Consider the following 230,686-nt stretch of genomic DNA (forward strand, 5'->3'; position numbering starts at 1 on the left):
GACGCGCAAAGACAGCGAAGTGATTGTAGAGACGATCTTTGACAGCATCGTCCGATCACTGCGCGTAGGCGACAAGATCGAAATTCGCGGATTCGGCAGTTTTCGTACCCGCCAGCGTAAGCCTCGCGTGGGACGCAATCCCAAGACCGGCGATCGCGTGGAAGTTCCGGCGAAGAAGATTCCTTTCTTCAAGCCGAGCAAAGAATTAAAGGACCTGGTCAATCACAGTGCGCTCGCCGCCGCTGCCGCAAATCCGGCGCCGGTCGTTACGCCTCCAACCCAGTAGATCGGACCGTCAGTACGATGCGGCAGGCGTATTTCAATCCCAAGCTCTTTCAGTTTCTGGAACAGCTGCGCCGCAACAACCGGCGTACTTGGTTCCTGAAACACAAACCGGAATTCGAAGAACTCGGACGCCAGCCGAGCCTCCGCTTCATCACCGACCTGCAACTCCGGTTGCGCACCGTCAGCACCTGGCTTGTCGCCGATCCCAAGCCCAACGGTGGATCCCTGTTTCGTGTGTATCGCGATGTCCGCTTCTCCAAGGATAAGAAGCCCTACAAGACTCATGTCGGCATGAATTTCTGGCATGCATCCGCGACTGAGGCCGTGCATGGGCCCGGCCTGTATCTGCATCTTGAACCGAAAGGGTGTTTTCTCGCGGGCGGTATCTGGCAACCGGACCCGCGTTCGCTGGCGCGAATCCGCGATGCCATTGCGTGGCGGCCTGATGAGTGGCGCGCTGCCAAGCGTGGACTCAAGTTAGGTGGCGACACGTTCACTCGCCCGCCCCGCGGCTATTCCGCCGACCACGCACTCATAGAAGATCTCAAGCGCAAGGATTTCGTCGCCAGCATTGACTTCTCGCAAGCGCAGGTGTGTAGCGGAAAATTTCTGGAAGATTTTCTGCGCGCCGCGAAAAAGATGACGCCTCTACTGAAGTTCCTTTCCGAAGCCGTGCAACTCCGCTTCTAGCCACACAATTTTGAAGCATCTTTGAATGTAGAGACGCGGCTTGCCGCGTCTCCGCCGGCAGCGGCATTGCCAAATGCCAAGAGAGAAAGAAGAGAGAGAAGAAAAGAGAGACGAGGCAAGCCTCGTCTCTACCCGAGATTTCCCAGGCCACTTCGGTGCTGCGGTCGCCGCAGATTTGTTTTTGGGTGGCGCAGCGGTTTACCGCTGCGATCGCAGACATCTTTTATGCTGCGGCTTCAGCCGCTGAGGTCATCGTCCCCGACCAAAATATTTCGACAAGTACTAGCGGCCGCTCGCGCGTGCCCGAAGCGCCTGTTGCTGCAAGGCATCAATTTCCGGAATCGATTTGGATGGAGTAAACGTCCGGTCCGGAGGCTGTGTGCCCGATTCAATGGATTTCATCATCAACTCCATCGCATCCCCGGCATTCGGCGGGATAAATACCGTCGCCGCCAGTGTGCCGCGGCGCACCCACTCCTGACCGGTTTTCGGAAGCCCGTCACAACCGAGGAAGGGTATCTTCTGCCAAAGCTCGGGCTGCTTGGCGAAGCATTCTTCAAAAGCCTTGCGCGCTCCCACCGCCATGGAATCATCCTGCGCGCACACGGCGACCATCTGATTGTCGCGCGACGTAGAAAGCCGCAGCCACGAACTGACGGCCTTATAGGCGCTCGCTTCAGTCCAGTGCGCTTTCAGGACGCGCAATTGCACGGTCTCAAGTTTCGTTTCCAGCGTGCCGAACAGCCGTTGCTTGGCAGCCGAGCTTTCACTCGGTCCCTGGACGTAGAGCACCATTCCGCCTCCCGGAGCCAGCGCCGAGAGCTGCCGCCCCTGGATGCGTCCCACTTCTTCGTGATCGGAGGTGAGCGCAAACACGGGGACCTGAAACTGGCGCCGCAGATCGGCAATGTAATCCGCGTCGCGGTTCAACACGACCCAGCCGATGCCCGCCGCCACCGCGGCGCGCGCAACCTGTGGAAGCGTGGTGGAACCCGCAGGTTCAAACAGGATCGCGTCGGGGCGAGGATTGGTAGAAGATTGAATCCGGTTCAGCAACTGCTGGCTCTGCACGATCCCGTCATTTCTCGCGTGGATGATCTCGAGTTCGATCCCACGCTTGATTGCCGTCTGCTTGGCCGCCGACGCCTGTTCGACCTGGTAGTCGTTATCGTCGTTGGTCAGCGACAGCAGAAATCGCGCCTTCTTCATTGCGGACACCTATGTTGCGTAATGGTAGCCCGAAGCGCAACCAGGTGCCTGTCACCAAAGTAACTGGAGTAGCACTAGGAGCCCCCCGGCAAGTCTGATCAGAGCGAGGCGGAGGATCGGGGTCCTCGCCCCTCACACGGAAGCGTCCTCGAAGTTCGTGCGACAATATATGCGTTCGGGCCCATAGCTCAACGGTTAGAGCAGCAGACTCATAATCTGTTGGTTCTAGGTTCAAATCCTAGTGGGCCCACCAGCGAAACTCCCTCCGGCGGGAAATCTGTTTTTGCAGGCTGACGAAATGCCACAGTGGGGGCCTTGCGTAATTTCACCTCTTTGCTCAGAACCCGCAAGGATGGGTGCCCCGCCAAAGACGCGAGAAATGAGGCACCCACCGCTGTCTACGATGCCGCATGTGGCCCACTGGACAAAATCGTGGGCAAGGTGCGAAATTGGTCGGGAGGTGCTGTATGCGCTTCGCACCCATATCGGGTTCTCTGGCGCTCTGGTTGATCGTTTCCTCCTCAGCGAGCGCACAGTCTTCAGCCAGTCAGCCAGCAACTCCATCTCAGCCAGCCTGCCGGGCCTACGCTTTCGTGCAGGAGGCGGACCCACAGCAGTGGATGTCACACTTACGCCACTCCGGTCGTGATCCCGGACGCTGAAATTATGCAGTCAGATTATCGGAAGCTGGAGGCGCTGGATTTCCCTGCAAAAATAACGCCTTGGCGAGATCGGCTGGGCCGCGGCCAATACAACAGCTATCTGGCTGCCTGGCGCGACAATTATAAGAGCCATTGGCAAGGTCTAAGTGCCCAAGAAAAAAAACTCTGGACGCGGCGACTTTATTGGCTAAGACGGCCACAATTCGAGTTTGTGCCTGTTTCCGACGATGATGCGAAGCGAGCGGAAAAATACGTCGCCAAGCATGCTCATGAGTTTCCCGGCATTTGCTCGGACCAGGCAAAAGCGACTTACATTCTGGAGATTGCCCGAATCGTCTTTTCTCTCGAAGGGCTAGTAGCTTCGAAGCCGGCAGCTCCGAAGCTCATCGAAGTGCAAGAATGGCGGGATCGGGGCGCATACGATCCGCAGGGTGGTCCGCCAGAAGAAAGCTATAGCCGCGAGCACCGAGGTGAACCCTCTTCTCCCAGCGGAGCGCCGCATGTCGGGTTTACTTGTGTGTACCTTTACAAACTGGCACATCCCATTGAGAAGGTGCGCCATCCCCGGGGAGACCCCGACTACTATTATTGCCCGTATGGATTTAGGTTTGGCCCTCCGCTTACCGAAATGATGCGATTTGTGTCGCGATCGACTGGTCCTCAGAGCGGCCTGTTTAAGTGAGCAGTGCTTGTCTGGGAGTCAATGAACAAAGGGCAGCGCAAGGCGCAGTTCATCTGCAGGTGGAGCATCACTCGAAGCCGTTGGATTTGTGAGTTTTCGCTGCTCGCTGCAGAGATCATGTTGGTGGCCGTTGTTGCCGGGGCACAGGCAACGTCGATCACACTGGAACCTCCGAACGCAGCACCGGAATGCGCGCCCTGGGCGACAGGAAACCTTTCGCCGCTCCTGCGAACCTGCGAATACGTGGCGTCCCTTCGGCGTTCTCTTCCTGATTTTGTCTGCGAACAGACTGCCGAGAGCGGCGGGCCAGAATACCCAACGGTGGTTATCCATGCACGGGTTTCCTACGAGGATGGACGCAATCAATACACTCATGTTGTGGTCGATGGTCCGTCCGGTTACGGCGAGAAGGTCGATGCCGTCGATTTGATGAGCCTGGTCACGAACCGCAATTTCGGCGCCGAACTGATCGATCTGTTCCAGCCACCGTTCGCCGTTGACTTCAAGGTCCACAACGACGAGATGCTCAACTCGGTCCCTGCCTCGGTGTATCGATTTCATATTCCGGCGGCGAAGAACCAGTTCTGGACCATTGGAGACAACAAGACTACCTTGCATCCTTCGTATGAAGGCGAGTTGTACGTCGACCGGAATAGCGGACGCCCGCTACGAACCGTCGTGCGACTGACCGGTCTGCCAAGATCGTTCCAGATCAAGTCCGCAACCTTCGACACCAGCTACAACGACGTGGACATCGCTGACCTAGGTGTGTTTTTGCTTCCCGCATATTCCGAGGTGAACCTATCGGTTCGCACTCCGCGGCATTTGCGTAGGGAGAACTCGGATTCGGCGTATCGTGTCCGCAATGTGGTGTGGTTTCACGACTGCAAGAAACTCGCAGGTAAGGCGCATTGCATTGGTTGCCTGGTTCCTCCCGAGTAGCTTGCGGGTGGGCCAGGTGATCGCGATGAGTGGGGCACCCTCGAATGTATGGGCCACCCGCCGTGACAGCGTCTACTGACCTGACAATCTGCGAGGGTCCTTTGACGGGAGCAGGGTACTTTGCGATAGAATCTCTGGCGATCAGGGCCCCTCCCCTCCTGCGTACTCAGTTCCAATTCGTAACATTTTGACGTTGAAACAAACTCTAGGAGCTTCGATGCCACTTCTTGCCAGCTTGGGGAAATTTGAAAGCGGAATCTGGAAGCGTTTCTTAGCAGTCGCTGGTGCCACACTCCTCACGGTCGCCGGACTCAGCGCCGGATGCGCCACCGCGCACGCGCAAACCTACACCGATCTGCATGATTTCAGTATTGCGGAAGGGTTCAATCCGCAGCAGCCAGGCGTGTTGGCGCAGGGGCGGGATGGAAACCTCTACGGAACGGTGAATTACGGGGGAACGGGAGCCTGCGGAATGGTCTTCAAGATGACTCCGTCAGGCACTCTGACGCCTATCTACAATTTTGACGGAAATGGGAAATTCGGATGCGATCCTTGGAGCGGTCTCACGCTCGGTACGGACGGCAATTTCTACGGATCAACGTATCTGGGAGGTGCCCATAGCCTCGGCACGTTGTTCAAGATCACACCGGCAGGAGTCCTCACAGTTCTTCATGAATTTGATGGAACCCAAAACGACTCCTCTCCCATCGCACCGCCCGTACAGGGCAAGAGTGGAGCATTCTACGGGGTAACGTCCGTGGGAGCGGCTTACTCCATTACTTCGGCCGGCAAGTACAAGGTCCTCAATCCTTTCATCTATGCGGTGCCCAATGTAGAGGTGCCTCTCTTGCTCGCCAATGATGGAAATTTCTACGGCGTGACCGTCGGTTCGGTTAACGACAAGGGGACTGTCTTCCGAATGTCTGCGAGCGGAGCGGTAAAAATCCTGTATCACTTTGACGGCACGCACGGCAACACTCCCCGGGGACAACTCGCACAAGGCGCGGATGGCCTTCTGTATGGAGCAACGCAGGGTGGCGGCGCGCACGCTTTCGGTGTCGCCTTCAAAATGACCCTCAAGGGCAGTATCTCCGTGCTCCACGATTTCCAGTATCCCCCGGAAGGTGCGGGGCAAGTCGCCGGCTTCGTTTCCGGCAGCGATGGCAAGTTCTACAGCGCTTCTTCAGGGGGCGGAGCCGTCGCCGGCACGTTGTATCAGATCACCAAGACCGGCGCTTTTGCCACTCTGTATAACTTCGACAACACCCACGGCGCCACTCCGTACGCAAACCCGATGCAGCATACGAATGGGACGATTTATGGCCTGGCCAATGCGGGCGGTGCGAACGGTAAAGGCGTCGCGTACAGCTTGAGCAATTCTCTGCCTCGCTTCGTCGCGTTGATGACGACGAGCGGTACGGCCGGCCAAACCGTGCAGATCCTGGGCACCGGACTTACGGGAACTACCAGCGTAAAGTTTGGTTCCGGGTCCGCCACCTTCAATGTTGTCTCCGACAGCTACATGACTGCCACTGTTCCCGCCAACGGAACATCCGGCAACGTAACCGTGGTCACGCCTGCCGGCACGCTCACCAGCAACAAGGCATACAAAATCGCGCCCGTGATCACCGGTTTTTCTCCGCCCAGCGGGCCGGTGGGCTCCCTCGTTACGATTACCGGCTCGGGGTTCATCGGCACAACACAAGTTAAGTTTGGCGGAGTAAAAGCAACCAGCTACACGGTGGATCCGTCGGGCGCCTCGATTACGGCAACGGTACCCGTGGGAGCCAAGACCGGCAAGATCGCGATCAAAACCTCAGGCGGCAATGCCAGCAGCAAGACAACATTCACGGTCACATAGCGGAACGGAAACGAGGCCGGAGCATCACTGATTGTGTTGCTCTGGCGTTATCAAACAACCTAACCGGGCCCCACACATCGCGTACTTTGCAATGTGTGGGTTGCGCCATCGGAATGCGTCAAGATCATGATTATCGATATATCTATTCGCGTTAGGGATCTACCTGTTTACGTCAACAATCCGGCTTGGTAAAGTCTAGTTGACCGACGGCAAGCCGATGACCGATGAAAAGCACGGTCGGACGTTCGTCCCGCCCAGTGACCCTCCACCGAATCCTCTAAATGTTGACGCAAAGGACCCTCTGCGCGAAATTTACGATGGACGTTGGCAGCAACTTCCACTCATTCAAAAAATTGGCGTGACAATAGTATTGGGATTCTGGTTGTTGTTCATCGCGGCCATGGTTTGGGGCGATGGACGAGGTCAATACCTAAACAGGTTGGCACCATTTGTCCTTGTTGCGTCAGTCTTTGGCGCGTTTATTCTTTTATTCAGAAGACGTGGTCAATGAGTGCCGGGTGCCCCACACATCGCGTACTTTGCAATGTGTGAGCAATACGGGGACAGACGGGACGATCCCTCTGATGTCGCCCCCGGTAGGCCTCTCTATTTGGATGTCTTCAGAAGTTCATTGATTTTCTGCCCGAACATCCGCGAACTCTTGGGAGCATTTCCGGTGACAATGTTGCCATCAACCGTGACTCCCGGCCCGGTGTATTCCGCTCCCTGGTTCTCGATGGTCTTGGCTTCCGTTCCGGCAACCGTGGCCTTCTTGCCGTTGAGGACGCCGGCATTTGCCAGGATTACGGGAGCGAGGCAAATGGCGGCAAGGACTTTACCTTGTGTCTGGAATTCTCTTGCGATACGAAGCGCATCGGGGTTTGCGAAGTAGATCTTCGATCCGCCTCCGCCGACAAATACAACAGCGTCGAAGTCTGCCGCGCGCACTGCATCCAGGGAGAGTGTCGCAGTGGCGAAGCCACCCCGGGAACCAGGGCATTTCCCCTTCCTGCTGCTTGCAATTACGGTTTTATGGCCGGCACCTTCCAGTTCCTCTTTGGTAATGAACAGTTCTTCGTCCCGAAAGCGCTCTGGGGCGATGATCATCACGACTTTAGCCATACGATTCTTATCGAGGGGCACCCGCCTAGTTTGCGCTGCCACTCTTCCGCGCTTCTTCGTCCTGGTACTCAATCTTCCGTCCGCTGCGCGCTTCCAGGGCGGCAAGCGTAACGCGAAGAATGTCCTTACCGAGCTCCAGAACCGCGGATTGTTGCTTTCCGTTTTCGTCTTTGTAACCGATCGTCAGGTAATGCTTGCGTTTCTTCGTGATAACCCATCGGCTGACAACTCCGCCACGTCTGCCAACTTTCTGCCCATACTCCAGGCTCTCGATTCGATCATAGGGAATCTGTAGTTTGTTGTTGCCGGAGTCAAACAAGAAGACTTTTTCGTCGCTGGTGGATGAAACTCCTTCGGTTTGCTCTTTGATGGAGCTGAGCGTACCTCCGACGTACATCGTCTTTTGGCTGTCCACGCCTGCCCACAGAGCCTCGAAGCAAAAACACATAATTAGAACAAATAAGAAGGATCGGTTCGTCATGGTGCCTCTCAAGAATTTGAAGTTTTTGGAAGCAGAAATATCTGACAGCCGCGCCCGGAACGTTGCGGCCACGGCTGTTTTAAACCGGCAAGGTGACCCTGTATCTGTGGAGGGTGAGCTGACGGAGGGCTTCGTCGAGTGCGTGTTGCTCCCGGACATCAGCGGCATCCGATCCTAATTCCAAAACCCTGCTGTGGATTACACGGCGAGCGGTCTCGACCAGGCTTTCCAGTTCCGGTCCTTCCTGCTCGCGCATCGCGGCCTGGTAGGGAATCGTCCAGTCGGTATGCATACGTCGCAGTCTAGCCGATGGCAGAAACGGGTGTCAGTGATGCATGTGCCACTCGGATGTGATCTCCATTTTCCCCGCCGAATTCATCTCAAGTTTCGGCGATCACGCGCAGAGCTCCGCGCTCGACCCTAATCTCCACTGGCGTCTCGCATACATATTCGCCGTCCGCGTAAATTTCTACCGGCGCCGGTGAATCGACGAAGACACGTTCGGACTGCGAGTATTCGACTTCTTCCAGTTCCAGATGCCGCCCGAAATACACCGACGGAAACAGGCTGAGCAGTTTCAATCGATTCAGGGGATTCACCATGCAGAGGTCGAGCTTGCCGTCGTCCATCAGCGCGCGGGGAGCGACGTGCATTCCGTCTCCGAAGTAGGGTGCATTGGCGAAAGCGGCCAGCAGCAAAGGTCTCGGAGTCTCCGCGGGGATGCCGCCGTTCGCAGTGATGCGAAGGTGGATCGGCGAAAACTGAAATATCGTGGGGACGAGTCCGAGAACGTAGCCGCCATGGCGGCGTAGCCAGCGCGGCATGCGGTTCGCCTTGCGGGCGACGGCGGTATCAATCCCGCATCCGGCGACGCAGCAAAAATAGTGTTTCGCCTCTCGGTTGCCCCTTTCGGTAATCGTTCCAAGATCAATCGAGCGGACGTTCCCCGCTCCCGACTCGAAATTACGCCACGCTCGCAGCGCGTCACGCACGCTGTTCAGATGGAGTGCACGAGCGAAATCATTTCCACTTCCCGCTGGGACTACCAGCACCGGAAGTTGCAGTCGCACCAGAGCGGGGAGGTGTCGATGAATCGTGCCGTCTCCACCAAAAATGAGGATGGCATCCGCGTTGTTCGAAGATGCAGGAACGCCCTCGATCCATTCCGTAGAAGAATCATCACGAAACGATCGCAGATTCGCCGAGGATGTGCCCAGCCCGAAAATAACCGCAGCGCGCATAAAGAGGTCACAGGTACTGGGCAGGTCACGGAACTGATCAATACTCTGTCCGCGACCGATAAGGGTGTTGCGTCACCCTCTTGTAAAGTTGCGAGGTAAGTCGCGACGTTCTAGAGTCGCGTCACCCTCTTTGTAAAACTGTCATCCCGAGCGGAGCGAGGGATCTGCAGTTCGCCACCACAATGCAGATCCCTCGCTTCGCTCGGGATGACAGACTCTATAAAATCGGCCAGAAACCAGAAACCAGAAACCAGAAACCAGAGTCCTAAGACCTGACACCAGACACCTGTTCCAATCCCCACCTATTTCGCCAGACACTTCTCCATAAAGTCGACCAGGTCTTTCTTCATCTTCGTATGTTCCGCGCGATCGATGTAGACCATGTGTCCGGCTTCATACGTTGCGTAGGACACGCTCTGGCGATACTTGGCGCCCAGGTTGAGGTGGTCCATGGTCCAGTCGGCGGCTGCGAATGGAGTAGCCAGATCGTAGTGGCCTTCCATGACAAGGATCTTCATGTACGGATTCTTGATCATCGCCGAGCGCAATCCACCAGCGGTGCTGGGGAATCCTTCCGACGCGCTGCCCCATTCCCACCGCTGGAACGCGGTTTCATCGGTCGGGAACACGCGATACGGCATGTCAGTCTTGTAGCCCAGTTCGCTGCGGACATAGTGATTGAATACCGAGGTGTAAGGCGGCATCACGGCCGACCCGGAAGGATCGTAGTAACCGCGCTCTTCCGGATCGCCACTCGTGAATCGTCCATCGAGGCGTCCCACGATCAGTTTCTGGTCGATCAGCAATTCTTTCATGAACGTGGGAACATCGATGCGCAGATTATTATTTTCGACTATTTCAGGACGCAGTCCGGTGTAGCGTGCCAGTTGGTCCACGACTTTCTTGCGTTCTTCTGCTGACATCGCGTCGCTCTTGCCAAGCGCGACCAGATAATCGTTCATCGCCCAGTGGACAACTTCCTGCCGTGTCTTCGTCATGTCCTGGGTGAGATCGGCGGCAAGCTTGTGATGGTAGCCGGCGATCGTGCTGAACGTAGGCAGCAACAATACGTAAGGCAGGTCGTTGGATTTGTTCCATTCGAGCGTCTGAAAATCGACCGCCAGCGAAAGCAGGGTTACGCCGTTGAAGGAGACCCCGCGATCGGCGAGATAGCCCGCAATGCCCGCGGCGCGCGTGGTTCCGTAGCTTTCGCCGAGCAGAAACAGTGGGGAATTCCAGCGGTCGTAGCGCGAGAGGTAGAGCCGGATAAATTCTCCGAAGGCCTGCACATCGCCGCGTACACCGAGAAATTTCTTCGTGAGTTCGGCGGTCGCAGCTCGCGAATAGCCGGTAGCCATCGCGTCGATCATCACGAGATCGCTCCGGTCGAGCAAGGTGGCAGGATTATCTTCCATGCGATACGGTGCGGCCGGCATGAATCCATTGGATTCGAGCACGACCCGCTTCGGGCCAAGAGCGCCCATGTGCAGCCAGATCGACGCCGAGCCCGGTCCGCCATTGAACGCGAACGTCAAAGGGCGCTTGCCCGCGTCCTGGCCATCGACCGTGTAGGCGACGAAAAACATTTCGGCTTCGACCTTGCCGTCGCCGCGCTTGATGGGCAGACGCCCGGTGGTCGCCGTGTAGTTGAGTGCTTTTCCGTTTACCGTGATCTGGTGATGCGTGACGATAGGCGAAATTTCGCTGACGTCGAAGTGTTCGTCCTTGTCGATTGCTTCGCCATCTGATTTCGGCGACTCGGCAGGTTTGGCGCTCTCGGCAGTTTTGTCCGGCGCTGGCGTCGAAGGCGATGCTTGCTCTTTCTTATCCTTCTTTTCTTTTGCGGCAGGCTTGGCTTTGTCAGCAGCCTTGTCTGGCGACGGCTGATCCTGTTGTGCAATGCCCGTTGCAGCCATGAACACGCTGATCATCAGCGCGAGAACGATTCGCATGAGAATACTCTCCCCTTTGAGGTCACGGGTCCCAGGTCTTGGAAGTAAAAGGCTCGATGTCCTGAGACCCAACACCTAGGACCTAACACCTGCATTTAGATTCTTGACTTCCTAGCTATAGACGCGGCTAGCCGGGTCTGGTTTCTACTTTCCGAGATGCTTATCGAAAAAATCAGCAATCATGTGATCCGCTTCAATCGACTCCGGAAGCTTGAACTGATTCCAGAATGCATGGGGGAGCGCGTCGAATACGACCAGTTGCGACTCCACGCCGGCGTGCAGAAAGGCACGATGAAAGTTGACCGTCTCGCTCAGGAGAAGATCGCGCTCGCTGGTGAGAAAAAAAGTCGGCGGCATCCCCTTCAGATCGCCATAGATTGGAGACAGAATCGGATCACGAGGATTCGTCGAACCGAGATAGGGATCGCTTGGATCCCTCTTGTTCGGTACGCTGAGTGGCCCCGACAACCCCCAGAGCCCGAAGATGGCTGCCGAATCTCCCCACTGGCTCAAATCTCCGCTGCCCGAAAAAATGCCTAATGCAGCCGGCAGCGGTATGCCTAACTGCTTGAGCCGGGCCGCGACCTCGCCGGTCAGGACCGCGCCTGCCGACGTGCCATACAGCGCGATGTTCCGCGGCTTATAAGTCTTGAGCAGTTCCTTGTATACGGCCACGGTGTCGTCGACGGCAGCAGGAAATACGGCGTCCGGCGACAAGCGGTACAACACCGCCACCACTTTTGTTTTCGTCAGGCTCGCAATCGGAACGGTCTCGGCGACTGATCCCCAATCCGCCTTGCAAGCCACCTCCGTGCACGTTGATCAAAACGCGATCCTGCTTCTCCGCAGGAATACCGGGCGGCGTGATGATGCGGACAGGCACGCCCGCAATTGCTTCCCTGGTGAGCGTGGTTGGATACATCGCCTGCATATCCTTGGCGAGCGTTTCCTGCCACTTTTCCGCGTGGGCGCGATTGTCGGCGACAGACGTGTTGTCAGGAGCGTCGGATCTCGGCTGGCTCAGCCACTTCTGCGCTTCTGGACTGATCGTTCTGGGCACCGGCACGACGCGCGTCACGTGCGCTGTACCTTTTTCATCGATGGTGCTGGAGTCGGTGGTGGGGATGTCGCGCTCCTGGCATCCGGCAACGGCACACAGAAGCGTGAATGGCACAAACCAGTGGCATCGCGGCATAGTGATCTTTCGCTGGCCGAGCATTATACCGTTCGACTACTGGAAAGCGACGATACGAATAAGGAGAGTGATTGGCGCGGGGGTCGGATCACCGGACGGTGCCCATTCGCGAAGGAACGAGCACCATCCGGCAACCGTTGATGACGAAATTTATTGCAGCGCAACTTGTTGCTTCAGGCCCAAGTCCTTCGACGAACCGCCGACCGCGAACGTGTATTGTCCCGAAACTTGCTTCCAGCCGTTGGCCGCTTCATCGAAGACCTGCAGATATTGCGGATCGATGTCGACCTTCACCTCGCGGCTTTCTCCCGCTTTCAACTGCACGCGTGCCCAGCCCACCAGGCGCTTCGGTGGTTCCTGTGCGGCGTCTGGGAGCGTGGCATACACCTGGGCGATTTCAAGCCCGTCGCGCTTGCCAGTGTTGGCGAGTGTGAACGTTACCGAGGTCTTCGCTCCCGGATTCACTTTCAGTCCCGTATAGCGATAGCTCGTGTAGGACAGTCCATGGCCAAAGGGAAACTCGACGGCTTTGTTTTCCGCGTCGTACCACTTGTAGCCGACCTTCAAGCCTTCGTCGTAGTGAACCGAGTACTTGGACTGCATGTGAGCTGGGCCATTATCAACTCCGTTGCCTTGGCCCTGGTCCTCGGCAGGAAGTGGTTCGATCACCGGACGCGGCAGGTCTCGATCACTCTTCGGGAACGTCACTGGCAATTTCCCAGACGGATTGACATCGCCGAATAACACATTCGCGACCGCAATGTGTCCACGGCTGCCCGCATACCACGCTTCCAGGATGCCGGCGACTTTGTCGGACCACGGTGCCGTGACCGGGCCGCCCGTTTCCAGCACAACGATGGTGTGCTTGTTCGCCGCCGCGACTTGCGCGATCAGCGCATCCTGATTGTCGGGAAGTGAGAGCGTGGGAAGGTCCATACCTTCCGACGTCCACTGGTGAACAAAGACGATTGCGACATCAGAGTTCTTCGCCAGCGCAGCTGCTGCCGCCGGATCCTGTCCGGAGTTGAATTCCACTTTCGCATTCGGCAACCGCGACCGCACCGCTTTCAGCGGAGAAGTCGGGAACCAGGTCGGCACCAGCCACTGCGTGGCGCCTTTGCCCGGAGGCATGATCGCGTTGCCTCCCGGGGGATCGACTTGCGCCGAGCCTCCTCCGGAAATCATCCCCACATCTGAATGCGGCCCAATCACTGCGACGGACTTCATCTTGGCTGCGTTCAAAGGCAGCACACCGTCATTCTTCAACAGCACGATGCTTTGTTCTTCCAGGTTCTGCGCAATCGCCAGCCCGCCTTCAACGTCGACGACACTCTTCTGTACTGGATCGTCGATGATCCCCGAAGCGAACTCCGAACGCAGCACGCGTCGCGCATGATCGTCGATCTCCGACATCGGCACGCGTCCCGCTTCGACTGCCTCTTTCAACTTGGGGCCGAGGAAATCTCCCATCGGCTGTTCCTGATCCAGTCCCGCTGCCGAAGCCTTCTCGGTGCTGTGCGTACCGCTCCAGTCGGAAAGCACGAAGCCTTTGAAGCCCCAGTCTTTTTTCAGGACGTCGGTGAGCAGGTAATGGTTCTCGCAGGCATAGTCGCCGTTCACGCGGTTGTAGGAGCACATCACCGCGGCCGCTTCCGAGATCTGCAATCCAATTTTGAATGCCAGCAGATCTGTTTCCTGCATGGCGCGCTTGGAGATGATCACGTTGACGATGTTGCGCCCGGTTTCCTGATCGTTGAGCGCATAGTGCTTCATGTCTCCGACTACGTGCGCTGACTGAGTGCCCTTGGCAAGATTTCCGACCATGGTTCCAGCCAGGATGGGATCTTCACCCATGTATTCGAAATTGCGTCCGTTGCGCGGCTCGCGCGTCAGACACACGCCGCCGCCGAGAGACATGTTGAAGCCCTGTGCGCGCAGTTCGCGCCCGATCAAGGCTCCGTATTCATGCGCGGCTGCCGGATTCCAGCTGGCAGCGAGGCCAAGCGTGGAAGGCAATGCCGTCGAGTACCGGCCATTCTCTCCGCTGCTGCGCACGCCGTAAGCCGCGTCAGAAATTACCAGGCCGGGAATACCGAGACGCTCGACACCTTGCACGTATCCCGCCCCGCCGTTCGTAAGGTGGGTGAGCGGCATCTGCCATATGTCGGCATGCGCCATCCCGTTGCCGTGGAGCAGATTAATTTTTTCGTCCAAAGTCATCTGTTTCAGAACCATCTCGGCGCGGACATCCGGCGAGAGGCTCGAATCCATCCACGGCCGCGGCTGTGCGGCATCGGCTGGAGGCAATGCAGTCTTAGGAACGAACACGGAGGTCTGTCCGACCGCAGCCGGGATCAGGCCCAGGATGAGTAGCAGAGTACGCACAACATGCGAAATTTTCATGAGAGTAGGAGGCCCCGCCTCAACTTAGAAAATCGTTTATCTTCTGGACGAAATACATGCTATCAGGGTTCCGGGGACGCCGTAAATCGGATTACTCGGGGTGGGCTGGCCGCCTCGGCGCGCACGCGGCAGGCAGGGAGAATCCATCGTTGCTATCCGTCCGAAGTCGTCCCCTTCCGTAGTGAGGGTCTGAGCAGTGCAACAAGAAGAATTCCCCCTGAAATAGTTAAGGCGATATTCTAGGCGTGCTTCAACTCGACAGGGGAGAACCCACGGTGGCGGCTTCGCATTCCAAGCAAGGATTATCCATCTACGATCTGGACACACCCGCCACGCTCATCGATCTCGATCGCCTGGAAAGAAACATCCGCGAGTGGCAGGCAAGCATGGACGGGCACGGAGTCAAGTTCCGGCCGCACATCAAGACGCACAAGATTCCTGAGATTGCCCGGATGCAGGTTGCCGCTGGTGCAGTTGGGATCGTCTGCGCCAAGGTAAGCGAAGCCGAACCATTTGCGGCTGCAGGCGTCGAAGACATCTGCATTGCGTATCCGGTCTTCGGCGAGGTGAAGTGGCAGCGCATCGCCGAGTTGGCACGTAATACAAAGCGAGTCACAGTGAACTGCGACTGCGAAGAAGCTGCTCGCGGCTTGTCAAAGGCGGCCGCCAAGGCCGGTGTCACGATCTACCTGCAGATCGATATCGACAGCGGATTGCATCGGGGAGGTGTTCCCAATGACGACCCCGTTGCGATCGAGAAATTGGCCCGCGTAATCGAATCGCTGCCGGGCCTGAAGTTTTCAGGAATCACGACCTACCGGTCGAGCGGCTTTCCGGGGGCTCCTTCTCCCAGGGATGCCGGACACGCTGAAGGGCGATTGCTAGTGGAAGTTGCCACGCAGCTTCGCAACGCCGGAATCGAAGTGCACGAGGTCACTGCGGGCAGTACTCCGACGGGAAAGTGGGTCGCGGAAGTGGCAGGTGTCACGGAAGTGCGCGCCGGCAACTATGTCTTCAATGATCTGATGCAGCTAGGCAACAGCATCGCGGACGAAAGCCAGTTGGGTTTGTCTGTCCTGTGTACCGTCGCGAGTCACAATCAGGCCGATCGCCTGACCATAGACGGCGGCTCGAAGACGTTCAGTGGTGACGCCGGCGGCGTAGGCTCGGGACGAACTGCCCCCGCGGCGATTGCGCGGGCGGTGGATCGAAAAATCTTCGTCGAGCGCCTGAACGAGGAGCATGGAATGGCGCGTACCGAGGAGAAGGTGACGCTGGGTGAGAAGATTCGTTTCTTTCCCTACCACGCCTGCACGTGCGCAAACCTCAGCGACGAAATCATCGGCTTCCGGGGCGAGCGGGTGGAGGTGGTGTGGCCCGTCCGGGCACGTGGACTTCGAACGTAGACGCAAGAATGAATTTTGTATGGGAGAGGATTGCTGATGGCCAAGTACGTGATTCAAGCCAAGGGCGGACAACCACCGCAAGGCGCTTACTCGCAAGGCTGGCGCGCCGGGGATTTCATCTTCGTAACAGGAACCGGTCCGGTCGATCCGCAAACCGGCAAGCTGGCGGGCGAGACGATTGAAGAACAGACCGAGCAGGTCATCAGCAACATGGAAACTGTACTTGCAGCCGATCGCGCCTCCCTCAAGGATGTCGTGAAGGTGACCGTCCACCTGAGCGACACCGCGCTGTTCGCGCGTTACAACTCCGTTTACGCCCGCCGCTTTGCGCCGCCGTATCCAGTGCGTACGACCGTGGGGAGTGATTTACGTCAGTTGCCGGGCATGTTGATTGAGACCGATTGCATTGCCTACCTTCCGCAACGAAAGGCTCGCTCTCCGAAACCCAGTGCACGTGCGAAGAAAAAGAAGAGCAAGCGCAGCCGCGCGAAATAAGAAAAGTGCTTCAGCCTTTTAGGCCGCCCGACGGGGCGATCCCGGCGCGCGATTTGCGGAAGTAGAAATAGAGTGGAAGTCCGGCTGCGATTAAGACCAGGCCGACGGTAGATTCCAGCGGGCGAGTACGAATCGTATTCCACACCAGCCAACTGGCTACCAGTACGAACACCAACGGCATGAACGGGTAGGCCACAGTTTTATAGGCCCTCTCGGCGTGCGGCATCTTGCGCCGGAGCGTGAACACCGAAGTGGTGACCAGCGCATAGAAGATCCACGACGCAAACACCACGCAGTCCGTGAGTTGATCGTAAGTTCCGGAGATGGCCAGCAAACTCGCCCATATTCCCTGCAAGACAATCGAGAAGACCGGAACGTGTGTGGCTCCACTGACGCGGCCAAATGGAGCGAAGAACAGGCGGTCGCGCGCCATCGCATAGGGCACTCTCGCGCAGGAAAGGATGGTGCCGTTCAGAGCTCCCAGCGTCGAGATCACGAACACCAGCGAAACCAGCGTCGCCCCGTAGCGGGCCAGAAAAGTCTGGGCGGCCTTGGCGGCAATTGGCAGCGCATCGCGATAGGTTGTGGAGTTCGAAGTCAGGACACTCGAAAAAGGAAGAGCGTAGAAGTACGCGAAGTTTGCCGTGCAGTAGATCACGACCACAATCACCATGCCGATGATGAGGCCGCGCGGAACATTGCGGGTCGGATTCTGTACCTCTCCGGAAACCATGGGCATCTGATTCCAGCCTTCGTAGGCCCAAAGCGCCGCCAGCATCGCCGTGCCGAATGGAGCCAGGCCGCTCCAGGACCGGACGCCCTCCGGCCGCACGAGATGACTGAGACTTCCTCCCTTCGAAAAAATGAAGATGCCGCCGACGATCACCGCAATGCCGGTAACTTTGAGGACCGTCATCAGGAGTTGGACTCGTCCGCCCAGCACGACGCTGCCGCAATTCAACGCCGACAACAAGAAGATCACACTGAGCGCCAGCACCTGCTGTGTGCCGAATCGCCAGACCAAGGTCTGGCCGAACGCGTGGTAGGTGTACTCGGCCCAGAGCCGGTTGATCGGGAGGATCGCCACCAGAAACGTTGCGAAGCCCACGGCCAGGCTGGCAATCGATCCGGCTGAGCCCATCACGAATCGCATCCATCCGTAAAGAAAAGCAGGACCCTCGCCATACGCTTCGAGCAAATACGCGTATTCTCCTCCCGCCCGCGGCAAGAGTGTGCCCAACTCGGCGTAGGTGAGCGCTCCCGCCATGGAGAGCAATCCGGCAACCACCCAGGCCCAGAGCACGAGGCTGGGCGATCCAACCGTTTGCGCCATGACGGCCGCCTTCAGGAAGACGCCGGTGCCGATCACAGTTCCGACGACCAGAGAAATCGTGTGTGTGAGGGTGAGTCCTCGACGAAGTTGCGGATCGGACTCGGTGCCGGAGCGGCTCATATCGATTGGAGGACGGTCTCGAAAGCCAAATGGTAGCAGCGTCGGGGAAGTATAGGGCGGGGACGTTCAAAACGACAAATGCCTCGGTAGGCGTTCAGCAAATCGGAGATATGTTCCACGTGGAACATTTGTACTGGCTCTGGTGTATGTACGACGGTGTGCTTATATTCTCGCCAAAGAGAGGCATGCGAACTGGTTAGGGCGTATGGAGGGCGGAGCCGGTGCTGCCCACTTCTCGCAAAGGGCGTGAGAAATGGGGCAACCCGCCAATCGCACGTACAATCTGTCTGGATGTTGGAGGCGCTTTTGTCCGCTAACAGAACTACTCGAAGATGGACGTGGCAGATTTGCGCGGCGTTGGCGGTTGGGTTGTGGGCTGGGAGTTTGCCGGGCGAGGCCAAGGTTTCTGCGATTCTCTCCACGGATGTTGGCAACGAAGTCGATGACCAGTGGGCGATTGCTTACCTGCTGGTGAATCCGGAGTTTGATGTGCTGGGCATTGTCTCGGCGCAGGCTCCGACGGTTTCTCCTCCCGCGGCGCATACGACTTACCTGGCGCTTTTGGATGAGGTCGAGAACCGGCTGAAGATGACGAGCCATCCGCCGCTGTTTGAGGGGGCGAGCCTGCCGCTGGTTGATGCGAAGACGCCTCGTCTGAATGCCGGCGTGGACTTCATGGTGCAGGCGTCGAAGAGCTTTTCGAAAGAGCGTCGGCTCACCGTGTTCACCATCGGCGCGGCTACGGACGTGGCTTCCGCCATCTTGAAAGACCCCTCGATTGTCGATCGCATTGTGGTAGTGGCGATGGGGTTCAACAGTTGGCCGAAGGGTGGCGAAGAATTCAACGTGTCGAATGACGTCAGCGCATGGCAGGTGATTCTGCGGTCGGACGTGCCGGTGGTGGTTGGGTCCGGCGATGTTTGTCGCGCACACCTTGGCCTGACGCTTGATCAGGCTCGAGATTTGATCGGCAAAGAAGGGCCCGTCGGCCAGTGGCTGTGGGATGAATATCTGGCTTGGTACTACCGGCACGTCAAGCCGATGCGGAAAGACGATTTCTCGAAGCCCTGGTTCATCTGGGACATCATTACGATGGCGTATAGCCTGGGGATGACCAGTCAGGAAATCTATCCTCGGCCCACACTACGCGACGACGAGGAGTTTGAGCATTTGCAGACGGGCAAGACGATCACTTGGATTACGTCCGTGGATGAGAAGCGGCTGTGGGCTGATTTTGTCGTCAAACTGGACGCTTACCAAAGAACCCATTCGGTCGGTCAGGGAGATGGCAGAGGAGTTCTGCCTTAGCGGGTTGCGGTTTGGTCAGGTCACTCGCCATAGAAGGGCCAAGTTACACGAGGCCTTGGAGCCGACAGGGTTATCTAGTCAGCCCGTAGTCGCGCTGTATGGTACCCTCGCCCCTGTCGTCCATCGGCACATTTAACGCCACGGCAGGTGCAAATTGAAAACTGATCGTTGGTTCTACAGCGCTGCCGGCGCTACCTTTCTCGTACTCATGCTGGTAGGCTTCCGTGCGTTTGTCACTCGCGGCATGGGCGATGGCGGCCGGGTGATCGACCCCGGCATTTTCCGCCTCGATCTTATCCACGGCCTCGCCATTGCGTCGTGGTACGTACTGTTCTTTGTCCAGTCCCTGTTGATGAGCGTGCGCAGTCGTGCGCTTCATTTCAAGCTGGGCTGGAGCGCAGTCGCGATTGGCCTGGCGATCGCCGTCACCGGTCCGTGGGTTGCCATCCGCTCAGTGCAGATTACCCCACCAGACTTCCACTTCTTCGGCATGCAATATTCCCGGTTCCTGCTGGTGATGCTCACCGAGATCGCCCTGTATGCCGCCTTCGTGACGATTGCAATTTTCGTCCGCAAGAAGCCGAGGATCCACCGGGCTTCCATGCTCCTGGCCAGCCTGTGCCTGTTGGCCGGCGCCACCGCCCGCATGTCATTTCTGCACCCGGTTTTCGGCGCCACGGGCTGGGTCGGACTTTTCGGCCCCGTCTTCTGCCTCGGTGCGGTGCTCTTGCTCATTCGCAGCGTCATGATGCGCGGCGTCGATCGCTGGTTCGCCGCAGGATATGCCTGCTGGGTCATCCTCTTCATCGCGTCTACAAAACTGGCGCTGACAGAGGCATGGAGCTCGTTGGCCGCGGCAATTCTCAAAATCTAGATACGAACAGCAACCTCAGGATCTGAACTGATCAAGAGAGACTCTCCAACTAGTCCGAGCCGATCCATGTAGCCCAGCCCGTCCCCACTCGTACACTCCCCTTTGGTAATCCTTAGTAACCATACGGTTCTTACCGAGGAGCCTTACAATGAGCCATGTCGCGACCCTGTTTCGGAGGGTTGCGGGTGTTTTGCCGGGAATGTCCGGTGACATCAGGACCCGTTCGGTAGCGCTCCCAGGAATCACGGGCGTTCAACGGGAATCAAGGCTGGAGTCCGCACTTTTATGGCGTTTGGTTTCGGCTTCAACAAACAGAAGCTTCTCGGTACTGCGGAAAAGTTTGTCCAGCAGGGCAAGCTGCAGAACGCCATTTCCGAATACGAGAAGATCCTCAAGAACGATCCTAAAGATCTCACCGTCAATAATACGGTTGGCGATCTCTATGCCCGTCTGGGCGACACCGCAAAAGCCATCGAGTGCTTCAAGAGTGTGGGCGATGCTTACGCCGCGCAAGGGTTCACGGTTAAAGGCATCGCGATGTACAAGAAGATCACGAAGATCCATCCGAGCGTGGACGGATCTTTGAAGCTGGCGGAACTCTATACCCAGCAGGGCCTGTTCAACGACGCGCGCGCACAGTATCTGCAGGTTGCCGAAGACTTCATGAAGAATGGAGACTTCGAGCAGGCGGTCCGGCTGTTCCAGAAAGTTCTGGAAATGGATCCGGAAAACGTCGCGATGCGGATCAAGCTCGCTGAAGTTTACGTTCGACTCGGGAAGAAGACCGAAGCCTGGGAAATTTTCAGCGCAGCGGCAGAGTCAGCCCGCTCGCGCGGTTCGCTGGCGGCTTCCGAAGAAATTCTGCAACGCATGTTGGCGCTTGATCCCGGCAACAGCTATGTCCTGTTGCTGCGTGGACGCGCTGCCCTCGAAGCGGACGATCCGAAAAAAGCGATTTCGTTCCTGGAAAAGGCTTCCGACCTCGATTCCCATCCCGATGGTTTGCGCGATCTGCTGAAAGCCTGCCTGCAAACGGGACGCCTGGCACAGGCGGTTCCGCTCGCGGACAAGTTGCTCACCGTGCACAACGATCCGGAGGGCCAGTTCCTGCTCGCCGAAGGTTGCGCGCACAACGGGCAGTATCACCAGGCGCTCGACGTCTACACGCAACACGCGGATCGGTTGATGGCCACCGATTCGACCAAACTTCTTTCCAGCCTGCACACCATGATTACGCATGTGCGGGACGACGTCGGCGCACTCGACAAGCTCCTGAACCTGCTCAATAAAGCGGGCGAGAGCACGCACGTTGGCGAAGTTACGGAACTTCTCGCGCATGCCGCGGTGAAGGGTGGCGACTATCTCCGTGCGCGCGATCTGTATCAGATGTTGGCGACGCTCGAACCGCAGAACTCGGTGCACTTACAGAACTATCAGCAGGTGCTCACCCACATTGAAGCCGAATCTCCGGCGCGGTTGATCACCGCCGAAGAGGGTGCGGTGATTGTGGAAGAGCTGGAAGCAACCGCGCCGGTCATCGACCAGGTGTATCCGGATGACATCGCGATAGCGGTGCGGTCTGCGATTACGGATGCCGATTTGTTCCTTTCTTACAACCTGCCGGACAAGGCGGTTGTGCCCCTGCTGGGTGCGTTGCCGCAGGCGCCGCACGATGTCCGCCTGAACCAGCGGCTGGCGGCGTTGCATACTCGCTATTTGCGTTTCACGGAAGCGGCCGTGTGTTGCCGGACGCTCGAAAGCGCCTATCACGAAGCTGGATTCCCCGATGAAGCGGTCCGCTACGGAGAACTGGCTGCACGTTACGAAGAGCGAGCGGCCACAGCAACGGCTGCGAAAGCGGTGCCCGCGTCGGCGGCTGTTGCGAACGCGTCGGCATCGGTGGCTGCTGCTGCAGGAAGCGCTGCTGCACCTCCTTGGCCCGTCGAACAGCCATCTTCTTCGGAATACGGCTTTACCGTGGAAGCTCCGATCGATCCCGCCGGCGAATTTTCGGTGACGGATTCGGTGGAAGTGGCACACGGGACCGAGGACCTGTCGTCCGAATGGGCGATCACGGATACTTCGGCGGAAGAAGCGACCGAGGATCAGCCGCCCGTTGCAGAAGAAGCGGTTGCGTCCGCGGATGGACCGGTGGCGGTCGATCCGGAAGAGCGGGCATCTGAAATCGCGGAAGTGGTCGAAGAGATTCGCTTCTATCTTGAGCATTTCATGCGCGACCAGGCGCAGGCAGCCTTCGCCCGTCTGAAATCGCTGACTGACGATCGCAGCATCGTGGATGCGGTACGCCTGCAGATCGAGGCGGCGGGAAGCAAGGGAGCGGCCGAGGCCGAGCCTGAAGTTTCCGAAGTTGCCGAAATCAACGCCGACGAACCGAACGACTTTGAAATCGAAGTGGAATCTGCCACTTCTTCCGAACTCGAGATTCCGCAGGAACCGCTCGTAGGTTACGACCACGCAATGCCTGCCATGCAGGAAGTCGCGGCAGAAGCAGAGGCCGAACCGGTCGCGGAGGAAGTCGAAGTTGTTGAAGCAGTCGAGTCGGACGATTTGTCCTCGTTCGTGTCTGACCTGGAAAAATCGCTGGGTGACGGCTTCCCGACGGTTGAAGAGAAGCCTGCTGCTCCGGCAACGAAGCAACCGATGGCCGCATGGCCACAGACTGCTCCTGCGCAGCCCAAGCCGGTTCCGCCCGCAGTATCGGCGCCTCCAGTGCAACGCATCCCGGCGCCGAAACCCGCTCCGGAGGTTGCCGCTGAAATTCCGGCTGCCCGCGAAGTTGCGGCGCAAGAAACCGCCGCTCCTGCTGCCAGTGCCGCAGCCGCAGGTGCGGGATCACCGCTCAGTTACAGCCAGACTCCCGTCCGTCCGCTAGGCGCGGGTGCGACGGCGATGCATCCGCAGGACAGCGTGGATCTGTCGCAGATGTTTGGCGAACTGAAGCACGAACTGGAAGAAGGCTCGACCAACGTCGATGATGGAGATCCCGAGACGCATTACAACCTGGGCGTCGCGTTCCGCGAGATGGGCCTGCTTGATGAGGCGATCGCGGAATTGCAGAAAGTTTGCAGTGCCATCGATCGTGGCCACGAGTTCTCGCAGATCGTCCAGACGTATACCTGGCTCGCGCAGTGCTTCATCGACAAGGGCGTGCCGGACGCGGCGATTCGCTGGTTTGAAAAAGCGCTGACCATTCCCGGACTCGACCAGGAAGCGAAGCTGGCGATTCACTACGAGCTCGGAAGTGCTTGCGAACACGCGCAAGACAAAGCCGCTGCCTTGCGTCATTTCACTGCCGTTTATGGTGGCAACATCGATTATCGCGACGTCGCCGAGCGCATTCAGGCCCTGAAGTCGTAGAATGCAACAGTGGGGCGAACTCTTGCTCTGGGGATGCCCTCGGGTCTCTCACCCACATCACAAATACGTACGCGATGATTTCCGACCCCAAGTTGCCCCTGGCACGCACGTCTACCGGTCTGCCGGAACTCCAGCCTCAACCACAGGCGCCGGAGCCCGAGACTGCTCGCGATTCCGCTTCCCGGCCGCAACCATCCGCCCTCCACATCTGGCTTCGGCGTGTGGGCGTTCTGTTCTTTGTGTTTCTGTGCGCGACGATCGGCGTGATGATGATGATTCTGCCCTGGCGTACGGAGTGGGCGGAGAATCATCTGCTGATGCGGTATCCCACGCTCCTCACAATATTCGCGAGCGGGTTTACGCGCGGCGTTTGCACCGGCTTGGGCGTTTTGAACGTCTGGATCGGGTTCTGGGAGGCAATTCAGTATCGAGAAGATTGATGCACGTCGTTCGTCCTTCGCCATTGGCTGGTCCGCAAGGCCGAACACGAATGGCGAACGACGAATAGCGAGCGACCAACGACGCCTATGACCGACAAAATACTTCAGTCTGCTCCACTCGCTTACGAGAACGATCAATTTTTGGGCAGTCCGGACGGGCGCGTGCTGCGTGTGCTCTCCGAGTACATCGAGCCGCTCGCCCGTTTTCGCCGCGAACAGATTCAGGACACGGTTGTATTTTTTGGGTCCGCGCGCATTCAGAGCCAGCAGAAGGCGCTTCATAAACTTTCGGAAGTTGAAGGCAATGGAGTGCAGGCGGCGGCGCAGGAACAAGCGTCGAATATGAAGCGCGCGCAATCCGCCGTGGACATGGCGCGCTACTACGAAGACGCCCGCCGCCTTGCCTACATGCTGACCGAGTGGTCGATTCAGATTCCCGCCAAGCGCCGCCGTTTTGTTGTCACCACCGGTGGCGGTCCCGGCATCATGGAAGCGGCGAATCTGGGAGCCGAAGAAGCGGGTGGCAAGACGATTGGTCTGAATATCAATCTGCCGTTTGAACAGAATCCCAACCCGCACATTACGCCGTCGCTTAACTTCGAGTTTCACTACTTCTTCATGCGTAAGTTCTGGTTCGCCTATCTTGCAAAAGCGCTGGTGATTTTTCCCGGCGGCTTCGGAACGCTGGACGAACTCTTCGAAATCATGACCCTGGCACAGACGGAAAAGCTCGCGAAGAAGATCTTTGTCGTGATTTATGGCAGCGAGTACTGGAACAAAGTCATTAATTTCCAGGCCATGGTCGATGCCGGGGTGATCTCGGCACAGGATCTCGACCTGTTTAAGATCGTGGACTCACCGGAAGAAGGCTTTGAATTCCTGAAGGAAAATCTCACCAAGTACCACCTCGGCCCGCACCAGCCCAAACATACGGGAGAAGCGGCCACGCCGGAGATCGCCAAGACCCGGCCGTAAAATGCGTCATTGAACAAAAACGCGCGGTCTGCGTATAGACTCTTGTGTTTCGGGAGAACCACAAGATGACCTTACGAGCCACTTTGACGACCGCGCTTTGTTGTCTGGCCGTGTTTTGCATCGTTACGCCGCTAGCGCTAGCCGAGCCGCCAGCAAATCCCTTCGAAATCAAGACACCACCAGAAGCCCAGGCTACGACGAATTTCGACGCTGCCGCTGCCACGAATGCGTACCTGGCGGAGATTCCCGCCGATGCAAAGGCACGTTCCGACGCTTACTTCGAGGGCGGCTACTGGATGATCTTGTGGGACTTCCTCTACGGGGTCGTGGTCGCGCTGCTGCTGCTGAATCTGCGATGGTCCGCCTCGATGCGAAACCTGGCGGAACGAGTCACGCGCTTCAAGCCCCTGCAGTCGATCGTGTACTGGCTGCAGTACCTGATTCTCACGACCATTCTGTTCTTTCCGATAACGGTCTACGAGAACTACTCCCGCGAGCACAAATACGGGCTTGCCACGCAGACGTTTGGTCCGTGGTTCGGTGACTTCCTGAAAGATTTCCTGGTGAACGCCGTACTCGGCGCCATCCTCATCATGGTGCTGTTCGGCATTGTGCGACGACTCCCGCGCACGTGGTGGATCTGGGGATCGGTGGCGACCATAATTTTTCTGAGTTTCGTGTCTCTGATCGCGCCCGTCTACCTGGTTCCGATCTTCAACAAAGTCAAGCGGCTCGACAATCCGAAGATCACGCAGCCGATCTTGTCCATGGCACGGGCGAATGGAATTCCCGTCCACGACGTCTACGAGATGGATGCGTCCAAGCAAACGACTCGCATGAGTGCGAACGTCAGCGGTTTTGCCAGCACGATGCGCATCACGCTCAATGACAACCTGCTGCGGCGTGGATCTCCCGCGGAAATCCAGTCGGTGATGGGACACGAGATGGGGCACTACGTCCTGAATCATGTCTACAAGGGCATGATGTTTTTCCTCATCATCGCGGTAACGGCCTTCGCCTATCTGCGCTGGTCGCTCGACTGCTCCCTGCAGCGCTGGGGAGAAAAGTGGCAAATCCGGGGAATCGAGGACAGGGCTGTTGTGCCGCTCGTAATCTTGCTGGCATCGATTTTTTTCTTCGTCCTGACCCCGGTCCTGAACACCTTTATTCGCACGCAGGAATATGAGGCCGACATGTACGGATTGAATGCCAGCCGCCAGCCGGATGGTTTTGCGGAGGCGGCAATCCACCTCGGCGAATATCGCAAGATGAGCCCCGGCCCGGTCGAGGAGTGGCTTTTCTACGATCATCCCAGTGGCCGTAACCGGATTAATGCCGCCATGAGATGGAAAGCGGAGAACCTGCAACTTTTCACGGCGCCGTCGGTGAATCGCGAGGAAAAACCGGCACCGGTTCGTGACGACAAGAATCCAGCCGCCGTTTCCAAGTGAAAGCCCGTTGAGATAGGCCAGCAGTGACTTGGTCGAGCCGGATCTCGGTACACTGAAGCGGACGCCATGCGCCCGCTTTTGTATTACATCACCGACCGCTCCCAGTTCCCGGGCGACGAGTCTGCTCGCCATCGAACGGTGCTCGCGAAGATCGCCGAGGCCGCGCGTGCGGGCGTCGACTACATCCAGCTTCGCGAAAAGGATCTGAGTACTCGGGAATTGGAAGATCTGGCTCGTGATGCGGTGGAGGCCGTCCGCGAGAACTCCGACACTACCCGGTTGCTAGTCAACTCACGTGCGGACGTTGCCCTCGCGGTGGGAGCGGAGGGTGTCCACCTGCGCAGTGATGACATACCTGCATCGACTGCACGTTCCGTTTGGACCGCAGTGCCGGTTCGAAGCTCGCAGCTCGAGGCTCGAAGCCCGATCATCGCGGTCTCCTGCCACTCTCTGGAAGATGTCGAACGCGCCGAGTCCGAAGGAGCTGACTTTGCCGTGTTCGCGCCTGTCTTCGAAAAGGCGGGTAGCGCGCCGACGGGTCTGGCGGCGTTGCGCGCAGCCTGCAATGTGAAAATTCCCGTGCTTGCATTGGGAGGTGTCACGCTGGAGAATGCGGCATCTTGTCTCGAGGCTGGCGCGGCGGGGATCGCGGGCATCCGACTGTTTCAGGAGAAGAAGATAGAGGATGTGGTGCGTAGGCTGCGGTAATCGTAGTTACGTCGGACGTCCCTCCCGGACTTAAAATCTTTACTGCCTGGACCCAGCGCTAAAGCGCTGGGCTAAGTTCGGTCACCCCTCCGGGGCTTGCTTCCTGGCACACTGTGATTCGCCAAGTCATGCACGCGGCTCCAACGGAACGTCAATCGGATGCGATGGAAACAACCAGGCTAATCTCGATTCCCGCCGGCTCATTCCTCATGGGCAGCGACACTGGCCAAGACAACGAAAAGCCAGTTCACCGCGTCTCGGTTGACGCATTTCTTCTGGCTGCTTGCCAGGTTACAAACGAGGAGTACGCGCGATTTCTTGACGATACTCACGCTGCGCCGACGCCCTTCTGGACCGATCCCAACTTCAGCCATCCGAAACAGCCGGTGGTAGGAGTGTCGTGGTTCGAAGCGGTTCGTTATTGCGAGTGGCTCGGTGGCTGCACTGGTCAGCCCTTTCGTTTGCCCACGGAAGCGGAATGGGAGTATGCAGCTCGCGGAGGCCGCGAAAGCGCTCGATTCCCGTGGGGAGACGAGCCGCCGGAGTCTCGTGCAGGATATGCCGAGCGATGGAAGACAGGCCCGGAGCCGGTTGGCCAAAGTGAAGCTAGTGGATTCGGGCTCTTCAACATGTGCGACAACGTTCACGAATGGTGCAGCGATTGGTTTGATCCCGGGTACTATGCCGTCTCGCCGGAGAAGAACCCACGTGGCCCGGAAACAGGCGGCAGGCGCGCGTCTCGCGGAGGCTCGTGGCGCCATCACATCAAGATCTCCCGGTGTGCGGGGCGTTCCAGCATTCCGCCAGAATTTCAATATGCGGACTATGGCTTCAGGGTCGCGTGTGATGCCACAGTCGTGTAGCTTGTTAGCGTCGTCAGAAAGGGAACGTCATGGTTTCGCTACGCTCGATCGGAGTGATGTCCTGCGCCAAAATGATGGGCGCGATTTACGGATGCCTGGGCCTGATTTTCGTCCCGCTCTTCTTGCTGGGAGGATTTGCAAGCATGATGGTGGGCAGAGACGCAGCGGCTGCGTCCGGCGTGGCCATGCTGTTTATGGCAATTCTGTTCCCGTTCTTGTACGCGCTGATGGGCTTTCTCCTCGGCGCGCTCATGGCGTGGATCTACAACCTGGTTGCTGGATGGGTGGGCGGGATTCAGTTGGATTTGAGAACTAGAGTAGCCGTGTCGCCGTAGAATTTGTCTCTCTGCGGGATCACATTTGAGGTCCGTAGTAGCGATAGTGTCCGGTGATCTTCCAGTTGAAGAGCACGTCTTCCATCCTGGGCCCTTGTCCGATGTTGTGTTCGATCATGTATCGTCCGCTGGGGCCTTTGTGATCGACGACCATGCCAATGTGCGGCACGTTGCCGCCGAGATCGTAAGTCACAAGGTCGCCGGGGTTGTAGTCCGCCGCAGAAGTTGTGATCGGCAGTGTCTCGCCCTTGCGCTGAAAAAAGACCATTAGATTCGGTACTCGGCGGTGGTCGATGTTGGAGTCGGGCTTCCCGGAAACCCATCTCCACTTGCGAGGGTAGGCAGAAAAGTTTTTCTCCATGTCTTCGTGTACTTCTTTCTGAAGATCGATTCCGAGCGCTCGATAAGCGCGGATCACTTCGTCAGTGCACACGCCCTTATCGGCGGGAACATCTCCTGCGGGATATGGGATTCGCACATACGCAGGGTCGTATCGAACGGTATGTTTCGTGCGCTCGTTGGCAGCAATGACCAGGCGTCGCAGAAACAAAGCGTGAGAACTCTCACCCGGTGCTGGCTGTGCCAGACCTCCAGCGCGAAGCAGAACGATCACACACAAGAGAATCCGAAAGCGCATTGCCACACCTCGAAGCCACAGACCATTCATCCGGCCTTCCTTCAGGCGGCGTCTTTCCAGTCGAGGATCACCTTCGCCGCATTCCCGGTTTCCATTGCGGCGAATCCCTGCTCATAGTCCCGCCATGAGAAGCGGTGCGTGATCACCGGTGAAATATCGAGACCGGACTCCAGCATCACAGTCATCTTGTACCAGGTCTCGTACATTTCGCGTCCGTAGATACCTTTGATGGTCAGCATGTTGAAGATCACGGTGTGCCAGTTGATCGCCATTTCAGAGGCCGGAATCCCGAGCATGGCGATCTTCGCGCCGTGGCTCATGTTGGCGAGCATGTCGCGAAAGGCAGCAGGCGACCCGGACATTTCAAGGCCGACATCGAATCCCTCGTGCATGCCCAGTTGCTTCTGCACTTCCTGAAGCGGCGTCTTTCGCGGATCCACAGCCATGGTAACGCCCATTTTTTCCGCCAGCGCCAGGCGATACGGATTCGGATCGCTGACCACGACGTGGCGCGCCCCGGCGTGCCGCACAACGGGCGCCGCCATCAGTCCAATGGGCCCAGCTCCCGTAATCAACACATCTTCCCCCAGCACGGGGAATGACAGCGCGGTGTGCACCGCGTTGCCAAAAGGATCGAAGATCGCCGCGATCTCGGGATTGATCTTCGGATTGTGCCGCCAGATATTGGTCATTGGGAGAACGATGTATTCGGCGAAGCAGCCGGGCCGGCCCACTCCGACTCCCTGGGTGTGCGCGCACAGGTGGCGGCGGCCGGCCAGGCAGTTGCGGCAACGTCCGCAAGTCACGTGCCCTTCACCGCTGACCAGTTCTCCGACCCGGTAGTCGTTCACGTTCGATCCGACCGCCACAATCTCGCCAACGAATTCGTGTCCGATGACGAGCGGCACCGGTATTGCGGACTTCGCCCAGTCGTCCCATTGGTAGATGTGGAGATCGGTCCCACAAATGCCGGTTAGATGCACGCGAATCTTAACGTCGTTGATTCCCATTTCCGGTTCCGGAACGTTCTCTAACCAAAGACCACGCTCCGACCGGCTTTTCACTAGAGCTTTCATGATGAGGCTTGCCTACCTTCAAGCGAACAAGAATTCGCCGCGGATGACGTGGAGTCGAAATCGAATCCACCGGTCCGCGGGCCTGTATGGGTTGTAACACCAACTGGGTGCAGCCGTGAAGTGAGGGACCGCGGTGTCCAGATTTTGCGTCTGATTGGACACTAGCCATCACGAACTCAAAACTTCTAAACGCCTATTCTTCCGGCGTGGCGATTGATCGCCGAGAGAATGGCGAGCGCCAGTTCGAGGGCGTGTGCGCCATCTTCCAGAGACACTATGGGACGGCTGCGGTCGTGCACACATTGCAGGAAGGATTTGATCTCCGCCAGCAGCGGCTCTTCCGCGGTGATCGCGGGCTTGCCTACTTGAATCTGCGGATTCACACTGGGCTGCGCGGCGACTCCCTTGGCATCCCCAACCGAAAAGACGAGCACATCCTGACGTCCGTAGTCGATCGAGATGTATTGGCCGGGCTGGAAGAGGCGCAGTTTTCGTACGCGCTCGGTTGATACGCGGCTGGCAGTGAAGTTCGCCACGCATCCGGACTCGAATTCCACGCGCACGTTCGCAATATCCACTTTGCCGGAAAGGATCGGTAGCCCGACTGCTCGAATTTCTTTCACCGGAGATTGCACGAAGGCGAGAACGATATCGAGATCGTGGATCATCAGGTCGAGGACGACGTCAACATCCAGCGCGCGGGGCGTGAAGACACTCAGGCGATGGATTTCGAAAAACATGGGCTGCGTGATGAGCGGCAAGGTGGCGCGCACGGCGGGATTGAAGCGCTCGAGATGTCCGACCTGGGCAACGCGCTTGTGATTCTTCGCCAGCAACAGCAATTCGTTGGCTTCCGTCTGCGTGGACGCCAGCGGTTTTTCGATGAGCACGTCGACGCCGGATTCCATCAAAGCACGTGCAACGTCGAGGTGCTGTACGGTTGGAACCGCGATGGACGCGGCTTGCACCTCGCTGTGCGTGGTGAGCATCTGCTCGATCGAGCCGAAAGCTTTGCAGTCAAACTCGTGGGCGACTGCATCGGCAACGGCCGTGTTGGGATCGACTACTCCAACCAGCCGCACGCTGCCTGATTTTTCCAGTTCGTGATAGACGCGGGCATGATTGCGTCCGAAAGCACCTACGCCCACTACCGCGACATTGATCGGAGATTGGCTGCTCAGAAACGTACTCCAAACCTTGCAGATGAATGTCGTATTGTCGCAGCTTCACAGCCCGATGGGAAAGTTAAAAAGTGTTCCCGTCCGCTAGCATACCGATTTCAAGCTGCCTTTTTCAGTAAAGCGATTTGCCCCGCATGATAGAGCGCATGCTGCGCCGCGCCGTGGAGCATGTAGTAGACGTTGTACCAGTCCGGTTCGCTGAGTTTGCCGACTACTTTCTCGGAAAGACGCGCGTCGGGAAAGGCAGCAACAGCCTCGACGAGCTCATTGTGAACTCGCTTGGCATTTTCAACCGCGCGTCGCCACGCTCCTTCGCTCGGATCCATCACGGACGGGAAGTTCTGTTCCGCGGTAACTTCCACTGCTTCGCCGTTAAGCCGACGGCGGACGGCGCTGTCCCAGGTGGTGATGTGGAGAACCAGTTCCCAGATGGTATGCGCATGTTTCAAGGGACGTGCCGCGGCCTGCGCCGCCGCTACGCCGTCGAGAATCTCAAGGAGTGAATCGCCATGCCAGGCGTCTCCCTGGAAAGCGCGGCGAAGCTGGTCGGCGATGCGGGTGGTTTCGGACATGGGTGCGCTCCTTGAAACTTTCTGGTCATATCAGCTGGCAACAATGCTGATGTCCGCCAGATCTGCTGCCTGTGACACGGCCGGGCCATCAATTAACAGGCACCGTCCTGCGTCGACCGCCAGGCAACTGGCACCCGATTGTCGCATGACTTCGATCGTCTTCACGCCGACGACCGGCACATCGAAGCGCATGTCCTGATTTGGTTTGGCGATCTTGACGATCGTAAGAGCGCGGCTGAGCGTGGACGCCCCGCCTTCAAGCGAGCCCATGAGTTCGCCGGCGCGCGCGATGGTGGCGTCGGTGCCCTCCATGGCTTCGACCGCGACACAGGCGTTTTCCGCGATCACGACGGTCTGTCCAATGTCGTATTGCGCGAGTTGATGGGCGACGGCGCGTCCATAATCGATGTTCTTGCGTTCCTGCTCGGACGGGGCGCGTTTCGTGAGCACACCCGATTTTGCGAGCAGCGGTTCGAGCAGTGCCGTCGAGTTCTCGAGCATGATGCCTTCGTCGGCGAGAACCTTGGCAACCGCGCCGAGGAGAGAATCGGTGTTGCGTGTGGCCACCGAGAGCAAGAGTTTGGCGAGACGCCAATCGGGCTTGATGCTGGAGAAAATCTGCTTGTGCTTGACTTGTCCAGCCATGACGGCGCGGGTAACGCCTTCGGCTTTGAAGGTGTCGATCAGTTTGGAGAGTTCTCCGAGAGAGAGCCAGTGAACGGCTGAGGCGCCTTTGGATTCGATTTCAGGGAAAGCCTCTTCTTTAATCGCGGCGACGATCACTTCGTAGCCCTGCGACTTCGCAGCGTCCAGGACCAGGAAGGGGAATGTGCCGTTGCCAGCGATGAGGCCGAGTTTCATCTATTGGATTCCGGGTGCGGTGCCGTCCCTTGTGGGACTCAAGTCTCAGCTGATCGGGCGATTTATTTGATCACTCCACGTTCGGACGCTTCGATGAATTGAATCAGGCGATCGACGTCTTCGCCGCGATCCGCTTCGGCTTTCAGTTTTGCCAGCGCTTGCGACGTGTTCAGCTTTGAAGCGAGCAGCACTTTGTAAGCGTGGTGCAATTTCTTGATGCGCTCTTTCGTGAAGCCGCGTCGTTCCAGGCCGACGGCATTGAGTCCGTATGCGCTTGTTCCGCGGTCGGCGGAAGTTTTCGAAAACGGCAGGACGTCACGCGTGATCGTACTGCCGCCACCGATGATGGCATGCATTCCGATGCGCACGAAGTGATGGACCGGGCAAAGCGCACCGACGTTGGCCCAGTCCTCGACGGTGACATGTCCACCGAGCGTGGCGGCGTTCGCCATGATGATGTGGTTGCCAACCTGGCAATCATGCGCGATGTGCGTATAGGCCATGATCAGGTTGTGATCGCCGATTCGAGTGACGCCTCCGCCTTTGACTGTTCCGCGATTGATAGTGACGAATTCGCGAATCTCGTTGTGGTCGCCGATCTCGAGCCGCGTGGGCTCGCCGGCATAAGAAAGATCCTGTGGCGCCATGCCGATTGAGGAGAAGGGAAAGAACCCGTTGTCTGCGCCGATCTTCGTGGGGCCGTCGATCGCGACGTGAGAAACAAGGTGGCAGCCTTTTCCTAATTCGACATCGGCCGCGATGACGCAGTAAGGCCCGATCTTGCAGGATGGATGAATCCTGGCTTTGGGGTCGATGACTGCAGTGGAGTGGATGCCCACTACTCAGCCTCCGTCTTGCCTCCGCCCATCACGCGCGGCACGAGTCGACAGGTGACGGTAGCTTCTGCGACCAGTTTGTCGCCGACATACACTTTGCCTGCGAGCCGGGCAGCGGTCACGCGGAACGCCCGGACCTCGGCCTCGATGCGCAACTGATCTCCCGGAACCACGGGTCGGCGAAAACGCGCTCGCTCGATGCCGGTAAAGACAACGAGTAATTCGTCGCGATTGGGGATTTCGGTCAGCAGCAGCACGCCCCCAGCCTGCGCAATGGCTTCCACGATCAGCACTCCGGGCATGATAGGCGTTCCCGGAAAATGTCCCTGAAAGAACGGTTCGTTGACGGTGACATTTTTCACCGCGACGATACGCTTGGTCCGCTCCAGTTCCACAATGCGGTCGATCAGCAAAAATGGATAGCGATGCGGCAGGAGCTTGAGAATGTCGCCGATCTCCATCACAGTCCTGGGCGGCGTCTGCGGGTCAGTCGTCATGACAGTGGTGTTCATCATTCATTCAGCATTAAGTTCAGAGGCGAAGATTATACTGTAGCGCACATTGCAGGAGTGAAGTTGAGTGGAGAACATGAGTCAGGTCAGAAAACCGCCGTTGATGCAAAGTGAGGCGCGAAGCCGGCTGTCCTATTTCCATGATCGGCGAGACGCGATGGTCGCCACGATTCGCGAATTGGTCGAGATCGAATCCCCCAGCGATCACAAAGCATCGGTGGATCGCCTGAGCCAGATCGTCGCCCGGAAGTTTGCGGATCTGGGAGGCGCGACAAGATTTCACCCGGCGAATGAGTTCGGTAATCATCTACAGGTGGATTTCCCTGGGAAATCGCCGGTCAAGCCGGTACTGCTGCTCGGTCACTATGACACGGTCTATTCGCTCGGCACGCTTTCGACGATGCCCTGCCGCGTCGCAGACGGAAAGCTGATGGGGCCGGGTGTCCTCGACATGAAGTCCGGCATTGCTCTGATGCTGCATGCGCTCGCCTCGCTCAAGGACTGGCATGGTGAATTGCCGCGTCCGGTTACGGTGCTGCTGGTATCCGACGAAGAAGTGGGTAGCGATTCTTCGCGGAAGATTACTGAATCGCTGGCGAAAAAATCAGCGGCGGTTCTCGTACTCGAGCCTTCGTATGGACTCGACGGCAAAGTGAAAACCGCCCGCAAGGGTGTTGGCGAGTATCAGGTGAAAGTGACGGGTAAGGCATCGCACGCGGGTCTGGATTTCCGGAAGGGTGTGAACGCGATTGTCGAACTCGCTCGGCAAATTGAAAAGATCTCCGGCTTCACCGATCTAAAGAAGGGACTGACGGTGAACGTCGGAATCGTAAGCGGCGGCTCCCGAACCAATGTAGTGCCGCCCGAAGCGATTGCCCAGGTGGATGTCCGCATTGCGCGGTTGAAGGATGCGGCGGGAATCGACAAGAAGATGCGTGGATTGCGTCCGTTCAATCGCAAATGCAAGGTCGAGGTCACCGGCGGAATCAATCGTCCTCCCATGGAACGGACTGCCGGGGTGGCAGGACTGTATGAAGTTGCGGTCGGCATTGCACGCGAATTGGGATGGAAGCTGGGTGAAGCAGCGGTTGGCGGCGGTTCCGATGGAAACTTCACTGCGGGATTGGGTATACCAACCCTCGATGGCCTGGGGGGCGTCGGGGATGGCGCTCATGCCGTGCACGAGCATATCGTGATCGAGGAATTGCCCAGGCGGGCGGCGCTGTTGGCCGGGTTGATTGAGCGGGTATGACGGTTGAGACGGGGCAAGCCCCGTCTCTACGGCGAACTCACGCAAGCCCCGTGAAACCCTTCAAACTGCAGAATTGCGCCCCTCGGCGTGGCAGTGGACGATGGTTCTTTGACTCGCGGTCTCCACTCACCTAGAATCTAAATGGGGACGAAAGATGTATGGCCCGCCTCGGGCGCCGGGCGACCCCACGGAGGTAGTTCATGTTTGGTGGAAAAATTGGGTTGCCGGAACTGTTGCTGATCCTGGCCGTCGCATTGCTCATTTTTGGACCGAGCAAGCTGGCTGATCTGGGCAAGGGCCTCGGCGAAGGCATCAAGAATTTCAAGTCCTCGATCAAAGACGGCGAAGACAGCGCCGACAAGAAGTCCTAATCGATTTTGTGCGGGGCGGACACTCCTGTCCGCCTTTAACCCACTCCCTGTTCTCGCAACATCTTCCATACCAGCGCCACGGGCAGTCCCACGACATTGCTGTAGTCGCCGTCGATGCGCGGAATCCAGCGCGAGGCGATGCCCTGGATTGCGTATGCCCCTGCCTTATCCATCGGTTCGCCGGTAGCGACGTAGTCCGCGATTTCTTTTTCGCTGATTGCCGACATCGTGACGGAGGTCGTCTCGCTGCCCACCGTGGCCTGGCCCCCGACCATCAGACAAACTCCTGTGATGACCTGATGTTCGCGTCCCGAAAGCATGCGCAACATGCGGGCGGCATCAGCCGCGTTCGCCGGCTTGCCGAGAATCTTGTTGTCGATGACGACGATCGTGTCGGCGCCCAGCACGGCGTCCTTTGGAGACTGACGCGCGACCGCCAGCGCTTTCTCGCTCGCCAGCCGCTCGGCGCAGGCTTTGGCAGATTCATCCCGAAGTGGATCTTCGACAATGTCCGCGGGCTGCACTTCGAATGGAATCCCGGCGGCGCGAAGAAGTTCCTGGCGGCGGGGCGAGGCAGAGGCGAGCACGAGCATGAAAGATATTCTAAGGGGATTTACAGCGGTTAAGGAATCAGCCCATTCAGAAAGCTGATCCAGAGAAGAAGAAGCGCGGGTATAGACTTAAGTTACGGTGCCCGATCCTTGCTGGGGGTGTCCCGATGCTCAAGTCGCGTTTTTTTCTATTCCTCCTGCTCTCGATCCCCGCAACCTGTTTTGCCGGGGACGTTCTCGCCAAGAACACTCGCCTCGAAGTTCGCTTGGACCAGAATCTCGGCTCTGACATTTCAGCGCCTGGGCAGAATTTCACCGCGACGCTGATCCGCTCGGTCAAGCTGGGCGGAAAGGACGTTCTGCAAAAGGGTGCAGTCGTGGAGGGGATCGTCAAGGACGCCGAATCCACGCTCAACTATTCCCGTGCCGGCGAGCTTGCACTGCAGCTTACGTCCGTGACATCGGGAGGAAGGGAAATACGCCTGACCACCAGCATTCTGACATTCCAGGGCAGAGCGCGGCCCATCAATCCAACTACTGGCAAGCAGGACGATCGCGGCGCACGCGTCGAAGATGCAACGCGGGCTGCGGGCGGCGTGCTCGGGGGAGCCAACACGAATACGACGCACACGATTCCCGGAACCAGCATTTCTGTTGGGCCGTCGACGCCTTCCACGGGCATGCAGGTCATTCTTCCGGCGAAGTCCAAACTTGTATTTACGGTTACTTCAGCGGACTGAAGCCGTCATTGGTGAGTTGCCGGAGCAGAAGGCGCCGCTATTCCGGGCTTCTTGTGACGTTTCGGGAGCAATGGCGTCTATTCCTCATGCTTGGAATAGCCCGTCACTTCGTCTACGCATTCCTGTTTTGTGCCCTGTCGGTCAGTACATTCGCCAGTCCACCGCCTGCGCAATCGAACACCATTGTGATTTCGCACGTGAACGTCATTCCGATGGACACGGAGCGCGTGCTCGAGGACCGTACTGTAATCGTCCGCGACGGGAAGATATGGAAGATTGCGGCAGGGGAAGGTTCAGAGCCGCCTCCGAAGGGCGCTCTAGTTATCGACGGGCGCGGCAAATTCCTGATGCCCGGTCTGGCCGATCTGCATGTGCATTTATTCTCGAGTGACGATCTCCCGGCCTACGTCTTCTATGGCGTGACCACTGTCTTGAATATGGACGGCGGGCCGCAGCATCTTCGCTGGCGTACTCAAGTTCGAGACGGCAAGATTCTCGGTCCGGCCATCTACACTGCCGGCCACACCATCGACGGGTTTCCTCCGCTGAACGAAATGTTTCTCACCGTGGAGACTCCGGAGCAAGGCCGTGCACTCGTGCGCGAGCAGAAGCGAGCGGGCTACGACGTCATCAAGCTTTACGGAACGCTGCGCCCAGATGTGTTTCGCGCGATTCTCGATGCCGCCGTGCAAGAGAAGATTCCGGTCGTTGGGCACATCAATCGCCAGGTGGGAGCGCTGGAGGTACTGAAGTCCTCGCAGGCATTGGCGGCTCACCTTGAGGACTTGCTGTTTGCTCGCTTTGATCATCTCCCGAGTGATGCCGAACTGGAGGAGTTTGCGGCTGCGATTGCGCAATCTCGCATCACGGTGACGCCCAACCTGAACGTAAATCCCACAAACATTGCGCAATTGGAAAATCTGGATGCGGTCCTTAAATCGCAGCCTGCAAAACTTCTTTCTTCTGCGGCTTACTCACAGTGGATGCCGGCCAACAACCGGAACGAGCGCAACGACCAGACGCCCCAACAAATTGAAATGATGAAAGGCTCGCAGCAAATGCTGTACAAGATGGTGCGGCTGCTGCAGGCAAAGAACGTACGTCTGGTTTTGGGGACAGATGCCGCGCCTTACGGATTCCCGGGACTCTCGGCTCATCAGGAATTGCAGGAACTGGCGGAGGCGGGCTTCACTCCGTATCAGGCGCTGCGGACCGCGACGCTCGACGCCGGCTCATTTATCGCGGATACACTCCCAGGCTCGCCTCGGATTGGCACGGTGACTGAAGGTGCAGAGGCCGATCTGCTGTTGCTGTCTTCGAACCCGCTGACCGACATCAAGCACACAGGCGACATCGCAGGAGTGATTTTGCGCGGACGCTGGTTGTCTGCGGATGAAATCTCAAGCCAGCGCACCGCGACCGAGAATCGCTTCGCGACGGTCAAGCGGGAAACGGAGCGCATCGACGCTGCACTCGATTCAGGAGATACGGGGCCAGCCGAGGAGTGGGCAAAGAACAGTAAGGCTGAGTCCCCGTGCATCGCGGAATGGGTGCTGATGTCGAAAGTGCGCAAACTTCAGGGCAAAGATCTTCCGGCGGCGATTCGGATCGCTCGTCTCGATGCCAAGTGGTATCCCGAATCGTTCTCGGCGAGATATCTGCTCGCGGACCAGTTGTTTCAAGCGGGCACTTTCGCAGAGGCATCCAAAACTGTGAAGGAGTCGCTCACGCTCGAGCCGCACAGCGCAGCCGCGCTGAATCTTGTAGAGAAAATTGCCATGGCGCAGCAACCTACACGCTTCAACGCCCCGGGGAGTTACAAGATCGAGTATGTGAACGACCAGTCCCACGATGCTCAGAAGGTGGAGCTTGTCATCGAGGGAAATGCTAAAGGTCCGTTTCATGGGAAAAGCATTCGCGGGAGCGACACAAACTCACTTCAATCGTTGACCGTTGGCGGAGACCGCCTGTGGGCGGTGGCAAATTCGGGCTATGGTCCGCTGGAATTTCGGATCACCGTGCACGGGGACGAACTCAGCGGGTACTGGGCGGGGCCATTCGGGCAAAACGGTACGCTGCGAGGAACGAAGTCGAAATAAGCGGGAGCCTGTTAAGTGCCCTTCTAGCTCTCCTGTTTTCTGGCGTCTGACGTCCAAAAATTCTCCGATTTACTGAGCCGTTTTCCGGCCGTTTCTCACATGTGTAGGTGAGGGCAAAACACCGTCGCCGCTTTCCCCCCGCGCAGAACCCTCTCAGGAGAACCCTATGTCTCTATCCAGCCTGTATTTAGGTCGTCCGGCTGTCTCTTCTCAATGGAATCTGCGTAGTTCCTTTCTTGCGGCGTCGCGCTTGACGGTATTGCTGGTCTTCGCCGTGTGGATCGCCGTCTGCCTGTCCGCCGCGCCCCTCATGGCCCAGATCTACACCGACCTGCACGACTTCAACTGCCTGACAGAGGGTTGCCAGCCTGATTATCCTGCGATCCTGGCGCAAGGACGGGACGGCAACCTCTACGGGACGACACAGCTTGGCGGCACGAACGGGCTCGGCACTGCGTTCAAGATCACGCCGTCGGGGACGTACACAACGCTCTACAACTTCTCCACCGGTCCCGACGGCTTCAATCCGGTCGGCGGCCTGACCCTGGGGACGGATGGCAACTTCTATGGCACCACGAGCAGCGGCGGTGCGGCCAACCTGGGTACCATTTTCAAGATGACGCCTGCCGGGGTGATCACCACGCTGTACAGCTTCAGCGGCCCGGACGGCGGCAGCCCTCGTGGAGCGCCGATCCAGGGGAAGAACGGACAGTTTTACGGCACCACCTGCTCGCAGTTTGGCCCGTGGACCGCGTACTCGATCACGACTTCCGGCAAGTTCAAACTACTGACAAAGTCAATTCCGCCCTGCCCGTTCGGCGGACTGGTCCTCGGTACGGATGGGAGCTTTTATGGCACCTCGCAGGTTGGGGGTGATACCTACCGGGGAACGGTCTTCCGCATGACTCCGGCGGGAGGGGTGAAGATTCTCCACAACTTTGAGTACGTCGACGGAGCCTATCTCTATTCGCCAGTGGTGCAGGGCAACGACGGCATGCTGTATGGAACGACATCGGGCGGCGGTTCTGGCCAGGGCGGCGTGATCTTCAAAATCGCCACCACCGGCAAGAAGTTTCTCGTCATGCATGAGTTTGACGCTACCTCCCAGACCGATGGGGCAACTCCGTTCGCCGGATTAGTGGCGGCGAACGATGGGAAGTTTTACGGAGCTACCAGCGGCGGAGAAAACTTCGGGCAAACACCGGCTGGTACGCTGTTTCAGATCGGCAGCAACAGCGCCTACACGATGCTGCTGCCATTCGATGGAACGCATGGTGGAGAGGACGAAGCCACGCCCATGCAGCACACGAATGGCACGATCTACTCCGTCACGCAGAGTGGCGGCCCTTTTGTCACCAACGGCGTTGTGTACAGCCTGGACATGGGCCTAGCCCCATTTGTGTCTCTCATGACGCGCTGGGGCACGGCCGGACAAACCGTTGAAATTCTCGGCAACGGATTGACCGGAACCACGGCAGTGCACTTCGGGTCGGGCTCGGCGACCTTTAATGTTGTCTCGGATACCTATATGACCGCGGTCATCCCCGCGGACGGGACCGCGGACTTCGTAACCGTGACGACGCCGTCGGGCACGCTCACCAGCAACCGTACGTTCTTCGTCACTCCTGTGATCAGCGCGATCGCTCCGGCGAGCGGCCCAGTTGGGACGATTGTCACCATCACAGGTTCAGGGTTGGGCGGCGCCACTCAAGTGAAATTCGGTGCTGTGAAGGCGACGAACTACACCGTAAATTCCGGGACGTCGATTACAGCCACTGTTCCGTCGGGAGCCAAGACAGGGAAAGTCGCAGTGACCACGGCTGGCGGGACGGTTTCGAGCAAGGCGGTGTTCACGGTTACGCCGTGAAGGCATGCTCCCTTGCGGAAAAAGTTCAGGGCGCTCGGATCCTCTGCTTTCTTTGACTTGGCGCACGCTACCACGTAATATTCGCGGACAGTGATCGGCCAGACCATTTCCCATTACCGCATTGTTGAGAGGCTAGGTGGCGGCGGGATGGGTGTGGTTTATAAAGCCGAAGACACTCGCCTGCGCCGTTTCGTTGCGCTGAAATTCCTCCCCGAAGAAGTCTCCCGAGACCCGCAGTCGTTATTGAGATTCCAACGCGAAGCGCAAGCGGCCTCGGCGTTGAATCATCCGAACATCTGCACGATCCATGACATCGGGGAACACGAGGGACTCGCCTTCATCGCCATGGAGTTTCTGGATGGCATGACCCTTAAGCACTTCATCAACGGGAGACCGATCGAATCGGATCAATTGCTGGCGCTGGCGATTGAGATCGCCGACGCCCTCGATGCCGCGCACGCCGAGGGCATCGTGCATCGCGACATCAAGCCGGCAAACATTTTTGTGACCAAGCGCGGACACGCGAAAGTCCTCGACTTCGGCCTGGCGAAAGTTTCCGGACCCGGCCGGGACTACAAAGACGTAACCCTCGCCACCGTGGATGACCAGCATCTCACCAGCCCAGGGACGGCTCTGGGCACAGTGTCCTACATGTCTCCCGAGCAGGCCCGGGGCAAGGAACTGGATGGGCGTAGCGACCTGTTTTCTTTTGGAGCGGTACTGTACGAGATGGCCACCGGCACGTTGCCGTTCCGCGGAGACACGTCGGCGGTAATTTTCAATTCGATTCTGGAGCGCGCACCCGCGTCCCCGGTTCGGTTGAACCCGGAGGTTCCTGCGGAACTGGAGCGCATCATCAACCGCGCGCTGGAGAAAGACCGCGACCTGCGCTACCAGCATGCGTCCGAGATGCGTGCGGAGTTGCAACGACTGAAGCGCGATTCGGGATCGGGCAAGAAGGCTATCGTCGAAGAACCACTTCCGGAAATGGCGGCGTCATCCGGGTCACAGGGATCAAGTCAGCGCGCCAGCGGAGCGGCTTCGGCCACGCCGCAATCTTCCTCTGCTCAGGCGAGAGTATCGGCTTCGCAGCCGGCTGCGGCTTTTTCGACGTCGGGATCGGCTCCGACCTCCGCGAGTCCGACGGCATCCTCCAGGTTGCCGTGGGTGGTTGCCGGTTTACTCGTGGTCGCAGCGGTGGCCGGAATCTGGTACTGGCGCTCTCGCGCAAATTCGATGCTGACGGAGAAAGATTCCATCCTGCTGGCGGATTTCGTGAACACCACCGGGGATTCCGTATTCGACGGGACTCTGAAGCAGGCCCTCGCAGTGCAGCTCGAACAATCGCCGTATCTGAACATTATCCCGGATCAAACCGTCCGCAAGGCTCTGCAATTCATGGGGAAGGCCGCCGAAGAACGGGTGACCGGTGCGGTCGCGCGCGAGATCTGCGAACGCGAGCACATCAAGGCCATGTTGAGCGGCTCGATTGCCGCACTGGGCAGCCAGTACGTCGTCGCCATCGACGCCACCAACTGCGCGACCGGTGATTCTCTCGCCCGCGAGCAGGTGACGGCGGCTTCGAAAGAAGCGGTACTACCGGCGGTGGGTAAAGCGGCTTCGAGCTTGCGTGGAAAGCTGGGCGAATCGTTGACCACGATTCAGAAATTCGATACCCCCGTGACCGAAGCCACCACGTCGTCGCTCGAAGCCCTGAAGGCATTCGCCGCTGCCGATGTGATGCGCAATGGCGGGGGTGAAGCTGAATCGCTTCCTCTTTTCCAGCATGCGGTCGAACTAGACCCGAATTTTGCCCTGGCGCATGCGCGATTGTCGGCGATTTACTCCAATCTGGGCGAAGAAGATCACGCGGTAGCGAGCGCCAAAAAGGCCTTCGATCTGCGCGACCGGGTCAGCGAACGCGAGCGCTTCTACATTGATGACCATTTCTATTCCGCCAACGGTGATGTTGAAAAAGACAAAGAAACTCTGGAATCAGCCATTCGGACCTATCCGAACGACGCCAGTGCCTACACCAATCTGGCGTTGATCTACAACCTTTCCTACGGGCAATTCGACAAGGCGCTGACGCAGGCAAGCGAATTCGTCCGCCTCGAACCCACTGCTCCCTTTGGTTATGTCCACGCTTCCAATGCATACGTGGGGCAAAATCGGATGGAAGAATCACGCGCCATGCTGCAACGGGCGGTGGATGCCAAGGCCGATAACCTTTTTGTTCACCAGTCGCTGTTTCAATTGGCTTCTCTGGACGGTGACAGCGACGGCATGCAGCGCCAGATGAAGTGGGCCGAAGGCAAGCCCAGCGAGTACCTGCTGCTGAACGAGTCCGCCGGTGTGGCCGCAGCTCATGGACAAATGCAGAAAGCGGACGGATTGATCCAGCGCTCGATGCAGGTAACGGATCGCGCCGGTTTCAAAGAAACGACCGCGGACACGCAGGCAGCTTGGGCCGTAGTTCACGCCGAAATCGGGCAGGTCGCAAAGGCAAGAGAGTTGGCGGCAGCAAGTTCCGCCGCCGCGCACGGTCGGGCCAACATGGTCTCCGTTGCGCTGGTCCTGGCGATGACCGGGGATACGACCCGCGCACCGGCAATCATGGAGGATCTGGGACGTCGGTTCCCCTCGGACGTGATTCTGCACAATGTCTCAATCCCGGAAGTAACGGCATTGGTGGCATTGAATCGCAAGAATCCCGACCAGGCAATCACTGCACTCCAAGCTGCGACGCCTTACGAATTGGGTATTGCCCAGGGACTGCTTCCGATTTACATCCGAGGCCTGGCGTACCTGCAAGCAAAGCGCGGACCGGAAGCGGCGGCAGAATTCCAGAAGATCGTTGACCATCGCGGGATCGCAATCACGGCCCCCGAACACTCGCTGGCTAAACTCGGCTTTGGACGGGCTTACAACCTGACTGGAGATTCCGCGAAGGCTCGATCCGCTTATCAGGATTTCTTCGCTGTTTGGAAAGACGCCGATTCCGATCTTACCGTCCTCAAAGAAGCCCAGGCCGAGTACGCGAAGATCAAGTAGCGGGACGAGCGCCCGTCGAGACGGGCCTTACACGCGGCGTGTGCGGAGCCGCCGGAAACTACTCCAGCGCTTCCGGTTCAATCGAAATATTTTTCTCGCCCTTCTGGCGTTTCTCCCAATATTTCTTGACCCAGGCTTCGTAGCTCTTACCGGCGGCGGTGTCGCGGCCGGTGAAGGAGAGGCCTGCGATTTCGGAGTAGGGGATGGACGGGCGCTGGTTGCTCTCGGCAAGCATCAAGCGGACTACTGAGTTGTCGAGCGCTGGGCCGACGCGGCGGTCGAAGAGGTAGCCGGTGATCTGGGATCCGTCTTTACGCGACACGGTTATGTCGCCGCGGTAGTCAAAGGCTTTTTCGATCACGGCGCGGATGTCGGCTTCGGTGGCTAGTTCGGGAATCCAGCCTTGCAGGTTTTCGCGCTCGAATCCGGGAACTACTTCTAACTCGTCGCCTGATTTCGCAACAACGGGCAGACTGGGCGGCGGCGCTGTGTGCGGTAGTGCCGGGTCGTGGCCATGTTCGCGCCCGCTCATGCGCGGCTTTCTTCGGCGACGGTTTCAGACGACGCTTCGATCTGCACCAGCGGATTGTAGGAGTAGACCGGGCGCACTTCCTGGTCGAGATCCTTCATCGCGTTTTTATCTGGATAGAGCGAGAACGTGGCTTTCACGGTGTCGGCGAATCCGCGCAGCGATCCGAATGTGTCGTTGACCGACGAAGGTTCGTAACCGCAATGCACCATGCAATTCGCGCACTGAGGATTGCCCGACTGCGTGCCGTAGCCGTCCCAGTCAGTGGTTTCGAGCAACTCTTTGTAGGACTCCGCGTAGCCATCCTGGAGCAGGTAGCAGGGCTTCTGCCATCCGAACAAATTGTAAGTCGGCATGCCCCACGGGGTGCAGTTGTAGCTGCGCTTGCCCATCAGGTATTCGAGGAAGAGCGGCGACTGGTTAAAGCGCCAGGTCTTCTTGCGATTCGAGAGCATGGTGCGGAACAGGCGTCTAGTGCGGGCGCGTCCCATGAAATGTTTCTGGTCGGGCGCCTTGTCGTAGGAGTAACCGGGCGAGACCATCATGCTCTCGACGCCGACTTCCATCATCTCGTCGAAAAATTTGCGCACGCTGTTGGGATCTGCGCCATCAAACAAAGTCGTGTTCGTGGTCACGCGAAAGCCGGCTTTGACCGCTTCGCGGATGCCCTCGAGCGCAATTTCGAATCCGCCTTCGCGGCAGACGGAAAAGTCGTGATGCTCTTTCTGCCCGTCCATGTGGACGGAGAAACTCAGGTACTTGCTGGGCTTGAACAGGTGCAGTTTTTCCTTGAGCAGCAGCGCGTTGGTGCAGAGGTAAATGTATTTCTTGCGGGCGACCAACCCTTCCACAATCTTGTCGATCTGCGGATGCATCAGAGGCTCGCCACCAGGGATCGAGACCATCGGCGCGCCGCACTCGTCCACGGCTTTGAAGCACTCTTCCGGAGTGAGATCGCGCTTCAGAATGTGGGCCGGATACTGAATCTTGCCGCATCCCGCGCAGGCCAGATTGCAGCGGAACAAAGGTTCCAGCATCAGGACGAGCGGATAGCGCTTGTTCCCAGCCATTTTCTGGCGAAGGACATAGGACGCAACCGTCCACATTTGGGATACGGGAACTGCCATTCACCCCTCCGGATCGTCCTTCCATGATACCGGATTCAGCCGCGAAACGGGCCGATTCTGCCGTATCGGATTGATGACATTAGCGGCTCCCAGGGGGACGGGTTTTGTCGACGGGACCTACTTGGAGCGCGCAGGAGTTTTGTATTGGGTTCGGAGGTGAGCTTCCTTTTCGAGGGTGGAGACAGCAATCTGCGTCTCGCGAATCATCAGCACGCATCCCCAAGCCAAGCCCAGCACCGCTGACGCACCAGTGAATACCGCAAGGGCCGCTCCCAGCTCAAAGAGCGGAGTCTGACTGTAGAACGCGGCGATGGCGCCGCCCACCGAAACCAGTGCCGATGCGGCGAACAAACCCAGCCCGGCGTAAAAGAGGCGCAACGCCTTAAGCAGCAGTTGCGAGCGGGTGTGCAATGCCGCCAGTTGATCCGCCCAGTCCTTGTAGCGAAGGCTTTCCGGTTCGAGGGCGGACATTTCTGCTGCCACAACGCGCGTGCGATCGACGACTCGCGCCAGGCGGTTGCTGGTTCCCAGGGCTAGCACGGAAGAAGCGTTGGTCAGGATCGCCGGAGCGACCACCGCCGTCAGGACTCCGAACGGATTGCCGGCGATGGATGTAACCTGCAAAGTCGCGCCTCTCGGTGGTTATTCTAAACGTCCGGGAGGGGATGTCCAGTTTGGGTGTCCAACCCCCGGGCCGCGACTCCATTCACCTGAGATTCTGGGCTCAAAAAGGAAACGCGCCCCGAATAGGGCGCGTGTATGAAGTCGTGGTAGTTGTGAAATGCTACGAAGCCAACTCCGCCAGCTCCGGGAAGCGGAGGTTACACTTCGTGAGCGCCTTGGCGAGAACCTGTTCGACCTCTACCTCGTCGCAGGCCTTCGAAATAGCCAGTTCGCTGACCAGCAAATAGCGGGCTCGTTCCAGCATCTTCTTTTCCCGAAATGAAAGCGACTTGGTCTGGCCGAGCATCAGAAGGCTCTTCAGGACTGTTGCCACGTCCAAGAGGAACCCGGTGCGCATTCGCTCCGAGTTTTCCTTGAAGCGGTCTTTCCAGTCCAAGGCGCTGGCCACTTCGATCAACGACAGATAGTCGACGATTTTCTGGACTTCGCCGTTCCGGATCACCGGGCGCAACCCGACGCTGGTGACATTGTGGAATGGCACCATCACCTTGAGACTGCTGGACTTAATCTTCAGGAGATAGAACTTCTCGACCGTGAGCCCGATCGTCCGACTGCTGATTTGCTCAATAATACCGACACCGTGATTAGGGTAAACAACACTATCGCCGATGTGGAAAACGCGGTCGCCATTCATGGAGGGAAACCTCACCAAGGGGCGTGCGGGAACCCCTTCAGTCTAGCTGAGCAGGTCTCCAAAGGCAATGCAGTTAAGGGTTTCGTGCCGAAAGGCCGTCAGCGGACTAACAAATTCCGGCACTCCGCGTTGTAAGTCATTTCCGATGATGGGTTTGCACAATTCGAGGGGCAGTTAGCGGAGGGCTCGATTGCGCCCACTGCTTCCCGTCCGAGGGTTATAATGCTCGGGAACATGACGGAACACATCAAAAAGAAGCTCAAGGATGAATTGGAGATCCTGGAGCACGAACTGTCTTACGACATCCCCAAAGAGCTGAAAAAAGCAGTAGCCATGGGAGATCTCAGTGAGAACGCCGAGTACCACATGGCGAAGCAGCGCCAGGAGTACCTGAAGGCGCGTATCCGTCAACTCGGCAAGCGGCTGGCCGACCTGTCGATGATCAACATGAACAACATTCCCCGGGACAGGGTGGGCCTCGGTTCCACGGTGACGGTTTTCGACAGCACTAAGGATGAAGAAATGGTCTACTCGCTGGTGACCAGCGAAGAATCCGACGTAGCCGCGGGGAAGATTTCGACGACTTCTCCCATTGGCCGCTGCCTGCTCAATAAGAAAGTCGGCGACACCACGCAAGTCGTTTCGCCGAACGGCAATCGCGAACTGGAGATCCTGAAGCTGTCGACCATCCACGACCTGGCGGAAGCCGAGGCGGGACCGCAATGAGTTGGACCAACGGAGTCGGTCGGGTCTGCGGCGTGTTACTCGATGCCATCGTTCGATTCCTGGCTCTCACTCGCATCAATCCCAACATCCTCACGCTGATGGGTCTCGCGGTGAATACCTACGCCGCGTTTCTTTTTGGATACGCCAATGGCGAAAACCAGCGGCGATTATTTTTCTATGCGGGATTGGTCATCATCGGGTCGGGCTTCTTCGATCTCGTCGATGGCCGGGTTGCGCGAGCGTCCAATCAAGTCACGCGATTCGGCGGCTTCTTCGATTCGGTCGTCGATCGCTACAGTGACGCATCGCTATTCTTCGGACTCCTCGTCTTCTACGCCCGCGGCAATCGCTTTTTTTATGTTGTGCTCACCGCCCTGGTGATGATCAGCGCGATCATGGTGAGTTATACGCGCGCCCGGGCCGAGTCCTTGATTGGCACGTGCCGCGTGGGATTCATGGAGCGCCCCGAGCGCCTCGTGCTCCTGATCATCGGCGCGCTTTTCAGTCCGGTGATGGCGCCGGTGCTCTGGGTTCTTGCCGTATTGTCCACGATCACCGTGATCCACCGCATTCTCTACACCTGGCAGCGGACGCGGGAGATGGAAGCGTCACCCGCAGGCCGAGCTGCGTAACATTGCATGAGTGTGGGGACGGGTCTTCGACCCGTCCGGACAGGTCGAAGACCTGCCCCCACATCCCCTCCCTCTCATCATTCTTAGACCTGACAGTTCTGCCAAGGTCGGATGCTAGACTAGTCCCCGCATCTTCCCTCAAGGACTAAGTTTGCCAACCAATCCTGTTCTCGTCGTGCACGGCGGCGCGTGGGCAATGCCCGATGATGTTGTCGAAGCTCATCTCACGGGCGTCCGCAATGCCGCAGCAGCAGGATGGAGCGTCCTCGAGCGCGGCGGCTCATCGCTGGATGCGGTCGAAGCTGCGGTCGTGGTCATGGAAGACGACGAGACGTTTGACGCTGGACGCGGTAGCTTCCTGAATCGCGACGGGAAGGTGCAACTCGACGCCCTCATCATGGACGGCGGCACTCTGCGTACCGGCGGCGTCGGTTGCGTCGAGCGAATCGCGAATCCTGTACGCGCCGCCCGCAAAATTTTGAGCGAGAGCCCGCATGTGTATTTCGTGGGCGAAGGCGCAGAGCGCTTCGCCGCCGAGCACGGTATCGGGTTGTGTAAGAACGAAGACCTGATCATTCCGCGTGAAGTCGAGCGGCTTCGGGAATATCTGGCGCAAGGCGAAAACCACGGCAACGATCTTTTTGCTCCCGCCATCTCGCATGACACGGTAGGAGCAGTTGCCCTCGACCGTGATGGCAACATCGCCGCCGCGACATCCACCGGCGGGATTCTCGCGAAAGCCCCCGGGCGACTCGGCGATTCTTCGCTGATCGGCTGCGGCTGCTACGCCAACAACGAAAGCGCAGCAGCGTCGACCACCGGATGGGGTGAGCCCATCATGAAACTCGTCCTCGCCAAGTGGGCCGCCGACCGCGTCGAATCCGGCAGCATGCCGGAGTGGGTCGCGCAGGAAGCAATGAATTATCTGAAGCAGCGCGTCAACGGCCATGGCGGTATGATTCTGCTGGATGCCCAAGGCAGATTCGGCATCGCGCATAACACTCCCCGGATGGCCTGGGCGGTGCGGACGGCAGAAAAAGACGAATCAGGAATTCACCGCAATCAGTAGGACTCTCCCGGTGGGCGAGTATTTTCAGCCCATGTCGTAGCTACTTGATTTTCCTTCCCGCCGCTATTTGGCCGTCGGCATAGTGGTAGACGTAGCCCGTGACATGGCCGTTCTTGTCTCGCACAAAGGTCGTCCAGCCGAGATCCTCACGCTCGAAGAACGTATCCTTACCCATGGGGAACGCCTCGATCTTGTCGCCTTTCCATTCGTCGATCAGGTGATCGCCCTCGACGGAGTAGGTGACGATGAACCCCGGGCGAAAATGCTCGTATTCACCCGCATAGTCCTTAAACGTCTTGGGGTCAGCGCTTACAGGCTCTCGGTGGCTGATCGGCAAGAGGCTGTCGTGGGCGGCGATCGCCACCCAGGCGCTATTCTTCTTCTGAAAAACCTCCGTGCGGCGAAGTTCGAAGATTAGCTTCCCGCTGTCGAAGCCCTCCTCGGCCAAGGACAGCCGATAGTTCACCATCGCTGTGTCCCCATTTACCCGCACACGGACGTCGTGCACATTCGTTCGCTGATCAGCTTTGGGTGGATGGGTCAAAACGCGGTTAAGAAGCCCGGCCTTTGTCATGAGGATGCCGTCGTCGGTGGCGCCGAAAAAATCGTCCGCGGTGAGGCGGGCAAACGCGTCGAGATCGCGTTGGTTGTAAGCACTCAGCCAGGCCTGGCTCACCTTCCATACTTCCTGCTGCGCCGGCGTGAGCCCCGGAGAATCGGAAGCGAAGGTAGCACTCGTGACTAGCACCATGACTCCCAGAAACACAGTGCATCGGCGACTCATGTGCGATTCCTCCTTGAAACCCTTGCGCCTTCCTTCTACCTACTTCTTGGTCAGCAGTTCTGCGGGAATCGGGTTCCCCGGGCGTTCCTGATCCCACACTACCGAGGTAATCCACCAGCGCTTGCCGTCGTTGTAGAGCTGGTAGTTGGCCACTCCGCGTTCCACCAATTTTGATTCTTCCAGTCCCTCGAAACCGCACCGTATGGCCGCTACATTGCCATACTGGTTGGTGACACAGCCGAGCCCACGATCGACAAATCCAGTCTTCACGAGATATTCGCTGGCTGCCGCAGCGTACTCTTCACGGTTCCAACGGACGATTTTGGGTTGCCCCGTTGCGGCATCCACCGAGGCCGACACCAGTCGCGCCTGCGGATCCAGCAAGCTGAAGTACCGCGCCCACTGACGAGGCGTGCCGGGCGGACCCGACAGGGCTTCGTAGCTGGCGGCAATGATCGCGTCGAGAGTGCTCACGTCATCCGATTTCGCCGCTGCCGCTGAGCCGCTGCCGCGCGGCACCTCGCATGACATGCCGCCGATGATGTGCCAGCCTGCTGGTCCTTTCTGCCAGGTGTGCGTCGCCCGAAAAACAGTGGGTGATGTTTGATCGGCTTCCGGCCAGAAATAGTGCGTGACCGCGACGTCGCCGAATATGCCGATTGCTTCCGGCTTCGGGGCCGGCAGTGCTGGGCCGGATGCCTGCGGTTTCTGGAAATCCTCCACCACGACCGACTCAATTGCAGATTTTCGAACTGGGAGCGGTTCGTAGTCGGGCCATCCGACAAAATTCTCGTTCCACAACGCGAGGAACCGTTTCGTGTCTCTTTGTTGCTCGTAGCGGTGCATACTCTCTTCGGCAGCCCACACTGCCTTTTGGGCCTGAGACAATGGTCGCGCTCGATTCGGCTCAGGTTGTGGTGCATCTGTTTTCGGAGACTGTCCATAGGCTGCACTGCCGAGAAAAGCTACTGCGAGAAACAAGATTCTTGTCATGAAGGCCTCTTTTCCAATGACATCCCACAGACGGGAATAGGGTCGGTTCCTTACTTCTTCGGCAGCAACTCCGGGGGGATGGGGCTGATGTAGTTTTCAGCGTCCCATGTGACTGACGAAATCCACCAGCGCTTGCCGTCGTAGTAGAGCTGGTAAGTGTTGACGCCGCGGGTATAGAGCTTTCCCGTCGATGTGAACTTGCCTTCGTAACTGCTGAAGACCGTAGCGACGTTCCCGAAGCGGTGGATTTTGTGAGCCAGTTCGTGCTCGGTGAAGCCTTCGCGTACAAAGTGCGCATCCGCCTCGTCTGCATACTCTTGCAGAGTGGGGCTCCATATCATCAGCGCACCGGTCTTCGAATCCTTGTCCACGGAAAAAGACCTTGCATTGGGGTTATAGAGGGACAGGTCGCGCGCCCACTGCCGCGGCACGCCAACTCCACCGGAAATCGATTCATAGTCAGCCTTGACGATCGCTTCGGGACTGCTCACGTCTTCGGGCCTGGCAGCGATGACGGGTATCTGGACATGGGGTTTTGGTCGGTCTTGAGTGGAATCGCCCTCCACAGCCGCTGTGTTCGCCGGGCCAGCCGCTTTCACCGCCGGTCCACCGAGTCCGGGAATGTAGATTGCGGCCAAGTTGTCGGTCAGGCGCGTAGGCATGGCAGCTTCTTCGTCCTCGCCAAGGTTCATGAAGACGATGATGGAGAGCCGGTCGTTCACGTACCGGGCAATTCTTGTCGTGAATGCGGGGCCTACACCGTCGTGCTGAATCAAGCGGTGTCCGTTCACTTCTCGAATGCGCCAGGCGAAACCGTAGGGATAGGTTGTGCCGTTGTTGAGTTTGACCGGCGTCCACATTTGTTCGAAGCTGGAGCGCTTGATGAGTTTCTCGGTGTAGAGCGCGGCATCCCACTTCGCCATGTCGAAAACGTTGGTGTAGAGCATGCCGTCCGCAGTTTTCCAGTCGGGTGAAATCCACGGTTCGTTTTTCCATCCTCCATTCAGCATCTGGTAGCCGCTGACGCGGTTCTTGATGATGTCATCGGGACTGATAATTCTGGTGGCAGTCATGCCGAGCGGATCGAAGATGCGCTCCTGGACGAAGTCCAGCCAGAATTTGCCAGTCACGCGGTGAATCACGACTCCCAGAATGACGTAACCGGCATTGCAGTAGCTCCATTTTTCGCCGGCCGGAAAACGCATGGTCTGCGCAACAAAACCGCGGACCAGTTCGTCTTCCGTAAAACCGCGATGAAGATCAGCTGTCGGATCGCCGTCTTCCCCGAAGTAATCGCGGATGCCGGACGTGTGCGTGAGCAATCGCCGGATTGTGACTTCGTTCCACAGGGCTGGCGCTTCCGGCAGGTACTTAGCGACCTTGTCGTCCAGGCCGATTTTCCCCTCTTCGACCAGCATCATCACCGCCGTCGCGGTGAATGCTTTCGCGAGAGACTCCGTATGAAGGAGCATCTCCGGCGCCATGGGAACATCCAGTTCGACATTCGCGAGGCCGTATCCGGTGGCCTTGATGATCTTTCCGTCGCGTACTACGGCCAGGCTGACGCCCGGAATCTTCTGTTCATGCATTTGGGCGCGGACAACTTCATCGACCTTTGCCGACAACACGTCATCGCGTTGAGTTTGTGCCAGTGCCGTCACAGCCAGCCCGAGTACAACGCTGCCGACCAAAACAATTCCCGGAAGTTTCATAGGTCACGTGCTCCGCAAAATTAGGTAGTGTCTCTGCTGAAAGAGACTCGTATCAGGGCATGCCTTCAGGCATGCCGAAGAAACAACCGCGAACCGGCTTCAGCCGCTGCCTTGCCGCCCAACCCCAGCGGCTCAAGCCGCTTGATCTTCGTATTTGGCGGCATCGCTGAAGCGATGCCCTGATACGAATCGATGCTCAGACTGAGCCGCGACCCAAAATTAGCGAGACCCGAGGGTCAACGCCGGAATATAAATCGCCGCCACCCTGTCGGCGATGCGACGAGGAATGGTTTCGTCCTCGCCTAGGTTGGTGAGCACGACGACTGTCAGATGATCGTCGAGATACCGTGACATGATCGTGGTGTATCCCTGAAACACTCCGTCCTTCCATGCCAGGCGATGTCCATTGACGTCGTCGATCCTGAAACAGAGACCTTGCGGGAAGATCGTTCCGTTATTGAGCTTGATCGGAACCCACATTTGATCGATCGTCGTGCGTTTCAGAATCTTCTCGGTGGAGAGTGCCTCATCCCATTTCGCCATGTCGAGGACATTCGTATACTGCGTGCCATCGGCTGTGGTATTCAGCGACGGAGCGATCCAGTCGATGTTCTTCCATTGCCCGTTGACCAGGTGGTAGCCGCTTGTGCGGTTCGGGATGATGTCGGATTCACTGATCACCCGGGTGGACGTCATGCCAAGAGGGCCAAAGATGCGCTCTTGCAGAAAGTCAGCCCAATTTTTCCCGGTGACGCGACGGATGAGCGGCCCCAGGAGCATGTAGCCGCTGTTGCTGTACATGCGTTTCTCGCCCGGCTGAAAATCCAGTGGTTGGGCCGCAATCAAATGGGCCAGTTCGTCTTCCGTATAGTCCTGCCGGAAGTTGACGAGCGGCTTGCCGGAGAATTCGCCGGCGTAGTCCGTGATCCCTGACGTGTGCGTCAGCAACTGCCGGACAGTCACTTGTTTCCAGGCCGCAGGCGCATCGGGAAAGTATTTTGTGATTTTGTCGTCCAGCCCGACCTTGCCCTCTTCGACCAGGATCAATACACCGACCGCGGTAAACGTCTTGCCCACGGATTCCGAGTGGAAGACTGACTCCGGCGTTACCGGGACGTTCAACTCGAGATTCGCCAGGCCATATCCCGTTGTTTTGACGATCTTGCCGTCGCGCATCACCGCCAGACTGACGCCGGGAATTTTCTGTTCGCCCATTTGCGCCCGTACCAACTCGTCTACCTTCGGGGAAAATAGCTCGTCGCCGGGCTGTGCCTGTAGCCACACACCCATCGCCGCCCATGTGCATCCCACCAAAGAGGTTTCTGGACTCTATTCATCGATTGTTATGGCCGTCGTTCCCTTAAGGTCGTCCCTGAATAGCAGATCTGCCTCTCGAAGTATTCACAAAACTCTGATTTTTTTCTGATGACGTATTTTCTGCCACTTCGCGCACGATGGTCCGCACGTGTGGGGTACAATTCGACGCCGAAAGAACTTGAGTGGCCCCATGACCAGACGCCTTGCTCCGATCCTTCTGCTTCTCTCTCTCTCGGTGCCTGCAACAGCGGCGATGACTGCCGATTCCAGGAAGGTTGCTGCCGTCGAGACGATCTACGCGGATGTCATGGACGCCCAGAGCATCACAGGGGCCATCGATTCCGAATTGTTTGCGAGCTATCGCGGCAAGGGCCGCGTCGCGTGGGAGCGGGATTATCGCAAGAAACGTAAGCACCTCGCCGAACGCCTTGCGAGGCTCCCGAGCCAGGGACTCTCCGCGGACGACGCCAAAGCCGTTGCGACTATGCGCACGCAACTGGCGACCTTTCCCGAGAAGATTTCGGCGCCGTTCACCGGTACCGGCAAGTGTCAGGACGCCAACCGAAAGGACTTGGATTACGCAGCTCTCCGCAAGGCACTGACGTCGTGTTTTGTTGAGATCGGCGGCAAGATGGCTTTCGAGAACGGAACGATCAACCGGCAAACCGCTCTCGATCTGCTTCACGAACTCCCCGAGGTCGAGCGGCGCAAAGCCGTGTTCACGGCGCTCGGTCCGTTATGGCTCGCACTCAACGGCAAGAATGAACCCGACAGTCCCTATCGCCGCATGATTGCCATGACTGCCGCGGACGCCGCCAAGAATGGTTCCGAAATCGATCGCGGCGCGCGCGATGTCGGCGTCGAGACTGCCGTCGTCGAGCGCTGGCTGGAACAGATTCTCGATGCTTGGCGGCAGTCCACCAGCGATCAGCCCGTCGAGCCATGGAGTTTCAGCTATCAGGGAGCCGAGGCCGACCGCCTGCTGGCGGCGGAAATTCCGCGGGACGCGCTCATGCCCATCAACCAGCGCTTCTATCAGGACCTCGGAGCGGACCTCAAACAGTTAGGCGCTCTGTACGAACTCGATCCGAAACCGGGTAAAGCGGCGCTCGCCTATACCGATTTTGTCGTTCATGGGCGGATGGCGCACGGTGCTTGGCAGCCCACTGTCGCGCGTGTCTCCGCGCCCTACGCGCACGGAGGCCTATTTGTGTTGAATGAACTCGTCCACGAAAACGGGCACGTCATCAACATCATGGCGATTCGTAACCGATCCGCGTTCGTCGACTGGCCCAGTTCGCTGTTCGCGGAAGCATTTGCCGATGTCCCCGGTTGGAGTACCTACGAGCCGGCATGGCAACACAAATATCTGGGACACGAAGCTACACAACAGGCTTCACTTCGTGCCCTGTTTTCCGTGGTGATCCTCGACGTGGCTTGGTCGCTGTTCGAACTTAGGATGTTGCGCGCACCGGCGACCGACCCCAATGTTCTCTGGACCGAGATCACCAGTCACTACCTGCATATCATTCCGCACCCCGAACTCTCGTGGTGGGCGTTGCGCGTGCAACTGACCGACCTGCCCGGCTACATGGTGAACTATGGACTGGGCGCAGTGCTCACCGCTGACATGCGTCAACGAATCGGCGAAGGCCTCGGATCCTTCGACACCGGCGACCCGCGCTGGTACGGATGGCTCGGCGATCAGTTGCTGCGCTACGGTTCCGAACGCGATACACGCACGCTCTTGCAGGATTTTCTGGGACGGCCCACTTCGCCGGACGCTCTTCTCAGGCAGATCAAACGGATGGCTGCCGATCCCAAGTAACAAAGGGCCAACCCGTTGCCGGATCGGCTCTTTCCACGTGGTGATTCAACCCCTGCAACTCGTGCGGCAGGATCACATGTCCTGCTCGGTCAGATACAGTGCGTCTTCAAAAAACAAACGGACAGCCTGGAGCCCCCCAAGGCTGTCCTGATAAACCCTCCCGGTTAGAAGGGTGATCTAGAGAGAACTTACGGCACCGACGTTGCTGCAGTGTTGCGATTTGGTGAAAATCACGTGAAAACTGGGCGGGACGCCGGGGCGTCGCTGTGTCGGCAGTCACGTAGCGCGGTGACCTGCCACGCTGCGGAGCGCCCGGGATGCGCTGCTATATTGAAATAAGTCTGCAAGATTACCAAGCCGCCGGCGGAGGAGCCATGACCCGTAAAACAGAGCAGTCGCGCAAGCTTCAGAAGCGCGCCGAACAGCTCATCCCTGGAGGAGTGAATTCTCCGGTGCGCGCCTTTCGCGCGGTGGGCGGCGATCCGCTCTACATCGTGCGCGGCCAGGGCGCCCACATCTGGGACGCCGACGGCAACGAATATGTCGACTACATCGGATCCTGGGGTCCGCTGATTCTTGGCCATGCTGCTCCTACGGTCGTTGAAGCGGTTGTCTCCGCAGCTCGCAATGGAACGAGCTTTGGTGCGTCCACGCCGGCGGAAGCCGATCTCGCAGAACTGGTCATTTCCGCATTCCCGCACATGCAGAAGGTTCGCTTCGTAAGTTCCGGCACGGAAGCAACCATGACGGCGATCCGCCTGGCGCGTGCCTACACGAAACGCAAATACATCGTGAAGTTCGAAGGCTGCTATCACGGACACGCCGACGCACTGCTGGTCAAAGCCGGATCGGGTGTCGCCACCCTCGGTATCCCTGGCTCGGCGGGCGTTCCCGAGGAATTCACGCAGTTCACACTGGCGCTGCCCTTCAACGACATCGAGGCGCTGGAAGTTGCCTTCAAAAAATTCCGCCACCAGATCGCCGCGGTGATCGTGGAACCAGTTGTCGGCAACATGGGATGTGTTCCTCCCGCCCGCGGATATCTGGAAGCCCTGCGCGCCATCACTTCGCATGACAAAGCGCTGCTGATTTTCGACGAAGTGATGACCGGCTTCCGCCTCGCGTTCGGCGGAGCACAGGAGTTGTACGCGATCGAACCTGATATTACGACCATGGGTAAGATCATTGGCGGCGGCTTGCCGGTCGGCGCCTACGGAGCTCCCAGCGAGATCATGGACATGGTGGCTCCGCTCGGCCCCATGTACCAGGCAGGAACACTCTCGGGAAATCCGCTCGCGATGGCTGCGGGATTTGCCACGTTGCGCTACTTGCGTGATCACAAAGACATCTATGCGAAGTTGGAAAAGCTCGCTGCCGAGGTAGTAACGGGAGTGTCCGCCGCCGCAAAAGATGCCGGCATCACCCTGTGTAGCAACCGCGTGGGATCGATGTTTACCTGGTTCTTTGCTCCCGGCCCGGTCACCGATTGGACGTCAGCGGCGAAGTCCGATACCGAAGCTTTTGGACGCTTCTTCCGCGCCATGCTGGAGAGCGGCATCTACCTGCCACCGTCGCAATTCGAAGCCGCCTTCATGGGTGCGGCCCACAATGAGCATGACGTGCAACAAACGATTGCGGCGGCGAAGCAGGCGTTTGCGATGGTGACGGCGTAGGGCGGGGGTTTCTGGACTGTCCAATCATTTGCGAAAAGAAGGCGTTCCTTTGTGCGCGCCTGTATCAGGACATCGCCAATCCTGTTCTTAAGCTCTAGCCTGACTGCACCGATTCACGGGTGGAATCCTGCTAAAATCGCCGCCATGCAGCTATCGTCGATTGCAGCCTGCCTTCTCATTTCGTGTGCTCTTATGGCACAAACGTCCAGTTCCTCCGCCGGGGCTAACGCAAAATTTGCCAAGCTGAGTGAAGAGTTCATTCACGAGACGCTGGCGCTTTCGCCTGCCAGCGCCTCACAGGCTGGATACCACCAGCACATCGATCCCAAAACTGGAAAGACTATCGCGCTCGACGCCTTGCTCGACGACTTAAGTCCCGCTGGCATCGAAGAACAGCGCCGCGTCTATGCACACTGGCGCGAACGCTTTCGCGCCGAGACGCCGCTCAAGTCGCTTGGCGTCGAGGACGCTGCTGATTGGCAACTGATCGACGACCAGATCGGCCTCAGCCTGCTCGAATTCGACCGCATCCAGAATTACAGGCACAATCCGACGGTCTACGTGGAACTGCTGGGCAGCGCACTCTTTCAGCCGCTCACCGATGAGTATGCAGCCAAGGACGTTCGCGTCGGCCACGTTCTCTCGCGCATCGCAGCGATCCCGCGCTTTCTCGACCAGGCGCGCAGCCAGTTGGTTGATGCCGACCCCATCTTTATCAAGGTCGCGATCGAAGAAAATGAAGGCAACGTCGATCTGATTCAGAGCACAGTCGCTGCCGCCATTCCCACTGGATGGAAATTGAAGGCACAGTACGATCAAGTCGCCCCTCCGGCGATGGAAGCGCTCAAGAAATTTTCCAGCTGGCTTCAGGACGATCTTTCAAAGCACAAAACCGACCGAACCTGGCGCTTGGGAAAAGACCTCTACGCAGAAAAATTCCGCCTCGTCATGGAGACGCCGGTCACGCCCGGCCAGGTTCTGGCGGATGCGGAACGCGATCTGAAGAAGTCGCGCGCGGAGATGCTCCAGATCGCGCTGCCCCTGCACAAACAATATTTTCCCGACCACGATGATCACGCGAGCCTAAGTCCTCAGGAGCGAGAGAACAAAGTCATCAGCGAAGTGCTGCACAAGATCTCCGAGGATCGCCCGAAACGCGACGACTTGCTGCAGACGGTGAAAGACGATCTGGCCGGCATCCGGCAATTTATCGTCGACAAGAAAATTGTGTCGCTGAAATCACGCGACAACCTGAAGGTAATTCCGACGCCGCCCTTCATGCGCGGCATTTATTCGGTGGCCGGCTTCCACTCAGCGCCGCCGCTCGATCCGAATGCAGAAGCGCAGTACTGGGTCACCCCGATTGATCCGAAAACGCCCGACGAAAAAGCCGAGTCGAAGCTGCGCGAGTACAACAACTGGGTGCTGCAGTGGCTCACCATTCACGAAGCGCTGCCCGGTCACTATGTGCAGGCCGAGCACGCCAATGAAGTCCAGCCGGTCACCCGGCGGCTCGCGCGCGCCATCTACGGCAACGGAGCCTACGTCGAAGGCTGGGCCGAATATATCGCGCAGGTCATGATGGAGGAAGGATATGCCGGCAGGGATCCGCGCTATCGACTGAGCTATCTGAAAGTGTGGCTGCGCGCCGTCGGCAATACGATTCTCGATGTCCGCATGCAAACCATGAACATGACGGACGAAGAAGCCATGTCGTTCATGATGAACGACGCCTTCCAGACCCGTGCCGAAGCGGAAGGAAAATTACAGCGCGCCAAGTTGAGTTCCACGCAGTTGCCGACTTACTACGTCGGGACAAGCGAATGGTGGCGCCTGCGTCGTGCCTATCAATCCGCTAAAGGTAAAGACTTCACACTCGCTGATTTCCATGACCGCGCCTTGGATCAGGGCGCGCTGCCGGTACCGTGGCTGGGGAATATTTTGTTGCCGAAATGAAGTGATCTTGCAATCGGAATAATCGTCCGGCAAAATCCTAAGAGAGATGCACCATTGGAATCCCGCCCTTGCGCACAAAGCGCGCAAGGATGGGGCACCCGTCGGTAGTTCAGGGCTTGACATTGGACTTCTGCCTCGCCGACAGCATCTCCCCCACCGTCACAAACTCAAATCCCTGTTCCCGATAGCGCAGGATCAGATTCTCCGTCGCAAGCACCGTCTGGCTGCGATCCGCGCCCATCGCCTTGTGTCCGCCATCATGCAACAGGACTACGTCTCCGCCGCGGATCTGACTCGCAACTTTTCGCTCAATCGTGGCTGCGGGCGGCGCATTCCAGTCATAGCCGGTCACGTTCCACATCACAGGCTGGAGTCCGAGTTCACGCGCGATCCGGAGAGTCGCGGGACGTCTCCCTCCAAACGGTGGACGAAAGAAATTCGAGTGCTCACCGATTGCGTCGGTCAACGCTGCTCGGCATTCCATCAACTCAACTCGCGTTTGAGCCGCAGACTGAAGGGTCAGCAGTGGATGGGTCGTGGTGTGATTGCCGATCGTGTGTCCAGCTGCGGCGACGGCGCGCACGATATCCGGTCGCTGCCGCACGTAACGGCCAATCATGAAAAATGTTGCGCGCACCTCATGGCGCGCCAGCACTTCCAGGAGCTTCAACGTGTACGGATCATTCGGCCCGTCGTCGTAGGTGAGTGCAATCTGCTTGCTGCCGCGCGCCAGTCCGGTGAATGTGCGTCCATACCACTGCCCGGTCGGCGCCATCGACTGATAGCCTGCGGCGGTCACGCCGGCAGCAGCGCCGAGGCCGATGAGCAAGGGGAGCACGGAGAGATTGTAAATGCAGGTTAAAGGTCAGAGGTCAGATTGCAGAAGTCACGGAACTTCAGGGTTATGGGTTGCGAGCTAAGCGCTTCGGCCAGAATCCAGTGGTTACACGCAGCTCGTAGGTCGCGGCTCGCAGTCTCACCTCTGCAATCTAACCTCTAACTTCTGACCTTAATCTTCTTCCCAATTGCGTCCCGCGCCGAAGCAATATATTCTGCTCACGTCCTCCATGGCTAAGCTTTTCGAACTACCCCGTTACATTGCAGTGGAAGGTCCGATTCGCGTCGGCAAGAGCACGCTCGCGAAGGTTCTCGGAGACCGCCTGTCGGCCCAGCGTGTCATTGAACCGGAGGACAATCCGTTTCTCAAGTCGTTCTATGAAGGCGATCCAGGAGCCGCTTTCCAAGCGCAATTTGCATTCCTGATTCGCCGCTTCGAGCAGTTAAGTGCGCTCGACCTGGGCGCGCAGTCGAACAAGACGATCGTCGCCGACTATATTTTTGAAAAAGACAAGCTCTTTGCCTGCCTCAACCTCAATGACCAGGAACTCGATACCTACAATCGCTACTTCAATCATTTTCGCGAGCAGTTGCCCACGCCCGACCTGGTGATTTATCTGCAAGCTACGCCGGAAGTGTTGAAAAAGCGTCTGAAAAAGAAAAACGCTCCCGGCGAAAAAGCCATCAGCGAGGATTACCTGATGGAAGTCGTTAAAGCCTACGAGCACTTCTTTTTTCACTACACGCAGTCCGATCTGCTGATCGTGAACACGTCCGAAATCGACTTTGTCGACCGTAACGAAGACCTGCAGGAACTGCTCAAGAAAGTCTCGGCCCCTATTAAGGGCACGCAGTACTTCCTGCCGCTCGGCAGTGAAGAAGCGGCTAGCGCATAGTTTCGTCGTTGGTCGTTGGTCGCTAGCGTCCGCAATCCCACTTGAGCTGTCCATCAGGAACTTGTAAGTCGCTGTCGTGCAGGTACTTAGGATGTGGGTTGCGAACGGCGAACGACCATCGACCAACGACGCGATTCCGGCTACAATACCTCCAGCGTCTTCCAAAACTTGAACACGCGTACAGGCTCTATCCGGCCGAGCCGGAGGGGCACTGGAGGAAACAGTGAGTCTCACGCCGATCGGCGAAGTTCGCCGCAAGATCACGACCGCATCGCTCCGCGAAAAGAAACTCCACCGCAATCCCATCACCTGCCTGACTGCGTACGACTACGCCACCGCGCGCCTGGTCGACGAAGCGGGCATTGACATTGTTCTCGTCGGCGACTCGCTGGCGATGACCATGCTGGGATACGAGAACACGTTGTCGGTTACGGTCGACGAGATGCTGCATCACGTCCGGGCCGTGCACCGCGGGGTAAAAGATGCGTTGCTTATTGCCGACATGCCGTACGGTTCGTATCACGAAAGCGCGGACGAAGCCGTCCACAACGCAGCGCGCTTCGTCAAAGAAGCGGGCGCCGAAGTCGTGAAGATGGAGGGTGGCGAAAAGCGAGTCGACGTGATTCGCCGTGTGATGGACGCCGAGATCCCTGTCGCCGGACACATCGGCCTGACGCCGCAATCGGTCAACATGATGGGCGGCTACAAAGTACAAGGCAAGACGCTGCGCGCGATCGAACAGTTGATGCGCGATGCTGTCGCTCTCGACCGTGCCGGAGTGGCGTGCATCTATCTTGAAGGCATTCCGCGTGAAGTCGCGGCCATGATTACCGCCGAAGTGGAAACGCCGACCATCGGCATCGGCGCCGGACCGGAATGTGATGGGCAGGTGCTGGTGTTCCACGATCTGGTCAATTTGACTTTCACCCATGCCGCAAAATTTGTCCGTCACTATGGAGATGCTGCCGCTCTGATCACGCAAGCTGTGCTGGCGTTCAAGGGTGACGTGGCCGGAGGCCAGTTTCCTTCCGACGCCGAGTCCTACCATCTGCCCAAGGAGACGCAGGCCGCACTCGAAACGGTACTCCAACGGAAACGCGCTTTGCGGCGATAATCGGGAGCGGAGAAAGACTCTTTTGCGAACCTTCCCTTGCTTCTACGTGATCGTGCTCTTGCTGGCGAGCCTGGTGGCTTGCTCCAAACCGGAAACTCCCGCTCCCGAACCCTCGGCCGCGTCACAGGAAACTGGACTCGAACGGATTCCGGAGCCAGACTCCACAAAATTCCCGCGGATGCAGGATCTCGCGCAGTGGAAAAATCCTCAGCTGGTCGTACGTGAGGATGGCATCGGATTGGTCGACGTGGAAAATCACGAGATTCATATTCTGAAAATGGAGCAGGTGGAAGCCGAACTCGTGTCGCTCCCTGAAACTGCATGGCCCTACGGCCGCGCCGTACTTCTCAGCCAGGCTGCACCGTCCGACAACTCCGACCAGGCGAAGGCCAAACTGCGGGAGAACCGCGGCTTGCTCGTCGGTACGCTGAAGAGCCTGCAGGTGCAGATCCGCGAAGCGCCGGGAACGGAAATCCTGCCTCCGAAACAATGAATATCTATCGCTCGCTCGGCGAAACCCGCGCCGCGTGCCGTGTTCTGCGGGCAAGTGGCAAGCGGCTGGGACTTGTGCCCACCATGGGTGCGTTGCATGCGGGACATCTCTCCCTGGTGCGCGCTGCGCGAGCGCAGTGCGATGCGGTTGCGGTTTCTCTGTTCGTCAACCCAACTCAGTTTGGTCCTACCGAAGATCTTGCGAAATATCCGCGGCCATTCGAGCGCGACCGTGAATTGCTGGAAAAAGAGGGCGTCGCAATTCTCTTCGCACCTTCCGCGGACGAAATGTATCCCAAGGGAGAAGGGACCTGGGTTGTGGTCGATGGATTGAGCGAGAAACTCGACGGACGTTCGCGTCCCGGACACTTTCGCGGCGTGGCGACCGTAGTCTCGAAACTGTTCCACATCTTTGAGCCGGACGCCGCCTTCTTCGGACAGAAAGATGCGGCCCAATCCGCGATCATCCGGCGATTGGTGCGCGATCTGAATTTCCCGGTGGAGATCGTGATCTGCCCTATCGTACGTGAGTCGGATGGCCTGGCGATGAGTTCACGGAATGCGTATCTCAGTCCGGAAGAGCGCCAGCGCGCATTGGTGCTCCGGCAATCATTGATTCTGGTGGAAGAAAAGTTTCGAGCAGGAGAAAGAAATGCGGCGAGACTCATCGTCGCCGCTCGCGAAGTTTTTACCGCGCAACCACAAGTTCGGTTGGACTATTTTGAGATTGTCGATCCCGACACGCTCGATCCGGTCGAACAAGTCTTGCAACCGGCGCTGGCCGCGGTCGCCGCCTACGTCGGGAATACGCGCCTCATTGACAACATTGTTTTGCGGGATTGAGTCACTGACAAACGATTCAATGAGTCAATGCCCGATGATTCCATTGCCTCACTTGACGGTCGGATACTTGATCCCCAACTGCTCGAGATAGGTTTTGTACTTCGCAGGATCGTAGTAGTACTTCTGCATCTCCGTGCGGAACTTTGCCATTTTCTCTTTGTTCATATCAATGGCTGGTTGGTCGTCGGAGGAAATCAGAGGCGTGTATTTCATGTCTTTCGTCTGCACGTCTTTGTAGTAGGACCATGCCTTAGGCAGCGCGTCGGCCGTGACCATCAAATCGAGTGCGGTCAATGCCTGTACTTTCGCTCCGGCCAAAGATCCTTTATGTGCGATCGGAGTGGCCATCGCTACCGCGTCGGCCCAGCTATGACCGGGAGTGTGCGGAATGTTTGCCGGATATCGCAAATAGACCATCGGCACCACCCACGAAATATCGCCGACATCGTCCGATCCGCCTGACTCGGTTTCGGGGGATGGGGGCTTTAACTCTTCGACCTTGGCGTTCAGTCCGTCTTCCTTCTTGCCCAATTCCTTTTGCAACGCTTTCGCCAGGGTCTGGTCCGCCGCATCCCACGTCGGCATGCCGACCGATTCGATGTTCTTCTGCTGGAGTTCGGCAATCACTTTATTGAAGTGGGGAGGCCACGCCGAGCCCACCACCTTCTTGGTGAAGGTAGTGCCGGTCATCTCCGTGGCAGCTTTTGCCATCGTGTCGCCGAGTTCGTAAAGTTCGCGAATGTGCGGATAATCCAGTTCGCGGAAGTAGTACCAGACGCCGGCTTCGGACGGCACGACGTTCGGCTGATCTCCGCCATTTACAATCACGTAATGAGAACGTTGTTGTAGTCGTAGATGTTCACGGCGGAAATTCCAGCCCGTATCCATCAACTCGACTGCATCGAGCGCGCTACGCCCGTCCCACGGGGCACCAGCTGCGTGGGACGCTTTGCCGTGGAAGTAATACTGGACTGAGACCAGCCCCTGCGGTGCGAAAGTCTGGCCATAGCCCGTGCCAAAGTCCTCGGATACATGCACGCCCAGCACCGCGTCTACATCCTTGAATAGACCCGCACGGACGTAGTATGCCTTTGTGCCCAGCAACTCTTCCGCCACGCCCGGCATGATCTTCAGCGTGCCGGCAATCTTGTGTTCCTGCATCAATTCCTTGAGCACGAGCGCCGCCGTCACATTCACGGCCATCCCGGAGTTGTGCCCTTCGCCATGTCCGGGAGCGCCGTCGATCATGGGATCGTGATAGGCGACTCCGGGTTTCTGCGAGGCTCGCGGGATGCAATCGATGTCGGTGATGAATCCAATGACGGGCTTGCCGGATCCGTAAGTCGCGACCCAAGCCGTCGGAATCCCCGCCACACCACGCTCGACCGTAAATCCGTTTTTCTCCAGAAGGCTCGTCACATACTTCGAAGTCTCAACTTCCTGAAAGCCCAGTTCGCCGTAGCTGAAAATCTGATCCACCATCTGCTGGACGAGTTGTTGCCGGGCGTCGACCTTGGAGAGCGCTTCTTTTTTAAGGGCATCGAGGTTGGTCTGGGCAAAAACAAGTGAAGACAATGCGAATAGCACAAGCACAAAGCGGCGACATTGCTGCATGAGAGAAGTTCTCCTGGGTAACGACTGAGCAGAAACAATACGCGGAGTGATGGCCGGAGTCCAGACGGTAGCGCCGGCTGTCGTGGTAAGAATGCTTATGACGCCAGATCAAGGGCGGAAAGTGAAGAAACAATGCGATCGGAATTGCTGAGATTCAACGGCGCCGTCGAGCGCGATCCCGCCATCGATGCGTGGATGAAAGAACACGCAGGCGAATTAGGAGACATCGCGCATCAATGGTTTGAATTAATGCGAAAATGCGGGGACGAAGTCCGGGAGCTTTTGCATGACGGCTGTCCGGTTGCATGTTTAGGCGATGCGCCGTTCGCCTACGTCAATGTATTCACTTCGCACGTAAATGTGGGGTTCTTTCAGGGAGCAGGGCTATCGGATCCGGATCGCCTATTGCAAGGCGCGGGAAAGTTCATGCGCCATGTGAAGCTGAGGCCGGGAACGTCCGCCAACGCAGCCGCGCTAAACAGGCTCATCACCGCGGCGTACGCAGACATAAAAGACCGCGTTGAAAACGGCTAGCTCGCGTGGAGTGCTGGCGCTACGCCTTCGGCCCTGACACGAAGCGGCTCCCGGCAATCAAATAGCGCAACGGCATGGCGGCGGCTTTCATAATCCCGATCCTCGGCGTGACCATCACGCGGCGCACGCGATAGCCGTCATCGCCAATTCGCAAGTCTGATTGCGCGCTGACAAAGTTCTTCCCGTTATCCCGTTCGCGGGTCACGCCCAAGGCCTCGGCCATCCGCCCCGGGCCGGAGGAAATTTTCGGGAGATCGCTTTCCTTCTTCACCGCGACCCCACGAGCGGCCGCCATTTGCGCGACTCCCACGACAGGCTCCATCGCACGAAACAACACGGCGCCCGCAACCCCCTCCCGGCGGCAGGTCACGTTGAGACAGAAATGCATCCCGTAGATGAAATAGACATAGGCGAATCCCGGAGGCCCGAACATGACTTCATTGCGGGGAGTCTTGCCGATAAACGAATGGGACGCTTCGTCGTGTTTTCCGAGATAGGCTTCGGTTTCAACGATGCGCCCGGCCAAGACCGCGCCCGGAGTAGTCCGGATCAGCAGTTTTCCGAGAAGCGCTCGTGCCACCCGTCTCGGGTCGCGATCGAAAAATTCCTTTTTCAGCCAGGCCACTTGACCGAGTTCCTTCATGAACCTCCGATAGCCGAAGAAAGAGTTTCCTGGCCTACAATTGTAAAATCAATCGCAGAGAAAGCCGCACGGCAGGGGTGCAACGGCTGGCGGATCTGAAAGGGGCGTGTCATGGTACGCAGAATTCTACCGATCGCAACGATTGTCCTGATGGCGGCATTCGCCATCGCGCAAGCCATTCCTGCCGGAACTCCGGTCACAGTTCGCATCGGCTCTGAAATCAGTTCAGGCACAGCAGCAGTCGGCCAGGCGTTTGAAGGGTCCCTGGCAAAAAGCCTGGTGGTCGGCGGCAAGACTCTTGCCCCCGCTGGCAGCGCCGTGCGCGGCAAAGTCACGCTCGCCAAGTCCAGCGGACGTCTGCATGCTCCCGGCCAATTGTCGATTCGCCTGACTTCGATTCGCGTCAACGGACACTCGGTCGGCGTTTCCAGCAGTTCGTATCACGTCACCGGCAAGGGTCACATGAAGAGTAATGCGACCAAGATCGGTGGAGGCGCTGCGGCTGGCGCGATCATCGGCGCACTTGCAGGAGGCGGAAAAGGCGCTGCCATCGGCACCGTGGTAGGCGCAGGAGCGGGCACCGGTGTGGCCGCTGCTACCGGCAAAGAGGAAGCCATCATCCCCGCCGAACACGCCGTGACGTTCACGGTCACGAGCCAGACGAAATAAAACACTAGAGATTTGTCATCCTGAGCGCGTGGGGACGGGTCTTCGACCCGTCCAGGACAGGTCGAAGACCTGTCCCCACGCTCAGGATGACAATCTTGTGGAGGGTTACCTCTGCAATCTCACCTCTAACCTCTGACCTATTTTCACCTGCTCTTCAGCCATGCCAGCACTTCTTCCGCGTGGCCTGCTGCCTTCACTTTGTCGAAGATGTGCTGGATTTTGCCATCCGGTCCGATCACGAAGGTCATTCGTGAAATGCCTTTGAAAATCCTTCCATACATGCTCTTGTCTTTGATCACGCCGAAGGCATTGCAGATGGTTTTGTCGGTATCAGCCAGCAATGGGTAGGGAAGGTGATACTTTTCCTGAAATTTCTTCTGTTTGGCGACGGAATCGGCGGAAATGCCGAACAGGACCGCTCCCGTCTTCTTGATCTGGGTGTATGCGTCGCGGAACCCACACGCTTCTTTGGTACAGCCGGGGGTGTCGGCCTTGGGATAGAAAAACATCACGATTGTTTTGCCCCGAAAATCTTTCAAGGCAACTTCTTTGCCGTTCTCATCCGTCGTATTGAAGTCGGGGGCCTTATCATTGACTTCCATGGAAGCATCTTCTCCTAACCGCAATTGGTTATATCGCACCGGGATACTTGCCGTCACGCTGCTTGTCAGTATCCCCATGGCGGCACAGGGCACGATTGCCCAGTATGGACGCCGCTCGTCCGTTTCCAAGGGGCCGCGAGCTCTCGGAATCATTCAGCTCTTTCCCAACGGGAAAGCGCACTTGATCCCCGTTGCGATCACCGTCGATGGCAAGTTCTTCGATGCCAGCTCCTACAAGGGATCTCCCGTTCCCATGGCGCTCGATTTCGGTGTCGTCTATGAAGGATTCCGCACAGGGGTCTCGCAGGGCGTCTTCACGATCACCCAGCCGGGACAGGCGGGACACGTCTGGATGGCCGAAGGCACATGGCTTGCCGCCGGCGCCAAGGCTCCGCAAAAAGGGATGAAGTACGAGACTCCGAAGATTGAAGACAAGGACGCGCCTCCCCGCCTGCAGCGCGGGGGCGCCAAGCCGGCGGATCCAGCCGACAAGCCTGCGCCGCCGCCCGCGCCCAAACCGCAGGAGAGCGCAAAGTCCGCCGAGCCTCCGCCATTCGAAGATCCGAACCGGCCCATTCTTCGTCGTGGAAAGCCCGATCCTGCTGCGCGCCACGAACTGGTCAAGAACTTCGACGAAGAAGCGAAGGCTAACAAGGATGTTCTGAACATTCAGATCTTTCCAGCGATCTCCGACGCCGCCGGCCCCGACGCGAGGCCCTTTAATTTTGATCTTCGTGGTGGAGAAGAAGCTGGCTATCGCGCCAAGATGCTCGAATTGGCATCCGCGGAGTTGGCCAAAGCCAACGCGGCACCGCCGGAGATTCCGACTGCCAAGTCGCGCAAAACGGCCAACGCCCGCAAGGCTGTACCAACATCGTTTGACGACGTCCACCTGCGCATTTTCGATCTGTCCAATTCGAATGATCCAGTACTGATCCTCTCCGCCAAAGTGCGGCCTCCGGCGAATCCCAACATCGCGCCGGTTGATGGCGAGGAAATCACGCTCGTCGCCCGTCCCAACCTGGACGGCGATCTGCGCCGCCTGTTCTTCGCGAAGACGGATGCGCATCATCTCGAAGTCACTCCGCGGATGGAACTGATCGATGCCGTGGACGCCGACGGCGACGGCCGCGGCGAACTGCTCTTCCGCCGCACTTTCGATACTGGCAGCGCCTACGCAATCTACCGCGCAACTGCGGATCGGCTATGGCCGCTCTATGAAGCGACGCCGTAGGTCAAGACCCGCTTAGACAGCAAGGCCGCCGCACGTGGAAAGTTGTTCCCGTCGCATCTCTTTCGGGGTCTTATCCAGAGTGTGGACTTTGATGAGGCGGAAAAGGTCATGCTGGCGTGTACCAGACTTCGGATTGATCGCGCGGATGGCTCGGTAGCAATCGAATACCGGATCGAGAGCGACAATGTGGAAATGCGTGTTCTCCCGCCGGGGAGCCGAACGCGATCCGAGCGAGTGATCGAGTGGCTCCGCTTGACCTCGGACCAACTGCGAGACCAAGTCGAATTAAATCCCCTCTTGTCGCGATGGTTGCAGCGCCGGATGGGCGTTCGACGCCTGCTCCGGGCTTGCTCCAACCGCCGTCGATTACTTTCGCGGGAACTTTATGCCGAAATCGCAATTCCTGCCGGCTGGCACTCGTAAGATTGCTGTATGCAGAGGGAGCTTCTCTTCTGCTGCGAGGTCTAAGCAGTTATGCCCAAACTGCCGGCTCAGGTGTGGATGGGCATGATCCTGCTCGGCGTGAGTCTCACCACGTTTATCGGCGTTCGCCAGTGGATGAAGTCGCGGACACTTGTCCCACTGGATATGCCGGTCTCACTTGCTCGCGGTCACACCAAGACGGGTCCGTTTAAGATCAATCTCAATGATTACTACAGCGTAAATATCGACACTGATTGGGCACGGTTTGGTGATCCGAACTGTCCCGCGTATGACCGGGTGAAGGCGCAATGGATCCTCTACAAGGATGGCCGAGAATTCTCGCAGTGGCATGAGTCCACGCCCTACACTTCTCTCGACGGCTTCCGCGGCGAAGAAGGCACGTATGATCTCGATCTGGAAATCCTGTCGGACACCGCCTGCCTGAATCCTGGTAACCCGAGACTAGTCGTTCGTACTGACGCAGATGACTATGAAGACAGCACGCGATCGATCTTGTGGGCGTCAGTTCTCGGCGTGTCACTTGGAACGGCTCTATTGATCTTGGGTAGCATCGCCTTCTCAGGCGAGGTTCGTCCGGGAACCACGCGCATCTCGGACGCTGTTACCATCGGCCAGAATTTCCAATGGGCTCAAAAGCTCCCGTTGAAAAAGAGATTTTCGCTTGTGCCGGCATTTGCCTTGGTTGCGGTACCTGTTCTTTTCGTTCCGTGGCTAGCATTTCTCATCATCCAGCCCCTAACCCCAATCGGGCTGTTCGTCCAAGTTCTGAAACCTGGTCAATTGGCCCCAAAGAGTGACCCACTGAGTCAACCCGTGCTGGTTCAAGTTGTTGATGCCGGTCCTCGTGTGGAGCCCAATCTTCTGGTCAATTCGAATGCTGTGACCTGGGACCGATTGGAGAGCGTGTTGAAAAATGAACTCAAGGTCCGTTCAACGTGGGTTGTACAGGTGGAGTCCGACCCGAACGTCCCATGGGCGAGTGCAGTGAATGTGATGGACACCGCAAAAGGACTGCACGCAAAGGTCTTCCTGCTGACCTCGCCGCCTTCTCACAAGGCCGAACAAACGCAAAAATCTGCCATTCAATCCGGTAGTGCCCGTCCCCGGTAGTCCTCGCCTCAAAATGTCAGCACACCGAGGCTTCGAACGTAGATCGCCTGCCCCTGGTTTACAATGACCCGTCTGCGAGGTGATCTCCATGCGCAAACTCGTCTATTTCGCGCCCGCCATTCTCTTTGTGGCAGCTCTTTCCTTAGCTCAGGACCAGGACTTCAGCAAAGTCGAAATCAAAGTCACGAAAGTCGCCGGTACCGTGTACATGCTGCAAGGTGCGGGTGGCAACATCGGAGCCTCGGTCGGTGACGACGGGATCGTAATTGTCGACGACCAGTACGCACCACTCGCGGACAAGATCCAGGCGGCCCTAAAAGGCATCACCGACAAGCCGGTGCGTTTCGTCATCAACACGCATTATCACGAAGACCATACCGGTGGAAACGAAGCTTTCCAGAAGCAGGCGCCGATCATCGCTCATGACAACGTCCGCAAGAGGCTTGCAGAGGGCGGCACTGCGGGCACTGGCGGGTCCGTACATTTCGACCACAAGCCGGCCGCACCCGGCGTATTGCCGATCATTACGTTCGATCACGATGTCACCGTGCACTTGAATGGAGAAGACATCCGCGCTCTCCATTTTCCAGCCGGCCATACCGACGGTGATTCGGTCATTTATTTTCCGAAGTCGAATGTCGTGCACATGGGCGACGACTTCGTCACCTACGGATTCCCGTTCATTGATGTGGATAGCGGCGGCAGCATTGATGGGATGATCGATGGCGTCGAGAAGGCCGTAGCACAACTTCCCGCTGACGTGAAAGTCATTCCCGGGCATGGTCCGGTTTCGAATTTGGACGACGTCCGCACTTACGTGAAGATGCTGAAAGACACGCGCGCTGTGGTGCAGGCCGCGCTCAAGAAGAAAATGACGCTCGCGCAGATGAAAGAAAAGAAGTTGCTCGACCCGTGGAAGAAGTACTCCGGCGAGTTCATTTCGGAAGACGCGTTTCTGGAGACGTTGTACAACTCGTTAACCGGGCAGAAAAACGGCAAGTTCATCAAGCATAATTAGCTTCGGTGCAAGCCTCGGGCCGGGTCGCGGACTCGGCCCGAAGCGAAGCTCCCTCGAACTGATCGCCCTGACTACTCGTCGCCAATTTCTCGGGTCCCTGGCCGCAGCCGCAGTCGCGCCGCTCTTGCCTCGCGGCGCCGAACGATCCGCGCCCGCCATTTCTTTCCCCAAGAACTTCTATTGGGGCACCGCCACCGCCGCGTATCAGATCGAAGGCGCATGGAACGAAGATGGCAAAGGCGAATCGATCTGGGATCGCTTTAGCCACACTCCCGGCAAAGTCAAAGATGGCACGACTGGCGATGTTGCCTGCGACCACTACCATCGCTATCGCGACGACATCGCGCTGATGCGTGCCCTTCATCTCAACAGCTATCGGTTCTCGATCGCATGGACGCGCATTCAGCCGGATGGTTCGGGCCAGCCGAATCCAAAGGGGATGGATTTCTACAGCCGCCTCGTCGATGCTCTGCTGGAAGCGCGTATTCGCCCGCTGGTTACGCTCTATCACTGGGATCTGCCGCAAAAGCTCGAGGATATGGGTGGCTGGACGAATCGTGATCTCGCCAGCCGTTTTGCGGATTACGCGGCGCTTGTGGCGCGTGCTCTCGGTGACCGCGTCGAGACCTGGAACCTGCTCAACGAGCCGGCTGCGTTTACCAGCCAGGGATATCTTGATGGCACGCACGCGCCGGGGCGCGCCAGCATTATTGATTTCCTGCGCGCCACCCACATTGCAAATCTGGCGCTGGGCATGGGTTTTCGAGCGGTGAAGGCGGTGCGCCCGCAAGCGCGGGTGGGAACCGCTGCCAGCATGTCGCCCTGCGAACCCGCTACCGATTCCGAAGACGATCGCATCGCTGCCGAACGTGCCCACTCGATCACTAACATCTGGTTTCTTGAGCCTGCACTACGCGGCCGATATCCGGATGCGTTTACGTTTAATCCCGCCGTTCTGATGAAGATCCAGCAAGACGACATGAATCTGATCCGCGCTCCCTTGGACTTCATCGGAATCAATCTTTACTACCGTACCGTCGTTTCCGCGACGCCGCTGGGCGAGCGCCTTTCCGATCGCCGGTATCTCCTCTTTCCGGCGCGCATGAGTGGCGGCCAAAAGGGCGCAAGAACCGACATGGATTGGGAGGTATGGCCGCGCTCGCTCTATGACATGGTCATGCGAATTACGCGCGACTATAACCACCCTGCAATCGAAATCACCGAGAGCGGATGCGCCTACAACGACGCGCCCGACTCCAGCGGGGCGGTAAACGATACTCGCCGGATTGCTTACCACCAGCAATACCTTGCTGAACTGGCACGCGCCATTCACGACGGCGCCAAAGTCGGCGGCTATCACGCCTGGAGTTTGCTCGATAATTTTGAATGGGCTGAAGGGCTGCGCCAACGCTTCGGATTGGTCTACGTGGACTACAAGACGCAGAAGCGAACGGTGAAGAAATCAGGTGAGTGGTATGCGAAGGTCGCGGCGCAAAATGGATGGTAAAGGCGCGGCGAGCTTCGAGCTTCGAGCAAACCCTAGATTCTGGCTCGAAGCCCGGAGCTCGTAGCTCAAAGTTTCACTTCCGCAATCTGCCCTCCGACCTCTGCCTTGGCTCATCTCCTGCTAGCATAGTGAAATCAAATTTCCGGAGTCACCGAATGAAAACTCTCCTGCTCGCTTTGGTCCTGTCGCTCTCGTTGACCGCCCTCGCTGCCGAAAGCAAATCCGTTTCCTACAAATCCGGAGATGAAACCGTAACCGGCACTCTGTACGCTCCGGCGGGGAAAGGTCCGTTTCCGGCGCTCATCGTGATCCACGAATGGTGGGGACTGAACGGTTGGGTCAAAGAGCAAGCCTCGAAATTTGCCGATGAAGGATACGTTGCTCTGGCCGTGGACCTTTATCGCGGCAAAGTTGCCGATACCCAGGAACTGGCGCATGAATTGATGCGTGGCGTTCCGGAAGACCGCGCCAAACGCGACTTGGGCGCCGCTTTCGACTATCTCGCCGCGCAACCGAATGTGAAGAAAGACCGCATTGGATCGGTGGGATGGTGCATGGGTGGCGGTTACTCGCTCGACGTGGCGTTGTTGGAGCCAACCCTCGCCGCGGCTGTAATTAATTATGGACATCTCGCTACGGAGCCAGCCGGCTTGAAGAAAATCAATGCCCCGATCCTGGGAAGTTTTGGCGGGCAGGATCGTGGCATCACTCCCGAGGACGTTAAGAAATTTCAGCAGGCTCTCACCGAACTCGGAAAGAAGAACGACATCAAGATTTATCCCGACGCCGGCCACGCCTTCGAAAATCCCAACAACAAGCAGGGATACCGTGCCGACGACGCTGCCGATGCGTGGAAACGCACAACTGATTTTCTGGCGAAGACACTGAAGAAGTAGCTGTAATTGAGTTTGTTCAGGACATGCAACATTTGATCGTGCGGAATTTCCACTTGCCAGACGCTACGCCTATGTTTACTATTCAGCAATCTTTGGCGGGACCCAATCGGTCGCGCTTTCTATGAATATCGGCGAAACCATCCGCAATTACCGGCTTCAGAAGGGTATGTCGCAGGGCGACATCGAAAAGCGCACTGGTCTTTTGCGCTGCTATTTGTCGCGTGTGGAAAATGGCCACACCATTCCTTCGCTCGACACACTGGCCAAAATTGCAGGCGCCATGGACCTCGCCCTCTCGCAATTTTTTGCCGAGGGGAGCAATTCCAACGGACACAAGGGGCTGCCTCAGCTCTCCGACGACGAAGTCCGCTTTCTCAGCCAGATCCGCCGCTACTCCGTCAGCCTGAATGACAGTGACCGCAAGTTAGTTCTGGCGATGGTCAAGAAAATGGCCGCCAGCACCGCGAAATAGCGATCGGCGTTCAGCCCTCAGCCCTCAATCAAACCAGCCCGCGTTCTTGCGTTTCTCGAACAGCTTGTGGTCCAGCCAGTTGCCGATAACTGAAACAGATAGCTGATCGCTGATCGCTGACGGCTCACAGTACTTTCGTACCTATTACCCTACTGTCCCGCCGGAACCTCGCCGCCGCACTGGTTCCGGGCTAGTCTGTGAACGGGACTCTTTCGTGACTATTGACGAGGAACTGAATCTCCTCGACCATCAGCTGCGCCGGCTGAAGATCGAGTACGAGATGTTTTTCAACAACCCGTCCAAGCGCCCTCCCGCCGACATTGAGTGGAAGGTGCTCTCACTGATCCGCAAATTCAGCGATGGCGGACGCATGAGCTTTTCCCAGCGCTATCGCTACAACGAAATGGCGCAGCGCTATGCCATCCACAGCGATCTCTGGCGCAAGAAGATGCGCATTCGCGAGGAAGGCTACCGCCGTCCGCAGGATGCGATTCTTTCCGTACAGGGCGTACGCCCCACCGAGCTGCACGAGTCGAAACACCCCACGCCTTACGGGATTGGCCATCACGACTCGGACTCGACCGAAGACAAGCCCTTTACCGTGCAATGTTCTGACGCCCAGGCCGAACGCGAAAAGGTGGAATCACTCTACAAAGCCCTGAGCTCAGCCAAGCAGAAGTCGGGAGAAAAAGTTTCCGGCAGCCTCGATTCCTTCGCCGCCTTCGTCAAGAAGAAGACCGCCGAAATCCGCAAAGAACACAAGTGCGAGACGGTCGTCTACTCCGTTGAGATGCAGGATGGCCAAGTGAAACTCAAGGCGAAAGCGAAAACGTAAAAGCAGTTCCCGGTTCTCAGTTCTCAGTAACAGCCCAAGCCTAAACCCCGGTCTTTCGTTTCGCCTCGCCTGTCGCACGCCTCGTCCGTTCTGAGACTGAGAACCGGGAACTGAGAGCCGCCTTCCACAAACTGCTAGAATTTCCCTTCATCCCCGAGGCCCTATATGTCTAAAGTTCAACGCGCCATTCTCAGCGTCACCGATAAATCCGGACTTGTCGATTTCGCCCGCAAACTCGCCGGCATGGGCGTGGAGCTTGTTTCCACCGGCGGCACCGCCAAGCTTTTACGCGACTCCGGGATTGCCGTGAAAGATATTTCCGAACTTACGGGTTTCCCCGAAATGCTGGATGGCCGCGTGAAGACTCTGCATCCCAAGGTGCATGGCGGAATTCTCCACCGCCGCCAGGATTCTGCTCATCGCTCCGCAGTCGCCGAGCACGGAATTCCTGCCATCGATATGGTGGTCGTCAATCTATACGCTTTCGAAAAAACTGCGGCCAAGCCCGGTGTACATTTCGAAGAATTGATTGAGAATATCGACATCGGCGGACCTTCGATGATCCGTTCTGCCGCCAAGAATTTTCAGGACGTTGCTGTCGTCACCTCCCCTTCCGACTACAACGCGATTGCCGACGAAATGGCTCGCTCTGCGGGCGCTCTGTCATCCGAGACAAAATGGCGGCTTGCGCAAAAGGCGTTTGCCACGACGGCTGCCTACGATTCCGCGATTGCGTCGACTCTGGAACGAGTTGGCGTCAACGGTCACTTTGAGTTGAATGCCGCTGCCGGTTTTCCGCAAACGCTGCGACTCTCGTTTAAGAAAACCATCGATCTCCGTTATGGCGAGAATCCTCACCAGAAGGCCGCGATGTACTCGGACGGCTCCAGCGTAGGCGTAGCCAACGCGCGCCAGCTGCAAGGCAAGGAGCTTTCCTACAACAATATCGTCGACCTGCAGGCTGCCTGGGATTTGGCCCAGGATTTCGACGAAACCGTCTGCGCGATTATTAAGCACACCAATCCATGTGGCACCGCAACCGGGAAGATACTGGCCGAGGCCTATCTGCGCGCCCTGGAATGCGATCCCGTATCCGCCTTCGGGGGCGTAATCGGCGTCAATCGTCCGATCGACGCTGCGGCCGCCGCGGAAATGTCCAAGCTATTTCTGGAAGTGATCGCCGCCCCGTCGTTCGACAAAGCCGCACAGGAAATCTTTGCGTCCAAGAAGAACCTGCGCCTGGTCGAAGTCTCGGCGAGCCAACAACGCTGGGTCCTGAAAAACATTTCTGGAGGCATGCTGGTGCAGGACGCCGATCTCCACCGCCTCACCGATTCTGAAATGAAAGTTGTCACGCAGCGTCCGCCCTCGCCGGAAGAAAAACGTGCGCTCTTGTTCGCCTGGAAGGTCTGCAAGCACGTGAAGTCAAACGCCATCCTCTACGCCCGTGACGGTCAAACTGTCGGTGTCGGTGCCGGCCAAATGAGCCGCGTCGACGCCTGCAAGGTCGGCGCCATGAAAGCGCAGTTGCCACTCAAAGGAACGGTTGCCGCGTCCGACGCATTTTTTCCATTCCCCGATGGAGTGGAGGAAATCGCCAAAGCCGGCGCTACGGCGATCATTCAGCCCGGAGGCTCCGTACGCGATCAGGAAGTCATCGAAGCCGCCGACCGCTTGGGCGTTGCGATGATCTTCACGGGTGTGCGGCACTTCCGGCACTAGTTTGGCTGCACGTCCCGGCGTGCGGTTACGATAAAATGCGGATCGTCGTGAACGTGGCGGTCATTTTTCGTGGATTCCGGGTAAGCGCGCTCGCCGTGGTCCTTGGTGCCGCAAATTGTGTCCTGTCGCAGCCCCCACCGGCGTACGTTCCCGTCGACGCTTGGTTGCAGGGGTCAGCACGGCAGGACTTTCCCTGGCAGGTGCACGTCGAAACAGGTTTGTTGACCTTCCAACAGCGGCATCTAGCTCAGATTCGCACCACTTTTCCGATCAGCAGGTTGTTACGCGCGGGAGTCTCGCTCCCGGACCTGCACATCATTACCAAGTTCGGCACAGAAGATGGTCGCTGGTTCCCCGGACAGTGCTACTCCCGCTTCGTGCCTCCGCCGGGCCTATCGCCGCGAGACCGGGTTGCGTCTTACGCCAGTGTTTACCTCCGCCCAGGTCGATACAAAGTCGGTGTGATGGCGTATGACAGCCTGCACCGTCGGGGCAATCTCTGGAAGGGTGAACTAGTGATAACCCGCGAGAAAGATGATCCTCTCCCGGACTTGGACGCGGACCTGCCGCAAATCGACTATCCCGCTTCCATTCAACCTCCCTCCGGCGGAGATGCGAACCTGACCACGCTCGCCCATCCCGGCGGATTTGGCGAAGGGAAACTTCGCCTACCAGTAGGCAACCGTCGCCCGATCCAGGTGGACGTCGTTGTCAACCTGTCTCCAAGCGCGCTTACGCCTGAGCGCATGTACTACCATCGCAACGCAATCTTCCTTCTCCAGGTCAGCAACGTTCTTTCGCAGCTCGATTTCAAATCGGGATGCGTTCGGTTCAGCGCGATCGACATCCTCCGGCAGAAGACATTCGCTGTGGGCGAGGTTGGTCCCAGCGTTGACTGGGACAACGTAATCACTACTTTGCAGGCCACTGAGCCGAACAAGATCGACGCTCATGCCCTGGCGAGTCAGAAGGTTGCTCCATCCCTTTTCTCCAAGTTTCTGCAGGAAGTGATTGCCAAGCCCAGCTCTTGTGGAGAGGACGGCCAGGAATCAAAACACGTTCTGATTGTTGTGAGTGATGCCTTTCTGTTTCCCCAGCAAACCCAAATGGCTGCCATCGATGCCCATAGTTTGCCGGATGTCCGCTGCTACTACCTGGAAATGGAGCCGGTGGTCGGAGTTCGTTTCGATGAGATTGCGAGGGTGCTGAAACCGCTTCATCCGGAGCGTTTTCCCCTGGTTCATCCCGCACAATTCCGCAGGGCGCTATCCCAGATCGTTTCAGAGATGGAAAAAAACGAGTTTTACGGCGGTCCAGCACCTTCAGACCGGTGATGCACCATGCCTTACGTCCCTGTACTTCTGTCTCTTAGGCGACGCCGGACTTTCTCCCGTCCGTTAATTTGAGGCGGTACAATGTTCAGATTAGGATCAGGGCGCTCGTTTCGGCATCTAACTGGTACAAGGCTGCACTTTTAGGATTCCTGATGAAAAAACTGCTTTGGCTTTGCACTCTGGTCGCCTTTGGCGGCCCAATCGTTCTGGCGCAGGACAAACCGGCGAAGGCCGCGGAACCTGCTCCTACCCCCGCCACGCGCAAGGCGCCGGATCGTGCCGCCGCCTACTATCACTTCGCCCTCGCTCACATGTACGAGGAGCAAGTCGCGTCCTATGGCCGGAGCGAACTGGCCAATAAGGCGATCGAAGAATACCGACTCGCCATCGACGCCGATCCCACGTCGGAATACCTAACTTCCGGACTTGCGGAGCTTTACGCCCGCACTGGCCGGATTCGCGATGCGGTCGTCGAAGCACAAGACATTCTCAAGCGTGATCCGAACAACCTCGAAGCCCGCCGTCTGCTGGGTCGTATCTACCTGCGTTCGCTGGGCGATATGCAGTCCGGCAACGGATCGCAGAGCGTTCTAAAGTTGGCGATCGAACAATACGAGCAAATCATCAAGCTGCAGCCCGACAGCATGGACGATCACCTGCTTCTCGGCCGCCTGTACCGTTTGAACAACGATCTGCAGAAGGCGGAAGGCGAGTTCAAGACTGCGATCCGGCTGCAGCCCGGGTCTGAAGAAGCAGTCACGACGCTGGCCTACCTCTACAACGAACTGGGAGACACGACGCGCGCCACGCAAGTGCTTGCGGCCGTTCCCGATGCCGCAAAGTCCGCGAAGCTCTACTCCGCGCTCGGCTTTACCTACGAACAGCAGAAGCAATATAAGAATGCGATTGACGCCTACAAGCACGCCATCGAACTCGACCGCGACAATCTCGATGCCATTCGCGGCCTTGCTCAGAACCTGCTCAACGACGGACAGACCGACGCTGCTCTGGAACAATACAAAGTAATTGCCGACGCGAATCCCGAAGATGCGCAGACTTATGTCCGCATTGCCGAGATCTATCGCAAGCAGGGCAAATACGACACCGCGCTTGAGAATTTGAAGAAGGCCGAAACGATGGTGCAGGACTCCATCGAAGTTCCCTACAACATTTCCGCCATCTACCAGGCGCAGGGACGCTTCGACGAAGCCGCGCAGGTCATGAAAGACCTGCTCAAGAAATCCGAGAAGGCCGATCCGAGCACCTACACGCAGGCTGAGAAGGGAAACCGCACCGTTTTCCTGGAACGGCTAGGGACCGTCTACCGCGATCAGGGCAACAATCAGGCAGCGATCGATGTCTTTAAGCAGATGATCGCGCTCGGCGGCGAAGACAACGCGGAACGCGGCTACCAGCAGATCATCGACACCTGGCGCGAAGCGAAAGAATGGCAGAAAGCCACGGACGCCGCTAAGGAAGCCTCACAGAAATTGCCCAACAGCCGCGACATGAAGATGGTATTGGCGGCCCAGGAGGCAGATATGGGGAATCCGGATCCGGCGCTCAAGAGTGTGCAGTCGCTGCTCAAAGGTTCGGCCGACGATCGCATCGTCTACATCACGCTGGCGCAGATGAATACGCGCCTCAAGCGTTATCCCGAAGCGGAGCAGGCGCTCGACAAAGCCGAACAACTGGCTACCAAGCAGGACGACAAGGAATACGTCTGGTTTCTGCGCGGCTCAACCTACGAACGCCAGAAACGGTATGCCGAAGCCGAAGTGCAGTTCAAGAAAGTGATTGCCAGCGATCCGCAGCACGCCATGGCCTTGAACTATCTCGGATACATGCTCGCCGATCAGAACATGAAGCTCGACGAAGCGTTCAGCTACATCAAGCGCGCCCTGGACATCGATCCTACGAACGGCGCGTATCTCGATTCGATTGGATGGGCGTATTTCCGTCTAGGAAAATTTGAGATGGCTGAAGAAAGCCTGGTCAAAGCCGCACAGAAAATCAACACGGATCCAACTGTCCACGACCACCTCGGCGATCTTTACCAGAAAACTGGCCGCTTGAAACAAGCTGCCCAGAACTGGGAACGGGCGCTGGTCGAATGGAATCGCACCATCGCCGCTGAAGTCGATCAGACTGACATCGCGCGTGTTCAGAAGAAACTTGATTCCGCCAAGGTCAAACTAGCGAGGGAAGAAAAGCAGTAAAGTCGGTCCGCAATCGGGGGCTCAGTTTCTGAATCGGAGGCTGAGCCTCAAATCTTCTGCAGTCTCTGCACGTCATGCACGCCGGGGATCTGGCGTACTCCGTTAATAATCGTTTGCAGGTGCTTGAGGTCGGCAATTTCCAGGACCACGTCGATACTCGCCTGCCCGTTGCTGGTGCGGGCTTCAATATTGCGGATATTCGTATTCTGGTCGCTGATCACGGACGTGATCTGTTTCAACATGCCGAACCGGTCGTCGCAGAACAGAGTCAGTTTGACCGGATAAGAGATCGGCTGGCCTTCCTTGTCGCTGCTGGCCCACTGCACATCGATCTTCCGGTCCGGCTCGTACATCAAGTTGGTCACGTTCGGGCAGTTGCTGGAGTGGACCGCGACGCCCTTGCCGCGCGTTACGTAGCCGACAATGGCCTCCCCGCGAATCGGATTGCAGCACTTGGCGCGATAGACCAACAGGTCGCCATATCCCTTCACGATGATGGCGTTGTTGTCTCCGCCAAACACGCGGCGGACAACGCTCGTGAACCCGCTTGCCGACGGTTCTTCGCCCTCGGGAGCGAGGTGAGCGGCTTCGGGGGCGAGCTTCGCCAGCACTTGCCGTGCGGAATACTTGCCATACCCGATGGCCGCCAGCAGATCGTCGGCGCGCCCTAGTCCATACTCGCCCGCTGCTCGCAGTAAGTCTGCGTCCTTGAGCTGCTTCAGCGACATGCGATATTTGCGCGCTTCTTTTTCGATCAGCTTCTTGCCGATTTCAATCGCGCGCTCCTGCTGGTGCAGGTTCAGCCAGTGCTTGATCTTGTTGCGCGAGCGCGATGACTTGACGATGGCCAGCCAGTCCCGGCTCGGCTTGTGCCCGGGCTGCGTGAGGATCTCGACGATATCGCCGGAGCGCAACTTGTGACGCAGCGGAACCATCCGTCCGTTGACCTTCGCGCCCGTGCAACTGTGACCGACTTCGGTGTGAATCGTGTACGCAAAGTCGATCGGGGTTGATTCCCGTGGCAACACGATCACTTTGCCCTTGGGCGTAAAGGTGTAAACCTCTTCCGGATACAGATCGATCTTTAGGGTCGACAGAAACTCGTTGGGATCAGAAACGTCGCGCTGCCACTCCACCACCTGGCGCAACCACGCGAGGCGTTGCTCGTCCTGCGCGGACACGGGACCGTCCTTGTATTTCCAGTGAGCGGCGATGCCTTCTTCGCACATCTTGTGCATCTCTTCTGTGCGAATCTGGATCTCAAACGTGTCGCCGGTTTCGGTAATCACTGATGTATGCAGCGACTGATAGAGATTCGGTCGCGGCATGGCAATGAAATCTTTAATACGTCCGGGTACCGGCCGCCAAAGGTTATGAATGATGCCGAGAACAGCGTAGCAATCCTGCACCGAATTCGTGATCACGCGCATGGCAAACAGGTCATAAACCTGGTCGACGCTGATGCGCTGGCGCAACAGTTTCTTGTGGATACTGAACAGGCGCTTGACGCGGCTTTCGACGCGGGCGGTGATGCCGGCCTCTTTCAGTCCGTCGCGCAACACGCCTTCCACGCGCGCCATGAAGGCTTCACCCTTCTTGCGGCGCGATTCCACGGCGGCCTGCACCTGTTCGTATCCAATCGGATCGACATATCGGAAGCCGAGGTCTTCGAGTTCGCCGCGAATCTTGCCCATGCCGAGCCGATGCGCGATCGGGGCATAGATGTCGAGTGTCTCGCGCGCGATTTTCTGCTGTCGTTCGGGCGCAAGATGCTCGAGTGTGCGCATGTTGTGCAGACGGTCGGCGAGCTTGATGAGGATGACGCGAATGTCATCCACCATCGCCAGCATCATTTTGCGCAGGTTCTCGGCTTGCGCTTCCACGCTGGAGGAAAAATCAATCTTGCTGATTTTGGTGACGCCCTCGACGATGTGCGCGACCTGCTCACCGAATTCTTGTTGGATTTCGGCCGTCGTCACGGAAGTGTCTTCCACGGAATCATGGAGTAGCCCGGCCGCAATGGCGACCGGGTCCATCTTCATGTCCGCGAGGACGTTCGCTACTTCCAGTGGGTGGACAAGATAGGGCTCCCCGGAAGCGCGGGTCTGCCCTGCGTGGTGCTTTTGGGAGAAGTCGTAGGCTTTTTTGACGAGTTCGAGATCGTCGTTGGGACGGTTCTCGCGGAGCTTTTTCATGAGCTCGCGGAACCGGGTTACCGTGAGCACGTTGGTCGCGATTTGCTGACGCAACGTCGCCATGAAGGATTCTACCTTAGCCGGGCCGAGGCTTGCCGCTCAGGTCGCGAGATCCAGAGTTTCCCCAACATACGGTTGCGTTCCCAGCCTGCTAGAGTACGAATGGGAGACATCGATTTGGACCGCGTTCTGGTGAGTGGAGTTTCGGGGCCGATCGGGGCAGCGCTGTTAACGTACCTGAACTCCCAGGGTGCACGCATCGTTCGCCTGGTGCGCGGGCCTGCGCGTGGACCCGATCAGATTTCCTGGGATCCACTTCAGCCACTCGATCCAGCAGTCGTGTCCGGCTTTGAGGCGGTCATTAACCTTTCCGGCGAAAGTGTTATGGGACGGTGGACGGAACCGAAAAAGAAAGCGATCCGCGAGAGTCGAGTACAAGGAACTACGCACCTTGCGACTGCCCTCGCACACACTCCATCGCGGCCCAGAGTATTCCTCTGCGCGTCGGCCATCGGTTTTTTTGGAAATCGCGGCGACGAAGTGTTGACCGAGGCGAGTGCTTCAGGCCAGGGGTTCCTGCCCGAAGTGTGTCGGGAGTGGGAAGCGGCGAGCCGGATCGCCGCAGATGCCGGAATTCGCACGGTGAATATCCGGTTCGGACTGGTGTTGAGTCCGAAAGGCGGCGCGCTCGGCAAAATGGTGATGCCCTTCAAGCTTGGGGTGGGCGGAAGAATCGGTTCCGGGCAACAGTGGTGGAGTTGGGTGCACATCGATGACATCGTGGGAGCTGTGCACCACGCGCTCCAGTCCCAGTCGCTCTCCGGCCCGTTTAACATGGTGGCGCCGAACCCGGCGCGCAACGTGGAGTTCACCGAAGTGCTCGCTTCGATCCTTCATCGTCCCGCATTCTTTCCTGTGCCGCCCCTGGCCCTTAGCCTGGCTTTCGGAAAAATGGCTGCGACAGAATTATTTCTCAGCAGCGCGCGCGCGATGCCCGCAAGGCTTCAAGAGAGCGGGTACGCATTCCGCTTCCCCGACCTGCGAACGGCGCTCGAAGAACTTCTAGGCTAGCCGCGTCTCTACAGCCGGGTTTCCTGGTTCCGATATTGCCCGCGAAAATACAGGAGCGGCTCTCCCTCGCGAACCACAACCTGCTCAACTTCAGCGATAAAAATCGTATGGTCGCCTGCCGGACGCGCGGAATGAAGCCGGCATTCCAGATATGCCAACGCACCAGAAAGGATGGGTGTGCCGTGGCTTGTCTTTTCAAAGACTGCCCCGACCTTCTCCGCGTGCTGATGGTCTTCTTCGGAGCGCGCGTAGTATTCCGAAACCGCCTGTTGATCGCTGCGCAAGATATTGATCCCGAAACGCTTCCGGGCCTCGAGGCGAGTGTGCGTGCGAGCCCGCTGATCGACGCACACCAGCACCAGCACCGGGTCCAGCGACACGGAGCAGAACGCGTTCGCCGTCATCCCGTGAATTTCACCGTCTTCATCGACCGTGATGACAGTAACGCCAGTGGCGAAACATCCCATGGCCTTGCGAAAATCGATAGGGTTTAGCGTCATGAAGCAGAGCCTGCCACGTTGCGTAAGTCTAACGCAAACTCCGACCGGCGAAGGAGGCGCGGCGCTGTCTGGATTTCAATAGTTGCCTCGTCTCGGCTATGATCGTTCCGAAATGCCAGCCTTGCGATGGATGCCAGGCTCCGAGACCATGGCCACGCAAATCCACGAGCGCTCCGCGGTGATGGATGGATTGCAACAGGATGGGATCGCGATCCCGCGTGCAACCGCGTGCCAGCTTCTCCGCGCCGGCGAGGATGAGCTTCCTGCCCTGCTGCAAGCTGCGCAACGCGCACGCCACCGCTTCAAGCCCGGCATCGTAACCTATTCGCGCAAAGTCTTTATTCCGCTCACGAATCTCTGCCGCGACTACTGCGGTTACTGCACGTTCCGGCGCGATCCCGGCCAGCCCGGCGCGCATACCATGACACCCGACGAAGTCATGGAGGTTGTTCGCGCCGGCGAACGCCTCGGTTGCACGGAAGCTCTCTTTAGCCTGGGCGACAAGCCCGAGTTGCTCTTTCCGGAGATGCGCGAGACTCTCCACCATCTTGGCTACAAATCGACTCTGCAATATCTGGAAGCCATGTGCGACCTCGTATTGCGGGAATCGAGTTTGCTTCCGCATCCCAACCCCGGACTGATGAGCGCGGAGTGGCTGCAACGCCTCGCGCGAGTTTCCCCAAGCATGGGACTGATGCTGGAAACGACCAGCACGCGCCTGCTGTCGCCGGGCGCAGCCCACGACAACGCTCCGGACAAAGATCCGGCAAAGCGCTTGCGTGTGATGGAGGATGCGGGGCGGCAGAAAATTCCATTCACGACCGGCATCCTCATTGGAATCGGCGAAATGATGGAAGAACGCTTGGATACTTTGCTTGCCATCCGCGAGCTGCATGAAAAATACGGACACATACAGGAAGTGATCATCCAGAATTTCCGGGCGAAGCCGGCAACGCTCATGGCTAACTGGCGGGAACCAGATCATGCTGATATGTTGCGAACGCTCGCGGTAGCGCGCCTGCTGATGCCAGAGATGAATCTCCAGGCACCGCCCAATCTATCCGATCCGCACTACGCCGATCTGCTCGATGCCGGCATCAACGACTGGGGCGGAGTTTCCCCTCTGACGCCGGATTTCATTAACCCCGAAAAGCCGTGGCCGCATCTGGAAGACTTGCGCAAGCAGACCGAGGCGAAGGGATTTGCGCTAAAGCAGCGCCTGCCGGTTTATCCTGAATTCATGGTGCAGTCGGCAGCCCACAGCCAACAACTCGCGCAGCGTCTCGACCTCGCTCGCGATCACGAAGGCTATGCACGGAGGGCGGCGTGATCACCGTACTCACCGGCGGCACTGGCGGCGCGAAGTTTGTCGATGGATTGCGCCAGATCGTTGCGCCCGAAGAATTGACGATCATCGTTAACACTGGCGATGACCTGCTCTGGTGGGGACTCTACATTTCGCCGGACGTTGACTCGATCATGTACATGCTCGCCGGCAGACTCAGCCAGGAGCGCGGTTGGGGAGTTAAGGGCGACACCTTCTATTGCCTTCAGGCGATGGGTCAGATGGGCCAGCCGACCTGGTTTCATGCCGGCGATCGTGACATCGCAACGCACATCCTGCGTTCCAAACTACTCTCCGACGGCAAGACGCTGAGCGAGGTCACTGCCGAAATTGCCGGACGGCTCGGGATCAAGACTGCCATCCTGCCGATGACGAATTCACGAGTTGAAACACGGGTCGGCACTCCCATCGGCGAGATAAGCTTCGAAGAATATTTTGTCCAACGCTGGTATCAGGATCCAGTGGAATCGGTGCGCTACGCGGGCGCGTCCGATGCCGAGCCTGCTCCCGGAGTGATCGATGCCATCCGTTCCTCGGAAACCGTGATCCTCGCTCCGAGCAATCCGGTGTCGAGCATTGCGCCGATTCTCGCGGTGCCTGGAATACGCGAAGCGCTTCGCGAAAGTCGTGCTCGCATTGTTGCCGTGAGCCCGATTGTTGGCGGCGCCGCCGTTTCCGGACCGGCGGGAATTCTCATGCAATCGCAAGGACTCCCCGTTTCCATCGCGGGCATTGCCGAGTACTACCATGATTTTCTCGACGTGCTGGTCGCGGACGTACTGGACCAGCCGCTCGCGGACGAACTCGAAAAGTCTGGCACGCGCGTCCACTGCACGCGGACCATCATGCGTACCGCAGAGAACCGGCTTGCGCTTGCGCAAGATGTTTTGAGATTGGCCTTGCAGCCCTCCACCACGCAGGCGGCGACGGAGGGCGCATGATTCTCGTCCCGGTGAAGAATCTCTCGCAGGCCAAACAGCGGCTGTCATCCGTGCTCGCACCCGACGCACGGCAGGAATTGGCGCAGGCCATGTGTGCCGATGTTCTGGAGACGTTAGCGCGCTGGCAGCAACGTCCAGGCGTCACAGTCGTGACCAGCGATCCATTTGCGGCGGATTTGGCGACGCACTTAGGATTCGAGATCGCTGCCGATCCCGTCAATCCCGGGGAGACTGGCGCAATCGAAATGGCGACGGCACTCTGCCGCGAACGAGGCGTGAACCACACCCTGGTCATCCCTGCGGACATTCCCTTGATTGAGACTCATGAACTGAATCGCATCGTAGGGGCTGCTCCTCCGACCGGAGTCGTGCTGGTCCCTGATGCAGCGGGACGCGGCACGAATGCCGCGCTGCGCTCCCCGGCTGACCTCTTTCCGCTACGCTTCGGCAACGACAGTTTTCTCCCACACCTTGCGGCTGCCCGGGCAACCGGCTTGCCGTGTGTCGTACTCGAATTGCCGGGCATTGCGCTTGATGTAGATCGTCCGGAAGATTTGGAGGCGCTGGCCGCAGCCCCGGGAGATCGCCGCTCGCAGCGCCTGGTGCGAAGTTGGAATCCAAGCTGGAATCTGGATGCGCAGGTTTGCCGTGGCTAGCCGTAACGCAGGCGAAATCCGCATTCTTGCGCTACCGTTTGCCGGAGAGATCTGTCCCGGAGATTCTCTGAGCGACAAACTTCTGGCGGCGGCGAAGAAAGTCCGAATCCAATTTCAGGACCGCGACATTCTGGTGGTGAAGCACAAGATTGTTTCGAAGGCGGAAGGCGCACTGGTAGCGCTGGAGCAAATTCGTCCTTCAATTGCCTCGCGGGCGTGGGCGCGCCGTTACGGGCTCGACGCGCGAGTCACGGAATTGGCGCTGCGTGAAAGCCGGCGTGTGGTGCGGCGCAAACGCGGCGTGTTGATCACGGAAACTCGCCACGGCTTTGTGTGCGCGAACAGCGGGGTCGATGTTTCGAACGTGGATGGCGGCGGCAAGGCGGCATTGCTTCCCAAGGACCCTGACCGCTCCGCGGCACGGTTACGCAAAGAAGTAAAACGCCTTGCGGGAGTCGAGATCGCAGTCATCGTCAGCGATAGTTTCGGGCGTCCCTGGCGCGAGGGCCTGACGGAAGTTGCGATCGGAATCGCCGGAATGCGTCCACTGGTGGACTATCGCGGACGTCGCGATTCGCACGGTTACAAACTGCACGCCAGCATCGACGCGGTTGCCGATGAACTGGCATGTGCTGCCGGACTGGTCTGCGGCAAACTCGAGAGCACGCCGGCATGTATTATTCGTGGATTCCCGTATCGCCCGGGCGAAGGGAAAGCCCGACAGCTGGTTCGTCCCGCAGCATACGATTTGTTTCGCTAGGAGACCATGGTGACTGGGCATTCGATGGAGATGCAGCTTGAACAATTCCCGTCACTCACATGGGAAGAAATCGCTCCGCGTGCGTCGGCCGAAATTCGCCAACCACTCCAGCGCGTGCTCGAACAGCAGGACGGAGCATGCCTAAGCGATGACGAACGCTATCGCCTGGCACGCGCCGATGGCAACGACCTGCTGGCACTGCTGGTTGCGGCGAATGATCTGCGCCGCGAACTGGTGGGCAACATCGTCAGCTATGTCGTGAATCGCAATATTAATTTTACGAATATCTGTTTTGTCGGGTGCAAGTTTTGCGCGTTCAGCCGCGGTCCTCGCGAAGCTGATTCGTATTTCCATTCCCTCGAAGACATGGCGCGCAAAGCAAAAGAAGCGTGGGATCTTGGCGCCACCGAAGTATGCATCCAGGGCGGATTACCGCATGGGCTTCCGCCCTTTTACTATCGCGACATTTTGCGCGCCATCAAGACCGCCACGCCGGGCATGCATATTCACGCTTTTTCTCCGATGGAGATGGTCTACGGCGTGGAACTCACCGGCATGCCGCTGCGCGAGTATCTGACTATGCTGCGTGACAATGGCCTCGACACATTGCCGGGCACCGCAGCCGAGATTCTCGACGATCAGATCCGCCATGTGTTGTCCCGCAACAAACTCTCCACTGCGCAATGGCAGGAAGTGATCCGCACGGCGCACCAATGCGGCATTCCGAGCACTTCAACACTGATGTACGGACACATGGAAACGCCCGATCACTGGGTGCGGCAACTCATGCTGCTCCGGGAAATGCAAAGCGAAACCGGCGGCTTCACGGAATTTGTTCCGCTCGGATTCGTGCACCAGAACACGCTCCTGTTTCAGCAAGGCCTGGCACGGTCAGGCCCGACGCTGGCGGAACATCTCAAGATTCACGCGCTGGCTCGTATCCTGCTCGCGGGTTCGATTCACAACATCCAGGTTTCCTGGGTGAAACTGAATCGCAACCTGTCCCAGCTCTGCCTGCATGCCGGAGCGAATGATTACGGCGGCACGCTGATGGAAGAGAACATCTCCCGCGAAGCAGGCGCGACTGCGGGACAGTACACCAGCCCCGAAGATTTTCAGTCGATGATTCTGGAGATGGGGCGAATCCCGGCTGAGCGCAACACCACCTACTCGAAGATGAAAATCAAATTACCGATCGAGAGCGTAAGCGCAGAGTGGCCGCTGGTTCCGGAGTTCGCGTGAGTCGCACCATTGCCATTATCGGAGGCACCGGTCCCGCAGGCATGGGCCTTGGCCTGCGTTGGGTTCGCGCCGGAGAGAAAGTAATCCTCGGCTCGCGCGATGCGGCGCGCGCGCAGCAGGCTGCCGAAAAGATTGCACAACGAGTTGGTCCGCAGGCCCAGGTTTCAGGATTAGAGAATTCCGCAGCGTGCGCGGCCAGCAACCTGCTTGTGCTCACCGTCCCCTTCGAAGGTCAGGCGGAATTGTTGAAGCAACTGAAGTCGTCGATTCGTGCCGGCAGTATCCTGATCGACGCGACCGTCCCCCTCGCCGCAAGTATTGGTGGGCGCGCCACTCGAATGCTCGGCGTATGGCAGGGTTCCGCCGCACAGCAGACGGCTGAACTCGTGCCCAAGGGCGTCTCGGTAGTGGCGGCGTTTCATAATGTATCCGCCGACGTATTGAACGGCGACGAGGATGTCGATTGCGACGTGATTGTGTGCAGCGACGATCCCGCCGCCACGCAAGTTGCGATGGATCTGGCCGTGAAGATTCCGCGGATCCGTGCTATCGATGGCGGCAAACTCGAGAACGCTCGCATTGTCGAACAGATCACAGCGCTGCTCATCGGCCTCAATATCCGACATAAGGGACATGGCGGCCTGCGCATCACGGGCTTGCCGGATGCGGCATACAAAACCGAATAGTCTCCGTCCCACAATTACCAATGACCGTTCCCGCCAGCGACGGACCTGCTATCGAATTCGATCACGTTACTTTCCGGATCAACGAGCGCGCTCTCGTCGACGACGTATCGCTCGCGGTCCATCCCGGCGAGACGCTGGTCCTGCTTGGCCGCAGCGGATCGGGTAAAACCACTTCTCTCAAACTCGTCAATCGCCTGCTCGATCCGAGTGCAGGCGAAGTCCGCGTCAGCGGACAGCCCACTACCGCATGGGATCCCATTCGCCTGCGTCGAGGCATCGGCTACGTGATCCAGGATGGCGGACTCTTTCCGCACTTCACGGTCGCCAAAAATATTGCTCTGGTGCCCCGCATTGAAAACTGGTCGGAGGAACGCACGCGGGCCCGCGTGCAGGAATTGCTCGCGCTCGTAGGGTTGACTCCCGACCTGCTCGACCGTTATCCACACCAGCTTTCTGGAGGGCAGCGTCAAAGGGTAGGCGTAGCACGGGCTTTGGCGGCCGACCCTCCGATTCTGCTGCTCGACGAACCGTTTGGTGCGCTCGATCCAATCACGCGGTCCGAGATCCAAAAAGAGTTTCGCGCCTTGCAGCAGCGCATGAGGAAAGCCGTCATCTTCGTCACGCATGACCTGCGCGAGGCTGTTCTGCTCGGCGATCACATTGCGCTGATGGAAAACGCTCGCTTGATGGTGAATCTTCCGGTTGCTGAGTTTAGTCACTCCAGCGAACCGCTGGTCCGAGCCTACATGGAAGCTTTTTCGGGAACCGAATCGAGGTGACAGCATGAACTTCTGGCATTTCTTGATTACCAATCGTCAGCAGATGATCGATCTGACGCTCGAGCACATCACGCTGGTCGCATTCTCGATGCTGTTTGCCGTGCTGATCGGGATTCCACTCGGCATTCTGATCACCCGCGTGCCGCAACTCAGCAAAGCTGTTCTGGGCGGGGCTAATATTATTCAGACCATCCCTAGCCTGGCGCTTTTCGGATTCCTGCTGCCCGTTCCCTGGATCGGAGAACGTGGTGGCCGCCTCGCGATTCTGGCCCTCACTCTGTACGCGTTGCTACCGTTGATTCGAAATACTTATGTCGGAATTCGCGGTGTTGATCCCGCCGTTGTCGAAGCGGGACGGGCCATGGGCCTGACCGACCGGCAACTATTGCTGCAAGTTGAATTGCCCTTGGCATCGAGTGTGATCGTTGCGGGTATCCGAATCGCGACGGTGTTACTAGTCGGACTCGCCACCATTGCCGCAGCCATCGGCGGAGGTGGGCTTGGGCAATTTATATTTCGCGGACTATCGATGGTGAACAATCAGGTAATCCTCGCAGGAGCCATTCCCGCGGCGTTGCTGGCGCTGTCGGCGGATGTTGGCCTGGGCGCGCTCGAGCGCCGCCTCGGCACCGTGCAACAGAAGTCGTTAACGTAGCGCGCCTCACTGAAGACGGAGACACCATTGTTGGACCAACTTGGCGAATCCCGGATCATAAGAAGGGCAGTTGCCAGCCTCACGGTCGCGCTTGTGCTGCTCGTCTTCCCAAGCTGCGCCCGCCGGGCCGATCGCGTCGTTGTCGGCAGCAAGAATTTCACCGAGCAACTTGTCCTCGGCGAAATGTTTGCGCAGATGATCGAGGCGCATACATCTCTTAGCGTCGAACGCAGTTTTTATCTCGCGGGTACTTTCATTTGCCAGCAGGCGATTCTGGCGGGACGCATTGATCTCTACCCCGAATACACCGGGACCGCCTTGACGACGGTTCTGAAAGAACCGCCTGGCAGCGACAAGAAAGAAGTTTATCGCCGCGTGCAGCAGGGCTATGAAAGCAAATTTGGCCTCACGCTCAGCCCATCGCTGGGTTTTGACGACACTTTTGCCATGATGATTCGCGGGGAAGACGCACGCCGGTTGAACCTGCGCACGCTGTCCCAGGCCGCCGCATTTACGCCGAAATGGCGCGCAGGATTTGGCTACGAATTCATGGAGCGGCCAGACGGGTATAAAGGCCTGGTCGCGACCTACGGACTGACATTTGCCGAAGCGCCGCGCATCATGGATCTCGGCCTGATCACTCGCGCGCTCAAGGATCATCAAGTCGACCTGATCGCCGGCAACAACACCGATGGACTGATTCCCACACTCGACCTGTTTGTGCTCGAAGACGACCGCCACTATTTCCCGCCCTACGAAGGGGTCGCCATCATCCGCCAGGAAACGCTTAAGGCTCATCCGGAGGTCGGAGTTGCCCTGAACGCGCTGGCAGGCGCGATCTCCGATGACGATCTGCGGCACCTGAATTACGCGGTGGATGGTGAGCACAAGGATGCGGCTAGCGTGGTTCGGGATTTTCTTCGGGAACGTAAACTCATCAATTAGCGGCAGTTAGCGTTTGCCCTTGATAATCCTTGTGCCTCACCTCACGACGCTCCGTGACCCGCGTCACACCGCGACGAGACACCCAGACCTCACAATGACTCTTGCAGCTTAAGGAGCGCCCAACGCTCCTGTCCGTGGGGGTATTCGTGGCTAAAGGTCGCGTATCCATCGTCGTCGAGCGTTGTAAGGCGTGCGGGTTCTGCGTGGAGTTCTGTCCCACGCATGTGCTGGCACTTTCCTCGGCTTTCAATTCCAAGGGCTATCATCCGCCGCATGCGGTCGATCCGGAGAAGTGCAGCGGATGCGATCTGTGCGGCATGTACTGTCCCGATTTCGCCATCTACGGCTACAAGAATCAGGTGCCGAAGAGCGCAGACGCAAAACCTGCGGCCCCCTCAACGGCAACCGCGAAAGAAGGTGAAAAATGACCGCCGATCCGCGCGGAGTTCTCACTGGCACACATTTTCTTGACGGCGACCACGCCTGCTGCGAAGGCGCACTCGCGGCCGGGGCAAGGTTTTCTGCCGGCTATCCCATAACACCTTCCACCGAGATTGTGGAGCGATTTGCGCAGCGTGTTCCCACCGTCGGGGGCAGCTTCATCCAGATGGAAGATGAACTCGCGGCCTCGATCGCGCTGCAGGGCGGCGTCTGGGGCGGAGCGAAAGCGTTCACCGTGACTTCCGGCCCGGGCTTTTCCCTCATGATGGAACACATCGGCTACGCGGCCATGACCGAAACGCCGTGTGTCTTCGTCGACGTGCAGCGCGGCGGCCCCTCTACCGGGCTACCCACACTCCCCGCGCAAGCCGACATGATGCAGGCGCGCTGGGGATCGCATGGCGATTACGGCGTGATCGCGTTATGTCCGAATTCGCCGCAGGAATGTTTTGATCTCACGGTAAAGGCCTTCAATTTTTCCGAGGAATTCCGCATCCCCGTGATGTTCATGATGGATGAAGTCGTCGGACACATGACGGAAAAAGTTGTGATCCCACCCGCCGACCAGATTGAAATCGTTCCACGCAAACACACCAACAAGTCAGTCGAAGAATATTTGCCCTACGCGACCAACGGCGACCTCGTCCCGGAAATGGCGCATGCTGGAGAGGGCTACAAGTTTCACGTGACTGGCCTGACACACGATGATCGCGGCTATCCCAACATGACGCCGCAGACGCAGCACACGCTGGTCAACCGCCTGCAGAACAAGATCCTCAACGCCATCGACCGCATCACGCTGGTCGAAGAAGAACGCACCGAAGATGCAGATGTGGTGGTGGTGTCTTACGGCATTACTTCGCGAGTCGCGCAACGGGCCATCGAAATGGCGCGCGCGCGTGGAGTCAAAGTCGGCAAACTGCGGCTGAAGACGGTGTGGCCCTTCCCGGAAAAGTTAATTCGGACCCTCGCGGAACACGTGAAGGCATTCGTGGTTCCGGAACTCAATCTCGGCCAGATGGCGCTCGAAGTAGAGCGAGCGGCTGCGGGCAAAGCCCGAACCATTCTCGTCCCGCATGCCGGGGGCAGTGTGCATAAGCCCGAAGAGATTCTCGCCGCGATCCAACTTGCTCCAAGTCAGCAGGCCGCAAAACAGGAGGCCGTCCGATGAGTACCCTTGTGAATCTCGAACCGACCAACCCCGTCGAACCATTTCTGCGTTCGGATCGCATGCCGCACATCTGGTGTCCGGGATGCGGCATTGGGACGACGGTAAATTGTTTTGCGGAAGCGTTGATCGAATCCAAGATCGATCTGAAATCGTTGGCCCTAGTCTCCGGCATCGGCTGCACTGGGCGCGTAGCCGGATACGTAAAACTCGACTCCTTCCACACCACCCACGGGCGCGCGATTCCCTTTGCGACGGGCATGAAGCTGGCGAATCCTAAGCTGAACGTGGTCGTGTACTCCGGTGACGGCGATCTTTCGGCGATTGGCGGCAATCACCTGATTCACGCGGCCCGCCGCAATATCGATCTGAAAGTGATCTGCGTCAACAACCTGATTTATGCAATGACTGGCGGCCAAACGGCTCCCACCACTCCCGGGCACGCCGTTACGTCGACTTCTCCCTACGGAACGTTCGAACCGTCATTCAACCTGCCGCACCTGGTCGAAGCCGCAGGCGCAGTGTACGTCGCCCGCTGGACGACCTACCATGTCCGTCAACTGGCGCGCTCGATCACGGAAGCGTTCAACAAAAAGGGATTCAGTTTCATTGAAGTCATTTCGCCGTGTCCAACCCTGTATCAGCGCCGCAACAAACTGGGTGATGGACTGGAAACGATGAAGTACTACAAAGAGAAGAGTAAGACCAAGCACGGTTGTCCGACCAGCGAAGTCGGACTCACCATGCAAGGTGAAATCATTGTCGGAAAATTTGTGGACCGCGATCGGCCCGACTACAGCACGCTTCTGAAAGCGCAGATGCACGAGAGCCTGGGCGATCGCTACGTCGACTACGACGAAGAACAAGGTTACGCATGCGGCGACGGCGGCTGCTCGGAGGACTCATGCCACTAACAGAGATTCGCATCGCAGGATTTGGCGGACAGGGCGTCATCCTCTCCGCCCAGGTGCTGGGCAAAGCAGCGTCGATCTACCAGGGCGACTACGCCACCATGACGCAGAACTTCGGTCCGGAAGCGCGGGGCGGGGCATGCAGCGCGCAGCTCGTGCTGTCTGACAAGCCCGTGCTCTATCCCTATGTCACGCAGCCCGACGTAGTCGTGATCATGTCGCAGGAAGCCTACGTGAAATTCGGCCACGATTTGAAAAGCGGCGGCACTTTATTGATCGAGCGCGACCTGGTGCGCGTAACCGACCTGCCTGCGGACACTCGTGTTTACAGCATTCCGGCTACGCGCCTCGCGGAAGAACTCGGCAAGCGCATGGTGCTGAATATCGTGATGGTGGGCTTCTTCACCGCAATCACGGACGCCATCGACCCCGAAGCAGTCCGAGAAGCCGTCGCTGATTCCGTCCCCGCAAGCTTCCGGGACCTCAACCTGAAAGCCTTCAACAAAGGCTACGACTACGGCAAAGCCGCGCTGGCCGCTGGCCCCGAAGCAGCTGAGCTCGATCAGGTTGTGCTGTCGCAGGAAGCGCAGTAGGGAAATTTTCTAAAGATTTTCTTGGATGAACGTGGGACTGAGGTGAATGTCGAGTTGGACCAGTGGTGAGTCACCCACCGCCTTGAAGCTGTGGATCTCGCCGGCCTTGATGACAAAGATGTCTCCCGGGCCGCCCTCGAAGGTCTTGCCGTTTACTGTCCACACTCCCCGGCCTTCCCGGATGAACTGGATCTCGTCATAAGGATGACGGTGCGGCCCCGGGCCCGATCCCGGTTCTCCATGGAACAGGAACACCGAGACACTTGTGTTGCCCTGCACAGCTCCGACAAACTCATGCGAACTACCAACAAAGGGCAGGTTCTCCTGGCGCACGTGAAACATTGCTTGGTCAGCCTCCAGCTTGGATTGGATGATCGTAGGCCCGGTTTGGCTCCGCGAATCCTAATGAGAGTTATGCGGCTTTGCACCCGCTGCATCCAGCGATAGCATTTGATTCTGAATCGGAGATGGGACATGAGTACTCCTGAACCACAATCGAGCCGATGGCAGAGCCAATTTGACCTGAGCGAGAATCTCACTTGTGTTTTGGACGAAATGTTTCGGGTGGTCTATTGCAATCGAGCCTGGGACATCGCCGCGAAGGCGAATGGGGTTGAACAAGCGACGGGAGATCGACTGCGCGGACAGGCCCTGCTTTTGTACGTTCCCCGCGCGCTGGAATATCACTATTCCAAGGTGTTAGAAAAAGCTCGTGAAAAGCACATCGTTGTTTTCACCGACTATGAATGTAATACACCGAATGTGTACCGAAAATATCGCATGAAAATCGCGCCTGTCCCCGAGACGCCCTTACTGGCCCTCGTCCACACCGTACTCATAGAGGGCTCGATTCCGTACAGAGTTCACAGCGCAATCGACTACGACTATGGCTCGGGAGACGTGGTAACCATGTGCGCTCAATGCCGACGCACGAAGCTGCTCCATGCCAACGTCTGGGACTGGGTACCCGAATTTGTGCAAAGGGCACCACCTCGCGTGACTCATGGCATTTGTGACGACTGCATCGCTTTGTATTGTCGAACTTCCGAACCCAGCTGAATGGTGTCTTGTGTTTAGGACGGTCAGCGATAGCCGACGCTAGCAGGCGTTTGCCTGCGAACTATCAGTTAGTCTTCCACGGCTTGCGCGTTCAGTTCCTGGGCGGGTTCGCCTCCAGCCATGCCCTGCGCGATGATCAATCGCCGCGCTTCGATCCGCATGGATGGAAGGTGGCGTCCGAACCAGATTGCACCGCTGATGCAGGCAACTCCTCCGACAGCAATCGTGATGGGAGCACCCATACGATGAGCCAGGGCGCCACCGCATAGCGCGCCGATTGGAGCCATTCCCATGAACATCATGGAATACAGCGACATGACTCGGCCGCGGAGTTGATCCGGAACCATAGTCTGAATCAGCGTGTTGGAACAGGCCATCTGCAGCATCATCGAAAAACCCGCGGGCAGCAGCAAGACAACCGAAAGCCAGAAATAGCGAGAGAACGAAAACGCGATGATGCTGATTCCAAAAGCTGCGCAGGTGATCGCGACCCATCGGCCGAGTCCCTTGACATCGGTTTTGGCGGCCAGCGTCAACGCGCCGAGCAATGCGCCGACTCCGGTGGCGCCCATGAGGATGCCCAGTCCAGTGGCGCCCCGGTGCAGAATCTGGTCAGCAAATACCGGCATTAACACGGTATAGGGCATGCCAACGAGACTGACGAGGCCAATCAGAAGAAGAAGGGCGCGAATCACCTTCACGCCGTTCACCCAGCGAAATCCTTCCACGATGTCTTCCAGCGCCGAATTTTTGCTGGTGCGCTGCTCGCAGTGCACCTTCATCAAAAGGAGCCCGGCGATGACCGCGACATAGCTGATGGCGTTGGCGGCAAAGCACCACCCAATCCCCAGCACCGGCAACAGGATGGCCGCAACCGTGGGACCGATCACCCGCGCGCCATTAAAGATCGAAGAATTGAGCGCGATCGCATTCATCAAGTCTTCTTTGCCGACCATGTCGACGAGAAACGATTGCCGTCCCGGAATGTCGAACGCGTTCACCACCCCCAACAACGCAGCCAGAACAAAAATGTGGGGAACGAGCACTCGATCAGTCAGCGTCAGCCAAGCCAGGATCCCAGCCAACACCATCGACGCACTCTGGGTGGCGATGATGAGTCGATGGCGGTCCGTGCGGTCGGCGACCGCGCCTCCCAGAGGCGCGAGCAGGAACACCGGAATCTGGCTGGCGAACCCAACTGCCCCTAAAAGAAACGACGACTTGGTGATGCTGTAGACAAGCCACGCCTGGGCAACGCTCTGCATCCAAGTGCCCGTCAAGGAGATGATTTGTCCACCAAAGAAGAGCTGAAAATTCCGGTGGCGCAAAGCGCGCAACGTGGCCGCCCATCGGGATGGGGGCGATTGGGCAGGCTCGAGTTTTTCTATCCTGGGTTCCGTCGCTTGCGGCACTCTTCTAAAACCTTGTCACAAGTTAAGGATGCGGGCAACCGCCACGCAGATTCGAGAACATCAGGCGCCGGCAAGATTGTTTACATTCCGGCTAAATTTCCACAGGCCGGGAACGTCACCAACTTGGAACTTCCCGTTCCACGCGATTCGCGATACAGTGATCACCTCCGCGGCTCCTCCTCTAACTCCGCTCCGGGAAGGATGAATGAATGAGCACTGATCCCGTTAGCATCGAGCGTCGAAGTGGCCAGCGCTTCCAGTTGCATTTGCCCGTAACCTTTCATGTCGACGGGAAAGCCGTGCCCGGTTTCACCCAGGATGTGAGTTCGCGCGGGCTCTTTCTTTATACGGAAGCCCAGCTGGCGGAAGGTTCGGTCGTGGAACTGACATTCACCATGCCGTCAGAGATCACTCTGGGAGAGAGCATGCGAGTCCGAGGACGCGGCCGGGTACTGCGGGCTGACCACTCGAATTCCGGCCCCAGGACTGGCGTGGCCGTGCAACTCGATTCCTATCAATACTTACCAGCGCTCGACGGCGCCCCATCGGCGGATCTGGTGCGGGTTTCGGTCGCCGATCCGGACGGAGAACGTTCGGGCGCGTTTTCCCGCTGAAGGAATTTGCTCTTCTGGCTATTGGCGCGGCTTTTCAAAGGCCGGGCAGCTGTCTTACAATACCTGCAGAGCAGCATTCGGTAGCTGTGAATATTCCCGGTGTGGTGCCCCTGCCAATCTTCGTGTTCGCCCAAAGGCGGTTCCTTCGATTACGAAGGTCATTTGGTGTTGGTTTAGGAAGTTCGTAGCATGGCAATGAACAGCGATAATCGACTCATGCACGGAATAGCTGTCGCCATCCTCACCGAGGACCGCGAACAATCCGTTGTGCTGAACACCCGGGTGGAAACCACGCACATGGCCCGCACGGTGCTCAGCCATGTCGGATTTCCGCTGGGTCCAAGCGACTCCGTGCTCCGCCAGATTCTCGATCAGCGTGCGGAAATTGTCCTTGTCGATATCGATCCCCAGAACCCGCAGCGTGCCATTCGGGCCATTGAATTGATTCACGGCGCCGCCGGTGACGTCACCATTTTTGCCGTCGGCGAAATGCATCAGCCGGCAAATATTGTCTCCGCCATGCGGGTGGGTGCTCGCGAGTTTCTGGACCGGGGCTCCAACCGCGAGTCGATGATCGAGGCGTTTACCCGCTACACCGCTTCCTTGAGCCGCGCGCAGCGTAGTGCCGGCAAGGCGCGAGTCTTTACGTTTCTGAACGCCAAGGGCGGAGTCGGTTGCACCACCACCGCCGTGAATACCGCGGTTGCCCTTGAGCAGGCTCACGGACGCGTGGTCCTGGTCGACCTGGCCCACATCGGGCATGCCGCCCTGCAATTGAATCTGCGTCCGCAATTCACCGTGATCGATGCCTTGCAGAACCTGCATCGCATGGACGTTTCGCTGCTCGAAGGCCTGATGACGCACTACCGCAACGGACTGCATCTACTGGCCGGTGCGCAGCAGCCGCACAATGCCGTTCCGACTGCGACTGAATTGGCCCGACTTTTCGACTTGCTGGTCAGCCAGTACAACTTCGTGGTCGTGGATTGCTCCGGCCGCGTCGATGCCACCATGCAGATGGTTTGCGATCTTTCCAATGCTGTCCTGATGGTCGCGCAAACCGATGTAGTTTCCCTGTGGAGCGCAGGTAGGATACAGACTTTCCTGCAGGAAGGCTCCGGCCGCGATCGCCTGCGGATTGTTCTCAACCGCTACAAAAAGATTCCCGGATTCACCGACGAAGACGTCGAAAAAGCTACCAACTGCAAAGTCCTGTGGAAGATTCCCAACAACTTCCAGGTCGTTGGCCCGGCTATCGACAAAGGCAATCCAGTCGCACTGCAGGACGGCGAAATCGGCCGATCCTACCAGGGACTGGCCGGAGAACTTGCCGGCGCTTCCGCCGCGTCTGACGGCGCCCTCACGCTTGTCTACGGCCACGACAAAGGCGAAGCCACAAAACGCCCCGCCGGCCGCCTCATCGTCTCGCCCATGCGCGCAGGACAATAAATCCAGGTTAGAGGTTAGAGGTCAGATTGCAGAGGTAGCCTCGAGCTACGCGCTTCGAGCTGGTCCGAACTGGTTGCCCGAAGCTCGCCGCTCGAAGACCGCAGCTGACGCTGCGGTCTGACCTATGTTTGTTAGAATCAATCCTCAACATGCCGTCCAACCTGCCGGAGATCGCTTTCCAGATGATCGCGTTCCTGTTCGCTATCAGCGTGCACGAGTCCGCGCATGCCTGGACGGCGTCACGTTGCGGCGACCAGACGGCGCGCATGTTGGGTAGAGTTACGCTGAATCCGATCAAGCACATCGATCCGATTGGGACGATCCTTCTGCCACTGGTGGCCGCCATCAGCCACATCCCGTTGTTGGGATGGGCCAAGCCAACGCCGGTCGATCCGCGGAATTTCCGTCATCCTATGCGCGACGACATCCTGACATCCGTGGCCGGCCCGGTCAGCAATTTCATCGTTGCGACCGGCGCAGTCGTGATCCTGTGGATCATCTCGTTAACATCGGGCACCGGACATGACCTGGTGCGATCAGTAGCATCCGGAGACAACGAACTGTCAGGCTCGTTTCTCGATCCTGTTGTCCTGCTGACTTATCAGATGATGATCATCAATGTCGTGCTCGCGGTGTTCAACCTGATCCCGGTACCGCCGCTCGACGGGAGCCATGTGGTTCGGCATTTCCTGTCGGAGCCGATCCGCCGCATGTATGACAGCGTTGGAATATTTGGCTTGCTCGCGCTCGTCTATCTCGGAGGAGGACTGCTCTCCGCGCTGATCCGGCCGTTCATCATTTTCTATCGCCGGTTGCTGGTGAGTTTCTGAATGACTGATTCCAACAAGACTGTTTCAATCAACAAGAAACGCGTTCTGAGCGGCATGCGCTCTACGGGCAAACTTCACCTCGGCAACTACGTCGGCGCGCTTGAAAACTGGGTGCGCATGCAAGACCAGTACGAGTGCTTCTTTTTCATCGCCGACTGGCACGCGCTGACCACCGATTATGCCGACACGTCGCGCATCAAAGAAAATTCCGTCGACGTATTACTGGATTGGCTGGCGGCCGGACTCGATCCCGAGAAGTGCGTGATGTTCATCCAGTCGCACGTGCCTGCCCATGCGGAACTGCACTTACTCTTTTCGATGATCACTCCCCTGGGTTGGCTGGAGCGCGTTCCCACTTACAAAGAGCAGCGCGAGAACATCAAAGAGAAAGACTTGGGGACGTATGGATTCCTCGGCTACCCGGTTCTTCAGTCCGCGGACATTTTGATCTACAAAGCGGATGGCGTGCCTGTGGGCGAGGATCAAGTCGCCCACGTTGAGCTCACACGGGAGATCGCGCGGCGCTTCAATGGCTTTTATCAAGGCAAGCGGGGCCCGATTTTTCCTGAGCCGAAGGCTTTGCTGACGCCAACGCCCAAACTTCCCGGTACCGACGGCCGCAAGATGTCGAAGTCCTACGGCAACACCATCATGCTCACCGATCCCGAACCGGTGGTCCGCCAGAAGCTGAAATCCATGGTGACGGACCCAGCCCGTGTTCGGCGCACTGATCCGGGAAATCCCGATGTCTGTCCTGTCGGAGACTTGCACAAGATATTCAGCGACCAGGCCACCATGGAAAAGGTAAACGTCGGCTGCCGTTCCGCGGGCATCGGCTGCATCGAATGCAAGGGTTGGGCTGCTGACGCACTGGTGAAAGTGCTCAATCCCATGCAGGAGCGTCGTAAAAAATACGAGGACAATCCGCGCCTCGCGTGGGATATTCTTGAAGCCGGCTCGGCGCGTGCCGCCCAGGTAGCGGCCCAAACCATGGACGAGGTGCGGGATTCCATGGGTATGTCGTTGCATTACGAGCCAAAGGGCAAAAGCATAACGAAGTGACGAACGTTTCCCAACTCGCATCGGACCAGGCACCTGTGCCCAACGCGGCATCGGTGCCGGAGTCAACGGCTCCGAAAAGCACCCACCGCGACGAAAATGATTTTCCATTTTCGATCGATCTCGGCGGAGTATATGACGGCCCGCTCGACCTGCTGCTCGACCTGATCCGCAAGCAGGACATCAATATCTACGACATCCCGATCGCAAAGATCACTGCGCAATATCTCGTCTACGTGGAGCGCATCAAGGAACTCGACGTCAACGTTGCCTCGGAATTCATCTACATGGCAGCGGTGCTGATTCACATCAAGTCGAAGATGCTGCTGCCGCGCGACCCGCTCGCTCCCGCAGGTGTCGTCGACGATCCGCGCAGTGAACTCGTCAATCGGTTGCTGGAACACGAGAAGTTCAAGTCAGCCGCGCAGATGCTTCTGCAAAAGCAGCAGATCGAAGAAGCCGTAATGAGCAATCCTGCGCTCAAGGAATTCATGGACGCCGAAGGCACCGAGCCTGAACTGGCGGCCGATGTCATCGACCTGGTGAAAACCTTTCAGCAGATTCTGGACCGCGCCCGCAACCGTCCGATGATCGAAGTGAATGAAGAGACGGTAACGGTTGGGCAGATGATTCAGTATCTGCATCGCAGGCTCGCGATCGAGTCGCGTCCGATCCGCCTTAAGCAAATGCTGCGGAACGTGCCGTCGCGCCAGGCGCTGGTATGCATGTTCCTCGCGATGCTGGAACTGGTGCGTCTGCAAGCCATTCAGGTACGGCAAGATCATGTCTTCGGCGAAGTCCTGGTTCGCAAGCATGCTCACTTCGATGAAGTGATGACGGAACAGGCCGCGACAAGGGACGACTGGAGATAAAAGAGCAGTGGATGGTGATTAGTGGCTAGTTCGTCAAGCCACGGTTCTGCTAATCACTCACCACTAGTCACTCACCACTGAATTTATGAGTCTAAAAGCCCAACTCGAAGCCATCATTTACGCGACGGAATCCCCGATTTCGCTGGACCACATCGTCCAACTGGTGAAGGCCGAAGTTCTCGCCGCCGGCGCTGCCGATGACAACGAAGTGAAATCGCGCGTTCGCGCCACGCTCGAAGAACTGACCGCCGACTACGCGAGCGCCGATCACGGTATCGAAGTGCGCCAGCTCGCCGGCGGATATCGTATGTCCACCAAGCCCGAGCAGCACGATACGGTTCGCGCCTTCGCCAAGAGCCTGAAGCCGCCGATTCGCCTCTCGCTCCCCGCGCTCGAAACCCTGGCGGTGATCGCTTACAAGCAACCCGTGACTGTCCCGGAAATCAGCGAAATTCGCGGTGTCGATTCCAACGGCGTCATCGCTACTCTGCTCGATCGCAAACTCATCACCACTGCCGGACGCAAAGCCGTGATCGGCCGCCCGATCCTGTACAAGACGAGCCGGGAATTTCTGCTGCGCTTTGGACTGAAAGACGTTGGCGAATTGCCGAGCATGGAAGAATTCGAAAAATTGCTGGCCGAATCGTTCCAGAGCGATTTGCCGACGGAAGCGCCGGTTGAGAGCACGGCTGTCGACACTCCGGAGCCGATTGAGGCCATGGAAGTGCCAGCCGCTGAAACCACGGCTGCCGACGATGACACGACCGCAGAAATTGTCCTGCCACAAATCGCAGCGGATAAGACGAACCCAGCGGCGTAGAACCCTTCCGCTTTGAAGACTCGTCATCTTTTAAAGAATTTGTCATCCTGAGCGAAGCGAAGGACCTGATTTCCCTTACTGGCCGCGACAGCAGGTCCTTCGCTTCGCTCAGGATGACAGCTCTTAGTATTTGCGCGGCCAGTCATCCGCGTTCGTTTTCCTTCTCCGTCAACAATAGATCCCGGTATTCCACACCTTTCCCACAACTAGTTGGTGACTGTATATTCCTCTCAGCACCACGCAAGCGCACAATGAACGAGGAGTAGCTCGCGCCGCCCATGACCTCGGACAACAATTTCAAAGAAGGCCTCAAGCAGCAGGCTGACATCGTTCGCATCGTCGGCGACTACGTCAAGCTGCGCAAGGCCGGGGCGCAAAATTTTTCAGGGTTGTGTCCGTTTCACAGCGAGAAGACGCCATCGTTTTCCGTGCATGCCTCGCGGCAGTTCTACCACTGTTTTGGATGCGGCGCTTCGGGAGACGTTTTCAGCTTCGTCCAAAAAGTCGAGAACATTACCTTCCCGGAGTCCGTTCGCCTGATCGCGCAAAAACTCGGCGTGCCCATGCCGAAAGTGGCGTTCTCCAGCCCGCAGGAAGCGCACGAAGCGAAGATTCGCATGGCCCTGCTCGACATTCACGAGCGCGCGACAACGTTCTTTCAGGAATGTTTGCGGCGTCCTGAGGGAGCGACGGCGCGCGAATATTTGAAAAGCCGCGGGTTGACTGCCGATACCATCGCCACATTCAAGATTGGTTACGCCCCGGATTCCGGTTTTTTACTCCGCGATGCGTTGCGGCGTGAATTCGATGAAGCACTGTTGCGCGAGAGCGGCCTTTTCTCGTGGAAGCACACAGAGGGCGAACAGCAGGTGCTTCGCTCCGCTCAGGATGACAAGTCAAAAGCAGGTAGTCCCGGCAAAGCAGGCGCCGGACCGGAGAGTTCCAAGCCCGCAGCCCGTAGCTCGCAGCCCGAAGCCATCTACTCCAAATTCCGCAATCGCGTCATGTTCCCGATTGCCAACGATCAGGGGAAAGTCATCGCGTTCACCGGGCGGACTCTCGCGACTGACGAAAAAGCCGGACCAAAATATCTGAATTCCCCCGAGACGCCCATCTATTCCAAGTCTCGTGTGCTCTTCAACCTTGACCATGCAAAGGAAGCGATTCGCAAACTGGAATACGCGATCCTGGTCGAAGGGCAGATGGACTGCATCTCCGTTTCCGAGGCCGGGTTCCACAACGTGATCGCTTCGTCCGGCACTGCCTTCACAGAGCTGCAGGCAAAATTGCTGGGACGATTTTCAAAAAACGTCGTCGTCAATTTCGATCCCGACACGGCCGGAGCCCGCGCCACCGAACGCACGCTTGGCCTGCTCACGGAAGAAGAATTCAATATCAAGGTGCTGACGCTCGAGACCGGATTCGATCCTGACCTTTACATTCGGCGAAAAGGCCGCGACGCTTACGCCGAAGCCCTGAAACACTCGCAACGTTATTTCGATTACCTGATTGAGCGCGCTCGCGCGCAATTTCCGGCCCGCACGGGCGAAGGCAAAGTTAAAGCGGTTAACTATCTGCTTCCCCATATCCAACGTGTTCCCAATCGAATTATCCGGGATGAGCTGGCGGCGGAAATTTCCCAAAAACTTGGCATCGATTCAGGAGTTCTGCGCCAGGAACTGAAACATGCCGCCGGCACGCGGTCAGCCGCGCAGGTAAAAGCGCCCGTCGACGCGCAGATCACTGGAGCGGAACGTGTCCTGATTCGTGCGCTTTCGTCAGCTACGCAAATGTCTCCAGGATCGTCACGCACTTCGGCTCGCGAGGGTACCGACGAAGAATTCGATCCAGCGCGGCAGGCGCAATATGTTTTGCAAGCGGAACATCTCCATCAAGGAATGTCCTCGCAGCCGCTGCTGGAAGCGCTTCTACAGGCAGGTCCCGAAACGCAGGACGTCATGGACCTTGCTCCCACCGAGGCGGACCGTCGTTTGCTGGCGTCGATCCTGATGGATGAAGACGAAGAACTCACGCCCGAAAATCTGGAGGGCGCCGTGCGGGCTCTGCGGCGGATTCACTTGCGCCGGCGGCTCGAGCAGGTCCAGCAGGAACTCCAGCGCTCCGGCCGGCAGATGGAAGAAATGCAGGCATTGCTGCAGGAACGAGTTCGTTTGAAGCGCGCCCTGATGGACCCGAGCGTTGCCGAAAATAGCCCGCCCCCCGCGCCGTTCTAGAGATTTTGTAGCGCCCGGCAGTCCCGGGGCCGCGTCCTAGCCGCCCCATTATGAACGCCCAGTCCGCTATCAGCGATTTGTTATCCGCAACTTAGCGCCGATCATCAACATAGATTTTTTGAATTGGACTCTTCCCGGCGCATCCGGCATAGTGATCTCACTTCGCAACCTGCACAGTCAGCAGCCTCTGCGAAGCTGCTTTTGCTCTGCCAGCCCCGTTTGCTGCACGGCAAATCTCCTGACCTCGTTGGTCTCTTCAAAAACTGAGTGCGCGCCATTTGGTACCGCGACGAACGTGTGCTCACAGCATTCCATTACAGGAGATTCCATGAAATCGTTTCGCAAACTCGCTGCTCTTGTTGTCTTCGCCGTAGGTAGTCTCAGCGTTCTCTCCGGCACCGCTTCCGCGCAGTCGGGAAACGGTTCTTTCACTCTGTCGCATGAAGTGATCTGGCAGAACACGGTGGTCCCGGCGGGAACTTACAGATTTTCTCTGGAGCCGAAAGGTCCAGCCGCATTGTTGACGCTGCAGAATGTCAGCGCCCGGGGCGGCTTCCTCATCATGGTGACCGATGTGGGAGCGTCGAAATTTGACGATGCCAACCGTCTCGTCATGGTATCCAGAGCAGGCAAGAGTTACGTCAGCATACTGGACTTACCGCAGTTTGAAACTGTTTTGCATTTCACCGTGCCCTCCGAAGGCACGGAAAAAGAATTGGCTTTGGCCAGCGATACCTCGGTTCCCACACACCTCCGCTAATCGCTGGTCAATCCGAGAGCAGATTCACTGCGCGAATCTGCTCTCGCCTTCTGACTTGATTCCCGACTGATTGCGTCAACTTCCCGCCGGGGAATCGGTACAATCTCGAGGAAATGGACAAAGCTCAAAGACAGCTTCGGTTCGTCCAAGCTGGTTGCATCTCGTTTCTTATCGTATGCATTGTCCTCCTGCATTCTGGTGTGCTTGGCAGTCTCGAACCCGCGGGTCGGGAAATCAAGCTCGTGCAACTTTTTGTGATGATCATGGCAATCTGGTCCGCTGCGTCGGGGTTCACATTCCAGCGTAGAATGGACCGCGCCGCAGCTAAACCTCAGCGGCCCTCTGCGAAATCGACACCTTTTGCTCGATGGCAAGCCGGAAATGTCATGCGTCTCGCAAGTGCGACGTCAGTCGGAATGTGGGGACTTGTTTTGTACTACTTCAATGGCCCGTTGTGGGTAGTCGATGCCGCTTTTGCAGTCGGCCTCATTTTGTTGTTAACGTGGCGGCCCGTAGTTCGTGCCTAACTTCTGGCTGCGCTAATTATCGCGGTTCAAAATTGACGACAATCGTAGTTGATGCTTCAACAGCCTGTCCGTTGAGCTTTAGGGGCTTCCAGCGCCATTGCTTTACCGTCTCTATCACCGCTGCACTAAGCACTGGATCACCCTTCAGAACTCGAACGGCCGTCGGTCGTCCCTCTTTGTCGATTTCTGCTTCGACCGATACCTTGCCAAAGATGTCCTTTGCCTTTGCGTCTGGTGGGAAAGTTGGACGCACCATTTTCAGCACCTTCATACTGGGAGGCGTGCAGATGATCTTGGCGACACGCTTGGTTGCATGCTCCTGAGCCATGAGAGGAGAAAGCAGAAACAGCAACGCAGTCAAAGATTGTCGGAATTTGCTCACTGGTACTGATGACACCAAACGGACGGTAGAAGTTCCCGGACACTTGCTCAGGTGCGCTTCTCGGGCAGAATGACATCGCAGGGCTTGCAAAGATCAGCGAAACCTCTTCTCAGCTTCTGAGAGCGTTTCACGGTTTTTCTGCACTAACAAGGAAACGTCCACTGGCTCATCTCTTTCTACACGCTTGGAGATCATCGTAAGCACATTAATATTTGTGCTCGTATTCTTGAAGCGCAGGGTGGGGTCAGTACCGAACTCATCTGTAATCATGACCCACCGCAAAGGAAGTTCGCTGGCCAATACATCACCGAACACTACGCCTAAGCTCTGCAATTCGTAGGTCTGAGATTTCTTGAAAACCTTGTCATCGATTAGCCGCTGTAAGATCGGCAAGTCTCTTTTCGTCCTGCTGAGTGCCGTGGTCCCGTATCTCCGTTTCGCCGCAGCCGCAACGAGCGCTCTCTGCTGATCCAGTCGTTCGCTGTCGGCATGAGACAGCTCTGAGAATTTTGGTTCAGGTGCACGGTCGTGGGAAGACTGGCCGAAGAGAAAACCCGCCCCACTCAGAATTGCCCACAGTATCAGCGGTTTCATCGGCTAGCAGCCTACCACTAACGGACGATTTTGGTGGGGACAAGAGAGAATGAGTTTTCACTCTCAAAACCCTATCCGAAAGGTTCGCGTGGTGAGTTTGCCTACGACTGGTCCGGAATAGCGACGTCCCCCTTGACTTCGTCGCTCAGTACGATCGCCTCCGCAAGTTCTTTCATCGCTTTGCGTTTCTGCCGGCTCTGCCGCTGTAACGCCAGGTAGGCTTGTTCCTCGCTCATTCCGAAATCGCGCTGCAGGATCCCTTTCGCGCGTTCGACTACTTTCCGTGTCTGCAATTGTTCGGAGAGATCATTGTTAGCAGCTTCCAGGCGGGCGAGTTCGATCTCCGCTCCCACCAGGAATCCAATCGTTGAGATCAGCCGGATCTGTTTTGGTTTATAGACGTGGGGCAGACGATGCTGCAGGTTGATCACTCCTACGACGCGTCCCCTGCACATCAGCGGCACGGAAAGGAACGCTTCGTAATTATCTTCGGGGAGTTCGTTGAAGAACTGAAAGCGTGGATCTTGTGCCGCCTTTTCGGGTACAGCGACTGCCTCCTGATGCTGCGCTACCCAACCTGTAATGCCCTCTCCAACGCGGAGTTTCAGGCGATCCACGATCTCGGGGTGCGGATTTTTCGAAGCCCGTAACACCAATTCCTCGCCTTCCAGTACGTAAATCAGGCAGGAATCGCATTTCACCAGTGCAGAAGCAAATTCCACAACCCGGCCAAGCACTTCATGGAACTCGTCCGCCGTTGCCAGCCGGACGCCAATCTCGTGCAATAAATCAACGTTTGAATCCTCAACAGACATAAAAGTGGACATGATCTAACGTAGGGTCAAGCCGGGAAGATGTCTAATTCCAAATTCTGATGCGTGCGATAAACATTTTCCGGCGACAAAGTGACTTGCTTACTGAATCGTTTTAGTTCATATCCGCATCCATGTGCTGTTAGAAGAAATTTGGGGAGCTGCAAAATTCTGCACGTAGGGACGCGGCTTGCCGCATCTCACCGCGTGCACAGAAAACGCGGCCAACCGCGTCAGCATTTGGATCTGGATTCTCCCAGCCGTTGGCAGTTCTCCACTCGACATCGTATCCTCAGCAGGTGCCACCATCATCTCAGCCGCAGCGTTCTCCAACCGCCGGGCTTCTCCTCGGCCTGGTGCTCACGCTGGCGGCGGTGGTCGCGTATTCGGCATACATCGTTTGGCAGATCAAGGGCCTGCGTCAGCTGCAGAGCGACCTTGCAGACCGCAACCGCAAAGATTCACTCCAACTGCTGCGCGTCCAGAATGATCTGAACTCTCTCGCGCTCGCGATGCGTGACATGCTGGACGCCGACGAGCCCTACCCGCTCTCTGCCTGGTCAACACAATTTCAGCGCATCCACGCCGATCTCGATGACGCTCTGCGGCGTGAAGAACAGGTTGCACTCGTGGAGCGATCGCCGGAGCAACGCGAGTTTTTGCGCTCCGCGCTCGCGCAATTCTGGGACGCTGCCGATCGCACCTTTGTCCTCGCGCAAAATGGCAAGCAGGACGAAGCACGCTCCGAAATTCGCGTCTCGTTACAGGCCCGTCAAGCAGCGTTGAGCACAGCCGTCGCCCGCCTGCTCGTGCAGAATAACGAGTACGAGGAGCAGGTCGCCGCGCGCACCTCGGCGATTTACGATCGCGTGCAGCGTCAGGTGTATGTTTTTCTCGCTGCGACTCTGATTGCCATCGTGCTGACCAGTTTGTACCTGATGCGCTCCAACCGCAGATTATTTGCACAACTCGCTGCACTGTCGGCGCAGCGCCGCGACCTGGCGCAAAAACTTATTGCTACGCAGGAATCCACTTTGCGTTATGTCTCGCGAGAGCTGCATGACGAGTTCGGACAGATTCTCACCGCGGTTGGTTCCATGCTGGGGCGTGCCGAAAAACATACGCCCGAAGGATCTCCCTTGCGCGTGGAGTTGCATGAAGTGCGCGAGATTGCCCAGAACACCCTGAATACCGTGCGCAGCCTATCGCAGGCGTTGCATCCCGTAATGCTCGACGAAGCGGGCCTCGAAACAACTCTCGACTGGTATCTCCCGACCGTGGAACGCCAGACCGGCATTGCCTTATCCTATGAAAAGTCAGGCGAAGCATTTCCACTTTCGAGCGCGGCGGCGGTGCATATCTACAGAATCGTGCAGGAAGCCCTGAACAACGTGACGAGACATTCCGGATCGAAGCAGGCATGGGTGCGCCTCCGCTTTCTGAACGAATCTCCTGGCGCCTTGCGGGAGGGCATTGCTTCAGCCGCGCCGCCGCCACCACCCGACAGACAGGGGGCTTTAGCCCCTGCCTTACTCGAAGTGGAAGTCGAAGATCACGGCACGGGATTTGCCCCCGCCAGCGGCCGTCCCGGCATTGGACTGGTGGCGATGCGCGAGCGCGCTCAACTTGTGAACGGTACCATTGAATTTCTACAACCTGCGACAGGCGGCACACTGGTAAGGTTGCGTGTCCCTCGGGAGGCGCTTGAAACACATGCCTGACAAGATTTCAGTGCTGTTGGTCGACGATCACGCCATGGTTCGGCAGGGCTTTCGCCGCCTGCTCGAAGACGAATCCGACATTGTCGTGGTGGGAGAATCCGGCGACGGCCTCGACGCCGTCAAAGTCGCCGGGCAACTCAAGCCGCAAGTGATCGTGATGGACTGTGCGCTCCCGGGCATCAGCGGACTGGTAGCTGCTCGCCGCATTCTCGAAGCCTCGCCCGACGTCGCCATCCTGATGCTGAGCATGCATTCCGAAGAAACCTGGGTGCGCCAGGCGCTCGACGCCGGCGCTCGCGGATACATCCTCAAAAGTGCGATGGAACTCGAACTCCCCGTCGCCATCCGCAAAGTAGCCGCTGGAGAAACTGTGCTTGACCCCGCGGTATCGCGGCCGGCTGCCTTGAAAGGCGAGCGCAACGCCGCGCTTACCCCGCGTGAGCTTGAAGTGCTTCAGTTGATCGTGGAAGGTAAATCCAACAAAGAAATTGCGGATCAACTTGGCCTGAGCGCCAACACCATCGCCGTGCATCGCGCCAATATCATGGACGCCCTCGGCATTCATAAAACCGCGGAACTGGTCGTCTACGCCATCCGCAACGGGCTGGTGAACATCCCGTGAAGCGCCGACAAAGTGTAGCGCCGGCGACCCGCCGGCAGTCGCGAGGGCAACTTGCCTTCGCCTCGGGACGCGAATTAGATCGCCGCACTTTTCTTTACGGCCTCACCGGACTAGCTGCTGCGGCCTTGGCTCCGCGCTCGCTCTGGGCGGCCGATCCGCCTCGCCTGCCCTTTCACCTGACCGACGTCACGAACTCCGCCGGCATCCGCTTCCGCCATCACAGCGGCGCGTTCGGAGGAAAGTTCCTGCCTGAGACTCTCGGCTCGGGCTGCGCCTTCTTTGACTACGACGGCGACGGCTGGCAGGACATTCTCCTCGTCAACGGCACCGACTGGCCCGGGCATGGCACGGCGCGGCCGACGCTGCAGCTCTACCGCAACAACCGCAACGGCACGTTCACCGACGTGACGCATGCCGCCGGCCTCGACGCTCCGGATCTTTACGGAATGGGCGTTGCGGTCGGCGACTACAACAACGACGGTTTTCCCGACATCCTCGTCACCTGCGTCGGCCAGAACCGGCTTTTTCGAAATACCGGGAAAGGCACATTCGTCGATGTCACGAAATCCTCGGGCCTCGGGAACCGCCTGGCGTTCAGCACGTCGGCGCTCTGGTTTGACTACGATCGCGATGGCCATCTTGATCTGTTCGTCTGCAACTATGTGAAGTGGTCCGCCGACCACGACGTGTTTTGCAGTCTCGACGGCAAGCACAAGTCCTACTGCACGCCCGAAGCCTATCGCGGACAAACCTGTTGGCTCTTCCACAATCGCGGCGACGGCACGTTCGAAGATGTCACCGCAACCAGCGGAATTTTCGACAGCAGTTCGAAATCACTCGGTGTTGCGCTGCTCGATTACGACCAGGACGGCTGGCCTGATCTGGTCGTCGCCAACGACACGCAGCCCAACAAGCTCTATCGCAACAATCGCAATGGGACGTTCAAGGAAGTCGCCGTCGACGCCGGCGTTGCTTTCAGCACGGACGGCAAAGCCCGCGCCGGCATGGGAGTTGACGCCGCCGATTTTACCAACAGCGGCGTGCAGGGCATCGCCATCACAAACTTCGATAACGAAATGCTCGGACTCTTCCGCGCCAACGGCAAGGGATCCTATGACGACATTGCCGTTCCAGCCGGCGTCGGATCACCCACCAAGAACATGCTGGGCTTCGGATGCGTATTCGCGGATTTCGATCTCGACGGAGCGCTCGATCTCGCGCTCGCCAATGGACACATCGATGAAACCGTTAGAAACATTCGCGGCAACGTCGGATACGCGCAGCCTCCGCAACTTTTTGTGAATCAAGGCAAGGGAATTTTTCGCGATGCCACGGTGGAAGTGGGTTCTGATTTCAGTCAACCGAAAGTCGGACGTGGCCTTGCCTATGGAGATTTCGATGGCGATGGCGACGTCGATCTTCTCCTCACCACTAACAATGGCCCCGCATATCTTTTCCGCAACGATCGTGCCGGCGATGCAAAGAGCGCAAATCTGAGTCTGCGGTTGCGCCTGGTCGGTACCCAATCCAATCGCGACGCGATCGGAGCGATCGTGCGTCTCGAGAGCGGCGGCGTCACACAAACGAGAATGGTGAAGAGCGGATCCAGCTACTTGTCGCAATCAGAATTACCCCTGACCTTTGGCTTGGGCCGGCGAGATCAGGCCGAGAGAATTGTCGTGCAATGGCCAAACGGACGGGTCGAAGAATTCCGCAATTGGAAGGGCGGAACCTCATATCAATGCGTTGAATCCAAAGGCGTTACAACTCTCTCCAATTTCTAGTATTTTTACAGTATTGTGCCATTTCTGCGATCTCGCTAGATTACATTCAATTCGCATCGCTCTCATAGCACCCCACACGCGCTTTGAGAAAGATCCACCCGGCGGCATCCGCAATGCCGCCGGGTTCTTTTTTGCCCCTTTCTGATTCGAAATGCTTGTTTTCCCCTAACAGACTAGAACGGTCGTAACCTGTTACCTGCTTACCAGTCATTGACTTGGGATAGTGGACAAGGTACTTTCGCGTTATCTCTCCTTTCATCAAAGGACGAACACTTGGCGCGGAAGATACTGCTCGCCGATGACAGCGTTACAGCCCAGAACATGGGCCGAAAGATCCTGACTGACGCCGGGTACGACGTCGTCACGGTGAACAACGGATCTGCGGCCCTAAAGAGGGTTGCCGAGCAGAAGCCAGACCTCATCGTGCTGGACGTCTACATGCCCGGCTACAGTGGCCTGGAAGTATGTGTCCGCCTTAAGGACGCGCCTGAGACCGCCCGTATCCCTATCCTGTTGACCGTAGGTAAGTTGGAGCCTTTTAAGCCCGAGGAAGCTACCCGCGTCCGCGCTGACGCTTTCATCGTAAAGCCCTTCGAAGCCAGCGAACTTCTCAGTGCATTAACGCGCCTGGAAGATCGCATGGTTCCTGCCCAGTCGGACGGCTCGCGATTCAGCGGATCGGTTTCGGGCGTCGAGCGTTTCAGTGGTAGTGATCCCTCAGCCAGGAAATCCGAAGAGGACACCGATAGCGGATGGAAGAATCGTCTCCGGTTTCCTTCCAAGAAAAAGAAGGAAGAACCAGAACCAGAGCCCGAACCCGATTTCGTTACACCATCGAGCTTCCGCGATTTTCGGCGAGGCAATGGCAAGGCTCCCGCCGGCAGTTCTCCTTTCCCGCTCAGCACGGCGCCCGCCGCGAATCAGGAACCCGGCCTGGTGCCCGACATTCCACGCGACATCACGCCCGAAGAATTGGACGCGCTCAGCGAACTGGTCGCGAAACTTGACGGAGTTCCCGCGCCAGAACAAGTGGCGCCGATCGGCGAAAAAATTGGCCCGTCCGAGTCCGCCTCCGCGCAAGCTCCGGAAGCAGTAGCCCAGCAAGAAGCTGCGGATACAGCTCCGGCAGCAAAGACCGAACCTGAATTTGCAGTCGCCGCTCCGGAAGTCACTAAGGAACTCGAAGTTGTCGCGCCCGCTGCGGAAGCTGCCAGGAGCGAAACCGAAACTGTTGCCACCGAGAGTGTCGCGCCTGCAGTAGAAACGCCGGCGCCGGTAGCTGAGGCTGCGCCCACTGAGGTGCCTGCTCCCGAAGTGGTTTACCAGACCGAAGCTGCTGTTGCACAGGAACCCGCTCCGATCGATCGCGATGACGAGCCGAAGTTTGCATCGGCCGTCGACGCAACACCGCCAGCCGAGTCCGCCGAAGTCCCTACGGAAGCCGCCGCGCACGAATCATCCACACCGGTCGTTGAAATACCTGCTGTAGAGACGGTTTCCGAAGCAGCAGTGGCAAGCCAGACCGACGAGAGCGCGAAGGCGGAAGACTCATCCCGCATCGACGAATCCGTTCCGGCGATCGCGCCCGCTGCTGCCGAAACTGGCAGCGCAGACGCATCGTCGCCCAGCGCTGAGGAATTGGCGGAAGCCTTACGGCTTCTGACGCCGTCGCAAAGCCCATCTGTGCCGCAAACCTTGGCGGAAGCGGGGGCAGCGCTGGCCGATGAACTCTCGCGGGGAGCGAGCGGCCACTGGGTCGCAGAGTCTGTGTCGCTCAGTCCGGAAGAAGAAGCAGCATCACTCGAAGCCGAGATGTTCCGCACGTTTTCGCAGGGAAGCGGTCAGCCAGCCGCAGCAACTCCAGCCAGTGAAGCTCCTGCTGAGATGGCGGTCGAAGCCGCCCCCACAGCGGTGGAGGAAAATCCGGCGACGACCGCAGCCGGGAACGCCGTGGCTTCTACGGTGCAGGAGCAGGTTGAGGCGCCCGCGAAACAGGAAGACGCCGCGCAAGAACCCGTCGAAGCCACTACCTTCGCGGATGCGGTGAGCGCCAATCGCGAAGACGAAGACAAGAACGAACGCAAAGGCGAGGACGATCAGGCTGTCGCGGCGGTCGCCGCATCCGAGCACAACGGTTCGGCAGTGGCAAACACGCACCACGAAGATTCCATTTCAGAAAACGGTCCGGGGGGAGAGGAAGCCATGGGTAAGGAAACGAAGGGCAAGGGCGGAAAGTCCAACTGGCATCAAATCCGCTCTGGAGCGCCGGCGGCAAACGATGCTGTCGAAGCAGCGAAGCAATCCGAAGAAGCGCCCAAGACCATGGCCGCTGCAGCCTCGGCGGAGAACGGATCTGAAGCCAGTAACATCGCCAGCATCGTCGATAGCGTGCTGGCTGATTTGCGTCCGAAGATTGTCGAAGAGATTGCCAAGCAGCTGTCTAAGAAGTAAGCCGGCTTGAACCGCAACTGAGAGCTGGCAGCTCTCGACTATCCAACCGAATCTAGTCGCTGCAGCAATACCGCAACCTGCGCAATCGCCGCGTTGTCCGTCCCGATGCCTTCAGGCGTTTTTGCTTTGATCCCTACGCAGTCTCCGGGAATTCCGCATAACTCCGACACATGCTTTCGCAGTGCGCCTGCGTGTGGGCCAATCTTCGGTGCGGCCAGGATCAACGTGGAATCCAGATTGACCAACGCATAGCCCGCCTCTGCCACCCGTTTCAAAGCTTCGCGCAAGAAGACCGCAGAGTCTGCTCCCTTCCATTGCGGATCAGACGGTGGAAAGAGCGAACCGATATCGGGCCCAGCGATTGCGCCCAAGAGCGCATCCGTGATGGCATGCAGCAAGACGTCGCCGTCGGAATGGCCGCCCAGGCCCTTGTCATAGGGCAGGGAAAGGCCGCCGATCATGAGCGGAATACCAGCTTTGAACTCATGCGAGTCCCAGCCAAAACCGATGCGCATTTCAGGTTGCATAAATTCGAGTGATTGGTGATTAGTGGTAAGCAGAAACGTCATGTCCTTTGACTCACCACTAATCACAAATCACTAGCCACTGCTCTTTAAATAGAATTCCGCCAGTTCCATATCCGCCGGCGTGGTGATTTTCAAATTACGAGGTGTTCCCATGACGACTGCCACCGGATGTCCGGACCGTTCGATCAGGGATGCTTCATCCGTTCCTACAAAGCCATCCGCCGCGGCATCGTCGAAAGCCTGCTTCAGAATGTCGTAGCGAATTCCTTGCGGAGTTTGCGCCATGACAACGCTCGCGCGCGGAATCGTTGCTTTGATCAACGCACCGTCCGAAGTACGCTCCACTTGTTTGACAGTGTCGACCGCCGGCGTTCCAGCAATCGCGGCGCCATGTTTCCCGGTTGCGGCGATCACCTCGCTGATGATTTCGGAGGTCACCAGAGGACGCACTCCATCATGTACGAGCACCACATCACTCGGATCGGCAGCAATCGCCGCCAGCGCGTTGGCGACGGAGTCTTGACGGTGTTCGCCGCCTTCTACCATCTGCAGGCGCTTCTTCAATATCTCCGGATATTCCTTTTCGAGCTGGGCGCGGAAGCCGGCAATTTCATTCTTCCGCAGCGCGATCACGATCTCATACACCTCCGGGCACTCCGCAAATCGCCGCAGCGTATGGACCAGGATCGGGATGCCGCCCAATTCCTTGAATTGCTTGGATGGCGTTTTCTTTTTCGACTTGGTTGCCGCAGGGGGGGCCATGCGCGTGCCCAGTCCGGCCGCCGGAACAATGACAAACACCTTCATAATCGGGGTTCAGTATAAGAGGGTGTGCGGGAAAGTATCAAATGAGCGCCAGCCCAAAGTCGGCCATCATCGATGGCAAGTCGCTTTTCTCTCTCTTAGATCTCGCAGTCCTGCGTCAAGCGTAGTGCCGAAGGGCGAACGACGATCGACCAACGACCGGTCTTGTCATTCGTTCGGATGCTCCGCCAGCAGCGGCGAAACCTTCTTCCCAGGATCCGAAATTGGCCCGTTCGTTCCTGCCGAAGAGATCGGGGGGGCCACCTGCACACCAGCTTTCGAATCATGACGTGCGCCTGCCCGTTCGTCCCATTTCCCAAAGATCATCTTCCCGGCAGTTGTCTGCAATACCGACGTTACGGCGATGTCGACAGTCTTGCCGATCATCTTGCGCGCGTTGTCGACCACAACCATCGTGCCGTCGTCGAGATAGGCGACGCCCTGGTTGTATTCTTTTCCTTCTTTCAGGATGAACACCCGCATCGCCTCGCCAGGCAGCACGATCGGTTTCAGGGAATTCGCCAGCTCGTTGATATTCAGCACGGCGACGCCCTGCAGTTGCGCGACTTTATTCAGATTGAAATCGTTGGTGATGATCTTGCCTTCGTAGAGTTTCGCTAGCTCGATCAACTTCATGTCGACTTCGCGGACCGAAGGGAAATCGTCTTCCACGATCTGAATCTGCAGGGAAGCGGTCTTCTGCAGGCGTTGCAGGATATCGAGGCCGCGGCGTCCACGATTTCGCTTGAGCGAGTCCGCGGAGTCGGCTACCAGTTGCAGTTCACGCAACACGAACTGCGGAATCACGATGATGCCGTCAAGGAAACCAGTTTCGGCGATATCGGAAATGCGGCCGTCGATGATGACGCTGGTGTCGAGGATCTTGTAACTCTTCTTGCCCGATTTCTCGCCGCCGAAAATACCACCCAGTGCAGCCAGGTTGAGGAGGTCGCCCTTGTTGGCGCCGACCGCCAGGCCTACATAGGCCATGATCAGCATCACCAGAATCTGGAGGAAGCTCTGGGTCGGGCTCGATGGAATGCTGTTGCGGATGACGAGCGCGAAAAGATAGGCGCCGACGATCCCGAGAATGCTGCCGATTGCCGCCCCGATGAGCCGTTTCAGGCTCATGACGCGCAGGCGCCACTCGAAGACAATAATGGCGCAGCCAATCAGAAGCCCGACCGCTGCGTCCAGATTCGAAGGCAATCCAAACGGTTGGATCCGGAAGCAGGTGAAGCCTACAAAGAGAACAAATGAAAGCCGTATAAGTATGACGTCCACGGATCGACCTCCCCGGGCGAAGGTGCCGTCGAAACGACTCCCGTCCCGCGCCAGCGATCCAGGGTGAAAATGAAAATAGGCCCTGTCCGCCAACGTTCTAATACGGGGCGATTATGAGATATGAAACGGTGCCCCGTTTTCCGGCGCAAGGCCGGAGCCCAACCAACAACTACGGCGAGCAGTATATACCCGAAAACCAGCACTTAGCACTGAGCCATCCGCCTCTGGCCAAACCAAAGTAAACCCAAGCCCTGGCCCGCCAAATTGGTCGAATGGGTGGGCTTTTGGCTAAATGCTAATGGCTGAGCGTTCCATCTCACATCCCGTCGTAGTTAGGCCCACCGCCACCTTCCGGCGGAACCCACGTGATGATCTGGTATGGATCCTGAATATCGCAGGTCTTGCAGTGGACGCAGTTGGCCGCGTTCAGGCTGATCCGTTTACCGTTTGGCGTACTCGAATCGTCGAGCATTTCATAGACATTTGCGGGGCAGAAATTCTGGCAAGGGCTGCCAAACTCTTTCACGCAACGCTCGTTGCAGATGTTCGTGTCGTGAATTACCAGGTGCGCCGGCTGATCCTCTTCATGCTTCGTACCCGAGTGATACAAGTCGGTGAGTTTGTCGAATGTCAGCTTGCCGTCGCCTTTCGCGGGACCAACCATGTGCGCCGCCGGTCCACCGTCGGGCAACAGATTCGCCAGCGGCTTCATGCGCTCGTATCCAGGATGTGACGGGACGCGGTTGCGCAACCCGCCATCGAAAAATTCCTGCAATCCCGCGTTGAACATACCGGGGAGCATGCCCTTCTCAAATCCCTGATGGAAGTTGCGGACGGGCCACAATTCGTCTTTGATCCAACTCGTATCGACGCGCCGCGTGAGCTTGCCAAGCGTAGCCGCGGACGAATCGTTCTTCACCAATGCTTCGAACGCCGTCTCCGCCGCCAGCATGCCGCTCTTGATGGCAAGGTGAATTCCCTTCAGGCGGGCCGAATTCAGGAAGCCAGCCGAATCGCCGACGATCATCCAACCCTCGCCGCCGAGTGGCGGCAGTGACCACCATCCGCCATAGGGCAAAGACTTCGCGCCGTAGCGGATCATTTTCCCGCCATGGAGCAAGTCGGCGACAAATGGATGCTGCTTGAAGGACTGCAGAACATGCTGTGGATCCAGACGCGGATCCTGATAATCCAGCCCGGTCACATATCCGAGCGAAACGACGTTGTCCGCCGCGCCATACATCCACGAACCGCCGTATTCCTTCGTGGTCAGCGGGTAGCCCAGCGTGAGGATCACTTCGCCGGGCCGAATCCTCCCGGATGGCACCTCCCACAGTTCTTTCACTCCCACGCCGTAGGTCTGCGGGTTACGGTCCTTCAATAGGTCGAATTTCTGGGTGAGCTGTTTCGTCAGCGATCCGCGTGTGCCCTCGGCCAGCACCACGACTTTCGCTTTCACGTCGTAGCCGGGCTCGAAATTTGATTTCTGCTGGTTCTGTTTGTCGACTCCCTTATCGTCGGTGCGCACGCCGACCACGCGATTGCCTTCGTACAAAAGTTCCGATCCGGCAAACCCGGTGAAGACCGTGATGCCCGCTTCTTCCACTTTTCCGGCCAGCCACTTCACAAACCTGTTGATGGAAATCACGTAGTTACCGTGATCCTGCAACGGAGGAGGCACGAGCGGAAGCTTGAAGTGCTTTTCTTTCGTCAGGAAATAAACGGCTTCCTTACTTACCGTCGGTCCAAGCGGAGCGTCCTTTTCGAATCCCGGCAGCAACTCCTTCATCGATCGCGGATCGAGAATCGCGCCCGACAGGCAATGCTGTCCCGCTTCGCGCGCCTTCTCAAGCAAGTAGATATTTTCTTTCGAAAGCGGCGCCTCGGGGTGCCGCGCATTGTGATCGTCAATCAATTGCGAGAGCCGGAGCGCGCACGCCATCCCTGCCGGGCCTCCGCCGACAATGACGACATCGGCTGGCATCTCGGGATGGTCGATGTTGGGGAGAGGTTTGCGGAAGATCAGCATGGTGCACTTCCCTTAGTCTGGAACTGTGTTTACCGCGGATCGGCGCAGATTTCACGGATTCTTGCGGGAAACTATCCATGATAATCGCAAACCCGGCCTAGCGCCTTCGGATTGGCGGTAGTAGCCCAGCGGTGGAAACTTTGACCGCGCGCCCGGTGTCTGATCTCTCCATGAGGCCCAGCTGGACACTTCGGCAGTTACTCGCCCTCTTGCGCGGGCTGGCGATCATGGTTGCGCTGTTCTGGGTACTGATCCTGTTCCAGCTCGGCCCGGCATTCGTTCGCGGAGGTTTCACCGCCCTCCGCGACCAGATCGTGCGCGTCGCGACCGCCGGCGTTCCCCCGGATCACTGGGACATTGCCATCACCAGAATGTATGAAGCCCTGGGCGCGATCGCCATCGTGGGATTGTTCCTGTACAAAGCCCAGCGCTACCTCGGAAGAAAACTCTCGTCGCAGCGCGAATCCTGGAATCGACCCTAGCCAAGATTTCCTCCGTGACCTCTGTGCCCTCCGTGGTCAAGCTTCTTGCGAACGGCGGCACAAAAGCGCGCGACCACCAAGCGGCGCCCCTGCTACCATCGCCTGAGATGCTGGAGCCATCCACTCCCGTTCAGTTTGTCAAAGGGATTGGTCCGCGCCTCGCCGAAGTCCTGGCCGCCAAGGGCTTGAATACGGTGGACGACCTGCTCCACTACCTGCCCTTCCGTTACGAAGATCGCCTGAACCCGCGCTCAGTGGCCGAACTTCGCGCCGGCGAGATGGCTACGGTGATTGCCGAAGTCCGCAACTCAGGCTTGTTCCGCACGCGACGCATGCCGATTTTCCAACTTACTGTTGGACAGGGGCGCAATCGCCTCAAGTGTCTCTGGTTCAACGGAACGTATTTGCGCGACCGTTTTCAGGCTGGCCAGATGGTCGCCCTCTACGGGAAGGTCGAGCAGGATCGCGAAGGCGAACTGCAGATCATGCAGCCGCAGTTTGAAATTCTCGGCGACATCAATGAAGAAGGCGGCGCTGACGATGCGGAGAAAAAAGCCGCCGCGTCGCTCGAAATCGGACGCATTGTTCCCATTTACGAATCCACCGGACAAGGCAAACTCACGCCTCGCTGGTTTCGCCGCAGCATTCGCTGGGCGCTCGACAATCTTGGGCCCGACACTTCCGATCCGATCCCGCCCGCGGTACGTGCCCATCTCAGCCTGATCGGACATCGCGAAGCGCTCGAAAAAGTTCACTGGCCCGATCCGGGCGAAAGTTTCAGCGATCTTCTGTCTTCCCGCACACCGGCGCACATCCGCCTGATTTTCGATGAACTGTTTTTCGTTGAACTCGGTCTCGAATTGAAGCGTCGCGAACAACGAGCGCGCACCGGGATTGCGTTTGCGCCTACCGCCGACGTGCGGGAGGCCATCAAGAAAGTGTTGCCCTTCCATCCGACCGCCGCGCAAAAGCGCGTCCTTAAGGAAATTGCCACGGATATGCAGGCGCCTTTCCCGATGCGGCGACTCCTCCAGGGAGATGTTGGTTCCGGCAAGACGATCGTTGCTTTTCAGGCTGCGATCATTGCCATCGAAAATGGATATCAAGTCGCGCTCATGGCGCCGACCGAAATCCTCGCCCAGCAACATTATTTTTCTGCGAGGCAGATTCTCGAAAAAGCTGGCTACAACATCGTGCTGCTGACGGGCTCGCTCGAACAGGACACGAAGCGCAACATCCGTCGCCACATTGCGCAAGGCAATGCGCAGCTCGCCATCGGAACGCACGCGCTAATTCAGGAAGGCGTTGAGTTCGAAAGTCTTGGCCTGGTGATCGTCGACGAGCAGCATCGCTTCGGCGTCATGCAGCGCTTGAAACTAATGCAGAAGTCCGAGGAAGAACGTGTGGGGACAGGTCTGCGACCTGTCCAAGCCGAGCGAAGCTCGGCACCCGCCGAACCGGATGTCCTGGTCATGACCGCCACCCCCATCCCGCGCACGCTGGCCCTCACCCTCTACGGAGACCTCGACGTATCCGACCTCGATGAACTCCCTCCCGGCCGCACGCCCGTCGTCACCCGCGCCGTCACCGACGAACGCGCTCCGGAAGTCTGGGACTTCGTTCGCAAACAGATCACTGCTGGACATCAGGCGTACGTCGTTTATCCGGTGATCGAAGAGAACGAAGAACGCGAGCTGAAAGCCGCGCAACAGATGTTCCGCCAGTTGCGCGACAAGACTTTTTCCAACCTTCACGTCGGCCTGCTGCACGGACGGCTCGATCCCGAAGAAAAAGAACATGTCATGCGGGAATTCCAGAAGGGCGAAATCAACGTGTTGGTCGCGACCACGGTAATCGAAGTTGGCGTCGACGTGGCGAACGCGGCCATCATGGTGATCGAGCACGCCGACCGCTTCGGCCTGGCGCAACTCCACCAGCTTCGCGGACGCATTGGGCGCGGCGCCGCCAAGTCGTATTGCATCCTGATGTACGGCGGGAAAGTTTCCGAAGAAGGCCAGCGCCGCCTCGATGCCATGGTTCGCACCACCGACGGCTTTCAGATCGCCGAACTCGACCTCGAACTGCGCGGTCCCGGGGAATTTTTCGGTACGAAGCAGGCAGGCATTCCTAGTTTTCGCGTCGCGAATATCATCCGCGACCGGCAATTGCTGGAAGCCGCCAAACTTGAGGCCGCGTTTGTGTTGTCGGGACCGAATGCAGAAATCTCGCAGGCAGAAATCGACCGCGCGCTGAAGCACATGCGGACACGCTGGGCGTTGAGTTATGGGTTGGTGGAGGTGGGATAGTGAGCCGCGGCAAGCCGCGTCTCTACATTTAGGTGTTGGATGGAATGAGAGTTCGCACCTGCGCCAATAACTTCGCGCCCGCCTCCCCTGCATCATCCTTGGAGAACGCATCTCCCAGATCGACGAACGGTACTCCCGGACAACATCCTGCAAAAATCTCGCCCGCTGTTTTGCCACGGGCGGATAACTTCGCATTTGCAAGAATCAACTTCGGCGCGCGCGCTTTCATCAGCACCTGCGAGTCGACCAGATTGCTGGCCGTAATCGGACGCAGGCTCTCCTTCTTCAGTAACTCGGACAGATAGGCCAGCACGTCAGCAGACGGATCCACGCACAACACCGCCGGGCGCGATTGATCCGCAGGAGCACCCGCCGTAGGCCTTTGCGCCTGCAATGCCGCAAGGATGGCATCATCCTCCGTCTCATAAAGGCGGAAGACGTTGTGCAGGTTCGTCATCGTCAGTGCCTTGCGCATCATCGCCGGACACTGGCAGATCGTCACGTCGCCACCCGCTGCCCGAGCCGCGGACATCAATCGGACAATGGTCCCCAACCCGCTGCTGTCGATGAAAGTCACCTCGGCGGTTTGCAGAACAATGTGGGGCTGGTGCTCTAATTCCTTGCGGACGATCTCGTGCAGGGTGTCCACTTCCGGTCCCACAACAATTCGACCCGCACACTGCAGGACGAGAACTTCGCCGACCCAGCGCGACTTGAGTTGCAGATTCACGATGCGAGCTACAGGGAAGGCCCACGTAGCTCCGGCATTATAGCCCCCGCTTCAGTGAATCCTTGATTGCGAGCCGGTTACTCCGCCCACTATCACGGAAGTGTGCCGGTGAGCTTCACTTCGTCAATGAGTCCGATGAAGTTCCTGCGGAACTGGCCCTTGTCGCTCCCGCCAAAGTTCGCCGCGCCGACTTGAAAACCGGCGTTCCCGATAGTGGGCGCGCCGAAGTTCTTGAGCGCGAGTTTCCCTTCGTTCTTGCCATTCACGATCAGACTGACATGCGTGGTCAGCCCGTCTGCCGAGGTGGTGTACTTCAACGACACTTTGTACCAGAAGCCCAGTGGCGAAGTATCGGCGCTGGTGATAAAGAAAACGCCCCCTGACTTACAGACTCCGCCAACAAATTTCTTTTGCGCGGATACGTAATAGATCCCATACGTCGTGAGACACGTTCCCGAGCCGTTGGAAATGACCTTACCGGCAATGAGGTCTCCGAATTGATCCGCGTCGGTCCCGCCGGTTGGCATGGCGTACAGGGACAGCGTGAAGTTCTTGACCTGATTGAGGTACGGGGCGTTGGCCTGAGTTTGAGCGAGCGTGATGTAGTCTACGTCCGCCATGCCGTTGAGGGAAAAGGGCTTTCCGCCTTGCGGCACATCGGAAGTGTAGGTCAGGCCACCGGTCACGACTCCGTTGAAGCCAAACGGGCCGCTGTCGACCGCGTTGGCCACTGGCGCTCCGTTGGGCCCGGTGCTGAAGCGATACCGCAGGATGGTGGCCTGGGTCGCTGCATACGAGAGCGTCGGCAAAATCAGTATCAAGGCAAATTTCACGATCGTGGTCCGCATGACGGCAAGTCCTCCTGAAGACTGCTTTGGTTCGTCGAAAAGCCGGTTTCGTGGCAAACTGTAACCAAGCTGGTTGCTGCAGTCTTTACCGATTTCTTAAGTACTCCTTAAATTCCTGGCGCGGTATCAGTCATGAACGACTTGCACGGCACGACCTTCGTTTTTCCTCCCTTCCGCATGGACCCAAACCGGCGTCTGCTGTTTTGTGAGGAGCGCCTGCTCTCGTTGACTCCCAAAGAGTTCGACACGCTTCTGGTTCTGGTCGAAGCCGCGGGTGCGGTGGTGAATAAGGAAATGCTGATTGCCCGCGTCTGGCCCGACAGTTACGTGGGGGATGGCAGCCTGGCGCGAAACATTTCCGTGCTGCGTAAGAGCATGGGGGCAGAGGTGATTGAGACCGTTCCCCGCCGCGGATACCGCCTGACTGTTCCCGTCACGCAGGCACTTGCGGCGTCCGCGCCGGCCGCTTCTGATCCGCCGGAAGCAGGGCAGGTCGAGCCGCCACCGGTGAAAACGGCCGGCTCGCGCTGGGGCAGTCTCCGTCTCAGGATTGGCCTGGCGGTTGCCGCCACCTTCGTCGTCGGCGCCATCATTTTCGCGGGCCGCTATTCCGTAGTCCGACGCGCCAGCGCAGGCTCCGAAGCAGGACACTCCGGACCGATCCATTCGTTAGTCATCGAGAAAGTGGGTGGCGTCGACCCGCTCGACGAAGGCTTCACCATGTTCACGCTCGCGCCGCATGAGGAGACTTCGCTGCAGAGCCCGGGACACTTCGGATATGACCGTTTAAGGCTGGCCTCGACCGATCAGTTTCTCTTCTATCGGACGTTGAGCGATGCCGAGAAGGATTTCGCGTTCAGTCACGACTGGAAACTGACCTGCGTTTGCGCCGTGAACCAGGGCGCCGTCGTTGCCATGATCGATTTCGGCAGATACAAGGGCGCGATGCGTTTCGACATCGTGCTCCTGCAAGAAGGCGACAGGTATTTTGTGGCCCTTACCAAGCAGATTTCACCCGACTTCCAGTGGGAACAGAAGCTCGAGTTCGCCGGTGTGGCCGACGTGGTGAACCCGCACACCTATGAGCTTCGTTATGACCACTTGCGACAGGCAGCCAGTCTGTGGATCGATGGGAACGAGGCGGCATCAGGCTATCGAGGCCATCGTCAGTTTCGCGAGAACACCGGCCTCAACTTTGGAACGGTGCGCTATCTCGCCAGTGCCCAGGCGGAGGGCGTTTTTCGTACTGTGCGCTTCGAGGCGTACTGAGCCATCGCCCATCGAGTCGGAATTTTAGCCCTCTAATCTCCTTCTGATATCATCGCGAATGAAGCCGGGTGACCCGGTGGAATCGAGTTTGTTGAAGGAGTCGCACTCATGGATACGCCCGCCCTGCCTATGGGCTCACGTCGCAATGAAGACATCGCGCTCGACCTCATGAAATTTGTGGCCATGACGACCGGCTATGGCAAGACTACGGGCACCGGAGTGGGCTTCCAGGGCGGTGGCGCTGCCTCCAAGCCCGAGGATTACGCGGATCATCTCCTGGAACTGTATGGCAAGTGCCTGAAGGCGGTCGGCGGCAAATAGATTGCGGGCATTCAGAACTATGTATTCAGTCAATGAAAGAGTCGAAAAGCTCTTGAAAGGCTGATAGGTGGGTGCTGAATGCGGTACCCTGCAGTAACCTCTTGTGCTGGAACCCCTTCGTTGACAACGCTGTTGCGGCTACGCTAACATAGACATCTTTGGAAGTCCTGCGGTTGCCCGCCTGAACGCTCTCGCGCCTTCTGCGTGGAATGATGGGGCACTCAGCGGTCTTCGTTGCGTTCTTTAATTCTAGGGAGAATTCAGATGTCTACCTATTTCCCCAAAGAGGGGGAAATCGTTCGCAAGTGGTTTGTCGTGGACGCTGCCGGGCAGCCTCTCGGCCGTCTCGCGTCGAAAGTCGCTCGCATTTTGATCGGCAAAGAGAATCCGCAGTACACGCCCTTTATTGACACGGGCGACCACGTCATCGTGATCAATGCTGAGCAGGTGAAGATTACCGGCATGAAAGCCGAGCAGACCTCGTATCACCATTACACCGGGTATCCCGGCGGCATGCGCTCTGAAGTTTTGAAGAAGCGCCTGGTCCGCAAGCCGGAGTTGGTGATCGAAGATGCGGTTTCGCGCATGCTTCCCAAGAACAAACTCGGCAAGCAGATGTTCACCAAGCTGAATGTGTACAAAGGCGACAAGCACCCGCACCAGGCGCAAAAGCCGCAAGCGAAAGTGCTGGCGTAAGGAAGCTGCTAGCTTCTGGCTACTAGCTTCTAGCAAGCAAAGTTTCGAACAAGAATTCTGGAAAGGGTTGATCGGCCATAGCGACTCGCTTCGCAACTCAGTTTGCTAGAAGCCAGTAGCTAGTAGCCAGAAGCGAAATCATGGCAGAGACAGTTCAATACTACGGAACCGGCCGCCGCAAGACGGCGATTGCGCGTGTGTTTCTTCGTCCCGGCAGCGGGGAATTCAAGGTTAACGGCAAAGCGTTCGACGAATATTTCGTGACGCCTTCGCAGCGTTCGAGTGCCAAGTCGCCGCTCGCCCTCACCGAAACCGCCGCTACCTTTAATGTGCTCGCCAATGTGTCCGGCGGCGGCGTGGCCGGTCAGGCTGACGCGGTTCGTCTTGGGATCACTCGTGCGCTCATGCTCTTCAACGCCGAGTTGCGAAAACAGCTCAAGGCGAGCGGCATGGTGACGCGTGATCCACGTCAGAAAGAGCGTAAGAAGTACGGACAGAAGGGCGCACGCAAGCGCTTCCAGTTCAGCAAGCGTTAAGTCGCGTCGTTCGTCCTTCGCAGTTCGCACCTTTCGCCGTAGCGAAGGACGAATAGCGAACGACAGGTTTAGTTTTTTTGCTGAAGGCTGATCGCCGACAGCTGGTTGTTAAATTCATCCCCCCACCTCCCCCGAGATGGGGTGGACGGGAATGGCAATCCGGAAAAGCAGTGCCCGTGCAAGGCAACTGGCAACCGATTCCGGATGTAGACCAAATGAGGAGGTTAATTGGCTAACATCACCATGAAGGAATTGCTCGAAGCAGGTGTTCACTTCGGGCATCAGACCAAGCGCTGGAATCCCCGGATGAAGGAATACATATTCGGCGAGCGCAACGGGATCTACATCATCGACCTGCAGAAGACGCTGAAGATGTTCAAGGAAGCGTCGAAATTCGTGCAGGATCTGGCCGTAGCAGGCCGCGTCATCCTCTTCGTTGGCACCAAGCGCCAGGCGCAGGACGCCATCGCCGAAGAGGCGCAGCGATGCTCGATGTTCTACGTGAACCAGCGCTGGCTGGGTGGACTGCTGACCAACTGGGTCACCGTTCAGAAGTCAGTCAAGCGGCTCAAAGAACTCGACGACATGGCCACCGATGGCCGTTACGATCTGCTGCCGAAAAAAGAAGTCATCAAGCTCGAACGCGAGCGCAAGCATCTCCAGGCCAACCTTGCCGGCATCAAAAATATGTCGCGGTTGCCGGATGCGATCTTCGTCATCGACTCGAACAAGGAACAGATCGCGGTACGTGAAGCCCGCAAGCTGGGCATCCCCGTGGTCGCCGTGGTCGACACGAATTGCGATCCGAGCGAAGTGGATTACGTCATTCCCGGAAACGACGACGCGCTCCGCGCGATCCGTCTGTTCACCTCGAAGATCGCTGAGTCGATCGCCGAGGGCGTCAACCTGATGAGCGACAAGCACCTGGCCGAATTGCAGGCCGTGGCTAGTCCCGAGCCGGTTGCCGGAGAGGTCGCCCCCGAAGAAGTTGCGGAAGCGGCTCCTGCTTTGTCGGCTGAGGCCGCCGAAGAAATCCGCATGGAAGACGTGTTGGGCGCGGGTACGCGCAAACGTCAGACCGTCGCAACCGAAGATATTGACGAGTTACAGGCCGAAACACGCCGGTTCTAGCTGCACAGCATTTGCGGAAGAGTTCTTGTGGAAGAGCGGGCCTTCAGGCCCGCGTGGAAGCAAGCCTGACAAGGGCTTTGGCCCCTGAGGAAATCTGACCCGCGGCTACTCCGGCGCGGGTCAAGCTTTATAGAAAGCAGTTTCCGGTTTCCGTTTCATCGTTTCTGGAGCCCCCCAGCATCGCTCGAGACAGGAAACCAGGAACAAGAAATGGAAGATACGGAATGAGCACTACTATGGCAAATATTTCTGCTGCCCAAGTGAAAGAACTCCGCGAAAAGACCGGAGCTCCCATGATGGACTGCAAACACGCGCTGACCGAAGCCAAGGGCAACCTGGAAGATGCAGTCGTCCTGTTGCGTAAGAAGGGTGTATCGGTTGCAGCCAAGAAGGCGACTCGTGTGACCAGTGAAGGATCGGTCGGACACTACATTCACGCTGGTGGCAAGATCGGCGTCCTAGTGGAAGTGAATTGCGAGAGCGATTTCGTCGCCCGCACCGATGACTTCAAGGAATTGGTCCACGACATCGCCATGCATATCACGGCGAGCGATCCGAGGTACGTCCGCAAAGAGGACGTGACCAAGGCAGATTTCGATCGCGAGAAGGAAATCTTCCTCGATCAGGCCATCAAGAGTGGCAAGCCTGCGAACATCGCCGAAAAAATGGTCACCGGCAAGATGGAAAAGTTCTACGAAGAAGTCTGCCTGCTTGAGCAGCCCTTCATCAAGGACCAGACCATCTCCATCGCACAGCTGATCGCCGCGAAAATCGGCAAACTTGGAGAGAACATCTCTGTGCGCCGTTTTGCCCGCTTCAAGGTGGGTGAGGCGACCGCAACCGTAGCATTCACCACCGTCAAAACCGACGACGGTGAAGGCGACGCACCCGTCGCCAAATAGGCGGACAATTCAGGGGCGCTTCGGCGCCCCTTTTGATTTATGCTCTGTGGGCGGCGAGCCACGGGCTTTGAGCTTCGGGCAACCCGCGTACCGGTTGCTCGAAGCTCAAAGCTCGTAGCACGAAGCCTGGGTAACTGAGAACTCTCTTCATGCCGACTCCAATTTTCAAACGCATCCTGCTCAAGATCTCCGGTGAAGCCCTGGCAGCCCGGCAGGGATTCGGCGTTGATACCGCCCGCATCCACGAAGTCGCCGCCGAGTTGGCGGACGTTCACAGCCTCGGCATACAGATCGCGATTGTGGTTGGCGGTGGCAACTTCTTCCGCGGCGTCGCCGATCAGGCCAAAGACATGGACCGCGTTTCCGCCGATCACATGGGCATGCTCGCCACGGTCATCAATGCGCTGGCTTTGCAGGACGCGCTCGAAAAACAGAATGTCTACACCCGCGTGATGTCCGCCATCGAAATGAATCAGGTCGCGGAACCATTTATCCGGCGCCGCGCCATGCGCCACCTGGAAAAAGGGAGAGTTGTCATCTTCGCCGGAGGCACCGGCAATCCCTATTTTTCGACTGACACTGCTGCGTCACTGCGCGCCATGGAAATCAAGGCCGAAGTCATCATCAAAGCCACCAAGGTCGACGGCATCTACGACGCCGATCCGATGATCGTGAAAGACGCCACGAAATTCGAACACATCACGTATATGGACGTCCTGAAGAAGGGCCTGAAAGTCATGGACTCCACCGCCATCTCTCTCTGCAAGGACAACAACCTGCCCATCGTCATCTTCAACCTCAACCAGCATGGAAACATCCGGAAAGTTGTGTTGGGCGAGAAGATCGGATCAATGGTCAGCGCGTAGGAGATCTTCGTGCTGGTCTGCAGGAAAGCTCCGTGGTGCGGTGAGCGTGTCAATCCCGCTAGGAAAAGAAATCCCATTCTACTCAGTTGCTCCTTCCTCTTTCTTCTAGCCGCGATTCTCGTACTTACGGCTTGCGACGCGTATACCTCGGCTCACGGGACTGTCTCCGACAACCTAGGACGGCCGGTGCCCGATGCGTCAGTACGCTTGACTGCTCTGAAGACGGGTCATACCAAGGAGACAAAATCAGATCAGGACGGCTCTTTTAGAGCGGAAATAGTCCACGGCTGGTTCGCGGGAAGGTTTCAGCTCATTGTGTCCAAGCAGGGATACTCAACCTACCAACAAGAAGTTCGGCCCAAGACAAGTTCAAATTTCAACGTTATTCTCACGCCAGTGTCAAAATGACGGAGATCTCTCTCACGAGAAGATCTTGTCGGGGTGATTCTTGTGGCTTGATTTAGCGCGTGGCTCGAAGCACGTAGCTCGCAGCCGGGTCCAGGTTTATAATCTACAGTTTTGATAGCTAGCATTTCCCGGAGCCCAGACCTATGGCGCCAGCGACGATGGCAGGACATCCCGCACTCAAAGAGACTTACGTCCAACTGAAGACCCGCATGGATAAGGCTGTCGAGGACTTCCGCCGCGAGATGGGAGCGACCCGCACCGGCCGCGCATCCGTCCGCATGCTCGACACCGTCACCGTCGACTACTACGGCGAACAGATGCCGCTCAACCAGATCGCGACCGTGCATGCGCCCGAGCCGCAACTGATCACTGTGCAGCCCTTCGACCCGTCCGTGCTCGGAGGCATTGAAAAGGCCATCCGCACCGCTGACCTTGGCCTCAATCCGATGAACGACGGCAAGATTATCCGCGTGCCCGTGCCGCCGCTCACTGAAGAACGTCGCAAGGAAATGGTGAAGCATCTGCACCGCATTCTCGAAGAGCACCGCACCGCCATCCGCAACGTCCGCCGCGACGGCAACGACGCGATCAAGAAGGCAATGAAAGATAAGAAGATCGCCGAAGACGACGAAAAGCGTGCGCTCGAAGAGATCCAGAAACTTACCGACGACGAGATCAAGAAAATGGAAGACCTGAGCCGGGCGAAAGAAAAAGAAGTCATGGAAATCTAACCACCCGTGTATGTGGGGCGGGCGCCCCCGCCCGCCTTTCCCAAGAAGTGTCCCCAAGCCATTCATTTCCCGCCACTTCGACTGCTTGACAAGCGCCCTTTATTTCTGATATTTCTGTTAATACAGAAATGACGAAACTAACCGACATCCAACGCCAGTTCATCCTCCACTGGGGAGAGATGGGAACCCGGTGGGGCATCAGCCGCACGGTCGCGCAGATTCACGCGCTGCTTTTCCTCTCCAAGGAAACCATGAGCGCCGAACAGATTGCCGAAACGCTCAATGTGGCGCGCTCCAACGTGAGCACGTCGATCCGCGAGCTGGAGAGCTGGGGGATCGTTCACCCTGTGCACGTACTGGGCGACCGCCGCGAGCATTACGAATCGCTGAAAGATGTAAGCGAGATGTTCGTGCGCATCATAGAGATGCGCAAGCGCCGCGAACTCGATCCCACGCTGCAGTTGCTGCGCCGGTCCCTCGTCCAATTGGAGCGCGACCCGTCCGACGACTACACGCGCGAGCGCCTGCAGGAAATTGCCCAGTTTTTCGAGGCTACCAGTGAAGCCTATGAGCAGATTCACCAACTCTCCCCCGAAACGTGGCACGCGCTATTGAAAGCGCGCGGCAAGTTGAAAAAGCTCGCCGCCGTGCTGAGCTAATTTCGCGAGCCCCTGCAATCCCGCTCGCGGGGAGAAGGGAGTGTTATGAATAGTGTCCTGATCGGAACCATTGGCGTTGTCGTGATCGTACTAATCGCAGAAGGCGTAAGCGTGTTCTTGCGGCGGCCTCTCGGAATCCTTTTGAAGGTGGAAAAGGGTTCGGAGCGTTCGGATTTCTGGAGCGCATACATCCGAGTAGTCCTGGTGCTGGTCCCGGCCGCGTTCGCACTACTCAGCTTTCCCGACGCCACTCGACGGGATATCGCGGGCGCCCTGGTTGACCAGCTACGCTGGGGAATCGCCGGACTGCTGATCACCCTCGCGTTTGCCGGCAAAGCGGTACGTGTCCCCGCCCCTGCGCGTTACAGCCACGCACCCTATATGCCGCCGATCGTTCCTCCTCCTCCTCCGGCCCCCGCTGGACCGGCGCGGTGACCTATGGGAGCCCTCTATGCTTTGCTGGGACTCGTGCTTGGAGTTGCCCTCTCCGAAGCGTTGCACGGGCGCGTGGGCAGCGCCCCCCGGCAGTCTGCGGAGCAGCTTGGCCGTGGGCTGGCACATTACGCTCTGTCGCGTCACTTCGAGAGCGGACCTTCGCCAAATAAACAGCCAGGGCAGGTGTCCGAACACTTCATTGCTCAGGACTACTATGACCGGTGAAGAACCAATTCGTGGCCCGCACTCCCCGAACACGACTCTCATCCTGTACGACGGAGTGTGTGGCCTCTGCAACAGGTTCGTCTCTCTCCTTCTCCGCCACGATCGCCATGACGAATTTCGTTTTGCTCCGCTGCAAAGCGAGTTTGCCCAGTCCCTGTTGCAGCGTCACGGACTGAATCAGGACGACTTGGATACGGTTGTCGTTCTTCCCAATTTTGGCTGCACGAACGAACGGGTGTTCACGCGATCGCTGGCAGTATTGTGCGCAGCCGACCGCATAGGTGGGATCTGGAGGCTGCTGACCATTGCGAAGTGGGTTCCAAGTCCGTTACGGGAAGCCATCTACCGGTTCATTGCGCGTCACCGTTATTGCAGCGTCGGAAAGCATGACCAGTGTCCACTACCTCGGCCCGAGGATCGTCACAAGTTTCTCGGCTAGGTTCTACGGCTCGCTTCTACGGCTCGCTTTCGAAACTGGATGCGACCTGGAAGCCGCCCTTTTGCCAGTCCCCGTGCCTCCCACCTATAATCGAGACTCACTTAACCCAAGGAGCCTTCATGTCCGCACCCAGCCGTCGCCCGGAAATTCGCCGCCGCCGCACTCGCGCCGAAAAAGTTCAGAAACTTCGCAAACGCCTCGCCGCTGCATCCGGGGCCGACAAAGACCGTCTCACCGCGAAAATACATCGCTACGAGCAGAAGTCTCCGGGTAATCCGCTTATCAAGGCGTAACCGGCGACGAAAATCCCTGAATCCAACGACCTCGAGGATCACGGTCAACTGGCATGAAGCGATTCGCCCTTTCAACTTTGCTGCTCGTTGCTCTCGTGGCCGCCTTCGCGGCCGCTCCCGAGGTGGAGATCACTGCCGAGCCATCGCATCACCTCGTTCTCGAGAACGAGAACGTGCGCGTGTTCCAGGTTGAAGTCGCCCCGAAGGCGACCACCCTCGTCCACCGGCACCGCCATGATTATTTGTTCGTGACTTTGGGCGATTCGCATGTCGTGAACCAGGTCCCAGAAAAGCCGCCCGTGGACCTCAAGCTTTCGGACGGCGAGACCCGCTTTGTTCCCGGCAACTTCGCTCATGCGGCTCAGGATCTCTCCGATCAGCCGTTCCGCAACGTGACCATCGAATTCCTGAAGGACGACGCCACGCGCACGGCTCCATCTCCATTTCCGATGGAAGGCGGCGACCGGGAATTTCCCGGCGGTCACATCAAGATTCTTTTCGTGCGTGACGGCGCCCGCGTAGCCGCGGTCAATCTCGATCCCGGAGCGACCATCCCCAGCCATCATCACGATGGGCCGCATCTACTAGTCGCCGTCAGCGACTTGGATCTCCGCAGCGACGTCGAGGGTAAAGGGCCCCTGCCGGCGAAATTGAAAGCCGGCGATGTGAAGTGGGTGCCCGGAGGCTATACACACACGCTGACCAACGTTGGAAAGAGTCCTGCGAAGCTCGTGACCGTGGAATTCCCAGCAAACTAATCCGAGAGCACCATGCACTGCTGCGATCTAGGCAGCCGTTGTATCGATTGTTCAGTTTCTTGAAAAACTCGCAGTTTGTTTTTGTCTTTGGGTGGCGCAGCGGTTTACCGCTGCGATGAAGGCCTTGTCTGCAATTTCGCCTTCAGGCGCTGAGGAGACGCGAGTTCCGCCGGAATGGCTTGTTCAGCACGCTGGCAGTGGGTCGACTCATCTGGCATACACGATCGTCCCGCCCACCATCGTCGCCACAACTCTCCCCGTAAATTGCCATCCATCAAACGGAGAGTTCTTCGATTTTGAGAGCGACTGAGCAGCTTCATAAGTCCACTTCTTTTTCGGATCGAAGATCGTGACATCGGCGATTGATCCACGGACCAGCGTGCCGCGTCCGCGCAGATCGAAGCAGCGTGCCGGTCCGGCCGTGAACAATTCCACGACGCGCGACAAGGGGACATGTTTCTCTTTGTGCAGTTTGGTTATGGCCAGAGCCAGGGCAGTTTCCAGGCCGGTGATGCCGAACGCGGCCAGTTCAAACTCCATGTCTTTTTCGTGCGAAGCATGTGGAGCATGATCGGTAGCGATCGCATCGATCGTCCCATCGGCAAGCGCGGCCACAATCGCTTCCAGGTCCGCACCGGAGCGCAGCGGCGGATTCATTTTGTAACGGCTGTCATAGTCGCGGACGTTGTCATCGGTAAGCGTGAAGTGATGCGGAGTGACCTCGCACGTTACGTGGACTCGCGCACGTTTCCCGCGCCGCACTGCCTTCAGCCCATCGGCGGTCGAAATATGCGCCACGTGCAAACGGGCGTTCGGAGTTTGTGTTGCGAGCAGCACATCGCGCTCCACGATGTTCGATTCCGCCGCCGACGTCATTCCGCGCAGCCCGAGTCGAAAGGACTGCGCGCCGGCGTGCATGGAGCAGCGTTCCGTCAGTCGCGTATCTTCCGCATGCTGGACGACCGGAAGGCTCAGTTCAGCTCCGAGCACCAGCGCCGCGCGCATGATGTCGTCTTCGAGAATCGGCTTGCCATCGTCGGTCACCGCAATCGCGCCTGCTCTTTGCAGCGCCCGGAAATCAGTCAGGATCGTGCCTTTGCTGGCCTCGGTCGCCGCCGCGATCGGAAACACTTTGACCACCGCGTTTCGTTCGGGAGAGCGAAGCCATTGCACCCACTCCACGGAATCCACGACCGGCGCGGTATTCGGCATGGTGCAGACCGATGTGAATCCACCCGCAGCGGCAGCGGCAGTGCCCGTCGCGACGGTCTCCTTGTGTGTCTGGCCCGGTTCGCGCAGATGCACATGCAAATCGATAAACCCCGGCGCCACCACCAGTCCCCGAGCGTCGAATTTTTCGTCAGCCCCCTTGATCTTGTTCGGTAACGCGACCTCGGCGACGCGGCCGTCCTTGATCAGGATATCCATCGGCGCGTCAATCTTCGCCGCCGGATCGATCACGTGGCCGCCCTTGATGAGCAGACTGTTGGTGGATTGAGTCTTCATCGCATCCTCCCCACCGCCCGCGCCAAAATCGCCATTCTCGTAGGGACGCCGTTCTTCACTTCCTCAAGGATGCGTGCCTGCGCACCGTCAGCCACTTCGCTGGTCAGTTCCAGTCCGCGAATGATCGGCCCCGGATGCATCACGATCGCATCTTTCTTCGCCGTCTTTATTCTCGCCGCCGTCATCTGGTAGCGTGCAATGTAGTCCGGCAAGTCCATCTTCATGCCCGCCAGGCGCTCTTTCTGGACGCGTAGCAGCATGATGACATCCGTTCCGCGCAGCGCATCTTCGATGTGGCGCGTGACGCGCACTCCGGGCGCGAGCGTCGCCGCGATATCCGGCGCCAGTTCCGGCGGACCACACAGGATCACTTTCGCCCCGAACTTGCTGAGCAGATGACAAGCCGACCGTGCCACGCGGCTATGAAAAATATCTCCCACGATGGCGATCTGCAATCCCGAAAACTTCTTCTTGTTGCGCAGGATCGTATACGCATCCAGCAGCGCCTGCGACGGATGTTCGTGCAACCCATCGCCCGCGTTGATGACAGGGATATCGATATGCCGGGCCATGACCTGCGGTGCGCCTGCATTGGGATGGCGAATGATGATGACGTCCGCACCCAGCGCGCGCACGGTGTATCCCGTATCGAGCAGGGACTCGCCTTTTTCAATGCTCGACCCGGCAGCCTGGATCAGGATGGTGTGGGCTCCCAGGAGTTTTGCGGCCAGTTCAAATGAGGTGCGGGTGCGGGTGGATGCTTCGTAAAATATCAGGACGACCCGCTTGCCCTTCAGCAGTGGGCGCGGCTTGTCCGGATTCATACGCCGCGCGAATTTCAGAATCTTGAAAATTTCAGCTGCTTCCAGATGCTCAATTCCCAGCAGCGACCCTCGCGCTCCGCTCATTCAGTGATCACCAATTACTGTTTCTCCATCAACAGAACCTTCTCGGCATCATCAATCTCGCGCAACTTGACTTCGATAATCTGGTTGTCGGCAGTCTGTACCATCCGTCCGACAAACGCCGCTTCAATCGGCAACTCGCGATGACCGCGATCGATCAACACGCACAGTTGAACGCGTTTCGGACGCCCGCTTCGAAACAACGCATCCAGCGCCCCGCGCGTCGTGCGCCCCGTGTAGAGTACGTCATCCACCAGCACCACCGACTTCCCGGCAATGGGAACTTCAAGTTCCGTCTTGTGCACCACCGGTTTTGGGCCCAGCGTGGAGAGATCATCGCGATACAACGTGATATCCAGTGTGCCCACGGGCACCGGCTTCTTTTCAATGCGCTGAATGATCTTTGCCAGACGCTCCGCCAGCGGCACGCCCCGCCGCTTGATGCCGACGAATGCCAGGTCCTCGATGCCGTTATTCTTTTCCAATATTTCATGCGCCAGCCGGATCAATGTCCGCTCAATTTCGGACGCCGACATCAGCTGTGCCTTCTCGTGGATTCCCGCTGGACGCTTGGAAACTTGTGAACTCATAAACGCTGCATCATACGCGGGTCGAATGGTTCGGGGCAAGGACGCGGGTTACAAAGGTGGCCGGTTGCGGTCGCGAAACAGCGTGGATCCGATCACGCCGCCCACCGCCGACAGCAACATCGAGAGCAGGACCGCCCCCACCATTCCCAATGCGAGCACAATCTCAAATCCTCGCGGCGTGTGAATCCACTGCAGAAAAGTCTGTACTTCGGGGTCAGACTGGTTCGCGACGCTCTGCTCCAACGCCTTCATCATCAGGTCGTGGAACTGTTGTTGTGTATTCAGCAGTACGACGGCGAGTACGGTCAGTAGAGCGGTGGTCGCGAATGCAATCGCCCCCGCCACTGCCCCTAAACGGGCGGCCTTGGCGCTACGGAGAGTTCCAGCCTGGGCACGGTGGTACAGCAATGCCGCCAGAATCCCCGTGAGCACCATTCCCAATCCAAATGGGATCAGGTTTGCCATCACGCCCAACAGGCCTGCCTGCAGTGCAGTTCGAAAGAAGGCGGGATCTCCTGACGATGGAATACTCGCGGGTCTTAGATGATCTGGCTCGATCGCGAGGTCAGGCAGTACAGATGCGGGATTAGCTGGTAACTCGGCAACCGCAACCCGCACCTGCGGAGCGCGGCACTTGGGACAGAACGGCCGCCCGTCCTCGACGTCCGTTCCACATTGTTCGCAGGGATGATCCACACTTGAGAAGCTAGCGCAGGCGAGCGCAGAGAGCAACTCCGCAGCGCGTGGACGTAGCGCCGGCGACTCGCCGGCTGTCCGGGGGGCGCCCCGCCCCCCGCATTCGAGACCTCTTGATTTCTGGCGGCGAGTCGCCGCCACGACTGCCGGCAAGGTGCCGACGCTACAGTTCAGTTCGAGATTCTAGATCGTGTCGTCTTTCCCTGCGTGCGTCCGTACGTAAACCAGCGCAAACCGCGATCCCTTGCCATCTGGCTTTACCGCAACGATGTGCTGGTTGTCGTCGGTCCCGACCTTCAGCTCGACCGAGTCTCCACTTTCCTCTTTCCTGCAGCTCACCGGCTTGGATCCCTCTTTGTCTTTGCCGTGCATGCCGGCGTCGACGTCTCCGCCGGTCCAGCGGCCGTGGCACTCAATCGGCTTACCGAAGCGCTGCAGTTCCTTGCTGTAGTAGGAGATGAGTTTGTCGGGCGAATCGTCTGACTCAAATTCGGCGGCAACCACCTTCAGAGAAAATCCCAAACCCGAGATGTTGACGTTCGCGCTCTTCTTGTCGCCGCCATCTTCTTTCGGAGCCGGCCGCGCGCCCGCGTACAGCGAAAGGCCAGTGTCGTGGACATCGGGCTGTTCGTTGACGTGGACGTTCCCCATCGGCGTCTGGATGTCGACGCGACTTTTGCCCTCCTTGTCTTTGTCCTTCACGTTGATACTGCACGCGGGCAGCACGATGAGCGCAACTGCCAGTGCGGCGGGCGCGATCTGCGCGACTAGATTACGGCTGAGCATGAGAAGAACCTCCTGAACTGTTGAGAGCGGAACGTTCCAAGCCTGCGTTTCGTGATGCAATGCCCGGAATCGTAACCGGCAGATGTCCGTGTGTTGGTATTTCGCCGAACAGCGCCTTCACGGCCGCTACCTCCGACACCGTGGCGTTTGAAAATGTACAAAGATACGTCTGCACCGATGGAAAATCCTGCGCCAGATACGGATTGCCCATCGCCACGAGTGCCGTTCGCGGCCCGGCATGTTCCAGGATCGCGTTCAATAGTGTTGCGCTGGCATCCATGGCAGCGTTCTTCGATCCTCCGGCCATCACCAGCGCCCGCCCCGTAGTCGGAATCGCGTACACCGCCGCGATCACGTGCTCCGCGGAATCGATCGCCGCCAGCGTTTCCGTGCTCATCCCTGCCGCCGACCGCAGGTCCACATAGATCACGTGGGCATCCGGCACGCGGGCCAGAATCTGGCGCTCCAGCATCCGGCCGGATTCGGTGCGTAGATCCTCACTGAAAATAACCACGACCAGCCGATTGCGCACCTCGGCCACAGCTTGATACGGAAGGACCGTTCCAGTTGTTCCCGTAGGCTTGGCATGAAGCGGCAGCACCTGCCCGTTGTCCCGCACCAATGTGACCGCCTGATCGGCGACCTGCTGTCCAAAAGCGACATTCTCGGGCTTCCCGATCACTTTTGGAAGCTGCGCGAGGTCCACCAGTCGCGCTGTTTGCAGCCCGAGAGATGCTTTTAGGCTCAATAGCTTACGGACCGACTCATCCAGCCTGGCGGCAGGGATTTCGCCGCTCTTCACCGCCTGGACCATCGACCGGTGACTCGCTTCCAGATCGGCGGGAATGATCAGGAGGTCGTTGCCGGCCTTGAAGGAATCCACCGCCGCCCTGCCGATGTCGTTTGCGTACATCCGCGTCAATCCCGCCATGTCGAGCGCGTCTGTGACCACCACGCCCTTGAATTTCATCTGGTGTTTGAGCAGGTCGGTAACAACCGCGGTCGACGTGGACGCCACCCGGTTCGCATCCGGATCCAAGCTCGGTACAGTCACGTGCGCGACCATCACCGAATCCACGCCTGCCTCGATGCCGCGCCGGAACGGCGCCAGTTCAATTGCATCCAGCCGCGCCCTGTCCCCAGTCACCTGCGCGACTCCAAGATGCGAGTCCGTAGCCGTGTCGCCGTGTCCCGGAAAATGTTTGATCGTGGTTAGCATTCCGCCCGCGTGTGCGCCCTTGATATAGGCGGCCACCATTTCGCCAACCTGCTGTGGATCTTCTCCGAACGATCGCGTGTTGATGATCGGATTCGCCGGATTGGAATTCACATCCGCATCGGGAAAGAAATTCCAGTGCACGCCGATCGCGCGCGCCTCGAGTGCCGTGATTCTCCCGAACCCTTCGGCATTTTCAAGTTTTCCCGCCGCGCCGAATGCCATCGCATGCGGAAACACCGTCGCGCCATAGAGACGTATCGAGACGCCGCGTTCGAAATCCGCGGCAACGATCAGCGGCAATGCCGACGCCCCCTGCAAACGATTCAGCAACTCTGCCGCTTCGTAGGGCTGATTCCTCATCAGCACCACGCCCTCTACCGGCACGCTCATGCAGACTCCGCCGATGTGATACTTCTTCACGTTATCGCGCAGCGTGATCCACGCCGGATCCGCCTCGTTCATGAACGTGACGCGCGTCCAGATCATGAACAACTGGCCCACCTTTTCTTCGGTGGTCATCTTGTGCAGCGTCTTCTCCACCCACCGTTGACCTTCTTTATCAAGGTGGATCGGGCCGGGCTTCTGAAAGCGCTCGTTGTTCTTGGGGATGGCAAATCCGAAGGAAGAGGTAAGGACCAATAACGCGCACAACAGGCTTGCCCTGCGTGCAGAAGAATGAAGTCGAAGCATGTAGATGACGATAGCAAATTTCAACCGGAGACGCGCAAATGCCGCGATGATTCAGCGCCTGGCTCTTAGTGCACGATAGGAGTGGCATTGGTGGCGATGCACACCCAGTTTCCATTCTTCTGGATCCACGTGTCGACAAAACGTTCGCGACGCATATACGGTTTGCCGCCGTGATTTCCCTTGGCCGCAAAAACGCCGACCGCAATCGCAGTCTGACCGTGGACATGCACGGTGAGTGATTCGGGAGCGACCTGCTCCTCGTTCGCCGTCGGGCCTTTGATGCTGGCCAGAAACTGGGCTTTGGTCTTCATGGATCCGTCGTCTTCGATCAGCACCAGCGCGTCGTCGAGCAGCGTGCTCAATCCCTTGGTGTCGCCGAGTTTGTAGGCCTGGTTCCAGGCCTTTTCGAGGGCAATCACTTTTGTCTTGATTGCTTCGGAATCATCCTGCGCGAAGAGGTTCACGGCGCCTGCCAGGACCAGCAGGAGGACTGTCCATTTCATGGGGGACTCCCGTCGGCGGTTGGACCTCCATCTCAGGGCACTGTCCGGGCACATTTCCCGGGAGGCTTGGTGGAGCCGCCGTTCCTCCGGACTATAGCAAAGGAACAAGCCGCCCCCTCCATGTTCCTTCCGCCAGGTGCATGGAAAGACAACGTAGACTTTGCGGCCAGCTAAGCAGCGGTTAAATCTTGTTGAGGCCGTCGAGCGCGGCGACTTTGTAAGCTTCCGCCAGCGTCGGATAGTTGAATACTGTGTCGCGGAAATATTCGACTGTGGCTCCCATCGTCAGCACGGCCTGCCCGATATGGATGATTTCCGCCGCCCGGTCGCCGATGATGTGGACGCCGAGCAACTTCAGGGAATCAGGATCGAAAAGAATTTTGAGCAGCCCATTTTCATCGCCCAGCATCTGTCCCTTGGCAAGTTCGTTGTAGCGCGCCAGGCCGATTTCGTACGGAGCTTTTTGCCGGGTCAGCTCTTCTTCGGTCGCTCCCACCATCGAAATTTCCGGAATCGCATAAATCCCGTAGGGGATGAGGTGCGACATCATCTTGCTCGGCTTGCCGAACATGTGGCAACTGGCGAGCCGTCCCTGTTCCATCGCCGTGCTGGCCAGTGCGGGAAATCCAATTACATCGCCCGCCGCATAAATGTGCGGCACATTCGTCTGAAAATTTTCGTTTACTGACAGCTTGCCGCGCGCGTCAGCAGTTAGGCCTGCCGCTTCAATGTTCAACTTGTCGCTATTCGCCTGCCGTCCGATCGTATAGAGCAGCGCCTGCCCACGGACGATCTTGCCGCTTTCCAGTTTGGCGAATACCCGGTCGCGCTCCTGATCGAAGCCGACCTGCACAACCTTCTCACCCAAACGAAGAACCGTGCCCAGTTGCCGTAATTGGTAGCACAGGCTTTCAATAATCTCGTGATCGACAAAGTCCAGCAGCGTAGGCCGCAGATCAAGCAGCGTGACTTTTGTCCCCAGCGTCGCAAACATGGACGCGTACTCGATGCCGATGATCCCTGCTCCCACTACAATCAGTTCGCGCGGAACCTCTTTCAGGCTGTTCACCTGGTCGGAGTCGAAGATGCGCTGCCCGTCGATCGGAATGTCGTCACTGTGCGCGGGACGCGTTCCACAGGCGATCATGATCTGTTCGCCACGCACCAGTTGCACGCCATCTTCACTGTGGATCTCGATCGTGTGCGGATCTTTGAAGCGCGCGTCGCCTTCAAACGACGTGATGTCGTTCCGGCGAAGCTGCGCTTTGATCACATCCACTTCGCGCGTCATTACTGCCGTGGCGCGGAAAACCAGGTCCGCCATCTCGATGCGGTCTTTCACCACGTATCCGCGGCCATAAAATGTGCGTTGCCGGAATCCGCTCAGATACAGAATCGCCTCGCGCAACATCTTGCTCGGGATGGTGCCCGTGTGCACGCACACCCCACCCATGAACCGCTCGCGATCGATGATGGCGACTTTCTTGCGCAGCTTGGCCGCGCAGACAGCGCTCTTCTGCCCCGCCGGACCGCTCCCAATCACCACTAGATCGTATTCGTGAGTTTGCAAGGACATTTCATCATTACTCTACACGCAACAACCCCCATGCAGAACGTGCCTGACGTAACCACGGGGCGTGTCTATTTGCCGCTTATCTTGTTCGGCCCAGCCGATAAACAGGAATTGTTCCCAGGACAGGATGAATTGGGCGTAGAGACGCGGCTTGCCGCGTCTCCTCGTCAGGCGGCACGGAACACGCCCACGACTAATACTGCATTTCTACCGATTGAAGCGGTGGCCTACCAGACCTCGCAGCGCTTATCCGCCGGTCGCACCATGGGTGCATCCCCTTTGCATTGAAACGCCTTCTGAAACTCCGGCAGATTTGAAAGCGGCCCAATCACCCGATATTTCGCCACCGGGTGCGGATCCGACTCCATCATCAACCGCTGCGTTTCAGGACGGATCGCATCGGCGCGAAATTGTCCCCATGCAATGAAGAATTGCTGCTCCGGCGTGAAGCCATCAATGTTCGCCGGACGAGGTTTGCCCTCCAGCGATTTTTCAAACGCCAGAAATGCCACCTTGGCTCCGCCCAGATCGCCAATGCTTTCGCCGAGCACTAGCTTTCCATTGTGATGAATGCCCGGCTCGATGAAGTAATTGTCGAACTGGTTCGCCACGCAGGCGCCGCGTACCTGAAATTGTTTCAGATCATTCTCCGTCCACCAGTTTCGCAAACGCCCCAGGTAATCGAACTGCGCGCCCTCATCGTCGAACCCGTGCGAAATCTCGTGGCCAATCACGACGCCAATGGCGCCGTAGTTCAACGCATCGATTGCCGACACATCGAAAGCCGGAGGCTGCAGAATGCCGGCAGGGAAGACGATCTCATTGAGCGCCGGATTGTAATAGGCATCGGATGTCGGTGGCGTCATTCCCCATCGCCCCCGATCCACCGGTTGGCCGATGGTCAGCCGGTCATCTTCGGTGAGAAATTGGCGTCCCGCCATATTGTCTTCAAAAAATGTGTCGCGGCGAACCTCAACCTTGCTGTAATCCTTCCATTTGTCGGGATAGCCAATCTTGGGATTGAACGTAGCAATCTTGGCCAGCGCCTTCTCCTTGGTTTCGTCGCTCATCCAAGGGCGGCTCAGGATGTCATCGCGCATCGCCAGCAGCAAATTGCGCACGATCTCCTGCATGCGCGCCTTGGCTTCCGGAGGAAAATACTTCTCGACATACTTCTTGCCCAGCGCCTCGCCGAGATAGTGATCGGTCTGTTCCGCGCAACGCTTCCAGCGCGGCTTCATTTCGCTCGTGCCGCTCAGGTACTTGCCGAAAAACTCAAAATCCTCCGTCTCGATTGGCGACGAGAGTGCCTCGGCGGCCGAATTCAGCAAATTCCACTTGAGGAGGACTTTCCAGTCGGCGAGCGAAGTCTGTTGCAACTGACGATCAAATTCCTGGATGAACTTGGGCTGATCCACGTTCATGTCGACATCTTGCGGGATTTGCTTGTGCTGGAAATATCCCGCCCAGTCGAAATGCGGCGCCATCGATTGCAGCTGTGCGAACGTCGTGTTGTGATCCAGATTGGCCGGATCACGCATCGCGGTCCGCTCGATCGAAGCATCAGCAAACTTCGTTTCCAAAGTCAGGACCGTCTGCGCGGCCACGGCCGACGACTTCGCGTCCCAGCCCGCCAGCGTGAACATCTTGGCGATGTGCGCGACGTACTTCGCGCGTGCTTCCTTGAAGCGGTCATCCGCCTTCAAGTAGTAGTCGCGATCAGGCAAGCTGAATCCTGCCGCCCCTATATCCGCAAGAATTAACGTCGGTTTGTGGACATCCTGTTGGCCAGTCAGATAGAACGGCCCGACCACCTGGATGTCATGTAAATCCATCAGGACACGCTGAAGCGCCGCCATGTCTTTCGCGCCGTCGATCTTGGCGAACCAGGGCTTGACCGGTTCCGCGCCGCGGGCGTTAACCTTCGATTCATCCATGCAGGACCGGTAGTAGTCGCCGATCAGCTGCTCGGTGCTTCCTTTCGCAACGGTTGCCGGGTCGATCGCTTCGAGGATCTCTTTCAGCCTGTCCTTTGCCGTCTCGCCGGCCTGCCAGCGCCGGCTCCAGCGCGTCATCGATGCCGGAATCGGATTCCGGGCATGCCAGTCCCCATTCGCGTACTGCGCGAAGTCCGTGCACGGATCGGTCTTGCGGTCGAGATCATTCACATCGACGCCGTGCAACGATGAGTTTTGCGAAAAGGCAAACGCCGAGAGCAGGCAGACAGCCAGTACGGTTCGGATGATGCGCATGAGAGACTTTGCTCCGTGGAGGTTCGGATTAGGTTTGTCGAGGCGAACAGACATTCTAGAACAGAGTAGCCATTCTAATCGACGGCCACCGCGAAGAAAGGAAAGCCGGAATCCACGATTCTCCGCGGCGGAAGCGCTCTTCAATGTGGTCTAATTCCGCAAGAAATACATGACAATCAATGTCTTAATTGAAATTTGTGTCGAAAAGGTCGCCCACGCCATCGCGGCGGAGAACGGCGGAGCCGACCGGATCGAGCTTTGCAGCGATTTGTCTTCTGGCGGCGTAACTCCGAGCGTAGCGCTCATGCGAGCCACACGCGAACAGGTCCGAATTCCCATCTATGGAATGATTCGCCCGCGCGCCGGCAACTTCATTTATTCCGACTCTGAATTCGAGAGCATGAAACGCGAAATTCAAGTAGCGAAAGAAATCGGCCTCGACGGAGTCGTCCTCGGGCTCCTGGATCAGACTCAAGGCATGCACGTCGATCGCGAAAGAACTAGTGCGCTGGTGCAATACGCGCATCCCCTGCCCGTGACCTTTCACCGCGCTTTCGATCTTTGCGCAGATCTGAATGATGCTCTCGAAGCCGTCATCGCCACCGGAGCAATTCGAATCCTCACTTCGGGCGGAAAGTCGCATGCTGCGGACGGCCTCACTAATCTCGAGCATCTGGTAACGACATCTGCAGGCCGCATCGGGATCATGCCAGGCGGAGGAGTACGCCCCGAGAACGCCGAACCCATCCTCCGACGTACCCGCGCGCGGGAAATCCATAGTTCGCTGGACACGTCCTGCACGAGCCCTGCACTGTTCGAAGTCAAAGTACGCGAATTCAAGGTTGCAATCGAAAACCTTGCGCGGAGCCTCGGGTAAATCGAGCGCAGTGGAATTGTGCGGGACGCACGCGGATGCGTCCCGCATTCCACGTCACGCAGCTGCTGCCGATGCAACCTGCACGGCACTGGATCGTTTGCCCAAGGTGCTTCGCGACGCAATCGCCTTTACGACGCGCCCGGCGTCCCTTCCCACTCCGATGACCGATGCGGAACTCATCGCATAAAGAAAGTGCAGGCCGACGAAATACATCCCTGGCACCTTGGAGACGATGCCACGCTCGTGGATGGGACGGCCGTCTTCTCCGAAAACCGGCAGATCAATCCACGAGAAGCCGGGATGGTACCCCGTGCACCAGATCACGTTCGCGACTTCGAGAGTGCGTCCGTCTTCGAGTAGCGGCCATCCGTTGCGCACGCCCACGACTCTCGCGACACGCTCGACTCCGGCGTCGGCCAGGTCTTGGGGCTTCACCCGAATCAACGGGGCCGGACTCGCGAGTAATTTAGGACGTGCCTTCCGACCCATTGGCGTGCCCACCGTGAGTAAGTGGTGCCCGAGGAATCGAATGATCGGAAACAGAACACGACGCCCCATCAACGTCTCGATCGGGAAAGGGACGTGGCCCGACTCTTTGCCTGAAATGCAAGTTGAGTGCGTGCGCCCCACTTCAATCGCGATGTCGGCGCCGGAATTTCCTACTCCCACTACCAGCGCTGCACCGTCCTGCAGCTGCCATGGGTTGCGATAATCATGCGAATGCAACTGAACGACTCCGGGATGGAGTTTGCTTGCGAACGAAGGAACTTTCGGCGCCTGATAATTCGCCATGGCCACGACCACGTTGTCCGCCTCCATTCGCTGCTGACCTGACATCACGATGAACCGGCCGTCTTCCTTGAATAGCCGATCGACTTTCACGCCGTTGCGAACTGGCAGATGAAAATGCGCCGCATAGGATTCGAGATAGTCGGCCATGTGATCCTTCGTCGGGAATGCCTCTCCCCGATCTGGGAACGGAAAGCCCGGGAGTCCCGTGTAACGGGATGGAGTAAATAAGCGTAGAGAGTCCCAGCGATTCCGCCACGCATCGCCGATGCGCTGGCTTGCGTCGAGAATCATGAACGGGATCCCTCGTTTTGCCAGGTGGTAACCCACTGTCAGACCCGCCTGGCCTCCGCCGATCACAATCGTGTGCGTGCGATTTAAATCGTATTGTTTGTCCATCCTTCACCTCACTGAACCGAGATTAGGAGGATCTGCGGATCGCCGCATCGGGCGAAGTACCCACGGCGAAGGATCGAATGAAATGGGTAATTCTATGTAGAGCGATCAGACCAGTTCGTGTTTGTAGGCATAGGCGGTGGCCGCCGCCCGGGAGGACAAGTCCAACTTGTTGAAGATATTGCTGATGTGCCGCGCGACCGTCTTCTCGCTGATAGTAAGTTTGGCGGCGATTGCCTTGTTCGTCTTCCCGGAAGCGACCAGCTTCAATACCTGCAATTCGCGGTCAGTCAGCTGTCCGGCATTTTTACGGGGCGTCTTCTTCATGAACGCCTTGACGCGCCCCAGGTCCGGCGCTGCACCGAGTCGCTCGAAGACTTCATGCGCTGACGCCAGTTCCATGTCGGCGGCATCACAATCTCCCAGTTCGCGGCATGCGAGCGCAATCAGGACTCCGGCGCGCGCTGCCTCGTAAGGCGCTCCCAGTTCCCTCCAGATTCCCCACGATTTCCGCAGCGCAGCCAGTGCGCCCCGCGCGTCATTTTCGGCGAGGAGAACAGCCCCGTTAGCGCCGTCTGCAAGCGCTCGCAGGAAAGGCGCGCCTTGGTACTCGGCGATTTGCAATAACTCGTCGGCCGCAGCTCGCGCCGCGCCGACATCGTTTGCCGCGAGAACAATTTCCACGAAGGCGCTCAGGACAATCGACCGTGTGCGCTGATCTTTCTGCTGCACCTCGTCTGCGATCCGCCGGATGGCTGCGTTGGCCGCCTCGATTTGCCCCTCGGCCAGCCGGAGTTGCGCCAAGCCCGGCTGCACACTCCGATCCCATTGACTCGCCTGTCGAAACGATTCCACCGCCTGCGTGAAGTCGCCGCGCAGCCGCTGCAGTTCCGCGATTCGGTACAACGCAGCGCCGACCTGAGGCTTTGCCGTCGGCTGCGACAGACATTCGCAAGCCCGCTTGGCTTCGTCCAATGCGTCCGCCCATGCTCCGTGAAGTTGCAGCAGCTCGGCGCGCCGCACCAGGCAATGACCACGATAAGGAACGATGTCGGGCTGAGCCGCGCACCATTGCTCGAGTGCAGTTGTCCATTCCTGGGCGCGTCGCAGGTCGAAGACCTCGTTGCACGCTTCCAGAACACTGCAATAAACGCCGCCCGCAATAATGGGAGAGACTTCGCCCGCCGTGACCGAAACCATGGCTTCGTCGAGCAGCGAAATTCCGCGGGCAACGTCCCCTTGCCGGATCAAAGCGCGGCCCTGTCCCTGCCGGGCAAGGGTCACGAGATCGATGTCACCGAATCGCTCTCCAATTTCTATCGCCTGGCCAAACGCTTGATACGCATGCGCAGGATCGCCTCCGTGCACCGCGCGGTATCCCACGGGTAGGATCAAGTACCCTCGCTCCACGCAGTCCGGTTGGCCGTCCAACAATCTTTCCCCGCGTGAGAACCAGCCTCCCGCCTGTGCGAAGTCGCCGTTGACGAGTGCCGTAAAGCCCAGCCGGTAGGCACAGCGGACCGCTGCCTGAATTTCTCCTCGGCTTAGAAAAGCCTGGTGCGCGCGCGTCAGCAATTCCGCGCACTCGGTTTCCTTCCCGATTAAGTGAGCAGCCTTCGCCAGTTCTTCCAGGTCCGCAGCATCCAGCGAAGTCTCCTGGTCGGCGGCGGATAACTCCGAAAATGCCGCTCCCCATTTCCCCACCAGCAGGGATTGCCGCCCACGATCTAATGCGTGCGTTCCGGAAGCCGGATTTCGTAGTGCGGACGGTCTGCTCATGGCCTCTATGATTCTCGCAGGTGGACTTCGGAGAGAAAAAATTGGCAGCCGGATCGGTACGCCGAATCGGGCTGTGTCGCAAATAGATAAGTTATTTGAAATCAGTCGGCGGGGAGTGTCAATCATGCCAGCTTTGGCAGTGACGGCAAGTTCTGCGTCACTCCGGCGTCACAATTTGTTTCTTCCAATCCGATTACACCTTAGCGGTAAGACATTCTTAGAATTGATTCAGGAAGGCGCTCGCCCTGAATTGGAATCTTGGACGCTGCCGCATTGATCTCATCAAGATCGTCCGACGTCAGTTCGACTGAAACGGAGCGGATGTTCTCTTCCAGTCGATGGATCTTCGTTGTTCCTGGAATCGGAACGATCCAAGGCTTCTGCGCGAGCAACCAGGCCAGTGCGATTTGTGCGGGAGTTGCGTCTTTTCGCCGGGCGATCTGATTTAGAAGATCAACTACCGTTTGGTTTGCCTTACGCGCCTCCTCAGTGAACCGAGGAAATACTGCTCGGAAGTCCGTGCTTTCGAACTTCGTCGACGCATCGATTTTTCCGGTCAGAAATCCTTGTCCAAGCGGACTCCAGGGAACAAAACCGATCCCCAACTCCTCGCAGATGGGAAGCACTTCTGGTTCAGGGTCTCTCGTCCAAATGGAATACTCGCTTTGGACTGCGGTAACCGACTGGACCGCATGGGCGCGGCGAATGGTCTTTGCACTCGCTTCAGAGAGGCCAAAATGTTTGACCTTGCCTGCCTGAATCAGATCCTTGACCGCTCCAGCGACGTCTTCGATGGGCACGTCTGGATCGACACGATGCTGGTAGAAAATATCAATGGCACTAGTCTTGAGGCGTTTGAGCGACGCTTCAGCAACCTGCTTGATGTGCTCTGGACGGCTGTTGAGCCCACCTGACCGCTGCCCGTCCGGAGCGATGTCAAAACCGAACTTCGTGGCAATCACTACCTGGTCGCGATAGGGGCCGAGCGCCTCGCCTACGAGTTCTTCGTTCGCGAAGGGCCCATACGCTTCCGCCGTATCGAAGAAGGTCACGCCGCGCTCGACTGCCGTTCGGATCACATCGATGGCTTGCTGCTTCTCGATCGCCGGACCGTAGCCATAGCTCAACCCCATGCAACCAAAGCCGAGCGCCGATACCTCAAGATTGCCAAGCTTGCGCTTCTTCATGCGAACCTCCAAAAGGGATCTCTATTTCGCGCTGTTGTAGTCCTTATCGGAAACCGGCTCTAGCCAGACTGTTTTTCCCTTTTGAATCGGAGTCGTTGCCAGATAGGTGAAGCCACTTGTCGGTGATGCGCCGTGCCAATGCTCTACGCTCGGAAGGCATTTGATTACGTCGCCTTTGTGAACGACTTGTATTGGCTTGCCTCTTTCCTGGTAATAGCCGGTGCCTTCCAGAACAAGCAGGATCTGACCGCCTGGATGACTGTGCCAATCCAGCTTTGCGCCGGCATCGAAGGTGGCCACCGCGAGCGCGTAGTCGAACGTACTGTCACCGGCATTTAACTCGCTAAGCCAGACTTTTCCCGTGTGATTTTTCGTGGTGGACAACTCACCTTTCGGGAAAATTGCGTCCCCTGTCTGTGCACGGGCCGGGAAGCTGAATACAAGGCTGACCGCGATCGCGATAATTTGGAACACTGTTTTCATTTTGATCCTCGTCTTCTAATGCGCTAGTTGGATGCCTGCGGCCAGAACGTCGCCACCTATTTCTTGGGCACCGCCTCGACTCCGCTCTACCTGTGTGGCTAATTTTTATTGTTATTCATTTTGACTGGCCTAAGCAGATGCGAGAACGTGAGTTGGGCGAGCTTCCACTTGCCGTTTTCCTTGCTATACACCTCAGTCACCGTAAAAGGATTGGTGACTTCGTGCTCACCGACTACTACCTGCAAATCAATGTCCTCTAGCAGGATGGCTGTGTTACCAAATATGCGAGCGTCAACTGCGTATACTGCGGCTTTTTTGTACCAGATGCCACCGCTCTTGATGGTAGCTAGTTCCTGGGTTTTTCCCCATGTCCCTCCCATGTGAGTGAACATTGCTTTGTCATCAAATAGTGTCTCTAAGAAATCGACCTTCTTGTCTGCCATCCAATCCCATTTCATGTTTGAGAGGTTGATGACTTCTTTTTGCTCGGGTGTAGGACTTGCGGCAGTTTTAATCGTTTCCGATGGCGGCTGTGGCGACTGCTGCGCGTAGGACGATTGCGCAATCATTGTGAATAGAAATAGACCCACAAGTAGGTTTAGGGTTTTCAGGGCTCTCTCTCCAGGCGTGCGCGTCTTCATTTTGTTTCCCTCACTCCGACACTATGACCCAATGACGATGAGACGGTAGCCCGATCCTGCCTACTTATTGCCTATTCCTCTTGTCATGCGAGAAATCAATGGCTTTGCTGGAGACACGCGGCTATCTTTAGAAAGAGACGGTAGGGATCGATCACATGAAAAACACTAAAGAAAAGCCCATCCTGAAAGCGAACCAGGCCCGCGGGTCGCAGGTGGAACTCGCCCAGAAGATTGCCTCCTTCTTGGGCAGGGAAGAGAATCGTACAACAGCAATTCCCGGCGTTAGCCTCCACCAGCGAACTGCGCCTACCCCACCGTGCCGGATGACCTACCATCCGGGAGTCATCGTGGTCGCACAGGGCAGCAAGCGGGTGAACCTTGGCCGCACCAGCTTTATCTACGACGAGTCGCGCTTCGTCGTGACTGCTGTCGATTTGCCGATTGTGAGCTGGGTAGCCTCGGCGACCGAGGACGTTCCCTGTCTCGCCTTGTCCATCAAGTTCGACATGTCGATGGTGCGGGAATTGCTCAACCGCGAGGAAATTCACGTCGCAGAAGCTCCATCTGACAGTCCGGCGATGTCAATCGGCGAGACCACGCCGGAATTCCTGAACGCGTGCTGCCGCCTGGTCGATCTATTGGCTCATCCGCAGGACATTCCTTTTCTGAGCGGCCTGGTCCAGCGCGAGATCATCTACCGCGTCCTGCGAGGACGCGTGGGAGCGCGCTTGCGCGCCGTAGCAACACTCGGAGATCAAAGCCACCGGACGGCAAAAGCGATTGCATGGATATCCGCGAACTACGCGAAGCCCCTGCGCGTGGAAGAACTCGCACATGTGGCGAACATGGGCGTATCCACACTGCACCATCATTTCCGTACTCTGACTGCGATGAGTCCACTGCAGTATCAGAAACAACTCCGGCTCCAGTCCGCGCGGAGTCTGATGCTGAACAGCGGTCTCGATGCGGCCAGCGCGGCTTTTGAGGTTGGCTACGAAAGCGCAACGCAATTCAATCGCGAATACAGCCGCTTCTTCGGCCAGCCTCCGATACGGGACGTTCGGGCGCTTCTTTCTCCGGGTGCTCCGAAACTCGAATTGGTCGGCAGTGTCTGAATTTGAGGAGTTCGCAACGGCGAGGCAGTTGAAGGTAAGTGTTTTTGGCAGCCGGATCTGTAAGCCGAATTTTGTCCGCGGGATTGCTCCCGCAGGACGGCCATTCCTCTGGGCCGTGCATTACTGCCCGGCTCTAGCGACCTACCCGAAGGTTTGACGCACCGAGCCGGCACGTGTCCCCGGCCGAAGCCAGGAACTTCCTCCCTATTTGGTCTTGCTCCGTGTGGGGTTTGCCCTGCCCGCGGCATTACTGTCGCGGCGGTGCGCTCTTACCGCACCTTTTCACCCTTACCTGAGCCTTGCGGCCCGGGCGGTATGTTTTCTGTGGCACTTTCCGTCCAACCGGCTTAAACCGGCCGTCCCGGACGTTATCCGGCACACTGCTCTGCGGAGTTCGGACTTTCCTCTACCTTGCGGCAGCGGCCGTCCGATCCGGCTGCCAACCCACTCATTATATGCGATCGCTGGGATCTCCTCGCCTCATGCGCCCCCTGCCGGGCCCCGCCTGCTCTGCTAGACTTGTTACCGCATAGGTTTCTGGGATGTCACGAACCGAAATCCTACGAAGTGGCGCAATGACCTCGAGCGAGGGCTTGCGCATCGCCCTGCAGTCACTCTGGGCGAATAAGCTCCGCTCTTTCCTCACCATGTTGGGAGTCGTGATCGCCGTTGCCGCGGTGATTGCGGTCGTCACTTTCACCAGTGGCCTCGATCGTTACGTAGCGGAGAGGGTCTTCCGCCTGGGAACGGATGTCTTCATCGTCAGCAAGGTCTCTCCCGTGGTCACCAACATCGACCAGTTGATCGAAGGTGAGAAGCGTAAGAACCTCACCATGGAAGACTATCAGGCCGTTCGCGATGCCTGTCAGAAGTGCTCCGTCGTCGCTGCCTCGCTCCTCAACCCGACCGGTCACGTGCGCTATGCGGAACGCTCGATTAATGATTCCTGGATCCGGGGCATGACTCCCACCATGGCGACCGTATTGGATCTCAACCTGACCGCTGGCCGGATGCTGAACGATACCGATGAAGATAACCGCTCCAATGTCGCGGTCATCGGCACCGACATCGTGGACAATCTTTTCCCCGGTGAAGATGCGTTAGGTAAAGAAGTCCGCCTGGATGGGCAAATCTATCGAGTGATCGGTGTTGGCGAAAAGCAGGGAAAGACGCTCGGCCAGAGCCTCGACAACTACATTGCGATTCCTATCTCCACCTACTTGAAACAGTATGGCGCCCACACTAGTATTCGGATTTCCGGCAAGGCCCACGGAGTCGGAAACCAGTTGAATGGAGCCATCGATGAAGTCCGAGTGGTGTTGCGGGCGCGCCGCCACGATGCTCCTGGACAACCCGACAGTTTTGTCGCCGAAACCAACGACAATTTTCTGACGTTGTGGCGCAACCTCACGCAAACCCTCTTTATTACGATTACTGCGATCGCCGCTATCGCTTTGGTGGTCGGCGGTATCGTGATCATGAATATCATGCTGGTGTCCGTCACCGAGCGCACAAGGGAAATTGGTATTCGCAAGGCGATGGGCGCCCGGCGCAAAGATGTGCTCATGCAGTTCCTGATTGAATCAGCCACGGTGGCGGCTCTGGGCGGATTAATGGGAGTGCTGTTCGGCATCGGCTTTGCCAAATCGATTACGGCCCTGATCGGGATGCCATCCGCGGTTCGTTTATGGGCAGTCGTGGCTGCCTTGCTGGTCGCGACGAGTGTGGGATTATTTTTCGGAGTATATCCGGCGAAGCGCGCCGCCAAGCTCGATCCAATTGCAGCGCTGCGGTTCGAACTCTAGGTCCTCAGAATGCGTCGAAGCGACTATCTCGAGAGCGTCCAGATGGCGATGGACACCATCCGCAGTAACAAGATGCGCTCTGCGCTCACCGTTCTGGGCATCGTAATTGGTGTCTCCGTAGTCATCGCGATTTCTTCCGTTGTCAGTGGCCTGAATGAAAGCGTGACGCAGTCGATCAGCAGTCTGGGTTCAGACCTGGTCTTCGCTTTTCACATTCAACCATTTAACGTGGGGCGCCCCACCGAGGAGATGCGCACACGGAAACAACTGACCCTCGACGACTGCCTGGCCATGAAAGACCTGCCGCACGTGAAAGAGGTGACCACTGGCCTTCGTTATCAGCGGCCCGAATTCGGTAGCGGCACCTACGTGGTGAAATACGGTGACCGTCGCGCCAAGAACACCATGCTCGAAGGCGACACCGGAGATTGGAACAAAGTTTTCGATCTGGAAGTGACGTCGGGGCGCTGGTTCAATGAGATGGATGACGAGCGGCACGCCTCGGTCATCGTCTTAGGTGCCGATACCGCCGACGAACTGTTTCCCAACGGAGGTGCGCTCGGCAAGGAAATCAATATTGACGGCCAGTTGTTTACCGTCATCGGGGTTTCTGAAAAAAGAAAAAGTGCCTTTGCCGGAGGCAAGAATCCCGAAGACAACATCGTGCTTTTCCCGTTGACAACGTTTCGTAAATTGCATCCGGAGCTGAAGGACTACTGGATCACTGCCAAGGCCACTTCGCACGCGGACATGCCGAAGTTGCAGGACGAGATGCGCGAGCTTTTGCGGCGACGGCGGAAGCTCTCTCCGGAAAAGGAAGACAACTTCGCAATCTTCACCCAGGAATCTTTTACCGATTTCTGGAACCAGATCACGGGGGCGGTCTTCGTCTTCATGTTCGCGGTTTCCAGCGTGGGTCTGATCGTGGGCGGCGTTGGGGTCATGAATATCATGCTGGTGTCGGTCACCGAACGTACCCGGGAAATTGGCGTTCGCAAGGCAATCGGCGCGCGCAAAGGGGATATTCTCATGCAGTTCACCCTCGAAGCCATCACCCTGACAGCCGTCGGCGGAGTGATTGGAGTCGCGGTAGGCGCTGCCATTACGTGGTTGATTCCGATTGTCTGGAGTTCGATGCCCGCCAGCATGTCGCTCTTCTGGACCATTTTTGGTTTCAGTTCGGCCGCAGCCGAGGGCCTGCTCTTCGGAATTTATCCAGCCTGGAAAGCGGCCAACCTCGATCCGATCGAGTCGTTGCGCTACGAGTAAACTTCCAACATGCACCTGAGCGCCCGAACTTTGTTCGAGACCGTCGCTGCGCTCGGAACGCTCGCCAGCCTTGGCTTTTACGTCCTCTCCGCTTACGGCATCGCAAGTTTCCTGCGGCACACTCGCCGCGCATCCGCAGGATCGTCGTCGCATCCATTCCTTCCGCCCGTCACGATTCTGAAGCCGCTGAAGGGAATCGATCCGCAAATCTGGGAAGCATTTTGCAGCCACTGCGAGCAGAACTATCCCGACTACCAGATTATTTTCGGTGTCGACGATCCGAACGATCCCGCCGTCGAGGTTGTTCGAAGACTGCAGGCAAGATATCCGGACCGGAAGATCGATCTGCTGATCTGCCCGCGAAATCTTGGGACCAACCGCAAGCTCAGCACTCTGGTTCAGATGTTGCCTACTGCGCGCCACGAAATTCTTATCGTGAACGATAGTGATATCCGTGTCGCATCCGACTATCTGCGCCGTGTCATGGCGCCGCTCAAGGACTCCGCGGTCGGAATGGTGACTTGTCTCTACCGTGGAATCGCAAGTCCGAGTCTTGGCTCGAGACTCGAGGCGCTTGGAATCAGCATGGATTTTGTTCCCGGCGTCCTCAGCGCCAGAGTGATTGAACGCGGCATTCATTTCGGATTGGGATCAACGCTCGCTTTCCGCCGCACCGACCTGCAAGCCATTGGCGGCTTCGAAGGCGTGCTCGACTACCTCGCCGATGACTATGAACTTGGTTACCGTATCTCGGCGCTCGGAAAGGGAGTGGAACTCAGCGAAGTCGTCGTCGAAACTTTTCTGCCTGCCTATTCCGTGCGCCAGTTTCTTGACCATCAACTTCGATGGGCCCGCAGCGTTCGCGGCTCGCGCAGTTGGGGATATTCCGGCCTGCTGTTTACATTTGTTCTGCCTTGGGCGCTCCTGACATTGCTGGCCGCGCACGGAGCCGCGTGGTCCTGGTGGCTACTGTTGGCGGCGATCACGGTGCGCGTCGCGGTGGGGTTGACCGCTGCCATGACAGTGATGGGGGATACTCACGCGTTGCGCGATCTCTTTCTTCTTCCCATACGCGATTGCCTTGCGCCGTTCGTTTGGGCAGCAGGCTTGATCGGGAACCGCATCGTGTGGCGCGGCGATGTGTTCTCTCTCAAGGAAGGACGGCTGGAAAGAATCGGCAATGAATCCGGCACCCAGCCGGAAATACAGCGTCTATCACATTGAAGCAAACGGCTGATTAGTGAAGATAATCTTGCCTCCGCGGCGAGCGAGTTCATAAAAAGCCAGGCCACGCAGCTCTTTTGGGCTGTCTTCCTCGGCCCACAGAAACACGCGCTGTGGCCCGTCCCACAAATGCTTGAACGTTTCCGGAGTTTCAAAGACGCGCGGCGCATCTGGAAATTTCGATCCGTACCACATGTTGCCGGCAGGTTCACGCAGGCTGCGCAATGGCACTCCCGTATAGAAGTTCAGCGCCGAAGCGTTCTCATACTTCCCAATCACGACGATCACATCACCGGGCCGGTACTGCTTCTGAATCGCCATCGCCAGATCTTTGGACGAGAGGATCGGAGAAAAGAGTATGAACGCGGAGTGCACGCACGCCAGGACGACGATCATCATCAACGCCAGCATCGCGTTGCCAAGTTCCGCATGATTGCGGCGGCGGAAAACCAGGTTTAACAGAGTGCCCAGCAGCAACGCGAGCGCGACGCCTAACAGTGGACCCCTGAATACGCCCATCGCTTGCGGCGTAAGATCCAGAAAGTGCCCGAACGAGAGCGCGTAATCTTCAGGATGTTTCTTCAGCAGGTCCGACAATTCCGTTCCCGGTGTGGGCGGTTTCGAAAACCAGAGCAGGGCAAATCCCACCGCCGCGACGACGATCCCAACCACCAGCAACGCTGTCGCGGATCGGACTCCTGCGCGTCGTTCCGCGCTCGCCGCCGCAGAAGTTCGCTCGCGGCCAAGCCATCCACCGATCAGCAGCGCCATCCCCGGAATTGCTGGAATCGTGTAGTACTCCTGTCGCGTCGAAAAGCTGAAGAAGCCGACAATCACCAGTGCCCACAAAATGAACAGCAGATTCGCACGCTGGCGACGCGACATCTGCGATCGGAACTCCCGCCACCGTCGCGGAACTTCCAACATACCTTGCGGAACGAAAGCGCTCCACGGCACCAGCCAGACGATCAACAGCGCCCAAAACAATAAGAGCGGAACGGTGTCATAGTCGCGCGGCACACGCTTGTTCAGGAAGCGTAAGAAATGCTCGTTCACAAAATAGAACCATAGAAATCCGCGCACTTGTCCTTGCGCAGGATTCGCCAGTTCCGCCAAAATGTGCCACGGCGCCGCGATAGCAAAGAAGATCACCGCGCTCGACGGCAGACGCAGCTTGAGAAAGTGCTTCAGATTTCCCGTCAGCAGCAGATAGAGTCCAATCGCACCCGCCGGAAACACCAGGCCGATTAACCCTTTGGTCAGGACATTGAGCGCACACACGGCCGCCAGTCCCCAACACACCCATCGCGAAGGCTTCTCTTCTTCCAGCGATTTCAAAAACAGCCAGTAAGTCAGCGTGAGCCAGAGTCCGACAGGCACATCGGGAATCAGAAATCGCGTGAACAGGTACGGACCAAGCGCAGTCGCCATCACCAGTCCGGCATCGAATCCGCCTTCCGAACCAAAGGCCCAACGCCCCATCCCGTAAGTCGCCAGGATCATTCCCAGCACGCCAAGCATCAATGGGAAGCGCGTACTCCATTCACTGACCCCGAATACCGTGTAGCTCGTGGCGACACTCCAATACATCAGTGGCGCTTTTTCCAGGTAGCGCACACCGTTTGCATACAGCGTGACCCAGTCATGCCGCAGCACCATCTCCCGCGCCGCTTCGGCATGCACAGTGTCTGCATCATCGAGCAGAGCGGGCGTGGAAAGGCCGACTATGTAAATGATCAACCACAGAGTTGTAAGGGTAAGAACGGCGATGCGCCAATCCGAAAACAATTTTCCCGGACGATGAATCGGGTCGTTTTGTAGCGGCTCGGCCCGGAAGGCCTCAGCAGAAGTCATTGAGCGAACGCTCATTATAAGGATAAAGTCAGCAAACGTCCTGATAGAAGCCGGAAGCGGCCGCACAGGAACTCAGTCTGCTGCCACCGCGCCCGAACCTTTGCCTCCGGCCACTTCGCGGTAGATGGCAAGAATTCTTTCCACCGAACTGGTCCACGAGAAACGTTTGGCCTGATCGTAGCCTCGCTGCTTCATACGCGTACGAAGCGCCGGATCCAGCAGCGCTCTCTGCAGCGCTCGTTGAATTTCAAAAACGTTCTCTGGATTCACCAGCAGCGCCGCATTGCCCGCCACTTCCGGCAGACTCGATGTGTTCGACGTCACTACTGGAGTTCCGTGTGCCATCGCTTCGAGCGGGGGTAATCCAAAGCCCTCGTAGAGCGATGGGAAGACGAAGACCTTGGCCACGTCGTAAAAAATTCTCAACACTTCGATCGGAACGAAACCAAGGAATCGCACATCATTCTGTACGCCGCTCCGGACCACTGTACGCCGCAGGCCAGGATGTCCGGAAAGATCGTCGCCGATGATGATCAGCTTCAGATCCGGTAGTTGCTGTTCTTTTTCCAGCTCGGTTTTCAGCGCCGAGAACGCCTCGATCGTTCGCACCACATTCTTGTGCGGACGAATCGCACCCGCATACAGTAGAAACGGATAATTCACCTGGTATCGCTCGGCGATCAGATCGCGGTCCGCGTGCGATGCGTGTCCATGGAGGAAGCGCTCGTCGATCGCGTTGTACACCACTTCCATACGCTCGTCTGGAATGGCAAAAGTTTTTTGGACTTCACTCCGTGTGAACTGCGAGACGGCAAGAACCCGCGCCGCCTTCCGAAGCGCCCGTCGAGTCAGTTGCAGTTGCAAATTGCGCCGAATATTCGAGCGGTCGCGCGCGCCGTACATGTGGTCCAGCAGATCGTGGACCGTCACCACGTACGGACAAGGCAGCCCGCGCGGAATCCAGAACAGATGCGGGATGTGAACGACATCGCACTGCAACCGCCGCACAATCGCCCGGAACTCCAACCCGCCCTTCACGGTGTTTTCCAGATCGGCTAACGGTACTGCGTGGAAATTGGGCGGCAGCGGGCCGCACTCGTCGACTTTGGCAGGCATGCCAATCAGGAAATAGTCGCTCTCGCGATCCAGGCGAGCCAGCGTCCGGACCACGTTGCGGATATAGGTGCCAATCCCGAATTCCGTCATGCGACGGATGTCGATGGCGACTTTCACGAAAGGAATTTAAACACAGTGAAGGTGCCTACCGCAGTATTTCGTTCGAGGGTCGTATATAACAAGCCCTTCCCTAGATTCTGTCATCCCGAACGAAGTGAGGGATCTGCAGTCCCCGGCAAGATGCAGATCCCTCGCTTCGCTCGGGATGACAGTATCTTTTGAGGATAGGAATGGCAGTTCTATTGAAGATAGGAATGACAGTTCCGTTGAGGGTAGGAAGGCGACGCTGCAGGTCACCGGTGGCGCAGTCGCAAACTCTCCCAACTCCCGTCGGAGGCCCATCCGCCATCGACTGAAAGCGCATGGCCATTGACGAAACTGCTCTGCATTGGGTCGGCGAGGAACGCGACTGCCTGCGCGATGTCGTCGGGAGTCGCGAAACGCGCCATCGGCACGCGTCCCGTGATATCGCTGTCCGCATACAGGCCCGCGTCCTGCGCGGAGTCATCCATCGGCGTCTTCACCCATCCCGGACACACCGCATTGCACCGAACGCCTCGTCCACCCCACTCCGCTGCGAGCGTGCGCGTTAGTCCGATGAGTCCGTGTTTCGAAGTGTTGTAAGCCGCGCGATCCGCCACTCCTAGCAATCCTGCCACCGACGCGATGTTGATGATGCTCCCCGACCGCTGTCGCAACATGATGCGCCCGAAGGCGCGGCAGAGAAGAAACGGCCCAAGCAGATTGATGTCCATCACGCGCCGCCATTCCGCGGCCGTGATGTTTTCCGCCGGCGTAATCGAACTGACGCCGGCATTGTTGACCAGCACATCGATGCGTCCGAAGTGGTTCATCACCAACTCCGCCATGCGCGCGACGGCGGATTCGTCCGCAACATCGCCCAGCACTTCGACGGCATCAACGCCCTGACTCTTTACGCGGGCGAGTGTCTCGGAAGGCGACCGCAAGTCATTCAGCGCGAGCGAGAACCCGCGCTCGGCAAGGACTTCAGCCGTACGTTGTCCGATGCCTTGGGCGGAGCCGGTAACGAGGGCTACTTTCATGAGTCGTATCTCATATCTGGACGGAATACCGCGAGACTACCTGGTGCCAAGACGGATAATGAAATGAAACACCCAAGGCACCGCCGCGATCACTGCAACAGCTTTCACCCAGACGATAGCCACGCGCGCCCAGTCGATAGGCTTTTTGGCTAGCACCTGGAATTCTTTGCTGCCCTGTTCACGAAAAAATCGATAGGTCGCGGTGGGGACAAGAGGGAAGAAAAATATCACCACGAAAAGCGTTGCGTTGTATTCCTCTCCGACTCCGCGTACTTCGACGTTTGATCGCCCGTACAGGCGCTTTCCCATTCCTTGCCCAGACAGTCCCAGCCTGCCCAGATTTAGGTCGTCAAAGTGTTTGTCTTGAGCCTGCTGGGCCGAGAAAGCTGCCAAGCGCTCCGGTGCGTCGAGGCTTCTCCGCCGCAGTTCGGTCGATAGAACTCGTTGCGCTTCCTCGGTCAGCGAATCGAATTCGAGGGCCAGAGTAAGCAGTTCATCGTCGGACTTGGTTGCGTAATCGGGACCGATTCGATCATCCATGGGCAAAACGGTGCCGCGGATCTACGCTCTGACTTCCGCCTTGGCCCGCCGCTCCGCATATAGAGGAAATTCCTCGGCGAGTTCCAGCACTTGAGCCCGGATCTTGGCCAGCGCGCCCGCGTCCGTCCGATGATGCAGCGCCTCCGCGATAAAGTGCGCGATCTGCCGCATCTCCGGCTCTTTCATTCCGCGCGTCGTCATTGCCGGAGTCCCGACGCGAATGCCGCTCGGCTTCATCGGCGGATTCACGTCGAACGGAATCGCATTCTTGTTCACCGTGATGCCCGCTTCTCCCAGTGCCTTTTCCGCTTCGCTGCCCAGCATACCTTTGGCGAACACATCGACCAGCATGACGTGCGTATCCGTTCCACCCGAAACGATGCGGAAACCTTCGGTAGCCAGCGACTCCGCCATCACCTTGGCATTTGCGACAACCTGGCGCGCATATTCCTTGAAACTCGGTTGCATCGCTTCGAGGAAGCACACGGCTTTCGCGGCGACAATGTGGACGAGTGGTCCGCCCTGAATACCCGGGAAAATATTCTTATCGATAGCCGCGCCAAACTCTTGCTTGCTGAGAATCATTCCCGCCCGCGGGCCGCGCAATGTCTTGTGCGTCGTCGAAGTCACAATGTGCGCGTGCGGCACCGGCGACGGATGCGCGCCGCCTGCCACCAGTCCTGAGAAATGCGCCATATCGACCAGGTAGAGCGCGCCAATCTTGTCCGCAATCTGGCGCATGCGTGCGAAATCAATAATCCGCGGATACGCACTGCCTCCGCCGATAATCAGCTTTGGACGTTCCTCCTCAGCGATCCGTTCCAATTCGTCGTAGTCGATGGTCTCGGTTTCCTTGGTGACGCCGTAAGGAATCACTTTGTAAGTCTTGCCCGAGAAATTCAGATGATGCCCATGCGTGAGATGCCCGCCGTGCGCCAGGTTGAGTCCGAGAATCGTATCGCCCGGCTGGAGCACGGAAAAGAACGCTCCCATATTTGCCTGCGACCCCGAATGCGGCTGGACGTTGGCATGTTCGGCGCCGAACAGTTTCTTGGCGCGCTCGCGAGCCAGTTCTTCCACCACGTCGGTGAATTCGCAGCCGCCGTAATAGCGTTTGCCGGGATAACCTTCCGCATATTTGTTCGTGAACACGGAGCCGGCCGCTTCGAGCACGGCTTCGCTGACAAAGTTCTCGGAAGCAATCAGCTCCAGCCCTTCATGCTGGCGGCGAGCTTCGTTATCAATCGCGTTGGCGATCTCGGGATCGACTTCATACAGCGGGCGGTACATCGATGAATTGTTCATAGCGGGCACGGATTATTTTACCCCGTAACCTCCGATTGGCATGACTTCACTACGAATTTGTGATTTGCGGATGTAGGGCGAAGCTTTGCTGTTTCTTGGGCAGAGTTCGGGCACGAAAAAAGGAAGAAATTGGAATCCCCGTGAACGGCACCTCACTGGGGGAATCAAGAAAGTACAAAGTGGCAGAAACGATCAAAAGCGCATTAGTTTTCGAAGCTGTCCGGCTGCTCGGCTGGGCGTGAGTGGACTTTCCCCTCATCCAAATCATCAGCCCGGAGGGCTGACCGACCCTAGCCCAGCGCTTCAGCGCTGGGTAGCCATCAAGTGGATGAATCAAGTCCCGGAGGGACGGCTGACGGTACCCGCTCTTTACTTCCCAATCTGAGCACAGGAATCAAGATCGTAAAAAGTGGGATAACCGATTCAAAGCCTGAGGCATGCTGCCTGAACCGAAGTCAGTTCTAAGGTCAAAGTGGGACAGGCAGGTTCCGCGAACCAAGGGAGTTAACATCATCCCGTCCCGGAGCTCGGCGTCACTCCCGTCCCACTCCTAGCGCATCCGCGACCCGATTGATGTAGTTGAACCAGGACGCAATCAGCGTGATCTGAAGAATCGCCTTGTCGTCAAATCCCACGCCGCGCAAGCCTGCGTGATCCTCTTTCGAGACCTTCGTTGCATCCTTCGTGATCTTCACCACGTAGTCCAACATGAGGCGTTCCTGCGGCGTGATCGGAGCAGTCATGTAGTCGCGCTCCAGCGCCTCCACCATTTCTTTGTCTAAAGTCACGCGACGCAGAAACTCTGCGTGAGACTCGATTCAATACACGCACCGGTTGGTCACCGAGACCATGGTCGCGATCATTTCGTGATGCCGTCGTTCCAGCGGCAGGTCCGGAGACATCAGCGACCCAAACGTGGCGAACGCATGATAAAGAGCCGGCGGAATCAGGGAGTGCGATTCCACGATCTGCGCCCCACCACCTTCGGAAGGATGCACCGGCGTCGCATATTCGACGGGATAAAGGTGCCGTTGTCCCTCAGCCGCGCGCCGCAGTTCCTCATCCGCTTCCGCCAGCGGAATCGTTTTGATCCAAGCCATGGTCGACCTGCTCCTGTTCAGAAGTGTCCCGCCCGATGCAGGCGTCCCGAAACCTTACACGGGGCCTCCGACAATTGCCAATAGCGCGAAAATGTTAGTCGCCCCGCGATTACTTTTGACCGCGTCCGCCCTACTCCCAATGGAGTCTCCACGCCGTCGCGGTCGGCGGTAGAATAAACACGGCCTTGTGATCTGGCTCACCGCGCTGCCCGTCGGCAGTCGCTAACTTCATGTGAGCCAGTAGTGTGAGGGCCTGTTTTCGGCGATTTGTGCTGCCTGCGGTATGCAGTCCATGGCCTCGCACTGCGCCCTGCTGCTACTCCTTGGAGGCTTTGATGCCGCAAGATTCTCTGACCATTACCGACAACCGCACTGGCCAGACCTATACCCTCCCCGTCGAAAATGGAACCATTCGCGCGATGGATCTCCGCAAGATCAAGACCGATCCCGAAGACTTCGGCCTGATGACCTACGATCCCGCCTTCATGAACACGGCATCTTGCCGCAGCGCGATCACCTACATCGACGGCGACAAAGGCATCCTCCGTTATCGCGGATATCCCATCGAAGTCCTCGCCGAGCATTGCACGTATCTGGAAGTTGCCTACCTGATCATGTTCGGCGAACTGCCTACCGCCGCCCAGTTGAAAGAGTGGGTGTTCGAGATCACCCATCACACCATGCTGCACGAGACTACCAAGAAATTCATGGAAGGTTTCCGCTACAACGCGCATCCGATGGTGATGCTGGTCAGCACGGTAGCCGCCCTTTCGAACGTGTATCCCGATTCCAGAAAGATCGATGACCCCGCCAGCCGCCTGCTGCAAGTCAAGCGCCTGATCGGCAAGCTCCCGTCGATCGCGGCGATGTCTTATCGCCACATGGTCGGATTTCCGTACGTCTATCCCGACAACGATCTCACCTACACCGAAAATTTCATGAACATGTTGTGGAAGATGGTCGAGCCGAAATACGCTGCCAATCCAGTCATCGCGCGCGCTCTCGACATTCTTTTCATTCTGCATGCGGACCACGAACAGAATTGCAGCACCAATGCGATGCGTGCGGTGGGCAGTTCGCATACCGATCCGTACCTCGCCACCTCGGCCGCTGCTGCTGCCCTCTCCGGACCGCTCCATGGCGGAGCAAACGAGGAAGTCCTGCGTATGCTCGACGAGATCGGCTCCAAAGACAATGTCCCTGCCTACATCAAGAAAATCAAGGAAGGCAAAGGCAAGCTCATGGGATTCGGTCACCGCGTCTACAAGAACTACGATCCGCGCGCGAAAATCATCAAGTGGGCCGCCGACCGCGTCTTCGAGATCACTGGACGCAACACAAAAATCGAGATCGCCCTCGAACTCGAACGCATCGCGCTCGAAGACGATTATTTCGTGACCCGCAAGCTCTATCCCAACGTCGATTTCTATTCCGGGATCATGTACCAGGCCATGGGTTTCAAGCCGGAAATGTTCACGGTGCTGTTCGCGATTCCGCGAGCCGCAGGATGGCTGGCCCAGTGGCAGGAAATGCTCACCGACCCGGAACAGAAAATCGCTCGCCCGCGCCAGGTCTGGATCGGCCACGAAACCCGTCCCTTCGTACCGATGGAGCAGCGAGGCACCGGAGTTACGGCGCGGTAGAGAAATCAGGCGTGCATGTGATCGCCCAGTTGCCCGAAGCAAGTTCGGGCGCTAATATTTCGTTCCATGCCGAGCGTCGACCGCCGTACTCTCCTTTACCTGTTCGGAATCGCATCCGTCACTCCGCTGTTGCCCGCGCAGACGACGGCCACCAGTACGGTGGTCGTGGCGAATCCCGGCGAGAGCCGGTTCGCGTTTTCCACCCAGCAACAAGCCAAGCTGACTCCCTGCAAGCTGACTTCCGCCGACAGCGGAGGCACTATGACTGCTTTTGAGCTGAGCGCCATGCCGCAGACGGGCCCGTACCTGCACGTCCATCATCGGGAGGACGAGTGGTACTACGTGCTCTCGGGAGAATTCCTTTTCAAGGCCGGAGCCGAATCCCACACTCTGCCGACCGGCGCGAGTATCTGGCTGCCGCGTAACATTCCCCACACTTGGGCCAACACGTCGAACGCGGAGGCCAAACTGATCCTGGTCTGCCAACCGGGCGGATTCGAGAAGTTCTTTGAAGAGATGGGAAATGAGATGGCGAAGGCGTCCTCGGCCGAAGCCCAGCAGAAAATGAAAGAAGTGATGGCCAAGTATGGGATGGAGTTGTTGGGACCTCCACTGTTCAAGCCTTTGCGGGCGGGGCACTGAGGAGAACGAGATTTAACCTCGATGGCGTTTAAGGAAAGTGTCAAGTAGGACAAGAGACGCGTATTCCCCTTGCAGCAAAGAGACCAGCGACCGCTCCGCTCCGCTCCAGCCGCGGCGCGGCGGCATAGGATAGCCCGGCACGTGAGTGCCGGGTAAGCCACGGTACGTCGACAGGAGTCCGCTTTAGCGGACGGCACGAGCGAACCTCCCCTTCGGAAAATCTCACGCAATGCTCCGACTATAATCATGGGATCCTGACAATCAGGCAGGCTCCATGGTCGAGCGGATTCTCATCGTCGATGACGAAGAAACCATCTGCGAGATCATCTCGTCGATGCTCGTTGGTGCCGGGTACGAGTGTCAGGCCACGACTTCGGGAGTCGAGGCGCTGGCATGGCTTCGATCGGGAGCACCATTCGACCTGATAGTGTCTGACATGATGAGGCCCGGTCTCGACGGCCCGGCGTTGCTGGAGCGCGTGCTAGCCGAATTCCCCGCCATACCCCTGATCTTCGCCACCTCAGTTTACGATCATTCCATAGCTCTGGCGGCGCTGCGCAATGGGGCCCGCGGATACCTGAACAAGCCCTTTGAGCCGGGTGAATTGTTATTCATGGTGAGCCGGGTGCTGGAGACCCACCGAATCAAGGCCCACACGGGCCCAGACAAAAGTGAGTTTGATTTATGGACGACAGCCCGGAGTGAGCAACTGCGGAAGACATTGTTAGAGATGGAGGGTGTGGATGAGGAAAAATTGGGCCATGCATGGCGCCAGCTTGATACGTACGGCGAGCAACATCGCCAGCAGGTAGCGGCGTTCGCCGCGGGAGTTGGCCGCGCCATGAATCTTTCGAAGGAGCAAATCAGCGGGCTTGCGCGCGGCGCCTTCATCCACGATGTTGGCCAGATTTCCGCCTTTCGCGACCTGCTCCTCGATTCCGGCAAACTCCTTCCACACGAACTCGCCGCTCTGTGCCGTGGCTGCAACGATGCCTATGCGATATTGAAAACGATCCCCGGCCTGAAAGACGTCGCAGAGACTGTCTATGCATATCAGGAATGTTTCGACGGTACAGGCCACCCGCGCGGACTGAAAGGCAGCCAGATTCCATTGGAAGCGCGAATTATCACTGTTGTCCACGGGATGATTACCGCCAATTGGGGAAGGGGACATCGCGATTACGCGCGGAGTATAGCTTCCGTTAAGGAAGAAATGCAGCGCCGGTCCGGACGACAGTACGATCCGGAAATTGTGGAGGCAATTCTCCCGATGTCCGCAGACGACTGGGAGGATGTGGATGCGGAGACGCGATTGATGCGGTGGTAATGGCCGCGGCGTGAAAAAATGAGAGTCGCGCGAAACAACCTACGAGGATAGGCCCGTGGAATCCCACCTTTCGAAAACCGCGAAAGGTAGGGCACCCGTCGGCGGCCTGGGGTTCAAAGGGGGGCCACCCGCCATGGTGAATTCCAGTGCTATCGATCCCTTCATACATCACGACACGGCACGTGTTTTCTGTGCGTCTCTGCCACAGCAACGCTTGTACCGTTTGCCGCTACCGCAAGTGCAGCGGGAGTTACGCGATATTCCAACCGATGACGGTGTCACCTTCGTCGGATAGTCGTGTTCCGTCCCACGAGAAATCTTGACGTTCTTCAGCAGTCCCAATTCATTTTGGATTGCTCTTGCTTCTCGTTCCTCAGCATCCGTCCAGTCCGTGGCATCGTAGTAGAGCGCGTCCTCCGTATGAGGAGAACCGTCGAGCCCAACCTCCGTGGCAATTCCAACGATGTGTTCAGCACCTCTGTGCTCGAGCTTTGTCACCATGCAGTAGTCGGAGAGAAGTTGCCGACGGGCGGTTCGATTCTCGTGTTCCGGCACACTTGAGTAGTGTGGGAATGCGAGGAAAACGTAATGAGGATCACCGGGGTTCGACGGAAGAATTAGGCGCACTCCCCAGTGATCACGCGGCGTGATGGCAACCTTCTCGAGAAGGGCATTCGACAACATTCTTCGACGTGTCCGGGGCTCCTTCGCCATGAACCGGAAAATTCTTTCCTGTTCGCTAACGCCAGCCGGACTTGCTTCATACTGGGTACCCTGCATGACATGATGACTGAATTTCTCGATCAACCCGTCCCAGAAATAGCTAACCTTGTCTGCCTCCAATTGCGCCGCCCTCTCCGGACTAACAAGGAATCGCTCCCAATGACCTTCCGTCAGAGCTACTGCATCGTATCCGCCGGGAAACACAAAGTCGTGGCGTTCTTCTGAATTGAGGTGCCCAAGATAGTAGGCGAGCAGCTCTTCTTCCCCGGTTGCGCTGATTTTCGTATTGCCAGCGAAAAGCCTTTCCTTACTTTGCAGATACCACACAAAATCTGTAATTGTGTCGAGCGTCTTCACAACGATGTCAAGTGTCGTGTCATCGAAAACGTGCACATACCCCTCGGAAGTATCTCCAACCCAACCAATAGTGAAGGGGATATCGTAATGACGATTTCCTGCGACGTCTGACATCAACATCAGGCTTCCGCTCCCACCACCCAACCTCTTGAACGGCTTGCTGACTCCGTGGGCCACAACGATACGGTGAAATATCGCATCTCCCGGAGTCGGCAGAGCGATCGGAAATCTGTTACGGCACGCACGGTCTAGGAAGAGTCGCGCCGGGAAGCTTCGTATCCACCTTTCCGCGCCTCGAACCTGATCAGCGGATTTCAGCACTGCCTTGCGGAACCACCTCGACCACGCCAAGTTGATGTCGTTGCCTTCCTCAAAACGGCAGTGTTTGTCGGAGAAGATGATTACGTGTTGACCGCATACGACGAGTAAGTCACAAACCTCTTTTCCTTCTCGACCGGGGCCCATCTGGTCTCGGTAGATTCCTGGATAGCTCCAAAGCGAGAGGAAGGTCCGAGAGCATAGATCATGCAGGTAACGCTCGGACGGAGTTTGAGCAACGGATTTTGAAATCGGCTCCATAATAGGAAAAGGCACGGCGTTTGCCGTGCCTTGCACTTCACGGTAGACGTCTACTGATTTCTACGACTTGTTAAATCTCTGCGGTCAAAGCCGTCCAGGCTTCTGTTCTCGTTTCGGCAAGGCTAGAGCCATGCCCTTCCCGAACGACTATCGGCGATGCTTCAGATAGTCACTCAACGAATTCGAGTTCGTTTCCCGCAGCACAGTTCCGAGCTTCGCATCGCTACGGAAGTCGTCGGCGAAACCATCGCCATACTCCTCCCGAAGCGTACGCACGAGTGTGTCGCTACGCTTACGACGAATCTCGCCGTCCGCGTCTCTACACCGATCATCTAATCCGTGATTGCAGTGGTCGTTACTCAAACATCCTCCCAAATCCTAGCTGCAGCCGCTTGTGCTACCGCAGCTCATGCAGCGGTAGCAACTTCCGTTTCGCGTCATGATCGAACCGCAGAAGCTGCAGGATGGGGCATCGCCCATGTCCACGATCCCGGACAACGCATCGGCTGCATGAATGGAACCGGCTCTCAGATCACGATTCTCCGTTCCCAGTGGAAGCGTCGGGGAGCTTTCAACGCCTGAAGTCCCTTCCGGCGCAGGAGATCCCAGCGCTCGGGGACGCAGGTTTTCGAACAGCAACTGTTGCTGTCCGCTGAGGAAGCGCAGTTGGAGCCAGCGGAAGATGTAGTCCATGATCGACTTGGCAAAGCCAATGTCGGTATTGCTCGACCAGCCGCTCGGTTCAAAGCGCGTGTGCGCGAACTTTTCGCAGAACAGTTTCAGCGGCACGCCGTGTTGCATCGCGATCGAGACGGCCAGCGCGAAGCTGTCCATCAGGCCGGAAACAGTCGAGCCTTCTTTCGCCATCTTGATGAAGATCTCGCCCGGCTCGCCATCGGGATACAGGCCGACGATGATGTAGCCTTCGTGGCCTCCGATATTGAACTTGTGCGTGACCGACATCCGCTCTTCTTTCAACTTGTGCCGCACCGCTCGCGGAGGCGCGTCGAGACTCATCTCTTCCACATGATGAGCGGCATTTCGGGCAGCATCATCTTTGGTCGAGTTCGCGGTCTTCGATCCGGCAGCCGACAATGGTTGCGATTGCTTGCAGCCATCGCGATACACTGCGACCGCTTTCAATCCAAGCTTCCATGCCTGGATGTAAGCCTCCATGATGTCTTCGACTGAAGCAGCATTCGGCAGATTGACCGTCTTCGAAATCGCACCCGAAATAAACGGCTGCGCCGCCGCCATCATCTTCAGATGTCCCATGTAATGGATCGACCGAGTCCCCTTCGCCGGCTTGAAGGAGCAATCAAACACAGCCAGATGATCGTCCTTGATGTGCGGAGCGCCTTCGATCGTCCCCGTCGCATCGATGTAAGAAACAATCGCGTCCGTCTGTTCGTGGGTGTAACCGAGTTTGAACAACGCACCCGGGACGGTGTTGTTCACAATCTTGATCATCCCGCCGCCCACCAACTTCTTGTACTTCACCAACGCCAAATCCGGCTCAATCCCGGTAGTGTCGCAATCCATCATGAACCCAATCGTTCCGGTGGGAGCGAGGACGGTTACCTGGGAATTGCGGTAGCCGTGCTTTTCACCGTTGGCGAGAGCTTCGTCCCAAGTGGTTTTCGAGGCTTCGAGTAATGATGGGGGGACGTTCTTCGCGCTGATGTTGTTGACGCTGGCGCGGTGCATGCGGATTACATCAAGAAATGGTTCGCGGTTGATGTAGAAGCCGGGGCAGGCGCCGCCGGGCATGGCTTCGGCGGTGGTGACTCCGAGGCGATTTTGTACGATGTCGGTGACGGGCACGAGTGGCGGGCACAATTCGGCGATGCGGCTCGATTGCAGATACGCTTCGCCGCACATGATGGCGGTGACGCAGGCGGCATAGTCGCGTCCGCCGTCGGAATCGTAGGGAAGTCCGGCAGCCATCAGCAGCGCGCCGAGATTCGCATAGCCCAAACCGAGCGGGCGGTATTCGTGCGAGTTCTTGCCGATCATCTCGGTGGGATATCCAGCGTTATCGACCAGAATTTCCTGCGCGGTGATGGTGATGTCCACGGCGTGGCGATAGGCTTCCACGTCAAAGGTGCCGTTGGGCGCGAACTTCAGGAGATTGAGGCTGGCCAGGTTGCAGGCGGAGTCATCGAGGAACATGTACTCGCTGCAAGGATTGCTGGCGTTGATGCGACCTGTGTTTTTCGACGTGTGCCAGCGGTTGACGGTCGTGTCGTATTGCATTCCGGGATCGCCGCAGTGCCACGTGGCTTCCGACAACTTGAAGAGCAGCTCTTTCGCTTTGTAAGTATTGACGACGCGGCCGTCGACGATGGCTCGCGTGGAGAAGTCGGTGTCGCGCAGGACGGAGACCATGAAGTCTTCGGTCACGCGCACGGAGTTGTTGGCGTTCTGGAAGAAGATGGAGCTGTAGGCGTCGGAATCGGGATGCGAACCGTCGTATCCCTGAGCAACCAAGGCGTGTGCCTTCGCTTCTTCTTTCTGCTTGCACTCAATGAAGTCGACGATATCGGGATGGTCAATGTTCAGGATGACCATCTTGGCGGCGCGGCGAGTCTTGCCGCCGGACTTGATCACGCCAGCGAACGCGTCGAAGCCTTTCATGAAGCTGAGCGGGCCGCTAGCGGTGCCGCCGCCACTGAGAGTTTCGGTCGACGAACGCAGCGGAGAGAGATTCGTGCCGGTACCGGATCCCCACTTGAAGAGCATGCCTTCTGTCTTCGCCAAGGTGAGAATGGCGTCGAGCGAATCTTTGACCGAGTTGATGAAGCAGGCAGAGCATTGTGGACGCGTATATCCAGTGACTCCGAATTCCACTTGAGCGGTGGTGGAATTCCAGTGCCAGTTGCGGGCGTCGGAATCGGGCTCGATGCGATCGCAGCCTACGTTGAACCAGACGGGCGAATTGAACGCGACATGCTGGCGGATCAGCAGGTGCACGAGTTCGTCATGGAACGTTGCTGCGTCTTCCGGCGTGCGGAAGTATCCATCTTTCATGCCCCAGTCGCGGATGGTTTCGGCGACGCGGGCGACGAGCTGTCGGACACCAGTTTCGCGCTCGCCGTTGTCCTGGCGCCCGTGAAGATATTTGCTGGCGACGATATTGGTCGCGGTCATCGACCAGTCTTTGGGTGTCTCAACGTCTTTCTGCTCAAAAATCACATTGCCCTGGGCATCGGTGATCTGAGCGAGGCGGAGTTCCCATTCGATTTCGTCATACGGCGACACGCCGGGCTTGGTGAACAGGCGACGGAAGGCAAGACCGGGGGTCTTCTTCTTGTTGACAGGGGTGATCGCGGCTTCTGCTTTTTTAACTTGTTCGCGCACTTCGGGCATTTCCTTCGCTCCTAATTAGATGATGGCGGTGGTGCTTATGATCTTCATGATGCGGGGGTACCGTTCCTATGGACTCTATCTAAACCATTCTATTCCCAGCGCTTACGCGCCAGGCTAAAGAATCATGCCCGTACTGGGCTCACTGAAAAACTGTCTGTCGGACATCCTTCAGAATTTCAAAATTCAAAGATCGCGAAACCATCGCGGCCAAGGCACAGGCCAGCGACGGGGTGAAGCGCCGCCTACCGAAGCCGCAAGGGCTTAGGTTGCGAGGCTTATTTCAGCGGTCTTCCGGTAATTGTGTTCAGGCAATGCCGCGGGCAGAGGAGCCGGGGCTGGGAGAACGGATTCAGACATCGGGATCGGAGTCGTTGGGCATTCAATGCCGTTGCGGGCAAATGACTCGGCGACGAGTTGAATCAAACCTTCCATCGGGGGCTCCTGGAACCGCAAATTCATCGGCTGGCGGGGTGTTCGTCCTCGCCGGCGTCGTTCTTTTGATGAATCCCCCGTGGGGACGCCTAGCCAAGCTAGACCGGGGGAAGTCACCGCTTTATTCCATCCATTTGGGAGGGATGGGACTCCGCTTAGGAAGGATTCGAAGCCACCTCTGACCACGAATCGCCCCTGTTTTTTTGTCCTGGCCCCTTTGCACGGGGTCTAAAAAAGTTCCTACGGGATGCTTAACGTACTCCCGCCAGTTGTGCCTGTCAAGAGAATACCTCTATAGGTTGTGGCCTTAAAGTGCCATAGGTACCCACTTGGGAAAATACCTTAGCTGCGGGCATCGAGTTACGAGCTGCGAGATCGGATTTTTCCCGGAGCATGGCCAGATTCACCCGGCGGCTCCCATCTGAGCCGAAATGCGTTCGTGACCGGACTGCGAAACCCGCACTGGAGGTCTGCCTGGTTGAACGCTGGGATCGGATGAAGTGCGCGGCGACTCCAAAGGTACGTAGATATCCTCGAAGGCTTCGCGCGGAGTGATGCGACGCACGCCTTCCCGGAATTCGACCAGGTAGTCGCCGACCTGGCCGGAATGTTCACGGCCCAACGCATCGGTGAAGACGAGAGGCTCGGTGAGTTGACGTGCTTGCACGAGAAAGCGCGTTCGATAGACGTTCCACGAATGTTCCAAATTCATAAGTCATTCACCCTTGGGGGGAGGGCGTGCGGGTTTCTAGTTGATGGTTCGGCGTGCCAAGCGTTTGTGCCAAAGGTTATGCGACCGATCGCGGCCGCGCGGGGCTGGTTTTTCAGGTGCGAAGTGAAGTGACTGTACGCGGCAACCGGGAGCGGGTCAATACGCAAGAGTTGTGCAAGTGCGAAATTCTTTTTCGCGGATCCGCGCGGCGGAATGCGGATCAAGGGAAGGTTGAATAGGGCGCTCACAAGGCCTTCGAATCGGGCGTTCGCGAGCGCGGACAGAGGAGAGCGTGATTCTTTGCTACACTCGACAGCCGGAATTTGCACAGAGGGTTCCACAGGAATTGCAGAGGTCAGAAGTCAGATTGCAAACGTCAGAGGTCGGATTGCAGAAGTGACAAACGGCTGGATGCAGTGACGTACCCGGAGAATGCGATGCCACGAATCTTCATTGCACTAATGGTTGTCGGATCGTTGTACGTAGCAGTTGCGCAGCAAACCATAGTCAAACCAGCGGGAAACAGCGGAACCATGGTCGAGGGCGGAGCGTTCGTGGAACCTTCGCAACACACAATCTACATCGAGTGCGGTGCCATTTTTGACGGCAAAAGCGAGAAACTGATTCCCAAGGTTCGAGTTGCCGTAACCATGCCAGAGGGAAAGATCGTCGCGATCCAACAACACCGAGAGGGCGTTGGATTTGGAGTCGCATCTGGAACAGTCGAGAGAATCGATTTGTCGCACGAAACTTGCCTGCCGGGGCTGATCGATACTCACACGCACGTCCTGCTGCAAGGTGACATCACGGCGGTAGATTATGACGAACAATTGCTGAAGCAGTCACCGGAGTATCGAACGATCCTGGCCACCGTGAATGCGCGGCGGGCGCTGGAGTATGGGTTTACGACCATTCGCGATCTGGAGACGGAGGGTGCGGGGTATGCGGATGTCGATGTTAAGCGAGCGATTGACAATGGCGTCATCCCGGGTCCTCGAATGCAGGTGGCCACGCGCTCGATGGACGTGACGGGAGCGTATCCGCTGCTGGGGTATGCGCCGAATGTTGAAGTGCCGCATGGCGTGCAGGTCGTGGATGGAGTAGAAGGCGGACGAAAGGCGGTGCGGGAACAACTCAGCCACGGCGCGGACTGGATTAAAGTGTATTCCGACCGGAGCTACCGGCTGCGGGATGACGGTGTGCTCGACGACATTCCAACCTTCACGCTCGACGAACTCCGTGCCATCGTGGACGAGACGCACCGGCAGCGGCACAAAATCGCATCGCACGCGATGGCGCTGAATGGGGTACACAACTCGGTCGAGGCGGGCGTTGATTCCATCGAGCATGGAAACTACATTGCAGAGGAAGATTTGAAGACGATGGTCGCGAAGGGAATCTATTACGTCCCGACAATCTATGTGGGCGAGTATGTAGCGCAGGGACGAGCGGCGGCCGGCGCGCCCGTCTGGGTGAAGATGATCGCGGTGCATGAAGACACTTTTCGGCGAGCCATGAAGGCTGGTGTGAAAATCGCGTTTGGCACGGACGCAGGCGGGTTCGACTGGAAGATCAATCCGGCAAAGGAATTCTCGTCGATGGTGAAATTCGGGATGACACCGGCGCAGGCGCTGAAGTCGGCGACCTCTTCGGCGGCGGAGTTGCTGGGCATGCAGGATAAAGTTGGGACGATTGAAGGGGGGAAGCTTGCGGATATCGTGGCAGTGCCGGGAGATCCGCTGACGGATGTTTCGGTCATGGAAAAAGTGGATTTTGTGATGAAGGGCGGTGTTGTGTACAGGAAGCCCTGACCGCGAAGAGTACGCGACGGGATCCATATTTCAGAGAGTCGGGGCTGAAGCCCAGGTCAAAACAAAGGGCTTTCCGCAGCGGTAAACCGCTGCGCCACGTAAAAGCTTTGGTATAAGCTGGGCGAACCATGAGTGCTTCTAGTTCGATCCGCAAGACGCTGGCCTTGATTGTGGTGCCGATCATGGTCTTGGCTATTCAGAATTCCTTCGCGCAGAAGAATACCGTCTGGAGCGCTGACGAGAAGCCACTGGCTGATCAGATTCACGGGCTGCGCGCGTTGCCGGACGACGTGCGCGCGACCACGACTCGAGATCTGGCTCTCAAGATCCGGCAGTTGCCGATGACGGACAACAGGATGCGTCTCGCGATGGGCTTGGCTGGACTATCCACTGAAGGTGATTTTGGAATCGAGGCGCTCACCGCGGTCGCTACTACTCTCGCTGAAACGTTGCGCGCGAAGCCGGTGCCGCCGGGGAAGAAAGGCGAGCCTGCAGGTCCGTATCTGCAACTGGCTACGCTGGCGCGCTACGAACATGTGCCGGTGACGCTCGACGATCCGCAGTTTGCGCAGGCGATGGCGCGGTTGGAAGCGGATGACCATCGGCGCGAGCATCCGGAATTCACGCTGCATGACCTGGCAGGCAAGAAATGGAAATTTTCGGATTTGCGCGGCAAGGTGGTGGTGGTGAATTTCTGGGCGACGTGGTGTCCTCCGTGCCGGAAGGAGATGCCGGATCTGGAAACGTTGTACCAGCGCTTTCAAGCGAAGGGATTCGTTGTGCTGGCAATTTCCGATGAAGAGGCCGCGAAGGTCGAGCCGTTCATCACGGAGCGGGCCGTGACGTTTCCAGTCCTTCTGGATCCGGGACGCAAGGTGAATAAGGCATTCATCGTCGATGGGATTCCGCACAGCTTTGTGTACGACCGCGAAGGAAAGCTGGTCGCACAATCGATCGACATGAGAACGCAGAAGCAGTTTCTGGAAATGCTAGGGAAGGCGGGACTGGAATGAGGCTGCTCTTTGCCATGGCGGCTGCTGGCGTGTTGAGTGCCGGATGCTTTGGTCAGGCGCCCGCTCCGACGCTGGATTCGCACGCGCAGGTGGTGGTGCTGGGAACGGGCACTCCGCTGGCCGATCCGGAGCGGTCGGGGCCGGCGGTGGCAGTGGTGGTGAATGGAGCAGCTTATCTGGTCGATTGCGGGCCGGGAGTGGTGCGGCGGGCTGCAGCGGCGGAGAAGGCCGGGATCAAGGCGCTGGCCGTCGACAAGCTGAAGATTGTATTTATCACTCACCTGCATTCCGATCACACGCTGGGATATCCAGATCTAATTTTTTCGCCGTGGGTCCTGGACCGGCATGAACCGCTGGAAGCGTACGGGCCGCGCGGATTGCGGCGGATGACAGATCACATTGAGAAGGCATGGTCGGAGGACGTCAAGTTGCGGTTGGGCGGGTTGGAAGAGGCGAATTCTACCGGATACAAGGTCAATGTGCATGAGATCGCTGACACGCGGGCGGGGGCGCCCGCGCCACACGTGGTGTATCGGGATGCGAACGTGACCGTTTCGGCGTTTCCGGTGAAGCATGGGACGTGGAAGTATGCGTATGGCTATCGCTTCGATACCAAGGACCGGCGGATTGTGATTTCCGGAGACACCGCACCTACGGACGAAGTGGTAAAGGCTTGTAATGGTTGTGACGTGTTGCTGCATGAAGTGTTCAATCCGAAGCGGAAGAAGATTGTGGAGAATCCGACGAAGCAGCTCTACTTCAGGGCGTTTCATACTTCTCCGGCTGAGTTAGGCGAACTGGCTGCGCGGGCACGGCCCAAGCTGCTGGTGCTTTATCACCAGGTGATGGGAGAGACGACGGAAGAAGATCTCGTACAACAGGTCAGAGAACATTATGCGGGGACGTTTGTTTCCGCGAAGGATCTGGGAGTTTATTGAGGGCAGAGGTCTGAGGTTCGATTGCAGAGATTCAAATCAACAGCTTTAGGCCGCGGAGGACGCGGCCTTTTTTCTTTTCTGATCTTCTTAAGTTAGTTCGACGGTTTTTCTTCGGCGGGTTTCTGCTTGGCCAGTGAGCGGGTGTAGTTCACGAGATCCCAGAGTTGGTTGGTCTTCACGCGATCGCCTTCGGGCGGCATTTGTCCGCGGCCATTTTTCAATACGTAGAAAATTTCCCCGTCGGTGCGGTCTTTCAAGGCGGCAGGGTCGGTCAGGTCCGGGAGTTTGATGTCGTTCGCGACGGCGGTCTTGCCGTCTCCGGTGAGGCCGTGGCAACTGGCGCAATCGTAACTGTAGATCTTCTTGCCGGATTCAAGAGACTCGGGCGTGGCTTTGACCGGATTGGGCTCGCGCGCAGCCGTGACGGGCACCGGATGGTACGCGACTTTGGGAGTGGGCTTGCTGGTTTGCGTCACAGCAATCGCGGGCGCAAATAAGAAGAGGATCGGAACCAGCGTGCGAATGCGCATGATCGGGCTCCCCGCAGACAGGACAGAGATTTACTCACGGTCATTGTACGCCGGGAAGAGTCAGGGCGGACGAGGGCGTCCGCCCTGCACGCGCGGTGCTACTTCTTGCTGGCTTGATAGCGCTTGTTGATTTCGTCCCAGTTGATGACGTTCCACCATTGCTGGAGATACTCGGGACGCCGATTGTTGTATTTCAGGTAGTAGGCATGCTCCCAGACGTCGTTGCCGAAGATGGGATAGAGGCCTTGCGAGATCGGGCTGTCCTGATTCGGCGTGGACATGATTTTCACTTCGCCCTTGGAGTCGCCTGCCAGCCAAACCCATCCGCTGCCGAACTGGCCGACACCGGCGGCGTTGAATTTCTCCTGAAATGCCTTGAAGTCGCCGAAGGACTTCTTGATCGCGTCGGCGATGGGGCCGGTCGGATCTCCGCCGCCTTTGGGCTTCATGATCTGCCAGAACATGGTGTGGTTGACGTGTCCGCCGCCGTTGTTGCGAACGGGCCCGCGGATGTCCTCGGGAATCGCGTTCAGATCGCGGATCAAGTCTTCGGCACTCTTGGCGTGCAGTTCGGGATGCTTGTCCAGGGCCGCGTTCAGGTTCTTCACATAGGCGGCGTGGTGCATGTCGTGGTGCAGGTGCATCGTTTTTTCGTCAATGATGGGTTCGAGAGCCGTGTAGTCATAGGGCAGGGGGGGTAGTTCGTGCGCCATTCGTTTCCTCCGAAAACTTAATGATGACTGGGCGGGCGTTAGGATTCAACTCGAGCTATGCCAGTTTTCCAGTGTCTCACTATATTTGTAACACTTCGGACGGAGGACGTGCGTCGGGACGGAAGCGAGTCCCGTCCCGACGGTTGACGGTCACTTGGTGACGATGTCGGCTTTCAGGCTGGTGATAGCAGCCAGAACTTCGTTCTTCTCCTTTTCCGGTACCTTGAACTTGTCGAGCGTCTCGACCAGGTGCTTGGCGGAGAGATCCCAGTCGGCTTGTGCTATTCCGAGCCCGGCGTGCGCAGTCTTCATGTCGCGCCCGGTGTAGATGCAGGGACCGCCGGTGGCGCTGCACAAGAAGTCGACGATGTGCTGACGCAAGCGCTTCTGCGAGTCGACGCTCAGTCCTCCGAAGAAGCGCTGAAGTTGGGGATCGGTGGACAGGCGGACAACAAAATCATCGGTGACCGCGGCAATGGCGTCATAGCCGCCGAGGCGCTGGTACAGCGTATGCTGTTGCTGCGCCAAGGCTTGAGGTGGCGCGGCGAGAAATGGTCCGGTTACGGCAGATAGCACCAGGGCAAGATACAGAAATGGGGTTAGGCGTTTCACAGTAGTGTCTCCTCCTGAATATCCGGCGGCTTGAAAGCCACCGCTAGAAGTACGCGGGCGCGCAAGAATTGGATTCAGGAATCACGCGTCGATCGCTGTTTGCAAGACGCAGTAGGAACTACCCTTCCGCCTTCCATGAAGCAGCGGAGTAGCCCTTTATAATCGAGATATCAGTTTAAGCGGAGGAATTTTGAAGGTTCTATTGCTGGAGAATATCAGCGGGGTGGCGGTCTCACAATTCGAGGAAGCGGGATTCGAAGTGCAGGCGATGAAGGGCGCGCTCGAGGAGAAAGAACTCATCGAGAGAGTGCGCGGCGCTTCGATTCTGGGAGTGCGCTCGAAGACGCGCATCTCGGCGGCGGTGCTGGATGCTGCTCCGGAACTGGTGGCGGTGGGTGCATTTTGTATTGGCGTCGACAAAATTGATCGCACGGCTTCGAGCGAACGTGGCATTGGCGTGTTCAACGATCCTCACTCCAATAGCCGGTCGGTGGCGGAGTTGACGCTGGGAGAGATCATCCTGCTGTTGCGCCGGGCATTTGAATCGAGCAGCCAGATGCATCGCGGCGTGTGGAACAAGTCGTCCGATGGGGCGCACGAGGTGCGAGGACTGACGCTGGGAATCGTGGGCTATGGAAAGATCGGCTCGCAGGTCTCGGACTTGGCGGAAGCACTCGGGATGCGGGTCGTGTTTCACGATATCTCGCACGTGCTGGCGCGGGGCAATGCGCGCGCGGTGAGCTTCAAGGAATTGCTGGAGACTTCGGATGTCATCACGCTGCATATCGATGGCAAGCCGCAGAATCAGAATTTTTTTGGCGAAGACGAATTCCGGCAGATGAAAGACGGCGCCTGCTTCATCAACCTGAGCAGGGGCTTTGTCGTAGACCACGAGGCGCTGGCGAAACACCTGAAGAGCGGGAAGCTGGGCGGGGCGGCGGTGGATGTGTTTCCACAGGAGCCGGAAACTGGAGGCAAGTTTTCCAGTCCCTTGCAAGGACTCGGGAATGTGATCCTCACTCCGCACGTGGCGGGGAGTACGGAAGAAGCGCAGCAGAATATCGGACAATTTGTTTCCGTGCGGATGCTGGAATACTTGCGGACGGGCAATTCGCTACTGAGCGTCAACATGCCGCATTGTCATCTGGACTATGAATCGGGTTCGCACCGGTTGATGCATATCCATCACAATGTGCCGGGCATATTGCGTGCGATCAACGACATCCTGGCCGATCAGGAGATCAACATCGAGCGGCAGGTGCTGGATACGCGCGGCAATCTGGGGTATGCGATTTATGACATCAACCGTCCGTGCGATGCGGAGTTGATGCGGCAGTTGCGGGCCGTGCCGAATACGATCCGGGTGCGAACGGCGGGCGAATGTAATTAAGGTAAGAGGTCAGAGGCGAAAGGTCAGAGGCAAAAGCGATATTGCACTGCTATCTGACTTCGAACCTCAGACCTATTTTTTCATTGCGTCGATGGTCGCGTACAACTGGCTGAGGTCTTTCACTTCCACGAAGGGTGTCCCGGATTTCTTGTCGGTCACGACGTAGATGGTCGGGGTATGGTCGATGTTGATGGACTTGCCCAGGTCACGATCCGCGAGCACCGAGGCACTCAGCTTGCCCGCAGGGTCCACCACAAACGGAAACTCGACTTTGTGTTCGGTGGCAAACTTCTCCGCGAAGCCGCGCAAATTGTTGGGGAAGATCTCGCGCTGGTGATCGAAAATGTAGAGGCGGAACGCGTCCCCAACCGCCTTGGAGCGGGTGTCGAAGTAGCGCGCCATGATGGCCGCATCCATCGACCAGTTGTGCATCGGCAGCGGGAAGTCATGCTGCACGAGCGGAATCTTATAGGTCTGTGAGGCCTGTGCCAGCAGAGGAGCCGAGCGAGCACATTGCGGACATTGCAGGTCCTCGAAAACCACCAGTGCAACCGGCGAGCCTTTCGGCGGACGAAGCACGCTGGGTACATCCTGCGCGAAGGCAGACAGGCAGACACTGACAATCAACAGCAGTAGTTGAGAGATCTTCATAAGCTCTAATTTGGATGCAGGTTTTTAAGAAACTGCCCTCTATGGTAGCAAACGTCGGTAATTGCGCACGTTACTTCATGTCAATTTCGTTGAGGTTGTAGAAGTAGTAAAACCGCAAGCCCAGAATCTTGCCGGGGAACTCTTTAGGCAGCGGCGGGAAGGGAATCGATGCAGTGATGCTGGCCCAGGCGGCGCGATCGAGCGCCACGTCTCCGGACGTAGTGTGGAGCGTCATGCCGCTGACTTTTCCGTCCTTGAGAATGACAAATTCAATCGACAACTTGCCCTGCTTCAGGATCGGCGGATATACCGACGGCGGCAAGGCAATCATCCAATTCGAGCGAACGATTTGCGTAATCCGAGCGAGATACGGGCCGAAATCCACGCCCATGGTATCGGTCAGGATCTCTGCCTGGTCGAGAGCCTTCGCTCCGCTGCGCCCCTGATTCAGCCCGTAGTCGCCGGACTCCCCGCCTCCATAGTTGCCACGGTTCGCGGCCGCTGCTCGCGCCGCTTGCTCGATGGCCGAACCGGCGGTGACTGGAGTCGTGAAGCTGGGCTTGGCACGGGGCGGAGTCTGCAATTGCGACTGCTGCGGATTCTGGTTCGGTGCGATCAGACCCGGATTGGGATTTGGATTCGGCTGCTGGTTTTCCTGGGGCGGCGCCTGATTCTGCGCGACCTGCGGAGGCGGCTGTCCTTGCGACGGCCCGGCTGGCTCCGGCCTTCCCGGGCGAGCACTCTCCAGCAATTTCTGCAGGTCTCGTCGATTGATCTGGGGCGCTTTGCTGGTGGCGATGCGGTCTTTATCCGAAAGAACTTTCGCATCGGGACGCCGCGTCAGCTTTTGCTCATCCGGCGGCAACTCGAGATAGGTCGCGTCCTTTTGCTTTTCGAGGTCAATCGTCGCCGGCAACACCAGTGCTCGATGTGGAAACAGGTTGAGCAATTTGTCGGAGTTGACCAGCAGGATGACAACCAGCAAATGCAATACGACTGATAGCCACACGGCCTCGCGTTTACGGGAGCGCGAAAGGTCGTCCTGCAACTGGATGAGGAGGTGCGGAACGGCGGCCGGGTTGAAGCCACGGTAGGCCGTTTCCCAGTGTTGCGCATCCGAAAGGTCGCGAGGTTCCAGGGGCTGGGACGGGGCCACAGGGTCGCGCGGCGGAATTTGTGTGACCGACATCTGCAGCGACTATAAATGCTTAGACACACGCGCAAGTCCCTGCGTTGCGTAAAGTTACGTAAAAGACCACGTAAACGGCGAGGGCTGGCGACGATGGTTCTTGATTTCTATTGTCGCACTTTTCTGCAATCGCAGGTAAGTACCAGTGGACAACGTACTTTAGAAGTAATGGAGGGAGCAAAAGCGAGACAGGGCAGGTAAAATGAAAATCGCTCCCAAGAGTGCGGGTCGTGGAGAGGTGGCCGAGTGGTTGATGGCTCCGGTCTTGAAAACCGGCGTACCCGAAAGGGTACCGGGGGTTCGAATCCCTCCCTCTCCGCCACTGTTTCAAACACTTACCGATCGCACCTGCTGTATCACCTGCCGTTCAACGCTAACGCCGTGACTTTCCCACTCGCTACGGCCATATCAGCCGTGGCTGCAGTCCCGTAAACGTTCATCGTCGTTCTGATGTCCGCATGGCGCATTAGTTTTTGCTGCACGCCGATTGGAGTACCGACCGCATCCAACCATGATCGGTGGGTGTGGCGGAACGTGTGGGAACTGATGTGACCGATGCCAGCCTTGACTGCTGCTCTTCGAAGCGCCTGCCACACTCCCGCGTAGGAAACGGGCAAACGTCCGATTTTCACCGGGCTGGCGAACATCCAGTCGTCGCTGGCGCGGAACCGAGCTGTCTGCTTCCACGTATTGAGCACATCCAGCATCCCGTTATCGATGTGCATCAAACGCTGCGACTCTGCTGTCTTCACATCATCGACGACCTGATGCACAATGCCACGTTCGACTTTCAGCGTACCGTGCAACCAATCGACATCGGACCAGCGCAGAGCCAGGCACTCGCTGATACGCAGACCGAAGCACACACAGACCAGTGCGATCGTGTGGAATGGCTCTTCAAGCTGCTGGGCCAGCAGTCGGAACTCTTCCACGGTGAGGCTACGCGGTTGGCGTATGCGTTTCGAGGCCCCTTTGATCTTGACCAGTTCCATCGGATTCCGCTGTATGGGCACGTCACCGCGCCACATGGCGAAGTCCCACAGAACGCGGACAAGACCACGGATGTGAACCTTGCTCTTGGGAGCAAGTTTCAGCGATTGCAACCACAGGTCAACGGGACGGGCCTGTAGTTCTTGCAGACTGCAGCTACCCCACGTCGGGACGATGTAGTGATTCAGCCACGTGTTATAGCCTTGTCGCGTCATCGTTCGCTTGGGCATCTTTTCTGCTCGGTACAGCTCGACGAAATTCGTCACGGTTGGTATTGCGTTACCAATGTTGACGTGGTTCTCTAACGCATCGCGCAGCGGCTTGGCTGCACGGTACGCTGATGTTTTCGTGGGAAACTGGCTCAGGGTGCCGATCTTTTTTGAGCGCCGCTTGCCATCCTCCCAGTAGAAAAAGTTCCACGTCTTGATTCGTTTATCCAGTACCACACTGCCACTTCTGTTCCGTTGTCTCACTCGTTCCTTCCTTTCGTGAGAGCAACAGACGGCGCGGTCATTGTAGCGTCCAGGTCTTCCGAGCGAAAGCGCCAGGTAATGCGCTCAGTGCCGGAGAGAACGTAGCCCTTGATGCGTCCCCGTCGGGCCCACAGAAGAAGGGTGCGAGGCTCGATTTTCAGATAGCTCGCGGCCTCTTTGGCCGTGAGCCATTTTGATTGTTGGCCGATCATTCGTTTGATTCCCTGAACTTTCATCGCAGCCCCCAATTCGGGCTGCGTTCGCACCTTCCCACCTAATTTTTCTTCGGCGCAGCGCTTGCCGACCTCGCGGCCGACCCCTGATCCACAGCGGGCTTCACCTGGACCCCCTGCGCCTGCGCGCGGTCGGCCACTTTACCCATCGACTCCAAGAGCCCCTGAATATGGTCGATCGCGGTCAGCCACTGGTAGGCTTTTCGGCCACCCTTCCGCAGAACAACCTTGACCTGGCGGTTCTTCACCAGGCGCTGGAGCACTACGTGGATGGAAGACAAAGGATTGGAGTAGCGGGAAAAATCAAACCCCTTGGCCTCCATCCGCTGTTTGAGTTCACTCGTGCTCAACGGAATGAACGCTTCTTCCAGAATGACCCGTGCAAGCTCGGTCAGACCCGTCGTTAATTCCACCTTGGTGGTGCGTTCCTTGGCGGCTCGATCGCCGAGTTCTCGACACAACCCCTCTAGATGGGCGATGAGGGGTGGCAGCCGGGCCATCTTTTCATCAATCTTCTGTCGTTGCCTCAGCAGGTCGGCAAGCTCTCGCTTGCGGGCCAGCAGGTCACGGCGATAGGAAGTCAGGCTCATATTCTTAAGTATACATATACTGTATAACTGTACAAGTAACAGTTGATGCAGCGTGCATGGACCTGCGACCGCGCGAACCGTCATGCGATTTTCGCGTTCCCCGGCTGTAGCACGAACGTTCGTGCTTAATGGCATTTCTAGGAGGCTGATTGACCAATGCACGCGCTACGAGAGAACGAATTCGCAGCAAGGGGCTAGCGACTCGGGAGGAGATCGTCGCCCGAGCCCTCAACATTGCTGCACTTGAAGGACTGGGGGCACTCTCGATCGGAGGTTTGGCGAAGGAATTAAAGATGAGCAAAAGCGGTTTGTTCGTCCATTTTGGCTCCAAAGAAAATTTGGAAAAGGCCGTCATCGAACATGCCCGCACTCTGTTCTTCGATCAAATCCTGATTCCCATTGATCATGCAGGTCTGGAAGGAATCGAACGTCTCTGGGCTCTTTGCGATCACTGGCTTACTTTCGTCGAAAAGAGCGCCTTGCCCGGAGGATATTTTTTTACCGGGGCCTTTTTTCAGTGCGCGGGACGTGATGGACCTGTTTCCGCACAGATCACCGAGGTCGTCCGGGAATGGTTCAATACCCTGAAACACGCGGTTGACGAAGCGCGAGGGAACGACGAGCTTTCCCCGAGTGTTGATGCTGCGCGGACCGCCCTCGAACTAAATGGCACCTTGATCGGGGCCCAATGGTCTCATCTGCTGGAAGGCAAGGATCGCACGCGAGCCCGCTCCGCCATCGTATCCAAGCTCGGCAGCCTCGCCACCGACAAGATACCCGCTGGTGCATTTGATTCGGTGAAGGCCTGGAGGAAATACCTTGGGAGCAAGCACGACTGAATCTGCCGAAACGCTTCCTCATGTGTTCTTGCTGCTCCGATCAGCCCAGCGAACTCTGTTTTCTAAGGTAGGCAATTCGTGCCTGGCCCCTTGCCGTGATGCGGTAGCAGAGCTGGCCGCGCCGGGCGTTCGGTCTGGGTTCCAAAAGTCCTTGCCCCCGAAGGCGGGCGAGGTAGCTGTAAAACGACCGGCGATCCGGACGCGACTGGATTTGTCGGCAGGCCTGGTCTGGCGTCAAAAAACCGTTGGCTTGATCGAAAACTAGCAGTACCGCTAATTTGGTCACGGGAATTTGGAGTAATGCGAGTTTCTGTTTTGGTGTGCGACCAGGGTTTCCAGAGATATCTATTGTCGGTGTAGTGCTGGCCTTCGTCGGCATCGCCGTAGCGCTCGCTCCGCCGTAACCAACTACGGGCCACGCGCTAGCGACGGTATCCATCACCACATGCTAGTGTATGATAACCATTCCTGCCACTTCGGAACCCTCTCACTTTGTTTTATTTGGTATGAGTTTTATGCAAATCGTAGTTTTTTGCCTGCGTATTGTTTGGTTTTTCCAGGATCATAAACCGCCAACTTTCCCTTATTGAACACGGCCTCCCCGCTCGCGGGGAAAGGCGTATTCAAACTCCTGCGCCGCAGGTTTTCATACTGAAAACAGTTTTGAATCCAGCAATTTGGGTTGTTGGTGTAATGGCGATTTTTCGCCAACAATGCCTCCTCCCAGCAAACGGATTGTCGACCTAATCTAATACCGCACATCAGGATGTGACTCATTTCACTGACAGAACACGCTCACTCGTGTTCGCATTGCGGCGTCTCGCCTCTCCGAAGCGCAGTTCCCGCCCGTTGAGATGCACACCCCCTGAGGCGAGCAGTAATCTCAAACCTCGGCCCCTGCTCCTTAGCCTGTACAAGCTTAAAAAGGAGACTTGAAATGAAAAAGTTCATCTTGATCGCAGCAGTTTTATTCGCGTCCGTTACTTTCACTTATGCCCAACTCCAATTCACCAGCATTGACTATCCCGGAGGCTTTGCAACCCGCACCCGTGGCATCAACAACCACGGCCAAATCGTTGGCTCCTACGCCGACCAAGACGGCAATCTGCATGCCCTGCTTTCCCAAAAGGGGAAGTTCATTCCCCTGGCGCCGGAAACAATTCTGGGCACCACCTACAGTGACGCTTTTAAGATCAACGACCGCGGCGATGTGGTCGGTTGGGTCTGTCCCTATTTCTGCCATGGATTCCTGTTTCGGAAGGGTGTGGTGACGACCCTCGACTTCCCCGGGGCCACCGCCACATATGCGTGGGACATCAACGAATCCGGCACGGTCGCGGGTGTTTGGGATCTCTTCGATTCCCAAGAAAATTTCCTCTACGAAGGCGGTTTCATTTGGAAAGATGGCAACTTCACAGAGGTGACCTTCCCGGGTGCTGGAGACACGGGCGTCACAGCGATCAATGCTCGCGGTGACTTTGTGGGAGCATGGGACCGAGGCCCAAACACGACAACATCCGGTTTTTTCTCCTCGAAAGGAAAGTTCGCCAGCTTCGATGCGCCGTTCCCGGACGTGACCTTGACGCAGCCACAGGGTATGAATGAGCGTGGCCACATTGTCGGGGCAGGGTATGTAAACGGGATCCCGCACGGTTTTCTGAAGATAGGAACCTACTTCATGGAAATCGCCTATCCCGGTGCAGCATACACATCGGCATGGGGCATTGACTCAGCCGGCCAGATGGTTGGCAACTGGCTAGACAGTGCGGGCACTGTGCACGGCTGGCTGGCCCAACTCGGCCATAAGTGCAAACAGCCATACGCGCCGGGTAGTGCGAAACGCAGCGTCCCCTCACCGCTTAATAATCCAGTGCATGGGAAACGAGTCTCATCGACCATCGATTAGCAGCGTGCATCCCGGGACAAAGCCCTGCCGAGGATTCGGAAACATCAGGGTCGTAGCAAACGAGTCCGAAGAGTTACGTCAACCCAAGTACTTGCCGCCCGATGTCTGGGCGGCTTTTCGTTGCACCACGTTCGAAAGCAGGAGCAGTAACTGGCGTAAAACAGGCGATATCACCAACAACTGCCCGAACCGGGCGGCGAAGCAAAGTTCTTGGTGTAATGGCGATTTTTCGACAGCTACTCGTTCCTCCCTCCTCGAAACCATGTGATAAACCGCTTACCTTGGGGACTCAGCCGAAATAGAGTCGCGAACACTCCGATAGCTCCAGCAAGCATCAAGTAGCCTTCTGCCGCGCCTCCGAACCAAGAGGGCCAGAACCACCAGTGATGCAGGTTCGCAGAGGATGACACCGCGCTCGGAGAGATTCCGTCCAGCCCCTTTTTAAAAAGCATGAACCCACCACACCACGCCAAGAATTCAATGAATGAACTAACAGCTTTCATGCCTGTGCTCCAAGGATTGCTGCTACGCCAGCACTCTACGCCGATTCTCAGCAGCGTTCCACTATTGTTGGCGTAAACAGGCGACTACACTCAGAACCACGATTGTGCTCGTATTTTGGGGGACGGTGCTCATCACCCAGAATATCGCCGTCGCGAGAGATGCCACGCCAATCGGCACGATGAACCGAGGCCGCCCAATCAAGGCGAGGAGAAGTGCCCCAGCACATGTTCTGACGCAGATTTTCGTCCAAAGCTCAGCGAAATGGACTTGCTCTCGCACCCCGACACCGCTGCTCCAATTAGCAGCGGGCCACAAGGCTGGCATGACGAACCTCAAGCAGACGGCCACAGAAATCATGCTCAATGCTAGGAGGCTAATTCGTCCGCGCCATCTGAATGACTTGTCAGGCAACATCTTCAAGAGAGAGAACCACGAGTAACCAAAGCAAAGAAGACCGGCAACCATGAGCGTTAGCAGAGCGACCTGTAATGACGTGCTCATGAGCGCGATGGTCTAAACCTGCCCGATTATCATCAGCCTCGTCTCAACTGTTGTAAACAGGCGTTTACACCAACTACCTTCCCGCAGTTTCTTATCTTCGAGAGGCTGACCAGTTGGTGGAAAACCGCTGACCCGTGGTGGAAGGTGTCAGCGAGTCAGGCGCTTACGCTCATCGACCGTCGATCAGCAGGCTGGGTTGGGCGCAATGCATTTGCTGTTTCTGGTAGGCCATCACATGGATAGGTATTGCACATCACAGCCCCAGAAACTTATGCGAGAACATGATTGCACTCCTCCCAGCAAGATCGGGCTTCGCCACTCTAGTCAGTGGAGGTTTTGGTAACCCACCTCAGTAGCCAGAAATGAATCGAACGAACTGGCGATTGCCCTTGCGTCCGTCGGCAAGCCAATAAATGGAACCTCATATACCGGCGCGTCCGTGCGTGAAAGGTCGAACGCGAAGGCTTCCCCGCCGCCGTCGCTTCCTATGAAGAACAAGTTCGGGAAGAACTCCGAAGTTTTGTAGGCACGGTTCATCTCCGCAAGTTCTTCGGCCCTCCACAACTGCACGTATCGGGCACCAATGAAACCCTCGCCTCCATTTGTGCGTGCAAGGAAGGCAAAGTAGCTTTCCGGTAGAGATTGCGCCAGCGCAGTTCTCAACGAAGCGCGAGCCTCAGTGGAGGCAGGGGCATTTGGCTGAAAGGCTTGATCGTCTGCTTCCATCGGTCGACAATTTTATAGCAGACAGGCTTGGTTGACGTAATCAGGCGATTACACCAACTACGATCTGGAAACCGGCCCTGTTGAATTCGCCCTGCGCCGCACCAGAAGCATCCCAATAGTCAGGAAAGCAGCCGCCCACAGAGGCGCTTCCACGGGATCAACGGCCACTACAAGATTCCCAACATGGAGCAGAAATCCGGGGATAGGGAGCCGCAACATGAAAGGAAGAAATTTGGATGATTATGCACTTGACACAGATGGCTATCAAGCGTAATCTAGGGCCATGTCAATTCCATCCGAACACAAAGGGGCGTTCTGGTTAGTATTTGTGGCCACGATAGTGCTTTGTGTTGTCGTGCTATGGCTCGTACTGAGGGCGGCCCAATGAAAATTCTAGAAATGATAAGCAAGCCCGGTGCGATGGTGAGCGGATCCACAAGCGCAGTCCTGTGTTTCAGTGCGGCGGCTGGATTCTGGGTGGCGGGGCAGCACAACAGGTCAATTATCTGGGTTGTATTGGGTGTGGCTGAAGTCTTAGCCATTGTTCTCTAAGGAAACGATATGAAAATGATAGACGTTTCAAAGACTCTCGCCACTGACGAACAGTGTCTAGCCTACCTAGAGGCTTCGCGCTGGCCTGCGGGTGTGCGCTGCACGGTCTGCGGAGCCAAGGAAGTATCGCGGATCACGCGCAAGTCGAAGTCGAAGAACGTTCGCGCCCAGCTTTATCAGTGCCTAGAGAAAACCTGCAAGACTCAGTTCTCGGCCACGTCCGGCACGATCTTCCATGACTCGCACCTTCCCCTGCCGAAGTGGTTTACCGCTATTGCTCTGATCGTGGATGCCAAGAAAGGCAAGTCGGCTTTGGAACTGTCGCGCAACCTGGGATGTAACTATCGGACCGCGTGGTATCTCTCGCACCGCATCCGTGAAGCCATGAACGAACCTGACGGCCTGAAACTGACTGGCACGGTCGAGATCGACGAAACCTACATCCGCGGAAAGCAGAAGGGCCACAAACGCAAAAAGCTCAAAGACGTAGTGCTCGGCATCCGGCAACGCGGCGGCCCTTTGAAGCTCGTACAGGTAAAGGACAACAAAGCAGGGACTCTGTACGAGCAAATCGAAAAGCACGTTGACACGAACGCGGATCACATCATGACGGATGACGCTGGCTGGTACAACTTCCGCCTGACGAAGTTCCGCAATGTGCCACACTCGAAAATCCGGCACTCTGCTAAGGAATATGTTCGCGGCGAAGTTCACACGAACACAGTCGAGAACTCGTTTTCACTGCTCAAGCGTGCAGTGATAGGGACGTATCACCAACTGTCGATAAAGCATCTGCAGCGCTATCTGAACGAGTTTTCCTATAGGTTCAATCGGCGGGAAGATGCGGATATGTTCGAGCAGACTGTATCGCGCATGGCTGGCATCAAAGCGATGCCTTATCAGAAACTGGTGGAGCAAAATGCCTTTACACCATTCGTGCGGCCGCAGTAGTGTATCTCCATGGCCGACCCAGAAGTTCTGCGAGTATCTCTAAAATATTCCGGCCCTGATGTCGAAGACGGATCTATGTCGATTAATGACATTGTTCCGGCTCTCCACGGCTTCGCAAATGCATATGAGAAGATTGCCTCCTTCGAGAATCTATCCCACGATCACCACCTGCGCTTAGTTGGCCTTACCAAGTCATCGGCGGAAATCCATATCAATGTTTTGGAGTGGATCGGAACACATGCTACGCCACTTCAGGTGTTAGGGGGATTCGCATCTGGGATCGTCACCACGATCATTGCGGTGATTAAGTTAAAGAAACATGCCGAAGGAAAACCAACCGAAATCACAGCCGCCGCTAGCGCTTCTAATAAAATCGAGGTCCAGAATCACCTTAGAGTATCAATGGAATTTGACCCACGCATCTATGAAGTATTTCGGTCTCAGTTAATTGATGGAGAATTGAGCAAGATCGTATCGCCACTAAGGGAAAAACGTATCAATGAAGTGAGCCTCGGATCACCGGAAATTGATTCGGGAGAAATTGTCCTGGCTGAGGAAAAACAGTTTTTTGACCTTGAAAAAAAGACAGTAGTGACGACCCGCGAGGTATGGCTGGAAGGTTTCATGGACTCGCTCAGCAAATCTAGAAATCGTGGGACGTTCTACTTAAGAGGTGGGCGAAGTATATCCTACAAATTGTCCGCTGCTAACCCTTCGGCGCTCTATGTAGACTTCGCATATAACGGTCCTGTTCGGGTCCGGTGTTTGGCGGAACTGGACGAAAACCTAGAGCCAATGCAACTTGAGATTTACGAGATTCAACGTATGCAATCGAGCCTGTTTCCAACTGGCTAGGCGCTCCGCTTCTGCGGTTTCGCCTTGATGAGCTTCCCCAGAACCCTATCAAAAGCGGCCTTTGGAACCTTGACTGACTTCTTGGGCATTTTGGTTTTCCTCATATTTCCAGCCATTTGAAGGGTTTTCCCCCGACCATCCACAGTTTCTCCACAGAAAACACGATTTACGCTGTTCCGCACAGCTCCAGCTTTTGCTATCACGGGAGTAGGCGGAGGCTGACTGGACGGTACCAGAGCCGGATTTATAACCCGGAGTTCCCCGACAGGAACGGTGTTCGACCCACCCAGCCTCCGCCACAACTCCCTCGCACCACGTTATACCACTGGTGCGTCCCGACAGGGAACTTTTGGTACAATCCTCGCCATCGTCTGAGGAGACCGCGCCTTGCCGCAAATTCCAGAAGAACTTCCCACCAGCCCGTTGTCTCTCGCCTGCCCTCGCTGTGGCGCCAAACCTGGTCACATCTGTTTGATATTGGATGGCCAGCTTGAAGTCGTCCACATCGCACGTATCAGCGCGGCGGCCGCTATAGACGAAACAAATCGCAAGTAGAACCTTCCTGTAACCCTCTGATGTACAATCATCGCCTTCCCCTTTCTTCCCCAGAAAGCGAGAAGTGAATGGCACTCTACAAAGAACCTAACTACTTGGAGAGATCAACCGACAAAGCCTTTGATTCTCTTCATCAACCTGGCGGCAAGACTCCCCATTCTGGAATCTACCGTTGCGAGAACTGCGGTGACGAGATTGCATCTAATGAGGGCAACCCACTACCACCGCAAAACCACAAACAACACCAGCCCAGCAGAGGCGCTATTCTTTGGCGCATGATTCTGTATGCTGTGCAGAAATAGGCTCTTGGGATACCCGTAAAGGGGCTTGCAATTCTTGCTTTTTATAATGACCCCACAGCAGAGGTGCAAGCTCATTCAAGCACTCGGGTTTATCGCCGTATTGGTAGTGTTTCTTGTCGCTGCGATCACTCTGCTAGTCAAGAACAAGTCCAGCTTTGCAGCACTGGCCTCGATTCGGTTCTGGCCTTATTGGCTTCTGATCGCTCCCTCGTTTGGGGATCGGTGGTTTCAGGTAAGCGCCGTGCAAGCGGCGTACTACTTTCTGTGTTTTGCTAGTCCTGCCTTTTTTGCGTTCGCCGCAGGTGCAGTTCTCTACCGGCCTGTTGTCGCCCACTCGACCGCACTCATGGGAGTTGTGAGTGTACCTTGGCTCTATTAGGACTTTATCAGCGGCAACGGAATGGGGGAAACCGCATGGCTCATATTCAACCGACCAAATAACGAATATGCCATGTACCCGCCTTACGGGTATCGGCGATGGGTTTGCTCTACTCGAACCATCGTTGCTTCACCATGAACCACGGATTCGAGGTCGCGCCGCCGCAGCAACTCCTCGAACCGATTGACCGAGACTTCTTGCCGTGGTTCCCACCGTGGGGGCAGTTGATTCGCCGCCGAGAACTCGTTGTGGATCTCATGGAGATCCAATTTGCGTCACATGGACGCGCTGCCTTCCGCGTCAATGCAGGCGTCGTGCCGAGAGATGGCCTCACGACTCCCATGGGGCACCGATCTGTGGAGGAATTGGGTGTCCATTGGCTTGAAGAGTTCTTCGAGACCCATGCTCGCCCATGGCTGAGACCCGGGCTAAGGGCATTGGGAGTAGAGGCACTTGGTGCTTGGTTTTCCGTCTGGTGCTGGCCTTATCAGATACCCCTGAAAGAAGACTACGAGAAGGTTGCCCAATTCGCGACGAGTTCCGTGCCAGAACTCGAACTGGCTTTACGCGAAGGACGATTGGGCTCCCACGTACGGCGGGTCACGATTCCATGGTCCCGTCGCCCTTACCCTCGTAAAATTGAGACCTCTTAAGAACCCTTGGAAACGACGCGGATTCCTTAATTGCATATCGCACGAGCGTTTCACCTTGCATCACGTAGGCATCTTCCGATGTGCCTCGGTCCACCTCTTTGCCAATCAACTTAAAAACAGGCTTTGCGATCACTGGCCTGCGCCGTAGAAGTCCGACCGCATCTTTAGTGCAGGGGGTCCCATCGGGGCCGAGTGATTTGAACGCAGGGTGCTCACCATATTTCCTGATAACGTCCGCCATGGTCTGTTTTCCAAGCGGCACGACCTTGCTACCCACGCCTCTTATCCAATCAAGGTAATCGCTTAGGGTGCCCCATTCATTCGCATTCGTTGCGAATGAGTGGGCTCTGCGTGCGTCAGTTACTCATGGGCTCGGATGGTGTCTTTTGGACAAATGGTCAGAGTACCAATCAGCGGAAATTGATTGTGATCTCGACCCAGGCCGGCGGTGACGAAACCCACATATCGCAAAGTGCGCGATTGTGGGGCACCCGGCCGTGGCCGTTCCAAACCCAGGACACCCACTTGTACGTATTATTATGGTGCCCCAAGCTATGGACCCTAGTGCCATCATCGAGCAGATCGACAGAATCCTACGCAGCCGGAGTTTCGCGAGCAAGAGCCAGCTCAGGAAGCTGCTGCAAGTTCTGCACGAGAACATGCATTCGCAAATCACACTGAAGCCGGATCAGGTGATCAAGGAACTCTGGCCCGCCGAGATTCGGACAAAGCGATCCGCAGATGTGGCGGCGGAGATGAACCGGCTGCGGCGTGCGCTGAAATCCTATTACGAGGGCGAAGGCGCGAGAGACTCAATCACGATTTGCCTTCCTAATCGTGCGGTAGCCGCTGCAAATGAAACGCGCGAACGGCCGTGGATCATAGCGAAACTTCGTGCGGACGCAGAGGATAATGCGGCGGCAGATCATCAGCCCAGGTCGCATGTGAATCCTCGTAAGGGGCGAAGAATTGCCGGCCTTGGTGCTGTACTCGGCGCGGCCCTTGTCATCGTGGGCTACGCTTCCATCCGAATGCTCACCGTGCACGATCAGCCCAAGTCTGGACGCCTTGACGGTTCAACGCTCAGGATCATGGACGCGGAGGGGAAGGAACTATGGAACAAGGTCTTTCCCGAAGGATTCGGTCCCGAGTGGTACATCGCGCAGGGGCCGCGTATCTGGTTCGTGGATGTGGAGGGGAATGGCCGCACCAGTGTTCTTTTCGTCTATTCGCCAGCGATCCCGGGGCCGCACCGGACGCTGATCTGCTACTCGGATCGAGGCAAAGAGAAATGGCGCTGGACTCCAGGGAGAGAGCTGCCCGAGCTTGCAGGCAGCCCTGCGACGTACTTGATTCATACCCTTAGGGTACTCAAGGCGAGGGAAGGGAGACCTCTTCGAATCGTCGTTTTAAGTCAGCATGATCCCTGGTGGCCCAGTCAGATCGCGATTCTCGATTCCAATGGTAGAACCATTTCCGAGTACTGGCACTCTGGGGGCTTAGGCTACATCACGTTGGCCGACCTGGATGGCGATGGCAGAGAGGAAATTGTCGCAACGGGAGTCAGCGAGTATGACCATCAAGCCACGTTAGTGGTGCTTGATCCTGACCGGGTGTTTGGCGCCTCCACCGAGGTGCGGCCCGACTTTCAAATCCACGGCATGGGGGTTGCCCAGGAGAGATTGCGGCTGTTGTTTCCGCGGAGCGATTTGAACCGAGCGTTGTTCCAGTACGGTCAAGCCATTGAACCCACGGTCGAGCATGGCATCGTTCGACTTACGGTGATGGAATGCATCACCCCGCCGGGTTGCCGCATCTATTACGAATTCGACAAGAACTTTCGTCTGATCGCTGCCTTTGCCGGGGGTGACGAATTTCGCAGCGCTCATGCGCGGTTCTATCAGAACGGCAAAGACGCGCATCCGCTGAATGCGGAAGAACAAGCGGCGTTCCAAAAGGTCCGATGCCTGGTGGGATGCAAGTCGGAGTTCGTCCCCGTTGGTAAGCTGGTCCCCTGAATCCGCAACAACTGAGTTCGACTTCAGAAATGGCATGAAATCGGGCCGATTTCATACCAAATTCATATCATTTTCCGCTCGTTGCTCTGCGGTAAATGCTTTGTCGTGCTAGGTTAGTTCTCCCCCCGAGAGCATCTGTCCGCTTGATTCTGTATACGTCTGGCTGAGACGGTATGGTTCACGTCATCTAGCGGCAGAACGAAACTTCGCTTGGAGGCGGAGAAATAATGACGAAACTGGCGGCGTTGGCAACGATCGTTCTTGCGTTTTTTTTTCTGTTCATAGTTCCGCAGCCGAATCGAGCCGCGAGAATCGACGGCTCTCCTACAATGACGAATAGCAACGGTCCCACCACCACCAGCTTCGACTGCCCTGGCGCAGGCACGGGCGCGCTGCAGGGCACCGGCGGCATCAGCAGTAACTCGGCGGGGACCATCGCGGGATTCTGTGTTCTCGCAGGCAATGGCAATGTGGCTCACGGCTTCGTGCGCGCCGCCGACGGCACGATTACCCTTTTCGACGCTCCCGGCGCTGGCACGGGAATGAATCAGGGAACCTTCCCTATCGGCATCAACGCGGGAGGAGTGATTACGGGAATGTTCTCCGACACGAACAACGTGTATCGCGGATTCGTGCGAGCTGCCGGTGGCACGATCACCACATTCAACGCTCCGGGGGCGAACGTGGGCGGCCATGCGGGAACCACCCCGATGAGCATCAACAAGGCAGGGACGATCACAGGAATGTACCGGGACCCGGCCTTGGTGTATCACGGCTTCGTTCGCACTGCGGGTGGCACGATTACGTCTTTCGACGCTCCCGGCGCTGGCACAGGCTACGTTCAGGGTACCCAGCCCCTCAGCATTAACACGGCGGGAACGATCACGGGATACTACAAGGACGCCAATTACGTGGACCATGGCTTCGTACGCGCCGCCAATGGCACGTTCACCGTCATCGACGCTCCCGGTGCTGGCACAACCCCGGGGCAGGTTAAGGGGCTTAAATTTCAAGGAACGATTGCCATCGCCATCAACGCGGGCGGAGTGATCATCGGCGTCTGGGCGGACCCGAACTTCGCCAATCACGGCTTCGTGCGTGCCGCCAACGGCACGATCGGCGAGTTCGACGCTCCGGGGGCAGGAGGCGCGGGCACGGTTGGAACTGTCTCCGGAAGCATCAACACGGCGGGAGTGATCGCTGGAGTCTACCAGGATGCCAACGGCGTGTCTCACGGATTCCAGCGCGCCACGGACGCCACGATCACGAGTTTCGACGCTCCGGGCGCGGGAGGCTCGGGCATTTTTCAAGGAACTGTCGGCGTGAGCATCAACGACTCCTCGGCCATCACGGGATTCTACGCGGACGCGAACAACGTGTTTCATGGCTACTTGCTTACCCCTGCGACGGCGGCCTCGGCAAGCTTATCGCCAACTTCTCTGTCCTTCGGGAATCAGGCCATCGACACCACGAGCGCGGTGAAAAAAATTACGCTCACGAGCTCGGGCACGGCGAATCTAACGCTCTCAAACATCGCGATCACCGGTGCGAACGCGGGCGATTTTGCGCAGACCAACAATTGCCCTGCGAATCTGGCGCCGGGAAAGAAATGCACCATCAACGTTACTTTTGCGCCGAGCCATGTCGGTTCCCGAAGCGCGAGCCTCACCCTCACCGACAATGCCGCGGACAGCCCGCAAAACGTCCCGCTTACGGGCAAGGGCATCGCGCAGGCGACGGTGTCACCAACCTCGCTGACATTCGCATTGCAAACGGTGGGGACGACAAGCGCGGCTAAGAATGTGACGCTTCACAACAATCTCGCGGCGAAGCTAACCGTAAACAGTATTGCGTTCACAGGCGCCAACGCGGGAGACTTCGCCGAAACGAACACTTGCGGCGGGAGCGTGCCCGCCAAAGGCAAATGCACGATCTCAGTCACGTTCACACCCGCCGCGACGGGCACGCGCACCGCGACCTTGACCGTGTCCGACAGCGCCAACAACAGCCCGCAGACGGTGTTGGTGACGGGAACGGGGAAATAAAAGCGGCCCGTCTTGTGGACTTTTGCTTCCGTCTAGAGAGCACGCTTAGAACTATGCATCTCACCCCCGAACTGTCGGTAGGCTCAAGTCCTTGAAAACTAGCCACGAGGGCCAAACTACCGTCGGATGCGCCCGTCATTTGGCAGGGAACAACGGCCTGCGGTAAGATTTGAAACCCATAGCCTGGACGGTCATAGTGGAATCGCCGAAAGGAATATCTGCTTCGTAGACACCACGTTGGTTCGTGGTCACCGTTTTGTCGAACTGCGCATTATGAAATTCGACTTTGGCTCCAGTAATCACGGCCCCGCTTAGGTCTGTGATTGCTCCCCGCACGTGGAATACCCGAGTGGTCGGCGCCCCAGACTGTCCAAATGCAGTTGAGCAAAGGAGCAGGACCGTCAAAAAAACTGAAGGAGTGGAGAGCATTTGCGATCCTATCGGCTTCTATTCTATGCCCGGTTCTGGCCAACTGGCGTAACATCGCGATTACGCCAACTACCGCTAAACAGCACCTTTTCATAAGGCCGCCCTACCTGCCGTTTCACCTGCCGTTCGCAGTGCTTTGCATGTACTAGGGTCGTCTAAAACGCCGTCTGATGCTCTGTATCTTGTTGAATGTAGGTTTAAGCGCGGATTCGAATCCCTCCCTCTCCGCCATGACTACAAATGCGCTTTTGCCGAAGAGGTCCTTCGCTCCGCTCAGAATTTCGGCAGCAGGCTCCCGCTTCGCTCACGCCTGCTAGTCGCCTCAAGTTCGAATCCCTCCCTATCCGCCAGTGCTTTCGTCCATTCCCACGAAGCTCGTGAAAAGCCTGAAGGCCCCGAAGTGGAAAGCAGTCAAAACCTGCAATCTGGTTTTCCATCCGACGGCCTGAGAATCCGCAATCCCTGTTGGCTAACGTGCTGCCGCAACCGTCTGGACAGGGAGGTTTAGTCGATTCGTCAGACTTTGGAAGCGAACATTAGTGCGCAACGGATCCAGTCGCGGCTCTACACCGATAAACTGCAGGTTCCGACAGCGATCACGGTAAGCTTTCTCGAACCATTTCAGAGCTTTTGCCGTCTGGCCCAATCCGACGTAGACCAGTCCCACGTCATAAGCCGAAACGTAACGCTGCTGGGACTCCTTTTGCAGATTCGCCAGAATGCGTTGTGCATCGTGCCGACGGCCGGCCATACCGTAGGCATGCCCCAGCTCTGACAGCACCATCTCGTTGTTGCCGGAAAGCTCCGCCGCTCGCTCCAGGGAGAGAATTGCGCTCTTGTACATCTTCTTCTGCACATACACCCTGCCGAGGCCGAGATGGATCCAGTAGAAGTTCGGGTCCATCTCTTTCATCTTCATGAACTCTTCGAGCGCCCGGTCATCCCTAGCTAGAAAATAAGACCACGCGAGGTTGCAATTGATGACCAATGAGAGTGGGTCGAGATCTCGTGCTCGCCGAATCTGAACCTGCGCTTCTTGAAAGCGCCCCATCATGTCCAGGTAATTCCCGTACCACTGATGCGCGGTCGCATAGCCTGGACTAAGCTCTACCGCCAGCTTGTGCTCTCGCTCCACTTCGGGCCAATTCCAGTCGTAGTCTTGCAGCGCTCCAGCCAACGAGGTATGTGCTTCACCAAGACTGGGGTCGAGCTCAAGAGCTCTTCTCGCTGCGACCTTGGCCTTGGGATAGGCCTCCGTCGGCGAAAGTGCGCTGTAGTAACCGAGTAGTACGTAGCAATCAGCCAGGCCCGCATACGCCTGCGCATAATTCGGATCGTCGCCAATGGCCTTCTCGAAATACGAAATCGCCCTACGGAAGCCATCCTCGGTGCGCTTGTTCCAGTAGAAACGCCCTCGGAGATAGTTTTCGTGAGCCTCAGCTGAGACTGTGTGCTCGCGGCCGGGAGGCCTCGGCTGTTCAGAGGTAACCACGCCGATTCGGTCGGCAATTTCATGAGCGACTTCGCTTTCGAGCTGCAGCACGTCTTTGCTCTCGCGATCGTAGCTTTCAGCCCACAGGTGTTCATCGGTGGAAGTGCGGATCAATTGCACGCGGATGCGAACGCGATCTTGAACGCGTTCGACCGTGCCTTCGACGATGCTGTCCACATGCAGCTCGGTTCCAATTTCAGGGGATTTTTTATCGGAGTGCTTGTAGGTGGCTACCGACGTCCGGGAAATCACCCTCAGATTCCCGATTTTTGCCAATTCAGTAATAAGTTCGTCCGTCAGACCGTCGGAAAAATACTCCTGGGCTGGATCAGCGGACAAGTTCACAAGGGGCAATACAGCTATGGAATGGATGGGGATACTCGTGGGTACATCCTTCTTCCCGACCCCATACCGAACTCCCAGCGCCGTTACGGCCAGGATTGCAAAGACAGTTGCTGCAGTCCACATCTTCTGTGGGCCACGTGATTTCACGGCTCCGCCGCTGGAGGCACCCTCATCAACTGCACTCTCTTCGGAGACTGTCTCGGGCTCAGCTACGTTCGCAGTCGTCGCGATGAATCGGTACCCTCGCTTGGGCACGGTCTCCAGAAAGCGTGGCTGCTCGGGATCATCCTCGAGGACGCCGCGGATCTGCCCCACGGCAAAGTTGAGACCATGTTCGAAATCTACGTAGGTTTCCGAGCCCCACACCTGTTCCGCCAATTCCTGCCGCGTGACCAATTCGCCGGCTCGACCGGCGAGAATCGCCAGAATCTTGGCCGGTTGAGGTTGGAGTTTTAGCAAGGTGCCGTTGCGGCGAAGCTCTCCAGAGCGGCAGTCCAGTTCGTACTCACCGAAAACGACACGGTCTCGGGATTTCGTCTTTATCGCCAAAAGGAACTCCAAAGCGAGGCAACACCGGGCGGGGGAAACGATTATAGCCCGAAACGCCGAATTCGTTGACTAACAGTGAGTTACATTCCTTACCAAAAACTTACCACGAGCTTACCCGCCGTTGATTGACCGTGGCTCGGATTAACCCCCATAGTGCTGGCCAGAGGCCCGCTCTCAGCCCTCGACGCCGTTCGGCGGTGGGCAGTTGGCGGGGCAAATTAGTCAGGGGCCGCAGCGGTGCGAGAGGGTGACTCACTAGTTTGCCGTTTGCGGTGAGCCAATGTTGCCCCAATTTCCGCATTTGATAGATGACAAGGCGAGGGGTAGGTCTTGGGGTCTTAGGACCAGGGGAACAAAAGCGGAGATGTTCCGATGCCGCGCGACGGCGGTATTTGCAGAGTGCATGGATTCGGCGACGCTCCCCGCCGGCACCAAGAACTCACCTGGCGACCTTTGAAAAATTCCTAGCCCTGAGGCAATTTCGCCGCGGATTGGGTGAGTGTGTGGGAGGAAAGCTGATGCTAAACACAAAGTCTGAAGAAACGAACAGCCTCGCAAGCTCTGATCCGCCTCGATCTGACTCGAATCCCAACCGTAGAAGAATGTTTCTGCGCTCAGCGACACTGGCCGCAGGGGCCGCAATGCTGCAGGGGTCACCAATGTTTGCAGGCCTAAAAGTCTTAACTGAAGAAACTGGCGATGATCTCCTTCATGAAACAGTAAACGGTTTGCTCGTTTTTGTGGTTCCGGGTCCAGACGCATATTCGGTCGCGCAGGGAGTCAGTACAGCGGAACCGGGTGCGATCGAAGCGACAGTTACGGACATCTACATTGACAGCCTGGATGAATCTGCACCCTACCTGCCGCAATTCTCCCACGTCGTCGCCGGGCTGTTGAACAACCTTGCCTTGGCGGTAAATCCCAGCGCCTCGGGACCGTTCACATCGTCCTTTGCCAACCTTAAGTTTGCCGAGAAGGTTGCGGTGTTCCAAATCATGGAGGCAACCGACTCGCTGAAAACTCTGGCCGGTGTTTTGCCGGCGCTTGCAGCATTCCTTTGCTACTCAGAGGCTGGAGTATTCGACCCCGCCACGCGCTCGCTGACAGGACCGCCCGTGGGCTGGGCGATCTCGCACTACGAAGGAGTCGCCGACGGCAGGAATGAGTTTCGCGGCTACTTCGAGAATCGCCGTCATGTGGATGACGACCACCACTAGAACAGGAGATTTGGCATATGCGAGACATTATCGTGGTTGGGGCGGGCGGCGGTGGCGCGGTGGTGGCGAAGGAACTGGCCGCGCGAGGACTCGACGTCCTCTTGCTGGAAGCCGGAGCGCGTTTTGCAAAACCCGAAACGGACTGGGACCACTTTGAAAGCGATGCGAACAATCCCTTCAGCGGCTATCTCCGGTTCGGCCCGCCCGATCGCTCCAAACCTGGATGGGTGCGCGAACTGCCGCAAAGCTCCCTCTTTGTACAACTCGCTGGAGTCGGTGGAACCACGAATCACTACCAGGGAAATTCTCCACGCGCCATGCCCGGCGCCTTCTTCGACTACCGGGGTCGGGATCGAAATGCGTATGACACGGCTCACCTTTTTCCAATCTCGTACCGCGAACTGCTGCCTTACTACCAATGGGTTGAACACACGCTCCCGGTGCAGACGGCGCCCATGGGGACCAAGGAGGAGGTGTTCTTTCACGGCGCCCAGCTTCTGGGATACCCGGTGCAAAAGACAAAGGACATCACGCGCACCGCGTTCCGGCCGCAAGAGAATGCCATTCTGCAACCCCAAGGGACAGCCGGCAGAACAAACGATCCGAATAAGCTGGTCTATCCGTTCGCGCTGGGCTGCACGTTCTGTGGCCATTGCTCTCAAGGATGCCTGGAAACCAGAGGCGCCCCCATCAATCTCAAAGCCAAGAGGTCCACATCCGTCAGTTACATCCCGATGGCACTCACCAGCGATGTGTGGTCGCGCTGCGGAAAATCCCTGACACTGATCACCGATGCCTTCGCGACGCGCATCACCACCGATGAAAATGCGATGGCGCGCAGCGTCACCTGGAGAATCGGCACCACCGGCGAGACTGTCACCGAAGAAGCTAGAGTGATCGTTCTGGCCTGCGGCACGGTAGAGAACCCCCGGCTCTGGCTGAACAGTGAGCTTCCCAATCCCAATGGATGGGTGGGACGGGGCCTCACGGATCACTTCGTGGACGCGGTCACTGGAGTGATGCCCTTCTATACCGGCTCCACCAAGGGTTCGGGCTCGGGTGGGCGGATCGATATCCCCGGCTACGGCATGCTCGAGGTGGTGGGCGAGACACCCGGCTTGCGCGCCGCGCTCTCAGCATTCAGCGATGCAGGCATCGCCGGCTTCTATGACAACGGCCTGCCGGGAGGAGGTTATGGCGCCGACACCGTGGGGCGACTGGTGGGCAAAGACCTCAAGGACTGCATGGCCAATGTGGACCAACTCTTGAACGTTGACATCTTCACCGATGACGACGTGGAGGCACAGAATCGGGTCACGCTCTCGACGGCACTCCCACCGGACGAGCACGGTCCGGTGCCGCGTATCGAAATTCATCAGAGATCCCGCACGGCTCGCACTCTTCAAAACCGCGAGTTCCTGGTGGAGCAGGCGGTGCGGTTGCTGCAGAAGTTGGGTGCGACCAAGATCCATCGCATCAACAAGGCCCCCTTCGTAATTCACAGCCACAGCACCATGCGAATGGGACGTAATGAAACCGATTCGGTTTTGGATGACAGAGCCGAAGCCCGGTGGGTAAAACGCCTGTTTATTGCCGACAACTCGGCTCTCGCGAATGGCATTGGCGGGCCCAACCCCACGCTCACTACCCAGGCGCTGGCAACCCGAACGGCGGAAAAAATCTTTCAGCGTTACTTCGGCGGACACGCATGGGTAGGGAAGGAAGATCCCGTCTCGTCGATTGATCCGATCGTCACTCGGGCGGTGCTGCAGCGCGGTCTCTAAGGAAGAGAGTTCTCGAGGGCTCACAGCAAGGAGGAGAAATGGCAGTCACTGTTTACCGGACAACAATCTGGTGTAAACACACGACGAGCACGACGACGATGCTGGCAGATGCACTCGCTCCCATCTCGGAGGCGGGTACGAATCTTGTAATTACGGCCGGCCATAGTGTTGCCGGCCGCAAGAACAGGACGATTGCGGTTCATCCGTTGCTGAGCCGAAGCGCAGTGCTGGCATCGCGCCGGAGGGGATTCGCGCGCTCCGCACCGGTACTGATTGTCTCCGGAGACTTCGAAATAGGGCTTGGAGATCGAATCGCAACGGCCGTCGCCGCTCGTGGCGTCGAAGTCCGTTTCGTCAGCGCCATGGGGGAGAACAACCGATTCGTTGCGGCACTCGGGTTCGAGAGCGATGCGGCGGCCAGGTCTGCGGCCAAAGCCATCCGCACGGTGGAATCGCAGAAACCTGTGCACACGCAGCGGGGCCGGCCTCGAATGATCATTCGATCGACCATCGACAAAATTGTTGCCAGTGTCTCGACCGGTGGAGCCTTGGGTCCAAAAAAGAAACCCAAGACACCCAAGTAAGCCTACGCCGCAAGAACATCTCGACCACGCAGTCCGATCGCAAACAGGAGCACAGATTCACAGCAGTGCAGTTACACGAACTCTAAAACGAATTCACCGGAGGATTACAGCCATGCAAGGAATGTCGAATGTTCGTATGTTAAGCGTGCGCGCAGCGATCTGGATTGTGCTGGCAGCGACTCTGGCACTGGCGGCGGTCGCGCAGGCGCAGAGCTCTAAACCCAACACCTCTGCCACTTCACGAATGCAGCCAACTCACGAGGCCAGCAAGCCCACGGAAAAACAAAGCATTGCGGCCCAGGAAGAGAAGCCGGGTGGCCCCAAAGAAGGTATTCAGGTCCATGGGCACTGGGTCATTGACGTCCGGAATCCGGATGGCAAGCTGGTTACGCATCGCGAGTTTGAGAACGCCTACGCGGGAGATACCTTTCTACCCCGCATTCTTTCCCGACAAAACAGTGTCGGGCTTTGGGGGATCCTTATTGGGGATGGGGGCGGCGTCAACCTGTTCTCTATCAGTGAACCCAATGATCCTGGCTTTGCAGATTCAAAGAATTTGATCCTTTCGATTTCGGGTCAGGCGTTCGTGCTCAGGGGTTCGTTAACGGCACTGAGGGAGTTCGGGATCACTCTCGTAATGACTGAGGCACGGTACTGCGACCCCAATACTGCGCCCGTAACACCCTGCCTTGCAGGCGCGGTTGAATTGTTCACTACCACTCACCCAAGCCCTCCGATCGGCGTCGCCTCCGGCCAAATCGTGCAAGTGACCGTGACAATCAGCTTCTCGTAACGCCAATTGCGGGCAATGACAAATCGCATTGAGCAAACCGTTTCGAGGATGGCATATGAGTTTGCAGTCCGTGAAGCTACGCTTCCCGCGTAGCCAGTGCAATGAGGAAAAAGGAGCATTCAATGCTTCGTCGAAGCGCTCTCGCCATCGCTAGTGTGTTGGTTCTGGCTGGCTCGGCTGAATTGATTCGTTTGGCGGCTTTGCCTGCGCCCGGCCAAACCCCCTGGCCTCCGGCATCCCAAGTCCTGGGATTGCGCCCCCAAACAAAACATCTTCCGCGAACACCGGACCGCCTCCGCGGCAAGACAGGATCGACCGAGAAGCAGGTCCCTCTCGTGCCCGCGGGCAGTCTGGATGTGAGTTCGCTCTTCCTCACGGCGCCGACATACCTAACAGGGGGAGTGTTCCCGCTTGCCATGGTTGCGACCGACGTTAACAAAGACGGTATCCCCGACGTCGTGGTAGCGCAGGGACTCAGTCAAGGGACAATCGGAGTGTCACTCGGCAGCGGCGACGGTACCTTTCAGCCGGCGCAGGCGTACGGGGGCGTCGGTGTCACACCTTACGGGCTGGCAGTTGCTGATATCAGCGGCGATGGCAACCCCGATCTGGTGGTTGCGACCAACTGTGCCGGTGGGGGAGTTTGTTCCGGCAAAGGATCCGTCGCACTTCTGTTCGGCAACGGAGACGGAACATTCCAGGCAGCCAGGGCTCTGGATACAGGAGCGTTTTACGCGACTGCGGTCGCTGTCGCGGATGTGAATGGTGACACCCATCCTGATTTGCTGGTGACCAACCGTTGCACCACCGGCAGCAATTGTTCCGGGCTGGCGTCCGTCTTCCTGGGAAACGGTGACGGCACATTCGCGTCCGCGCAAAACTACAGCACCGGCGGTTTGTCACCATTTTCGATTGTGACGGTGGATGTGAACGGTGATGGCAAGGCCGACATGGTGATGGGAAACCTCACCAAGACCGTCAATGATGTATCAGGGACCATCGGCGTCCTGCTGGGGAATGGCGACGGAACATTTCAAGGACCGCAAACCTATCCCTCCGGTGGAATCTACGCCAATGCGATCGCAGTCGCGGATGTGAACGGCGACCACGTTCTCGACGTGGTGGCTGCCAACGACTGCTTCGGGAATTGCAGTGCTGACTCCGACAGCGCCATTGGTGTGCTGTTGGGGAACGGCGACGGCACATTCCGGTCCGCCCAGCTTTACGATTCGGGCGGGCTCTCGGCGTCGTCGGTTGCGATCGCGGACGTTAATGGGGATGCCACGCCCGACGTGCTGGTAGCAAACCGCCGCGCTGAAAATGGTTCGGTCGGAGTTCTACTTGGCAACGGCGACGGCACGTTCCTGCCCATCCACACTTACGACTCGATGGGCAACAGTGCAACCGCCATCGCGGCCGCTGATACCAACGCCGACGGCAAGCCCGACGTCATTGTGGCGAACGGGCAACTCAACAGTTCTGATTCGCGCGGCTCAGTGGCCGTGATGTTGGGTCATGGCGACGGCAGCTTTCAGGCGGCGCCAATCTACAGCCCCGGCGCCAACCTCAACACGTCCGCGACCATGGCGGACGTGAACGGAGACGGAAAGCCCGATGTGATCGTGGCGAGTGCATGTACTCCTCCCTCCTGCACAGGATCCGTGGACGTCTTGTTAGGGAACGGTGACGGCACTTTGCAACCTCCCTTGACTTACGACTCCGGAGGAAGCTCTCCAGACCCGTCGAACGTCGAGGCGGTGAAAGTCGCCGACGTGAACGGGGACGGCAAGCTGGACTTGATCGTTGCGAACCAGTACCCCCCCACCGCCTGCTGCGATCCCTCGAAGAACGGGCTGGTGGGTATTCTCCTCGGGAATGGTGACGGCACTTTTCAATCTGTGGTGACCTATGATTCCGGTGGATACTTCGCCAGTTCGGTCGCGATCGCGGACTTGAACAGCGATGGTATGCCAGACCTGTTGGTCGCCAATCAGTGTGTGAGCGGCGCGGATTGCGGCAGTGGCACAGTGAGCATTCTGTTAGGCGATGGCACTGGGGCGTTCGGCGCGGCGCAAACATTCGCATCAGGGGGATTCTCCCCAAATTCGATCGCCGCGACGGACGTGAACGGCGATGGCGTTCCCGATCTGCTGGTGCTGGACAATTGTCTGACCGCATCCTGTAGTGACCACGGACAAGTGGCGGTTTTGTTGGGCAACGGAGGTGGCGCCTATCAGGCAGCCCAAATTTACGATTCGGGATCGTTCTTTGCCCATTCGCTGGCCGTAGCCGATCTGAACGGCGACGCCAAACCCGACCTGATCGTGAGCAACGAGAGTTTTGTGAGCGTGCTGCTGGGTAATGGCGATGGAACTTTTCAATCGGCGATTAATTCGCTGGCGGAAGCTGGTTTCACCGGACATCTGGCAGTGGCGGACTTCGATGGCGACGGAATACTGGATGTGGCATCCAGTGACGGCTCATTGTTCCTTGGGAATGGCGATGGAAGGTTCACGGATACTGCCGGTCTGATTCCGCCCGGTGGACTCGCGGTGGGAGATCTCGACGAAAATGGGAAGCCGGATATTGCGGTTGGCGGCGTCACAATCCTGCTGAACATCAGTCCCCGTGCCGCAACGACGACAACTCTGTTTTCTTCGCTCAATCCATCCGAGCTTGGCCAGACCGTGGACTTCACGGCCAACGTTACGAGTGCAGGTTCGGGTACGCCCAGCGGACACGTGACCTTCAAGGACGGCGCCGCAGTGTTGGGCACCCAACTGCTGTCGAACGGCGTGGCGATTATTAGTGTGTCCAGTCTGAGCGAAGGGACGCACACAATCACGGCTGTTTACGGTTCCGACGCAGACTTCAGAGCAAGCAGGTCACTACCTCTGAGCCAGTTGGTAAACGGAAACGGACTTGTGGTCATCGACGTCGCCGAAACGATTCACGTGACGGACAGCCCCGAGCTTCTGAAGTCGGTAATGATGATCGTCAACGAGAAGATTCTCGTGACGGATAGCCCCGGCCTCCTGCTGGCTGCCATGATTAACGTGAACGAGAGCATCCATGTGAGCGACGCGCCAGCCGTCGTGACGTCGCACGTGACGCCAATCATCACCTGGCCCGCGCCCGCTCCGATAACGTATGGAACGGCGCTCTCGGTGACACAACTCAACGCTACCGCCAATACTGCGGGAACCTTTATCTACACACCTCCAGCCGGCACGGTTCTTGCGGCCGGCAACCAAACCCTCTCGGCTGCGTTCACCCCAACCGACACCGCGAACTACACTTCAGCAAACGCAAGTGTTGGCTTGCTCGTAAATCAGGCCAGCACCGCCGTGCAGTTGACGTCTTCGGCCAATCCCCAGTTTGTGAATCAGCCCATCACGTTCACGGCAACGATTACCTCGCCGGCTGCGGGTTCCGCGACAGGTTCGGTCGTATTCTTCGCGGGCACCACGAATCTGGGGACTGTCTCCGTCGCAGGAAATACGGCGTCGGTGACGACATCATTTTCCGCTGCGGGGAATCGCTCCATTACCGCTCAGTACTCAGGCGACAACAATTACGCAGGCAGCACTTCCGCCCCATTGATCCAAAGCGTCGTATCCCAGCAGGTTCCGACTACCTTGACTGTGACCTCCTCGCTGAATCCTTCTTTTGTAAGCCAGGCCGTCACTTTCACGGCGACTTTCGGGACCGGGAGACCTCCGGACGGGGGGACCATCACTTTCAAACGTGGCGCAGCGAATTTGGGAACGGCCGCGATCGTGGGTGGGGCAGCTTCTTTCACGACTTCCAATTTGCCACTTGGAAGAAGCAGGATCATTGCGATCTATCAAGGCGACGCCTTTTTTGGACGGAGTTCGGCGGCGATGATCCAAAGAGTAAATCGCTATACGACTACAACGACTCTGGCCTCGGACTTGAACCCCGCAACCTATGGCCAGACCGTATCGCTGACTGCCACCGTGACCGCTCTGGATACGGCGTCTGCTACGGGCACAGTCACATTCCGCAATGGAGGTTCCCTCTTGGGAACGGCGACGCTGCGCAATGACGGGACAGCAACCCTGCCTGTTAGCGGTCTAGCTGCTGGTGTTTACTCGCTAACCGCGACTTATAACGGTAACGGGCGCAACGCGAAGAGTAACTCGTCAGCGTTAAATGAAACCGTGAACTTGGCCTCTTCGACCACAACCCTTACCTCGTCGATAAACCCTTCAAGAGCCGGGCAATCTGTGAAATTTAGCGCATCCGTAGCTACCAACACCGGGGCTGTGGCAAAAGGATCGGTAACGTTCTCCGCCGGCGGCGTAAATCTGGGAACTGTGACCTTAGCCGGCGGCAAAGCCAGCATTTCGACGAGATCGTTGCCACCAGGAGCAAACGTCATCACCGCAACCTATGCCGGGAATCCCAACGTCACCGGCAGCTCGGCGACGCTAACCCAGCAGGTGAATTGAGATTGATCGCCGCCACCGTGTAGGTCCAAGGACAGCGGCTGCAAGTCCGTGGACTCAGAATTTAGGTCACTCCTTCGAATGGCACTGTTCAATCGCCTCGGGTCGAGTGGCTTGACTTGGGGCCCGTTCCCGAGCCAGCCCGTTCCCCACACCTAGCGCTCTACCGGCAAGAATATGCACTTCGCCGAGGAAGAGCGTTAGTGACGCCACCGATTAGTAAATGGCCCTGCTTTGGGAAAACAAGATTTCTGTTCACGCGGAACGCACCGGGATTCTCCTGTGACCGGAATATCGTCAGGCGGGGATGCTACACGGGAGAGCGCCACCGATCTCTAGTGTTTTCCTGCTATTGCTCGTGATCCTTTTTCTATTTAAGTTCCGACAACTCGACTCAAACCGCTGCGCGGCTCCAACACGGTAAAGCAGGATCATGCTGGACGATAACAAGCACACAACTGAAAGTTCGATTCGCTACCCAGGATGGGGAGTGTGTCTGGCGGCGTTCGTCGGCGTGATGGTGAGCTTTGCCGCCATTATGCCGTACACATTCAGCCTGTTTCTGGAGCCGCTATCCAAGTCATTCGGCTGGCATCGGGAGGCCATTTCCAGCGCGTTCGGCATTGCGGCGATTACGGTGGCGGTTTTCTCGCCGGGCATCGGAATACTACTTGATCGCTTTCCCCCACGGTGGATCATTCTCCCCAGCATCATTATCTTCAGCCTCGCGTACCTGTCGTTGAGTTTGCTTACGTCTCACATCACGCAGTTTTATCTGACATATTTTGTTCTGGGCGTCGTGGGAAATGGAACGGCGCAGCTTGCGTATACACGCGCAGTGCTCACCTGGTTTCAACGACACCGCGGACTCGCGCTGGCGATCGTGCTCACGGGAAGCGGCACCGGGTCGATTGTGGTCCCGCTGGTGACGCAAGCCGTCATCCACGCCTATGGCTGGCGCAGCGCCTACGTTACGCTCGGCTGCATCGCGTTACTTGGTTTTCCGCTGGCGGCGCTTCTGGTGCGAAACCGTCCGGTGAGCGCAACGCATTCCGATGAAACCTTTGCGACCGGAGTTTCGGTGGGCACAGCGCTCCGCGGAGTCGTGTTCTGGATCATGGCGATCATGATCATGCTGGAGGCGTTTGGATCGAATGGATTGGTATCGCATCTGGCCGCGATGCTCACCGAGCGCGGCGTTTCGGGAGAAAGTGCAGCCCTTGCTCTCTCCGTGATGGGTGCAACCAGTATCCTGGGCCGGCTGACGACTGGCTTCCTGCTGGATCGCTACTTCGCTCCGTATATTTCCATGCTGATGCTGGCGATTGCGGCCGTCGGCATTTTCACTCTGTCGACCGCCGCCACGGCCACTACGGCTTGGATGGGGACAGCATTGCTGGGCTACGGCCTGGGCAGTGAAGCGGACGTCGTGCCCTATCTCATCGCCCGCTACTTTGGCCGGAAACATTTTGCAGCGCTCTACGGTTTAACTTGGACGGCGTATGCCGTCGGGGGCGCCACCGGACCGGTCGCCATCGGCAGGTTTTACGATCGCTTTGGCATGTATCAGCCGCGAATGATCTTTGCGCTTGCGCTGACTTGTGTTGGTGGAGCCGCGCTCAGCCTGCTGTTGCCGCGTTATCCGGCGGAGTCAGCCGGCGTTCTGGGAGACCTGGCTCCTGACACCCAGATCGCATCGTGATTTCACGTCAAACTGAACAGTTTTGTCGCAGGACATAACGTGTATTCTTTTCGTTTTCAAGGGGCGAACTTATGAATCGGCGAAACTTTCTCCAATCGACCGGCGCAGCCTGCGCTGGTTTGGCATTCACAAAATCAATCCCAGCATTTGCCGACGCGGTTCAGTCGGGCGGCGGGTGGAGGACCTTTGAGGTCACCACCAGGGTAGAAGTCCTGAAGCCAAATGGAGTGACGCACATCTGGCTGCCTTCCGCGCTGCTTCGTGATACGCCGTTTCAGCGAACGCATTCCAACAAGTTCAGCGCTACAGGCGGATCGGCCAGGTTCACCAAGGACAAGCCGAGTGCACTCGGCATCGTGTCGGCGTCGTATCCCGAAAAGGCGACCCCAGTGCTGACGCTGACCAGCCGTGTTTCGCTGAAAGGCTATGGCGTCGATCTCTCGAAACCGGGCAAAGCGCCGCATGTTTCAAAAGAGGAGATCGACTTCTTTCTCAAACCGACCCGATTTGTGCCGACCGTCGGCATTGTGAAAGAAACCGCGCTCAAGGCGACCGCGGGCGCAACCACTGATTTGGAGAAGGCTCGGGCCGTTTACGACTGGGTAGTGGACAACACCTTTCGCGATCCAAAGGTCCGAGGCTGCGGGCGCGGCGACATTCGCGCGATGCTGGAGACAGGCGATTTGGGTGGAAAATGCGCCGACCTGAATGCACTTTACGTTGGCCTGGCACGTTCCGTAGGACTGCCGGCGCGGCATATTTATGGTTTGCGAATCGCCAAATCGGACTTGGGCTACAAGAGTCTTGGACTCGCAACGGACAAGGCGACCAAGGGCCAGCACTGCCGCACGGAGGTATACCTTCGGGAGTACGGCTGGGTCCCGGTAGACCCAGCGGATGTACGCAAGGTAGTTCTGGAGGAGCCACCCGGGAATCGTCCATTGAGCGATGAGATGGTGTCGAAGGCGCGCAAGCGCCTGTTCGGCTCATGGGAGATGAATTGGATGGCTTATAACTACGCTCACGATATCGAGTTGCCAGGCTCCGCCAAGCAGCCGCTGGTGTATTTCATGTATCCACAGGCGGAGACGGGCGGGGGACGAGTGGATCCGTTCGATCCGGACAACTTCAAGTATGAAATCACGGTGAAGGAGATGAGCTAGCAATATTGCTCCTCATCCGAACTGAGCGGCCTGACTTCACGTCACTTTGCATTGTTGGCGTGCGACCGGAGATTTCCGCAGGCCACAGTACCAGTACAGGATCGAGGCACTCATCCGAAAGAATCCGAGCATGGCATTCAGGATCCATGTCGACCACAATCCGGTTGGGCCTAGACGCGCATACACCACGTTCATGCTCCATGCCGGACTTGTATAGGCTGTCCCCGCGGTCGACAGTCCGATGTGATTTCTTACCACCGGCTCATAGAGAATCTTTTCGATCCCCTCGTTAAAAAACTTTGCCATCTGCAAAATCCGGCTACTGTAAGCCTTCCTGGCGCGCTGGGGCAATTCTCCTCGCGTGCGAAATTTTAGGATCAGGGCTGCGGCCTCGGCGGCATGCCGAAGGGCTGCGGTGACTCCATTGGAAGTCATGGGATCGACGAGCGACGCCGCTTCGCCGGCAATGAGCCAGTTCGGTCCGGCAGATTCCGTGTGAACCCGGCAGCGAAATGAAGTCACGTTCACCTCGCTCAGTGCTCCTTGTTGCAGAAGGGGGTCGAAGCGCGAGAACTTGGCGAGTTGCTGACGAAAAATATTCTCAACCGATCCTTCGACATCGCGCTTGCCTTTAATCGCCGTCCCCGGAGCGATGTATCCCACGCTCACGATGCCGGGGCTCACGGGAATTTCCCAAAGCCATTCGAGATATTCCGCGGGTTGCGGGTCCATGTAGAGAGTCGTTCCCTCGACTTCCTCTGTCACTTTGAAGTAAGTCCACATCGCTACCTTGGTCGGGCCATATTGCAGAGTTGGCAGGCCTAGCTTTCGCGCCACCAGTGAGGCGCCAATTCCGGAAGCGTCAATGAGCCAGGGAGAGGTGAAACGCGCGCCGCTCTCGGTTTGGACTGCGCGAATCGTTCTGCCGTCGGTTTCGAGGTCAACCACCCGATCGCGCACAAACGTGACCCCTTCGTCTACCACCATTTTCAGGATTTCATCATCCAGTTGTGTTCGCTCCACATGGAGTGTCGCGAGATTGACGTAGAAGGGAGGCCCTCCGAGCCATTCCGAGGGGACGTAGTGCGCGTCGCAACCATCGCGCATTTTCAAAGTGACATGCCGTTTCCAGGTGGCAATGCGGGATGCGAGCAAACTTTCTGGAGTCAGTCCAAGTGTGCTCAAAAGAGCGGGCGCCGACCAATCGAGCGATTCCCCAACCGGTGGTCGAACGGCCTGGGGCGGCTCGATGCAGACGACTTTCAAGCCGGCTCTGACCAGATGCAGTGCGGCTGCTTTTCCAGCCAAGCCACCGCCGATAACCGTTACATCGCAGGGTGTCACCGGGAGCGGGTCAGACATGAATATCTAAATTGTACGGATTTAGGATGCCTTGCGGGCGGGTGCGCGGTCGAGCGCCTTCAGTATCTGTTCCATCTGCCACAGGTGGCGACGCTCATGCGCGGCCAGCATGCGCAGGGCGCCGTACGCGTTATAGCTTAGACGACCATACACAGGTGACTTTACTTTCACCTGATCAACAGCCAAGCCGATCGCGGATTGAATCGTCGTCGTAAGCTCGACCTGCGACTGTTCAAACGCTTCCCATGCGGAATGGAAGCCGCACTTACGCGGCACAAGCGGCGCGAGGACCTTGAAGCGAAGCCGGTAAGGCGGCTCCAGATTCCTGATGAATAGTCGTGTGAGCGTTCCCGTCCGCAACGCCCGGTTGGTGGCAAGACGCGGAGCGCGAACGATAGCAGCTGAGATCGCAGGGAGGAACGCATTCGTTGTTCGAGCCAGATGATCCAGACACTGAGTCACCGACCACGAAGCAGGTTCGAGACTAGTTGTGAGATCAGCCTCACAGCGGTTGGCGACCAAGTCCCCGGCTTTCAGGGTTACGCCCTCGGCCTGGCGCAAGACAGCTTCAAGCTGCCTGGTCGATACCAGGGCTACCCCGCTGCGGATCGGCACGCGAAGAAACTCCGGCACGCGCAGGAGGGCACCCGTCGCTTCGCTGAACATTCCCATATCCAACTTCGGCACGTTAGCTGTGAAGGGTCGAGGCGGGCCATAGTTAAAAAGTATTAGAGAGCTGGATGGGATGGTTCGTGCGGATCCTGGAGTCAGTACAAGTTTATTAGGATGAATGAGTTATCTGAGTTATTGGAGTGACGTCGGGCCGAATGGGTGAAGGTTGTGATGCCTAGGGCGCGGGTTTCGCAAACGCAATCGGACGCGCCGCCACAATCCCCTTACCTTCCTGGACCGTGATGAACTGATTCGCCTTCACGTCGGAGATGGAGTCCTTGCGGCCGCTGGGCCAGACGATCTCCAGGCTTACCGTCTTTCCTTCTTCCGGTCTGCCCAGGCCGAACGTCAGAGTCAGTTCGCTCTGCGACAAATAACTCGACCCGGTTTTCACCATCTGAAACTGGCGGACGCCATTACTGTTCTTCAGCGTGACTTTCGCGCCAATGCCGTCGCGGTTCGATCGCGTTCCTACGGTCCTTACTCGCAGGACGTCGTTCTGATTTCCATTTTCATTCCGCAGGAGCCGTACCGGTCCGTTGTTGGCGGTGAGAAGCAAGTCCAAGTCGCCGTCGTTGTCGAAATCCCCATAGGCCGCGCCGCGTCCAACGATTGGTTGTTGCAGAGCGCGGCCGAGTTGGGCCGTGACTTCTTCGAACTTACTCTTGCCTTTGTTGCGGAAGAGGTGCGGAGGTTGCGCGTACTTCACTTTCGGTTGGACCACGTTGATATCGTCCGCCACGTGCCCGTTGACTGCGACAATATCGAGTAGCCCATCGAGATCGTAGTCAAAGAAAAAAGATCCGAACGTCAGCGATTGCACCGACATCCGGCTGAGCCCGGAGGCCCCTGCCTCATCCGTAAACAAACCCGAACCGTCGTTGTGATAGAGAGCCATCCCTTCGTTGGTGAAGTTGCCGATGACCAGGCTTTGCCATCCGGAATTGTCGTAGTCGGCCGCATCGGTGCCCATGCCCGCGCGGACGGTTCCCGCATCGCCATACGCGACGCCTGCGGCAATGGCTTCGTCCGTGAAAGTGCCGTTGTGATTGTTGTGGTAGAGCTTGTTCGGTTCGGTGTCGTTCGAAACGAACAGGTCGAGCCAGCCATCGTTGTCGTAGTCGAGCAGTGCAATACCGAGAGACTTGCTGGTCGGGTCATGCAGACCGGCGCGCTGGGTTACGTTCTCGAAAGTTCCATTGCCTTTGTTATGAAACAGCGTTGAACTCTCGCCCTTGAAAGCTTGCGGCGTGCAGTACGACTTGTTCTTGCCGTCGAGAGTGCAGAACTGATCTTTTTCGATCGACCAGTCGATGTAGTGCGCGACGAAGAGGTCGAGCTTGCCATCGTTGTCGTAGTCGAACCACGCCGCACTGGTTGAGAATCCAGGATCGGCAACGCCTGCCTTTGCCGTGACATCGGCGAATTTTCCATTGCCCAGATTGCGGAACAGATGGTTCGATCCTACTGCGGTGATGTAGATATCGACATTGCCATCGTTATCGTAGTCGGCAGCAGCGCAGCCCAATCCATAACCTTCAAACAAAAGGCCGGCGGCGCGCGTGACGTCGGTGAAGGTGCCGTCGTGATTGTTGTGATAGAGGGTGGAAAATGACTTCGTTGTCTGATGTCCGGGCCAATCCGTCGAATTGATCAGTAGAATGTCCTGCCATCCGTCGTTGTCGTAGTCCAGGAAGCAGACGCCGGGACCCATAGTTTCGGGAAGGTACTTTTTTCCGAAAGCACCGTTGTTGTATTTGAAGTGAATGCCCGCTTCCGCGGTGACGTCGGTGAACTGGATGGGGCCGGAAGGGCGCGAGGCAGCGACGGTTTGGGATGAAGGTACCGCTGGCGCGGGTTCCGCACTGACCGGAGTTTCGTTCGAGGTCACCGCAGGCGAAGCCGTCGTGGATTCCGCCGGAGGAGTTCGCTTGCAACTCGCCAGGAAAACGATCGCAATAATGACGATGACGAGATTCCAGGCGCTTCGGGTCTTTGGCATGAATATCGACTTCGTAATCCGCACTTCCTTATGAACTTGCTTAGGCGGTCGCGGGCACCTTTGCCACGGCGCGCCGCGAATCCCACCACATCTCGATCAGAAACGCAGCCGGGCCAACGAGAAAGAGCGCATAGAACGGCGCATAAACGACCTGTTCGAGACGGAATATCATTTCGACAAATGCAATCAGGAAAGCCACCACGCACTGCGCTTTCCGGTTGCGCACCGTCGTCTTCGGGTCCGTGATCATAAAGAAGATGAAGAGCTGGTACATCGGCCCGGTCAGCGGCGCGACTTCTGCAAGCCACGGGCTGCCGGTAAACCAGCTTCGTACAAAGGCGAAGGCGATAAACGACAGCACGTAAGTGGCGGTGATGTTAAAACGGTGGACGCGATAGATAATCACTGAGCCCAGAACCCAAATGACGAGCATCGGCCAGACATTGTTTCCCCACTGAATGCTGAGGGTCGCAACCGTTTCGGGCGCGAGAAATAGCAATACAGATATCCCGAAGTTCGACGGATTCCAGATGTGGCGATTCTTCAGCCGCAAGACATACTTCGACGAAATCGAAAGCAAGCTGCACACCACATACGGCCAATACGCGGGAGAACGAACTAGGATTCCCACGCTGATGCCGCTAATGTATGCGCTCGCGGGATGAAGCCACTTGCGCATCAGCAGCCATCCCAGCGTGAGCTCGGCCGCAACGCTGGTAACAATCGCCAGCGCGGTTTTCTGGTAGCTCTCCAGAATGCCAAACGAAAGATGGCCGGCCAGCAGAATGCAAGTGATGAAAATCGGCGCCAGATAACGGTTTTCCGGACCAAAGAAGCGCTTGAGCGCGCCCGAAGACTGCGGCGCGATCGACGGCGTGACCGGAGCGGTCTGTGTGCTCATGCAGCCTCCTTGATCTTGTGCGCCTGATTGACAGCGGGGCTCTCCACAGTTTGAACTTTACCGGACGGCCAGCGGATCACGGCTTTCTCAATTTTTGCGTTCTTGCCCAAGCCAAAATGTAACGGGCGCTGGTTCTGCGCACAGAATCCGCTGCCTCCGGAAACCTCTTGTGCTTGCTGTTGGCCGTTCCAGAAAAGTGTCACTTGCGCGCCGATCGCGCTCCGGTTGCTGGTTGTGCCTTCGAGGTCAAACTCGATCCATTGATTCTCGGGAGCGACCGTGTTCTTGTAAATCAACAGCGGGCCGCGTTGATTAGCGGCCACGACGTCGAGAACGCCGCGATTCCACAAGTCAACCAGCGCCACGGATCGTCCATCGTAGGTATCGCTGACACCGACCGATTGTGCGACATCGATAAATTTGCCTGCGCCATCGTTCATCCAGACGCGCTTGTGTTGATATCCCGACAGACTGCGGCCTTCCATCGCAGGCCAATTCTTGGCGTCGCCGATGATCAGCGTATTGCCGCCCGCGATTTTCGAAAAGTCGTACCAGTAGCTGCGGGTTCGATCAAGAGAGACGTAGCCGTTGGTGAGGTAGAGGTCGAGCGTACCGTCGTTGTTCAGGTCACCAAACTGCGCGCCGAAGCTCCATCCACCAAGTTCCACGCCCAGATCACGCGCAAGGTTTTCATAGTGCAACGCGTTGCCTGACGTGCCTTCTTTCGGAACCCACATATTGTTTCCCTGGATGAGCACGCCGTCTTCGGAAATATTAGAAACATAAATCGAGTACGCGCCACGATTGAAGATGTCTCCAAAAGCCGCGTTCATGCCGCTCTTTGGCGAGAAACCTACGCCAGTCTGCTCACCGACATCGTGGAACCGCTTTCCGTCGTTGAAGTAGAGTTCGGAGATTCCGTAATCGTTGGCGATGAACAAATCCGGATGCCCGTTGCCACGCAGATCGGCGGCTGTCGCGGCTAGTGTCCAATGATGACTGTCGATTCCCGCCTTCTCGGTGATGTCTTCGAATTTGCCGCCGCCGAGATTGTGCAGTAGATATTTGCGCCCGCCGTTCTTCGCGTACTCGAAGCTCTCCGGCATCATGCGGGTATCGGCGAGATGCCAGAGGTCGATCTTCTCGGAATAGTAGCCGCCGATGAACAAGTCGAGCAGTCCGTCGCCGTCGTAATCGAGCCAGATCGCGGTGTTCGCGTTCAGCCACGCGGGTAGTCCAGCCCGCTCGGTTGCCTTCGTGAAACCGTGGCCCTGATTGTTGTGGAACAACTCGGGACGGCCCCACTTGTAAAGAAAAAGGTCTTCATATCCGTCGTTGTCGTAATCGCCCCATACCGCACCCATCGAGACGCCGGTTCCAGGTTGGTTCACATCCGCGATGCTCATCTCGCCGGCTACATCCTTAAACGTGCCGTCGTGCTGGTTGCGATACAACGCATTCTTGCTACCCTCGCCGCTGTTGGTGACGTAGATATCAGGCCAGCCGTCGCGATCGAAATCGACTATGGACACGGCAGCTCCCATCGACGCGACTTGCGGCATGATGTGATCTAACTTGTGGTCGAGGGTCGGAGCCTGATGCACGAAGTTGACGCCAGCCGCGTGGGAGACTTCTTCGAGGTAGAACCCGTGATGAGCGAGCGCTTCCTTGGCGTCGAGCTTCACTGACCCGGAATTGCGCCCGGAGGAAAGTCGTTTGATCACCAGCGGACTCACCACCAGTCCCGCAAAGAGGACAGCGAGCACAATGCGTGTAATCCGGCCCTGTTTCATTTCTTAACGTTCATTTCTCAATGAATTCTTGAAAACTTCCGGTGTCACGTAGCGCGTGTGATAGGTCTGCCAGTCTTCAGGATGATGCCGGTAGGTCCACTCATCTTCGAGACGACCCGGAGCCGTGTTGTAGACATCCTTGGCATGATACGGCAATGGCAGAACTGTCTTGGAGAAGGTTGAGTTGAAGTCTCCGTCCTTGATCCAGCCATCACCGAGGATGACGAAATCGCGCAGCCAACCGCTGGCGGGCGCTGGTTGCTCGGGGAAACGCAGCGACATCTCATCTCCCGAATTGACGATCACATAGCGGTCGTCCACGTTCGCCAGAAGTTCGTTCACATCGCCATAGCGAGTGTAGTAGCCGATCAGGTCGCGCCAGCGTTGCTTGGAACCTTCCAGGTGATTGTAGTCCGGAACTTCCGGCGCTCCGCTGTCGGGCCGATGAACAACGGAATAGCCGCGATAGTGAAGATCGGCATACGACGGGTTCATGCGTGCTGTTTTTATGGGAGCATCCGGCATGCCGCGCGCCCAGGTGATCGCGTCCCAGTAAATTTCCAGGTTCGTGCGGATGCGCACCCGCCGAGGCGTACCGGGAACGAAAGCATTCGTCAGATTGAAGAGTACTGTCTTCTTTCGTCCTGCCGGAAATCCCAGGTTCGATTGCGCTACTTTCCACCCGCCACGTCCATCGGGCACTTCGAGGCTCATGCCCTGCGCGTGCCAACGGTGACCCTGAGTGATTGCAACGTTAATCGACGAGTCCGTGTCGTGGATGGACCCTTGCCCAATCAAATACAGCGGACCGGTCGTCGGGACATCGTTGCCCAGATCAACTTCGACGTAATGATCTCGCGTGACGCCTTGATATTGTCCGCGGCCGAGATTCTCGAGCGCTCGTCCGTCGAGGGCACTCAGGATATCGGTCACGTCGACGCCGTGGTCGTCCAAGGCCTGTGCGATCTTGTGTGGAGTTTCCACCACCGTGTATCCGGGCTTCTGCGGCGGGATGACGAAGCGCTCATCCACAAAAATCTCGGTACCCACCGGATGGTCAACCGCCATCAGCGCCAGGTAGTCGTAGTAGTACGTCTCCCATAATTCCGCGCCGATGCGGACGTCGTAGTAGCTGTCGTGCGGAGCAAGTTGTTCGCGTCCGATTTTGTACCATTCCACGGTGGTCGCGACGCGTGCCGCGCCCAGCGTGTTGATGCGTAATCCAATTGCGGCCCCCCAGGGCACGGCATCTTTGACGAATTCCATCTCCTTGCCGTTGTATGCAAACAGGAATGGACAGGAAGCTTTCAGACGCTGCTCGACCGTCACGTCCTGATCGGCCTTCGCGGCAAACTCGGCGCGCACCGTTCCATTCGGCCAGACCACGCGAATCACATCCGAACTGGTCTGCTCGCCCAATCCAAAATGCAGCTGCGGCCCGGTAATGGGTTGCTTTTGCAGTAACAGACCGGAGCGAATTTCAATTTCGCCGCCGACGCCGAAGGGATTGATCCGCTGATCGCCAACAGACTGCACGCCATGCGGACGAATGATCTGCCAGTGATAGTTCTTCGAGCCGTGATTGAGAGCCTGAACCGGCTGCCCGTCGGCGGTCAGGCCCAACAGGTCAAGTTTGCCGTCGTTACTTATGTCGGCCGCATCGAAGACGTTGGGTGGGCCGAAGGAGTGATTCAGTGCGATGAATTTGCCTGTGTCGTCCTTGAGCCAGATCAAAGCTCCGTCAGCGCCCTTGCCAGGAATGACCTGAGAGAGAATCAGATCAGTCGAGCCGTTATTGTCGAGGTCGGCGACATGCAACCGCACTTCACCGGCAAGGTAAGCTGCCGCATTCGTGACACGAGTGATCTCCGCCGTGTCCCAATCCTGTCCTTCATTCTTGTCGGAGATCCGAACAACTGCGCCATCGGCTTTCACCGCCAGCAGATCGAGAACGGAATCGTCATTGACGTCCGCCACGGCAATTGCCTTTACCAAAGACACGCCAGGCGGCAGCGATCGTTCGCGGAACTGTCCCAGCCGTTCGTTGCTAAAAATGTGTAGTTTGCCCGCGGCGTCGATCATGGCGACGTCGGGATCTCCGTCGCCGTCGAGATCGGACCACGCAAGTTGTGTCAGACCCGAAACGCCATTGAAGGGGTGGATCGCAGTGAACGTGTCGTCCCCGTTGTTTCTTAGGACGGTCGGCTCTCCGGACTTCGCGCCGAGGACAATATCGAGATCACCATCGGCTTCGATATCAAGCGCCCACGCTCCGGTATAGCTGGCGTTCACAACCGAACCAGGCAGCGTCGTCTTCGCGGTCACGTCGGTGAATGCGGTCGGACCGTCCTGGCGCAGCAAGCGGACTCCGCCGGCACCAGCCAACACAAGATCGCTTTTGAAGTCGTAGTTGAAGTCGATCGGGATGACGTCCTCCGGCGACGGTGCAATGCCTGACCTGCCACCAGGAAACGGAAACTTTGCGCCGGTGGACAATCGCACTTCGTTTCCGTTCGCGACAGCAATTGCGGGCGCGCCCGCGCTGGCCAGTGGAATGGACCCTATCCAACTCCATCGCCCGTCTCCGATGCCGATGACCGGGCCGGAGGTGAAATCGATCGTCACATCGGCGGGCGCGGGTTTGAAGACGGGTGTCTCCATCGCCAGAAAATGAGTGAACGGCTGAGCTTCCTCGCCGGGCGCAGCTTTGATTACGCCGAGGCTTGCCCGAAAGTCAGGAACGCGCATCAGGACATTGCGCAGAAACATCGTCCGGGTCGCTGCGGCGCGAGGATCGGGACCGGCGGCGGCTGCCTTCAGAGATGCAACCTGCAGCTGCACTTCCGGAGGCCACGCCAACGATTGCGCACTGATGCGGGCCACGGCAGCGTGCAGTGTGGCTGCGTCTCCGCGTTTTGCGGCCACTCGTCCGATTTCGAGCAGCGCCGCCAGATTGTCGGGCTGCGCGTCGAGAATCTTTTGTATCACCCGCTGAAATTCAGCTTCGTTTTCGTCGCCACCCTGCCGCTCGATTTCCTCCGCCAACTGATAGGCGGCCCGCAAATTCCGCGGATTCAACTCCACCCCTTTCCGCAAGTCAGCAATGGCTTCCGCCTGATGTCCGCGGCTACTTTCCAGCAGGCCGAGCAGGTAGTAGATTTGATCGTTTTGCGAAGCGAGTTTGTGAGCCTGTTCCAGTCGTTGAGCGGCGAGGTCGTAATTCCGTTGGCGGAACGCCAGCACGCCCCAATTGGCCCATCCCGCGGGCTCGGCGGGCACGAGTTTGGTCAACTCGGCAAGCTTGCTGTCGGCATAGACATCGTGTCCGACCTGCAACGCTGCCAGGCCAACGTAGAACGCGGACACCGTGTCCGCATAGGCTTTTGAGCCCTTATCGGGCATCTTGGGCTTCGAACTGCATCCCGAAAACACCACGGCGAGCGTCGCTAACAGAGCTAAGAGGGTCGCGAATAAAGAAGGTGTCGAGCGTCGAATGAGCATTCAGTCCCTTGCAAAGATATAGGTAAACGCCGCTTGCCGCCTAGTCACCAGTCACCTGGTGCAGTCTTGAAGAGCTTCGTATCAGGGCATGCCTTCAGGCATGCCAAAAGCGCAAAGGACTTGACCGGCTTTAGCCGCTGGAATTTGGCATTCAATCCCAGCGGCTGAAACCGCATCCAGTATCCCGCTACTTTCGGCATGGCTAAAGCCATGCCCTGATACGAAACCTTGGTCGTCAAACTGCGGCACCGCCCGACATTTCTTAACTTGCAAACTCGTTTCTTGGTGAGATCTTCATCGCGATCAGAATCGGTGTCGTCATAAACGTCGTAACCAGCGCCATCATCACCATCATCGTAAACAGCGGCGGCGACAGGATACCGAGATCGAGGCCAGCGTTCAGGATTACTAATTCCACCAATCCGCGGGTGTTCATAAGGACTCCAAGACCCACGGAGTCTTTCCAATTCATTCCCGACACTCTCGCGGCGAGGGCAGCCCCTGCCAGTTTGCCAAATACCGCTACAGCGATAATCGCCGCCGCGTAACCCCACATCGAGCTCCCAGTGAGGAGGTCAATGCGAGTCCGCAATCCAGTAAGCGCAAAAAACAAGGGCAACAGCAGCGCGAGGCTAAGCGATTCGATCCCCTCGATTACTTCGCCGATCATCGGTTCGTTCTTAGGCACGATCAGGCCGGCTACGAACGCACCAAATAGCGCGTGTACACCCAATCGCTCCGTCGTCCAACTGGCGGCGAGCATGATCAGAACCAGGGAAGAAATTAGTTCCATCCCCGCACCGTGCTTCAGATACCGGGACTCGAGAAACGACACGGCGCGACGAACTGGGACCATCATCACCGCAACAAACGCCACCAGGAAAAGGAGCGTAATCCCGAAGCGCTGCCAGTTTTGCGCGGAACGCACCATCGCCGTAAGAACAGCCAGGAGCAACCATGCGCTGATGTCATCGATTGCAGCGCAGGAAATCGCCATTGTTCCGAGACTGGTTCCGAGCAGGTTTCGCTCTTTTAAGATTCGCGCTAGCACCGGGAACGCGGTGATGCTCATGGCCGTTCCCATGAAGAGGGCGAAAGTCGGAAAGGAAACGTTCGCGCCGGCAAATTGGGAATACAGTGTTTTGGCTAGCGCGACTCCCAAAGCCAGTGGCAACAGGATGCTGCAATTGCTGATCAGCACAACTGCGGCACGCTGTTTTACGATGCGTTTGAGATCGACCTCAAGTCCAACCACAAACATGAACAGAAGCAGGCCCAGCTGACTCAACACCCCGATCGCGGGAATCGACGAGGCTGGAAAAACGTAAGCAAAAGTTCCCGGAAAGAACCGGCCCAACAATGAAGGACCCAACACGATGCCGGCGGTCATCTCCCCCACGACCCGCGGCTGGCCGATGCGCTGGAAAATCCAGCCCAATACTCGCGCCGCAAGCAGAATGGTGCCTACCGAAAGAATCAATTGTTCCGCGTTCACTGTTGCGCCTTTGCAGGGAGCATGTGCCGTTCCAGTTGCGAGCGATTCAAATTTGAGTGATGCCGTTACGACCGGCTGTGACCACCGTCACAGAACGTCCCTGGGTTCCGACCTACGCTAATGCGTAATTCAAGATTCACCCAGGAGTTCCACCATGCCAACAGCAGTCCTCACAGAAACAGAAGTTCTCGCCAATCAGCAAACCATTCTGAAGAACCAGAGCTTTATCCTGAAAAACCAGGAAGAGATCAAGAAAAATCAGTTGAACCTGATCGTAAAGAACCAGGAAGAAATCAAACGCAACCAGGATGAGATCAAGAAGAACCAAGAGACCCTGAACGTCATCCTAAAGAACCAGGAAAAGATTCTGGCTGCTGTCCGCCACTAGAAATTGCGCCCCGGTGGAGGAAGCCTCGGCCGGGGCCTCTGTTTTCCGCAAGTTCCGCGGCTTACTGCCCCGCCGTGGTCATGTCGATGTCGGCGGCCTTGATGTCCGTCGGGATGAAGGAACGATCGAGCAGATCCTTCATTTCCACCTTCGTCGTCAGAATTCCCGCCTTGATCCCCATGTCTCGGATCTGCTCCATCTCCTGATCCGACGGATTCAGCATGCGATAGCTCACTCGGTCCGGAGGTTCCGTGAGCACGTAACGGATCAATTTCTCGTCCTGGCGGAAGTAGGGCTGCACCACTTTGGCAGCGTCTACCCGATGTGTTTCTGCCCATTCGCCACTCTGCGCGATCCCTCGCACCAAATCTCTGACAACTGCCGGACGCTCGTTGATCAGCTTCTCGTGGACCACCAACACACAGGAGATGAAGTGAGGCCAGATGTCCTTGGCATAGTAAAGGACTCGGCCGCTGCCATCGAGCTCCGCTTTGGCGGCAAACGGTTCGCCGACAAAATACGCGTCAATCGCTTTGGCCGCCAGGGCGCCCGGCATGTCCGGCGGCGGCATCTCGACAAACCTGATTTCATCCGCCCGCACGCCTTGATCCTGCATGAGCTTGTGGATGACCAGGTTCTGATTGCTGTACCGGCTGGGGATCGCAAAGGTCTTGCCGCGAAGATCGCGCAGGCTCTTGATTGAGGTGTTCTTCCCCACCATGACTTCTGACCCGTCGCGATGTCCCAGGTACAGGATCTTTACGGGGACGCCTTCCTCCCTCAATTTCATGGCCAGAGGAGCGATCATGAAGGCGGCCTGGATACGTCCGGCCTTGATCGATTCGGCCATGGTAGGAAAATCGGTAAAGCGTTGGGATTCGAATCGAGTCGACTTGCTCGCCTTGGTGGCAAAGTCGGTGACGGGGCAGGTGAGATGGCAGGTGACGGGCAAGAAACCGACCTTCAGCATCTCCCGTTGCTCTACTGCACTCACCGCACCGGTCCCGTTTCGATGCCACGGCTTGTAGCGAAGCAGACTGATTACCGCTATGAAGACAACGAATCCGAGTAGCCAACGAACCATGGAAGATCGAAACATGAGACTCACTCCTGGTGCCCATTCTGTGCGCGTGTCCAAGGCGCATTGTCGCTTAGGAAGCAGTGTATTCTCCCGTGTCTGATTCCAGATTGAGTTTCGTCAAGACTCGGTGAATCGCCTGGACGACCTCCGGGTGGGTGGGATCCCGTGGCCGCGGTGTGCCCATACTCAATTCGTAACGAATCTGCGCTGGCCGTTCGCCGAGAACAAGCACGCGGTCCGCAAGTTGTGCCGCTTCTTCAATGTCGTGCGTGACCAGAACGACTGTGCGGGGACGTTCATGCAGGATGCGGGCCAGTTCCTGCCTCATTCGGAGACGCGTCAAATAGTCGAGCGCCGAAAAGGGTTCATCGAGCAGCAAGATATCGGACGACCCCGCCAACGCCCTTGCCAGTTCCACGCGCTGCCGCATGCCGCCGGAAAGCTGGTGAGGATAGCTGTTTTCAAATCCTTCCAGCCGGATCAGTCCCACCAATTCGCGGACCTGCTCGTGGAGTTCCACCTTGTTCTTCACATGCCGCAGGCCGAGTGCGATGTTTTCCGAGACCGTCTGCCAGGGGAACAAACCGTCCTGCTGATGCACCATGCGGCTCTCGCCTTTGCGCTCCACAGTACCCGAGGTAGGCCGGTCGAACCCGGAAAGGAGGTTCAGCAACGTGGTCTTTCCGCAACCGGAAGGACCGACGATCGCCACGAACTCGCCCTGCGAGACTTCGATGGACAGATCGCGGAGTACTTCCAGAGCGTCGAATGATCGCGAGACGTGACTAAGCTGCAAGCGGGACCCTGTCATCGGCCTTATCTTTCGTATCCCCACCGGATGCTTGGGATCTTCGTGAGTTGTTCGAGGGCTCGGTCAATCCCAACGCCGACCAGTCCGATGACGATCATCTCGACCACGAGAATGTCCGTTCGGAGACCATTGCGAGAATCCATTACGGCGAAACCAAGCCCGTCGCGGCCAGCGATCATCTCGGCGGCAACCACCACCAGCCAGCACACGCCAGCCGTGACCCGAAGAGTGGTGACCACCTGCGGCATGATGGCAGGCAACGTAACCCGCATCAGCTTTTCCGAATCGGACATTCCAAAGTCCCTGGCCACGCGGGAATAAATAGTAGGAACGTTAGCCGCAGCGGCCATCGTCGCCAGGACCACCGGAAAAAACGCCGATAAGAAGATGAGAAAGATGGGAGAGGCATCGCCCACGCCGAACCAGAGAATCGCGAAGGGAATCCAGGCGAGGGGCGAGAGATTCCGAAAAAAATTAACGATGGGTAGAAAGGCTGTTCGCAACAGCAGATTCTGTCCCATCCAGAGGCCTGCCGGAATGCCGGTCACCACGGCGAGTCCAAATCCGCAGGTAACCCGGAACAGTGAAGTGATGAGATCGGTAAACAGCTGACCGGTGCGAGCCTCTTCTCTGAAGCCGCGCAGAACCGCGAGCGGTCCAGGAAACGCACTCTCGTGAAAGATCCCGCTCCACCAGATGACAGTCCAGATGACGATCATCGCCGCCACCACCAAGAGAGGAAGAGCGACCGATCGGATGGCGCCAGGTTTCTTCATTTTGGGTTACAAGGAAATCGCTTATTTTCTGGCCAACCAGTCTGAGAGTCAATAATAGATTGGCACTATGATTTCCCGAGCCCAGCTCATCAACCTTGCAGATAAGGGCGGCAATTGAATCCTTTCCGCCAGTTTTACGTTTTTCGAGAACCAGCCAGCGCCTGGTAAGTGAAATCGGCAATCGCCGAGTCCTGCACGCCTGTTCCCGTCAGATCGCACACTGAAAGCTGGTGGTCGCTGGATCGCGCCGTCTTGCGGCCTGACGTCACCTCGCCGAGCTCGATGACGCGGTTACGGTCGATCGTCGCGGTTTGTAATTCTCCCAACCGGCGGCACTGTTCGTAGGAGTCGCACACAATCACGTCTGCTTTCTCGACCACCGCAGGGTCGAGTTCGTGTTTGCCTGGGCCATCGGATCCGATCGCAGTGATGTGTAATCCGGGATGGAGATCGTCGACCTTGATGAGGGATTCGCGTGCCGTCGTGGCCGTCACCACCAGATCGCTCGCTTTGACGAGCGCAGATACAGAAGCTGCTTTGCTGAAGGTGGAGTCGACCTTGCTCTTCATTTCGCGGATGTAGGCGTCTGCAGAATCCGCGCTGCGCCCGAACACGATCACTTGTCTGAACTTTCGGACCAGAGTCAGCGCCTCCAGTTGCCAGCGCGCCTGAATGCCGGTGCCGACGATGCCGACGGTTTCAATTTGCGTACGAGCCAGATACTTCGCTGCAATCGCTCCAGCGAGCGCCGTGCGCAGGTCGGTCAGGTAACCATTGTCTGCAAAGATCGCCTTCACAAAGCCGGTTTGCGCGTCCAGATAGAGGATCAATCCGCTCGAATTGGGTAGCCCAAGCTTCGAGTTTCCATAAAATCCAGTCGCAACCTTTACGGCGAAGCCAGCGGTGCCGCGAATGTATGCGGTCTTCACGTGGACTTCCCCCTGCAAGTCGTCGATATGCATCCCCAATGGTGGAGGCATGATGACGCGGCCTTCGGCCAGTGCGCTAAAAGCGTTCTCAATGCAGGCTAACGCCGCCGCGGTCAATCCGGAGCCGGATTGAATCTCGGATTGGTTGAAGATGCGGACAGCGGGTGGGGACATGGCGGACAATCTATCACTTGTTGACTTGTTCAACAAGACTACATACACTCGCCCCCATGCAGGAAAGGACATTCCGCGGCATCGTCCCGCTCGAACGCGCCAGCACGGTGGATCGTGTCACGGAAATGCTGCGCGACGAATTGCTGTCCGGCAGACTCGCGCCGGGAACGACATTGCAGGAGATTCCGCTCGCGACGGCGCTACGAGTATCCCGCAACACGTTGCGCGAAGCGGTGCGAACGCTGGTCGCGGAAGGCCTGCTCACGCGGACGCCTCACAAGGGCATCGTGATTTCGAATCTCACGCCTGCCGACGTCGATGAACTGTTCGAGGTGCGCGAGTTGCTGGAGTCAGCGGCCCTCGAAAAGGCTTGTGCCATGCGATCGGGGATTCTTCCGATCCTGAACGAAAAAATCGAAGGACTGCGCCGCGCTATGGCCGCGGGAAACGAACGCAGCATTGTGGAGATGGATCTCGCTTTTCACCAGGCCCTGTTGAGCGCTCTGGGGAGCACGCGCCTGCAGCATTTCCACGCCGTCCTGATTTCTGAGTTGCGGCTCGCACTCGCGGTTCTGGACCGTGACGGTGGAGGCGCATCCATCAAGCAGATGGTTGCACAGCACCAGCAGATCGTCGCCGCGATCAAGACCGGCAACGTCGCCCGATCGCAACAACTTCTACTCCGCCATCTACGGGATTCGAAAGACCGCCTGAAAAGTCTTTTGCGGCAACGGGAGAACAAGGACAAATGAGCACAGCCATCATGGCGGAATCAGTTTTTCAGAAATTCGGTGTCCGCCCCGTGATCAACGCGTGTGGTATTTACACCGACCTGGGCGGCACTGTCTTTTCGCCGAGTGTGTGGCGTGCGATGGAGGAGATCAATCAAAGTTTTGTGCGGATGGTTGATCTGCTCGATCGCTCGGGCGAAATGATCGCGAAGATGATTGGCTCGGACGCCGCACGCGTCGTGCCCGGAGCGTCGGCCGCCATCACGCTCGGCACGGCGGCGTGCATCGCAGGCAAGGATGGCAAAGCGTGGGAACAACTTCCCGACAGCTCGGGCCTGAAAAGCGAAGTCGTCATGCAGAAGGCGCATCGTTACAAATACGACCGTATGGTCCGCATTGCCGGCGGACGCCTGATCGAAGTGGGCACTTCTCACGGAACGAGCATCGCGGAGTTCCAGAAAGCATTCAATTCCGAGACGGCGATGGTGATCTTTCCTGCGCACTTGGAATCGAGGCCCGGCACTCTTTCGCTACGCTCCGTGAGCGCGATCGCGAAAGAGCGTGGCGTGCCATTGCTTGTGGATGCGGCGTACATGAACGATCCCACCAGCATCATGCACAGCTACATCGAGGCTGGCGCCGATCTGGTCTGTTTCAGCGCCAAGTATTTCTGGGGACCGAACTCTGGTGGCATCATCTGCGGGCGCCGCGATCTCATCGATGCTGTAGCGGGAATCGATTTCACGCGCTACGAATCGGGGCAGTACCTGACGTTCGGCCGTCCATTCAAAATGGATCGGCACACTATCGTAGCCACGGTGGTGGCCCTGCAGGAGTGGTTGGTGATGGATCACAGAGCGCGCTGGTCTGTGTACGGTGAGAGAGTGGCGGCGATGCGCGAGAGGCTGTCCGGCCTGCCTGCAATCCATACGGAAGCCAAATACTTCACCATGGACGAGCGGTTGCTCGACAATCCCGTGTCCTGCATGACCGTCGAATTTCCCGGCGGCGCCTCTGAAGCGGAAGACGTGAGCACGCAGTTGCTGATTGGCGATCCATGCATAGCCACTGTAGTCGTAGATGGTAGATTGGTCGTGGCGGTGGACACGTTGCTCGACCAGCAGCATCTCGAGATCGCAGCGCGCTTGCAGGAAATTCTGCGCCGGAGATGATCGGCTAACTATTCTCAATGTCACGCCCCCTGCGCAGGTAAAATTCCGCACAGGAACTCTTCATGACAAAATTCATTTCGCTCGGTTGGGGAGTTGCGTTGGCATTCTTGTGCGCGATCGCTCAGCCCGTTTGCTCCTCCGCTCAAACCGCTCCCGCTCAGTCGACTGCTGCGCCCACCAGGGAACTTGACTGGGATACTTATGTCGACAAAGTGCAGGGCGCCTGGCTGGGAAAGATGATCGGAGTCACTTTCGGCGCGCCGTGGGAATTTCGCTATCAGAACACGCCCATCGGATTCGATATTGCCGATTGGCCGCTTTCGCCGACCCACATGAAAGACTACCGGCGACGCACTATCAGCAAACCAGGCGATTGGAATCCGATCACCAGTGAAGCCGACAACCAGACAGTCGACATTGGCCTTGATTTCGTCGTCGATGCAGAAAAAACGCACGCCGGCATCGGCATTCCGGACAACGACGACATCTATATCAACCTCCTGTTCCTGTATTGTCTGCGGCGCTATGGGATTGATGTCGATCCGGTGACGGTCGCTCACGAATGGGACAAGAAGATTCGCCAGGTGTGGCACGCGAACGACGCAGGGCTATCCAATATTCGCAAAGGCATCCTGCCACCTGATTCGGGGAGTCCGCGCTACAACGTGCATGCGGACGACATTGATTTCCAGATTGAAGCCGACATTTTCGGAATGATCGCTCCCGGCATGCCACAGGTTTCCAATCGATACGGCGAGCGCATGGGACACATCATGAACTACGGCGACGGCGTGTACGGCGGCCTGTTTGTTGCTGCCATGTACACGCAGGCCTTCTTCGCGAAAGACATTCGCGAAGTCGTCGATAACGGTCTGAAAGCCATTCCCGCGCAGAGTCTTTATGCGCAGACCATTCATGATGTCGTGCAATGGCACGACCAGTATCCGAATGACTGGCTCAAGACGTGGCATCTCGTGCAGGCGAAGTGGGGCGAAGTCGATCACTGCCCGGATGGCTACAAGAAGCCGTTCAATATCGATGCAAAACTAAACG

The 230,686-nt window shown here is 57.6% G+C and carries 207 protein-coding genes, 3 tRNA genes and 1 other RNA gene (2 of these 211 running past the window's edge); 120 read left to right on the top strand and 91 right to left on the bottom strand.

The window, feature by feature from the left end; genetic code table 11:
- Together HY010_13665 and HY010_13670 are read left to right on the top strand one after the other, a co-directional pair.
- Positions 1 to 286 carry the 3' portion of an integration host factor subunit beta gene (locus HY010_13665; protein ID MBI3476775.1) on the top strand. Its footprint begins 47 nt before the window's first position, so the window shows 286 of its 333 coding nt (coding positions 48-333); its start codon lies off the left edge, out of view; it ends in the stop codon at positions 284 to 286.
- Between the two features lie 17 nt (positions 287 to 303).
- The gene (locus tag HY010_13670; protein MBI3476776.1) at positions 304 to 975 is read left to right on the top strand and encodes a TIGR02453 family protein; all 672 of its coding nucleotides are present in this window, start codon (positions 304 to 306) and stop codon (positions 973 to 975) included.
- A 282-nt stretch (positions 976 to 1,257) separates the two neighbouring features.
- Here the strand turns inward: HY010_13670 and HY010_13675 are convergent, their stop codons facing one another.
- Positions 1,258 to 2,184 carry a sugar ABC transporter substrate-binding protein gene (locus HY010_13675; GenBank protein ID MBI3476777.1) on the bottom strand — a complete coding sequence of 309 codons (927 nt, stop codon included), beginning with the start codon at positions 2,182 to 2,184 and terminating at the stop codon, positions 1,258 to 1,260.
- 177 nt (positions 2,185 to 2,361) lie between these two features.
- Between HY010_13675 and HY010_13680 the strand changes: the two genes are divergently transcribed.
- The 4 genes from HY010_13680 (at position 2,362) to HY010_13695 (ending at position 6,331) form a co-directional block, all read left to right on the top strand.
- Positions 2,362 to 2,437, top strand: a tRNA-Ile gene (locus HY010_13680).
- 620 nt (positions 2,438 to 3,057) lie between these two features.
- Entirely contained in the window at positions 3,058 to 3,528 is a 471-nt protein-coding gene (locus HY010_13685) for a hypothetical protein (protein MBI3476778.1), read from the top strand.
- A gap of 117 nt (positions 3,529 to 3,645) precedes the next feature.
- Positions 3,646 to 4,470: a hypothetical protein gene (locus HY010_13690; GenBank protein MBI3476779.1), complete on the top strand. Its 825-nt coding sequence runs from the start codon at positions 3,646 to 3,648 to the stop codon at positions 4,468 to 4,470.
- 217 nt (positions 4,471 to 4,687) lie between these two features.
- Entirely contained in the window at positions 4,688 to 6,331 is a 1,644-nt protein-coding gene (locus HY010_13695) for an IPT/TIG domain-containing protein (protein MBI3476780.1), read from the top strand.
- 606 nt (positions 6,332 to 6,937) lie between these two features.
- Here the strand turns inward: HY010_13695 and HY010_13700 are convergent.
- The 8 genes from HY010_13700 to HY010_13735 form a co-directional block, all read right to left on the bottom strand.
- Positions 6,938 to 7,453 carry a DJ-1/PfpI family protein gene (locus HY010_13700; protein ID MBI3476781.1) on the bottom strand — a complete coding sequence of 172 codons (516 nt, stop codon included), beginning with the start codon at positions 7,451 to 7,453 and terminating at the stop codon, positions 6,938 to 6,940.
- A gap of 25 nt (positions 7,454 to 7,478) precedes the next feature.
- Positions 7,479 to 7,868 (bottom strand): hypothetical protein, encoded by a 390-nt coding sequence (locus tag HY010_13705; protein ID MBI3476782.1) that lies wholly within the window; start codon positions 7,866 to 7,868, stop codon positions 7,479 to 7,481.
- A gap of 145 nt (positions 7,869 to 8,013) precedes the next feature.
- The gene (locus HY010_13710) at positions 8,014 to 8,226 is read right to left on the bottom strand and encodes a hypothetical protein (GenBank protein ID MBI3476783.1); all 213 of its coding nucleotides are present in this window, start codon (positions 8,224 to 8,226) and stop codon (positions 8,014 to 8,016) included.
- 88 nt (positions 8,227 to 8,314) lie between these two features.
- Positions 8,315 to 9,175 carry a diacylglycerol kinase family lipid kinase gene (locus tag HY010_13715; protein MBI3476784.1) on the bottom strand — a complete coding sequence of 287 codons (861 nt, stop codon included), beginning with the start codon at positions 9,173 to 9,175 and terminating at the stop codon, positions 8,315 to 8,317.
- Between the two features lie 302 nt (positions 9,176 to 9,477).
- Positions 9,478 to 11,091 (bottom strand): peptidase S10, encoded by a 1,614-nt coding sequence (locus tag HY010_13720; protein ID MBI3476785.1) that lies wholly within the window; start codon positions 11,089 to 11,091, stop codon positions 9,478 to 9,480.
- Positions 11,092 to 11,271: 180 nt separating this feature from the next.
- Positions 11,272 to 11,862, bottom strand: a complete 591-nt coding sequence (locus tag HY010_13725; protein ID MBI3476786.1) for an alpha/beta hydrolase fold domain-containing protein — start codon at positions 11,860 to 11,862, stop codon at positions 11,272 to 11,274.
- Entirely contained in the window at positions 11,768 to 12,346 is a 579-nt protein-coding gene (locus tag HY010_13730) for a hypothetical protein (GenBank protein ID MBI3476787.1), read from the bottom strand. Before HY010_13730 ends, HY010_13725 begins: the two co-directional genes overlap by 95 nt.
- A 126-nt stretch (positions 12,347 to 12,472) precedes the next feature.
- On the bottom strand, positions 12,473 to 14,725 hold the full coding sequence (locus HY010_13735) for a glycoside hydrolase family 3 C-terminal domain-containing protein (protein MBI3476788.1): 2,253 nt from the start codon (positions 14,723 to 14,725) through the stop codon (positions 12,473 to 12,475).
- 275 nt (positions 14,726 to 15,000) lie between these two features.
- On the opposite strand from HY010_13735, the gene HY010_13740 reads away from it, so the two are divergent.
- Together HY010_13740 and HY010_13745 are read left to right on the top strand one after the other, a co-directional pair.
- Positions 15,001 to 16,131, top strand: coding sequence for an alanine racemase (locus tag HY010_13740; protein ID MBI3476789.1), 1,131 nt, complete (start codon positions 15,001 to 15,003; stop codon positions 16,129 to 16,131).
- A gap of 36 nt (positions 16,132 to 16,167) precedes the next feature.
- Positions 16,168 to 16,626: a RidA family protein gene (locus HY010_13745; protein ID MBI3476790.1), complete on the top strand. Its 459-nt coding sequence runs from the start codon at positions 16,168 to 16,170 to the stop codon at positions 16,624 to 16,626.
- 10 nt (positions 16,627 to 16,636) lie between these two features.
- Here the strand turns inward: HY010_13745 and HY010_13750 are convergent, their stop codons facing one another.
- Positions 16,637 to 18,079 (bottom strand): amino acid permease, encoded by a 1,443-nt coding sequence (locus tag HY010_13750; GenBank protein ID MBI3476791.1) that lies wholly within the window; start codon positions 18,077 to 18,079, stop codon positions 16,637 to 16,639.
- Between the two features lie 306 nt (positions 18,080 to 18,385).
- Between HY010_13750 and HY010_13755 the strand changes: the two genes are divergently transcribed.
- The 9 genes from HY010_13755 to HY010_13795 all read left to right on the top strand — a co-directional run bounded on the left by HY010_13755 (position 18,386) and on the right by HY010_13795 (position 28,411).
- Positions 18,386 to 19,387, top strand: a complete 1,002-nt coding sequence (locus HY010_13755; GenBank protein ID MBI3476792.1) for a nucleoside hydrolase — start codon at positions 18,386 to 18,388, stop codon at positions 19,385 to 19,387.
- 154 nt (positions 19,388 to 19,541) lie between these two features.
- Positions 19,542 to 20,261: a hypothetical protein gene (locus HY010_13760; GenBank protein MBI3476793.1), complete on the top strand. Its 720-nt coding sequence runs from the start codon at positions 19,542 to 19,544 to the stop codon at positions 20,259 to 20,261.
- A gap of 285 nt (positions 20,262 to 20,546) precedes the next feature.
- Complete coding sequence (locus tag HY010_13765) at positions 20,547 to 23,639, top strand: tetratricopeptide repeat protein (GenBank protein ID MBI3476794.1); 3,093 nt, start codon at positions 20,547 to 20,549, stop codon at positions 23,637 to 23,639.
- Positions 23,640 to 23,713: 74 nt separating this feature from the next.
- The gene (locus HY010_13770; protein ID MBI3476795.1) at positions 23,714 to 24,079 is read left to right on the top strand and encodes a hypothetical protein; all 366 of its coding nucleotides are present in this window, start codon (positions 23,714 to 23,716) and stop codon (positions 24,077 to 24,079) included.
- An 87-nt stretch (positions 24,080 to 24,166) separates the two neighbouring features.
- Positions 24,167 to 25,054 (top strand): TIGR00730 family Rossman fold protein, encoded by an 888-nt coding sequence (locus HY010_13775; GenBank protein MBI3476796.1) that lies wholly within the window; start codon positions 24,167 to 24,169, stop codon positions 25,052 to 25,054.
- 65 nt (positions 25,055 to 25,119) lie between these two features.
- Positions 25,120 to 26,505: a M48 family metallopeptidase gene (locus HY010_13780; protein MBI3476797.1), complete on the top strand. Its 1,386-nt coding sequence runs from the start codon at positions 25,120 to 25,122 to the stop codon at positions 26,503 to 26,505.
- A gap of 66 nt (positions 26,506 to 26,571) precedes the next feature.
- Positions 26,572 to 27,213: a thiamine phosphate synthase gene (locus HY010_13785; protein ID MBI3476798.1), complete on the top strand. Its 642-nt coding sequence runs from the start codon at positions 26,572 to 26,574 to the stop codon at positions 27,211 to 27,213.
- A gap of 128 nt (positions 27,214 to 27,341) precedes the next feature.
- Positions 27,342 to 28,076: a formylglycine-generating enzyme family protein gene (locus HY010_13790; protein ID MBI3476799.1), complete on the top strand. Its 735-nt coding sequence runs from the start codon at positions 27,342 to 27,344 to the stop codon at positions 28,074 to 28,076.
- A 29-nt stretch (positions 28,077 to 28,105) separates the two neighbouring features.
- Positions 28,106 to 28,411 (top strand): hypothetical protein, encoded by a 306-nt coding sequence (locus HY010_13795; protein ID MBI3476800.1) that lies wholly within the window; start codon positions 28,106 to 28,108, stop codon positions 28,409 to 28,411.
- A gap of 19 nt (positions 28,412 to 28,430) precedes the next feature.
- On the opposite strand, the gene HY010_13800 is transcribed toward HY010_13795, so the two are convergent.
- From HY010_13800 to fabZ, 7 genes are all read right to left on the bottom strand, one after another.
- Positions 28,431 to 29,048 (bottom strand): DUF1287 domain-containing protein, encoded by a 618-nt coding sequence (locus HY010_13800; protein ID MBI3476801.1) that lies wholly within the window; start codon positions 29,046 to 29,048, stop codon positions 28,431 to 28,433.
- A 41-nt stretch (positions 29,049 to 29,089) separates the two neighbouring features.
- Complete coding sequence (gene tdh, locus HY010_13805; GenBank protein ID MBI3476802.1) at positions 29,090 to 30,124, bottom strand: L-threonine 3-dehydrogenase; 1,035 nt, start codon at positions 30,122 to 30,124, stop codon at positions 29,090 to 29,092.
- 185 nt (positions 30,125 to 30,309) lie between these two features.
- On the bottom strand, positions 30,310 to 31,305 hold the full coding sequence (locus HY010_13810) for a Gfo/Idh/MocA family oxidoreductase (GenBank protein MBI3476803.1): 996 nt from the start codon (positions 31,303 to 31,305) through the stop codon (positions 30,310 to 30,312).
- A 98-nt stretch (positions 31,306 to 31,403) separates the two neighbouring features.
- A complete protein-coding gene (locus HY010_13815) occupies positions 31,404 to 31,877 on the bottom strand; it encodes a DinB family protein (GenBank protein ID MBI3476804.1) in 474 nt (157 codons plus the stop codon).
- 30 nt (positions 31,878 to 31,907) lie between these two features.
- Positions 31,908 to 32,738, bottom strand: coding sequence for a UDP-2,3-diacylglucosamine diphosphatase LpxI (lpxI, locus tag HY010_13820; protein ID MBI3476805.1), 831 nt, complete (start codon positions 32,736 to 32,738; stop codon positions 31,908 to 31,910).
- Between the two features lie 62 nt (positions 32,739 to 32,800).
- Entirely contained in the window at positions 32,801 to 33,577 is a 777-nt protein-coding gene (lpxA, locus tag HY010_13825) for an acyl-ACP--UDP-N-acetylglucosamine O-acyltransferase (protein MBI3476806.1), read from the bottom strand.
- Positions 33,577 to 34,071 carry a 3-hydroxyacyl-ACP dehydratase FabZ gene (gene fabZ / locus HY010_13830; GenBank protein MBI3476807.1) on the bottom strand — a complete coding sequence of 165 codons (495 nt, stop codon included), beginning with the start codon at positions 34,069 to 34,071 and terminating at the stop codon, positions 33,577 to 33,579. Before fabZ ends, lpxA begins: the two co-directional genes overlap by 1 nt.
- 172 nt (positions 34,072 to 34,243) lie before the next feature.
- Here fabZ and HY010_13835 point away from each other — a divergent pair, with 172 nt between their 5' ends.
- Together HY010_13835 and tatA are read left to right on the top strand one after the other, a co-directional pair.
- Positions 34,244 to 35,338: a M20 family metallopeptidase gene (locus HY010_13835; protein MBI3476808.1), complete on the top strand. Its 1,095-nt coding sequence runs from the start codon at positions 34,244 to 34,246 to the stop codon at positions 35,336 to 35,338.
- Between the two features lie 200 nt (positions 35,339 to 35,538).
- Complete coding sequence (gene tatA, locus HY010_13840; GenBank protein ID MBI3476809.1) at positions 35,539 to 35,709, top strand: twin-arginine translocase TatA/TatE family subunit; 171 nt, start codon at positions 35,539 to 35,541, stop codon at positions 35,707 to 35,709.
- Between the two features lie 35 nt (positions 35,710 to 35,744).
- Here tatA and maf read toward each other — a convergent pair whose 3' ends face one another.
- Positions 35,745 to 36,302 carry a septum formation inhibitor Maf gene (gene maf, locus HY010_13845; GenBank protein ID MBI3476810.1) on the bottom strand — a complete coding sequence of 186 codons (558 nt, stop codon included), beginning with the start codon at positions 36,300 to 36,302 and terminating at the stop codon, positions 35,745 to 35,747.
- 125 nt (positions 36,303 to 36,427) lie between these two features.
- Here maf and HY010_13850 point away from each other — a divergent pair, with 125 nt between their 5' ends.
- From HY010_13850 to HY010_13865, 4 genes are all read left to right on the top strand, one after another.
- The gene (locus HY010_13850; GenBank protein MBI3476811.1) at positions 36,428 to 37,000 is read left to right on the top strand and encodes a hypothetical protein; all 573 of its coding nucleotides are present in this window, start codon (positions 36,428 to 36,430) and stop codon (positions 36,998 to 37,000) included.
- Positions 37,001 to 37,086: 86 nt separating this feature from the next.
- Positions 37,087 to 39,099 carry an amidohydrolase family protein gene (locus HY010_13855; GenBank protein ID MBI3476812.1) on the top strand — a complete coding sequence of 671 codons (2,013 nt, stop codon included), beginning with the start codon at positions 37,087 to 37,089 and terminating at the stop codon, positions 39,097 to 39,099.
- A gap of 166 nt (positions 39,100 to 39,265) precedes the next feature.
- Positions 39,266 to 40,966 (top strand): IPT/TIG domain-containing protein, encoded by a 1,701-nt coding sequence (locus HY010_13860; protein MBI3476813.1) that lies wholly within the window; start codon positions 39,266 to 39,268, stop codon positions 40,964 to 40,966.
- A gap of 147 nt (positions 40,967 to 41,113) precedes the next feature.
- Entirely contained in the window at positions 41,114 to 44,020 is a 2,907-nt protein-coding gene (locus HY010_13865) for a protein kinase (protein ID MBI3476814.1), read from the top strand.
- Positions 44,021 to 44,078: 58 nt separating this feature from the next.
- Here the strand turns inward: HY010_13865 and HY010_13870 are convergent, their stop codons facing one another.
- The 4 genes from HY010_13870 to HY010_13885 form a co-directional block, all read right to left on the bottom strand.
- Positions 44,079 to 44,492 carry a hypothetical protein gene (locus HY010_13870; protein MBI3476815.1) on the bottom strand — a complete coding sequence of 138 codons (414 nt, stop codon included), beginning with the start codon at positions 44,490 to 44,492 and terminating at the stop codon, positions 44,079 to 44,081.
- A 56-nt stretch (positions 44,493 to 44,548) separates the two neighbouring features.
- Entirely contained in the window at positions 44,549 to 45,676 is a 1,128-nt protein-coding gene (gene hpnH, locus HY010_13875) for an adenosyl-hopene transferase HpnH (protein ID MBI3476816.1), read from the bottom strand.
- 117 nt (positions 45,677 to 45,793) lie between these two features.
- A complete protein-coding gene (locus tag HY010_13880; GenBank protein MBI3476817.1) occupies positions 45,794 to 46,300 on the bottom strand; it encodes a DUF2721 domain-containing protein in 507 nt (168 codons plus the stop codon).
- A gap of 160 nt (positions 46,301 to 46,460) precedes the next feature.
- Positions 46,461 to 46,994 (bottom strand): CarD family transcriptional regulator, encoded by a 534-nt coding sequence (locus tag HY010_13885; protein ID MBI3476818.1) that lies wholly within the window; start codon positions 46,992 to 46,994, stop codon positions 46,461 to 46,463.
- A 234-nt stretch (positions 46,995 to 47,228) separates the two neighbouring features.
- On the opposite strand from HY010_13885, the gene greA reads away from it, so the two are divergent.
- From greA to HY010_13900, 3 genes are all read left to right on the top strand, one after another.
- Positions 47,229 to 47,720, top strand: coding sequence for a transcription elongation factor GreA (greA, locus tag HY010_13890; protein MBI3476819.1), 492 nt, complete (start codon positions 47,229 to 47,231; stop codon positions 47,718 to 47,720).
- Entirely contained in the window at positions 47,717 to 48,352 is a 636-nt protein-coding gene (locus HY010_13895) for a CDP-alcohol phosphatidyltransferase family protein (GenBank protein MBI3476820.1), read from the top strand. The genes greA and HY010_13895 overlap by 4 nt, the downstream gene beginning before the upstream one ends.
- 151 nt (positions 48,353 to 48,503) lie before the next feature.
- A complete protein-coding gene (locus HY010_13900; GenBank protein ID MBI3476821.1) occupies positions 48,504 to 49,421 on the top strand; it encodes an isoaspartyl peptidase/L-asparaginase in 918 nt (305 codons plus the stop codon).
- Between the two features lie 40 nt (positions 49,422 to 49,461).
- On the opposite strand, the gene HY010_13905 is transcribed toward HY010_13900, so the two are convergent.
- From HY010_13905 to HY010_13920, 4 genes are all read right to left on the bottom strand, one after another.
- Positions 49,462 to 50,205 carry a DUF4440 domain-containing protein gene (locus HY010_13905; protein ID MBI3476822.1) on the bottom strand — a complete coding sequence of 248 codons (744 nt, stop codon included), beginning with the start codon at positions 50,203 to 50,205 and terminating at the stop codon, positions 49,462 to 49,464.
- A 39-nt stretch (positions 50,206 to 50,244) separates the two neighbouring features.
- Positions 50,245 to 51,198: a nuclear transport factor 2 family protein gene (locus tag HY010_13910; protein ID MBI3476823.1), complete on the bottom strand. Its 954-nt coding sequence runs from the start codon at positions 51,196 to 51,198 to the stop codon at positions 50,245 to 50,247.
- Between the two features lie 50 nt (positions 51,199 to 51,248).
- Entirely contained in the window at positions 51,249 to 52,910 is a 1,662-nt protein-coding gene (locus HY010_13915; protein ID MBI3476824.1) for a beta-lactamase family protein, read from the bottom strand.
- Between the two features lie 219 nt (positions 52,911 to 53,129).
- On the bottom strand, positions 53,130 to 54,200 hold the full coding sequence (locus HY010_13920) for a beta-lactamase family protein (protein MBI3476825.1): 1,071 nt from the start codon (positions 54,198 to 54,200) through the stop codon (positions 53,130 to 53,132).
- A 217-nt stretch (positions 54,201 to 54,417) separates the two neighbouring features.
- On the opposite strand from HY010_13920, the gene HY010_13925 reads away from it, so the two are divergent.
- From HY010_13925 to HY010_13935, 3 genes are all read left to right on the top strand, one after another.
- Positions 54,418 to 56,055, top strand: coding sequence for a hypothetical protein (locus tag HY010_13925; GenBank protein MBI3476826.1), 1,638 nt, complete (start codon positions 54,418 to 54,420; stop codon positions 56,053 to 56,055).
- Positions 56,056 to 56,429: 374 nt separating this feature from the next.
- On the top strand, positions 56,430 to 57,728 hold the full coding sequence (gene hemL / locus HY010_13930) for a glutamate-1-semialdehyde 2,1-aminomutase (GenBank protein MBI3476827.1): 1,299 nt from the start codon (positions 56,430 to 56,432) through the stop codon (positions 57,726 to 57,728).
- Positions 57,729 to 57,920: 192 nt separating this feature from the next.
- Positions 57,921 to 59,684 carry a DUF885 domain-containing protein gene (locus HY010_13935; GenBank protein ID MBI3476828.1) on the top strand — a complete coding sequence of 588 codons (1,764 nt, stop codon included), beginning with the start codon at positions 57,921 to 57,923 and terminating at the stop codon, positions 59,682 to 59,684.
- A 109-nt stretch (positions 59,685 to 59,793) separates the two neighbouring features.
- Here the strand turns inward: HY010_13935 and HY010_13940 are convergent, their stop codons facing one another.
- Positions 59,794 to 60,459, bottom strand: coding sequence for a polysaccharide deacetylase family protein (locus HY010_13940; protein ID MBI3476829.1), 666 nt, complete (start codon positions 60,457 to 60,459; stop codon positions 59,794 to 59,796).
- Positions 60,460 to 60,751: 292 nt separating this feature from the next.
- On the opposite strand from HY010_13940, the gene HY010_13945 reads away from it, so the two are divergent.
- The 4 genes from HY010_13945 to HY010_13960 all read left to right on the top strand — a co-directional run bounded on the left by HY010_13945 (position 60,752) and on the right by HY010_13960 (position 63,866).
- The gene (locus tag HY010_13945) at positions 60,752 to 61,417 is read left to right on the top strand and encodes a deoxynucleoside kinase (GenBank protein ID MBI3476830.1); all 666 of its coding nucleotides are present in this window, start codon (positions 60,752 to 60,754) and stop codon (positions 61,415 to 61,417) included.
- A gap of 223 nt (positions 61,418 to 61,640) precedes the next feature.
- On the top strand, positions 61,641 to 62,531 hold the full coding sequence (panB, locus tag HY010_13950; protein ID MBI3476831.1) for a 3-methyl-2-oxobutanoate hydroxymethyltransferase: 891 nt from the start codon (positions 61,641 to 61,643) through the stop codon (positions 62,529 to 62,531).
- 22 nt (positions 62,532 to 62,553) lie between these two features.
- Positions 62,554 to 63,024, top strand: a complete 471-nt coding sequence (locus tag HY010_13955; protein ID MBI3476832.1) for a hypothetical protein — start codon at positions 62,554 to 62,556, stop codon at positions 63,022 to 63,024.
- Positions 63,021 to 63,866: a pantoate--beta-alanine ligase gene (locus HY010_13960; protein MBI3476833.1), complete on the top strand. Its 846-nt coding sequence runs from the start codon at positions 63,021 to 63,023 to the stop codon at positions 63,864 to 63,866. The genes HY010_13955 and HY010_13960 overlap by 4 nt, the downstream gene beginning before the upstream one ends.
- Before the next feature lie 48 nt (positions 63,867 to 63,914).
- Here HY010_13960 and HY010_13965 read toward each other — a convergent pair whose 3' ends face one another.
- The gene (locus HY010_13965; protein MBI3476834.1) at positions 63,915 to 65,480 is read right to left on the bottom strand and encodes an amidohydrolase; all 1,566 of its coding nucleotides are present in this window, start codon (positions 65,478 to 65,480) and stop codon (positions 63,915 to 63,917) included.
- A 132-nt stretch (positions 65,481 to 65,612) separates the two neighbouring features.
- Here HY010_13965 and HY010_13970 point away from each other — a divergent pair, with 132 nt between their 5' ends.
- Entirely contained in the window at positions 65,613 to 66,014 is a 402-nt protein-coding gene (locus tag HY010_13970; GenBank protein MBI3476835.1) for a DUF1801 domain-containing protein, read from the top strand.
- 19 nt (positions 66,015 to 66,033) lie between these two features.
- Here the strand turns inward: HY010_13970 and HY010_13975 are convergent, their stop codons facing one another.
- Complete coding sequence (locus tag HY010_13975; GenBank protein MBI3476836.1) at positions 66,034 to 66,657, bottom strand: DNA-3-methyladenine glycosylase; 624 nt, start codon at positions 66,655 to 66,657, stop codon at positions 66,034 to 66,036.
- Between the two features lie 111 nt (positions 66,658 to 66,768).
- Here HY010_13975 and HY010_13980 point away from each other — a divergent pair, with 111 nt between their 5' ends.
- Positions 66,769 to 67,326 carry a hypothetical protein gene (locus HY010_13980; GenBank protein ID MBI3476837.1) on the top strand — a complete coding sequence of 186 codons (558 nt, stop codon included), beginning with the start codon at positions 66,769 to 66,771 and terminating at the stop codon, positions 67,324 to 67,326.
- A 143-nt stretch (positions 67,327 to 67,469) separates the two neighbouring features.
- Here the strand turns inward: HY010_13980 and bcp are convergent, their stop codons facing one another.
- Positions 67,470 to 67,928 carry a thioredoxin-dependent thiol peroxidase gene (gene bcp / locus HY010_13985; GenBank protein ID MBI3476838.1) on the bottom strand — a complete coding sequence of 153 codons (459 nt, stop codon included), beginning with the start codon at positions 67,926 to 67,928 and terminating at the stop codon, positions 67,470 to 67,472.
- Between bcp and HY010_13990 the strand changes: the two genes are divergently transcribed.
- Positions 67,927 to 69,162 carry a hypothetical protein gene (locus HY010_13990; GenBank protein MBI3476839.1) on the top strand — a complete coding sequence of 412 codons (1,236 nt, stop codon included), beginning with the start codon at positions 67,927 to 67,929 and terminating at the stop codon, positions 69,160 to 69,162. The two genes, bcp and HY010_13990, sit on opposite strands and share 2 nt — an antisense overlap.
- A 12-nt stretch (positions 69,163 to 69,174) precedes the next feature.
- Here HY010_13990 and HY010_13995 read toward each other — a convergent pair whose 3' ends face one another.
- Positions 69,175 to 69,441 (bottom strand): hypothetical protein, encoded by a 267-nt coding sequence (locus tag HY010_13995; protein MBI3476840.1) that lies wholly within the window; start codon positions 69,439 to 69,441, stop codon positions 69,175 to 69,177.
- A 195-nt stretch (positions 69,442 to 69,636) separates the two neighbouring features.
- Between HY010_13995 and HY010_14000 the strand changes: the two genes are divergently transcribed.
- The 9 genes from HY010_14000 to HY010_14040 all read left to right on the top strand — a co-directional run bounded on the left by HY010_14000 (position 69,637) and on the right by HY010_14040 (position 80,719).
- Positions 69,637 to 70,716, top strand: coding sequence for a hypothetical protein (locus tag HY010_14000; protein ID MBI3476841.1), 1,080 nt, complete (start codon positions 69,637 to 69,639; stop codon positions 70,714 to 70,716).
- 88 nt (positions 70,717 to 70,804) lie between these two features.
- Positions 70,805 to 71,734, top strand: a complete 930-nt coding sequence (locus tag HY010_14005) for an MBL fold metallo-hydrolase (protein MBI3476842.1) — start codon at positions 70,805 to 70,807, stop codon at positions 71,732 to 71,734.
- A 157-nt stretch (positions 71,735 to 71,891) separates the two neighbouring features.
- Entirely contained in the window at positions 71,892 to 73,241 is a 1,350-nt protein-coding gene (locus tag HY010_14010; protein ID MBI3476843.1) for a beta-glucosidase, read from the top strand.
- A gap of 155 nt (positions 73,242 to 73,396) precedes the next feature.
- The gene (locus HY010_14015; GenBank protein MBI3476844.1) at positions 73,397 to 74,137 is read left to right on the top strand and encodes a dienelactone hydrolase family protein; all 741 of its coding nucleotides are present in this window, start codon (positions 73,397 to 73,399) and stop codon (positions 74,135 to 74,137) included.
- Between the two features lie 121 nt (positions 74,138 to 74,258).
- Entirely contained in the window at positions 74,259 to 74,609 is a 351-nt protein-coding gene (locus HY010_14020) for a helix-turn-helix transcriptional regulator (GenBank protein MBI3476845.1), read from the top strand.
- Positions 74,610 to 74,823: 214 nt separating this feature from the next.
- Positions 74,824 to 75,444, top strand: a complete 621-nt coding sequence (locus HY010_14025) for a hypothetical protein (protein MBI3476846.1) — start codon at positions 74,824 to 74,826, stop codon at positions 75,442 to 75,444.
- Positions 75,445 to 75,609: 165 nt separating this feature from the next.
- Positions 75,610 to 77,166 carry a bifunctional phosphoribosylaminoimidazolecarboxamide formyltransferase/IMP cyclohydrolase gene (gene purH, locus HY010_14030; GenBank protein ID MBI3476847.1) on the top strand — a complete coding sequence of 519 codons (1,557 nt, stop codon included), beginning with the start codon at positions 75,610 to 75,612 and terminating at the stop codon, positions 77,164 to 77,166.
- 35 nt (positions 77,167 to 77,201) lie between these two features.
- A complete protein-coding gene (locus HY010_14035) occupies positions 77,202 to 78,500 on the top strand; it encodes a hypothetical protein (protein MBI3476848.1) in 1,299 nt (432 codons plus the stop codon).
- Between the two features lie 152 nt (positions 78,501 to 78,652).
- The gene (locus HY010_14040; GenBank protein ID MBI3476849.1) at positions 78,653 to 80,719 is read left to right on the top strand and encodes a tetratricopeptide repeat protein; all 2,067 of its coding nucleotides are present in this window, start codon (positions 78,653 to 78,655) and stop codon (positions 80,717 to 80,719) included.
- A gap of 47 nt (positions 80,720 to 80,766) precedes the next feature.
- Here HY010_14040 and HY010_14045 read toward each other — a convergent pair whose 3' ends face one another.
- Positions 80,767 to 82,977 (bottom strand): bifunctional (p)ppGpp synthetase/guanosine-3',5'-bis(diphosphate) 3'-pyrophosphohydrolase, encoded by a 2,211-nt coding sequence (locus HY010_14045; protein MBI3476850.1) that lies wholly within the window; start codon positions 82,975 to 82,977, stop codon positions 80,767 to 80,769.
- Positions 82,978 to 83,076: 99 nt separating this feature from the next.
- Between HY010_14045 and HY010_14050 the strand changes: the two genes are divergently transcribed.
- Positions 83,077 to 83,985 carry a TIGR01777 family protein gene (locus HY010_14050; protein MBI3476851.1) on the top strand — a complete coding sequence of 303 codons (909 nt, stop codon included), beginning with the start codon at positions 83,077 to 83,079 and terminating at the stop codon, positions 83,983 to 83,985.
- A gap of 8 nt (positions 83,986 to 83,993) precedes the next feature.
- Here HY010_14050 and HY010_14055 read toward each other — a convergent pair whose 3' ends face one another.
- Positions 83,994 to 84,485 (bottom strand): flavin reductase family protein, encoded by a 492-nt coding sequence (locus HY010_14055; protein ID MBI3476852.1) that lies wholly within the window; start codon positions 84,483 to 84,485, stop codon positions 83,994 to 83,996.
- A gap of 112 nt (positions 84,486 to 84,597) precedes the next feature.
- On the opposite strand from HY010_14055, the gene cofG reads away from it, so the two are divergent.
- From cofG to HY010_14120, 13 genes are all read left to right on the top strand, one after another.
- Complete coding sequence (cofG, locus tag HY010_14060; protein ID MBI3476853.1) at positions 84,598 to 85,815, top strand: 7,8-didemethyl-8-hydroxy-5-deazariboflavin synthase CofG; 1,218 nt, start codon at positions 84,598 to 84,600, stop codon at positions 85,813 to 85,815.
- On the top strand, positions 85,812 to 86,771 hold the full coding sequence (locus HY010_14065; protein ID MBI3476854.1) for a 2-phospho-L-lactate transferase: 960 nt from the start codon (positions 85,812 to 85,814) through the stop codon (positions 86,769 to 86,771). Before cofG ends, HY010_14065 begins: the two co-directional genes overlap by 4 nt.
- Positions 86,768 to 87,427 (top strand): 2-phospho-L-lactate guanylyltransferase, encoded by a 660-nt coding sequence (gene cofC, locus HY010_14070; protein MBI3476855.1) that lies wholly within the window; start codon positions 86,768 to 86,770, stop codon positions 87,425 to 87,427. Before HY010_14065 ends, cofC begins: the two co-directional genes overlap by 4 nt.
- Complete coding sequence (cofE, locus tag HY010_14075; protein MBI3476856.1) at positions 87,405 to 88,187, top strand: coenzyme F420-0:L-glutamate ligase; 783 nt, start codon at positions 87,405 to 87,407, stop codon at positions 88,185 to 88,187. Before cofC ends, cofE begins: the two co-directional genes overlap by 23 nt.
- Positions 88,188 to 88,196: 9 nt before the next feature.
- A complete protein-coding gene (cofH, locus tag HY010_14080; GenBank protein MBI3476857.1) occupies positions 88,197 to 89,429 on the top strand; it encodes a 5-amino-6-(D-ribitylamino)uracil--L-tyrosine 4-hydroxyphenyl transferase CofH in 1,233 nt (410 codons plus the stop codon).
- A gap of 41 nt (positions 89,430 to 89,470) precedes the next feature.
- Positions 89,471 to 90,115, top strand: a complete 645-nt coding sequence (npdG, locus tag HY010_14085; protein ID MBI3476858.1) for an NADPH-dependent F420 reductase — start codon at positions 89,471 to 89,473, stop codon at positions 90,113 to 90,115.
- 20 nt (positions 90,116 to 90,135) lie between these two features.
- Positions 90,136 to 90,894 (top strand): ATP-binding cassette domain-containing protein, encoded by a 759-nt coding sequence (locus HY010_14090; protein MBI3476859.1) that lies wholly within the window; start codon positions 90,136 to 90,138, stop codon positions 90,892 to 90,894.
- Between the two features lie 4 nt (positions 90,895 to 90,898).
- Entirely contained in the window at positions 90,899 to 91,549 is a 651-nt protein-coding gene (locus HY010_14095) for an ABC transporter permease (GenBank protein ID MBI3476860.1), read from the top strand.
- Positions 91,550 to 91,558: 9 nt separating this feature from the next.
- On the top strand, positions 91,559 to 92,494 hold the full coding sequence (locus HY010_14100) for an ABC transporter substrate-binding protein (protein ID MBI3476861.1): 936 nt from the start codon (positions 91,559 to 91,561) through the stop codon (positions 92,492 to 92,494).
- Positions 92,495 to 92,640: 146 nt separating this feature from the next.
- Complete coding sequence (locus HY010_14105; GenBank protein MBI3476862.1) at positions 92,641 to 92,922, top strand: 4Fe-4S binding protein; 282 nt, start codon at positions 92,641 to 92,643, stop codon at positions 92,920 to 92,922.
- Entirely contained in the window at positions 92,919 to 94,106 is a 1,188-nt protein-coding gene (locus tag HY010_14110; GenBank protein MBI3476863.1) for a 2-oxoacid:acceptor oxidoreductase subunit alpha, read from the top strand. The genes HY010_14105 and HY010_14110 overlap by 4 nt, the downstream gene beginning before the upstream one ends.
- Positions 94,103 to 95,017, top strand: coding sequence for a 2-oxoacid:ferredoxin oxidoreductase subunit beta (locus HY010_14115; protein ID MBI3476864.1), 915 nt, complete (start codon positions 94,103 to 94,105; stop codon positions 95,015 to 95,017). The genes HY010_14110 and HY010_14115 overlap by 4 nt, the downstream gene beginning before the upstream one ends.
- Positions 95,008 to 95,607, top strand: coding sequence for a 2-oxoacid:acceptor oxidoreductase family protein (locus HY010_14120; protein ID MBI3476865.1), 600 nt, complete (start codon positions 95,008 to 95,010; stop codon positions 95,605 to 95,607). Before HY010_14115 ends, HY010_14120 begins: the two co-directional genes overlap by 10 nt.
- A gap of 9 nt (positions 95,608 to 95,616) precedes the next feature.
- On the opposite strand, the gene HY010_14125 is transcribed toward HY010_14120, so the two are convergent.
- The gene (locus HY010_14125) at positions 95,617 to 95,949 is read right to left on the bottom strand and encodes a cupin domain-containing protein (GenBank protein MBI3476866.1); all 333 of its coding nucleotides are present in this window, start codon (positions 95,947 to 95,949) and stop codon (positions 95,617 to 95,619) included.
- Positions 95,950 to 96,081: 132 nt separating this feature from the next.
- On the opposite strand from HY010_14125, the gene HY010_14130 reads away from it, so the two are divergent.
- On the top strand, positions 96,082 to 96,666 hold the full coding sequence (locus tag HY010_14130) for a hypothetical protein (GenBank protein MBI3476867.1): 585 nt from the start codon (positions 96,082 to 96,084) through the stop codon (positions 96,664 to 96,666).
- 68 nt (positions 96,667 to 96,734) lie between these two features.
- On the opposite strand, the gene HY010_14135 is transcribed toward HY010_14130, so the two are convergent.
- Complete coding sequence (locus HY010_14135) at positions 96,735 to 98,054, bottom strand: MFS transporter (protein MBI3476868.1); 1,320 nt, start codon at positions 98,052 to 98,054, stop codon at positions 96,735 to 96,737.
- A gap of 233 nt (positions 98,055 to 98,287) precedes the next feature.
- Between HY010_14135 and HY010_14140 the strand changes: the two genes are divergently transcribed.
- The 9 genes from HY010_14140 to HY010_14180 all read left to right on the top strand — a co-directional run bounded on the left by HY010_14140 (position 98,288) and on the right by HY010_14180 (position 107,243).
- The gene (locus tag HY010_14140) at positions 98,288 to 98,692 is read left to right on the top strand and encodes a PilZ domain-containing protein (GenBank protein ID MBI3476869.1); all 405 of its coding nucleotides are present in this window, start codon (positions 98,288 to 98,290) and stop codon (positions 98,690 to 98,692) included.
- Between the two features lie 189 nt (positions 98,693 to 98,881).
- Positions 98,882 to 100,141 (top strand): AAA family ATPase, encoded by a 1,260-nt coding sequence (locus tag HY010_14145; protein MBI3476870.1) that lies wholly within the window; start codon positions 98,882 to 98,884, stop codon positions 100,139 to 100,141.
- Positions 100,142 to 100,290: 149 nt separating this feature from the next.
- Positions 100,291 to 100,971, top strand: coding sequence for a site-2 protease family protein (locus tag HY010_14150; protein MBI3476871.1), 681 nt, complete (start codon positions 100,291 to 100,293; stop codon positions 100,969 to 100,971).
- Positions 100,972 to 102,033: a tryptophan--tRNA ligase gene (gene trpS / locus HY010_14155; protein ID MBI3476872.1), complete on the top strand. Its 1,062-nt coding sequence runs from the start codon at positions 100,972 to 100,974 to the stop codon at positions 102,031 to 102,033.
- Between the two features lie 35 nt (positions 102,034 to 102,068).
- Positions 102,069 to 102,902: a segregation/condensation protein A gene (locus HY010_14160; protein ID MBI3476873.1), complete on the top strand. Its 834-nt coding sequence runs from the start codon at positions 102,069 to 102,071 to the stop codon at positions 102,900 to 102,902.
- A gap of 85 nt (positions 102,903 to 102,987) precedes the next feature.
- Positions 102,988 to 103,722, top strand: coding sequence for an SMC-Scp complex subunit ScpB (gene scpB / locus HY010_14165; GenBank protein ID MBI3476874.1), 735 nt, complete (start codon positions 102,988 to 102,990; stop codon positions 103,720 to 103,722).
- 278 nt (positions 103,723 to 104,000) lie between these two features.
- Positions 104,001 to 105,956 carry a DNA primase gene (locus tag HY010_14170; protein MBI3476875.1) on the top strand — a complete coding sequence of 652 codons (1,956 nt, stop codon included), beginning with the start codon at positions 104,001 to 104,003 and terminating at the stop codon, positions 105,954 to 105,956.
- Positions 105,957 to 106,284: 328 nt separating this feature from the next.
- Positions 106,285 to 106,716, top strand: coding sequence for a hypothetical protein (locus HY010_14175; protein ID MBI3476876.1), 432 nt, complete (start codon positions 106,285 to 106,287; stop codon positions 106,714 to 106,716).
- Between the two features lie 386 nt (positions 106,717 to 107,102).
- A complete protein-coding gene (locus tag HY010_14180; protein MBI3476877.1) occupies positions 107,103 to 107,243 on the top strand; it encodes a hypothetical protein in 141 nt (46 codons plus the stop codon).
- A 16-nt stretch (positions 107,244 to 107,259) separates the two neighbouring features.
- Here the strand turns inward: HY010_14180 and HY010_14185 are convergent, their stop codons facing one another.
- The 3 genes from HY010_14185 to HY010_14195 form a co-directional block, all read right to left on the bottom strand.
- Positions 107,260 to 107,625, bottom strand: coding sequence for an energy transducer TonB (locus HY010_14185; GenBank protein MBI3476878.1), 366 nt, complete (start codon positions 107,623 to 107,625; stop codon positions 107,260 to 107,262).
- Positions 107,626 to 107,718: 93 nt separating this feature from the next.
- Positions 107,719 to 108,219 carry a DUF3806 domain-containing protein gene (locus HY010_14190; protein ID MBI3476879.1) on the bottom strand — a complete coding sequence of 167 codons (501 nt, stop codon included), beginning with the start codon at positions 108,217 to 108,219 and terminating at the stop codon, positions 107,719 to 107,721.
- A gap of 101 nt (positions 108,220 to 108,320) precedes the next feature.
- Positions 108,321 to 109,046: a GAF and ANTAR domain-containing protein gene (locus tag HY010_14195; GenBank protein MBI3476880.1), complete on the bottom strand. Its 726-nt coding sequence runs from the start codon at positions 109,044 to 109,046 to the stop codon at positions 108,321 to 108,323.
- Between the two features lie 284 nt (positions 109,047 to 109,330).
- Here HY010_14195 and HY010_14200 point away from each other — a divergent pair, with 284 nt between their 5' ends.
- The 4 genes from HY010_14200 (at position 109,331) to HY010_14215 (ending at position 115,609) form a co-directional block, all read left to right on the top strand.
- Complete coding sequence (locus HY010_14200) at positions 109,331 to 110,752, top strand: sensor histidine kinase (GenBank protein MBI3476881.1); 1,422 nt, start codon at positions 109,331 to 109,333, stop codon at positions 110,750 to 110,752.
- Positions 110,745 to 111,374 carry a response regulator transcription factor gene (locus HY010_14205; protein MBI3476882.1) on the top strand — a complete coding sequence of 210 codons (630 nt, stop codon included), beginning with the start codon at positions 110,745 to 110,747 and terminating at the stop codon, positions 111,372 to 111,374. Before HY010_14200 ends, HY010_14205 begins: the two co-directional genes overlap by 8 nt.
- Before the next feature lie 125 nt (positions 111,375 to 111,499).
- On the top strand, positions 111,500 to 113,158 hold the full coding sequence (locus tag HY010_14210) for a CRTAC1 family protein (GenBank protein ID MBI3476883.1): 1,659 nt from the start codon (positions 111,500 to 111,502) through the stop codon (positions 113,156 to 113,158).
- Between the two features lie 273 nt (positions 113,159 to 113,431).
- Positions 113,432 to 115,609, top strand: a complete 2,178-nt coding sequence (locus HY010_14215) for a response regulator (protein MBI3476884.1) — start codon at positions 113,432 to 113,434, stop codon at positions 115,607 to 115,609.
- A gap of 38 nt (positions 115,610 to 115,647) precedes the next feature.
- Here HY010_14215 and ispF read toward each other — a convergent pair whose 3' ends face one another.
- The 4 genes from ispF to HY010_14235 form a co-directional block, all read right to left on the bottom strand.
- Positions 115,648 to 116,124 (bottom strand): 2-C-methyl-D-erythritol 2,4-cyclodiphosphate synthase, encoded by a 477-nt coding sequence (gene ispF, locus HY010_14220; GenBank protein ID MBI3476885.1) that lies wholly within the window; start codon positions 116,122 to 116,124, stop codon positions 115,648 to 115,650.
- Positions 116,125 to 116,208: 84 nt separating this feature from the next.
- Complete coding sequence (gene ispD / locus HY010_14225) at positions 116,209 to 116,943, bottom strand: 2-C-methyl-D-erythritol 4-phosphate cytidylyltransferase (protein ID MBI3476886.1); 735 nt, start codon at positions 116,941 to 116,943, stop codon at positions 116,209 to 116,211.
- A 165-nt stretch (positions 116,944 to 117,108) separates the two neighbouring features.
- Entirely contained in the window at positions 117,109 to 118,224 is a 1,116-nt protein-coding gene (locus tag HY010_14230) for a TRAM domain-containing protein (GenBank protein MBI3476887.1), read from the bottom strand.
- 316 nt (positions 118,225 to 118,540) lie between these two features.
- Positions 118,541 to 120,208 carry an electron transfer flavoprotein-ubiquinone oxidoreductase gene (locus tag HY010_14235; protein MBI3476888.1) on the bottom strand — a complete coding sequence of 556 codons (1,668 nt, stop codon included), beginning with the start codon at positions 120,206 to 120,208 and terminating at the stop codon, positions 118,541 to 118,543.
- Positions 120,209 to 120,423: 215 nt separating this feature from the next.
- On the opposite strand from HY010_14235, the gene HY010_14240 reads away from it, so the two are divergent.
- Positions 120,424 to 120,735, top strand: coding sequence for a hypothetical protein (locus HY010_14240; GenBank protein ID MBI3476889.1), 312 nt, complete (start codon positions 120,424 to 120,426; stop codon positions 120,733 to 120,735).
- Between the two features lie 107 nt (positions 120,736 to 120,842).
- Complete coding sequence (gene recG / locus HY010_14245; GenBank protein ID MBI3476890.1) at positions 120,843 to 123,041, top strand: ATP-dependent DNA helicase RecG; 2,199 nt, start codon at positions 120,843 to 120,845, stop codon at positions 123,039 to 123,041.
- A gap of 28 nt (positions 123,042 to 123,069) precedes the next feature.
- Here recG and HY010_14250 read toward each other — a convergent pair whose 3' ends face one another.
- Both HY010_14250 and HY010_14255 read right to left on the bottom strand, forming a co-directional pair.
- The gene (locus HY010_14250) at positions 123,070 to 123,771 is read right to left on the bottom strand and encodes an STAS domain-containing protein (protein MBI3476891.1); all 702 of its coding nucleotides are present in this window, start codon (positions 123,769 to 123,771) and stop codon (positions 123,070 to 123,072) included.
- Positions 123,772 to 123,863: 92 nt separating this feature from the next.
- Positions 123,864 to 124,619, bottom strand: a complete 756-nt coding sequence (locus tag HY010_14255) for a hypothetical protein (protein MBI3476892.1) — start codon at positions 124,617 to 124,619, stop codon at positions 123,864 to 123,866.
- Positions 124,620 to 124,751: 132 nt separating this feature from the next.
- Here HY010_14255 and HY010_14260 point away from each other — a divergent pair, with 132 nt between their 5' ends.
- The 14 genes from HY010_14260 to HY010_14325 all read left to right on the top strand — a co-directional run bounded on the left by HY010_14260 (position 124,752) and on the right by HY010_14325 (position 134,288).
- Positions 124,752 to 125,888, top strand: a complete 1,137-nt coding sequence (locus tag HY010_14260) for a transcriptional regulator (GenBank protein ID MBI3476893.1) — start codon at positions 124,752 to 124,754, stop codon at positions 125,886 to 125,888.
- Between the two features lie 108 nt (positions 125,889 to 125,996).
- A complete protein-coding gene (locus HY010_14265; protein ID MBI3476894.1) occupies positions 125,997 to 126,209 on the top strand; it encodes a hypothetical protein in 213 nt (70 codons plus the stop codon).
- Positions 126,210 to 126,473: 264 nt separating this feature from the next.
- Positions 126,474 to 126,905 (top strand): 50S ribosomal protein L13, encoded by a 432-nt coding sequence (gene rplM / locus HY010_14270; protein MBI3476895.1) that lies wholly within the window; start codon positions 126,474 to 126,476, stop codon positions 126,903 to 126,905.
- Positions 126,906 to 127,045: 140 nt separating this feature from the next.
- Positions 127,046 to 127,441: a 30S ribosomal protein S9 gene (gene rpsI / locus HY010_14275; protein MBI3476896.1), complete on the top strand. Its 396-nt coding sequence runs from the start codon at positions 127,046 to 127,048 to the stop codon at positions 127,439 to 127,441.
- 228 nt (positions 127,442 to 127,669) lie between these two features.
- Entirely contained in the window at positions 127,670 to 128,572 is a 903-nt protein-coding gene (gene rpsB, locus HY010_14280) for a 30S ribosomal protein S2 (protein MBI3476897.1), read from the top strand.
- Positions 128,573 to 128,796: 224 nt separating this feature from the next.
- Entirely contained in the window at positions 128,797 to 129,474 is a 678-nt protein-coding gene (gene tsf / locus HY010_14285) for a translation elongation factor Ts (GenBank protein MBI3476898.1), read from the top strand.
- A gap of 149 nt (positions 129,475 to 129,623) precedes the next feature.
- Positions 129,624 to 130,340, top strand: coding sequence for a UMP kinase (locus HY010_14290; protein MBI3476899.1), 717 nt, complete (start codon positions 129,624 to 129,626; stop codon positions 130,338 to 130,340).
- A 186-nt stretch (positions 130,341 to 130,526) separates the two neighbouring features.
- Entirely contained in the window at positions 130,527 to 130,748 is a 222-nt protein-coding gene (locus HY010_14295; GenBank protein ID MBI3476900.1) for a carboxypeptidase regulatory-like domain-containing protein, read from the top strand.
- A gap of 143 nt (positions 130,749 to 130,891) precedes the next feature.
- Positions 130,892 to 131,479 (top strand): ribosome recycling factor, encoded by a 588-nt coding sequence (frr, locus tag HY010_14300; protein ID MBI3476901.1) that lies wholly within the window; start codon positions 130,892 to 130,894, stop codon positions 131,477 to 131,479.
- A 179-nt stretch (positions 131,480 to 131,658) separates the two neighbouring features.
- On the top strand, positions 131,659 to 132,138 hold the full coding sequence (locus HY010_14305) for a MarR family transcriptional regulator (protein ID MBI3476902.1): 480 nt from the start codon (positions 131,659 to 131,661) through the stop codon (positions 132,136 to 132,138).
- A 45-nt stretch (positions 132,139 to 132,183) separates the two neighbouring features.
- Positions 132,184 to 132,573 carry a hypothetical protein gene (locus tag HY010_14310; GenBank protein MBI3476903.1) on the top strand — a complete coding sequence of 130 codons (390 nt, stop codon included), beginning with the start codon at positions 132,184 to 132,186 and terminating at the stop codon, positions 132,571 to 132,573.
- Between the two features lie 214 nt (positions 132,574 to 132,787).
- On the top strand, positions 132,788 to 133,237 hold the full coding sequence (locus HY010_14315; protein ID MBI3476904.1) for a DUF393 domain-containing protein: 450 nt from the start codon (positions 132,788 to 132,790) through the stop codon (positions 133,235 to 133,237).
- A gap of 119 nt (positions 133,238 to 133,356) precedes the next feature.
- Positions 133,357 to 133,530 carry a hypothetical protein gene (locus HY010_14320; GenBank protein MBI3476905.1) on the top strand — a complete coding sequence of 58 codons (174 nt, stop codon included), beginning with the start codon at positions 133,357 to 133,359 and terminating at the stop codon, positions 133,528 to 133,530.
- Positions 133,531 to 133,583: 53 nt separating this feature from the next.
- Positions 133,584 to 134,288 (top strand): cupin domain-containing protein, encoded by a 705-nt coding sequence (locus HY010_14325; GenBank protein ID MBI3476906.1) that lies wholly within the window; start codon positions 133,584 to 133,586, stop codon positions 134,286 to 134,288.
- 207 nt (positions 134,289 to 134,495) lie between these two features.
- Here HY010_14325 and HY010_14330 read toward each other — a convergent pair whose 3' ends face one another.
- The 9 genes from HY010_14330 to HY010_14370 form a co-directional block, all read right to left on the bottom strand.
- Positions 134,496 to 135,794 carry a dihydroorotase gene (locus HY010_14330; protein ID MBI3476907.1) on the bottom strand — a complete coding sequence of 433 codons (1,299 nt, stop codon included), beginning with the start codon at positions 135,792 to 135,794 and terminating at the stop codon, positions 134,496 to 134,498.
- The gene (locus HY010_14335; protein MBI3476908.1) at positions 135,791 to 136,702 is read right to left on the bottom strand and encodes an aspartate carbamoyltransferase catalytic subunit; all 912 of its coding nucleotides are present in this window, start codon (positions 136,700 to 136,702) and stop codon (positions 135,791 to 135,793) included. The genes HY010_14330 and HY010_14335 overlap by 4 nt, the downstream gene beginning before the upstream one ends.
- A gap of 14 nt (positions 136,703 to 136,716) precedes the next feature.
- The gene (pyrR, locus tag HY010_14340; GenBank protein MBI3476909.1) at positions 136,717 to 137,256 is read right to left on the bottom strand and encodes a bifunctional pyr operon transcriptional regulator/uracil phosphoribosyltransferase PyrR; all 540 of its coding nucleotides are present in this window, start codon (positions 137,254 to 137,256) and stop codon (positions 136,717 to 136,719) included.
- An 81-nt stretch (positions 137,257 to 137,337) separates the two neighbouring features.
- Positions 137,338 to 137,754, bottom strand: coding sequence for a hypothetical protein (locus HY010_14345; protein MBI3476910.1), 417 nt, complete (start codon positions 137,752 to 137,754; stop codon positions 137,338 to 137,340).
- A 414-nt stretch (positions 137,755 to 138,168) separates the two neighbouring features.
- Complete coding sequence (locus HY010_14350) at positions 138,169 to 138,771, bottom strand: hypothetical protein (protein ID MBI3476911.1); 603 nt, start codon at positions 138,769 to 138,771, stop codon at positions 138,169 to 138,171.
- A complete protein-coding gene (locus HY010_14355) occupies positions 138,758 to 140,704 on the bottom strand; it encodes a hypothetical protein (GenBank protein MBI3476912.1) in 1,947 nt (648 codons plus the stop codon). Before HY010_14355 ends, HY010_14350 begins: the two co-directional genes overlap by 14 nt.
- 41 nt (positions 140,705 to 140,745) lie before the next feature.
- A complete protein-coding gene (locus tag HY010_14360) occupies positions 140,746 to 141,183 on the bottom strand; it encodes a nuclear transport factor 2 family protein (GenBank protein ID MBI3476913.1) in 438 nt (145 codons plus the stop codon).
- Between the two features lie 181 nt (positions 141,184 to 141,364).
- Positions 141,365 to 142,759 carry a Si-specific NAD(P)(+) transhydrogenase gene (sthA, locus tag HY010_14365; GenBank protein MBI3476914.1) on the bottom strand — a complete coding sequence of 465 codons (1,395 nt, stop codon included), beginning with the start codon at positions 142,757 to 142,759 and terminating at the stop codon, positions 141,365 to 141,367.
- Between the two features lie 224 nt (positions 142,760 to 142,983).
- Positions 142,984 to 145,008, bottom strand: a complete 2,025-nt coding sequence (locus HY010_14370; GenBank protein MBI3476915.1) for a M13 family metallopeptidase — start codon at positions 145,006 to 145,008, stop codon at positions 142,984 to 142,986.
- 169 nt (positions 145,009 to 145,177) lie between these two features.
- Between HY010_14370 and HY010_14375 the strand changes: the two genes are divergently transcribed.
- Complete coding sequence (locus HY010_14375; protein ID MBI3476916.1) at positions 145,178 to 145,885, top strand: copper homeostasis protein CutC; 708 nt, start codon at positions 145,178 to 145,180, stop codon at positions 145,883 to 145,885.
- A 54-nt stretch (positions 145,886 to 145,939) separates the two neighbouring features.
- Here HY010_14375 and HY010_14380 read toward each other — a convergent pair whose 3' ends face one another.
- From HY010_14380 to HY010_14400, 5 genes are all read right to left on the bottom strand, one after another.
- Complete coding sequence (locus HY010_14380) at positions 145,940 to 147,073, bottom strand: NAD(P)-binding domain-containing protein (GenBank protein MBI3476917.1); 1,134 nt, start codon at positions 147,071 to 147,073, stop codon at positions 145,940 to 145,942.
- A 105-nt stretch (positions 147,074 to 147,178) separates the two neighbouring features.
- Positions 147,179 to 148,849: a DNA-binding response regulator gene (locus tag HY010_14385; GenBank protein MBI3476918.1), complete on the bottom strand. Its 1,671-nt coding sequence runs from the start codon at positions 148,847 to 148,849 to the stop codon at positions 147,179 to 147,181.
- Positions 148,850 to 149,049: 200 nt separating this feature from the next.
- Entirely contained in the window at positions 149,050 to 150,036 is a 987-nt protein-coding gene (locus HY010_14390) for an aldo/keto reductase (GenBank protein MBI3476919.1), read from the bottom strand.
- A 21-nt stretch (positions 150,037 to 150,057) separates the two neighbouring features.
- Complete coding sequence (locus HY010_14395; GenBank protein MBI3476920.1) at positions 150,058 to 150,519, bottom strand: cupin domain-containing protein; 462 nt, start codon at positions 150,517 to 150,519, stop codon at positions 150,058 to 150,060.
- 98 nt (positions 150,520 to 150,617) lie between these two features.
- Positions 150,618 to 151,088: a nuclear transport factor 2 family protein gene (locus tag HY010_14400; GenBank protein MBI3476921.1), complete on the bottom strand. Its 471-nt coding sequence runs from the start codon at positions 151,086 to 151,088 to the stop codon at positions 150,618 to 150,620.
- A 227-nt stretch (positions 151,089 to 151,315) separates the two neighbouring features.
- Between HY010_14400 and HY010_14405 the strand changes: the two genes are divergently transcribed.
- Positions 151,316 to 152,275, top strand: a complete 960-nt coding sequence (locus HY010_14405; protein ID MBI3476922.1) for an AraC family transcriptional regulator — start codon at positions 151,316 to 151,318, stop codon at positions 152,273 to 152,275.
- A 44-nt stretch (positions 152,276 to 152,319) separates the two neighbouring features.
- Here the strand turns inward: HY010_14405 and rnpB are convergent.
- Positions 152,320 to 152,714, bottom strand: an RNA gene (gene rnpB / locus HY010_14410) — RNase P RNA component class A.
- 136 nt (positions 152,715 to 152,850) lie between these two features.
- Here rnpB and HY010_14415 point away from each other — a divergent pair.
- Genes HY010_14415 through hpnI form a run of 3 tightly spaced genes read left to right on the top strand, consistent with a single transcriptional unit; the run spans position 152,851 to position 156,573 of the window.
- A complete protein-coding gene (locus HY010_14415) occupies positions 152,851 to 154,080 on the top strand; it encodes an ABC transporter permease (GenBank protein ID MBI3476923.1) in 1,230 nt (409 codons plus the stop codon).
- Positions 154,081 to 154,089: 9 nt separating this feature from the next.
- Positions 154,090 to 155,349 carry an ABC transporter permease gene (locus tag HY010_14420; protein ID MBI3476924.1) on the top strand — a complete coding sequence of 420 codons (1,260 nt, stop codon included), beginning with the start codon at positions 154,090 to 154,092 and terminating at the stop codon, positions 155,347 to 155,349.
- A 9-nt stretch (positions 155,350 to 155,358) separates the two neighbouring features.
- A complete protein-coding gene (gene hpnI / locus HY010_14425; protein ID MBI3476925.1) occupies positions 155,359 to 156,573 on the top strand; it encodes a bacteriohopanetetrol glucosamine biosynthesis glycosyltransferase HpnI in 1,215 nt (404 codons plus the stop codon).
- Here the strand turns inward: hpnI and HY010_14430 are convergent.
- The 7 genes from HY010_14430 to HY010_14460 all read right to left on the bottom strand — a co-directional run bounded on the left by HY010_14430 (position 156,565) and on the right by HY010_14460 (position 163,612).
- Entirely contained in the window at positions 156,565 to 158,427 is a 1,863-nt protein-coding gene (locus HY010_14430; GenBank protein MBI3476926.1) for a glycosyltransferase family 39 protein, read from the bottom strand. The genes hpnI and HY010_14430 overlap by 9 nt on opposite strands.
- 72 nt (positions 158,428 to 158,499) lie before the next feature.
- Positions 158,500 to 159,660, bottom strand: coding sequence for a glycosyltransferase family 4 protein (locus tag HY010_14435; protein MBI3476927.1), 1,161 nt, complete (start codon positions 159,658 to 159,660; stop codon positions 158,500 to 158,502).
- A 236-nt stretch (positions 159,661 to 159,896) separates the two neighbouring features.
- Positions 159,897 to 160,667: an SDR family oxidoreductase gene (locus HY010_14440; protein ID MBI3476928.1), complete on the bottom strand. Its 771-nt coding sequence runs from the start codon at positions 160,665 to 160,667 to the stop codon at positions 159,897 to 159,899.
- 36 nt (positions 160,668 to 160,703) lie between these two features.
- Entirely contained in the window at positions 160,704 to 161,207 is a 504-nt protein-coding gene (locus HY010_14445; GenBank protein MBI3476929.1) for a hypothetical protein, read from the bottom strand.
- 21 nt (positions 161,208 to 161,228) lie between these two features.
- A complete protein-coding gene (locus tag HY010_14450) occupies positions 161,229 to 162,497 on the bottom strand; it encodes a serine hydroxymethyltransferase (protein ID MBI3476930.1) in 1,269 nt (422 codons plus the stop codon).
- Positions 162,498 to 163,045: 548 nt separating this feature from the next.
- Positions 163,046 to 163,300: a peroxidase gene (locus HY010_14455; protein ID MBI3476931.1), complete on the bottom strand. Its 255-nt coding sequence runs from the start codon at positions 163,298 to 163,300 to the stop codon at positions 163,046 to 163,048.
- Between the two features lie 30 nt (positions 163,301 to 163,330).
- Positions 163,331 to 163,612, bottom strand: coding sequence for a hypothetical protein (locus HY010_14460; protein MBI3476932.1), 282 nt, complete (start codon positions 163,610 to 163,612; stop codon positions 163,331 to 163,333).
- A gap of 335 nt (positions 163,613 to 163,947) precedes the next feature.
- Here HY010_14460 and HY010_14465 point away from each other — a divergent pair, with 335 nt between their 5' ends.
- The 3 genes from HY010_14465 (at position 163,948) to HY010_14475 (ending at position 167,224) form a co-directional block, all read left to right on the top strand.
- A complete protein-coding gene (locus HY010_14465; protein MBI3476933.1) occupies positions 163,948 to 165,255 on the top strand; it encodes a citrate synthase in 1,308 nt (435 codons plus the stop codon).
- Positions 165,256 to 165,321: 66 nt separating this feature from the next.
- The gene (locus HY010_14470) at positions 165,322 to 165,897 is read left to right on the top strand and encodes a cupin domain-containing protein (GenBank protein MBI3476934.1); all 576 of its coding nucleotides are present in this window, start codon (positions 165,322 to 165,324) and stop codon (positions 165,895 to 165,897) included.
- Positions 165,898 to 166,171: 274 nt separating this feature from the next.
- A complete protein-coding gene (locus tag HY010_14475) occupies positions 166,172 to 167,224 on the top strand; it encodes a response regulator (protein MBI3476935.1) in 1,053 nt (350 codons plus the stop codon).
- A 168-nt stretch (positions 167,225 to 167,392) separates the two neighbouring features.
- Here HY010_14475 and HY010_14480 read toward each other — a convergent pair whose 3' ends face one another.
- The 3 genes from HY010_14480 to HY010_14490 form a co-directional block, all read right to left on the bottom strand.
- The gene (locus HY010_14480; GenBank protein MBI3476936.1) at positions 167,393 to 168,769 is read right to left on the bottom strand and encodes an SEC-C domain-containing protein; all 1,377 of its coding nucleotides are present in this window, start codon (positions 168,767 to 168,769) and stop codon (positions 167,393 to 167,395) included.
- A gap of 492 nt (positions 168,770 to 169,261) precedes the next feature.
- Positions 169,262 to 172,252: a vitamin B12-dependent ribonucleotide reductase gene (locus tag HY010_14485; GenBank protein ID MBI3476937.1), complete on the bottom strand. Its 2,991-nt coding sequence runs from the start codon at positions 172,250 to 172,252 to the stop codon at positions 169,262 to 169,264.
- A gap of 835 nt (positions 172,253 to 173,087) precedes the next feature.
- Positions 173,088 to 173,396: a hypothetical protein gene (locus tag HY010_14490; protein ID MBI3476938.1), complete on the bottom strand. Its 309-nt coding sequence runs from the start codon at positions 173,394 to 173,396 to the stop codon at positions 173,088 to 173,090.
- A gap of 437 nt (positions 173,397 to 173,833) precedes the next feature.
- On the opposite strand from HY010_14490, the gene HY010_14495 reads away from it, so the two are divergent.
- The 3 genes from HY010_14495 (at position 173,834) to HY010_14505 (ending at position 177,158) form a co-directional block, all read left to right on the top strand.
- The gene (locus HY010_14495; protein ID MBI3476939.1) at positions 173,834 to 175,207 is read left to right on the top strand and encodes an amidohydrolase family protein; all 1,374 of its coding nucleotides are present in this window, start codon (positions 173,834 to 173,836) and stop codon (positions 175,205 to 175,207) included.
- A gap of 575 nt (positions 175,208 to 175,782) precedes the next feature.
- Positions 175,783 to 176,220, top strand: a complete 438-nt coding sequence (locus HY010_14500; GenBank protein ID MBI3476940.1) for a TlpA family protein disulfide reductase — start codon at positions 175,783 to 175,785, stop codon at positions 176,218 to 176,220.
- Positions 176,221 to 176,234: 14 nt separating this feature from the next.
- Positions 176,235 to 177,158: an MBL fold metallo-hydrolase gene (locus HY010_14505; GenBank protein ID MBI3476941.1), complete on the top strand. Its 924-nt coding sequence runs from the start codon at positions 176,235 to 176,237 to the stop codon at positions 177,156 to 177,158.
- A 92-nt stretch (positions 177,159 to 177,250) separates the two neighbouring features.
- Here the strand turns inward: HY010_14505 and HY010_14510 are convergent, their stop codons facing one another.
- The 3 genes from HY010_14510 to HY010_14520 form a co-directional block, all read right to left on the bottom strand.
- Positions 177,251 to 177,688: a c-type cytochrome gene (locus HY010_14510; protein MBI3476942.1), complete on the bottom strand. Its 438-nt coding sequence runs from the start codon at positions 177,686 to 177,688 to the stop codon at positions 177,251 to 177,253.
- A gap of 98 nt (positions 177,689 to 177,786) precedes the next feature.
- Positions 177,787 to 178,401 carry a superoxide dismutase gene (locus HY010_14515; GenBank protein ID MBI3476943.1) on the bottom strand — a complete coding sequence of 205 codons (615 nt, stop codon included), beginning with the start codon at positions 178,399 to 178,401 and terminating at the stop codon, positions 177,787 to 177,789.
- A 150-nt stretch (positions 178,402 to 178,551) separates the two neighbouring features.
- Positions 178,552 to 178,929, bottom strand: coding sequence for a group 1 truncated hemoglobin (locus tag HY010_14520; protein MBI3476944.1), 378 nt, complete (start codon positions 178,927 to 178,929; stop codon positions 178,552 to 178,554).
- Between the two features lie 253 nt (positions 178,930 to 179,182).
- Here HY010_14520 and serA point away from each other — a divergent pair, with 253 nt between their 5' ends.
- Positions 179,183 to 180,403 carry a phosphoglycerate dehydrogenase gene (gene serA / locus HY010_14525; GenBank protein ID MBI3476945.1) on the top strand — a complete coding sequence of 407 codons (1,221 nt, stop codon included), beginning with the start codon at positions 179,183 to 179,185 and terminating at the stop codon, positions 180,401 to 180,403.
- A gap of 72 nt (positions 180,404 to 180,475) precedes the next feature.
- Here serA and HY010_14530 read toward each other — a convergent pair whose 3' ends face one another.
- Complete coding sequence (locus HY010_14530) at positions 180,476 to 181,054, bottom strand: thioredoxin domain-containing protein (GenBank protein MBI3476946.1); 579 nt, start codon at positions 181,052 to 181,054, stop codon at positions 180,476 to 180,478.
- 70 nt (positions 181,055 to 181,124) lie between these two features.
- On the bottom strand, positions 181,125 to 182,243 hold the full coding sequence (locus HY010_14535; protein ID MBI3476947.1) for a TonB C-terminal domain-containing protein: 1,119 nt from the start codon (positions 182,241 to 182,243) through the stop codon (positions 181,125 to 181,127).
- 232 nt (positions 182,244 to 182,475) lie between these two features.
- Here HY010_14535 and HY010_14540 point away from each other — a divergent pair.
- Positions 182,476 to 182,565: transfer RNA gene (locus HY010_14540), tRNA-Ser, on the top strand.
- Positions 182,566 to 182,599: 34 nt separating this feature from the next.
- Here HY010_14540 and HY010_14545 read toward each other — a convergent pair.
- From HY010_14545 to HY010_14555, 3 genes are all read right to left on the bottom strand, one after another.
- Positions 182,600 to 183,706, bottom strand: coding sequence for a site-specific integrase (locus tag HY010_14545; GenBank protein ID MBI3476948.1), 1,107 nt, complete (start codon positions 183,704 to 183,706; stop codon positions 182,600 to 182,602).
- Positions 183,703 to 183,918, bottom strand: a complete 216-nt coding sequence (locus HY010_14550; protein ID MBI3476949.1) for a helix-turn-helix domain-containing protein — start codon at positions 183,916 to 183,918, stop codon at positions 183,703 to 183,705. Before HY010_14550 ends, HY010_14545 begins: the two co-directional genes overlap by 4 nt.
- Positions 183,919 to 183,980: 62 nt before the next feature.
- A complete protein-coding gene (locus tag HY010_14555) occupies positions 183,981 to 184,529 on the bottom strand; it encodes a hypothetical protein (protein ID MBI3476950.1) in 549 nt (182 codons plus the stop codon).
- A 149-nt stretch (positions 184,530 to 184,678) separates the two neighbouring features.
- Between HY010_14555 and HY010_14560 the strand changes: the two genes are divergently transcribed.
- Both HY010_14560 and HY010_14565 read left to right on the top strand, forming a co-directional pair.
- A complete protein-coding gene (locus tag HY010_14560) occupies positions 184,679 to 185,368 on the top strand; it encodes a TetR/AcrR family transcriptional regulator (protein MBI3476951.1) in 690 nt (229 codons plus the stop codon).
- 937 nt (positions 185,369 to 186,305) lie between these two features.
- The gene (locus HY010_14565; GenBank protein ID MBI3476952.1) at positions 186,306 to 187,274 is read left to right on the top strand and encodes a hypothetical protein; all 969 of its coding nucleotides are present in this window, start codon (positions 186,306 to 186,308) and stop codon (positions 187,272 to 187,274) included.
- A gap of 1,329 nt (positions 187,275 to 188,603) precedes the next feature.
- Here the strand turns inward: HY010_14565 and HY010_14570 are convergent.
- Positions 188,604 to 189,005 (bottom strand): SMI1/KNR4 family protein, encoded by a 402-nt coding sequence (locus tag HY010_14570; GenBank protein ID MBI3476953.1) that lies wholly within the window; start codon positions 189,003 to 189,005, stop codon positions 188,604 to 188,606.
- A 561-nt stretch (positions 189,006 to 189,566) separates the two neighbouring features.
- Between HY010_14570 and HY010_14575 the strand changes: the two genes are divergently transcribed.
- The 5 genes from HY010_14575 (at position 189,567) to HY010_14595 (ending at position 197,315) form a co-directional block, all read left to right on the top strand.
- Positions 189,567 to 190,508: an IS1595 family transposase gene (locus tag HY010_14575; GenBank protein MBI3476954.1), complete on the top strand. Its 942-nt coding sequence runs from the start codon at positions 189,567 to 189,569 to the stop codon at positions 190,506 to 190,508.
- Between the two features lie 9 nt (positions 190,509 to 190,517).
- Positions 190,518 to 191,363 (top strand): hypothetical protein, encoded by an 846-nt coding sequence (locus tag HY010_14580; GenBank protein ID MBI3476955.1) that lies wholly within the window; start codon positions 190,518 to 190,520, stop codon positions 191,361 to 191,363.
- Between the two features lie 213 nt (positions 191,364 to 191,576).
- A tRNA-Ile gene (locus HY010_14585) sits at positions 191,577 to 191,662 on the top strand.
- A 2,144-nt stretch (positions 191,663 to 193,806) separates the two neighbouring features.
- A complete protein-coding gene (locus HY010_14590; GenBank protein ID MBI3476956.1) occupies positions 193,807 to 195,270 on the top strand; it encodes a VCBS repeat-containing protein in 1,464 nt (487 codons plus the stop codon).
- A gap of 227 nt (positions 195,271 to 195,497) precedes the next feature.
- The gene (locus tag HY010_14595) at positions 195,498 to 197,315 is read left to right on the top strand and encodes a choice-of-anchor D domain-containing protein (protein ID MBI3476957.1); all 1,818 of its coding nucleotides are present in this window, start codon (positions 195,498 to 195,500) and stop codon (positions 197,313 to 197,315) included.
- A 135-nt stretch (positions 197,316 to 197,450) separates the two neighbouring features.
- Here the strand turns inward: HY010_14595 and HY010_14600 are convergent, their stop codons facing one another.
- Together HY010_14600 and HY010_14605 are read right to left on the bottom strand one after the other, a co-directional pair.
- Positions 197,451 to 197,744, bottom strand: a complete 294-nt coding sequence (locus tag HY010_14600) for a carboxypeptidase regulatory-like domain-containing protein (protein MBI3476958.1) — start codon at positions 197,742 to 197,744, stop codon at positions 197,451 to 197,453.
- Positions 197,745 to 198,213: 469 nt separating this feature from the next.
- Positions 198,214 to 200,130, bottom strand: coding sequence for a winged helix-turn-helix domain-containing protein (locus HY010_14605; protein ID MBI3476959.1), 1,917 nt, complete (start codon positions 200,128 to 200,130; stop codon positions 198,214 to 198,216).
- A 659-nt stretch (positions 200,131 to 200,789) separates the two neighbouring features.
- On the opposite strand from HY010_14605, the gene HY010_14610 reads away from it, so the two are divergent.
- The 7 genes from HY010_14610 to HY010_14640 all read left to right on the top strand — a co-directional run bounded on the left by HY010_14610 (position 200,790) and on the right by HY010_14640 (position 211,845).
- On the top strand, positions 200,790 to 201,347 hold the full coding sequence (locus tag HY010_14610) for a hypothetical protein (protein MBI3476960.1): 558 nt from the start codon (positions 200,790 to 200,792) through the stop codon (positions 201,345 to 201,347).
- A 17-nt stretch (positions 201,348 to 201,364) separates the two neighbouring features.
- Entirely contained in the window at positions 201,365 to 203,131 is a 1,767-nt protein-coding gene (locus HY010_14615) for a GMC family oxidoreductase (GenBank protein ID MBI3476961.1), read from the top strand.
- 38 nt (positions 203,132 to 203,169) lie between these two features.
- On the top strand, positions 203,170 to 203,715 hold the full coding sequence (locus HY010_14620; protein ID MBI3476962.1) for a hypothetical protein: 546 nt from the start codon (positions 203,170 to 203,172) through the stop codon (positions 203,713 to 203,715).
- Positions 203,716 to 203,827: 112 nt separating this feature from the next.
- Positions 203,828 to 204,508, top strand: coding sequence for a hypothetical protein (locus HY010_14625; GenBank protein MBI3476963.1), 681 nt, complete (start codon positions 203,828 to 203,830; stop codon positions 204,506 to 204,508).
- Between the two features lie 122 nt (positions 204,509 to 204,630).
- Positions 204,631 to 208,983, top strand: coding sequence for a VCBS repeat-containing protein (locus tag HY010_14630; GenBank protein ID MBI3476964.1), 4,353 nt, complete (start codon positions 204,631 to 204,633; stop codon positions 208,981 to 208,983).
- 430 nt (positions 208,984 to 209,413) lie between these two features.
- Positions 209,414 to 210,682, top strand: a complete 1,269-nt coding sequence (locus HY010_14635; protein ID MBI3476965.1) for an MFS transporter — start codon at positions 209,414 to 209,416, stop codon at positions 210,680 to 210,682.
- A gap of 71 nt (positions 210,683 to 210,753) precedes the next feature.
- A complete protein-coding gene (locus tag HY010_14640) occupies positions 210,754 to 211,845 on the top strand; it encodes a transglutaminase domain-containing protein (protein MBI3476966.1) in 1,092 nt (363 codons plus the stop codon).
- Positions 211,846 to 211,881: 36 nt separating this feature from the next.
- Here the strand turns inward: HY010_14640 and HY010_14645 are convergent, their stop codons facing one another.
- The 7 genes from HY010_14645 to HY010_14675 all read right to left on the bottom strand — a co-directional run bounded on the left by HY010_14645 (position 211,882) and on the right by HY010_14675 (position 223,571).
- Positions 211,882 to 213,207 carry a tryptophan 7-halogenase gene (locus tag HY010_14645; GenBank protein MBI3476967.1) on the bottom strand — a complete coding sequence of 442 codons (1,326 nt, stop codon included), beginning with the start codon at positions 213,205 to 213,207 and terminating at the stop codon, positions 211,882 to 211,884.
- Between the two features lie 21 nt (positions 213,208 to 213,228).
- Entirely contained in the window at positions 213,229 to 213,873 is a 645-nt protein-coding gene (locus HY010_14650) for a DinB family protein (protein MBI3476968.1), read from the bottom strand.
- A 181-nt stretch (positions 213,874 to 214,054) separates the two neighbouring features.
- Complete coding sequence (locus HY010_14655; GenBank protein MBI3476969.1) at positions 214,055 to 215,881, bottom strand: CRTAC1 family protein; 1,827 nt, start codon at positions 215,879 to 215,881, stop codon at positions 214,055 to 214,057.
- Positions 215,882 to 215,921: 40 nt separating this feature from the next.
- Complete coding sequence (locus HY010_14660; protein ID MBI3476970.1) at positions 215,922 to 216,782, bottom strand: hypothetical protein; 861 nt, start codon at positions 216,780 to 216,782, stop codon at positions 215,922 to 215,924.
- Positions 216,779 to 218,575 carry a CRTAC1 family protein gene (locus HY010_14665; protein MBI3476971.1) on the bottom strand — a complete coding sequence of 599 codons (1,797 nt, stop codon included), beginning with the start codon at positions 218,573 to 218,575 and terminating at the stop codon, positions 216,779 to 216,781. Before HY010_14665 ends, HY010_14660 begins: the two co-directional genes overlap by 4 nt.
- Before the next feature lie 3 nt (positions 218,576 to 218,578).
- Positions 218,579 to 221,977 carry a VCBS repeat-containing protein gene (locus tag HY010_14670; GenBank protein MBI3476972.1) on the bottom strand — a complete coding sequence of 1,133 codons (3,399 nt, stop codon included), beginning with the start codon at positions 221,975 to 221,977 and terminating at the stop codon, positions 218,579 to 218,581.
- Between the two features lie 361 nt (positions 221,978 to 222,338).
- Positions 222,339 to 223,571, bottom strand: a complete 1,233-nt coding sequence (locus HY010_14675; GenBank protein ID MBI3476973.1) for a cation:proton antiporter — start codon at positions 223,569 to 223,571, stop codon at positions 222,339 to 222,341.
- 154 nt (positions 223,572 to 223,725) lie between these two features.
- On the opposite strand from HY010_14675, the gene HY010_14680 reads away from it, so the two are divergent.
- A complete protein-coding gene (locus tag HY010_14680; GenBank protein ID MBI3476974.1) occupies positions 223,726 to 223,959 on the top strand; it encodes a hypothetical protein in 234 nt (77 codons plus the stop codon).
- Positions 223,960 to 224,020: 61 nt separating this feature from the next.
- On the opposite strand, the gene HY010_14685 is transcribed toward HY010_14680, so the two are convergent.
- The 4 genes from HY010_14685 to HY010_14700 form a co-directional block, all read right to left on the bottom strand.
- Entirely contained in the window at positions 224,021 to 225,058 is a 1,038-nt protein-coding gene (locus HY010_14685; protein ID MBI3476975.1) for an ABC transporter substrate-binding protein, read from the bottom strand.
- 52 nt (positions 225,059 to 225,110) lie between these two features.
- The gene (locus tag HY010_14690; GenBank protein MBI3476976.1) at positions 225,111 to 225,851 is read right to left on the bottom strand and encodes an ABC transporter ATP-binding protein; all 741 of its coding nucleotides are present in this window, start codon (positions 225,849 to 225,851) and stop codon (positions 225,111 to 225,113) included.
- Between the two features lie 5 nt (positions 225,852 to 225,856).
- A complete protein-coding gene (locus HY010_14695; GenBank protein MBI3476977.1) occupies positions 225,857 to 226,627 on the bottom strand; it encodes an ABC transporter permease in 771 nt (256 codons plus the stop codon).
- 134 nt (positions 226,628 to 226,761) lie between these two features.
- The gene (locus HY010_14700; GenBank protein ID MBI3476978.1) at positions 226,762 to 227,730 is read right to left on the bottom strand and encodes an ornithine cyclodeaminase family protein; all 969 of its coding nucleotides are present in this window, start codon (positions 227,728 to 227,730) and stop codon (positions 226,762 to 226,764) included.
- 56 nt (positions 227,731 to 227,786) lie between these two features.
- Between HY010_14700 and HY010_14705 the strand changes: the two genes are divergently transcribed.
- The 3 genes from HY010_14705 to HY010_14715 form a co-directional block, all read left to right on the top strand.
- Positions 227,787 to 228,482: a GntR family transcriptional regulator gene (locus HY010_14705; GenBank protein MBI3476979.1), complete on the top strand. Its 696-nt coding sequence runs from the start codon at positions 227,787 to 227,789 to the stop codon at positions 228,480 to 228,482.
- Positions 228,479 to 229,633, top strand: coding sequence for an aminotransferase class V-fold PLP-dependent enzyme (locus HY010_14710; protein ID MBI3476980.1), 1,155 nt, complete (start codon positions 228,479 to 228,481; stop codon positions 229,631 to 229,633). The genes HY010_14705 and HY010_14710 overlap by 4 nt, the downstream gene beginning before the upstream one ends.
- A gap of 62 nt (positions 229,634 to 229,695) precedes the next feature.
- Positions 229,696 to 230,686, top strand: partial view of an ADP-ribosylglycohydrolase family protein gene (locus HY010_14715; GenBank protein ID MBI3476981.1) — the 5' portion only. The gene runs 395 nt beyond the window's last position; the window shows 991 of its 1,386 coding nt (coding positions 1-991); it begins with the start codon at positions 229,696 to 229,698; the stop codon falls past the right edge of the window.

The sequence above is a fragment of the Acidobacteriota bacterium genome (genome assembly GCA_016196065.1).
Taxonomy (GTDB): domain Bacteria; phylum Acidobacteriota; class Terriglobia; order Terriglobales; family Acidobacteriaceae; genus Acidiflorens.

Coding starts and splice junctions, on each gene's coding strand:
- HY010_14335 (MBI3476908.1), bottom strand. CDS start 136,702: ATGAGCGGAGCGCGAGGGTCGCTGCTGGGAATTGAGCATCTGGAAGCA.
- HY010_14670 (MBI3476972.1), bottom strand. CDS start 221,977: ATGCCCGATAAGGGCTCAAAAGCCTATGCGGACACGGTGTCCGCGTTC.
- HY010_13860 (MBI3476813.1), top strand. CDS start 39,266: ATGTCTCTATCCAGCCTGTATTTAGGTCGTCCGGCTGTCTCTTCTCAA.
- HY010_14090 (MBI3476859.1), top strand. CDS start 90,136: ATGACCGTTCCCGCCAGCGACGGACCTGCTATCGAATTCGATCACGTT.
- HY010_14345 (MBI3476910.1), bottom strand. CDS start 137,754: ATGGCAAACCTGATCCCATTTGGATTGGGAATGGTGCTCACGGGGATT.
- HY010_14590 (MBI3476956.1), top strand. CDS start 193,807: ATGGACCCTAGTGCCATCATCGAGCAGATCGACAGAATCCTACGCAGC.
- rpsI (MBI3476896.1), top strand. CDS start 127,046: ATGGCAGAGACAGTTCAATACTACGGAACCGGCCGCCGCAAGACGGCG.
- tdh (MBI3476802.1), bottom strand. CDS start 30,124: ATGAAAGCTCTAGTGAAAAGCCGGTCGGAGCGTGGTCTTTGGTTAGAG.
- HY010_13715 (MBI3476784.1), bottom strand. CDS start 9,175: ATGCGCGCTGCGGTTATTTTCGGGCTGGGCACATCCTCGGCGAATCTG.
- HY010_14240 (MBI3476889.1), top strand. CDS start 120,424: ATGAGGCCCAGCTGGACACTTCGGCAGTTACTCGCCCTCTTGCGCGGG.
- HY010_13780 (MBI3476797.1), top strand. CDS start 25,120: ATGACCTTACGAGCCACTTTGACGACCGCGCTTTGTTGTCTGGCCGTG.
- HY010_14330 (MBI3476907.1), bottom strand. CDS start 135,794: ATGAAGACTCAATCCACCAACAGTCTGCTCATCAAGGGCGGCCACGTG.
- HY010_14655 (MBI3476969.1), bottom strand. CDS start 215,881: ATGCCAAAGACCCGAAGCGCCTGGAATCTCGTCATCGTCATTATTGCG.
- HY010_13785 (MBI3476798.1), top strand. CDS start 26,572: ATGCGCCCGCTTTTGTATTACATCACCGACCGCTCCCAGTTCCCGGGC.
- HY010_14255 (MBI3476892.1), bottom strand. CDS start 124,619: ATGCGGACCACGATCGTGAAATTTGCCTTGATACTGATTTTGCCGACG.
- HY010_13795 (MBI3476800.1), top strand. CDS start 28,106: ATGGTTTCGCTACGCTCGATCGGAGTGATGTCCTGCGCCAAAATGATG.
- HY010_14390 (MBI3476919.1), bottom strand. CDS start 150,036: ATGAAGAAGCGCAAGCTTGGCAATCTTGAGGTATCGGCGCTCGGCTTT.
- HY010_14665 (MBI3476971.1), bottom strand. CDS start 218,575: ATGAAACAGGGCCGGATTACACGCATTGTGCTCGCTGTCCTCTTTGCG.
- HY010_14235 (MBI3476888.1), bottom strand. CDS start 120,208: ATGCCAGCCGATGTCGTCATTGTCGGCGGAGGCCCGGCAGGGATGGCG.
- HY010_14125 (MBI3476866.1), bottom strand. CDS start 95,949: ATGTTTCACGTGCGCCAGGAGAACCTGCCCTTTGTTGGTAGTTCGCAT.
- HY010_14650 (MBI3476968.1), bottom strand. CDS start 213,873: ATGTTCAGCGAAGCGACGGGTGCCCTCCTGCGCGTGCCGGAGTTTCTT.
- HY010_14480 (MBI3476936.1), bottom strand. CDS start 168,769: ATGGGCCCCGGTCGAGAAGGAAAAGAGGTTTGTGACTTACTCGTCGTA.
- HY010_13695 (MBI3476780.1), top strand. CDS start 4,688: ATGCCACTTCTTGCCAGCTTGGGGAAATTTGAAAGCGGAATCTGGAAG.
- HY010_14115 (MBI3476864.1), top strand. CDS start 94,103: ATGAGTACCCTTGTGAATCTCGAACCGACCAACCCCGTCGAACCATTT.
- HY010_14495 (MBI3476939.1), top strand. CDS start 173,834: ATGCCACGAATCTTCATTGCACTAATGGTTGTCGGATCGTTGTACGTA.
- HY010_13735 (MBI3476788.1), bottom strand. CDS start 14,725: ATGAAAATTTCGCATGTTGTGCGTACTCTGCTACTCATCCTGGGCCTG.
- HY010_13885 (MBI3476818.1), bottom strand. CDS start 46,994: ATGAATGGCGACCGCGTTTTCCACATCGGCGATAGTGTTGTTTACCCT.
- HY010_13850 (MBI3476811.1), top strand. CDS start 36,428: ATGCTCAAGTCGCGTTTTTTTCTATTCCTCCTGCTCTCGATCCCCGCA.
- HY010_13815 (MBI3476804.1), bottom strand. CDS start 31,877: ATGTCCGAAACCACCCGCATCGCCGACCAGCTTCGCCGCGCTTTCCAG.
- HY010_14095 (MBI3476860.1), top strand. CDS start 90,899: ATGAACTTCTGGCATTTCTTGATTACCAATCGTCAGCAGATGATCGAT.
- HY010_13935 (MBI3476828.1), top strand. CDS start 57,921: ATGGCACAAACGTCCAGTTCCTCCGCCGGGGCTAACGCAAAATTTGCC.
- HY010_13920 (MBI3476825.1), bottom strand. CDS start 54,200: ATGGGTGTGTGGCTACAGGCACAGCCCGGCGACGAGCTATTTTCCCCG.
- HY010_14475 (MBI3476935.1), top strand. CDS start 166,172: ATGGTCGAGCGGATTCTCATCGTCGATGACGAAGAAACCATCTGCGAG.
- HY010_13970 (MBI3476835.1), top strand. CDS start 65,613: ATGCGATCGGAATTGCTGAGATTCAACGGCGCCGTCGAGCGCGATCCC.
- purH (MBI3476847.1), top strand. CDS start 75,610: ATGTCTAAAGTTCAACGCGCCATTCTCAGCGTCACCGATAAATCCGGA.
- hemL (MBI3476827.1), top strand. CDS start 56,430: ATGACCCGTAAAACAGAGCAGTCGCGCAAGCTTCAGAAGCGCGCCGAA.
- HY010_13730 (MBI3476787.1), bottom strand. CDS start 12,346: ATGCTCGGCCAGCGAAAGATCACTATGCCGCGATGCCACTGGTTTGTG.
- HY010_14415 (MBI3476923.1), top strand. CDS start 152,851: ATGACCTCGAGCGAGGGCTTGCGCATCGCCCTGCAGTCACTCTGGGCG.
- HY010_14015 (MBI3476844.1), top strand. CDS start 73,397: ATGAAAACTCTCCTGCTCGCTTTGGTCCTGTCGCTCTCGTTGACCGCC.
- HY010_13940 (MBI3476829.1), bottom strand. CDS start 60,459: ATGGCGCCGACCGGGCAGTGGTATGGACGCACATTCACCGGACTGGCG.
- HY010_14505 (MBI3476941.1), top strand. CDS start 176,235: ATGGCGGCTGCTGGCGTGTTGAGTGCCGGATGCTTTGGTCAGGCGCCC.
- HY010_13720 (MBI3476785.1), bottom strand. CDS start 11,091: ATGGCTGCAACGGGCATTGCACAACAGGATCAGCCGTCGCCAGACAAG.
- HY010_14430 (MBI3476926.1), bottom strand. CDS start 158,427: ATGACTTCTGCTGAGGCCTTCCGGGCCGAGCCGCTACAAAACGACCCG.
- HY010_14490 (MBI3476938.1), bottom strand. CDS start 173,396: ATGAATTTGGAACATTCGTGGAACGTCTATCGAACGCGCTTTCTCGTG.
- HY010_13965 (MBI3476834.1), bottom strand. CDS start 65,480: ATGCAGCAATGTCGCCGCTTTGTGCTTGTGCTATTCGCATTGTCTTCA.
- HY010_14660 (MBI3476970.1), bottom strand. CDS start 216,782: ATGAGCACACAGACCGCTCCGGTCACGCCGTCGATCGCGCCGCAGTCT.
- HY010_14680 (MBI3476974.1), top strand. CDS start 223,726: ATGCCAACAGCAGTCCTCACAGAAACAGAAGTTCTCGCCAATCAGCAA.
- HY010_14615 (MBI3476961.1), top strand. CDS start 201,365: ATGCGAGACATTATCGTGGTTGGGGCGGGCGGCGGTGGCGCGGTGGTG.
- HY010_13960 (MBI3476833.1), top strand. CDS start 63,021: ATGAATATCTATCGCTCGCTCGGCGAAACCCGCGCCGCGTGCCGTGTT.
- sthA (MBI3476914.1), bottom strand. CDS start 142,759: ATGTCCTTGCAAACTCACGAATACGATCTAGTGGTGATTGGGAGCGGT.
- HY010_14385 (MBI3476918.1), bottom strand. CDS start 148,849: ATGAGCAGACCGTCCGCACTACGAAATCCGGCTTCCGGAACGCACGCA.
- cofC (MBI3476855.1), top strand. CDS start 86,768: ATGATTCTCGTCCCGGTGAAGAATCTCTCGCAGGCCAAACAGCGGCTG.
- HY010_13790 (MBI3476799.1), top strand. CDS start 27,342: ATGCACGCGGCTCCAACGGAACGTCAATCGGATGCGATGGAAACAACC.
- HY010_14000 (MBI3476841.1), top strand. CDS start 69,637: ATGCCCAAACTGCCGGCTCAGGTGTGGATGGGCATGATCCTGCTCGGC.
- tsf (MBI3476898.1), top strand. CDS start 128,797: ATGAGCACTACTATGGCAAATATTTCTGCTGCCCAAGTGAAAGAACTC.
- HY010_14380 (MBI3476917.1), bottom strand. CDS start 147,073: ATGGACAAACAATACGATTTAAATCGCACGCACACGATTGTGATCGGC.
- HY010_13765 (MBI3476794.1), top strand. CDS start 20,547: ATGGCGTTTGGTTTCGGCTTCAACAAACAGAAGCTTCTCGGTACTGCG.
- HY010_13915 (MBI3476824.1), bottom strand. CDS start 52,910: ATGAAACTTCCGGGAATTGTTTTGGTCGGCAGCGTTGTACTCGGGCTG.
- HY010_13925 (MBI3476826.1), top strand. CDS start 54,418: ATGACCAGACGCCTTGCTCCGATCCTTCTGCTTCTCTCTCTCTCGGTG.
- HY010_14325 (MBI3476906.1), top strand. CDS start 133,584: ATGAAGCGATTCGCCCTTTCAACTTTGCTGCTCGTTGCTCTCGTGGCC.
- ispD (MBI3476886.1), bottom strand. CDS start 116,943: ATGAAGGTGTTTGTCATTGTTCCGGCGGCCGGACTGGGCACGCGCATG.
- HY010_14600 (MBI3476958.1), bottom strand. CDS start 197,744: ATGCTCTCCACTCCTTCAGTTTTTTTGACGGTCCTGCTCCTTTGCTCA.
- HY010_14485 (MBI3476937.1), bottom strand. CDS start 172,252: ATGCCCGAAGTGCGCGAACAAGTTAAAAAAGCAGAAGCCGCGATCACC.
- HY010_14695 (MBI3476977.1), bottom strand. CDS start 226,627: ATGAAGAAACCTGGCGCCATCCGATCGGTCGCTCTTCCTCTCTTGGTG.
- HY010_14120 (MBI3476865.1), top strand. CDS start 95,008: ATGCCACTAACAGAGATTCGCATCGCAGGATTTGGCGGACAGGGCGTC.
- HY010_14045 (MBI3476850.1), bottom strand. CDS start 82,977: ATGGCGACGTTGCGTCAGCAAATCGCGACCAACGTGCTCACGGTAACC.
- HY010_13865 (MBI3476814.1), top strand. CDS start 41,114: ATGGGTGTGGTTTATAAAGCCGAAGACACTCGCCTGCGCCGTTTCGTT.
- HY010_14635 (MBI3476965.1), top strand. CDS start 209,414: ATGCTGGACGATAACAAGCACACAACTGAAAGTTCGATTCGCTACCCA.
- npdG (MBI3476858.1), top strand. CDS start 89,471: ATGGGCCTTGGCCTGCGTTGGGTTCGCGCCGGAGAGAAAGTAATCCTC.
- ispF (MBI3476885.1), bottom strand. CDS start 116,124: ATGCGCATCGGTTTTGGCTGGGACTCGCATGAGTTCAAAGCTGGTATT.
- hpnI (MBI3476925.1), top strand. CDS start 155,359: ATGCACCTGAGCGCCCGAACTTTGTTCGAGACCGTCGCTGCGCTCGGA.
- HY010_13690 (MBI3476779.1), top strand. CDS start 3,646: ATGTTGGTGGCCGTTGTTGCCGGGGCACAGGCAACGTCGATCACACTG.
- HY010_13675 (MBI3476777.1), bottom strand. CDS start 2,184: ATGAAGAAGGCGCGATTTCTGCTGTCGCTGACCAACGACGATAACGAC.
- greA (MBI3476819.1), top strand. CDS start 47,229: ATGACGGAACACATCAAAAAGAAGCTCAAGGATGAATTGGAGATCCTG.
- HY010_13990 (MBI3476839.1), top strand. CDS start 67,927: ATGGAAGCATCTTCTCCTAACCGCAATTGGTTATATCGCACCGGGATA.
- HY010_14130 (MBI3476867.1), top strand. CDS start 96,082: ATGAGTACTCCTGAACCACAATCGAGCCGATGGCAGAGCCAATTTGAC.
- HY010_14265 (MBI3476894.1), top strand. CDS start 125,997: ATGGATACGCCCGCCCTGCCTATGGGCTCACGTCGCAATGAAGACATC.
- HY010_14445 (MBI3476929.1), bottom strand. CDS start 161,207: ATGGATGATCGAATCGGTCCCGATTACGCAACCAAGTCCGACGATGAA.
- HY010_14360 (MBI3476913.1), bottom strand. CDS start 141,183: ATGAAATGGACAGTCCTCCTGCTGGTCCTGGCAGGCGCCGTGAACCTC.
- HY010_14110 (MBI3476863.1), top strand. CDS start 92,919: ATGACCGCCGATCCGCGCGGAGTTCTCACTGGCACACATTTTCTTGAC.
- HY010_14180 (MBI3476877.1), top strand. CDS start 107,103: ATGCGTCTCGCAAGTGCGACGTCAGTCGGAATGTGGGGACTTGTTTTG.
- HY010_14700 (MBI3476978.1), bottom strand. CDS start 227,730: ATGTCCCCACCCGCTGTCCGCATCTTCAACCAATCCGAGATTCAATCC.
- HY010_14440 (MBI3476928.1), bottom strand. CDS start 160,667: ATGAAAGTAGCCCTCGTTACCGGCTCCGCCCAAGGCATCGGACAACGT.
- HY010_14535 (MBI3476947.1), bottom strand. CDS start 182,243: ATGTCGGTCACACAAATTCCGCCGCGCGACCCTGTGGCCCCGTCCCAG.
- HY010_14395 (MBI3476920.1), bottom strand. CDS start 150,519: ATGAAAACAGTGTTCCAAATTATCGCGATCGCGGTCAGCCTTGTATTC.
- HY010_14580 (MBI3476955.1), top strand. CDS start 190,518: ATGGCCGACCCAGAAGTTCTGCGAGTATCTCTAAAATATTCCGGCCCT.
- HY010_13910 (MBI3476823.1), bottom strand. CDS start 51,198: ATGACAAGAATCTTGTTTCTCGCAGTAGCTTTTCTCGGCAGTGCAGCC.
- cofE (MBI3476856.1), top strand. CDS start 87,405: ATGCGCAGGTTTGCCGTGGCTAGCCGTAACGCAGGCGAAATCCGCATT.
- recG (MBI3476890.1), top strand. CDS start 120,843: ATGCTGGAGCCATCCACTCCCGTTCAGTTTGTCAAAGGGATTGGTCCG.
- HY010_14625 (MBI3476963.1), top strand. CDS start 203,828: ATGCAAGGAATGTCGAATGTTCGTATGTTAAGCGTGCGCGCAGCGATC.
- HY010_14575 (MBI3476954.1), top strand. CDS start 189,567: ATGAAAATGATAGACGTTTCAAAGACTCTCGCCACTGACGAACAGTGT.
- HY010_14145 (MBI3476870.1), top strand. CDS start 98,882: ATGGCAATGAACAGCGATAATCGACTCATGCACGGAATAGCTGTCGCC.
- scpB (MBI3476874.1), top strand. CDS start 102,988: ATGAGTCTAAAAGCCCAACTCGAAGCCATCATTTACGCGACGGAATCC.
- HY010_14055 (MBI3476852.1), bottom strand. CDS start 84,485: ATGACGCTAAACCCTATCGATTTTCGCAAGGCCATGGGATGTTTCGCC.
- HY010_14620 (MBI3476962.1), top strand. CDS start 203,170: ATGGCAGTCACTGTTTACCGGACAACAATCTGGTGTAAACACACGACG.
- HY010_14630 (MBI3476964.1), top strand. CDS start 204,631: ATGCTTCGTCGAAGCGCTCTCGCCATCGCTAGTGTGTTGGTTCTGGCT.
- HY010_14610 (MBI3476960.1), top strand. CDS start 200,790: ATGTTTGCAGGCCTAAAAGTCTTAACTGAAGAAACTGGCGATGATCTC.
- HY010_14260 (MBI3476893.1), top strand. CDS start 124,752: ATGAACGACTTGCACGGCACGACCTTCGTTTTTCCTCCCTTCCGCATG.
- HY010_14510 (MBI3476942.1), bottom strand. CDS start 177,688: ATGCGCATTCGCACGCTGGTTCCGATCCTCTTCTTATTTGCGCCCGCG.
- cofG (MBI3476853.1), top strand. CDS start 84,598: ATGCCAGCCTTGCGATGGATGCCAGGCTCCGAGACCATGGCCACGCAA.
- HY010_14565 (MBI3476952.1), top strand. CDS start 186,306: ATGAAAAAGTTCATCTTGATCGCAGCAGTTTTATTCGCGTCCGTTACT.
- HY010_13670 (MBI3476776.1), top strand. CDS start 304: ATGCGGCAGGCGTATTTCAATCCCAAGCTCTTTCAGTTTCTGGAACAG.
- HY010_14350 (MBI3476911.1), bottom strand. CDS start 138,771: ATGCTCAGCCGTAATCTAGTCGCGCAGATCGCGCCCGCCGCACTGGCA.
- HY010_13700 (MBI3476781.1), bottom strand. CDS start 7,453: ATGGCTAAAGTCGTGATGATCATCGCCCCAGAGCGCTTTCGGGACGAA.
- HY010_14290 (MBI3476899.1), top strand. CDS start 129,624: ATGCCGACTCCAATTTTCAAACGCATCCTGCTCAAGATCTCCGGTGAA.
- HY010_14640 (MBI3476966.1), top strand. CDS start 210,754: ATGAATCGGCGAAACTTTCTCCAATCGACCGGCGCAGCCTGCGCTGGT.
- trpS (MBI3476872.1), top strand. CDS start 100,972: ATGACTGATTCCAACAAGACTGTTTCAATCAACAAGAAACGCGTTCTG.
- HY010_14685 (MBI3476975.1), bottom strand. CDS start 225,058: ATGTTTCGATCTTCCATGGTTCGTTGGCTACTCGGATTCGTTGTCTTC.
- HY010_14405 (MBI3476922.1), top strand. CDS start 151,316: ATGAAAAACACTAAAGAAAAGCCCATCCTGAAAGCGAACCAGGCCCGC.
- HY010_14020 (MBI3476845.1), top strand. CDS start 74,259: ATGAATATCGGCGAAACCATCCGCAATTACCGGCTTCAGAAGGGTATG.
- frr (MBI3476901.1), top strand. CDS start 130,892: ATGGCGCCAGCGACGATGGCAGGACATCCCGCACTCAAAGAGACTTAC.
- HY010_14460 (MBI3476932.1), bottom strand. CDS start 163,612: ATGGCTTGGATCAAAACGATTCCGCTGGCGGAAGCGGATGAGGAACTG.
- HY010_13975 (MBI3476836.1), bottom strand. CDS start 66,657: ATGAAGGAACTCGGTCAAGTGGCCTGGCTGAAAAAGGAATTTTTCGAT.
- HY010_13770 (MBI3476795.1), top strand. CDS start 23,714: ATGATTTCCGACCCCAAGTTGCCCCTGGCACGCACGTCTACCGGTCTG.
- HY010_14465 (MBI3476933.1), top strand. CDS start 163,948: ATGCCGCAAGATTCTCTGACCATTACCGACAACCGCACTGGCCAGACC.
- HY010_14450 (MBI3476930.1), bottom strand. CDS start 162,497: ATGTACCGCCCGCTGTATGAAGTCGATCCCGAGATCGCCAACGCGATT.
- HY010_14690 (MBI3476976.1), bottom strand. CDS start 225,851: ATGACAGGGTCCCGCTTGCAGCTTAGTCACGTCTCGCGATCATTCGAC.
- HY010_14400 (MBI3476921.1), bottom strand. CDS start 151,088: ATGATTGCGCAATCGTCCTACGCGCAGCAGTCGCCACAGCCGCCATCG.
- HY010_14175 (MBI3476876.1), top strand. CDS start 106,285: ATGAAATCGTTTCGCAAACTCGCTGCTCTTGTTGTCTTCGCCGTAGGT.
- HY010_14195 (MBI3476880.1), bottom strand. CDS start 109,046: ATGTCCACTTTTATGTCTGTTGAGGATTCAAACGTTGATTTATTGCAC.
- HY010_13945 (MBI3476830.1), top strand. CDS start 60,752: ATGGCTAAGCTTTTCGAACTACCCCGTTACATTGCAGTGGAAGGTCCG.
- HY010_14515 (MBI3476943.1), bottom strand. CDS start 178,401: ATGGCGCACGAACTACCCCCCCTGCCCTATGACTACACGGCTCTCGAA.
- HY010_13800 (MBI3476801.1), bottom strand. CDS start 29,048: ATGCGCTTTCGGATTCTCTTGTGTGTGATCGTTCTGCTTCGCGCTGGA.
- HY010_14005 (MBI3476842.1), top strand. CDS start 70,805: ATGCGCAAACTCGTCTATTTCGCGCCCGCCATTCTCTTTGTGGCAGCT.
- lpxI (MBI3476805.1), bottom strand. CDS start 32,738: ATGAAACTCGGCCTCATCGCTGGCAACGGCACATTCCCCTTCCTGGTC.
- HY010_13905 (MBI3476822.1), bottom strand. CDS start 50,205: ATGAGTCGCCGATGCACTGTGTTTCTGGGAGTCATGGTGCTAGTCACG.
- HY010_13895 (MBI3476820.1), top strand. CDS start 47,717: ATGAGTTGGACCAACGGAGTCGGTCGGGTCTGCGGCGTGTTACTCGAT.
- HY010_13745 (MBI3476790.1), top strand. CDS start 16,168: ATGGCCAAGTACGTGATTCAAGCCAAGGGCGGACAACCACCGCAAGGC.
- HY010_14205 (MBI3476882.1), top strand. CDS start 110,745: ATGCCTGACAAGATTTCAGTGCTGTTGGTCGACGATCACGCCATGGTT.
- HY010_14375 (MBI3476916.1), top strand. CDS start 145,178: ATGACAATCAATGTCTTAATTGAAATTTGTGTCGAAAAGGTCGCCCAC.
- HY010_14320 (MBI3476905.1), top strand. CDS start 133,357: ATGTCCGCACCCAGCCGTCGCCCGGAAATTCGCCGCCGCCGCACTCGC.
- HY010_14420 (MBI3476924.1), top strand. CDS start 154,090: ATGCGTCGAAGCGACTATCTCGAGAGCGTCCAGATGGCGATGGACACC.
- HY010_14035 (MBI3476848.1), top strand. CDS start 77,202: ATGCGGATCGTCGTGAACGTGGCGGTCATTTTTCGTGGATTCCGGGTA.
- HY010_14555 (MBI3476950.1), bottom strand. CDS start 184,529: ATGAGCCTGACTTCCTATCGCCGTGACCTGCTGGCCCGCAAGCGAGAG.
- HY010_14595 (MBI3476957.1), top strand. CDS start 195,498: ATGACGAAACTGGCGGCGTTGGCAACGATCGTTCTTGCGTTTTTTTTT.
- HY010_14310 (MBI3476903.1), top strand. CDS start 132,184: ATGAATAGTGTCCTGATCGGAACCATTGGCGTTGTCGTGATCGTACTA.
- HY010_14470 (MBI3476934.1), top strand. CDS start 165,322: ATGCCGAGCGTCGACCGCCGTACTCTCCTTTACCTGTTCGGAATCGCA.
- HY010_14370 (MBI3476915.1), bottom strand. CDS start 145,008: ATGCGCATCATCCGAACCGTACTGGCTGTCTGCCTGCTCTCGGCGTTT.
- HY010_14150 (MBI3476871.1), top strand. CDS start 100,291: ATGCCGTCCAACCTGCCGGAGATCGCTTTCCAGATGATCGCGTTCCTG.
- bcp (MBI3476838.1), bottom strand. CDS start 67,928: ATGGAAGTCAATGATAAGGCCCCCGACTTCAATACGACGGATGAGAAC.
- HY010_14530 (MBI3476946.1), bottom strand. CDS start 181,054: ATGAAGATCTCTCAACTACTGCTGTTGATTGTCAGTGTCTGCCTGTCT.
- HY010_14140 (MBI3476869.1), top strand. CDS start 98,288: ATGAGCACTGATCCCGTTAGCATCGAGCGTCGAAGTGGCCAGCGCTTC.
- maf (MBI3476810.1), bottom strand. CDS start 36,302: ATGCTCGTGCTCGCCTCTGCCTCGCCCCGCCGCCAGGAACTTCTTCGC.
- HY010_13710 (MBI3476783.1), bottom strand. CDS start 8,226: ATGCATACCGACTGGACGATTCCCTACCAGGCCGCGATGCGCGAGCAG.
- HY010_13835 (MBI3476808.1), top strand. CDS start 34,244: ATGGTCGCCACGATTCGCGAATTGGTCGAGATCGAATCCCCCAGCGAT.
- HY010_13980 (MBI3476837.1), top strand. CDS start 66,769: ATGGTACGCAGAATTCTACCGATCGCAACGATTGTCCTGATGGCGGCA.
- hpnH (MBI3476816.1), bottom strand. CDS start 45,676: ATGGCAGTTCCCGTATCCCAAATGTGGACGGTTGCGTCCTATGTCCTT.
- HY010_14705 (MBI3476979.1), top strand. CDS start 227,787: ATGCAGGAAAGGACATTCCGCGGCATCGTCCCGCTCGAACGCGCCAGC.
- HY010_14315 (MBI3476904.1), top strand. CDS start 132,788: ATGACCGGTGAAGAACCAATTCGTGGCCCGCACTCCCCGAACACGACT.
- HY010_13855 (MBI3476812.1), top strand. CDS start 37,087: ATGCTTGGAATAGCCCGTCACTTCGTCTACGCATTCCTGTTTTGTGCC.
- HY010_14305 (MBI3476902.1), top strand. CDS start 131,659: ATGGGAACCCGGTGGGGCATCAGCCGCACGGTCGCGCAGATTCACGCG.
- HY010_14190 (MBI3476879.1), bottom strand. CDS start 108,219: ATGAAACCGCTGATACTGTGGGCAATTCTGAGTGGGGCGGGTTTTCTC.
- HY010_14645 (MBI3476967.1), bottom strand. CDS start 213,207: ATGTCTGACCCGCTCCCGGTGACACCCTGCGATGTAACGGTTATCGGC.
- HY010_14050 (MBI3476851.1), top strand. CDS start 83,077: ATGGGAGACATCGATTTGGACCGCGTTCTGGTGAGTGGAGTTTCGGGG.
- tatA (MBI3476809.1), top strand. CDS start 35,539: ATGTTTGGTGGAAAAATTGGGTTGCCGGAACTGTTGCTGATCCTGGCC.
- rplM (MBI3476895.1), top strand. CDS start 126,474: ATGTCTACCTATTTCCCCAAAGAGGGGGAAATCGTTCGCAAGTGGTTT.
- HY010_14170 (MBI3476875.1), top strand. CDS start 104,001: ATGACCTCGGACAACAATTTCAAAGAAGGCCTCAAGCAGCAGGCTGAC.
- HY010_14570 (MBI3476953.1), bottom strand. CDS start 189,005: ATGGAAGCAGACGATCAAGCCTTTCAGCCAAATGCCCCTGCCTCCACT.
- HY010_14500 (MBI3476940.1), top strand. CDS start 175,783: ATGGCGCGGTTGGAAGCGGATGACCATCGGCGCGAGCATCCGGAATTC.
- HY010_13775 (MBI3476796.1), top strand. CDS start 24,167: ATGACCGACAAAATACTTCAGTCTGCTCCACTCGCTTACGAGAACGAT.
- HY010_14550 (MBI3476949.1), bottom strand. CDS start 183,918: ATGATCGGCCAACAATCAAAATGGCTCACGGCCAAAGAGGCCGCGAGC.
- fabZ (MBI3476807.1), bottom strand. CDS start 34,071: ATGACGACTGACCCGCAGACGCCGCCCAGGACTGTGATGGAGATCGGC.
- HY010_14710 (MBI3476980.1), top strand. CDS start 228,479: ATGAGCACAGCCATCATGGCGGAATCAGTTTTTCAGAAATTCGGTGTC.
- HY010_13750 (MBI3476791.1), bottom strand. CDS start 18,079: ATGAGCCGCTCCGGCACCGAGTCCGATCCGCAACTTCGTCGAGGACTC.
- HY010_14040 (MBI3476849.1), top strand. CDS start 78,653: ATGAAAAAACTGCTTTGGCTTTGCACTCTGGTCGCCTTTGGCGGCCCA.